This is a genomic window from Desulforhopalus vacuolatus (assembly GCF_016918505.1).
GTDB classification, from domain to species: Bacteria; Desulfobacterota; Desulfobulbia; order Desulfobulbales; family Desulfocapsaceae; genus Desulforhopalus; species Desulforhopalus vacuolatus.
On sequence record NZ_JAFFPZ010000007.1, the window covers coordinates 1 to 163,937 of the forward strand.

A 163,937-nucleotide genomic window follows, 5' to 3' on the forward strand; every position below is an offset into this window, starting at 1 on the left:
CAGTTTGGGCCATTTTTCGTCTGTGGCTTTTTATAGTTTCTTTTATGTGACGGGACATTGCAGCCTCCTTGTAAGGTTTTAATATTGCTTACAAAAAGACGATTACAATCGCATCGATATGTCAAGGGAAATTTTACCTTAACTTCTGAAATGTTTACGAAGACTTTTTTTAAAAACTACGCTATTGCTGGGTTTCAGGGGTGCCCGGGAATCGCTGAAGATGAGAAGATTATAGCCACACCAACCCTCATTAAGACTCTTCCTGAACCATTGCGCAGGGTAATTGGAGACCTCTCCAACAATGAGAAAGTTTTACTCGGTTTAGATTTAAAACCAATTCATTCAAAAGATTTTAAGGAAAAGAATAAATGACTCAGATAGTAGAAAAAATATCCACAGACATTCCTGGGTTTGACGCCATATCTATGGGAGGTTTACCCAGGGGGAGAACCACATTAATTGCGGGGACCTCCGGCAGCCCCTTCTCAAACATCAATGGAATTCTGTCTGGAAATGCCATACATTCTCTACCAAAAGAAATAGATCGCCTGGATAATCTTTTCTAGTCTCCAATTAATACCTTGACAAGATAAGAGAGGAGAAGAGAGGAGAGGAGATATGAAAAGAGGATGAATAGAGATGTCAAAATTAAATATTTTACATTTATTATCTTATTCCAAAAAGTACGTAGTGACACTACTTCATAGATGTACTACGCATTACAAACAGCGACATAGAATTGGTTTTTTACCAAAAGATCTATCAAAGAATACGTTTGAATCCTATGAAAAAATCAAACTTTATGACCTAAAAAATGAATTAAGAAGGAGTGAATCACGATTCAACATATTGGTGAGTCAAATTGCAGAGTGTGTCTGGGAAACTGACGCTGAGGGTTACTATACCTACATTAGTCCACAAATATTTAATATACTGGGTTACCGTCCAGAAAAAATTCTGGGAATGAGAACCTTTGAATTAATGTCAGAGCAAGAAAAAAATCATATAATTCCTGTATTTAAAGAAATTTCTAACAACAGGAATTCCTTCGATCAGATATCATGGACATGCCTGCATAAAGAAGGAAATCCTGTCTTTCTTAAATCCAGTGGATCCCCAAAATATAGCAATAATGGTCTCTTTATTGGTTTTCAGGGTATAACAAACGAAGTACACATTCAAGAACATCTAAAACTGGAAATTGAGAATCATGAGCAGTTTAAGAATCTTTTTGAGCAGTGTGCAGATGGTATCATGGTTCTTGATTCTGAAGGCAATGTTCTTGAAGCAAATGAAGGTGCACTCTTGAATTTGAACCGTTCTCGTGAACAGCTCATGGGCCAGCCCTTTGGCGTTCCTCTAGTAGGAGACGAGGTGACTGAAATTGATATCCTGAATAAGGATGGTAAAGTTAAAAATATCAGTATGCACTATGCCGATTTCACGTGGTATAATAATCCTGCATTTATGGTGACTTTATATGACTTTACGCAACGGAGAAAACGTGAAGAAGAGCTTATGGAAATTGCTCAGCACGACTCCCTGACAGGCTTACCTAACCGCCTGTTACTTTTAGACCGATTATTTCAGGCAACGGCCTTAACTCGGCGTGCAAACACTTTATTGGCTGTGTGTTACATCGATTTGGATGGATTCAAAGAGGTCAATGATTTCTTTGGACATGCAGGAGGTGATATAATTCTCATCGAAGCGACAAAACGAATGCAGGCTGTATTGCGCGCTGGCGATACAGCTGCCAGAATCGGTGGCGATGAATTTGTAGTATTGATTGGGGGATTAAAAAGTAAAGAAAATTGTGATGTCGCAATCAAGCGTGTTGGTGATGCTATTGCGGCTCCTTATGATATTGATGGTCAGGAGCATAACGGCATTTCAGCAAGTATAGGTGTCACAATATATCCTGTTGACAATTCTACCCCTGCCACCCTGATTAACCATTCTGACCAGGCCATGTACTCAGCTAAACAGGCTGGCAAAAAATGTATACGCTTTTATAATAAAAATTTACAATAATACCATTCCTATTAAGTTGTGACTCATTTGGGGGCTCAATCGCGGTTGTATCTGCTCTTAATAATTCCGGGAATTACTACCAGTTTAGCCCACCAATGGTTGTGTAATTCCACTGTTATCGTTACGTTTCCCGTCACAGTGTACAGAACAACATCGCGGGAAACCACCGCCGTGCCGATTTTCCATCAATGGTGATGAATCAATACAAAATGGAAATGGTATCAATGCCATTTTCACTTTGTATTGGCGAATGTAAAGGCAGGGAAACGGGAGACAGGAGACAGGAGACGGGAGACAGGGAAAAGCAAAAGACAGGAAAGCAAAAGACTTTTTGCCAAAGGAAAGCTCTAAACATGCGAATAAAGGCAAAAGGTTTTAAAATTAAACAGGGAATTGTTACCAGTTTATTCCGTGCGTTACAAGTCATTCCACCGTTATCGTTACGTTTACCGTCATCGTGTAGACAAGGCATGCCTTGTCTCTACATCATCGCCGGAATCACTGTTGTACCAATTTTTCACCACTGATGATGAATGCCATCGTTATCACCATTGTGATCAATTTTACATCCTATTTATTCATTCGTAACCGCCAAAAAAGATGTCTACGCAGTCTCGTTCTCTGGTTAATACAAAATGTAAATGGTATAATTCGTGTTTATCCGTGTCTTCCGTGGTTTATCAGGAGCATTAGAACAGACCTTAGAGTTTCACACCAGTTCAGCCATCACAATATTGGCAAAGGAATGTCCGGCCGGACTGAGCTTGAGATGGGTCGGAGTACGTTCGACAAGGCCCTGCTCCATCAGCTTCTGCAGCACCCCGCCATAATACTGACGGGGTTCGAGATGAAAACGGCACTGAAGTTCTGACAAATCCACCCCTTCCATCATGCGCAGTCCCATAATTACAGTCTCACGAAAGGAGGCCTCGCGATCGAGACTTTCCCGCTCCACGACTGCATCCTCCCCCGCTGTAATTTTCTCAATATAGTGCCACGGATTTTCCTCGCGCCGTTCCCTGCATCCCTGCACATAACTCACCGCCGCCGCCCCCGCAGCAAACCATTCCTCATTGTGCCAGTAACGGATATTGTGCCGGCAACGGTATCCCGGAAGAGCATAGTTGGAGGTTTCATAGTGTTCAAAACCGGCTTCTGCCGTCACTCTGTTGACAAGGGAATCCATAGCAATAATATCCTCCTCACCCGGCAGGGTCAGCCGTCCGTTTTCAAGGGCTGTGAACAGCGGAGTTCCCTCCTCCGGGGTAAGCTGATAGAGGGAAATGTGCCGGGGATGAAGTTCAAGGGCACAGTGAAGAGAAAAATCAAAAGCCTGCGTATCCTGGTCAGGAAGGCCATACATCAGATCAAGGCTGAGATTATCAAAGCCCGCGTCCCGGGCCATTCTGACGGCCTCGCGGGCCTCCTCCGCATTGTGGATACGGCCCAGGACGCGCAGCTCGTCATCGTCAAAGGACTGGACGCCGAAGGAAATGCGGTTTACTCCCGCCAGCCGCAGACGCCGCAGGGATTCAAAAGAGACGGTACCGGGGTTGGCCTCCATGGACACCTCTGCCTCTTCGGCAAAGGAGAAGTGCTGCCTGATAAAATCAAGCAGCTCACAGAGAAGATCTGTTGGCAGCGAAGTGGGAGTTCCACCGCCGAAAAAAAGCGTGGAGAGTTGTCTGCGGGGCAGGCGGCTCAGCTCCTCCAGCAGGGCTGTGCAATAGGGACGGTACAGCTCACGTGCCCCGGCCACCGAAGCAAAGGCGCAATAGCCGCACTTCTTTTCACAGAAAGGAATATGGATATAGAGCATGGTCACCCGTCGGAAAATTGATCCATGACAGCGCTGGAGCTGGCCTGCACCTTCTGCATCAGTCCGTTATCGGCAAAACTGTAGCTGCCGTCACCGATGATGATATGGTCAAGCAGCTGCAGCTCCATGCAGGAACAGAGGAAGTGCATCGTTTTTGTCAGTTTGATATCCTGCGCTGAAGGCTGCAGGGAACCGGAGGGATGGTTGTGGGCAAGGATGATGGCCGCCGCGTGACGGTCCAGTGCCAGCTTGATCACCTCGCGGGGGTAGACGGCGTTGCGGTTGAGAGTCCCCTCTCCCATGGTCTCCGCATCGATGATGGCGTGGGCGGTATCAAGGAAGATCACCTTAAAAATCTCCCGCTTGAGACCGCGCATCTCATGAGAGAGATAGTCGATAACGGCGGCGGAACTCTGCAGATACGTCCGACCGCGCACCCGGTCCCTGAGGTAGTGGGAAGCAACAACATGAATGAAACGCAGGGCGAAACTGTTCTTCGGCCCTATCCCCTTCACCTTCTCCAGCACCGGCAGGGGTGCATCAAGCACAGAGGAGAAACTGCCCAGCTCTTTCAGCAATTCACGGGCAGGCTCCTTGCAGTCACTGCGCGGGGTGCCGAAGGTGAGCAGCAGCTCCAGCACCTCGGCATCGCTGAACCCGTCCAGACCGTTCTCAAGGAAACGATCACGCAACCGGCCGCGATGTCCTTTACCCTTGTTTTGCCAATCCGTTTTTTCCATGGTTTCACGTCATAGAGGCCGCCATACTGTTCTTCTGCTTTTTCATCCCTTATTGATAACCCTGGCAAACAGCTCATTGGCCATCTTCGGGTTCGCTTTTCCTTTTGTCTCTTTCATCAGCTGGCCAACAAAGTATCCCATGATCTTTGTCTTGCCGTTCCTGAAATCCTCGGCCTGTTCGGGGTTGGCGGCGACGATCTTCTCGACAACAGCCTGCAGTTCCCCCATATCAGAGTTCTGCTCCAGTCCCTTCTCTTTGACAATGGCGACGGCATCCTTCCCGCTCTCCATCATCTCTACGAAGACGCTCTTGGCAATCTTGCCGCTGATGGTGTTCTTCTCAATCATCGCCAGCAGTTCGGCAAGACCGGCCGGGCTCACCCTGCAGCGTTCTATATCCTCACTGCCAAGTTCGCGGGAGAGTTCGGACATAATCCAGTTTGCCGCCTTTTTCGCCTGCGCCCCCACTTTCACCACTGCCTCAAAATAATCAGCCACGGGACGGTCGGCAGTAAGCCAGTCGGCATCATATTCAGACAGTTCATATTCGCTCATGAAGCGGGCTTTCCTGGCATCCGGCAGCTCCGGCAGACCGGCACGAACCTCCTCAATCCATTCCTCACTGATCTCCACCGGCACAAGATCCGGACAGGGAAAATAGCGGTAATCGTGGGCATCTTCCTTACCGCGCATTGATGCGGTAATCTGCTTGTCCGGGTCCCACAGCAGGGTTTCCTGGACGATTTTCTCGCCGTCGAGCAGCAGGTCACGCTGACGCCGCTGCTCATACTCCAGCGCCGCCTCAACGTGGCGGAAGGAGTTCATATTCTTCAACTCGGTGCGGGTTCCCAGCTCCTGCTGTCCCACCGGCCGCAGGGAGATGTTCGCGTCGCAGCGAAAAGATCCCTCCTGCATGTTGCCATCGCATATATTGAGGTAGCGGACAATGGCGTGCAGCTTCTTGAGATAGGCCACCGCCTCCTGCGGACTGCGCATATCCGGTTCAGAAACAATTTCCAGCAGCGGCGTACCTGTACGGTTAAGATCCACATGGCTGACCGGCTCAACGGAATCGTGCACAAGCTTGCCGGCATCCTCTTCCATGTGGGCACGGGTAATGCCAATACGCCTGCTTTCACCATCCACCTCAATATCGAGAAAACCTTTGCCGACAATCGGCTTGTCGAACTGTGAGGTTTGATACCCTTTGGGCAGGTCGGGGTAGAAGTAGTTCTTCCGGGCAAACTGGTTGAACTGGTTGATTTTCGCCCCGGTGGCAAGCCCGAAACGGATTGCGAACTCTACCACCTTCCTGTTCAGTACCGGCAGCACGCCCGGCATGCCAAGGCAAATTGGACAGGTATGAGTATTGGGGGCAGCGCCGAATTCGTTGGAACAGCCGCAGAAAATTTTCGTTTTGGTTTTCAGCTGGGCGTGAATCTCCAGGCCAATGACAGTTTCAAATTCCATTTCCTTCTCCTCTCTTCAAACTTTTCTGCGGCTTTATTTCTTGATTATACATCTTCAGGCAGTGGTACCCTTTAGGTTTCCTTTAGTCAAACGTGACCACCTCGGCGTTCTTCTCCACCCACTCCCTGATCTTAATCAACTCGTCCCGCCATTCATCACCAAGGCGAAGATCAAGGAACATCTTGAAACACTGATTGACCGTTTTCGCCAACTCTTCAAGAAGGAAAATCCTCTCCAGCACCATCCCTTCCACCTCTTCGGGATTACTGCCGTCAGCCTCAGTCTCTTCCGTCTTCGGCAGGGCAACACTGCGATACTCCATCAAAGAACCGGAGAGAGTGACAGCAAATTCGTAGTCATTAAAACCGAAGGAGAGACGTGCGCTCTCCAGTTTTTTTCCCATGGCCAGGCCGGTACGCGCTTCGCGCAGCTCCGACTGTTGTCCGGAGCAGGTAATCTTCTCCAGCGACTCTCCCTCTCCTGATTCCAGTGACATGTTTTTTTCAAAAGTGACACTGATATCGCCACGCTCCGGCAGAGCAATAGTACCACCGCGCTCGTCACTCTTGAACCAGAGCCAGGTGAGAAACTCCTGTCCAAGCCAACGTTTTTCCGCTATTAAATCGACTAAATCCATTATTTTTCTCTCTTGTCAGCTGCTGTCGGTTCCGACTCACACAAAAAGATCCGGTGAGGCATTCTCAAGTTTGATGATCTGCGCCTCGTCGAGCAGCGCCTCCGCTGTGGTATAGGGAATCTGCTGTTTGACCAGCAGGCCGAAGGTCTCCCGAAAGTGGTCTTCAAGCAGAGCCTGGGCTTTCTTGTTGGTGGAGAAAAAAAGAACCACCCCCTCACTCAGATTCCACGCCAGCTCATAGACAGCTGGAATCGGGATTGCCTTGCGCATCAGCTCCGATTGCACCCGCTCCTTTATTTCCACTCTGGTTGAGCGGGAGAGTTTGGGAAGCTGCTTCTCGAGACGCACCCGCTCCTCCTCTTTGATGATGCATTTCTTGAGGATCGCTGCAGAGACCTTGCGCTCATCGATGCGCAGACTGAGAGTGATATAGTCTCCCGCCACCCAGGAGGCATTCTTAAACTGTGAATCAAACATATTCTGTACCGACACCCAGCCGAGGGAAAACTCCTCGTAGTTGTCGTCAATATCCTCGAAACTATAGGTAATTATCCTGTCCAGCAGATACTCCAGCGAACTGTCGGGAAGCTCGCCCTCCACTGAAAAGCGGACGAAACTTGCTGACCCTTTGAGCAAACCCATACCTCAACTCCTGTGGAAAATATGAAAATACTGCAGCAGGCCGAAGCCCTTAATTTGAAGGTCTTTTTATATCACTCTTTGCCCTGATGGTAAAGAATTTCAGAGGAAGAGAAGAACCGCCAGCCCTCTCATTCCCTCTACAATCAGACTTTTGGGTACCTTGAAAACTTATATTGACGGCGTCTGAGACCCGTTTCCTCACCGTAACCAGGCTGAATCTCTCTGCGGTGCAGCTCCGGCGGGCGGTACATATATCGAAATATTTTTCTTTTCCAGCCGTTACGGAATCTGCTGAAAAAACGAAATTTATGCGACTGTCGAGACCTTGAAAAGGAAAGTATATCATTTCTATTAAGTTATGCCTCCGTTTAAGGAGGCCCAATCCCTGTTGTATCTGCTCTTAATAATTCTGGGAACTGCTACCTGTTTATTCCATGCGTTACAAGTCATTCCACCGTTATTGTTACGTTTATCGTCACCGTGTAGACAAGGCATGCCTTGTCTCTACATCATCGCCGGAATCACTGTTGTGCCAATTTTTCACCAATGATGATGTAAGGTCACCGTTATCACCATTGCGATCAATTTTAGAAACATCCGTTGTGCTGGAGACGCCCAAATTGGTCGTCTCTACAAAGACCTTTTGCTTTTTCCTGTCTCCTGTCTCCTGTCCCCCGGTATTACTCCTGCCTGCGAGTGAGATGGGCCATCAGGCATTTTACCTCGCCATAGCTTATATCGCGTTCCATGGTTCTGGTCATGTTCTGTTTGATCACCGCCCAGGGGAGATCCTTCAGCGGTTCAAGAGCTTCCAGCATGGGGGCAATGTCAGCTACCGGCAGAACCTCGTCAATGTTGATTTCACCCAGCCCGATAAGTTCGGCGAGGTGACTCTCAACAGTACTCTGTTTCAGTCCACGGATGGCGGCGACAGCCTCGGCGTTCTCCCCCCTGCGGAAATATCCCAGGGTAATCTCGCGGGTTGGACGGCCGTCTTTTTCCTCCGCCGGTTTCTCCCTTTGCGGTTCCCTCCGCTCGGCAAACTGCTCCGGACTGAGTTGGGGCAGGGCAATCTCGGTTATCCCCTCGGCAAGACGATACTCTTTTATCATCTGCAGCAGCTCCTCACCATACCGCTCCGCCAGTTTCGGGCCAATACCGTGAATCTTCAACAACCCCTTATTGCTCACCGGCAGATGAACTGCGAGCTGTATCAGCGGTTTCTGTGCCAGCACCCGATAGGCGGGGACATCTTCCTCCGCCGCCTTCTCTGTCCGCCACCGTCGCAACCGTTCAAAAAACTCAGGATTGGCGATATCCTCCTCGCGATAAAGCGGCACCTCACTGCCGGACTTGCCGCCGCCTTTCGGTGCACTCTGCTTTTCAATGGTGGCAGCACCAATGGCACGCAGATAACTGCCGACATTAAACTCCTCCGCACAGCAGGAGACCGCTGCCCGTTTCACCGCAGCCTCCTCTGCCAGCTCCTTATACAATCTGCGCAGTCGGGTGCGAATCTGTTTGTTGTCGGTTTCAAAAATGATATTATCAAGCAGCGGCTGGATCAGCTCCGTCATCTGCTTCTGGAACCACACCGACGCTCTGGTGAACCGCTCAATTACCACCGGGTCTTCCACCGGGGCAATCTGCGGATTAAACTTTCCGCAGAGCTGGTTATGAAAATTCTCCGCAACGGTAAAGATCTTCTCCTGTGCCTGCCGCTGCAGCTCCTCAAGATCACCTGCACCACCGACCTGCACCACCGAGACGTTGCCCCGCAGAGTACCGAGAAAACGGCCGAAGCAATAGCCCAGCCGGGTAAAGTTGAAACACTGCAGCAGGAGTTTCTGCTGATAGGCGAGACGCGCCGCAGCCAGCTGCTCTTCTCCAGGGGGATTGCTGCGTGTCATTTCACTGAAGAGAGACACCTGCCGATCGGTCTGGATGGCACGCCCGCTGATATGACTCCTCAGGGTGAGCCCCTTGAAACTGCGGCAGCGGCTCAGCGCCACATAGGTCTGTCCGTGGGCAAAGGCCGCCTCGGCGTCGACAATCAGCCGATCAAAGGTCAGCCCCTGGCTCTTGTGGATAGTGATTGCCCACGCCTGCTTTAGAGGAATCTGGGTGAAAGAACCAATTTTCTCCTGCTCCAGCTCCATTTCCCCGTTGAGACTGTACTCCATATTTTCCCAGCTGATTGCCTCCACCTCAATCGGCTCTTCATCACCCTCACAGAGAACGCAGACGGAATCCGCCTCCAGGCGGGTAACCGTACCTATACGGCCGTTGTAGAAGCGTTTGTCAGGCCCCGGATCATTGTGGACAAACATCACCTGAGCGCCCACCTTCAGGGAGAGCCGCTCCATGGTCGGCCAGGTAGACTCGGGAAAATCTCCATCCACACTGGCGCTGAAACTGCGTGCCCGTCCGGGCAGCTCCTCCAGCCGCTGGCGATTGATAACATCCGCCTGGTTGTTGTGGGTGCAGAGGGTAATGGTTCCTTCCCTTTCAACCTTACTGGTATCTTCAACGTAACGACTGTTGAGATGTTCAAGGACCGCAGGCCCAACGCGGTTATCACGAATCTGGTTGAGCAGATCAACAAAAGTGCTGTCACTCTGCCGATAGACCTTCGTCAGCTCTACTGTCACCAGCGGCCCGCGTTGCAGCGCCTGCGAGGAAAAGAACCACGGGGTTGCATAGTGCTGACCGAGTAACGCCCAGTCGTTCTCCTTGACCACCGGCGGCAGCTGGTAGAGGTCACCAATCATCAGCAGCTGCACTCCGCCGAAGGGGAGTTCGCTGTTACGGTAACGGCGAAGGACAAAATCGATGGAGTCGAGCAGGTCAACACGCACCATGGAGATCTCGTCAATGACCAGAAGATCAAGGTTGCGCAGCATGGCAACTTTTTCTTTGCGCAGATTATGCCGCTCCTGCGCCTGACCAGGTATCCAGGGACCAAAGGGACGCTGGAAGAAAGAGTGCAGGGTAACACCACCGGCATTAATTGCCGCCACTCCGGTGGGCGCAGCCACGACCATACGTTTAGGGCAACTCTCTTTCAGAGTGTGGAGAAAGGTGGTTTTACCCGTTCCCGCCTTGCCGGTGAGGAAGATATTACAGTCGGTTTCTTCAAGAAATCTTCTTGCCAGTTTGACTTCGCAGTTATCCATTCTTCAGCTCTCCCTTTTTCTCCTGCAGTGGCAACTCCACCCGAAAACGTGTATGGCTCGACGTTTCTGAGGAGTCTACCGTAATAGTGCCGCTGTAGTATTCAACAATCGTCCGTACTATATAGAGGCCAAGACCGAGATGGGCCCCCCCTGTTTTTTTACTGCCTGAATCACGTTTGGAAACCATTGAATTGAAAATCTGCCCCTGCATCTCCCGCAGAATTCCCGGACCCTGATTGCTGATAATAATGATCACAGAGGAGACACCGCGCTGCAGTTCCAGCTCAATCGACGACCCCCTGCGGTGGAAGGAGACGGCGTTCTCCACCAGCTTGTCGAGTACCTGATGGATACGTTGCGGATCACCATTGAAAGGCACCTCACCTTCCGGTCGATAATAGATGAAATCAACTCCGGAAAAGGCCGGTTTCCAGCTGTGTTCCAGCCACATCTCAATGGCTGTATCCAGCTCAAAGAACTCTCTTTGATCCAGACTGAGCATCTCCTGCAGGCTGGTGGCATCGCGAATTTGCGCCAGCAGTGCCTCCAGTCGTTTAATATCAGTCAGCGCCATGGTTATATAACGCGATTTTGTCTCTGGAAGGGTTCTGAGTTCTTCAGCAAGATTCTGTAGAGAGGCGGATATTCCCGCAAGAGGGGTACGCATCTCATGCTCAAGGTTGTCTGCCATCCGTTCGCGAAAGTTGGACTGGCTGCGCAGCTGTTCAAGCATGTCGGCAAGGGTCCGGGAAAGGTCACCAAGCTCATCCCTGGAACGCAGAGGAACAATACTGCGGATCTTTCCACTGCTGGTGAGAGCACCGGCGGCGTCGCGCCCCACCCGGCGAATACGTGAGGAGAGGCGGAAGGCAAAAAAAATCAGCGCCAGTCCCGCTCCGCCGAAGAGCAGTACAGCAAGGGTTATCGATTCTTCAATAACTTTGTTCTGCAGGGCGAGAATTGAGTTGGTCGTCTGTTCCACCACCACCGCTCCAACGGTAGTGTCAGCATTCTTCAACGGCACAATGGCGGCCATCACCTCCAGCCGCTTCTTATCCTTTTCCCCCTCACCTACCGGAATATAGCGGGTGAGGGCCGGCTCGCCGGCAAGGGCCTGGCGAACTCCGTCAAGATCAAGAGTGGAGAGGGCAGCTGGCCCTTCAGGGTTGGCATTGGAGAAAGAGGTGGTAAAAAGTTTGTAGATCGGGGCCAGCAGCTGCCTGCGGAGTGACGGTGCCTCCGGCGGCGGCGTACTCACCAGTTCGCCGCAGGTGGCACGCACCCGTTGATTGGCATCAACGATGGAAACGCGGGAATTGGGACGATCAAGAGTCTTGAGAATAGATTCAATGGTTTCTGACGGACTGATGATCCAGCTGATTTCCGCATCCGTCCTTTTTATCTTTTTGGCAGTATTACTCTTTTTATCTTTATTACTTTTACGCTGTCTATTTGTGCCAAGAACATATTTTACCGTTCTTTTCTTCTCATCGTCCACATCGCCGACGGCGAAGGCAAGCCTGGTTCCCACCATCTCCCGAGGCAGTCGCAACTCAACCACATAACCGCCCTCACACAGTTCCCATACAGCCTGCAGACGCGGCTCACGAATCGCCCTGCGGCGTCCACGCGGAATAAGGTAACCGTTCACCCATCCGGGATGACGGGGACTGATGCGGTAGAGACGCTGGCGGCCCTTCTTGTCTTCAATGCGCAGTTCAACATGGTCGGAGCGATCCAGTTGATTGTCACCATCGCGGCGATAGACAACCTTGTCGTCATCAACAATAAAGACAGCATAGATATAATCTCCCCGCACACCAGTTATATGGCGCAGGCTGAAGGATTTCGGATCCCAGGCCTCCGAGGAGAAAAGGATCTGGCCCTTTCCCATAGAGGGAGAGGCTTCATCGTTCACATCCGGCCAGTCGTCGAGTTGCCCGTTGAGACGCAGGGGGGATGTCAACGGCGGCAAATAGAGAACCTCACTGCTGTCCTCCGGCGGGTGAAACCGCTCCCTGATGAAGAGTTTTGGCTGCGACGCGAGTACCGTGGCCACGGCGCGAGCGGAGAAAAGCAGGGTCTCCTCCTGAGAACGAAGTAAATCCCGCTTGATCTGTTCACTGATTTGTACACCAATAATCGGTATAAAGAACAACAGCAGAGTGACCAGCGCCAGTTTCAGGCGGAGGGTAACACGCAGGCGCATGGGAAGAGACCTCAGTTGGTACGCCAGCGGTAGCCCAGGCCGTATTCGGTGCGGATTGAGTTGAAATCCGGGTCTATTTCACGGAATTTGTCACGGATGCGGCGAATGTGTGCAGTGATGGCATTACTGCTCACCACCAGCCGGGCGGCAGCCATCAGCTGAGCATGAGATTTGACATGGCCGGGATGTTCAATAAGGGCGTGCACCAGCCAGAACTCGGTGAGGGTAAAGTCTATCTGTATTTCCTTCCAGAAGACCCTCTTCTGTTCGTGGTAGAGGGTGAGTTCTTCCACCGTGAAGACTTCTTCCTCCGCCGGCTGTACATTGGCCGCCAGCGACTCGACAATCTTGAACAGCGCCGAGATGCGCACCGGCAGGAAATCGAGCGTTGTGGTATTTTTCGACAGGTAATCCCAGGCACCGAGGCGCAGGCCGCTGACCCGGTCGAGGTCTGAATCTCGAGCAGTTAGAAAGATAATGGGGATGGTCGGTGAAAGCTGGCGAAGCTGCGAACAGAGGGTAAAACCGCCCTCCATCTCATCTTCCAGCATCACATCGAGTATGGCGAGGTCGGGCAGATTCTTCTGGAAGGCTGCCGTTGCCTCGGGACGGGTGGCATAACTGTGTACTTCATATCCCTCACGCTGGAGGGCATGAGTGTAGTTGTCACGGAGAAGATCGTCATCTTCGACAAGGGCAATGATATAACAGGCCATGGCAGCAGTTGTCTCCTCAGGAATTCGAGTATTGTCAAATGTACGACATACGGAAAGGCTCTTTTTTCAGCAACTCTCCTGTCGTGTAGAATACACTGGATCTCCGCGTTTCGCCACTGCGTCGAGTCCGACCAGGGCTGGTCATTTTTCTTCAAAATGTTGTCATACCATTTACATTTTGTATTGACCAGAGAGCGCGACTGCGTGGACATCTTTTTTTGTGATTACGAATGAATAAACAGGATGTAATACCATTCCTATTAAGTTGTGACCGTACTTAATGCCATTTTCACTTTCTATTGGCGAATGTAAAGGCAGGGGGATGGGAGACAGGAGACGGGAGACGGGAGACAGGGAAAAGCAAAAGACGGAACAGCGAAAGACTTTTTGCCAACGAATAAAAGCTCTAAACATGCGAATAAAGGCAAAAAAATTTAAAATTAAACAGAGAATTGCTGTTGTTCTCTCTTTAATTGCATTCTCTGGTTAATACAAAATGTAAATGGTATAAAAAGAGCATAACTTAATAGGAATGGTATCATTCTCACAAGGGAAGTGTGTCACTCCAGTCAATAAGAAAGGGCACTTAGCGAATACTCGCTAAGTGCCCTTAATATGGCGTCCCCAACCGGATTCGAACCGGTGTTGTCGGCGTGAAAGGCCGATGTCCTGGACCTGACTAGACGATAGGGACAAAACAAAATTTCTGGTGGGTCGTGCGCGGCTCGAACGCGCGACGTTCTGATTAAGAGTCAGACACTCTACCAACTGAGTTAACGACCCGAAAACACCCTATATAAAAAGATCATGAAGACTGATCTCAATCGGTGCTGCACTGCAACCATCACTTGTTGTAAAAACAACCTAAAGGTCTTTCCAAATAGTTGCTACAACTTTCTGCATATTCACTACAATTTTAAAGAAGAAAAGGTACTTGGCGATTACTCACCAAGTACCTTTAATATGGCGTCCCCAACCGGATTCGAACCGGTGTTGTCGGCGTGAAAGGCCGATGTCCTGGACCTGACTAGACGATAGGGACAAAACAAAATTTTTGGTGGGTCGTGCGCGGTTCGAACGCGCGACTCTCTGATTAAAAGTCAGATACTCTACCAACTGAGTTAACGACCCGGGAGCGATCTATATACAAAGTTCCCGAAGACGAGTCAACATCTTTTTTCATTTATTTTGTCTGGGATACAAAATATACATTTCCCGCCAAAAGACAAAAGGTATAAATCAGCCCGCCAGCTGCAGCATCTTCTTCGCCACCAGCGTACCCGCAATTTTCTCCTTCGTCTTTTCAGCAGCCTGCAGCGAAGCCTTTACATCGAGGGAGCCCCAGCGCAGCGCTTCACACACCAGCTTCTCATACTCATCACGCAGACGACGAAAAGATATCTCCACTTCCGGATACTCTCTGGACTCACGAAACGGCAGACGCAGGAAACCGGAATCCACACCCACTCGAAACCACGGCACCGCCAGAAGGTGAAACTCGGTCGGCTGCCAGTCATCGCGGCGCTCATCCTCCCCCGGCAGACACCAGCCGCGTTCCTCATGGGGAACCACGGCAAGGGTACTGGTGAGAGTCAAGGGCTCCATATCCAGTTCCATCTCATGCTCCTCAAGAGTAACAGTATAGCTGAGGGTCGGACGGTGGTTTCCCTGCTTCTTTTTGATATTCCAGTCAATGTTCATATTCCTCTCCAGAAAAGGCCGCCGTCCCCTGCCGGCAACGGAACCCTTTATTTATAGACGCCATCCCCTTCGTGTACACCACGCGCCAGCCCCGTCACCCGAAGAAGATCACCAAAGGGCGGCTTTCGCTCCTCATCGCCAATCTGCACCCACAACACCGGGTAGCCCGGTTCCACAGCAGGAAAAAGATGGCAGCGCAGATCAGTAAGATAGAGAAGACAGGCGGGCTGCAGTCCCTCCTGTTCAATCCGCCGAAACACCGGGCGAAAATCGGTGCCGCCCCCGCCGACCGGCTCAAGCCGCAGCGGCAGCTCAGACCGTTCCACTTCCTCATAGCGCCTCACCTGCATATCGCAGTAGAAGAGAGAGAGGGTCGCGGGATATTGTTCCATGATGGCCGACAGCTCTGCGGCAAACTGATCCATCTCTGTCCGTGAAATAGAACCGGAGGTATCCACTGCCACCGCTATCTGGTGCAGTTCACTGTTGATCAGAGAGGGAAAGTAGTACCCCTGATGGATATAGCGGCGGTTGGGCGTCATCCAGCTGTAGTCAAATCGCGCCGAGCGCTCGATAAACCGTGACAAAATCTGCCGCCAGTCGAGGCGCGGGTTGAGACGCCGGGCAACCAGTTGTTCCACACCCCGGGGAAGACGACCAATCTCCCGCGCCGTGTTGGCCGCGTTGATAAAGGCCTGTTCCCAGTCAACCCCTTCGGCTCCGAGATCTGCCCCCTGACTCTGCAGTGGTGCATCGCGCACCTCTCCCGCCGCCGGAGTCTTTTCTTCCCTCTCTCTGCCTTTACCGGGACCGTCTTCATCACCACCCCGCTCGCGAATGCCGTCACTGGTCTCAAAGAGGCGGCTGTACACTGCCTCGGCGCTCATCTCCCGAAATCCCTCAATGAGCAGAAAGTCAGGCGGCAGAGTGAAACCGGCGTCGAGCAGCAGCCAGTTAATGGCATAGTCACAGGCTATATTCCACAGTTGCACATTCCGCCCCCCGCGGCGCCGATGGTGGCCACAGGCTGGGTGCATCACCAGATGGGCCATGAGCCCGAGCAGTTCATTCTCTTTCAGGGTGAGGAGATAATCGGGGTTGTAACCAAGCACCTCTCCGTCGGTCCAGGCATCGGCACATCCCTTATCCTCGAGCAGTTTCAAGCGCAGAGCAAGGGTGGCAAAAAAGGGATGCTGCAGAATCAGCGTAGTCCGAGCCTTCACCAGGCGCTGACGGGCATCACCGCTCATACCAGCACGCTGGAGTTGCTGGCTGCCCATTCAGCAAAGGCGTCCATCCCGGCGAGGGGCCGACAGTGACGCACCGCCTCCCGCACCAGCAGGACAGAAAACTCGGTAGGTAACCGTGAGGCAAAAGTAAGCAGGCGTGCACCGTTCTCTTCACTGGCCGACCGGCCAACCATCTCACAAATTGCATAAAGCACTGCGGGATCTTCAGTGAGAGGTATCCCTTCCGGATTATTGAGGATGTCTGCCACCTCGGGAAGATCCTGCCAGATGGCAATGAAGCCCTCCAGCTCTCCCGCCGCTCCGGCACCTACAGTACCGACGAGAAGCTCTTTTAATATTTCTTCCCCTTCTGTACCTTTCTGATATTTTTTATCTTTTGATGTCTTTATTATTTTAGAGGCAAACTCCCAGCTTCGCGGTGACGGGAAGGCCTTGCTGCTGCGTTCCGGTTCAAAGTCATGCAGAAGAGTCGGGCGGAAACGGAGAAAAGAGATGATCTCCATGGCTATCTTTGCCCTGTCCGCCCACTGCAGCCACTCCTCAAGATCAACGGTGAAATCAATATGGACAAAACGATTCGCCAGCGCGGAGGGCATGCGGTGAGTAACAGCGCGATCGGTCTCGCGGTTTCCGGCAGCGATGATCGACCACCCGTCGGGCAGCTCATACTCGCCGAGCCGTCGATCAAGGACCAGCTGATAACAGGAGGCCTGCACCAGCGGCGGCGCGGCGTTGAGCTCATCGAGAAAAAGGATGCCCTCTCCTTCAGTGGGCAGGAAGGATGGGATGCACCACTCGGCGCGGCCATTCTCTGTAATCTTCGGCAGGCCACGCAGGTCTACCGGATCAAGGAGAATGGCACGAATGTCGATGAGGGACAGTCCCAGCTTCTCTGCCGTCTGTGCCACCACCTGGCTCTTGCCCACCCCTGGAGGTCCCCACAGGAACACCGGTTGGCGGATATCAAAAAGCTGCGTCAGAGCAGCTCCTATGTGTTGCGCTTTCATATAACCCCCTGCAGGAAATTTTAGTTTTTTTTGCAGTAGACAGGCACGCCGGGGCTGATCGCCTCCCGCGCAGCATAGCGCCCGCTCTCTTCGCGGGTAAAACCCATTTTCGACAATAAGTCCTGCAGACGGGGATTGCGAGTAAGGGAAATGAAATTTGTAAAACCGCGCGTTGTCATCTCCGCAATAAAGGCACCCACCGTATAGACACCGATACGTTGATTGCGGAAACGTGTGGAGATGGCCAGCGCACCAAGTTCTACGGTCTGCATGTCAATATCCCTCTGTTCTACACAGCCGACGATGATACCGTCAATAACGGTGACAAAAAAATGATCCCGGTTGGCAGTGACATACCCTTTCGCCCGCGGTTTGAGATATCCCGACCTTTTATACATACCGAGAATCCGCTCGACTATCTTCACCTCCACCGGCCCGTCCACGGCGCGGAACACCTCGGTAAAGTTGTTGGCAATCATCGTGCCAGCCCCTTCAACGGAGAAAAGTTCCTCGCGGAGGGTCGTCTTCCCGGCGGACACAATGTGAATCCGCTCACAGGCACCAGACTCTATCTTCTCACAGATCTGGCTCAGCGCCCCCTGGAAGTTGACATTCTGTACCACATCGTTCACTTCAATGGGCAGGGAGCGATAACGCTCCGTGGTGAGCGTGTTGATCCGTGCACCCTTCTGATCCAGCAGAGGACGCCGCTCAAGAAAGATCAGTTTGAACTTCACTCCATCACTGTTGAGAACCGCCTCATAAAAATCAACGTCGGAGGCAATGCGGACAAACCGCGTCTCCGGCAGACGCCGCTCAAGCTCATCAACCAGTTTCTGATTAGAGGAGCGAAGAGGCAGATTATGAAAAAAGGTGGTGGAGATACCCTGACGTCCGAGAAATTTGAGGTCATTGGCAATGACGGAAAGGTTGTCACGCAGCACACTCTCGCGGCAGGCAATGGCAAGGGGGTGACCGAGCAGGTGTCGGGTATACTCTTTTACGTAGAGATGAGTCATGAAACGTATTCCAGTTTTTCAGGAGGAAAGGAGGGAAAAAAGATGCGGACAGCCTACCAGAGCGCCCTGCAAAGTGCATGGGAATTTCCCCTCTCCCGCCTTCCTGGTCCGGTTCAAACATTTCCCTCCTGCAAACATTACAACCTTGTAATTCTTTTGAAAGGCTGCGGCAAGAAAGAGCTGGTAAGGTGAGAGGCAGAAGAGAATTCGAGCTCCATAGCGCAGACCAGACGCAGAAAAGTATCCTAATCAGAAGGAAACCCGACATGACAACAGAACGTCCACAACAGAACAGGGGGAGTATCTCTATCCAGCAGATCACCGAGACAGTGAAGGCCGCTTCTGGCTGGGTTGCCCCCCTGCGCAGTGAACTCTCCCGCACCATCACAGGCCAGGACAATCTCATTGACAGCCTCCTCATCGGCCTGCTCTCCGGTGGCCACATCCTGCTTGAAGGCCTGCCGGGACTGGCCAAAACTCTTGCTGTGAAAAGCCTCAGTCAGGCCATCAGCACTGATTTCAGACGCATCCAGTTCACCCCGGATATGCTTCCGGCCGACATCATCGGCACCCAGATTTACAACCCGCAGGAGACCACCTTCGAGACCCGCCGTGGCCCGATTTTCGCCTCCCTCGTACTCGCCGACGAAATCAACCGGGCACCGGCAAAGGTCCAGTCTGCCCTGCTGGAGGCAATGCAGGAGAAACAGGTAACCATTGGCGATGAGAGCTACCCGCTGCCGAAACTCTTTCTCGTACTCGCTACCCAGAATCCCATTGAACAGGAGGGGACCTACCCGCTGCCCGAGGCACAGGTAGACCGTTTTATGCTCAAGGTGGTGGTTGGTTATCCAAGCAGAGCGGAAGAACGGGAAATTCTTGACAACTACGAGCACAGCAGCGAAGAGAAAAAAATCGTTCCTGTGGCTTCACCGAAGGAGATCCTTGACGCCAGGCAGGTGGCGGACTCCATTTATATGGATGACAAGATCAAGGATTATATCGTCAGCCTTGTTTATGCCACCCGTGATCCGGAAAGCTGTAACCTCAGTCTCTCCAGCTACATTGAAACCGGTGCCTCACCCCGGGCCACTCTGAGCATGAAATCAGTGGCCAAATGTGCAGCTTTCCTCGCCGGTCGCGGCTACGTCACTCCTGATGACGTCAAGTCTTCGGCGATGAATGTCATGCGCCACCGTATCCGCATCAGTTACGAGGCAGAGGCGGAGGGTATTTCCAGCGAAGATATCATCCGCAAAATCGTCGATACCGTACCGGTTCCCTGAGTCAACCGGGAAGAGAAACCCCATGGAAAACGAATTTACCCGCGAGATGCTCAACAAGGTGCGCCGGATTGAGGTGCACACCAGCCGCCTGGTCACCGACAGCCTTGCAGGGAGCTACCACTCTGTCTTTAAGGGACGGGGAATGAACTTCGAGGAGGTACGGGAGTATGTGCCCGGCGACGACATCCGGACCATTGACTGGAACGTCACCGCCCGCAGCGGCATCCCTCATATCAAAAAATTCACTGAGGAGCGCGAGCTTACCATCATGCTGCTCATCGACATCAGCGGCTCCGGCGAATTCGGCTCCACCAACTGCTCGAAGCGCGAACTGATGGCTGAACTCGGCTCAGTACTGGCCTTCTCTGCTGTACGCAATAACGACAAGGTGGGACTGATCCTCTTTACCGGAGAGACAGAACTCTACATCGTCCCTCAGAAGGGCCGTCGCCATATTCTGCGTATTATCAGGGAAATACTCTATTTCAAACCACAGGGAAGACACACCGACATTACCAGGGCGCTGGAGTTCATGGCCGGAGTGCATAAACGGCGAAGTGTCGTCTTCCTCATCTCCGATTTCTGCCTGCCTGGCAATTTCGAGCAGGAACTGCACGCCATGCGTGCCACTCTGCAGGCCACCGCCCGCCACCATGACCTCATCACCCTCAAGGTAAGTGATCCGAGGGAATATCATCTGCCGAACATCGGCCGGGTAACCCTTGAAGACGCTGAAAGCGGCGAACAGGTGGAACTCAACACCTCCCGCCGCGCGGTGCGGGAAGAGTTTACCCGCCGGGCCGAAGAGCGGCGCGACATCCTTTTACGGACCATTCGCGGAACAGGTATCGACCTGCTCGACCTTGCAACCGACCGCAGCTACCTGCCGGAGCTGATGCATTTCTTCAGCAATCGGCAGAGGAGAAGCGCATGAACCAGCCAGCTCCACTGCCCCACGATATATACGGACCGGTAACTCTTCCCGAGCCTCTTTTTTCCTCGCTGGAGATACTCGGCATCATCCTCTGTGCAGCTGCGGCTCTTGCAGCCCTGTTCTTTCTTTACCGACGCCTCCACCGCCACAAAGCCGTACCCCTGCAGGAAGAGTATCTTCGCCGCTTTGAAGCTCTCCGTCCACTGCGGAAAGAGAGTACCGTTCGCTGGGTTGAAGAGGCAAACAACCTGCTGCGCAGTTATATTGAACGCCGTTTCTCTCTGCGCTCCACCCGCCAGACCACCAATGAGTTTCTGCACAGCCCTGAGCTGAAAAACCTCTCACCTCTGCAGGAAGTTCAAACTGAGTTGCGCCGCTGTCTTGAACAGGCCGACCTCGCCAAATTTGCCCGCTATCAACCGAAAGAGGAAGAGCTGAATGAGATGGAGAAGGCTATCCGTGTCCTCATTAAAGATTCTCAAACGGAAGATAAAGGAGGCCAGTAATGAGTGCAATTTTCACGGATTTCCGTTTTCTTCACGCCAACTTCCTCTGGCTTCTCCTGTTGCTTTTACCCCTCGCGCTTTTTTACGCCAGACGTGGTCCGGCCCCGGCACTGCTCTTTTCTTCCACATCACTTATCCGCTCCCTCGGGACATCGAGAAAGGCAAGTGCGGGGCGTATAACCTTCCTGCTGCGCATGCTCAGCTTCAGCCTGCTTGTTGTTGCCCTTGCCCGTCCGCAGTATGGCAACTCAACCACCGAAGTTGAGGCAAGCGGCATCGACATAATGCTGGCGGTAGATGTCTCCGGTTCCATGGAAGCGATGGATTTCCATCTTGACGGCAAGGCGGTCAACCGTCTCGCCGTAGTGAAAAAGGTGGTGGAGAAATTTATAGATAAACGTCCGAACGACCGCATCGGCCTTATCGCCTTCGGTGCCCGTTCCTACCTCGTCAGCCCGCTGACCCTTGATCACGACTGGCTGCTGAAACGAATGGATGCCTTGAAAATCGGCATGGGTGGTGACGGTACGGCCATTGGTTCCGCCATCGGCACCGGAGTCAACCGGCTGCGTGAACAGAAAGCCAAATCCCGCATTCTCATCCTTCTCACCGACGGCATGAGCAACAGCGGCAGTATCTCGCCGCTCACCGCCGCCGAGGCCGCCGAAACCCTTGGCATAAAAGTCTATACCATTGGTGCGGGCACCCGCGGCGAGGCACCCATCCCGATGAGAGACGCCTACGGACGGGTTAAGCTGGCCTGGATGAAAGTAGATATCGACGAAAACACCCTGAAGCAGGTGGCAAAACTGACCGGCGCTTCCTATTTCCGCGCTACCAATACGGCCTCCCTGGAGAATATCTACGGGGAGATAAACAAGATGGAGACCACCTCCCGCACGATCAAAAAATTTGAAAACTACCGCGAACTCTTCCCATGGGTGTTGTTGTTCTTTTTTCCTGTTTTCGCGGCAGAAATATATCTCAGCCGACGCCGAGTCCCCTGATTATAACTGAATACAGAAACGGACCATGAACATACAATTCGCCCATCCCGTGTGGCTGACAGTCGGTCTGGCAGCCAGTCTGCTTCTCGCCGAGGCCCTCTATCTCGCAGAGAAACGCCGCCGCAGAGCCATGCAGCAGTTTGCATCACCAGAGCTCGCCGCCCATCTCACCCGTAATATTTCCCGGCGCAGGCGACTGTGGAAAGGCCTTCTGCTCGTTCTCACCCTTTTCCTCTGCTTTACAGCCCTCGCCCGACCGCAGTACGGTTACCACTGGGAAGAGGTAAAACGGCGAGGTATCGACCTTTTATTTGCCCTCGACACCTCCCGCTCCATGCAGGCCGAGGACGTCAAACCAAACCGCCTTGCACGGGCGAAAATGGGAATATATGACTTTGTCAACCAGCTTGAGGGAGACCGCGTCGGCCTGCTGCCCTTTGCTGGCAGTTCCTACCTGATGTGCCCGCTTACCCTGGATTACAATGCCTTCAACCAGAGCCTTGAAAGCATTGACACAAAGATCATTCCCCGGGGCGGAACCAGCCTCAGCGAAGTTATAAACTCTGCGACAAATATCCTTGGTCAAAAGTCCAGTCACAAAATACTCATCATTCTTACTGACGGTGAAAACCTCGAAGGAGATGCCATTGCCGCAGCTGAACAGGCGGCGAAGGCGGGAGTAACCATCTATACCGTTGGCGTCGGTACCCGCAGCGGCGAACTGATCCCTCTGGCGAATGGAAAGGGAGTTATCAGAGACGCCTCCGGCAACCCGGTACGTTCACAACTCGACGCAAAAACCCTTATTAAAATAGCTGAGACCACCGGCGGCATCTATGCCCCGCTTGGCAAAGCCGGTGAGGGGCTGGAGAAAATCTATAAAAGTAAACTCTCCCTCGTACCACAAGAAGAGCTCTCCGGTCGCCGTCACAAGGTCTTGAAAGAGCAGTTTCAGTGGCCGCTGGCCGGGGCGATTCTCCTGCTGCTCGTGGAATTTCTCATCAATGACCGCCGTCGTGAAAAGACAGTGACGGCCAGCAGTATTGCCGGACTGGCAAAACGTCACCGGGGCAGTGCCGGGGCGTTGGTGCTGGCCATTCTGCTGGCATTTCCGGTTTCATCGAGAGCCTCTGAAGCTGATATCGCCTATAATAAGGGGGATTACAGCACAGCGACCAGACTCTATGCGAAGCAGCTTGACAAACAGCCTGAAGACGCACAGAGGCAGTTCAACCTCGGGGTTGCATCCTGTAAAAACAAACAGTATGACGAAGCCATCGACGCCTTCAGCAAAACCCTGAAAAGTGATGACCTCTCCCTGCAGCAAAAAGCCTATTTTAACCGGGGGAATGCCTTTTACAGCAAAGGAGAAAAACGTGTGCAGAAACAGCCGGGTGAGGCAATAAAAGAGTGGCAGCAGGCCGTAGATTCGTTTCAGGCGGCGGTAAACCTCAACCCACAGGACACAGCTGCACAAGAGAATCTGCAATACGTACAGAAAGAACTCAAAAAGCTGAAAGAACAGCAAAAACAGGATAAAAAACAGAAAAAGGATCAACAGCAAAAAAAACAGGATAAAAAGAAAAATAATCCGCAGCAGCAACAACAGCAGCAGCAACAACAGAATGCTGCTGGCAGCAACAACCAGGAAAAATCAGGTGAAAAAGAACAGAATAACGTAAAATCAAAGAGTAACAATAAGACAGAAAAAGACCCAAAAGATAATACAGATAAAATGAAGGACAGCCAGTCTGACAAAGCTCAGTCTCAACCACAGAAATCACCGGGTGCCGACAGCGTTCAGCAGAACAAAAAAGAACAACAGACACAGTCGGGCGAAAAAAACAACTCACAGCCTGCAGGTGCCAGAGAGATCTCAGGAACCGGGGAAAATCAGAAAAGCTCTGAATCCGCAGTTGCCCCCCCCGGGAACCAGTCCGCAGCTCTCGCCGCCGAACAGCAGGCACAGGCAGCCTCAGCCGAGGCGAAAAAACGCCGCACAGCTGGTAAGATGACCCATAAAGAGGCACTGCTCATGCTCAACACAATGAAGGGAGATTCCGACTCACTCCGCTTTATTCCGGCACCGCCTGCCGATAAACCTGAAACCCAAAAGGACTGGTAACCACAAAGCCCCCTAAACCGTTTTAGATTGAAGAGAGAACCATGAAAATCCTATGTAGAAAGAACCTTGTACTCTCATTTCTGCTCGTCCTGCTTCTCGTATCGGGTACGGTTTCCACCGTGTTCGCTGCACCGGTGATAACAACCTCGTTGAATACCGACAAGCTGCCTCTTAATCAGGAGGGACAGCTCACGGTAACTGTCACCAATAAGGAGGGCAAACTGAAAATGCCGGAGGCGGAAGGATTGCGCCTCAGCTACACTTCAAAAATTGTGAATCGCTCTTCCAGAATTTCCAATATTTCTGGAAACGACAAGAAGAGCTCCACCATTTTCATCTTTCGGGTTACTGCTGAGAAGGAGGGGAAATATACCATCCCCCCCATTCGCCTCATCACCCCTGACAAAAACTACGCCTCCACACCGATTACATTTGAAGTGGTTGCCCCCACAAAGGCAGCAAAAAATGCGGGTAATATGGGGGGAACCACCATCCAGCTGCCAGGCATGCAGCCTGGTCAGGGAATAATCGGCCAATCTGTCCCGCAGCAGGTAAAACGGGGAGAAGCGATGCAGGAGTCTGATATCGCTTTCTTCACCATAAAAGCGAAACAGAATATCTATGAAGGTGAAAATGTACCGGTGGAGATAAAACTGTGTCTCAACCCGGAGGTTGATTTTCGGGGTATCAGTATGCCTCGGATCACTGCAGAAAACCTCGCCATTCCTGTCCTTGATGAAAAAGAGGCAAAAGAGAACCAGGAAGAGATCAATGGAAAAATCTGGCACACTCTGACCTGGCAGACCACAATTTCAGGTATTAAGCCCGGCAAACATCAGCTTGAGATAACAGGGCAGACAACTGTCCGGGTTCCAGACACCTCCAGGGTATCTTCCGGTCAACAGCAGCGGAGTCAAAGAGATATTTTCAATGCAACCCCGGAAGAAATTCTCGCAGAAATGATGTCCCACAGAGCCTTTGGCAACCCTTTTGCGGACAGTTTTTCCCCCATGGTGCGGAAAAATTTAACTCTGAAAAAGAGTGCAACGTTCACAGTAGAGGCCCTGCCGGAAGAGGGACGCCCCGCTGATTTCACTGGTGCAGTGGGCTCCTTTACCCTCAAAACTTCAGTCAGCCGCGACAGGGTAGAGGCGGGCGATCCACTTACTCTCAGCGTTGAGGTCAGCGGAAAGGGAAACTTCAAATCAGTCACCATGCCAGAGATGGCTGAAAACCAGTCTATAAAAACCTATCCGCCTACTGTGAAGTTTACCCCTGTCGGCTCGAACGCCGGAGAAAAGATCTTTGACCAGGGGATCATAATCAAGAACAGCAGCGTCACCGAACTGCCAGCGGTCAGTTTCAACTACTTTGATCCGCAGAAGAAAACCTATGTGACCACAAGCACCTTACCAATTCCCCTCACCGTGACCGGAGCAGCCTCTCCTTCGCAACCCGTACCTCAAAAGGAAACAGCTGGCCAGGCAACGGCGGCAGTTTCCGCAGACCAGCCCCTGCCACTCAAAGTTGCTCTCGGCAATACCACCACTGATCTGCGGCCGATGCCACGCCGTCCCTGGTTTTTTCTCTCCTGTATTGCTGCTCTCCTCGTGGCACTCGCCGCCTTCATCTTCCGACATATTCACAACTCACAGCGTTCCGCCAGACGCAGCGTGCAGAGACAGCTCACCAGCCGCCTCGCAGGAGACCTCGCCAGTGTTGACAAGGCACAGCAGGCCGGGGACGGTCATCTTTTCCTCAATACCTGCCGAGTGGCAATTCAAAATCGCCTGGCCGGGAGCTGCGGCGTCCATGCTTCGGCGGTAAGTTCCAGAGATCTTCGTGAGATTCTGCCGAAAGATTCGGTGCTGCTGGAGATTTTTCAAATGGCAGAGAATGCCGCGTATGGAGGCGAAGTTCCAACGGACTTTGAGATGGATCAACTTTATCCAATGATCAGGAAAGCATTGGAGGATATAAAATGAATAAAAATATTGTAATAGCCGTTATACTTTTTACATCAATAGTATTTCAGGCCTTTTTATCCTCTGCCGCCACCCTCTTTGAGGAGGCCAACACCAATGTCACTGCGGGAAATTACAGCAGGGCAATTGAGCAATATAATCAGTTGAGAGAAGAGCAGGGCAGCAGCCCCGCCCTGCTCTATAATCTCGCCCGCGCCTTTGAGGAAAATGGACAGCCAGGTCTGGCTATTCTCAACTACTCCCGAGCAGAATCACTTGCACCGGGGGATGCGGAAATCATCAGTGCCCTTAATCGAATCCGTAAGACCACCGGCCTCTTTGAAGAGGATTCGCAGAGCTGGCAGGATCGCTTTACCTCCCTGTTCAATCTCAATCACTGGTCAGAGCTGCTGCTCGGCGCTCTGCTCTGTTACGCGGCACTGCAGTTGCTGCTTCTTCTGCGCAGTGTCAATAAAAAGGTGGTGGTCACGATCTCCACCCTCTGTGGTCTGGTCGCGGCAGTCTCAACAACAGCCCTCGCCCTGCAGTGGCAGACCATGGACGCAATGATTGTCGTTTCTGACTCCGCAAAACTACGCTTTTCTCCTATTACGGGATCGGATGTGGTACGAGAAATTCGCGAGGGTCGAAAGGTTATTCTCCTGAAACAGCATGGAGATTTCTGCTATGTGGAAGACTCCAGCGGCACAAAGGGCTGGGTGGCGAAAAACGCTGTGGTGGCCGTCGACGGACGCTGACTCTGGTCACCCTTTTTCCTTCCTTCCCGTTGTAATTTCGATTAAAATTTTATTCTTAAATGTTTTTTTGTTTTCCACGGTTTTTTTGACTGTAACCATAAAAAAATCATTTCCACACAAAGGGTCTCCCATGCCCCCTGCCCTCATCGACACCCACTGTCACCTCGACGTTCCCCCTTTTGTCTCACAGCTTGATACCGTACTGGCCGATGCTGGCAAAAAGGGAGTCTGCCGTTTTATTCTCCCTGGAGTAGAAGCCGCTGGCTGGGATAACCTGCTGCGGGTCGTCAACCGTTCTCCGGCATTCTTTGCCGCTCCCGGTATTCATCCTCTGTTCTGTAAAAATACGGGCGATGCAGAGATTGCAAAGCTTGACAGCCTGCTCTGTGAACGCAGGCGCCAGGTCCCCGCAAAGATTGTCGCCATCGGCGAAATCGGGCTCGACTTCTGGCCGTCGGAGTGTGACGAAGAGCAGCAGCGCCGAATCTTCGAAGCCCAGCTTGACCTTGCCGAACACCACCGCCTGCCTGTCCTCCTCCACGTCCGTAAAGCACATGACGCGGTGCTCGCCCTGCTCAGACGCAGAAAACTCTCCGCCGGTGGCATTGTTCACGCCTTCTCCGGCAGTCTGCAACAGGCGGAGCAGTACGCCGGGCTCGGTTTCTTCCCCGGCTTCGGCGGCGGCATCACCTGGCCGCGGGCGCGGCGCCTGCGCCGCATCGCAACCAGCTTCCCGCTGGAAAAGATCGTCCTTGAAACCGATGCCCCGAACATGCCGCTCTACGGACACCAGGGGCATGGCAACCACCCCGCCCTGCTTGCAGAAGTCCTCACCTGTCTCGCAGAGCTTCGGGGAATGGAGGAAGAAGACCTTGCCGCAGAAATATGGCAAAATTCCTGCGCCATTCTCCAGTTACCGATGAAAGAGGAAAAAGTATAAATATTTACAAAAAACTTGCACTGTTCACAACTTTACAGTTATTTTTTAGAAGTCAAAATAATTTTGATTTATTGAATACATCCACGGGACTCTCCATGAAAAAAATCATTCTCACCAGCAGTGTGATACTTGCCTGCCTGCTCTTTTCCGGCTGTACCCACAACCCCGATCCACGTCAGGGTGGTCTCTTTGGTTACAGTCCCAATCTCTATCAGCAGCGGATTGACCAAAAGAATGCAGAACTGCAAAGCGTTGAAGAAAATACCGCTGTTGAGGGCGGGAAAACAGTTTCCCTCGAAAGTGATGTGTTTTCCGAGAGGCTCAGGGTGAGTAAACTGCAGCAGAAGGTGAACAAGGCCAGCCGTAATATCAAGGACTTACAACGCCGCCTCGACAGAATGAAGTTCCAGTCCTCAAAGGCCGAAAAAACCCGCGCAGAACTGGAGAAAAAGCTTGCCTCCCTGCAGAACAGTTTTCAGCGGAGCAGTGCCCCAAAAGGGGATATTGCCAGACAGGAGGCGGAAATCAAAAGTCTTGAGTCCCAACTTCTGGAGTTGATGAAAGAGGCGGAACTTCTTGGAACACTCTGATGGGGAAAATTTTACCCTGCGGAGGCCTGCCTGTACTCACTCTGGCCTTTACTTTGCTCTGCTCCGGTACTGCCGCAGCGGATGCCCCGGCATCAACCCTCTCGCAGGGACAGTTGCAGCGCATTGCCAACGGGACCACCCTTTTTCTTGCCAAGGGCCTGCCTGCGCTCACTCTGGCCTTTACTTTGCTCTGCTCCGGTACTGCCGCAGCGGATGCCCCGGCATCAACCCTCTCGCAGGAACAGCTGCAGCGCATTGCCGACGGGACCACTCTTTTTCTTGCCGAGGGCCTGCACGCACCGAGAGAAAGAGACAGCAATACCATTGCCACCCGACTCCTCACTGACTGGATGCACCAGTATGACCCGTGGGCATACGCCTTCACCCAGGAGGAGTACCAGGCCTTCCGCAACGCAATGAGTAACGATTACGCCGGAGTGCAGATGGAGATTCAGCAGCTGAAAGATGGCACCTTTATCTGCCACCCATTCCACGACGGCGGGGCAAAGCAGTCCGGAATCCTTGAGGGTGACGTTCTTCTCGCCATCGAAAACCGTCCTGTGGCACAGCGGGACCTGCATATAGTTGGCATGGAGATTCGCGGCCAGGAAAAAACCAGCGTCACCCTCACCATCCAGACCGGCAGGGAGACTCCGCGCCAGCTGATCATTCAGCGCACCGCCACCCACTCCACTTCGGTCTGGCTGGAATACCTCGGCGACCACCTTGCCTGTCGTATTCACAGCTTCACTAAGAATACGCGGAACGAACTGCAGCGCCTCCTCGAGGATTTTGACCCCGCTCTGCCGCTGATTCTTGATTTGAGAGGGAACCCGGGAGGCACTCTTACAGGGGCCATCCTCTCTGCCTCACTCTTTCTCAACAAGGGGACGGAGATCGTCACGATCAAGAACAGGCGGGGCGAAAAGCAACAGAACATTCGCCGCACCAGCAATGTACAGAATCCCTGCACCTTTCCACTGTTGATTATCCTGCAGGATCGGTACACCGCGAGTGCAGCGGAGGTTTTCACCGCTGCACTCGTGCAGAACCGCAAAGCGGTCTCCCTTGGAGAAACAAGCTTCGGCAAGGGAGAAACACAGAAATTTGTTGAACTGCCAGACGGCTCCGCTCTGCTGATCACCTATGCGCAGCTGCTCCCTCCCGCAAAGCAGTATTACCACGGCAGAGGTCTCACCCCGACCATCCAGATCCGTATTGAAAAAGAGGATGGTGAAGCACTGTGGATAGAAAAACTCAATGAAATTCTTAAGAAACACACCGCCTCCACAGATACAGACGGCTCTGGAAAATAAACTCTGAAAAAAGGAGAAAAAAATGCTGAAAAAAAGTCAACTTTTCCTGCCACTGCTCCTCGCAGCGGCCCTTATTGTCGCATCCCCCATCACGGGATTCGCGGAAAATCGCGTTCCGGTGAAGCTGGCAGGCAAAAAGGTGCTGCCCCTGCAGGTGCTGACCAAGCCCTACTCCACCATCTACGCAGAGCAGGACGAAAAGAGTGCCGTAGTGCGGGACAACCTGCCTGCCTTTCAGCCCTTTTATGTATATACAACTCCAAATCCCGGGGATCGGGAGATGGAGACGGGCTGGTATGAAGTGGGCAGTGACAACCACGGCACGGTGGTCGGCTGGATGAAACAGGATGATGTCTTTGAGTGGAAACAGGCCCTCTGCCTCGCGTACACCCTGCCCCTCGGACGAAAACCTGTGCTGATGTTTGACTCTCTCGGCTACATCAAAGAACTGGCAGGGAAAGAGAAAGATGTGCGCATTGACCAGACTGCATCGCTTTATAAAACCATCGACTCAGGAGCTGTCCCGTCGAATTTTCCTGTAAAAAGCGTTGAACCGAAGAAAGCAGTTGATATCAGCAAAGAGTTTTACCTGCTGCCCATCCTGGATTATCAAGTCATTGATATCGGTCCCATGGAGGGGCGTCTTGTACAGCTTGCAGCCGTTACCAACGCCGGTGCCGGTGCGCGTGAAAAGAGTGATATCCGTACCAACAGCGACTACCTCGCCGGTGCCAGCAGCAGCGTCAGCGAAGTGACAAAAAAAACGCTGCAGAAAATAAATTTTGATGTGGTATGGGTCGTCGATACCACCTCCTCCATGCAACCCTATATTGACCAGGCACTGGCAATTATCAAACAGGTCTCCGAAACACTCGGCAGCGAAGAACTGGCAAAACAGAGTCTCAATTTCGGCATCTGGGGCTACCGGGACTCTGAGCGGGACATCAATGGAATTGGCTATACCACCCATAACTACACCCCGCAGCTGCAGGGTGTCGACGATTTCGTCAAGACCCTGCAGAATGTCAAGGTGACACAGGTTGGTTCAGTGGATTATCCCGAAGACCTCTTCTCCGGAGTAACCGAGGGAATAACTCACACTGCGTGGACACCGGGTGCAGTACGTTTTATGGTCATCCTCGCTGATGCACCGTCACACAAGGCCGGTCATAAATGGAACCTCAGCGGCAATGAGGAAAACAGTCTGCACGGTCTTGCCCGTGACCGTAAAGTGAACATCACTGCCATTCATCTGAAAAATCCCCGTGCCTCCAGATTTAATCCCCTCGCCGAGCAGCAGCTCTCTGTACTCGCCACCAAAGGGAGCTCCGATGAAATGGCCTATATGCCTGTTGACTCCACTGATATGGAGGCTTTTTCTCAGGTAACCAGCGAGCTGGCAAATGGACTCAGTCAGAGTCTTGTCAGCTTCAAGAAGAAAGCAGCCGAAAACATTGAAAAGGTGGCAACAACCACACCTCCCTCCGCCACACCCATTGCAGGGGATAAGATGGCAGTACTGGATACCCTGCCGTCTGGCCCGGCAGATATCTCCTCTGAAAACGGTGAAATGGCAGATCTTGATCCACTGAATGTAAATGTTGACCTTGATGAGATTACGACCCAAAGCAGTGACGGCAATACAATAGTCGCCAGCATGGTGAAGGCTGCCATGGTGGAATGGCTCGGCAGCAGCGAACAGGCGAAAGCCCCGCGCGATGTAGTTGCCTGGGCTGTGGACAAAGATCTGGAAGACCCCGGTATAACCAGCATGGAGGTGCGCCTGCTGATTAACAAACAACAGCTGGATACCCTCTATACCATGCTCAAGTCTGTACTGACAGCTGGCCGTCGGGGTCAAATCAGTGGCGATGACTTCTTCAATACCCTGCAGGCTACGGCGGCCACCACCGCCCGCGACCCTGAGCTGCTGAAAAAAGCGGAATCCATAGCCTCTTCCGGGCTGATACCTGAATTTCTTGAGGGGCTCCCCTACCACAGCCGGCTTATGGATATGAACAGCGAGTTGTGGTCAAGCTGGTCGGTGGACGAGCAGGATGAGTTTCTCAATAACCTTGAGGCACTGATTGAGGCCTACAAAATCATCCACGACTCTCCGGAAGGGTGGATTCAACTTAACCCGGGCGATGATACAGACCAGAATGTCTATCCCCTCGCCCTTGAGATGCTTCCCTGATCCGACTCTGCGGCCGCCATCCTGTCTGACCGGACGGCGGCCGTTTCATACTTTTTTAAAAGAAACTGCAGTCCATGGATATGAACATGAACGAAGTCTCCGACAATTTGTCCTTTTATAGACTGAAAGGGGTATCCCGCAGGAGAGAGAAAGGCGGGATCATTTTTGAACTTGAGATCCCTGAATTGATCATCAGACACGGGGATTTCATTGCCGTTACCGGCCCGAGCGGCTGTGGAAAATCTACCCTGCTCGATATCCTCGGCCTCATCCTTCAGCCGGACTGCAACCAGACGTTTACCTTAAGGAGAAGCGGAGATCCCAACGTGTGGGACGATATCGCCACCCTCGGGGAAGCACGCCTCGCCGATCTGCGCAAAGCAAAGATCGGTTATGTGCTGCAGAATGGCGGACTGCTCCCCTTTCTCACCGTGCGTGAAAATATTGAACTTCCTGCCCGTCTCAACCGCTTGAAAAACACGCGCGGACGGGCTGCGGAACTGGCCGGTAAACTTGGCATCACCGAACAGCTTGACAAGAAGCCCGCTCAGCTCTCCGGTGGTCAGCGCCAGCGGGCAGCTATTGCCCGCGGACTCGTCCATGGCCCCGCCATTGTGCTGGCCGACGAACCAACGGCAGCGGTAGATCAAATAAATGCAGTTGACATTCGCAACCAGTTTAGTGACCTTGCCCGCCAGCAGCAGGTCGCAGTGCTGATGGTCACCCATGATAAGAAACTGGTGCTGCCGGTAATAAACCGGCTGCTCACCTTTACAACAGAAAAAAGAGGGACAAACCACACCGTATCCCGTCTGCAGGAGGTTCCAGCCAATGAGTGGCAATAGCAACACGAAGAAAGAAGGCAGTCCCTGGCTGGTACTCTCGCTCGCGGCAAAGGACTTGCGCCATGAGCTGATTCTCAGCCTCTGCCTTGTGATGGCGGTCACCGCCGTTCTCGGCCCTGTTCTCATCCTCTTCGGTCTGAAATTTGGTTCAGTGCAGCTCCTGCGCAGCCGTCTCATTGAGGATCCTCGAAACCGTGAGATACGGCCGATAAGCAGTGCCCGCTATCAGCCCGAGTGGTTTCTCAAGATGCAGGAAATGCCGGAAATATCCTTCATAACCCCGATGACCCGCCAAATCTCCACCTCAGTCGATGCCTGCGTAGCTGGCAGCGACTCCGCCTGCAGCGGAGAAACCGTCAGTCTTGACCTTCTCCCCACAGGAACGGGCGACCCGCTGCTCCTTGAAAACAAAGGAACTATTCCCGGTCCAGACGGCTGCGTACTCACCCGTTTTGCTGCAGAGAAGGCGGGTGCAAAAACCGGGGACCGTATCAACATTACCATCCGTCGAGTAATTGGTGGCGACTGGCGCAAAGCAGGTCTCAGCCTTCATGTAGATGCTGTTCTTGATGCCCGCGCTGGCGCAATAAAAGCAATGTTTGTGCCACTTTCCGTGCTCGAACAGGTGGAGCGCTACAAGGATGGCGAGGCCGTACCAGAGAGAGGCTGGGAAGGAAAGCAGCGTACCGCCTTTGCTGAGTTTGACGGCCTGCTGGTGTGGCTCCCTGCTCCCCTGACGAAACTTGAACAGATTAAATTGCGCACCAGCACCGGCTTCTCGGCCGTACGGGGTATCAAACCCGCCGGGATGGAAAAGGAGTTTGGTTTCTCCATTGCTGCTCCCGGCAGCATCTATTTTTTTACCACAAGGAAGCAGGCGGCCCGGCAGGATAATATTGACAATATAGCCCGTCGTCTACGCGGTCGCGGCGCGATTCTGCTGCCGATAGCTGCACCTGTGAATGCCCGGTTAAGAGAAGACAGTACCTCGCGCAACGTTACCCTGCGCTCTCTCGGTTTCACCGCCGACACCGCAAAACGTCTTCAGATAACCCCTCTTCCACAGTGGGTTCTGAACCCCGCTGACAGCCCGGCCGCTTCCCTGCAGGCTTTTATCGCCGGAGACAACACTGATCATTCTCTCTCCCGGGTTGTACAGGCAGATATCCGTGAAAAAAACAGTTTGACTGTGCCATTAATTATTTACGGCGAGGGAGACAGCAGCACACTTTATATTCCAGCGGAACTCGGCGGTATTCTGCGGCTGCTCCGTGAGCGGCCCATCCATTACAATGCGGAGAACAACGCCTTCCTCCTCTCCCGCCAGGCGTATGCCGGTTTCCGCCTCTACACCACCACCATTGACGAGGTGGACGGTCTGCGCCGCAACCTCGGAAAGGAGGGAATTTCCGTGGCCACTGAGGCCGACCGTATCCGTGATGTACAGGAGCTGAACCACTATCTCAATCTCATTTTCTACGTTATCGCTGCGGCAGCTGCAGCCGGGGGTGCCGCCACTCTCGCTGCCAGTCTTTACGGCTCGGTAGAACGCAAGCGAAAAGAGATAGGCATCCTGCGCCTGCTCGGTTTCTCCCGCTTTTCTCTGCTGCGTTTCCCGCTCTACCAGGGGATTATTCTCACCTTCGGCGGGTTTGTGGTTGCCTCAAGTTTTTTCTTTGCCCTGTCGCTGCTGATCAACAACCTTTTCGCTGAAAAAATCCGCGAGAATGAATCCCTCTGCACACTGACTCCTGGCCACTTTGCTCTTTTCGCTGCAGTCATGCTTGCCATAGCAGTGGTTGCGGCACTTGGTGCAGCATTGCGTATTCTCCGTCTTGAACCGGTAGAGGCCCTGCGTGATGAATAAAAAAAACGTCAAAAAATATTGTTATTTTTATCTTTTAAAACAAAAAGAGGCAGTCATATTCTGCCGCCCCCTGCTGCTTGCCACAATCCTTTTCACTCTTCTTCTCACCACCCCCCTCAGCGTCGCCAGGGCCGCAGATATTGAGATTCCCCTCCCAAACGGGGAGAGCCTCTCCCTGCAGAAGATCTGTATCGGTGCGGGAGGAGATCTCTTCTCCGGCAGGCGCTTCACTCTTGGAGACCCCGTCGGCGGGTATAAAGAGTCCTCTACCGCCGTAACTCTCGGGGGGGCCTTCCCGACAAAAGACGGGAAAGACTGGTGTTACTACATGGGTACGACAGAGATAACCACCGGTCAGTACCAGTCGATTCTCAACCAGAATAAAAAAAAGGAAAAGGCAAAAGATAAAACACTGAAAATGCCGGTACGGGACATTACCTGGTACGACGCCGGGCATTTTATTGACAAACTCAACCAGTGGATTTACGCCAATCAGCTCGCCGCACTGCCCCGCTATACCAAAGGCGGTTATGGTTATTTCCGTCTGCCTACCGAAGAGGAGTGGGAATTTGCCGCACGGGGAGGATCAGCTGTCAGCATTGATAAATTTGACAGTCCCATACCCTTTCCAGCCACAAAAGTGACAAAATATGAATGGTTTTCCGGCCCGAAGTCGTCTCACAACAAGGTGCGTCCCGTCGGGGTTCTGAAAGGGAATCCTCTTGGCCTGCATGACATGCTTGGCAACGTCAGCGAAATGACCATGAGCCTTTACCGGGTGGAATATTATCAGGGGCGCATCGGCGGCTTTGTCGCCCGCGGTGGCCACTACCTCACCGACCGCAAACACCTGCGTTCTTCGGCACGCAGTGAACAACCCTTCTACCGCTGGAACGAAAAAACTGGCACCATGATTCCCAACCATCAGCAGACCATGGGGTTTCGCGTCGTTCTCTCCACCATCATCTATCCGGAGCGCTCTGTGGCCGAAAAAATGGAAAGTGCCTGGGAGCAGTATCGTAAAACCACTGGATCCACAACGCCAGCCGCTGTCTCTATCGCTCCCACCGACGTACAGGTGGGAGTGCAGTTTGACGACGCCGGAATCCACATCAACCGGCTGAAGAAAAAGTTCACCGGCATGGGCAATAGCGGAGAGGAGATGCTGCGGGAGATTGCCTTTATTGAGGGATCCATCATGAAAACCCGGCAGATCAGGGCAAAGGCAGAGGCTGATTCGGCTGCAGCCTGGGTGCTCATTGCTGACGAACGTGCCCTGATGATTCGCCGCCAGAGTCTGCGTAATCTCAAACTTTACGTCAATTTACTTGAACAGGCGCAAAAAATGGGGAATTACAGTAAAATAGGAATGTATAAAGTCCGAATTCAAGAAGTAGAAAAAAATATAGATTCAGGGCTGAAGGGCTACTCCACCACCATGCGTCAACTGGTCAAACTGGAACAGAAGGCAGTGGAAAAGGCCTTTGCGGAACGTAAAGAGTATCTGGCAAAAGAGAACGCGCAGGAACAGCTCCTGCTGCTGCCCATCATAGCAACACATGCTGAGACCTATCGCAGAGACCAGCGGGCTGCGCCGGAAAAATGGGAAAAAGATCTTACGAAAAAGTAGAAAAAGTCTTATTAGGGCCCCTTGAAAAGGTTTGTATTTCATTCATATTCAAGGTTCTTACAAGAAAAAAAATCTGAGAAAGAGGTTTCCCCATGAAAAAAATTTGTTGTATTCTTTTGAGTTCAACACTGCTGCTCTCAAGTTGTGCAGGGATGAATGATTCTGATACTACACGGGCCCAGGGAGCGGGTGTCGGAGCCGCCGGAGGTGCCGCAGCAGGTGTTCTTCTCGGCCAGATCATAGGCAAAGACAGTAGCGCCACCCTGCTCGGCGCGGCCATCGGAGCTGCAATGGGTGCGGGTGCCGGTTATCTCTACGGGAACCATGTCGCCAACCAGAAAGAGAAATTTGCCTCACAGGAAGACTGGCTGAACGCCTGTATTGCAAGCGCAACCAGAACAAATCAGGAGGCCAGAGCTTATAATAACAAACTGGCAGCGGAAATAACCAGTTTACAAGCCAGAAGCAGGGCACTGAAGAGGAGCTATAAAAAGAAAATAGCCACGAGGGGCGATATGCTCGCCCAGAAACAAAAGGTGGAAAACACACTCAAAACAGCACAAAAAAATCTTGCGAAAGTAAAATATGAGCTAAAAGAACAGCAGACCGTGGTACAGCAGATAAAACCCGGAGAATCTCTACAGCAGAGCAGGATACTGGACAGCCGCATCGCGGATCTGAAAAAAGCCGTCAATAATCTTGAGAAGAAGACTGCAACCCTCGCTTCTCTCTCAGCAACAATGAGCGTTTAACTGAATGCGCGGTGTGAACTGTGTTCAAGCAGCGGCGGTGTATTTCAAGCCCGCCTTTATTTCTAAAAAAATACAGGGATAATCATGAAAAAAAGTTATAAATCCGGCGCAAAAACTCTCCTTTTCGCCACCGTTTTCACTGCTGGAAGCATCCTCTGCGGAGCCAGTGCAGGTCTTGCCGTTGATAACAGTGCAGATGCTTCAATGGCGCGCCAGCTGCAACTCGAAGGGACCAGACTACAGCTTAAAGGCGATCTCGCCGGAGCTCTGGAAAAATATCAGCAGAGCTTGAAATTAAAGGCAAACCCGCGTCTGGAAAAAATCTCCCGGCGTATTGCGGAAAAAACAGGTAAAACCGCAGCAGGCACTGAAGCGACTGAAGCGGTGGTACAGGAGGTTGTTGCCCCTGTCGCGCCAACAGATATAACCTTGGCGGCACCTGTTCCACCCAAACCGGAAGCAACTGAGGCCACCTCTGTTGCAAAGGTTCAGGAAGTTCCGGCAGCCGGGGTTGCTTCGGCAACCGAAACCGCTCAGCCAGCTGCAGTTCCCGCCAGCCCGGAGGAGGCCCGCATCCGCAATATGGTCAGCAGAATGATCACCATGACCTCTACCTTTTCAGGTATCAACGACAGTGAGGTAACTGCAGACAACATCTTACAGATTGATCCAAACTATACAGTCACTCCCTGGATACAGCTGACAACGAAAGAAAGGCAGCAAATCGTCCCGGAATATACATCCTCTGACGAGGGAAAATATGACAACACGTTCTCTGTCAATCTCGGGAAGGTCGGGATAAAAACTCAAAGCGGGGAAACGATCTCTATTGATGCTCCTTTTATTCTCAAAGTCGAGATCACAGCAAAAGACAAACTCTTCTGCAGCCTCATTCTTCCCCCCTCCATACCCTTGACCAGTGAAGGCAAACCATTGCTGGAAATAACCAGCACAGCTTCAACCCTTGAGGGAGTATGGGATGAAGATCTTAACGCTTTCACGACTACCCTGTATAAGATGACTTCTCCAAAATTTTTCTTCGCTCCAAAGAAGAATAACAGTGGATTTAACTACAGTGGCGGGATGGCCAGTGTAAATTTCAAGAGCGTTCTCGACACCGATGGCCCTGACTGGAACTATAAAACGGACGGAAACGCCGAAGACTTTAGTTTTTATGGAAAAGATATTCCTCTCTTCACCATCGGAGCTGGACGTATCTCATATTCAGTCGAAGGCCGCGAGGCACTGACACTGCGCAGTCTGATCAAAGAGTATGTAAACTGCATCTCAAGTTTTCAGGAGAGTATTGCAGCAAATAACAGTGATGGTATTGCCTCGAACGGAGAAACTTTTTTCCACATTATAGACTCCGCCTTGAAAATTTACAGTAAAAGCAATTCTAATTTTCAACTCAATAACATCAATATCTCCAATCCAGAACAATCTGAAAGTACCTTTCATATTGATGGCATAAATCTTACGAGCGAAGACTCACGCACTGCTCAGGGAAATATTGTCAGTAATACGCTTTTCACCTTCAACAGCATCTCAAGCCTGATTACCGAAGGAGAACAGCAGCCGACCGCCATTAATATTGATGAAGTCAGCTTCAAATTTTCCGGTGGCCTTGAAAAGATTCCAGAGAACTTCTTTGTCAGTAATTACAAGAAGATAAAACCAATGATAAAATCCATCATTGATGAGAGTGCAGATGAGGATGAAATTGCTGGTATTGCTATAGAAATTAGTAGAAATGTCCTCTCCCTTCTCAGGGAATGCAAGGAGAATATCGCTGTAAATAATGTAGAGGTAAAAGGCCCCTTCAACGGGAAACTGGCCAACTTTACTCTCGCCCAGGGAATCACCGCAGGCGGCGGGAAAGACAACAGCATCAGCCATAATATCCGCTTCTCCGGACTTGATATCCCGGCCATGGCTGCCTTTCTGCCTACGGATGCCAATATTGATATAAAGGCCCTGCAACTTCCCCCGCTGTTAAGCCTTATACCAGATGCGGCAACCACAACACAGCTCATTAAAGATGATACTTTTGACAGTTATTTCCAATCAAAAATACTGGAAGAAAGCCACTTTATTACAGGAGTACTCGACAACAACTATATAACCTTCGCCAACGCTGCAATCAAACTCAACGGCCGCTTCCAGCAGGATTCCTCCTCACCTGTAATGGCCCAGGGAAAAGCTGTAATGGAGATCGAAAATGCGGATAATATCAACACCCTCCTTCAAAGTCTGCCCAACGGGCAACAACTGCAGGGACCACTGACCATGCTGACCTCCTTCGCTAATCGAACTACAGCGGACGGCAAAACCACCGACACCATAAAGTTAGTCCTCACTCCAGAAGGAAAAATAATGGTCAACGACAAGGATCTCACGGGCATGTTCTTCCCACAGCAGACATCCGCACCTGAAGAGACCGTGACTCCAGTAGAGGAATCAGTTCCTGAATAAACTCCGGTACAGTAAATGTTTTTCACCTGAGAAGGGCTTTGAGGGTTCCTTTCAGGGTATCCTTTCAGTTAAAAACAGGCAGCCCCGTCCATAGTGGACGGGACTGCCTGTTTTTTTGGGGCTATTACGAATGAATAAACAGAATGTAAAATTTCTCATTGTTTATACTGATTTTTTCCATAAAAATAGATATATCGTAAAGTCCACTGGCAATATATTTTTTTTGTTGAACGTACGTAATGATAGTATTTGAGGGTCTCACAGACTTGATCCATCAATTTAATCTGATGATTTGAAGTAAATTTTGGCTTGTTTTCCATCATAACTGTGATAATATAATATTATACCATTCCTACTAAGTTGTGACCGTGCTAAATACCATTTTCACTTTCTATTGACGAATTCAAAGGCAGGGGGATGGGAGACAGGAGACAGGGAAAAGCAAAAGACGGAACAGCGAAAAACTTTTTGCCAACGAATAAAAGCTCTAATCATGCGAATAAAGGCAAAAAACTTTAAGAATTAAGAAGTTACGCTTTTATAAAAAATGCCCTTTTTCGCATGATTAGACTGTTTCTATTAAGTTATGCTCTTTTTACACCCTGTTGATTCATTCGTAATCACAAAAAAAGAGTTAAACTTAATAAGTTCAGATATTGCAGGAATGGTCCGACAAGTGAATGGAGAGTGACCACACCCGCGAATTTTTGTGTGAATTGTGGACTCACCACAACTTATTATAACTATAACGAAGAAGGAAATTTCAGCGATGGAAAAAGTTTATAACTTTAAGTGGGATCATCTTGGAGATCTTTCTGTCGGCAGGCCAAATCTTGGGAAGGAAACCTCTGTCATGGTCTATCGACTTATGCAGTATACATTCAAAGATGTTTTTTCAAAAGAGATAGGCAAACAGAAGACAATAGAATTATTTGTTAAAGCAGGCGCCCTTGCGGGCAAAGAGTTTTGCCGCAACGTCTTGGATATATCATTGCCATTTGATGAATTCATAGCCGAATTGAAAGAGAAACTTGTGGCCTTTAAAATTGGTATTCTCAGAATTGAGGAGGCCGATAAGAAAAAACTACAATTTGTCTTAACAGTGTCAGAAGACCTTGATTGCTCAGGTTTACCAATATTCGGAGAATCCGTTTGTAATTACGATGAAGGTTTCATAGCCGGGATTCTTAAAGAATATACTGGGAAGAAATTCACAGCCAAAGAAATTGACTGTTGGGCAACAGGGGATAGAACATGCCGCTTTGAAGTGAAGGCTATTGAAGGTTAAAATGAATTCTCGTCAGATTTTAGAAGATCTTAATACATGTTTTGAAGAAGCGATGCAACGTGGTCTTGGACAAAAAGGTCTTATTTTTCCAATAGATTTAGATAACGTTGACGATGACGAGCTCAAACATATTTGTGTTCGCCTGGCAGCAATCTTCGATATGCTAAATGAATCGTATCATTACTCCGAGAAATTGGCGAAGGGGGATCTTAAAGCGAAACCTTCTCGAACCAATATTTTTGCAATGCCGCTCAAGGGATTACAGGCAAGTTTGACTCATCTTACCTGGCAAGCAAATCAAGTTGCGGAAGGTGATCTGAGTCAACAAGTACACTTTCTTGGTCGTTTTTCAGATTCGTTTAATCACATGATTAAATCTTTGCGTGAAAAGGAGGTTATTGAACAGCGGTTAAAATTAATAAGTAACGTTATAGGGGAGGGAATTTTTCTTGTTACTTCTGAAGGAAAAATAATTTTTTTAAATCCTGAAGCAAGCCGATTACTTGGATATTTTCCCGATGAAATAGAAAATAAATTTATTCATGAAATTATCCATACTCAGCGCTTGGATGGTAGTTTTTATCAGCCTGGGGATAACCCAATTTTTAACGCTATAACACATGGAGATAAATACAACAATACTGATGGATGTTTTACCTGCAAGTCAGGGTTGTTAATGCCCGTCATGATTGCCTGCCGACCTGTTTTTAAAGAAGATATATTGGATGGCGCAGTCATTGCGTTTCGAGATATCACTGAACAAAAAAATTACCTAAAATCCCTTGAGACTATAAATTCCCTTTTAGAAAAGCAGGCCAGTACAGATACTCTAACAGGTATTTATAACCGTATGAAGTTTGACGAAAAATTAATGATTGAGATAAAAAGGGCACATCGTTATAATTCTCCTTTGTCATTTGTTATGTTCGATATAGATAATTTCAAAAAAGTAAATGATACGTATGGTCATTTAGCTGGAGATAATGTATTGAAACGTCTTGCTGGTCTTGTTGCCGCCAATATTCGTGATACCGATATTTTTGCTCGTTGGGGTGGTGAAGAGTTTGTAATTCAACTGCCAGGGTTATCTCTTGCCCGGGCAATAATATTTGCAGAAAAATTACGCCATAAAATAGAAAAATATAATTTTAAAGAACCTGAAAAAATTACCGTGAGTTTTGGTGTCACAGTCTTTCAAGCCAGAGATAACAATATTACCCTGACAAACAGAGCAGACGCTGCATTATACCGCGCCAAAGAAAACGGACGGAACCAGGTTCGGTCTAGTAACGAATAATTATATTCATTTTAGGTAGAGCATGCCACTGTCTTCAATTATCAAAAAAATATTTAGAGAGCTCATAGATTATCTATAATATTTGAGAAATGGACAGTCGTGAGGGTCGCTGAAGCCCTGGGAGTAACTACTCCCCAACCTTGAGCACCTGAAAAAGCGGTTTTTTGAAAATGGTATCACTGCAGCTATCACTCGCAAAAATCGCGTTAAGCCACAGAGAGAGATTCAATTGGGTGGAGAATTTGAAGATTAATTGTTAACCCTGACGTGTTCTCCTGCTCCTGAAGGTTGCAAAAGATAGAGGGTACGGCTTTTGGCTGAGAAAATAGTAGAATTTAAAATCGTCGCCAGTGTTTCTCCAATGACAGACAGTGTGTAATACTTTAAAAAAAACGAACGTAAGCCTCACCTGAGAAAGCCCTGGAAGATTCCGCCAGATAAAAACGCGAGTTTTACAGCGGCAATGGAAAATGTGTTTGAGGTGTACGCGCGTCCATATAATATAAATCGTCCAGTGATTTGCATGGCCGAATCAATCAGCCAGTTGATTGGCGAAGTTTGGGACACACACAGCTGCAGGCTGTGTCCTGTTCCTGCTCATAGCCCGGGGATGGCTGTTCCCGTTACCATCCTGCATGTGGCGCGGGACCACGAAAAAAAACATAAAAAAAGACCCTGGAAGAAATATTCTTCCAGGGTCTTTTTTCATCTCAGACAGCGGTATGAGCGACAAAGAATCTTATCATATCATCCTCTGTGTACCGGATATACCTTATGCCATTTACATTTTGTGTTAACCAGAGAACGTAAAGAGTAAAAATAGAACAATAGCAATTCTCCGTTTAATTTTAAAATCTTTTTTAAAGTTTTTTGCCTTTATTCGCATGTTTCGAGCTTTTATTCGTTGGCAAAAAGTTTTTCGCTGTTCCATCTTTTGCTTTTCCCTGTCTCCCGTCTCCTTTCTCCCATTCCCCTGCCTTTACATTCGCCAATAGAAAGTGAAAATGGCATTGAGTACGGTCACAACTTAAGAGGAATGGTATAACATGCTGAATTTAAAATAGAAGGACGGGAAAAGAGATCTGTCATAAAAAAGGAAGATTAAAACAGTGCAATCTCAATCCAGCAGATGGCCATCAGCACCAGACTCAGAAAAACGGCGGCCGAACCCATATCCTTGGCCTGACCGGAAAGTCTGTGCCGTTCCGTGCCGATGCGATCAACTGCAGCCTCAATGGCAGAGTTGAGCAATTCAACTATCAACACGAGCAGTCCTGAACCAATGAGCAAAAAATGTTCTACCGCTCCATCACCGAGCCAGAAGGCAAAGGGCAGCATGAGAAGGACCAGTATTAACTCCTGACGGAAAGCCGCCTCATACTTCACCGCCGAGATAAATCCCCGCCAGGAGTAATATGTGGCCCAGAATATACGGCCCATGCCTTTTCGGCCTGGCTTATTATTCTCTTCACCAGCCACTATGCCTCCCCCCCATAAAAGAGTTTCATTGCACTGCGCATCTGTTCAAAGGGGAGTTGTCCCGGTGCCGAACTTCCCAGCCCGTCACCAAAAGTGACATCTGAGCCAAAAAGCCCGCCCACGAGTCTGGTCATTGAGCCGTATTGGCCCATGGATATTGTTATCATGGGAACCTGTACCAGACTACTGCGTGCCCGGTTCGTTGCTGACAGCAGGGTAAGGACATCACCATAATTCTGCGCTGTAACTGCAACTTTGGCAATATCAGCCCCCTGCTCCCCGGCATTGATGAGCAGCGACAGAATATCCTTCTCTTCAGGTGTCTCGATGAAGTTGTGGCTGGAATATATCAGGCGAACCCCCTGCCCGTCGGCCATCTTCCGCAGTTTGGAGAGAAAAGCACGACCACAGGAGAGCTCGGCGTCGATGATATCGGCAAGGCCGGTCTCCGCCACTTCTTTGTAGAGATCAAGTCTCATGGCATCAGTAAGTCCAAGTGCACCCGCAAATCCTCCTTCTTCTTTTCGTCTACAGGTAAAAATCAAGGGGATATTCCCGATAATATCACGGATACTCCTGAGCAGTTCGAGACAGGATTTTACCTGCGAAACTCCAACATAACCATCCACCCGCCACTCAAGAATATCCGGGTTCAGGGCGGTCACCGCCTCTGTTTTGACAAAAATATCTTCCTTTGTTTTTCCCACCAGCGGCAGACATATTAATGGTTTGTCTCCACCTATCTGGCAGTTACGAACGGTTACTTTCTTTATACTCTGTGGTCTCATATTTTGAACCCTGGCAGCAGTCCGCCATGACTGACGGAATTCACGATCTGCAGCATATAAAATTAATGTTTGACAATCAAAGCCCCCGGCTGGAAGAAGATGTCAAGACTCTTCGAGCACAGTTACGCAGGGAATATTACGATATCTCTGGGCGTAATCCATCCCATAGCCAACAACAAATTCGTCTTCTATCTCAACACCGATATAATCTACTTCTATTTCAACAACCCGGCGACTCGGCTTACTGAGAAAGGAGCATGATTTCAACGTGTGAGGCTGTCTGTTGCTCATCATCTGGATGATTTTTTTGAAGGTACGCCCCGTATCGACAATATCTTCAACGATAATGACATCTTTATCTTCAATGGAGGTATCCAGATCCATAACCAGCTTCACATTGGAGTTGGAGACTGTGCCGTTGCCATAACTTGATACCGTTATGAAATCAACAGTCAAAGGTAAGTCTATGGCCCGGACAAGGTCCGCCATAAAAATAAAGGAACCTTTCAACAAGCCCACAATAATCAATTCTCTGTTGCTCTCCTTGAAATCTTCATATATCTGCCTGCCAAGTCTTTCGACTGTTTCCTTCGTTTTTTCTTCGTTCACAAGAACTCTGCCAATTTTGTATTTATTCATTATTTCACCTCATATTCAACAAGATAGCGGATAAGGATCTGCTGGAGTAGTATAATACGTGTAACACCGTGATATGAAAAAGAGAAAGCTGCCAGTATGGTCAGGTCACCATACACAGACCCCGGCACTCTCACTGGCAGCAACGTACTCTTTGAGAAAAATACCAGATCATGGCCTTTCTTCAAGCAGGAAGATCTCAGACTGAAACTGCTGATACCCTGAATTGTTCTACGAGTACAATGTAACGTGAAATTCGTTGGAACTCTTTTGCAGGAGAATATGATCCTTTCGATGTTCAGGTCACGGTGATGGTCAGGCGGAAATGTACCCGCCTGGAGCTTTGATATCGGAGTCTGGTGCTTACCTCCGAGGATAAATTTAGCTCTAACACAGAAGAGGGGCGATTATTCAAGGTATCCTTATGCTCTTGCGGCGTTTCAGGGGTACCCGGGAAATCCTGCTCTTTTCTCATAAGTGAATAAAAGGTATCTAAATGAAATTACGTTATATATTAGTAATAGTAGCAGTTCTTTTTCTGATATGCAATCCCGTATGGGCAAAAATGGCATCAGTAAAAGGTGACAATGTGAACATGCGGAAGGGACCTGGAACAAACAATTCTATTGTCTGGGCCTACGACAGAGGTTTCCCACTGAAAGTTATCACTGAAAAAAAGCAATGGGTGGAGGTTATTGACTTTGAGGGAGACAGTGGATGGATATATCGTTCTCTGCTCTCCAACGCACCTCACGTTATTGTCAAGGTAAATAAAGGGAGCAGGAACAAAGTCAATATCCGCAGCCAGCCGGGTAAGAAGGGGAAAATTATAGGTCAGGCAAGTTATGGAGTCGTTTTCAGCAGGCTTGAAGAAAAAAACGGATGGCTTAAGGTGGAACACGAATCAGGTCTTAAAGGATGGCTTAAAAAAAGTCTGGTCTGGGGGGGAGAATAACACAAGGGACCCTTAAATCATACCATTCCTATTAAGTTGTGACCGTACTCAATGCCATTTTCACTTTCTATTGGCGAATGTAAAGGCAGGGGGATGGGAGACAGGAGAAAGGAGACGGGAGACAGGGAAAAGCAAAAGACGGAACAGCGAAAAACTTTTTGCCAACGAATACTATTAAGTTATGCTCTTTTTACATCCTGTTTATTCATTCGTAATCACAAAAAAAGATGTCCACGCAGTCGCTCTCTCTGGTCAATACAAAATGTAAATGGTATAAAAACCATGCCCGTGTAAAGAAGAAAGGCACTGTAATTTATAAAATTACAGTGCCTTTTATATGCTGGCGGAGAGGGAGGGATTCGAACCCTCGGTGGAGTCTGACCCCCACACTCGCTTAGCAGGCGAGCACCATCGGCCTCTCGGTCACCTCTCCACACATCATTCAAATCTTTGTTTATATATGGCGGAGGAAGTAGGATTTGAACCCACGGTACTTTCGTACAACGGTTTTCAAGACCGCCGCCTTAAGCCACTCGGCCATTCCTCCGTGAGCGCCTTTTGTACCATTCAATCAAGAACTTGTCAATAATCTTATCGACCTTTTTATAATGGTTGCATGCTAAACATTTTTGTAATAAAATAACAAAAATTTGCCAATTTTGACATATTTTAAAAATTTCCATCAAAATTTCCACCTCTTCCAGAGGCATATAATGACAGAAGAACACTCCATCAGTCAAAAACTTGAGGACGTAACAGCTCTCTATGAAATCACCAGAGAACTGGCGTCTTCGCTCGACCTGCGTGAGTGTCTTGAGAAGACAATGCAGGTCCTCCATGAAAAAAAACAAATGGTAAATGGGACAGTTACCATCGTCAATCCAATCAGTGGTAAACTCGAAATAGAGATTGCCCACGGGATTGATCCGGAAAATATGAAACGTGGCACGTACAAGATAGGAGAGGGAATCACCGGTCGGGTCGTCTCCACCGGTGAACCGGTTCTTGTACCACAAATATCCGAAGAACCGTTGTTTCTTAATCGTACGGGCGCTCGGGAAAGCGAACAGCTGAAGAAAAAATCTTTTCTCTGCGTACCCATCAAAGATGGCAGAAATATTATTGGTGCCCTTTCAGTAGACTGTTCTTATCCAGATGGAATAGACGAACAGGCCAATACTGACCTGCAGTATCTCACCGTCCTCAGCTCAATCATCGCCCAGACGGTTATCAGAATACAGACGGTCAACCGTGAAACAGAACAGCTCCACATTGAAAATCGTAAACTGAAACGGGAACTCTCGGAAAAAAATCGCATTAATGACATTATTGGCAATTCCAGTTCAATGCAGGAAGTCTTTGAGATGATCCACCGCGTGGTGGACAGCAATGCCACCGTTCTCCTGCGCGGCGAATCAGGAACGGGCAAGACACTTGTTGCAAAAGCGCTGCACTACAACGGCAAACGACATAATAAACCCTTTGTCTCCGTCAACTGTTCCGCCCTGCCGGAAACTCTGCTGGAAAGCGAAATATTCGGTCATGAGAAAGGTGCGTTCACCGGCGCCATCGAGCAGAAGATTGGTCGTTTTGAGATGGCTGAAGGAGGTACTCTTTTCCTTGATGAGATAGGGGAAATCAGCAATTCAGTACAGATTAAACTTCTCAATGTCGTCCAGGAACGTACCTTTCAGCGCCTCGGCTCGACCAAATCTATCACCTGTGATGTGCGCCTGGTTACCGCTACCAACCGGGATCTTGAGCGTGCCATTGAACAGAAAATCTTCCGTGAAGACCTCTACTACCGACTCAACGTCTTCCCTATCTATATGCCTCCGTTGCGGGAACGACGCACCGATATACTTCTTATTGCTGAGTTTTTTCTTGAAAAATTCGCCCGTGAGAATAATAAAGACATCAGCCGAATATCCACCTCCGCCATTGACATGCTCATTCAGTATCACTGGCCAGGCAATGTGCGCGAGCTGCAAAATTGCATGGAACGGGCGGTGTTAATCTGTGACACAGATACAATCAGTTCCATTCACCTTCCTCCCACTCTGCAGACCTCCCGGAGTTCGAAGAAAAAGACAACTCTTTCTTTTACTGAAGCAGTGGAAAATTTTGAAAAAGAGCTTATTATCGAGGGTCTAAAACGCAACAATGGGAATCAAACCAAAACAGCGAAGGATCTCGAAACAAGTCTGCGCATCATCAACTACAAGATCCATCAGTACAATATTAATCCCAGAAGCTATAAAATATGAAACTTTTGCTTCACATCTGCTGCGGCCCCTGCAGTATCTATCCCGTTAAAGTGCTGCGCGAGCGGGGCTATGATCTCACCGGTCGCTGGTATAATCCCAATATACATCCATGGAAAGAGTATCGCCGGCGCCTTGATACCCTTGAGACCTATGCTGAAAAAATATCCCTGCCACTTCTTGTTGAACGGGATTACGGACTCACTGAATACCTGCGTAAAGTGGTTTTTCACGAGAATGCCAGATGTGCTGTCTGTTATGAAATGCGGCTGGAGGATACGGCCCGCCTCGCCGCTGAACTCGGTTTTCCCACTTTCACCACAACCCTCTTCTACAGTAAATATCAGAACCACACACTGATGCAGGATATCGGCAGTAAGATGGCGGCAAAGTATGGGGTGGAGATGCTCTACGAGGATTTCAGCATTGGCTGGCAGGAGGGAATTGATCGCTCCATTGAAGAAGGAATGTATCGACAGCCCTATTGTGGCTGTATTTACAGTGAACAGGAACGTTATGACAACCGCTGGAAAAAACGGCGAAAAAAAGAATTTAAAAGACAACAAGGACTAAAAAATGCTCTCAATGATAGTGATAGCAACGACAAACAAAGGCAAGTTACGTGAATTTCAGGATTTGCTGAAAAATTTGGATATTGATATCAAGTCGGTGGATGAATTTGGCCCCATCCCTGAGGCAGTTGAGGATGGTGAAACCTTCGATGATAACGCCTACAAAAAGGCACTGCATACCGCAAAAATATTGGGAATTCCAGCTATTGCCGACGACTCTGGTCTCGTTGTTGAAGCCTTGAATGGTGAACCGGGTGTCTACTCCGCCCGCTATGCCGGGGAACATGCCACCGATGCTGAAAATCTTGAAAAGCTTCTCGACAGGCTCAAAGGTGTGAAAAACCGCAAAGCTTCTTTTCAGTGTGTTCTCTCCATTGCCGTACCTACAGGCGCTGCACTCACTTATGAGGCAAAATGTGATGGAATTATCATTGATGAAAAGCGGGGAGACAATGGCTTCGGCTATGATCCAGTCTTTTACTTCGAGGAGTACGGTAAGACTTTTGCCGAGATGACCCTGGAAGAAAAAGCGAAGGTAAGTCACCGCGGCAAAGCTCTTGCCGAGGTGCAATCAGAAGCAAAAGATATCAAGAAGTGGCTTGAACAGCGACTCTTTGAAATGAAGACACCGAAGCCGGACCATAATGAATTTCATGATGATGACTGGTCCAGCCAGAAGTAATACCATTCTATTCAGTTGTGACCTTACTTAATGCCATTTTCACTTTCTATTGGCGAATGTAAAGGCAGGGGGGATGGGAAACAGGAGAAAGGAGACAGGGAAAAGCAAAAGACGGAACAGCGAAAAACTTTTTGCCAACGAATAAAAGCTCTAAATATTCGAATAAAGGCAAAAAAACTTTAAAAAAGATTTTAAAATTAAACAGAGAATTGCTGTTGTTCTATCTTTACTCGCATTCTCTGGTCAATACAAAATGTAAATGTTATAAAATATTTTGACAGCCTCCCCGCTCTGAACAGCGGGGATTCCTGTGCATTCAGTTTCATTGCCGCAGCAGGAGAAAACTTTCCCCTACTCCGCTTTCAACTTTCGCCCGAGCAGAGAGCAGACAGCTTCAAGACACGGTTTGTCTTCATAGAGTATTTTGTAGACTTCCTCAAGAATTGGCATTTCCACTCCTTCACGACGGGCAAGATTATATCCGGAGCGGGTAGTTTTTACCCCTTCGGCGACCATTCCCAGTTCAGCAACCACCGCATCCAGTTTTTTCCCCTCTCCCAGCCTGAGTCCCACCGTACGATTGCGGCTCAGGCTGCCGGTACAGGTGAGGAGGAGATCTCCCATGCCGCTGAGCCCGGCAAAGGTTGCCGGATCCGCGCCCATCTTCACCCCGAGGCGCTGAATCTCCGCCAGTCCACGGGTAATAAGTGCAGCCCTGGCATTGAGACCAAAATTCAATCCATCACACATTCCTGTGGCGATGGCAATCACGTTTTTCAACGCTCCAGAGAGTTCCAGCCCCAGTATGTCGACACTGGTATAGGCACGGAAATATGAGGTGCCGAAGAGCTGTTGCTGTTCCTGTGCCACCTTAATGTCCGCAAAACCGATGGAGACCGCTGTCGGCAGTTCCTGTGCCACCTCCAGCGCAAAGGAGGGCCCCGAAAGTACACCTGTCGGAATCTCTCCGGAAAATCCACTCTCTGCCAGCACCGAAACAATAACCTCACTCATGGTCTGCAGAGTCTCGTTCTCAATACCTTTTATAGCAGAAAGAATCCGTACTCCGGGGCGCAGATATGGGACCACCTGTCTGAAAACCTCACGACAGCTTTGCGACGGAACCACCATGACAACGGTGTGCGCTTTGGAAACCGCCCGAGCCAGGTCACTCTCCACATGCAGAGTCTTCGGAAAGGGAAAACCAGGCAGGTAAAACCGGTTTTCCCTCTCACTGCGAAGAGCCTCCACATGAGCCTTTCTATGCCCCCACAGAGCCACATTTAAACTTTTACCGGCAAGGAGCAGCGCAAGAGCTGTTCCCCACGATCCTGCGCCAATGACAGCGATCTCAGCGCTATTATCAGTCATTATTGATCTCCGTCGTCACCTTCACCCTCTTCTGAAGCAGGTGAATCGTCCGTTTCAGAACCGACATCAGTATTGTCTGACTGCGGCTCCACAGATTCTACAGAAGGAATTTCCTCCTCCTCTTCTTCATTCTCTTTTTGCACTGTATCAAAACTGACCACTTTTTCGTCGTCCCCGAGGTTAATCAGCCGTACACCCTGGGTTGCCCTGCCAATAATTCGTACAGAGTCAAGATTCATGCGGATCATCTTGCCGGAATCAGCGATGAGGATAATTTGATCATCATCGCTCACCTGAGTGGCACCGATTACGTCACCATTACGTTCCGACTCGGCGATCCCTTTAATTCCCTTACCGCCGCGTCCCTGTACGCGATACTCTTCCACCGGTGAACGCTTCCCGAAGCCGTTGGCGGTAACAATAAGAACAGAATTCTGAGAATTGATCACGATGGCACTCACCACCTCATCATCCTCAGCGAGACGAATTCCCCGTACACCGGCGGCCATACGCCCCATGGTGCGGACATCATTCTCATCGAAGTGGATACTCTTTCCTTTTTTGGTTACCAGCAGCACAGTATCGTTCCCGTTAAGGACATGGGCAGCGATGATTTCGTCCCCTTCGTTGATAGTCAGTGCCCGCTTGCCACGGGAGAGCGGCCGTGCAAACTCCTGCAGACTGCTTTTCTTCACCCGTCCTGACCTGGTCACCATGAGAATGGTTTTGGCGTTGCTCTCATCCTCAAAGCTGGTAATCGGCAGCACCGCAGCCAATTTCTCATTCTCTTCAAGATTGAGCAGGTTAACAACAGCCTTGCCCCGCGCCATCCGACCAGCCTGCGGTAACTGATAGACCTTGCGCCAGAAAACTTTGCCGAAGCTGGTGAAGAAGAGAAATATGTCCAGTGTTGAAGCCACATAAAGACTGGAGACAACGTCTTCCTCCAAGGCTTTCACTCCCGTAACGCCTTTGCCACCACGGTTCTGCGCCCGATAGAGTGACAGCGGATTGCGTTTGATATATCCGGTATACGTGATGGTTACCGCCATATCCTCAGGAGTAATGAGATCTTCCGGCAGAAGATCATCAGTGGCTTCAACAATCTCGGTCCGTCGGTCATCACCATACGTTTCTCGAAGCTCGGCAAATTCATCCTTGATGATATTCATCACCAGGACCTCACTGCCGAGAATCTCACGCAGCCGTTCAATCTCCCGTTTAATTGTCGCGTACTCCTGCATGATCTTCTCGCGCTCAAGACCGGTAAGGCGCTGCAGACGCATGTCGAGAATAGTCTGGGCCTGGATCTCACTCAGTTCAAATCGCTGAATCAACCCTTCTTTCGCCTCCTGCGGATTGGCGGAATTACGGATGAGCTGTACGACATCGTCGAGGTTGTTCAGCGCAATAACCAGACCTTCCAGAATATGGGCCCGTTCCTCAGCCTTGCGCAATTCGAAAGCGGTGCGGCGATAGACCACCACCTTGCGGTGGAGAACGAAGTGTTCAAGGATCTGTTTGAGGTTGAGAACCTCCGGTTTGTTGTTGACGATAGCCAGCATGATGATACCAAAACTCTTTTGCATCAGGGTGTTGCTAAAGAGCTGGTTGAGTACAACCTCGGAATATTCATCCTTTTTAAGATCAATGGCGATACGCAGTCCACGGCGATCTGACTCATCGCGCACATCTGAAATGGCCTCAATCTTTTTATCTTTGGCCAGTTCAGAGATCTTTTCTACCAGATTAGCCTTATTTACCTGGTAGGGAATCTCGGTGACGATGATCGCTTCCCGCTTACTGTCTTTGATTTTTTCCACGTGGGTATTCGCCCGCATGATTATCACGCCGCGACCGGTTTCATAAGCCTCACGGATACCGTTGCGGCCGCAGATCTGGCCTCCGGTGGGGAAATCCGGTCCGGTAATGAATCCCATCAAATCATGTACGGTGAGATCAGGGACGTCGATCAGGGCAATAAGGGCATCGAGCACCTCGGTGATGTTGTGCGGTGGAATGTTGGTCGCCATGCCAACGGCAATCCCCGCCGAACCGTTGATCAACAGGTTCGGAATTTTAGTGGGCATAACTGACGGCTCCTGCAGGGAACTGTCGTAGTTGGGAATCCAGTCCACTGTTTCCTTGTCCAGGTCGGCGACAATTTCCCGGTCGATCCGGGTCATCCGAGCCTCGGTATAACGCATGGCGGCAGGGGAATCACCGTCCATGGAACCAAAGTTTCCCTGACCATCTACCAGGGGATAACGCATGGAAAAATCCTGCGCCATACGTACGATGGTAGCATAGGCAGCGGTATCACCATGGGGATGATACTTCCCGATAATATCACCGACGATACGCGCCGATTTTACATAAGAACGGTTGAAGTTAACACCAATCTCGCGCATGGCGAAGATGGAGCGCCGGTGAACCGGCTTCATTCCGTCGCGCACATCGGGCAGAGCCCGACCAACAATGACACTCATTGCGTATTCGAGATAAGATTTCTGTAACTCTTTCTCGACGGAGACTCTGGGAAACTTTTCGGTTTCCATATCGTTATTTTCTGTATCTGTCATGGCCTTTTATCTTTTATAAGACTTTAGAACTCTGCTGTATTTCAGAGTTACGAAGTGAGAAAAACGGTTTTTTCTCTTTCAATTGAAAACATGCAGCAGCTTGTCAGATATCAAGATCAGTTACCTCAAGGGCATGTTCCTGGATAAACGCGCGGCGCGGCTCCACTTTGTCCCCCATCAGGGTAACAAAAATATCATCGGCCTGTTCAGCATCATCCACCTGTACCTGCAGCATGGAGCGGTTTTCCGGGTTCATGGTTGTATCCCAGAGCTGTTCCGGATTCATTTCACCGAGACCTTTGTAACGCTGCAGGTTGCTTCCCTTGAAGCTTTCGTCGCGGATGAGATTAATAAGATCCTGCCAGTTGTTCGCCCTTCGTTCCTCTCCGACTTCTTCCCTGCTGACGGCACAGAGACCAAATTCTGCAGTGAGGTAAGGCTTTATTTCATCAAAGAAATTCAGCGCACTGCGATATTCGGCAATCAGCGGTATCCGCGGACCAATGGTCATCATTATCTGTACCTTACCGCGAATAGCGACGTTAAACTCGTAGCAGTCTTCCCGCCAGCGGCAGTTTTGTACATCACTGAGAATAAGTTTCTCCGGGTCAAGTTTTGCCTTCAGACTTCGTACCCACTCATCATCTTTGAACTGGTCAGCGGAACGAATGTTGTTCTCCAGCAGGAAGTAGAGCATATCCTCCCAGACATTCATGCGGTTCATGAAGGCGGTGATACGCTGATAGATGGAAAGGTGTTCAAGGAGATGGATAAATTTTTCACCGGTTATGTCCTGCATTTCACCGTTTATGTCTGCTTTGAGCTGATAGTTTTTGCTCGCCTCGGTAAAAAGATGATTGTTGAGTTCACTGTCGTTCAGGAAATAGCGCTCCTTCTTCCCTTTCCCCAGTCGATAGAGCGGTGGCTGGGCAATGTAGATATGGCCAGCCTCCAGCAGCGGGGTCATCTGACGGTAGAAAAACGTAAGAAGCAGGGTCCGAATATGTGCCCCGTCAACATCGGCATCGGTCATGATGATGACCTTGTGGTAACGCAGTTTTTCCGGATCAAAATCTTCTTCACCAATTCCGCAGCCAAGAGCGCTTATAAGATGTTTGATCTCTTCACTGGAGAGAATCCGGTCAAAACGGGCCTTCTCCACATTGAGGATCTTACCTTTCAGCGGCAGAATTGCCTGATTGGTCCGGTCACGTCCCTGTTTGGCAGAACCACCGGCAGAATCACCTTCGACGATGAATATTTCACGTTTCGCCGGATCCTTTTCCTGGCATTCGGCAAGTTTTCCAGCCATCAACAGGCTGGTCGAACCCTTCTTGCGGGAGAGGTCCCGTGCACGTTTTGCAGCCTCACGGGCACGGGCGGCATCAACCACCTTGGAGAGAATTTTTTTGGCAATTGCCGGATTCTGCTCGAGGAAAACGGTCAGTTTGTCACCGCATATATTCTCTACTATTGATTTAACCTCACTGTTGCCCAGTTTGGTTTTCGTCTGCCCCTCGAACTGCGGGTTGGGTACATGTACAGATATAACGCAGGTCAATCCCTCACGAATATCATCGCCGCCCATTTTTTCCCGCATGTTTTTGGGAATCATATCGTCGTTGGCGTAACGATTAAGGCAACGGGTAAGCGCAGCACGAAAACCAGCCACATGACTGCCGCCTTCACGGGTATTAATATTGTTGACGAAGGAGAAGAGACGTTCCTTATAGCCGTCATAGTGCTGCATGGAGATCTCAACCTCCACGTTATCCTTTTCGCCGCTGAGATAGATAGGTTCAGGGAAAACAGGAGTACGTTTACGGTTGAGCCACTCAACGTAGGAGACAATGCCTCCCTCGGCGTGGAATTTGTCCTCCTCACCGCTGCGTTCGTCTTTCAGAGAGATCTGCAGGCCTTTGTTAAGGAAACTCAGCTCACGGAGACGGTTTTTAACTGTCTCGTAATTGTAGACTGTGGTCTGCGTGAAGATCTCCGGATCAGCCTTGAAACGAATGATGGTACCGGTATACTGACTGTCTCCGATAACCTCAAGCTCACTGGCTTTTTTGCCATATTGGTAACGCTGGCTGTAGGCTTTGCCGTTACGATGGATTTCGGCAACTGTTTCACAGGAAAGGGCGTTGACCACCGAAATTCCGACACCATGCAAACCGCCGGAGACTTTATAACTGCTGTGGTCAAATTTCCCACCGGCATGCAGGGTGGTCATAACCAGTTCCAGCGCTGTCATGTTCTCTGTGGGGTGTTTGTCTATGGGGATCCCACGACCGTTATCCTCTATGGAAACGGTATTATCTTCGTGGATAGTCACGCTTATTTTGGAGCAATAACCAGCCAGAGCCTCATCTATACTGTTGTCAACAATCTCCCAGATAAGGTGGTGCAAGCCCTCTTCTGAGGTATTACCGATATACATTGAGGGACGTTTACGTACAGCCTCAAGTCCTTCAAGAACCTGAATCTGATCGGCATCATAATGGCCCGCAGGCACATCGTTTTCTTTTGGGTCAGTCACGGTTGTTTCCTTTCGTTGATCCCTTGTTTATGAAGCGTGTACAGCGCTCTCTATCTTTGCGGGGTCAAAAATCAAAGATGCATGGGCATGATAATACTGATGAAACCCTGATCCTCATCAGAATTGAGCAAACAGGGACTGGCATCGGAATTGACATAAACATTAACGGTTTCACCCTCCATAACCTGTAGCGTTTCAATGAAATAACGACAGTTGAAGCCGAGTTTCAGAGGCTGTCCGTTGTATTCTACACTCATTTCATCACGGGCATTTCCGAGTTCGACGTTTTGCGAGGAGAGTACCATGTGGTCACTTTCCAGTTCAAAGGAGATCGTATGAAAAAGATCTTCAGTGAAGAGGTTGATTCTTTTCAGTGATTCAAGGAAGGGCTGGCGACGGATTTTCATGCAGTATGTCTGGTTGACCGCATCTATTATCGCCTTGTAATTTGGAAATTCTCCATCTTTCAGCCGGATTATCATGGTGGCATTATCATCTTTGAGAATGATTCTTTTGTCTTCCAGTGCGATCTCAAAGTTATCGTGGTCATCACAGAATTTTTTCCACTCCTGAACGCCTCTCTTGGGAATCAGAGTGGTCTCTCCTGGCTGCAGCTTCTCAAGAGTCTCGGGAAGATCTTTTTCCATGACGGTGAGACGATGGCCATCAGAGGAAATCATCTTCAATTTTGTTGTGTCGTTGACAACCTCTTTGCGCAGCAGGACGGAGGTCAGGGTGTAGACGCTCTCCTGTTCACCGGCGATTGAATAAATCGTTTTCTCTATGAGTTCCTGGAAGATGTAACTCTCTATGGAAATAAAGTTGTCTTCGTCATATTCGGGAAATTGAGGAAAGTCACTTCCGGGCATGCCGGCGAGGTTGTAGCTGCTTTGTCCGGTGAGGATATGAACCCAGCTGTTCTCTTTTTCTTCTATGGTAATACTGTCTGGCCCTGATTCGCGGACTATTTCGAATATTTTCTTTGCGGGGATGGTAATCGCCCCTTCTTCCAGGATCTTTGCAGGAATGATGATACGGAGGGCTATTTCCATATCTGTTCCAGTGAGAACAAGTCCGTCATTGCTTGTTTCTATGAGAACATTAAGCAGGATGGCCAGAGTGCCTTTTTTGCTGGTGATGTTTTGCAGGCTGTTGAGGCCCTCATAGAAGTGATCTCTTTCGATAATACATTTTAGTGCCATGATTCTCCTCTTATTATATGTTTTTATACTATTTTTATTAGTACTGTTGATACTGTTGATAACTTCTTATATCTTTGTTTTTCTGTTGATATTTATCAACATTTGAACGTTTAAAAGATCCTCTTTTTTGTGCAAAAAAAGTTTTCCACATAGTTATTAACAAAGTTATCACATGTTTTTCCCCATGATGTTGGCAAAGGCTCTTTGAGAACCCTTGAAAAGGTGTACATTTGTTGTGGAAAAAGATGTGGAAAAGTGAATATCCACGCATAACTTCGATATTCCTGATCTGCAGACGGTAATGTTCATTCTGGATGTGGAACGCTTACAGAGCCTTTAAGAAATATCTTACTGATATTACGATGAAAAGTGGATATGATGAGTTTTCTTTTCTGACTGTTGAAAAGCTGTTTTTCAGGAGCCTTTTTTTCGCCTGAAAAACAACACTTGTTATATTACAATTTGTTCAAAAATTCAAGTTTTTAAGGGTTCTCAAAGGGAGAAGGAATAATGAAAAAATCAACAGTTAGACTGCTTTTTGATGTGTTGAAAAAATACTGTTGTGAGGGAGTTTTCACGAACTGTGCGCTGGGCTGGTTTAAGAGAGGAGAAGAGTGGAGTGAAAAAGGTTTTTTTTACTGTAAAAATGAGGGGGATATCTGTAACTGTGCAGTTACAGAACCAGAGGGGAAAGAAAGCTTTTTTGACCTTGCCTCACTCACCAAGGTGCTGGTAACAATCCCCTCTCTTCTCCTTCTTGCGAGGGCAGGAAAAATTAATTTTGAGCAGCCACTTGTTGATTTCTACCCGGAAGCACCCTTTCCCCTGGCAGAGGCTACTCTCTTCCAGCTTATCAACCACAGCTCGGGTTTGCCTGCACATCGACCATATTATGCCTCGTTGATTACTCTGGCGGAGGAAGAGCGTTTTGAGGCGGTAGTGCAGTCCATTCTGGCTGAGAGAGTAGAGGCAGCACCCGGTGAAAAGACAAGGTACAGCGACCTGGGGTATATTCTGCTCGGCAGAATTATAGAAAAAGTGACGGGGAAGGGGCTGGAAGAGTTCTGGCAGCAGGTGCTGCAGATACCATCTGGTCTCGAAAAAAGCCTTTTTTTCGGTGATGAGATGCGACAGAAGAACATCACCCCTGTTTCTACAGGTCGATCACGATGGAACGGTGAGGCGCTTCAGGGACGTGTTCATGATGATAACTGTCGAATTCTTGGCGGTGTTGCGGGTCATGCCGGACTTTTCGGCAATTGTCGTGGAGTGGTGGAGATGGCGCAGTTGTTCAATAACGAATATCACGGGGAAGGAAATCTGCTGCCGAAGAAGTTGTTTCAGGAACTCGTGAACAAAAAATCTGGAGAAAGGCGCTGCGGGTTTGATATCCCTGAGGGCAGGACGTCCTCCAGTGGCCATCTTTTTTCTCCCCTTACCATCGGTCATCTCGGTTTCACGGGAACCTCAATGTGGATAGATTTACAGAGAGGTGTGGGAATTGTACTTTTAACGAATCGGGTCTGCTGCGGGGAAGATCTTGCAGGGATCCGCAGGATGCGACCGGAGATTCATGATATATTGATGAAGTCCCTTGTATGACAGGATGTGGACAACAAAGTGACAGAATCCTTTAAGGGTGGTAAAAAAAAATGCAGACAGAGACCGCTGTACTGGAGAGAAGAGATCTGGAGAGTCTCCATAACGTCTCTGACTGAACGAAAGCAGGCTGTTTCAAGATACCCTGCAGTTAAAGAAACTGTCAGGCTTTTCTTTCGAAGTTCACATCTGCTCAATATCCACACAAAGAGAACAACGGTGGTTAACAATTCGGATACCATGACTTTTCAGCAAAAGGGGAAAGCCAGTACGTCCATGGAGCAGGCGATTGAAGAACTTCACCGTTGCAGTGGTTCCCAGTTTGACGGGGACGTGGTAAAGTATTTCACGAAAGGGAACCTTGAATATGAACGAAATACAAGATTATTCAAGGCACCCGAAAAAGACTGTGGACTTCACCCTGCAGAGATTGAAAATACTATGAAACCTCTTGATGAACCCGGGATGAAATAAAATAAAATGAATATGAAAATTTCGCAGGAAGATGTACAGCACGTGGCGAATCTTGCACGGTTGCGCCTCAGTGACGAGGAACTCGTCACCATGACTGGCCAGCTCGACACCATTCTCTCCTATGTGGAGAAACTTGATGAGCTTGATACTACTGGAGTTTCCCCCACAACGCATGTTTTTCCCTTGAGTAACGTCTTTCGGGAAGATATTGTGCGGCCCTCGCTGGAACAGCAGGAAGCATTGGAAAACGGGCCGAAGACGGATGAGGACAGCTTCCTCGTTCCGAAAATTATTTGATTGGAGAGGAACGAATGCAGCCATACGAATTAGGAGTTGAGGAGTCTCTCAGGGCACTGGAGGGTGGCACACTCTCCAGCGTGGAGTTGACAAAGAGTTGTCTGGAGCGGATTGAGAAGGTGGATGACGATATCGGTGCCTTTATTTCCGTTGACCGTGAGGGTGCACTGATGGCTGCGGAGGCCGCCGACAGAAATCGCTCTGCAGGCAGCGCCGGATCCCTTTGCGGGGTTCCGGTGGCGGTTAAAGATCTGCTCAATGTTAAAGGCCTGAAAAATACCTGTGGCTCGAAGATGCTGGAGAATTTTATCTCTCCCTACGACGCTACTTCAGTGACGAAACTTAAACAGGCAGGAGCGGTAATCATCGGCAAGGTGAGTATGGATGAATTTGCCATGGGGTCTGCTTCAGAAACCTGCGCCTTCGGTGCACCGCGCAATCCAATAAAAAAGGGCTATGTGACGGGTGGTTCTTCAGGCGGATCAGCCGCCGCCGTGGCAGCGCTGGAGTGTGCTGCTTCTCTTGGCTCGGATACTGGCGGCTCCATTCGTCAGCCCGCCTCTCTCTGCGGCGTGGTGGGGATGAAACCGACCTACGGCCGGGTCTCCCGCTATGGGCTGACGGCCTTTGCATCTTCTCTTGATCAGGTTGGTCCCTTTGCCCGGAACGTCGCCGATTGTGCGCGAATGATGCAGGTGATCAGCGGCTGGGATGAGATGGATTCCACCTCGGTGCAGCAGTCGGTGCCAGACTTCCCGGCTGCCCTTACTGAAGGCCTCTCCGGAATGACAGCCGGAGTGCCGAAGGAGTATTTCACCGCAGGGCTTGACCCTGAGGTGGAGAAAGTTGTGTACAATGCCATAGAGGCACTCAAGGCACGTGGAGCGAAGATCGTTGAGGTCTCTCTGCCACATACCGAATACTGTGTTGCCGCCTATTATATTATAGCTTCGTCTGAAGCCAGTTCCAACCTCGCCCGCTATGATGGTGTGGTGTACGGTTTCCGTAAAGAGGGTGAAAATCTGCTGGAAATGTATAAAAATACTCGTTCCGAGGGGTTCGGTGCAGAGGTGAAACGGCGTATCCTCATTGGTACCTATGCGCTCTCCTCTGGATATTACGATGCCTATTATAAGAAGGCTTCACAGGTACGCACCCTGATTCTCAACGATTTCAAGTCTGCCTTTACGAAATGTGACTTTCTTGTCTCTCCGGTCTGTCCGACTCCAGCCTGGAAGCAGGGTGAACACAAAGATGATCCGCTGGCGGCCTATCTCTCCGATATTCTCACCCTCTCCACCAACCTCGCCGGTGTTCCAGGAATGTCGGTTCCAGGGGGAGTGACTTCCAGTGGTCTGCCGGTTGGGGTACAGCTTCAGGGGACTCATTTTGCCGAAGAGACTCTTCTCAGAGCGGGGTGGAATCTTGAGCAGGAACTGCAGCTTCCCGCAGGGAAAATTGATATTTAACCAAACACGACGAGGCTTTTCTTGAAACTAAAAATACCCAGACATATCAGTACCATTGTTCCTTATCCGCCGGGTAAACCGCAGGATGAACTGGAGCGGGAGTATGGTGTCCGTAACTCTATAAAACTGGCTTCCAATGAAAATCCCCGTTCTCCTTCGGAGGCTGTTTTGCGGGCTGTCAGTGAGGCGCTGACGAAACTCAACCGTTATCCGGATGGTTCCTGTTTTTATCTTACGACAAGTCTGGCTGACAAACTCGGCGTTTCCCCCTCTGAGATTGTTGTTGGCAACGGTTCCGATGATATTATCGACTGTCTTGTGAAGGCTTTTGTCAATGAGGGAGAGGAGGTTATCTCCAGCCACCCGTCCTTCCTGATGTATACAAAATGTGTCCAGGTTCGCGGCGGTATCAACCGCGTGGTGCCGATGAAAGAGATGCACCACGATCTCGATGCCATCGCCGCTGCAGTCAACGAGCACACCCGGCTGATTTTTCTCGACAATCCCAACAACCCAACCGGCAGCATTATTCCTCTGGTGGATCTCTCCGTTTTCCTCAGTAATGTGCCGGAGGATGTCATCGTCGTGCTTGATGAGGCCTATGCTGATTTCATGGACGATGAATATCGACCTGATGCCGGTTCTCTTCTGCGTAATACCAAAGGCCGGGCGGCAGTGGTTTTTCTGCGCACTTTTTCCAAGGCCTACGGTATTCCGGGACTGCGTGTCGGGTATGGATTGATGCCCGAAGAGGTTGCTGTCTGTCTGCACAAGGTGCGCCAGCCTTTCAACGTTAACATGCTGGCCCAGGTGGCCGCCGTTGCCGCTCTTGGTGATGAAACATCGTATCAACAGATGCTGGATTCCACTCGGGAAGGTATTGAATATCTCTCCGGTGGTCTGCGTAAATTTGGCTGTGTCCCTTATCCGACTCAGACCAACTTTATCCTTGTAGATGTAAAATGCGATGCTGACAAACTCTATGATGCCATGCTTTATGAGGGCGTTATTATCCGTTCCATGACTTCCTACGGATTCTCCAGCTGTGTTCGTATCTCCGTTGGACTGGAGGAAGAGAACATTCGCTGTCTTAATGCTCTTGAGAAGTGTCTTGGCATGATGGAGCGCTGAGATGTCCCGTCGCAGGATTGTTACCATTGATGGCCCCGCCGGGGTTGGAAAATCAACCGTATCGCGGATGACCGCCGTCGAGCTGGGTTTCACCTATCTTGACACCGGTGCCATGTACCGTACTGTCGGGCTCTATATGAGTGAACAGGGTGTGGCACTTGATGATGAGGCCGGTATTGCCGCCCGCATCAGGGAGGTTGAGATGGAACTGCTCCCCGCTACAGACGAGAACTCCGATACGCGGGTTCTTCTCTGCGGAGAAGATGTCAGTAGAGAGATCCGTACACAGGATATGTCGATGGCTGCATCGCAGGTCAGTTCAATTCCAGAAGTGCGCACTTTCCTTACTGAAATGCAACGCAGATATGGCGAAAAAGAGGATATTGTCGCCGAAGGGCGGGACATGGGTACCGTGGTCTTCCCCATGGCCGCATGGAAATTTTTTCTTGATGCCAGCCCTGAGATGCGCGCCCGCAGGCGTTTTTATCAGCTTGAGGAACAGGGAGAGACTGTCGATTTTGAGCAGCTCCTTGCCCAGACCGTCGAGCGTGATTACAACGATTCCCACCGCAATATTGCCCCACTGGTTCCGGCAAAGGATGCGGTTCTTATCTCAACTGATGCGGTGGATGCTGCAGGGGTTACGGCGCAGATTATACGTCGGGTTCTTGACAATTCCTTCTAAGGGAATTGAGACTTTTTTTTAAACAGGTACTGAAAGAAAACAACGCCCCTGATTTCACTCAGAAATCAGGGGCGTTGCTGTTCTCTTCAGGTTCCCTTCAATTTCAGACTGTATTATTCCGCGATGAAATCCACTCGGCGGTTGTATTTGTAGGCTTTTTCATCGTGGCCAAGAAACAACGGCCGCTCTTCTCCATAGGAGATGGTGCGGATGTGATTTTCGGGGATACCCGTGTTGGTCAGGTATCTTTTCACATTGATAGCCCGGCGTTCGGCGAGGGCAAGGTTGTATTCTGCAGTACCGCGCTCGTCACAATTTCCTTCAAGAATCAGATTTATGGCGGGATTACTCTGCATATATGCAGCATTTTGTTCAATAACAACCATCATTTCCGGGCTGAGGCGGAACTGGTCAAATTCAAAATAGACAGGAAGAAAGCCCTCGGATGAGCGGCCATGCTCTCTCCTGAAGGCTTCCGGCATGTTCATGATGTCAGTGTCATTGAAGCTGTGAGAGTTATCATCAAGCGAACCTTCGAGTGGCAGGTTGTCCTCAGAGAAGCCCGCCTCACCCATGGTACCCGTGTTGTGGCTCTCGGGATATTCAAGATCGGAACCGGTGGCCATTGCAGAGGTATCGGTGGGGGGAACAATGGTTTTAGCACAGCCTCCCAGCAGAAGCAGCAGAGATACACTGAGTGTAACAAGGATAGTGTTGAAAATACTATTTTTCATGGGTTCTCCTGTGTCGGTACGTCTAAGTTTCATTCCACCGGAGAGAGTTCCCCGGTGCCCCTGTTTTCAAGGGCGAAAATGTGAAAATCAAAGTAACATAACAAGTCTCAGTAGCTTTTTCACCCTTTTGCAGCGCCTTACATTGCAAAGTTATATTGAAAAAGTAACGAAAAAATTAATTCTGCCTTCATACAATAATGGATCACATGAAATTTACTGCCACCTGTCCTGCAGGAGTTGAACTCCTTGTTGCCGGAGAACTCAAAGAGTTTGGCGCTGTCAACCCGCAGATCGACGTCGGTGCTGTCCACTGGAGCGGCTCTCTGGAGAGTGTATACCGAGCTTGTCTCTGGTCTCGTTTTGCCTCACGTATTTTCCTTCAGCTGGCCGCGTTCACAGTGCGCAATGAGGATGAATTGTACAACGAGGGGCGCCGCATTGACTGGCTCAAAGTTTTTGATGTCAAGGCTACCTTTGCCATCAACACCACTCTGAGCGGCAAGACCCGCATCAACAATAACCGCTATGCCGGTCTGAAACTCAAGGATGCAATTGCCGACCACTTTCGCGACAAACTTGATGAGCGTCCATCAGTACAGGGACAACGCCCCGGGGTGCAACTTCACCTGCATCTCAAAGAGGCCCGCGACTGCGACGAGGCCACCGTCTATATTGATATGAGTGGCGAGAGTCTGCACCGCCGCGGCTACCGCATGGCAGGCTCCATTGCCCCGCTGAAGGAAACTCTTGCGGCTGCCATCGTTGCTCTCAGCGGCTGGCAGGGGAAAGGACCTCTTCTCGATCCCATGTGCGGCAGCGGAACTATCCTTATTGAAGCGGCAATGATCGCCGGGGATGTGGCGCCGGGAATATCCCGTCCATGGTTTGGTTTTTTCTCCTGGAAGGGACATCAGCCGGAGCTGTGGGACAGTCTCATTGAAGAGGCGGTGAGCCGTGAAGAGGCAGGACTTGACCGTCACTGGCCGCTGCTGCTTGGTTATGATTCTGATCCGAGGGCGGTGGCAGCCGCGCGGAAAAATATCCTTCGTGCCGGTCTTACTGACCATATTCAGATTAAACAGGCAGAGCTGGCCACCCTCGCACCTCCCGAAGCAGAGGGAACACTGGTGAGCAACCTGCCCTTTGGAGAGCGTCTCTCCGAGCAGGAGATTGTAACACGGCTCTACCGTGCCCTCGGCCGTATCTGCAAGGAGCGTTTTTCCGACTGGCGACTGGCGGTCTTTATCTCCAACCCGGATCTCACCGAAAGCTTCACGCTGCGCTGGGAACGGCGCGAGCGGCTCTTCAATGGTCCGATTGCCTGCCGTCTGCTCTGTACCAGTCTGGCCGGTCAGCACGAAACGCCCTTTATCTGGAGTCTGCCAGAGAATCCGCAGATTAATCCCGAGGCAGAGGATTTCGTCAATCGTTTGAAGAAGAACTACACAAAATTACAGAAATGGGTGACAAGGGAGGGGATTACCTGCTACCGTCTCTACGATCGTGACCTGCCCGAATTCAACTTTGCCCTTGATCTCTACGGCAAGTGGTTTCACCTGCAGGAGTTTGCCGCGCCGAAGACGGTGAGTGACGAGGTGGCGGCGAAACGTCTGCGTCTCGCGCAGGAGGGAATTCAGAGACTGTTTGGCGTCCGTTCCGACCGTATCTTTGTCAAGAGACGCGAGCGCCAGCGTGGCGCGAAGCAGTATGAGCGCCGGGGGGAACAGCGCAAACCGAAATTCCAGGAGGTTCGGGAAGGACAGGCTGCACTGCTGGTCAACTTCACGGACTATCTTGACACCGGGCTTTTTCTCGATCACCGGCCGCTGCGACAGCGCATCTTCGATGGGGCAAAGGGGCAGCGTTTTCTCAACCTCTTTGGCTACACCGGAAGCGCCACCGTGCAGGCGGCGCTCGGCGGGGCAGCGGAGACGACCACTGTAGATCTTTCCGCCAACTATCTTGACTGGGCGCGGAAAAACCTTGCCCTCAACGGCTTTGCGGAGCTGCGGCACCATCTTGTCGCGGCAGACTGTGTTGCCTGGCTGCGCGACTGTACCGACCACTTCGACCTCATTTTTCTTGATCCGCCCACCTTCTCCAATACCAAAAAGGAGAATCGGGTGTTTGATATCCAGCGCGATCACCGGGAGCTGCTTCACCTCTCCATGTTGCGGCTGGCGCAGGGCGGAGTGCTGCTCTTTTCCAGCAACTTCCGTCGCTTCGTTCTCGACGAAAAGCTGCTGGAGGAATATGATGTCAAGGACATCAGTGCAGCCACCATTCCGCAGGATTTTCAGCGGAATGCGAAGATTCACCACTGCTGGGAATTTCGTTTGAAAGAGTAACTTTCCCCGGTTCGATGTGTGTCCGCATCTGACGTACCGCGAAGGACGCTGAAGGACCTTGTCCTGCTTCGTGTTTCTCAGCATTTTTCCCGGGTGAAACAGGCACCATTTTTGTGTCTTCTCTGTCTGCTGCTGATTGTCAGCGGATTGTCGGACGTAAAAGTGGAAACCCATTTATCTGTAACATATTATATCTGTGATGAAATTCAGTAAAGTATCTCTGCATACCTTCGGCTATGAGCTTCCCCCCAACGTCCTCACCTCCGAGGCCATTGAGACCCGGCTTGCACCTGTCTATGAACGCCTTCACCTGCCCGCCGGTCGTCTCGAACTGATGAGCGGTATCCGCGAGCGGCGATTGTGGAACTCCGGTACCCGCCCGAGTGAAGCCGCAGGCCTCGCCGGGAAAAACGTTCTGGAGAAGTCCGGCTTCGACCCGCAGCAGGTGGAGGCACTGCTTTTCACCTCGGTGAGTCGCGATCTGATGGAGCCCGCCACCGCATCCTTCGTCCATAACGCTCTCGGTCTCTCTTCGGATGCCATCGTCATGGATATCTCCAACGCCTGCCTCGGTTTTCTCGATGGCATGATGATGCTCGCCGGAATGATTGAGCTGGGGCAGGTTAAAAACGGCCTTATTGTCTCTGGAGAGACAGCAGAGGATCTGGTGGAATCGACCATATCCACACTGCTTTCCGATCCTTCTATTACTCGCAGGAGCATAAAACCTGCCTTCGCTTCACTGACCATTGGTTCCGGCGCGGTAGCCCTGCTGATGACCCGGGCGGAAGATGGAGATGGCTGCCCGCGTCTTATCCACGGTGCCTGGCGGGCGCATACCGGCCACAGCAATCTCTGCAAGGGTGGTCAAGGGGGTGAGGGGACGCTGATGGATACCAACTCTGAAGAGTTGCTGCACTCCGGAGTGGCGACGGCGAAGGCCGCCTGGGAGAAATTTTCCGCTGTTCCCGGCTGGGGAGCTGATGAGGTAGATCGCTTCTTCTGCCATCAGGTGGGGAGTGCCCACGCCCGTTTGCTCTTCAATTCTCTTGGCCTTGATACGGAGAAAAATTTTCAAACGCTGCCGGTTCTCGGCAATATAGGTTCTGTCTCTGCACCCATCACCATGGCGATGGGCATGGAGCAGGGTAAATTTAATAAAGGTGAGAAGGCTGCCATGCTTGGCATCGGCAGCGGAATCAATTGCATGATGTTGGGGGTGGAGTGGTGAAACTGCAGCTGAGTGATGCACAGAGAAGTGAGATTGAGGAGATATACAACGTTTTGCAGCAGGGGTATGACCGGGTGGCTGCAGAAATGGAGTTCAGCTGTGAGGGTTGTCCCGACAACTGCTGCGACTCCTGGTTTCAGCATCACAGCCACGTGGAGTGGCTCTATTTCCGCGAGGGACTGGCGGAGCTGACTGAGGAGAGGCAGGCTGAACTGCGCAGCCGCGCCACCGATTATATCCTCGCCTGTGGCGCCGCGCAGCAGCGGGGAGAACGTCCGCAGGTGGACTGTCCACTGCTGGAAGACGGCCTCTGCAGTCTCTACAAACACCGTCTGCTCGTCTGTCGGACTCACGGCGTTCCGGCGCGGATGAAACGGCCCGATGGTAAACTGCTGCGTTTTCCCGGTTGCTTTCGCTGTCAGGAAGTCATCAGAAAGCGCTATCCGCAGGGAGAAGAGTTTGCCCCCACCGCCAACCGCACGCCGATGCTCATGCGGCTGGCAAAACTGGAAAATGAAGTCCTGTGTAATAAAAGACATTTGATGGAAAAAGTGCAGAAAACCATTGCTGAAATGATTCTCGAAGAACCACCGGAACTTCCCGGATTTTAAGTGGTGTAGAAATTATACAAGGTTCCCACAAGAAGGAGTTGAGGATGATGGAGGAACATCAGGTACTTTTCAAACAGCAGAATTCGCGAATGTGCCTCGTCTGCGGCATGAAAAACAAGATAGGCCTCATGGCCCGTTTCTACGGTCTCGATGACGGTCGCCTCATCTCCACCTTCACCGCGCGGGAGGAGCATCAATCCTATCCAGGACGAATGCACGGCGGCATTGCCGCCACCATCCTTGACGAAACCATTGGCCGGGCGGTGATGTCACCGGAGGCGCAGTTGTGGGGAGTGACATTGGATTTCTCCATGAAACTGCGCAAGCCTGTTCCTCTCGGTGAACCTTTGCGGGTGGTGGGTCAGATCGATACGGAAACGAGGCGCTCCTTCGTGGGAAGCGGCCAGCTGCTGCTGCCGGATAACACTGTGGCGGTAGAGGGCCGGGGAAAGTATCTGAAAATGCCGCTGGAAAAGATTGCCGATTTTGATCACGAGGGTGAGGAGTGGATAGTGCTTGAGGAAGAGAACGACCCGAAGAGCTTTTTTCTGCCTGCTCTCTGACAGGAAGTGGAGAGGATTCCTCTCCTTCCTGCCAGACCTGATCGCAGGAGAACTCAGAGAGAAAGCCGGAAGCCGAGGATGCCGCTGCGGTTGCCAGCCCCGGCCCAGTCCCGGGACGCCGCACGTACCCACCTCGGGAAGCCGTACCAGCACCCGCCACGAACGACACGGAGTGTGTCTGCACCCTCCGTCTCCCAGGCAGAGCCATCTGCTGGCGCTCCGTTGTAATCGTTGTGCCATATATCCTGGCACCACTCATCGATATTACCGCTCATCTGGTAGAGACCAAGAGCGTTGGGGGAAAAACTCTCCACCGGTATGGTCTCTTCCCGGTCTGCTCCAATACGGGAATATGGTTCTACATCTTGTTCCCTGCCATTGAAATTTGCCTCGTCCGGGCCAATGGTATCTTTGCCGGTGCCAAAACGTACCTTTTTGCCGCCTTCCCGTGCTGCGTATTCCCATTGTGCCTCGGAAGGCAGACGGTACTGTCTGCCGCTGGCGGTGTTAAGTTTTTCGAGAAAATTCTGTACAGTATTCCAGCTTATGTCCTCCACCGGGTAGCGGTCGCCCTGCTGGAATTCACTTGGGTTTTCATCCATGATCTTCAGCCACTCTCCCTGAGTTACCTCGTATTTACCCAGATAAAATCCCTCAAGGGTGACGGAATGGATGGGACGTTCCCGGGGTTCCCCCTCGTTGAACGTATCCCCCATCTCAAAACTGCCCCCCGGTACCCAGACAAACTCCATCCCGGTACGTTCATCACAGAATTCTTTGCCATAAGGGCCGATTTCTTCGGCGTTCTTCTTCGGAATCTGTGCTTTTTCGTCTTTTTCGCTCATGGTTCTCCCTGTTATTTTTATTTTCGAGATGTTGGCATACTCATGGTATGGCGATCTCTCTTAGACTCTTACAAATGATACAGGCTGGGGTTTCCACTGTCACTTGACGGAAAAGCATTACGGATACCTTGAATAACCAGTCTTTCGTCCATCTTCTTTGTTACAGTAAAAAAAATATCCTCGGAGGTAAGCGCCAGACTCTGATATCAATCACCAGACAAAGTCTGCTGGATGAATTTGATATTATCGAATGTTATCGTGAAGGCAGGAGATTATTTACTCTGTTGAAGATCTCCTCAATCATCCAGTTCCTCCGCACTTTTCGGTTCGAGCAGCAGTTCCGGCTGTGAGCCTTGCCATCAGTAGAGCGGCCAGCGTTCACAGTGTAGCGGCAGGACGAAGAGCACCGTGGCATAGCCCTGCAGCTGGCTCAGCCCCGCAGTGACGGCAAGCATCATGGCCGGTCCTGTTGGTTGATGATGGAGACAGTGAGGGTGGTTTTGGATTTTCCACGATCCCTGTCTTTAAAACAGGATATATGGCGTTGTAGAAGAAGGTGATTTCTTCCCTTTAACAATAATCCGAATGATGCTCTGGATCGACAATTTCCCGAAACTTTGCCACCACCTGCTGAAAATCCTCCCAGGCATCCTTTTTCATCGCCGGATTACGCAGCAATGCAGCCGGATGATAGGTTGGCATTACCAGCCGTCCCTGCCACTCCATCCACTGTCCGCGAATCTTTGTGATGCGCAGTTTCGGATCAATTAACCCCTTGAGCGCCGTTGCTCCGAGGAGAATAATGATTTTGGGATCAATCAACTCAATCTGCTTATACAGCCACGGCAGACACGCGGTTCGTTCTTCAGGTGTCGGGTTGCGGTTGTTCGGTGGCCGGCATTTCACAATGTTGCCAATAAATATATGCTGCTGCCTGTTGAAACCGCACACCTCAAGGATTCGGTCAAGAAGCTGTCCCGACTTGCCGACAAAAGGATGCCCCTGCTGGTCTTCGTAAAAACCCGGCCCCTCACCAATAAATAAAATCTCCGCGTGAGGATCTCCCTCGCCAAAAACGACATGGTTGCGGGTTTCAGCCAGGACACATTTTCTGCACTGCAGGACCTCTTCCTCCAGTTCTTGCAGCTCTTTCTCGCGCTGCGCCATGTCTGCCGTATTATCTGCCATTCTGTTTACTCCCTTATTCAATGTTCCCTGAAATGATTTTAAAAAAATTGCATCTCCCCTGAAGGGCGGAAATTTCTCCGGCGCCCACACATTCTCTCCGTGAGTTGCTTCGGCGGATTTCTATTGCTGACGGCTTTGGTGCACCGTTCGACCAGGCATGTCCCGCCCGGAATATTCTATGCCGCGTTCAGGTCTGCGTTTTTGGGTATGAATCAGCGATATGGTATATGTCTCGGCGCTGTTCACCGTTTGGTTTAATCTGGAATTTGAATGCTTGAAGACGTTTCATAATTATATTATATTTGGTTCATAAGAAATAACAACGATATTTGGCGTGGCAGGCATTGCGTTTTCAGAATGCATACTCATTTGGTCTTCGTGACGAAATATCGTCGAGACGTACGTGGCAGCTTTGCGGAAGTCTTAACCGACTTTGAAGCAGAGCGTGTGGAGTTCGACGGAAAAACGCGTTGTGATCCCCTTTTTCCTGTGCTGGCAGTTGCGGCGATGCACCGATCAATAAAGGGTATATTGAAACAGTCTGCATCCCTTCATCTTTGAGGCACAGGAAGAAATTTACCCGCCTGTGACTTTGATATCGGAGCCTGACGCTTCACTCCGAGGATAATGTTAACTCTAACGAAGAAAATGGGCGAAAGTGTGGTTCTTCAGGTACCCTGTTCTTCGTCACTACAGAGAAGAACAGCAAACACCGGAAAAAGAAGGAATACCTTGAACGCCTTTGGCGTTTACGCTCTCTATCTTTAACCTGAACGGCGGGGGGACCGCACATTCAATTAAAACGCAGAGTATAATGGAAAATGTGCAGAAAAAGATCTCTCCCCTGCAGTTATGGGTGCTGGCTGTCCGTCCGAAAACCCTGCCTGCTTCCGGCGGCCCTGTTGCTGTGGGTTGCGGATTGGCGCTGGCCTGTGGTGCGGGTGGAACACGTGTTCTTCTCCCGACGCTGGCCTGTTTCTTCTGTTCTGTGCTCCTGCAGATCGGGGTAAATCTTGCCAACGACTATTTCGATTTCAAAAGAGGAATAGACGGGGAACAGCGGCAGGGACCCGTGCGGGTGACCCAGAGCGGGCTTATTCCACCGGAAAAAGTGCGTCTCGGCATGGTCTTTTCACTCATCCTCGCCGGGCTGATCTTTCTCTATCTTGCCGTGCTCGGCGGCTGGCCTGTTGTACTGGTAGGGGCGGCATCGCTGCTTGCGGCGCTGGCGTACAGCGGTGGACCATGGCCGCTGGCTTCTCACGGTCTGGGCGAGGTGTTTGCTTTTCTTTTCTACGGACCGGTGGGCGTGTGTGCCACGGCATATATTCTGCTTGGAAGCCTTCCTCTGCTCGCTCTGCCTGCATCGTTGCCACCGGGATTTCTCATTGCGGCGGTGATGGTAGTCAACAATCTGCGCGATATTGACACCGACCGGGCGGCGGGCAAGATCAGCCTCGCCGTGCGTCTTGGCCGCTGCCGCACGATTCAGCTTTACAAATCGCTGGTGTGGCTCAGTTATGTGGTGCCGCCGGTGCTGGCTGTTACCGGGCTGGCGGGACCCTTTGTGGTCTTGCCGCTTTTCACCGCGCTGCTCGCGCGGCGGGTGTGTGTGGTTATTGAGTGTGAACCTGGTGACAGTCTGAACGACCTGCTCGGAGATACGGCGCGGTTGTCGCTGCTTTACAGCATTATGCTTGCCTTCGGGCTTGGCTATAACTTTTGAGGGGATCCCATGGAAATAAGCTTTCTCGGCATTGAACAGAAACGATTTGTTATCTTCGGACTGGCGAACAAGAAGTCGATGGCCTGCGTGATTGGCCGTACCCTCGTCTCCCGAGGGGCGAAGGTTATCCATGTGGTGCGCTCCAGAGAGAGGGTGGAGGAGGCGAAAAAACTTTTTCCTGCATCGCGGGTCTTTGTCTGTGATGTGGAGGATGAAGCCAATGTCGTGCGGGTGCGGGATGAGATTGCCGAGTGGCTGAAGAGCGAGGGAAAGGATGCAAAGATCGACGGTATCATTCATTCCATTGCCTTCGCCAACTACTCTAAAGGGATAAAGCCTTTTCACGAGACGGAAAAGGCGGACTTTCTGCAGGCGGTGAATATCTCATGCTTTTCACTGATCTCCATCGCCAAATATTTCAAGGATTTGCTGGAAAAAGATGCCTCGGTGGTGACCATTTCCATCTCCACGACGCGAATGGCAGCGGAAAACTATGGTTATATGGCTCCGGTGAAGGCCGCACTGGATTCTTCGCTGGTTTTTCTCGCCAAATCTTTCTCGGAGTTTTCGGAGGTGCGCTTTAACGCGGTGGCACCATCGTTGTTAAAAACCTCAGCTTCGGCAGGGATTCCGGGCTATGTTGATTCTTATCTCTATGCCGAGCAGGTGATTCCGCGCAAACGCGCGCTTGCTACCCAGGAGGCGGCCAACCTCGTGGTATTTCTCATGTCGCGGCGGTCGTCGGGAATCAACTGCCAGACGATGGTGGTAGATGCGGGAATGTCGGTGAACTATTTTGATAAAAATATTGTAAAGAAGGTTGTGTGCCCGGTTTGAGGTATGAAGGGTACCTTGAATAATTGCCCATCATCTTCGTTAGAGTTAAATTTATCCTCGGCGAGAAGCGCCAGACTCCGGGAACTGCTGATTACACCGGTGATGAACGCCAGGCCGGTATACGTACATTTTACATTTGTATTGGCGGATTCAAAAGCAGGAGGGACGAAGAAAGGGAGAAAGGAGACGGGAGACAGGAGGCAGGAAAAAGCAAAAGGTCTTTGTAGAGACGACCAATTTGGGCGTTTCCAGCACAACGGACGTTTTTACAATGAGATCAATTTTACAGCCTGTTTATCCATTCGTAATTGCCAAAAAAAGATGTCCACGCAGTCGTGTTCTCTGGTCAGTAAAAAATGTGATTGGTATAAGTACCTTCACGAAAATAATTTCTAAGGTATTAATATACCTGTGATAAATTTTTTCCTGTGCTTTGAATATGAGCGAATGCAGAATGTTTCAAGATACCCGGAAAAAAATGACAACAGAGAAACAGGCAGACAGAGATGAGCGTCTTGCTGCGGTGCTGGCGGAGTTTATTGCCGAGCGGCAGCCGGAAACGGAGTTTGAGCCGACGGAACCGCCCACTGAGGAGTGTTACAGCAGGGAAGAGCTGTCGGCGCTGATTGACAAACGGGTGAGTGAGGAAAACGCCGCGAAGATGCGCGTCCATATCAGGGGTTGTGCTCATTGCCGCAATCAGTGTATGAATATTGCCGTCCTGAAAATGGGTGCCATGCACAGCGGCGGGGGTATCGCGAAGAGGGTGAACGGCAGCTGCCTCGGCGTGGTGACAGTTCTTGGCATGGCTATGGTGGCGGCCATTGTTTTTTTTAGTCACAAATTTATAAACACTCTTTTTCAATAACCCGCGAGGCAAAAGATGAGCAATATCCCTTTGAATGAACGCATTATTGTAGCCCTGGATGTAGATACTCCCGAGGAGGCCAGGTCGATAGTAAAGCGTTGCGAGGCCCATACCTGCTACTTCAAGATTGGTCTGCAGCTCTTTGTTGGCAGCTGGTTTGAGATGGTCGACTGGCTGGTGGACCGTGGCAACAAGGTGATGCTTGATCTAAAGTTTTTTGATATTCCCGAGACGGTGAAGAAGGCGGTGGGACAGGTGCGTGATCGCGGGGTAAGCCTGACTACCATCCACGGCAACGATGCTATTGTGCGGGCGGCGGTGGAAGCAAAGCAGGAAAGTGATATCAAGCTGCTGGCGATCACTGTACTCACCAGTTTTGGTGAGGAGGACATGCGTGCCATGGGTATGACGCAGTCGGTGGCCGATCTTGTCTTCTTCCGCGCCAGACGCGCCCTCGAACTGGGGTGTGACGGGGTTGTTTCTTCTGGACTGGAAGCGGAGAAGTTGCGCAGAGACCTGGGCAAAAAGCTGCTGATTGTTACTCCAGGGATCCGCCCCGGAGCCAACGTGCAGGATGGCAGCGATGATCAGAAGCGCATAGTCACCGCTGAAATGGCGATAAGGAACGGTGCCAGTCACGTTGTTGTGGGGCGGCCGATCACCCGTTCCAGTGATCCGGCGGGAGTTATCATGAAGATGCAGGAAAAGATCGCGGCGATCTAAAGCCAGGCCTATGAATTATAAATCTATCGCCAACGTCTTCGGCACCCTGCTGATTGTTACCGGCTGTTCGATGACGTTGCCCGTGATTTGCTCGCTGATCTATCGGGAGGACGATCTCCTCTCTTTTCTTTTTTCGATGTTCATCATTCTCGCCCTCGGTCTGCCGCTTAAACGCTTGTTTCGCGGGGCGAGGGTGCTTACCTTCCGTGATTCGATCTTTATCGCCACCTTCGGCTGGATCGTTATTTCCGCAGTTTCCACCTTTCCCTTTCTGTTTCACGGCAGTATCTCCACCTTTACCGATGCCTTCTTTGAGATGATGTCCGGTTACACCACCACCGGTGCCACCATTCTTCCGGATATCGAGATTGTGCCTCATGGCCTGCTTTTCTGGCGCAGCCAGACTCATCTGCTCGGCGGCATGGGGTTTCTCACCCTTACGCTGCTCTTTCTTCCCCACGGAGTGGGGTCGATGCGGATCTTCCGGGCGGAATCAAGTCCCGGTCAGGTGATCACCGGCGACAAGTTTAAAGCACGTAACAAGGATACCATGGCCTGGCTGTGGGGAATATATATCTTCCTCAACGTGGCTGAGACGCTGTTACTGCTGGGGGGAGGAATGAATTTATTTGATTCCCTGTGTCACGCCTTCGGGACGATCTCAACCTCCGGCTATTCGACGAAAAATATATCGGTGGGCTACTACGATTCGGCGTGGATTGACTGGGTAACTACTTTTTTCATGTTCTGCGGCGGCACGACCTTTATCCTCTTCTACTATATCCTCTGCGGAAACTGGAAAGGGGTGCGGGAAAACACAGAGCTGCGCTGGTATTTCGGTTTCACCCTCTTCTTCTGCCTCGGCGTGAGCTTCAGTCTCTACACACAGGGGATCTATGAGAGCTTCACGAACTGTCTGCGCTTTGGCTGTTTCCAGGTAGTCTCCATCCTGACGACTACCGGTTTCACTACCGCCAATTATGAGCTGTGGCCGCAGCTCGCGCAGATGCTGCTCTTTACCGTCTGCTTCATCGGTGCCTGTGCCGGTTCTACCACCAGCGGTATCAAGATTGTTCACTATGTGGTGATTTTACAGTGGATGTACCACACCGTGAAACGGATGTTTCTGCAGCCGATGTCGATGGTGACCCTGCACCTCAACGGGAGGTCGGTGGATGCCGGAATCGTCGATCTTTCCGTGTGCTACTTTATAATCAACATCCTGCTGGTGCTTTTCGGTGGCTGTGTCATTTCACTGCTTGAGCCGCAGGTCAGTTTCTTTGGCTCAATGTCATCAGTGATCTCCAGTCTAATGAATATCGGCCCTGGTTTCGGCGAGGTCGGTCCGAGTGAGAACTATGCCTTTTTCTCAGTGGCGAGCAAGTGGTTTCTGTCGTGGAACATGCTGGTGGGACGTCTGGAGATGTTCTCCGCGCTGGCCGTTTTCTATCCTGCATTCTGGAAGAAGTAAGGCGGGACAGGAGAAAGGGAAAAGCGGTAATACCATTCCTATTAAGTTGTGACCGTGCTAAATACCATTTTCACTTTCTATTGACGAATTCAAAGGCAGGGGGATGGGAGACAGGAGAAAGGAGACAGGGAAAAGCAAAAGACGGAACAGCGAAAAACTTTTTGCCAACGAATAAAAGCTCTAATCATGCGAATAAAGGCAAAAAACTTTAAGAAGTTACGCTTTTATAAAAAATGCCCTTTTTCGCATGATTAGACTGTTTCTATTAAGTTATGCTCTTTTTACATCCTGTTGATTCATTCGTAATCACAAAAAAAGATGTCCACGCAGTCGCGCTCTCTGATCAATACAAAATGGAAATGGTATAACTTTATTTTGTATCAAGGCTCAGTGCTGAATTCAACGTACCCTCTTCCTTGAAATGCAGTGTCGGAGAAAAACGGCCGGTATCGATTTTGGCAGTGAACGTGTATGTGAAGGAGCTTTTACCGCTGGAAAGCAGCTGGTTGAAGAGTTTAATACTGCCGCCGAGGTTGATGCCGGAGACGAGTTTGAGCTCCTCCTGGCCATACTCTTTGACGGTGGGCAGGTCGTTGGCGACGCCGGTGAGAATTTTATTGTTGTTCAGGCTGACGGAGTAGACAATGCCTTCAAGGGGCAGTGGGGTGCGGTTGGGATTGAGAACCTGCAGACCGATCTCAAAGCGGGGAAGAATACCGTTGGAGGGCAGTATGCGGATACTGGTCAGGCCGACGGCGGGCTTTTCCCAGCCGGGATGAAGAGTTGCACAACCACCGAGGAAGAAAAGTGCGAGAAGGAGTGAAAGAAGTTGTTTTTGCATGGTTTTTCTTTTTGTCTTATAAAGAATACAGGGGAGTAAAAATCTAACCGCGGAATAATTTCCTGACATCTTTAAGGAGCATTGACGGGCAGATGACAACCACAGGCTCATTGGCCTCTATCTGGGTGTCGCCCATGGCGATTTCCCATTCGCCCTGGCGGCGGATGGCGCCAATAATCATCTTGTCGCGGAAGATGGGATCCAGTTTGGAAAGCGGTTTACGGGTGACAGGCGCCTTTGGCATGGGGGTGAGTTCTACCACTTCAACATCGAAGCCGTGGAGGTGGGCCACGGAGTGGAATTCGCTGCTGCGAATGAATTTTACAATTTCGTTAGCCGCCAGTACCTTCTTGTTCAGGGCAATGTCAGTGCCCGTGGATGCGGCGAGGATGAGGTAGTCCTCTTTGCCGACGAGGGAGATGGTGTGCAGTTTTTTCTTTTTCCTCTTCTCATCCGTCTCTTCGCCGTCATCTTCAATCGAATAGAGATGTTTGCCGAGCAGGCTGGCCATGATGTTGGTCTCATTGTCGCCGGTGCAGGTTACAAGGGTGTCCGCCGCCTGTACGCCAGCCTCGGCGAGGACATCAAGCCGGGAGCCGTCGCCGTGGAGGAGTTCCACGCCCTTAAGCTGTTCGGAAAGGAGCTTTGCCCGGTCCGCATCTTTTTCCAGCAGGGTAACCTCTACCTGTTTGTTGAGAAGTTCAGCTACCCGTGCACCGACGAGTCCGCCGCCAAGGAGGAGGACCCTCTGCTGTCGTTTCTGGGCGGTGGAGGTGAATTCCAGTACCTGATTACGGAAGGCAGCAGGGAACATGATGGCGATATGATCGCCGGGATGCAGTTTCTGCTGACCGTAGGGGATGATAGTGCGGATGCCCCGGGTGATGGCCGCTACCCGGAAAGGGATATCATGGTATCGCGCGGCAAGTTTCTGCAGGGTCAGCCCGGCGATAGGGGAACGGGCGGCGATCCCGGTGGCGAGGATGAGGATTTTACTTTCGGCCAGTTCGATGATTTCGTTGCTGTCACTGGTCTGAATGATGCGGACAATCTCCTGTGAAACCAGTTCCTCAGGGTGAATAATGAGGTCAAGATTGAGATCTTCTGCCGTGAGCAGCGAGTCCGGCTGACCGAATTCAAGGGAGCGAACCCGGGCAATCTTGCGTGGAATGCCGAGGTGATGGGCGATGTGGGCGGCCATCATGTTCACAGCGTCGTTGTCGGTGACGGCGATCATGTAATCCATCTGTTCGACTCCGGCGTTCTTCCAGCAGCGGATGCTCATGGCATCCCCCAGAATGAGGCGGGCGTCAATCTGACTTTCGGCGAAGGCGATAAGTTGTGGGTTGGACTCAATAATGGTCACCGCCTGTTCGTCATCAATGAGACGTTTGGCCAGATAGAGACCGACACCGCCGAGGCCGAGGATGAGGATGTTTTCGCTTTTATTGCGCTGTTTGCCGAACATATCAGGGTTCCCTGGTGAGAGGTATGCATCGTTTCTGTGGCGGAGTTTCGTTGCGAAAGCATTTTGCCGGATGATAGTGGACGAAGACCCGGCGGACGATGTCCAGTTCACTCATTATTTTTTTCTCCACCCTGGTCGCCACGACATTACCCTCGGCTACCCAGAGGGTCGGGTGAACACCAATGACAACGTTAAGCACAATGTAGACACCAAAACGGTGGCCGGTGATCTCTTCAACATCAATCACCTGCGGGATTTCTTTAATCATGTTGCGGATTCTTTCGGTGAGTTCGGCTCCCGGGCTGCTGTTCATCAGATCGGTGGAAGCGTCGCGGACGATGTCGATGCCGGTGAAGAGAATAATGATCGCGACGACTGCGCCTGCGAGGGGATCAACCCAGGGGTACCCTTCTCTGCTGAAGAAGATGCCGAGGGCGGCGGCGAAAGAGGAGAGGGTATCGTTACGGTGGTCGGTGGCGAGAACCAGCAGCATATTGTTGCCGCTCTCACGACCAAGTCTCCGTGTATAAAGCCAGAGAAAGAGTTTCAGGACGATGGTGCCGACGGCAACATACAGGGCGAGACTCAATTCGGAATGCTCCGGTGCGGTGCCCCGGAACTGGCCGATGACGCTGCTGATCGCCGACCAGAATATGGAGATGCCGGTGGCCATAATGAAGGAGCCGACAGCAACGGCGGCGATGGACTCCATGCGGTCGTGGCCGTAGGGATGTTCCTTGTCGGCGGGACGTGCGGAGATTTGCATGAAGATTTTTACTACAATACCGTAAGCGACGTCGGAGATGGAGTTGATGCCGTCGGCGAGCAGTGCCGGGCTGTGGGCGGTGAGGCCGACGACGGTCTTGATGATCGCCAGAAAGGTGTTGGCGAACAGACCAATGTTGACCCCAAACATCCCTTTGCGGGTGCGTTCCGCTCCGGGCAGGATCTTTGACTCATCAGTCATCAAAACCCCCACTGTTTCCGAAAAAAGCGGAGAAATTCGTGGCTGGTGTGCTCGATGTGGAAACAGTGCCAGAGCAGGTGATGTTATCTCCGAGGTCAGGTTCGAGGTTGAAATCGGAAACAACTAGAGCTGGCGGTTCCCGGAGTACTTTGCTGAGGCTGGACACCACGCAGTCAGCGGCGATGCTGTTGACATTGTAACGGGCTGCGCCGTGGCGGGTGAGATTCAGCGGCCGATTGATCGTCAGGGAGAGGGAGGCTGCGAAGTTGTTACGGTTTGGTATGACAATAACCGTGTTGCCCGGCGTTGTCATGGCGGCTTCGAAGGCCGCAAAACGGGGGGTGTGAAGACCTTCGTCGCTGGTGATGAGAATTGTGGTCATCCCTGTTTTCCTTTTATGACAGGAAATCCCTGCCTTGTCACGATTAATCCCTTGACGCTGTGACGATAGAATATAGAATACTTTTCAGTATCGCTACGATATATTTCTATAAATTTAAAAAAAGGACCCAGAAAATGAGTACAAATTACTTCAACACTCTCCCGTTGCGCAAACAGATCGACCAACTCTCCCGCTGTCGTTTCATGGATGCCGATGAATTTGATGGCGTTGATTTCCTTAAGGGTAAAAAAATCGTCATTGTCGGCTGTGGTGCCCAGGGTTTCAATCAGGGATTGAATCTGCGGGATTCCGGGCTTGACGTAAGTTATGCCCTGCGCCAGTCTGCTATTGATCAGAAACGCCAGTCCTGGAAGAACGCCACTGAAAATGATTTCAAGGTCGGTACGTACGAAGAACTCATTCCCACTGCAGATCTGGTCATCAATCTCACCCCGGACAAGCAGCACAGCAAGGTTGTTACAGCCATTATGCCACTGATGAAAAAAGGTGCCTGCCTCTCTTACTCCCATGGTTTTAATATTGTCGAAGAGGGGATGAAGATTCGTGACGACCTTACCGTGGTCATGGTGGCTCCGAAGGGTCCCGGTACGGAGGTTCGTGAAGAGTACAAACGTGGTTTCGGTATCCCCACCCTGATCGCTGTCCATGATGAGAATGATCCGAAAGGTGAAGGCTGGGATATTGCCAAAGCCTACTGCTGTGGTACCGGTGGTGACCGTGCCGGTGTGCTGGAGTCCTCTTTTGTTGCCGAGGTAAAATCTGATCTGATGGGCGAGCAGACCATCCTCTGCGGTATGCTGCAGACCGGTTCCCTGCTCTGTTTCGACAAAATGGTTGAAAAGGGCATCGACAAAGGCTATGCAGCCAAACTGATCCAGCAGGGTTGGGAGACTATCACTGAGTCATTGAAGTTTGGTGGCATCACCGCCATGATGGACCGTCTTGGAAATCCTGCAAAAATTCGTGCCTTCATCCTCTCCGAAGAGTTGAAAACCATCATGGCTCCGCTTTACGAAAAGCATATGGATGACATCATGAGTGGGGAATTCTCTCGTGGAATGATGGCAGACTGGGCTAACGGCGATGCCAAACTGCTTCAATGGCGTGAAGAAACCGGCAAGACCGTTTTTGAAAATACGGCTGGAAGTGGTTCTCTCTCCGAACAGGAGTATTATGATCATGGTATTCTGATGGTTGCGATGATCAAAGCGGGTGTTGAGCTGGCCTTTGACACCATGGTTTCCGCAGGAATCAAGCCGGAATCGGCATACTACGAATCTCACCATGAGGTTCCATTGATCGCCAATCTCATTGCCCGGAAGAAACTCTATGAGATGAACGTTGTTATTTCCGATACCGCTGAATACGGCAATTACCTCTTCGCGAATGCCTGCATTCCGCTTCTCAAGGATTTCATGTCCACTGTGGATGTGGATGTTATCGGGAAAGGACTTGACGTGGCAGACAACGGTGTGGACAATCTTGACCTCATTCAAGTGAACGAAGCTATTCGCTACATGCTGGTAGAAGAAGTTGGTGCCGAGTTGCGATCTTACATGAGCGCAATGAAACCGATTGTCTGATTTCTCATGCAGATGTAAAGCTGATTGAGGCGGAGCGGGGAAGCCCCTGTTCCGCCTCTGGTGTTTCTCCCCCGTGGCGGAACACTTGAATTTTGCGATTCTTTAGGGTAATTTTCTCCATATACAATACCTGTGCATACTTGAAGTTGCGTGGGTATCCACTCATTTCAGGAGGATATGATGAAATTTACTCGTTTCTGTGTCGCTCTGTTTTGTGCTGCCGGTCTTGTGACCGCCCCGATGACTGTTTCTTTTGCTGCTTCCAGCACTGACAGCGTTACCACTGCCGTCAGCAAAAATGTGAAGACAACGGGAAATGCTCTTCCCGCAGCGAAGAGTATCTCTTTGAACAGTGCGACTGTCGATGAGTTGACCGCTGTTCCCGGCATTGGTCCGAAGACTGCCCAGGCGATTGTCAAGTATCGCAAGGATAACGGCAACTTTAAATCTGTAGATGATCTGGAAAAAGTTAAAGGTATTGGTGAAAAAAAGCTGAAGAAGATGGCCATGTTTTTCAAGCTGTAATTTACGAGGGGCGTTTGTCTCGTTAAAGGGAACCTTGAATAATCAGTCTTTCGCCCATCTTCTTCGTTACAGTCAAAAATTTATCCTCGCAATATCAAACATATAGCTCCGGTAAATTTTCTCCTGTGCCTTGAATATGAACGAAATACAAGATTATTCAAGGAACCCTAAAGATAAAACGGCTGCATTCCCAGGGGATGTGGCCGTTTCTCCTTCTCAGGGCAGGGCTTTCCAGGCAGCACAACGAATTTATGGAAAGAGCTGTCGGGATTCGAACAACAAGAGGCATCTGGTATGATTCGTACGTTTCTTTCTTTTCTCGCAGCAGTCGCTTCGGGAATACAGGTCTGGTTGATTATCACTAAAGGTGAGGGCTTTTGTCTCAACGATGGCTGCGATGTGGTGGAGAGACTGACGACCATCCCTTCGCTTTATTTCTATGGGCTCGGTGCCTTCTTTTTTGCCCTTATCTGTCTCTGTTCAGCAGTGGCACGTTTTGCGGAATCCGAGATTGCTGACAAGTGTGTTGGCTATATGCTCACCGCTGGAATGGCGGCGGAAGGGGTGTTGATTTTCTTCCAATATTCGGTGGCGCATGCCTTTTGCGGTTCCTGTCTGATGGTGTTTGCTTTTATTGTCCTGTTGACACTGTTCAGCGGGATGGATCAGATTATGCGCGGACTGATTGCTTTCTGTGCGGTACTGATTGCTGCCTTTGCCCTGCAGTTTGATGCTGGAGGGACAGGAAAATCATTTACCTTTGGCACTATGGCAACATATACCGAGGAGGGGAACGAGAAAACCATTACCCTGCTTTTCTCAGAGACCTGTCCGCATTGCGAGAAGGTTCTTGACTATCTGCAGGAGGAGAGTTCCTGCAACGTCAGATTCAACCCTATTGAAAAAAGAACCAAACCCTTCATTTTTGCAGGTGCGTTGAAGAAGAGCAGCTATGATCCCACTGCCAATATCGGCTTCATGCGCAGTATTGGCGTCGGCTCAATTCCTCTCCTTATCGCCCCCGGCGGCAGGGAGATGAAGTATGAAATTCTTAACGGTACGAACCAGATTCTTCCCTGGCTGGAAAGGAACTGCCGGTTTTCTGCCGAGAAGAAGAGAACAACGGTTTCTGCTGAAGAGATTCCCGTTGTGGATGAGGAGGAGAGCGGAATGTCCACTGTTCCTGATAACAGCAGTATCAGGCTGCCCGTCGTCGTGCCGCAGAGTGATGATGACAAGTGCGGGACAGGGGTGCCGGGTTGCTGAGAAATATGCAACTCCACTCGGTTTTGTTCGCCAGAAGAGAAGGTTCCGCAGGAAGATGATCACTACATACGGGTATCTTGAATAATCTTGTATTTCGTTCACTATGAACGAAATATCACTGCGGCAATACAACAGAGGATGTCGGCGCTGATTCAGGCGAGAGGCAGAGGAGGAAGATTCGCTTCCTCCACGGAAGAAGAACACTCTCGGATCTTCCCTTTCTTAAAGAAAAATGAAGAGAATTTTTTTAAGCTGAACATGTCGTCGTTGTCCGAGAGGATTTTCTGAAAGGATTTCTGTTTTTTCATTCTACACAAAGCGCATGGTGCAGCACTTTCTGTGCCGAGATAAACTGCTCCCGTTTCACTGTAAACTGCATGTTGGTCTGGCGTGAGGTTTGAGAAACCGAGAGAATGTTGATATCCTCTGAGGCCAGGGCGGCCGCTGCTTTTGCCAGAATGCCTGGTTTGGCAATGTTGGAGCCGATGGCGCAGACGATGGACACCTTCATGGTGTTGACATCTTCAAACATTGCGCGCAATTCGTTGAGCAGGCTTTTTTTGCAGTCTTTGTCATAGATGATGACATCGATGGTGTTGGCGTTGGTGGCTTTGTTTATATAGCTGACTCCGTGGCGTTGCAGCACTTCCATGATCTTCATGTCGAATCCTACCTCGCCGACCATGCGGGTGTCGTGTATCGCAAGACAGGTCACCTTGTCGGAGCCGGTGATAATCTCGGTTTTTGAGCTCGGGCAGATGAAGTCGGTGGTGATCAGTGTTCCGGCGTGGTCAGGGTCAAAGGCATTTTTCATGCGAATGGCGATCCCCGCCGTCTCCAGCGGTTTAGAGGCTTTGGGGTGAATCGCCTCCATGCCTACATCGGCGAGCTGGTCGGCGACATCGTAGTTGGTTCGCCCCACTGGATGTACCTTGTCTTTGCCGATGATCAGCGGATCGCAGGAACAGAGGTGATACTCTTTGTGGATCACCGCTTCCACAGCCTTCAACTGTACCGCAATCTTGGAGAAGGTTACCTCGGAGTAGCCACGGTCAAATTCCCGCATGATCCCCTCTGTCCCTTTGGTGTAGCCGGTGGCGATACAAATTGTGGTGGAGGGATCAAGAGACTTGAAGGTGCAGGCGATACGCTCATCAATGGAGCGCTCCACCCGGTCCTGCCAGCCGCTGAGATCGACAAAGGTGGCATTATATCCCTGGTTCTGCAGAATATTGGCGGAGTTGAAGGCGGAGTGCATTTCACCTATGGAGGCAAGCAGTTCCCGCGCCGCAGGCATGACCTCGTTCTTGGTGAGATATCCAGAGCCGAGCACATTGTCCATGCTGCGCAGGATCTTCACCGTCTCTTCAATTCGCTCGCAGATAAAAGAGTTGGCTATCTCGACATCAAGACCGATCTTCTCAAAATTCAGATTGATTCTGCGCAGTTTTTTCTGCAGACGCTCAATGGCCGGTTCGTAATGCTCTCCGTGGATAAAGGTCTGATAAATCCCCGGCTGTCCTGTCTTCTTGTGTTCAAGCAGTTCGTTGGTAATCCCGCCGTAGGCGGAGACAACATAGATTCGATTGTAGATGTCATCTTTATTACGCAGGATGACATTATGAAGAACTTCATCAAAGCGGGACATGGTGGTGCCACCGATTTTTTCCACCCGCAGAGGGCCTGGTGCTGTCATGATTGTTTCCTTATTTTCAGGTGATACTTTGTAATGACAAAATTTAACATTTTATCGCAAAGACAAAAAACCCGCAACGGCTTTATTCTACGGCAATTTGTAGCAGAATCAATCCAATAATGGTAAAATAAAGTGTTTCACTTTCGTTATTTGGAGCCCGGAAAATATGGATTACTCTAAACTGGGTATCGCACTGATATCCCTGCTGACCATAGTTACACTGGGTAGCCTTGGTTACGTGTACTGGGAGGGAATGCCTCTGTTTGAGGCTTTCTACATGACTCTGATCACCATCTCCACTGTGGGGTTTTCAGAGGTTAAGCCTCTCTCTATGGCCGGTCGCTGGTTGACTATTTTCATTATCATCTCCGGCATCAGTCTCCTCAGTTTCACCCTTGGCCAGATTGCGCGGGTGGTAGTTGGAGGCGAGTTGCGGATGATTCTCGGGAGGCGTAAATTGGAAAAGCAGATTGCAGCACTCAGCAATCACTATATTATCTGCGGTTACGGTCGCACTGGCACCGTGCTGGTGAATGAGCTGCTCAGCGCTGGCACCCCTCTTGTGGTAATTGAGCTTGATGAGAAACGTATCGACATACTCGCTGCGAAGGGAATTCTCTATCTGGAGGGTGATGCGACTGAGGATGAGCTTCTTCTCAATGCTGGAATTATCCGGGCAGCCGGACTTGTCACTACCCTTAACTCCGATGCGGACAGTGTTTTTATTACACTTTCGGCGCGGGTTCTCTGCTCCGATCTCTATATCCTCGCCCGTGCCAACAACAACAACAATGAAAGTAAACTAATCTATGCCGGGGCATCGAGGGTTGTCAGTCCTCATCAGCTTGGCGGGGAGCTGATGGCGGAGATTATCAACAAGCCCACGGTGGTCGACTTTCTCAGCTATGCGATGGGGAATAATGACATGGCACTGCAGCTCGAGGAAGCGGTGGTTGGGGATAATTCAGCGATCCACGGTAAGACTCTGGTAGAAAGTGGACTGCGGCGGGACTATGGAGTTATTATTATTGCAATTAAACGACGCAATGGGGAGATGGTTTTTAATCCTGAAGCGAAGGAAATATTTTATTCCGGTGATCGTATCGTGGTACTCGGTGAAAAGAAAAAACTCATGGCAATGCGTCAGGAAATCTGAATAATTTCCGATGTATTGTATAAATTCATTTGTAATGTAGTATATAGTAGAACGTTATAAGAATACTTTTACTAAAAGAATACTATCTTAAACGGTTGTATTTATAAATAAAACATGCATAATGAAAATTGAAAGCAAAAGGAATCTGCAATCCCTATAATTCGTGTAAACTGTTGTACTACAGCAGCCATGGATATTGTAGCTCGGTAGAGTCTATCGAGTACATACGTGGAGAATCTTTTAAACTTCGGTTTTATCGAAGATCTTTAAGGATTTATAGAAACGTATAATTTACTATTATATTCAAGACTATTAACACATATTAATTTTATTGATTTTTTGGAGACAACAATGTGGAAGAATATTGAGGCGGCCCCCGCCGACGCAATTCTTGGTCTGACCGAGGCCTTTCAGGCGGAAAGCCGTCCCGGCAAGGTAAATCTTGGTGTCGGTGTCTATAAAGACGAGACTGGCATTACACCGATCCCTGGCTGTGTCAAAGCAGCTGAGTTAATTCTGCTGGAAACTGAGAAGACCAAAAGCTACCTGCCTATTCCCGGGGAACCGGTTTACGGTGTCGAGGTGCAGAAGCTGATCTTTGGTGAATCCAGTGAAGTGATCTCCGGCAGGCGTGCGGTGACAGCTCATGCTCCGGGTGGGACCGGTGCCCTGCGGGTGGGGGCTGACCTGCTGAAAAAATTCAACAAAGACGCAAAGTTATGGCTGAGCGATCCAAGCTGGACGAACCACCGCAGTGTTTTTTCTGCCGCCGGTTATGCTGTGGAAGAGTATCCCTATTACGATGCCGATGCCAAAGGGGTCGATTTCGTCGCGATGAAGGAGTGTCTTGCCAGAGTTCCGAGTGGTGACGTGGTGCTGTTGCATGCCTGCTGCCATAATCCCACGGGATTTGACCTGAGTGCCGAGCAGTGGAAAGAACTGGTTGAAGTAGCGAAGAAAGCGGGATGGATTCCCTTTCTCGACTTCGCGTATCAGGGGCTCGGAGAGGGTCTTGAGCAGGACCGCGTTGGAGTTGTCGCTTTCGCTGAGAGTGGTCTTGATATGGTGGTTTCCAGTTCTTTCTCGAAAAATTTTGGTCTTTACAGAGAACGGGTAGGAGCATGTACTGTTGTTACTCCGAGTGAGGCGGAAGCCGTGGTGGCGATGAGTCACTTGAAGACCGTGGTGCGGGTTCTCTATTCTAATCCACCAGCCCACGGCGGGCTGGTAGTAAAAACGGTGCTGACCAGCAAGGCGCTGCGCAGTCAATGGGTTGAGGAACTTGATGGCATGTGCCGCCGGATCAAGGAAATGCGGGCTCAATTAGTGCAGGGGCTCGAAAAACGCGGTGTGGAGCGGGACTTTTCCTATATTCTCAGACAGCGCGGAATGTTCTCTTTTTCTGGTCTTTCAAAAGAGATGGTCGAATGGCTGAGGGCTGAGAAGGCAATTTATATGGTAGGCAGCGGTCGTATCAATCTCGCTGGTCTCACTACCTCCAACATTGACTACGTCTGCGATGCCATTGCAGAGGGTCTCAAACAGGAGAAATAAAGATGAATAACTGGAAGATAGAAACAAACGCTGTTCAGGCAGGATGGGAACCGGCTAACGGTGAGACCAGAGTCATGCCGATATGCCAGAGCACTACCTATCGCTATGATACGGCGCAGGCGGTGGCTGATCTCTTTGACCTCAAGGCTGCCGGGCACATGTACTCGCGTATCAGCAATCCCACTGTTGACGTCTTTGAAAAGAAGATGGCTGCTCTTGAGGGCGGCGTGGCTGCGCTGGCAACCGCATCGGGGCAGACGGCCAGTATGATCTCGGTGGCCAATATATGTACTGCCGGGGATCACTTCCTTGCTGTTTCGGCGCTCTACGGTGGAACCGTTGCCCTCTTCACCAACACCATGAAGAAGATGGGAATTGAGGTAACGCTGGTGGATCCAGAGGCTCCGCTCAGTGAGTTGCGTAAGGCTGTCAGGCCTAATACCCGCTGTATCTTCGGCGAGACCATCGCCAATCCGGGCATGGATGTCCTCGACTTCGAAAAGTTTGCCGCCCTTGCAGAAGAGGTTGGAATGCCTTTCATTGTGGACAACACCTTTGCCACGCCGTATCTCTGCCGCCCGCTGGAACATGGTGCGCATATTGTTACCCATTCCGCCACCAAATATATCGACGGCCATGCTACCAGTGTGGGTGGAGTAATTGTTGACGGTGGTAATTTTAATTGGAAGAACGGTCGTTATCCAGAGATGACCGAGCCCGATGAGAGTTATCATGGGCTTATTTACACAGAGACCTTTGGTGCAGCTGCCTACGCCGTTAAGGCGCGGGTACAGTGGATCCGTGATACCGGAGCGTATCTCAGTCCGATGAACGCGTGGCTCTCCAATCTTGGTCTCGAAACATTGCATGTTCGCATGGACCGCCACTGTGAAAACGCACAGAAAATGGCGGAATTTCTTGAGTCGCATGAGAAAGTGGCATGGGTCAAATACCCCGGTCTGCCCAGTCATAAACACCACGAAAGGGCGAAGAAGTATCTTTCGGGTTGCAGTGGTGTTCTTACCTTTGGGGTGAAGGGTGGGGCTGCAGAAGGGGAGCGGGTGATGGACGCGCTGAAACTGGCCGCCATTGTCGTTCATGTTGCTGACGTACGTACCTCAGTGCTCCATCCGGCCAGTATGACCCATCGCCAGCTCTCCGAAGAGGAGTTGCGTGCGGCGGGGGTTACTCCCGACCTGATTCGTCTCTCTGTCGGTATAGAGAATATCGATGATATTATTGCCGATTTTGATCAGGCCCTTGCGAAGGTCTAAATTCGCGTCAGTTGGCCGCTTCTCTGTGGCTGGCTGTTCAACTTCCGTTTAGCAGATAAAAAAAGGCCCCGTCGGATATTCCGACGGGGCCTTTTTTTAAGTACTGACTTCTGTCAGTTGATCAGAGTTGCACCGATGGTGCAACTCTTTCGAGCAAGAGAGTCTTATACCATTCCTATTAAGTTGTGACCGTACTTAATGCCATTTTCACTTTCTATTGGCGAATGTAAAGGCAGGGGGATGGGAGACAGGAGAAAGCAAAAGACGGAACAGCGAAAAACTTTTTGCCAAAGGAAAACTCTAAACATGCGAATAAAGGCAAAAAACTTTAAAAAATATTTTAAAATTAAACAGAGAATTGCTGTTGTTCTATCTTTACTTGCATTCTCTGGTTAATACAAAATGTAAATGGTATTATACCATTCCTATTAAGTTATACCCCGTTTTGTCTCCTGTTCATCCATTCATGGTTACAAACGACAAAAGGAACTACGGAAAGCACGGAATATTAGAGCGCAAAACACTCAATATCGACTTTCGGATAACTCCCAAAGTTGATTAATAATCCTGGTGCACTGTACGGCTTAACTTCGGATACAAACGTTTTCGTTTAATGTGTTGTCCCTGTTCGTGAAAATTCGTGTCCATTCGTGGTTACAAAATGCAAAAGGAATCACGAATGGACACGGATAAACACGAATTATTACTCATTCGTCATTGCCAAAAAAGATGTCCACGCAGTTGCATTCTCTGGTCAATATAAAGTGTAAATGGTATTACTTGTGATACAATTTATTTTACAGCCTCAAAATAAAACCCCGTCGGATTATCCGACGGGGTTGGAATTGGTACTCTATATTTTTACTTCCGATCAAATCTGTAACAGGGGCGTGATTTCTTCCAACAGAGTCTTGCTCATACCTTCTACATTGCGATATTCTGCAATGGCTTCGGCCAGCTTCTCATCAATTTCGGGGATGCTGGTCAGCGTTTCTATATCTGCAGAGTTGACGTTCACAGGTTCTTTAGCCCTGCGAAGCGCTGTCTTACTCCGCTTCAGCAGGAACAACGGTTTCTTCTACGTCTTCAATAGTGTCACCGTACTGGTCTACAGCTTCTACGTCTTCAACAGTGTCACCGTCCTGGTCTACAGCTTCTACATCTTCAACAGTGTCACCGTACTGGTCTACAGCTTCTACTGCCTGAGTTTCTATAACTTCTACAGGTTGAGCAACAACTTCCATTGCATCGGTAGCTTCGGAATCAGTATCTTTAGCAACGGCAAAGGAAACAGAGGCGAGAAGAAGAACGGACAGGGCGAAAGCGGTTACTTTTTTCATGGTAAATCTCCTGGTTATAAAATTAGCTTTATTCCACAGTGGGGAGCGATTTCCCCGCTGCTGAAGACTACAATACTGCGTAAAAAAACGAAGTCAACATGATCACGTGCATTGTCATAAAGTATTGATAAAGCGGTATAAAAAAGAGAAAACCTGATAGATTATGACGCAAAAATACTTTGTCTGAAATATTTAGAATGAAAAATGATGAAAGATGATTTTAATGGTTTTTGTATAAGATTAATAAAAAAATAAGGTGATGCGATGAAAATTCTCATAGTACTGGGCAGTCCGAGAAGGGAGGGAAACAGTGAGACGGTGGCTGAGGCGGTGAAGAGAGGTGCAGAGGCGGTCGGAGGGGAGGTGGAGTCGGTGTATCTCAACGATTTACAGATACGTCCCTGCCAGGCATGTGGTGGCTGCAGTAAAACGGGGCACTGCATTCTTAAAGACGAAATGGAACTACTCTACGGAAAATGTGATGGTGCAGATCGCATTATTCTTGTCAGCCCTATCTATTTCTATGGGCTTTCAGCCCAGGCAAAAATTTTTGGAGATCGCATGCAGGCACAATGGGCGAGACGCTACCTCTGCCGGGAACGCTTCCGTCGGGGGGAGGGACGCCGCGGCTATCTTGTGTCCACTGCGGCAACGAAGGGCGAGCGTTTGTTTGAATCGGCAATTCTCACCACCCGTTACATCTTTGACGCCATGGAGATGGAATACGCGGGGGAATTTCTTGTTCGGGGTGTTGATGAGAAAAAGGCTGTGCTGCAACAGGAAGGGGTGATGGAACGAGCGGAGCTGTTTGGGCGGGGGGTCGCGGAATAAGAGGAGGCAGAAAGCTGGAAAAAACAAAAGGCGGAAAGACAATTTTTTTACCGCGAAGAACGCGAAGAACGCGAAGAACGCGAAGAAAAGCAACAGAATTTGAGAATAAAGATTAAAGCAGAAAGACGGGAGACAGGAGACAGGGGAAGGCAAAAGACAAAGACTGGATAGTCAGCGAAATACACGAAATTTTCTCTATATAAATTGCCCTTTTTCACATGTTTAGTGTATTTTTTTTGGTAAAATCAGCCTGATGGTTTATATTTTCAGCTTTTGCGAGGTTTTATCCGGTAAAAGTTTCTGTAACCACCTGGCGTCTTCGCTGGAGTTTTTCTTTTTTCCATCAGACTGCAGGTTTGCAGTCTCAACAAGGAGATAAAAATGACAAGATCCCTGTTGCTGTCACTTTTTACAGCACTGTTTATTCTTCCTGTACACCCGGTGTTTGCTGGCAGTGACAGCATCGGCTTCAGTTATGGGAAAAATTTTTACAATGATAACAACATTGAGCAGTATGCACTTGGCTGGAACCATGAACTCCCCTGGTTGACTACCGTCTATGGATATCGGTTGACCAGCAGTGTGGAGATGGAAGGTGCACTGATTGATGAGGATGAATCTGAGGAGGATCCCACCTGGCGTTTCAGCGTCATGCCTCAGGCTCATCTCTGGCTGGACAATATTTTCCGGCTGACTGCAGGGTTTGGGGCTGGTGTGATGGCGGGAGAGACGGAATTTATCGATCATGATCTTGGCGGCCCGTTTTTTTTCAACGCCAAACTCGGCGTTGAGGTCGTTCTGCAGCAATTCAGCATCGGATACTATTATTATCATCAGTCCAATGCTGGAATCTACGAGCACAATGCCAGTTTGAACATGAACTGCATCGCTGCTGCGTTTCACTTCTAACACCATTCCTATTAAGTTGTGACCGTACTAAATGCCATTTTCATTTTCTATTGGCGAATTTAAAGGCAGGGGGATGGGAGACAGGAGAAAGGAGACGGGAGACAGGGAAAAGCAAAAGACGGAACAGCGAAAAACTTTTTGCCAAAGGAAAGCTCTAAACAGGGCTTTGCTGTTGTTGTTATATCTTTACTCTTCGTGTCCTTCGCGGTAAAAATTGCTTTTCCGCTGTTCGCTTTCTCCTTTCTCCTGCCTCCTGCCTCCTTTCTCCCTTTTTGTCTTTGTCTTTTGTCGCCTGTTTATCCATTCTTAATCGCCAAAAAAGATGTTTACGCAGTTGCGTTCTCTGGTCAATACAAAATGTAAATGGTATGATTGATATCTCGACGTCTCGTTCCTCGCTTTGTCGGAGGATAAATTTTTGACTGTACTGAAGAAAAGGGGCGATTATTCGATGTTCCCTGAGGACTGTCAACGTCGATACTCTTTGAGAAACAGGAACTCTAATGACACAGATCAGAAAAGATAAAAATCAGGGTTTACTCCCTGTGAAGCCGCATTTACGAGGCTGGATTCACGCGGGGGCACTGCCCCTGTCGATTCTTGGCGGTGTTATTTTGCTGAGATTGTGCTCGACGTCTGCGGAGGTCGTGGCAGTGGCCGTTTATCTCGCCACTTCTGTCATGCTTTACGGCAACAGTGCTGCCTACCACCTTGGCAACTGGTCGCCGAAGGTGAAGGCTACTCTGCGACGCATTGACCACGCTAATATCAATCTTTTCATTGCTGGAACTTATTCTCCTCTTGCTGCAGCTCTGCTTGGCGGGAACTCGCGGTTGCTGCTTCTCTGGCTTATCTGGAGTGTTGCACTGGCTGGTGTGCTCTTCCGTATTTTCTGGCTTACAGCACCTCGTGTACTCTATGTCAGTCTATACCTGATTATGGGCTGGATATCTATGGGCTGGCTTTACCAGTTCTGGAAGAGTGGAGGCTGGGCGGTAGTTGTACTGATGCTCAGCGGTGGTTTGCTCTATTCGCTGGGGGCTGTTGCCTACGCGTGCAAACGGCCAAACCCTTCTCCAGAATGGTTTGGCTTCCATGAGGTCTTCCATACGGGGACCGTTCTTGCAGCGGGATTTTTTTATGGGGCCATTGTGGTGGCACTTCTGCGCGGGACTGGCGCATAGATTTTTTTAACGGGAATAAAAAAGGGCCTCCGGCATATTGCCGGAGGCCCTTTTTTATGTACAGCTGTAGTTACCTGCTCAGAGAACCAGCGGGAAGAGGCCTATGGCAAAAACAGCTACTGCCAGAGCAACGGTGGAGATTGATGCCAGTGAACTTCCGTCCACGATGAAATCTTCTTCCGCATCGTGGAAATACATGCTGACGATAAGTCGCAGATAATACCACATGGAAATGATGGAGGAGATAATGCCAAGTACACCAAGTGCGATCTGGCCAGCACTGATGGCGGAGGTAATGATGTAGAATTTCCCCATGAAACCAGCTGTGGGAGGAATTCCAGCCATGCTCAGGAGGAAGACGGCAATGGTCGCCGCAGCAAGCGGCTGCCGTTTGGCAAGGCCTTTGAAGTCATCGAAGGTGACCCGTTTCTCTCCTTCTCCTCCAAGCCAGGAGAGTGCAGCGAACATGCCAAGCGTTGCGACTGAATAGGCAGCGAGGTAGTAGGCAATAACGGCACCGCTGAAGTATTCACTGTTAATGGCGACAAGAGCGATAAGCAGATAACCGGAGTGAACGATCCCCGAAGCGGCGATCATCCGCTTGACGTTGTCCTGACCTATGGCGATCAGGTTGCCGCCGAACATGGTAAATACAGCGATCCAGAAAAGCCCGGTGATCCAGGAATCATGCAGGTTTCCGCTGAGGGCAAGAAAGTTTGCTATCATTGCGAAGACAGCAGTCTTCAGGGCAGTGGCCATGAAGCCGGTTATCGGGTTGCTGGAACCGTCATAGACATCCAGCACCCAGGCGTGAAAAGGAAAGGCAGATATCTTAAAGAAAATGGTGATCAACAGGAAAAATGCACCACCGAGCATCAGCGGGGTAGTGGCCGGATTAAAGGCCAGCCATTCCGCAATGCTGTCAAAGCGGGTGGAACCTGCCGCACCATAGATCATCGCCGTGCCCATGCAGAAAAATGCTCCGGAAAATGCTCCGAGGATAAGGTATTTAAAAATTGCCTCAGTAGACCGGGAGCTGGCACGGTTGAAACCGACAAGGACGTAAATGGCCAGTGACATGATCTCCAGAGCGATGAACGCTGTGATCAGTTCACGGGCCATGGAGAGCAGTACCATGCCGACGGCAGAGAAGAGCAGCAGTGAGTAGAACTCGACTGTAGCAAAGTGATTTTCCCGGAAATAGGTGTGACTGCTCAGCGTGGTGAAGAAGCCACAGGCGTAGACAATCAGACAGGCGGCGTTCGTGAAGCCGGAGACCCCGAGCATACCGTTAAAGGTTTCCGGAAAGAGTGGCCGGCTGACGGTGCAAACCACCAGCAGCTGGGCAAAGAATGCCACCGCGAAAAAGCCCATGCTCATCAGCGAGGCCTTCTCCTGTTCCGCTTTTGGACAGACGGCGTAAAGCATGAGCAGGAGAGCTCCGGTACAGGTGATGACAAGCGGTAGAAATGAAACAAGATCATGCATGGTAATTACCCCTGTCTTAATTATTTGTCAGTAACGCTGATTTCATTGGCAACCACCTGTTGTTGTGCAGGGGCATAGAGCTGGGCAATCTGCTGTTGAACCGCTGGTTCAATTTTGCTGATAAAGAACTGCGGAAAGATTCCCATCGCAAAGATGATGATCATCACAGGCAGAAAGCTGAAGACTTCGCCCACTGTCAGGTCGGTAAAACGGGCAGAAGTTTCGCTCTCTTTTTCGTAAAAAACCCGCTGGAACATCCACAACAGATAGCAGACTCCGACAATAAGGGTGAAACCGGTGAGCAGACCAAGGAACATGCTGTATTTTACCGTTCCAAGGATGATCAAAAACTCGCCTATGAAGCCGCTGGTACCGGGCAGGCCTACGCAGGAGAGCATGGCCACGGCAAAGAAGGTAGCAAAGATCGGAGCGCGGTAGGCGAGGCCCCCGAGTGCGTCGATATTACGGGTTTGCAGCCGTTCTTCCATCAACCCGACAAAGAGGAAAAGAACGCCGGTACTGGTGGCGTGAGCTGCTATCTGAAAAAGTGAGCCGGTCAGGGACTGTACGTTCATGGCACAGATGCCGATGGCTATTATCCCCATGTGAGAGGCGGAGCAGAAGGCCAGCATCCGCTTGATATCCTTCTGTCCAATGGCTGCGATGCCGCAGTAAATCATGCCGATAATACCAAGGACAAGGAAGAAGGTTGCCCAGGATATAAATTCCAGGGCAAAGAAAGGCAGGACAAAGCGGATCATCCCGTACACCCCGATTTTAGCCATAATTGCCGAGAGCACGAAACTTGTTGCCGGTGGAGCCTCAGTGTAGGCTTCCGGCAGCCAGGTGTGGAAGGGGAATATCGGGATCTTAATGGCAAATGCAATCATGAACATGAGGAAGGCCCAGCCAGCAAAACCTCCGCTGAGACTGAGGGCGGAAAGCCGTGCCATGTCAAAGGTCCACACACCGAACTGCTGATGATAGCAGTTTGCCACATAGATGATGCCCACCAGCATGAGAAGCGAACCGGCGATCGTGTATAGGGTGATCTTCATGGTGGCCGCGAGACGTCGGGGGCCGCCGTAGATGCCGATGGTGAAGAAAATCGGCACCAGCATAATTTCCCAGAATATGTAGAAAACAACGAGGTCTGTGGCACAGATAGCACCCAGCATCGCCCCCTGGCAGAGAAGCAGGTTGGCGTAGAAGGCGCGGCTCTGCTCTTTCAGTACACAGAAGACGAGAGGAAAGAGTACAGCACTGGTCAACAGGACCAGCAGGCTGATGCCATCCACTCCAAGGCCGAAGTTGATGCCGAGGGAAGGAATCCATGGGGTATTATATACGAACTGCATTCCCCCCTGGCCGTCGAAGTCGATGAAGAGCTGGACGCCTATCATCAGCACAATAAGGGAGACGAAGAAGCCGGTGATTCTGGCTGCCCCCTTCGCCGGGCAAAACAATATCAGCGCGCCCGCCACAATGGGCAGAAAAATCATCACTGTCAGGGCCGATTCAAACATGCGTACACCTTACTTAAAGTGATTGAGAGAGGAAGATGCTCATAAGACTCAGGCCTATGACCATATAAATTGCATACACCCGGACATAGCCCGCCTGAAACACCTTGAAAAGCATGCCAAGAACCCCGTAGAGCCATGTTGTCCCTTTTACCGGGAGGTCAACAATATTTGGCTCAATGAAGTTGGAAATGGTGCGTCCGAATGCGATCCACGGCTGGACGATGAAAGCATTGTAGAATTCATCCACATAGAATTTGTCTTCTCCCCATTTGGCAAAGCCGGTAAGCGGCTTGTCTTCTGGTTTGGAGGCAAACTTTTTCCAGGCGTAGAATATACCAAGGAGTACCACCGCAATGCTCAGTACCATTGCCACGCCTTCCGTTACCCGGCTGGCTTCCGAGTGATGTTCAAGGAGACTCGGAGCGAGCCATGTACTGACCATACTGTCGCCGCTGAAGAATGCAGGCAGGTTGAAAAAGCCCGCAAAGGTTGCACCAACAGCAAGAATAATCAGCGGAACAGTCATCACTGGCGGCGGCTCATGGGCATTGTCGTAAGACTTCTGATCCCTTGGCTTACCATGGAAGACGAGAAAAATGAGGCGAAAGGAGTAGAAGGCAGTCAGTCCGGCGACACAAACCCCGATCAGCCAGATCATCCAGTGACCTTTTGCCAGCGCCATGAAAAGGATTTCGTCCTTGGAGAAGAAGCCGGCAAAGGGGGGAAAACCGGCCAGTGCGAGTGCGCCGATGACCATGACAATCCAGGTCAGGGGCATTTTTTTCTTCAAACCACCCATCTTCCAGATGTCCTGCTCGTGGTGCAGAGCGTAGATAACAGAACCGGCGCCAAGGAAGAGCAGAGCCTTGAAAAAAGAGTGTGTGAAAACGTGGAAGATACCTGCCGAATAGGCGGCGACACCGACACCGGCGAACATGTAACCAAGCTGACTGACGGTTGAGTACGCCAGAATCTTTTTAATATCACGTTGGAAGCAGCCGATGATGGCGGCGAGCAGCGCGGTGAGAATCCCAACCCAGGCAACCACATCACCGGCAAAGGGGTAGCTGGCGTAGAGGAAGCTGAAACGGGCAACCATATAGATACCGGCGGTGACCATGGTTGCAGCGTGGATCAATGCGGAGACCGGTGTCGGACCGGCCATGGCATCCGGCAACCAGACATAGAGAGGAAACTGGGCCGATTTACCGGTGGCACCGATGAAGAGCAGAAGGCAGACGGCGAGGCCTGTGCCTGCGGTCAGTGTGGATGCACCTGCTTTGATATTGAGGTAGTCAAAACCGGCTCCGCCGAGGGCACTGTGAAGTCCCCAGAAGAGTACCGCAACACCAAGCACGAAGCCGAGGTCACCGACACGGTTGACGATGAACGCCTTGTTCCCGGCGAGAACATTATCACGATCTTTTGTATAGAAGGAGATCAGCAGGTAAGAGCAGAGTCCCACTCCTTCCCAGCCGATGAACATGACCACGGGACCGTTGCCCAGCACGAGGATAAGCATCGAGCCGAGAAAGAGGTTGAAGTAGGCGAAATATTTGCCGTAGTTCTCTTCTCCGGCCATGTAGCCGATGGAATAGATATGAATCAGACTGCCGATAAAGGTGACGAAGATCAGAAACAGCGTACTCAGCGGGTCGGCGAAGAGACCCATATCAACGTGCAGATCTCCTGCAGAGAACCAGGTGAACATGTTCTGTGTCAGATAACGCGACTCTGCCGGCATTTCACGCAGTGTAGAGAAGATAATGACGGTGAAGATCAGGCTGCCCAGCGGCCCGAGCATGGCGAGGAAGCTGTAGAGCTTCTCCGGCAGTGGATTTTTGCAGGTGAGCATGTGCATCATGCCAAGCACAAAGGCACCGGCAAGCGGCAGCAGCGGAATGCAGACCAGATAGTTGACTGTATGTTCCATGACTCCCCCTTACCCTTTCAACAGGCTGAAGACATTACTGTCGAGCCTGCCTTTCTGTCTGTGCAGCAGTATGATAACAGCGAGGCCGAGAGCTGCTTCTGCAGCCGCCACTGCTATTACCATCATCGCCAGTATCTGTCCGTCCATGGTTTCATTGAGACGGGCAAATGCAACGAAGGCCAGGTTGGCCGCATTGAGCATCAGCTCAATGGACATTAACACTGTAAAGACGTTACGCCGGGAGATGACCCCGAGAATACCAATACAGAACAAAATGACGCTCAATACGAGATAGTCTTCAATCATTGCTTTCCCTCCTGATTCCAGCGAGTACTACCGCTCCCACGAGAGTGACGAGCAACAGCAGTGAGATGATTTCAAACGGAACCAGCCAGTTGGTAAAAAGTACCTGTCCGAGTTCTTTAATACTGCCGAAGCCGTTGCCGACGATGGAATTTTTCACTCCGGGGATACTTTTCATCACCTTGATCATGAACCAGGCGACGGGTATCAGCAGTACGGCACCGCCGATCAAATACGTGAAACGTTCCCTCTCTTCCGGCAGGTCTTTCTCGCGTAAATTGAGGAACATGATGATGAAGACGATCATTGCCATGACTGCCCCTGCATAAACGATGAGCTGCAGCAGAAAGATCAGCTTCGCGGAGAGCAGGGCGTAGATTCCGGCGAGGGAGATCATGGTCACCGCCAGACAGAGCGCACTCTGCATGGGGTGGCGAAAGAGGACAAGTCCCAGGCTCCCGGCTATCGCAATAAGCGCAAAGATGGAAAACAGCGTGTCGATATACATTATTCGCCCTCCAGCCCTTTCTGATATTCTTCTTCAGGAAACCCGCCCTTCAGTGAGAGCATTTCGGTCATTCCAATTTTCATTTCCTCACGGTTGCTTGAGGTAAAGGCGTAGATACCTGTGTCCATGCGGATAGCATCCTCCGGACAGGCCTCCACGCAGTAACCACAGTAAATGCACTCCGCAAGGTCGATGGTGAAGCTCACCGGCATCTTTTCCGTGACGCCGTCGATGCGCGTCCCGGCCTTGATCATGATGCAGTCTGCCGGACAGTTGGTTTGACACATGAAACAGGCTACGCATTTAGGCGTTCCATCGGGATGGGTAAGCAGACGATGGCGTCCACGCCAGCGTGCCGGAATGTCCGGCTGAACCTCTGGATAGTGACGTACGTAGAGGTTGGAATTATCCCACAGGTTACGCAGAAAGTGCTTGAGGGTGATAGCCATCCCTTTGAAGATCTCAATAAGATAGACTTTCTCTGCGGGGGTGCCGCCCCGGCTCGGTAGTTGTTTGACTTTTGCTGCCATTTTTAACTCCTTTTATCCGAGGGCGACGACAATGGCGCCGGTCACGAAGATATTGAGAAGAGCCAGCGGCAGAAGTTTCTGCCAGCCCAGCATCTGCAGTTGGTCATACCGGAAGCGTGGAATTGTCCACCGGACCCAGACGTAAACAAAGAGCATCAGGGTAACCTTGATGAGGAAAGTGCAGATCTGCATGAGAGCCACCAGCAGATGGGCCGCGGCTGTATCAGGTTGTGCGAAGGCCAGAATTGCCAGCAGGAATACTTCAATGATGGCGATCAATATCCAGAAGCAGCGAATATAAATGGTTGCCTCAGCTTTACGCGGATCATTCTCCCGCAGATACTGGCTGCGATTGTTTCTGCGGATCCACTTCGCAAAATAGAACATGAAGACCGGCAGGATGACCAGCAGAACAAAGGCGACCGGTTTGATATTGCGGATCAGAAAATCTGTGTCGAAGAAGGGGATGTTGTACCCGCCGAAGAAGAGGGTAACAATTACCGCAGAGGAAGCGAACATCGCCACATATTCACCCATGAAAAATACCGCAAACTTCATGGCGGAATATTCAAGATGGAAACCGGCAACCAGCTCTGACTCGCCTTCGGCAAGGTCAAATGGTGTCCGATTACACTCAGCAAAGGCGGCAACGATGAAAATGACGGCTGCCAGCGGCTGAAGAAGAATTCCCCACATCGGAATAAAACCGAGCCAGGTCTGTCCCTGAAAGCGGGCAATGTCTGAGAGGTTGATGGAACCGTAAACAATCAGCAGACTGATGACAGCCAGTCCCATGGGGATCTCGTAGCTGATAACCTGGGAGGCCGAGCGGAGTGCACCGAGCAGGGAGTATTTATTGGTAGAGGACCAGCCGGCAAGGATGATGCCGTAGACCGAGAAACCCGTGATGGCGAGGAACCAGAGAATGCCGGTATCCCAGGGGATTCCCTGCATGACATAGCTCTTGCCGTCGAGGACAAGGGTATCGGCGAAGGGAACGAGGGCAAAGCTGATAATGGCTGCCGCCATAGAGATAATCGGCGCGAGAACGTAGAGAAATTTGTGCTCAACGTGCTCGGAGATGATGTCCTCTTTGAACGCCAGCTTGAGGCCGTCGGCGAGGTTCTGTACCAGTCCACCGGCCCGTATTCCACAAATGCCCGCACGGTTCGGACCTGAACGGTCCTGTATAAAACCGGCAACCCGTCGTTCCATGGTGACACAGACCGCCAGGAAACAGAGCGGTACAAAGGCACTGATGGAGACCCGGACAATTACCATTATAATGTCAAGATTTGTCATTTCCCTGCCTCATTGTCAGTTAATTTTACTCCCTCGGCGGGCAGTTCAAGGAATCCCCCGAACTCGGCCAGTGCGGGGATTTTTTTCTGAACAAGCGCCCATGCGGCGGCGGTGCCTGTAGCGGGGCTTCCCAGACCGGCGGCCATTTCGACGATATCCGGTCGTTCAACATTTTTCATGACTCCGCCGACAAATTTCTGAGCGATGCCGTCGCAGTTAACAACAACACCGTGGTATTCCGACCATGAGCGGAGGGCTATACTGGATCCCACCTTCTTTTCCATGACTGCGCCGAGCTGTCCAGGGTGGGTTGCACCGTTGAGTACCCAGGTATCGCTGAACAGTCTCCCGATCTGCTCTTCACTCAGAGAGCGGGAGAGATCATTGCCGAAATTGATGAAGACATCAGCCTCTTTTGCCATGTTGTCAAAATGGGTACGGCTTTTGGCAATACCGAGGAGGTCAACTCCGGCGCGGTTGGCTGCCTTGTCATCTTTGATGAGGAAGTCGTCACCGTCATCTTTGACGATGTATCCGTCGGAGAAGGCGGAGACCGTTGCCCCCGTCTTTTCAGCAAGTGCCTGTACTGCGGCAAGCTGTTCGAGACTGGCGGAGGGGGAGACAAGGAAGAGTACTTTGGTGGCCCGCTCGATACGACGTTCTGCATCGGCAAAGATATCTGCCAGCGGCCGGACAGCACCGGCGAGGGTGCATTCTTCGAGACGGTTGTCGTTTTCCAGCTTGTAGGTCATGCGGCCTTCGTCGCACATGAACCAGCCGTTGACCTGTTCGTTCTGGCGCGGACGAAGACGATATATGATGTCGTCCTCATACTTCTCTTTGTTGTGATCGACCATGATGTTACAGCCTTTGCTGCAACCGTGGCAGATACTCTCAGCCCGCTTGAGAAACCAGGCACGCTGTTTGAAACGGAAATCAGCGCTGGTCAGGGCACCGACCGGGCAGAGGTCAACCACGTTAAGTCCGTAGCGATTGTTGATGGGGCGGCCGGGGAAAAACTCTACCCGACAGTCATCACCACGGTTGACAAGGCCGAGTTCACCGGTCCTGGTGATTTGGCGGAGAAAACGGACACAACGCCCGCAGGCAACGCAGCGTTCCTGATCGTGGATTACACCACCTCCGAAATCCTGCATCTTGCGTTTTGTAACCTGAGGGACCCACATGCGACTTTCGGTGCCCTCATACTTCATATAATAGTCTTGCAGTTTGCACTCTCCGGCCTGATCGCAGATGGGGCAGTCGGTGGGATGGTTTATGAATTCCAACTCCATCACATCGTGCTGAATCTTCTTGATGTTGTCGGCGTCGAGTAGGACCTTCATCCCCTCTTTTGCCAGCGTTTTACAGGCGGGAACCACCGGCGGGCGTCCATCTTCAATCCCCACAAGGCACATGCGGCAGTTGCCGTCGGCGCCGAGTGCCGGGTGGTAGCAGAAGTGAGGAATCTCAATACCGACCTTTTCGAGGGCATCAATCAGGTTCTTCCCCGATTCGACCTCTACTTCTTCCCCATTGACAAACAATTTTATCATCTCAGTCATGGCTCTTTTCTCACTCCTGTTCCGCTGATGCTTCGGTGACTGCGTCGGTCGGCTCAGGCTTCAGCAGGGCCTCGAACTCGTCTCTGTATTTATCGAGCAGTGCCCTGATCGGCATGGTGCAGGCAGCGGCAAGCACACAGACCGTTTTCCCTTCGATATTGTCGCACAGTTCACGGACAAGGTTAAGATCCCTCATCGTCGCCTCTCCGGCCACGATCTTTTTGAGGATCTTTTCCATCCAGCCGAGTCCTTCGCGACAGGGGGTGCATTGACCACAGCTTTCATGGTGGTAAAACTGCGTAAGATTAACGGCCAGTTCCGGCATGGAGACTGTTTCATCAAGCACTACGATGCCGCCGGAGCCGAACATGGTTTTGTGTTCAGCCATCGACGCATAGTCCAGAGTTGCCGTAGCTGCTTCTTCCGGTGTGAGCACCGGACAGGAGCTGCCGCCGGGGATAACCCCTTTCAGTTTGCGTCCCTTCCAGACTCCGCCAGCCATCTCGTTGATCACATCAAGCAGGGGCAGGCCAAAGGGCAGTTCATACACTCCCGGCTTTTCTACATGCCCGGAGATTCCGAAGAGATGGGTACCCGTGGCGCTTTCGATGCCGTATCTTTTGTAGGCCATGGCACCGTTCTGTATAATCCAGGGCAGTGAGGCGATGGACTGTACATTGTTGATGATGGTCGGGCAGGCGTAGAGTCCTTCCACAGCGGGGAACGGCGGTTTGGAGCGGGGCTGACCTTTCTTGCCTTCAATGGATTCGAGCAGGGCTGTTTCTTCGCCGCATATATAGGCACCGGCACCGCGGTGAATGGTGATATTAATGCGATAATTTTGTTTCCCCACCTTTTCCCCAATGAGTCCAGCTTTGCAGGCCTCGTCGATGGCATTCTGCAGGATCGTTCGCTGGGTGGTATATTCTCCGCGAATATAAATATAGGCGTCATGGGAGTTGATGGCATAACAGGCGATGATGATGCCTTCGATGAGCAGATGCGGATCCTGGGCAAGGATGTAACGGTCTTTGAACGTTCCCGGTTCCGACTCATCGGCGTTGACTGCGAGATAAACGGGTTTGTCCAGCCCTTTGGGGAGAAAGCTCCACTTCATGCCGGTAGGGAAACCTGCACCGCCACGGCCTCGGAGACCGCTGTTTTTCACGATCTCAATAACATCCCCCTGCTTGGAGGAGAACAGTTTATCGAGGGTCTGGTAGGCACCGTGTTTTTTCGCAACCGTCAGCTTATTCGAATTTTTTATCGCAAATTTCGCGCTGAGTATTTTAGCTTCTTGCATCATTATTTTCCTTGGTCAACGGGTGTGGTGCGCCGGACTGCCGGCGGTTCTGCTCCCGGGAGCTGGTTATTTGAAGGTTGCCAGAAGTTTTTTCACCTTGTCCACATCCATATTCTCGTAAAATTCGCCGTTGATCTGCAACACCGGGGCTGAACCACAGTGTCCCAGGCACTCCACTTCTTCGAGGCTGAATTTTTTGTCTTCGGTGGCTTTGCCCGGAGTCAGGTTGAGTTCATCGCGGAAGTAGTTAACAATATCCTGTTTTCCCCGCAGCCAGCAGGAGAGGGTCCGACAGACACAAATATGATATTTGCCGACTGGATGAAGGTTAAACATGCTGTAAAAAGTCGCGACCTCATACACCTTGCTGGCAAAAGTGCCGATGCGGTCAGCGATATAGCCGATGGCTTCCTGACACACCCAGCTTTCCTGTTCCTGTACCAGCCAGAGTGCGGGAAGAACCATGGATTCCCGTGAGGGGTAGCGTTTGACAAGTTGTTCAAACTCAGTGTCACGCTTCTTGTCGAATTTGAATGGCTTTCCAGTTGCAATAAGTTTAGAACGATCACTCATCTGTCCAACTCCCCGCCGATAATATTAAGGCAACTCAAATTTACGATTGCGTCGGCAATCATGCTTCCTTCAACCATGGCCGGAAAAGACCCCAGCGTGTAGAAGCAGGGGGGCCGCACCTTGCATTTATATGGAGTCCCGGAGCCGTCTGAAACAAAGTGAAAACCAAGCTCACCGTTGGCAGCCTCGTACCCGTCGTACCACTCTCCTTTCGGGACGTGAACACCCTCAAAGACCATCTTGAAGTGGTTGGCCAGTCCTTCGATTTTCGTGTAGACCTGTGCTTTCTTCGGCAGATGTACCTGGGGATCGTTGACGTTGACCGGTCCTCCGGGGATCATCTTCATCGCCTGACGGATAATACGAATGGATTGTTTGATCTCTTCATAGCGGATCATGAAGCGGTCGTAAACATCGCCATTGCTGCCAATGGGGATGTCAAAATCGAAGGCGTCATAATTATAATAGGGGGCATCCTTACGCAGGTCGAAGGGAACGCCGCAGGAGCGCAGGTTGGGGCCGGTGAGGCCGAAGCTTATCGCCTGTTCCGGGCTGAATCTGCAGACGTTCTGCATACGGTCCTGAAGGATACGGTTTTTCTCCATCAGTCCCTGAGAGTCGCCGGCGCCTTTCTCGATAGCGGCAAGATGAAACTCCATCTCTTTTTCCCAGCCTTCGTGGAAATCGTGGTACATGCCGCCGATACGGGTGGCTGTAGACATCAGGCGACCGCCGCAGAGTTTACTGATGAAGTCGTAGGCCGCCTCTTTTTCATCGTAGAGATACCAGTAGTTGGTAAGGCCTCCGACATCGACCCCGGCAGCTGCGAGGCAGACGAGGTGGTCAAGGATGCGGTAAAATTCTCCCAGCACCACCCGCATGAACTGTGCCCGCTCGGTGATCTCAATATTGGCAAACTTTTCAATTGCCTTGACGTAGGCAATGTTGTTCATCATTGAGGAGCAGTAGTTAAGACGGTCTGTGAGGGGAATGACCTGGTTGTACGTGTGCTTTTCCGCCAGTTTTTCGAAACCGCGGTGGAGGTAACCGATCTCAACAACATTGGCGAGAATTGTCTCTCCATCCAATGCGACGGCGAAACGGATGGCACCATGGGTGGCGGGGTGGGCGGGGCCGATATTGAGAAACATTACATCGGTACCGAGTTCTGTCATTGCTTCGTGCCCGGTATCTTTCGACGCCAGCCGAGCCTTGAGCGGAGCCTCAAGACTGTCGGATTCCATGAGGACCTGCCTCTTATCCACCGGATAATCCTTGCGCAGCGGATGCCCCTCAAACTGAACATGATTGAGAATTCGGCGCAGGTCGGGGTGCCCGGAGAAGTTAATCCCGTACTGATCCCAGCACTCGCGTTCGCCCCAGTTGGCAGATTCCCAGATGCTGCTGGCGGTGGGCAGGCCGATTTTCGGGTTGGAGACTCCCGTGCGCACTTGTACAACGAGGTTATCTCGCCAGTTTCGCAGGGTGTAGACTACGCGGAAGCGTTCTTTTTGCGGCGGCTTTGGGTAGGTGAGATAGTCAATGCCGGTAACGTCAAGGAGCAGGTCACAGCCAAAGTTCTCTTTGAGAGCGGTCAGTGTTGTTGTCAGGTCATCCGTCTGTACATCAAGAACTGCAGTATCGATCACCTGAGTGCAGGTTGCTGAGGGAAAGGCCTCCTGCAGTTGTGTCAGAGCTGTATCATTCATTGATCAAGAATCCCCCTGAAATCTTTATGACGCGCTTGCGGGTCGATGAGAATGGAGTTGCTCTCAATCTGTTTTTGCAGATCCATCAGAGCGTTGAGGATACCCTCGGGGCGTGGCGGGCAGCCGGAGACATAGACATCCACCGGGATAATCTGGTCAATGCCCTGCACGGTACAATAGTTATCGTAAATACCGCCAGAAGTCGCACAGGCACCTACAGAAACAACCCACTTGGGTTCACAAAGCTGGTGATAAATGCGGTGCAGAATGGGAGCCTGTTTGTAGGTAATAGTTCCACAGACCATGAGCATATCTGCCTGACGGGGGGAGTAGCGTACAACCTCGGCGCCGAAGCGGGAGATGTCAAACTGCGCTGCTGCGGTACTCATGAATTCAATGGCACAGCAGGCGGTTCCGAAAACGTATGGCCAGAGTGAATATTTACGTCCCCAGTTGATGATTTCGTCAAGCTTCGAGGTGAGAACAGATTCACCGAGGCTTGCTTCGATTCCTAACGCCAATTGAGTACCCCCTTCCTGAGTATGTAGATAAGTCCGGTGAGCAGCAGGAGAATAAAAACAACCATCTCCGTAAAGCCAAACCAGCTGAGTTCACGCACGTTGACGGCCCACGGGTACATGAATACCGCCTCAATATCAAAGATTAAAAACAGAATCGTAATGAGATAGAACTTGACGGAAAATTTCTGGTCAACGCCACCCAGGACGTTTTTAATTCCACTCTCGTAAGCTTCATTCTTAATTTTCTCTTTTGAGGAACGGGGACCGAGAATGGTGGTGGCCACCATCCCAATGGGAACCAGCGCGGCGAGCAGAAAAATAGCGATAATGGAGAACAGCAGTTCTGATGACATTGAGGTTTCCTCCGGCAACATTGTTTCAGCGGGGTGAGATAACAGCGAAGCCCCGCCGGGCAAAGGCCAAAATTATATCAGTGAGCAGGAAGTTGGTCAAGGAGAAAGCGAAAATATGAGTAAAATCAAAGAGATTTGGACATTTCAGAGATGTTTGAGGGCTTCTTTTCTGCATTTTTCGTTGGATTATCATCCTTAATGGTATGCAGTGGGTTTGAGAAAAAAGTTCTTTTAAGCGCTTAAAATTACGTAATAAATACCATACCAGGGGTTTCCCCTGGTGATGAAGAAGTAGAGACTAATGTGTAAAAAAAAAGTAAGAATTTTGTCTGGTTTTTATCTGTCCCATCTCCGCTTGACTCGTTCGGTTGCAGGTGCAGTCTGACGAGGCAATCTTTTTTTAAAGTTTTTTGCTGTTCCGTTTTTTGCTGTTCCCTGTCTCCCGTCCCCCTGCCTTTAAATTCGCCAATAGAAAGTGAAAATGGCATTGAGCGAGATCATAACTTAATAGGAATGGTATGAATAGCAGTAAACCCTGCAAAATCGAAAGATGAAAAGACCGTTTCCCTTTTGAGAAACGGTCTCTTTTTATATCTGCGGAGAGAGTTGTTTACCAGCCCAGTGTCAGATAACGATGTATGGAATTGGAGGCTTCACGACCTGCCCCCATGGCAAGGATGACAGTGGCTGCGCCGCTGACGATATCGCCGCCGGCCCACACCCCTTTTTTGCTGGTCTTGCCACTGCCCGGCTCGGCGACCACATTGCCCCTTCTGTTCAGTTCCATATCCGGGGTCTCACCGGTGAGCAGGGGATTCGCCCCGGAGCCGACGGCGACGATGCAGAGGTCGCACTCAATAATAAACTCCGACCCTTTTATCGGCACCGGCCGCCGGCGGCCGGAATCGTCCGGTTCGCCGAGTTCCATCTTCAGGCACTCCATGCCGACGAGGCGACCTTCATCGTTGCCGATATATTTCGTCGGGTTGGCAAGCAGGCAGAGCTCAATGCCCTCCTCTTCAGCATGGTGAATCTCTGCGCCACGGGCGGGCATCTCCTCGCGGCTGCGGCGATAGACGATCTTCACGCTTTCCGCCCCCATGCGCATGGCTGTACGGGCGGAGTCCATGGCGACGTTACCGGCACCGAGGACCACGACCTTTTTCCCTTGCGGTACCGGGGTGTCGTAATTAGGGAAGTCATACCCCTTCATAAGGTTGGTGCGGGTGAGGTATTCGTTGGCAGAAAGAATACCAATGAAGTTTTCTCCCGGCAGCCCCATAAAACGGGGGAGTCCGGCACCCACGCCGACATAGATGGCATCGAAGCCCTCCTCAAACAGCTCATCCAGACTGATGCACTTGCCTACCACCGAATTGCAGTTTATCGTCACTCCCTGGCGTTCAAGGAAGTGAACCTCCTGGCCGACAATGGCTTTGGGCAGACGGAATTCGGGGATGCCGTAAACCAGCACTCCGCCCGGCTTGTGAAATGCCTCAAAGATAGTGACATCGTGGCCTTTTTTAATCAGGTCACCGGCAACGGTGAGTCCGGAGGGACCGGCACCGACCACTGCCACTTTCTTGCCGGTTTTTGGCTCATGAGGTGGAAGCTGCCCACTCCCATTCTCCCGTTCCCAGTCGGCAACAAAGCGCTCAAGGTTGCCAATGGCTACCGGCTCGCCGCGTTTGCCAACGATGCAATTTCCCTCGCACTGGTTCTCCTGCGGGCAGACCCGGCCACAGACAGCGGGCAGAGCGTTGCGCTCCCAGATCTTGCGGGCGGCACCAGTGATGTCTCCCTTTACAAGGAGTGCAATGAAGTCGGGAATCAATACTCCAACCGGACATCCCTGCGTACAGAGGGGGGTCTTGCAGTGGAGACAGCGGGCTGCTTCTTCCTGCGCCATCTGCAGGGTATATCCTTCTGGAACTTCAAGGAAGTTGTGAGCGCGAACCTTTGCTTCCTGTTCCGGCATCGACACGCGGCCGGGTTTATTCTTTGTATCTGCCATAATATTCTCCGTATCTTTCTAACCTGCTGTTATTTCTCGCCCTTGAATTTCGCATAACTCTGTTTTTCCATCTCGGTGTAGGAGTGGAGACGGAGCATCAATTCACCAAAATCAACCTTGTGGGCATCGAATTCGGGGCCGTCTACACAGGCAAATTTTGTCTCGCCGCCTACCGAAACCCGACAGCAGCCGCACATGCCCGTTCCGTCTACCATGATCGGGTTGAGAGACACGAGAGTATGTATTCCCTGTGGGCGGGTCATTTCGGCTACCGCCCGCATCATTGGTACCGGCCCAATGGCAACCACCATTTTGATATCCTCATTCTCAATCTTCTCTTTAAGGATGTCGGTGACAAAACCATGATGGCCATAGGAACCATCGTCGGTGCAGATGTGCAGTGTGTTCGAGGCTTTTGTCATCAGATCTTCAAGAATGATCAGGTCTTTGTTCCGCGCGCCGGTAATAGCGGTAACATCGTTGCCGATTTCCTTCAGCGCCCGGGTAATGGGATGGAGCACCGCGACACCTGTACCACCACCGACACAGACCACTTTGCCCACCTTTTCCAGATGAGTGGGGCGTCCGAGGGGACCGATGACATCCATGAAGCTGTCGCCGACCTTAAGATCGGCGAAGGTGGCGGTAGAGCGACCAATTATCATATAGACGATGGTAATCGTCCCTTTTTCAAGATTGGTGTCGGCCATGGTCAGGGGAATGCGTTCCCCTGTTTCATTGGCTTTGAGGATGACAAACTGCCCTGGCTTTGCCTTTTTTGCGATCAGCGGAGCTTCGATTTCGTTGAGAATGACAGTTCCCTGTCCCAGCTCCTCACGGTGGACTATCTTGAACATGCGGTCTCCTTGATTAAAAAAAATGGGTACCTTGAAAGGTGCCCGGAGGTAACGTCTCCAGCGCTTGAAAATTAAGCACGAAATAAATTGAAACGCAATATCTATTGGATTGAGAGATATTTCTACTTGAGCAAACACTGCTTGTGTAATACCATTCCTATTAAGTTATACCCGTTTTGTCTCCTGTTTATCCATTCATGGTTACAAAAGGAACCACGAATGGACACGAATAAACACGAATTATTACTGAAAAAACCATAAGAGAATGCCCTTGTAGTTGAATGCGGTCTGTTCTCATGCTCCTGGTAAACCACGGAAGACACGGAAAGCACGGAATATGAGAGCGTAAAACGATCAACCCCGACTTTCGGATGACTCCCAAAGTTGATTACTACTCCTGGTGCACTGTACGGCTTAACTTCGGATACAAACGTTTTCGTTTAATGCGTTGTCCCTGTTCGTGAAAATTCGTGTCCATTCGTGGTTACAAACTGCAAAAGGAATCACGAATGGACACGGATAAACACGAATTATTACTCATTCGTCATCGCCAAAAAAGATGCCTGCGCAGTCGCGTTCTCTGGTCAATACAAAGTGTAAATGGTATAATATATACCGCTATTTCCTTTTGTAATGTATTATTTCACGGAATCATAAAGAGAGAAATACGGAGAAAACGTTTTCCCGGTGCATTTTTGACAAAAAAAGCCCGGACTCAAATATTGAGTCCGGGCTTTTATACCAATCACATTTTTTATTGACCAAAGAATACAGCTGCGTGGACATTTTGTTGGGTGATCACGAACGGATAAACAGGATCTAAAATTGATCTCATTGTAGAAACGCCCGTTGTGCTGAAGACGCCAAAATTGGTTATCTCCAGGGAAATCTTTTGCTTTTTCCTGTCTCCTGTCTCCTGTCTCCTGTCTCCTTTCTCCCTTTTGTCAACAGGGTTTAAAAGGTTACGATCGTATAGCCCTCAGCCTGATACTCTGCCATAGAAGGATGGCCGCTCATATCGCCGAGAAGAGCGAGACCTGACTGCTCTACTTCGTCCAGTACGCCCATTTTGGCAGAACAGGCGCGGCAGACGCCGTCGATGATTCCGGCTTTTTTTACCTTGAGATAGAGTTTATGGAAGGGGTTGGCTTCTTCCTCCAGCTGCGGTACCAGTTTTACCGCCATTCCCTCAATAACGATTTTAACCTCATCACCGCGCTCCTTCATATCCATCCCGTTGAGAAGCACATGGACAAAGCACATGAATTCACCGTTAAAAGCATAGAGACAATTCTTCATGACGACTCCTTTGCTGAATTTTATGCGGTTTGCCTATTCGGTCACCGCGAATTTCTTCACCAGCTCCCGCAGGTAAGAGAGCCAGGCATCCATCCCCTCACCAGAGGTGGAGCAGAGCTCCATGGTTCGCAGATGGGGATTAATCTTTTTTGCGTCGTGCAGGGCATCTTCGCATTTGAAATCGAAGTAGGGCAAGAGATCGCATTTGGTGATGACAAAGGTCTGGGAACTGGAAAATGCCTTGGGGTATTTGGCCGGTTTATCCGGACCTTCCGGCACAGAGACCAGAACCACACGTTCGTCTTCACCGATATCAAAGCTGGCAGGGCAGACGAGGTTGCCGACATTTTCAATGAAAAGGAGCTGGATATCCCCGCCTCCTTCTTCTTTGCAGAGCCGCCGATAGCCTTTATGGACCATGGCGGCGTCAAGGTGGCAGGCGCCGCCGGTGGTGAGCTGAATGGTTGGAACTCCTTTGGCCCGGATACGTTCGGCGTCACGTTCGGTCTCAATGTCGCCTTCGATAACGCCGATGTTGATCTCTCCCCTCAGCGCATCGATAGTGTGTTCCAGCAAAGTGGTCTTACCAGAGCCGGGACTGCTGATAAGGTTGATGGCGACAATGCCATCTTCACGAAAATCTTCGCGGTTGGTATCGGCCAGCGCGTTGTTGGTGGCGAAAAGGGAAGTTTCAACGTCCACGGTTTTTGATTTATGGTTGTGGTCATGATCATGGGTATGATCGTGATTCTGGTCGTGAGAATGACTGTGAGAATGGTCGTGGTCGTGAGAGCCGCAGCCGCATACATCGCACATGGTGTACCTCTTGTATATTTGATGGGAAGAGTCCGGGCCAGCCGGTTACTCCATTTCAACCTGTTGTAACACTATATCATTTCCGCCGGAGACAGGGGTGAGAAAATCGTCTCCACAGAGCTCGCAGACGCCGGGTTCCAGTTTGTCCCGTTCCTGAATATGGCCGCAGAGGCATTGATAGCGGGGGGGCGGGGTTACGAGGATCAGTTGTGCACCGTTGGCCCAGGGCTCGCAATCGCGCATGACGTCGAAGGCGAACTCGAAGGAGTCGGTTACCACCCCCGCAAAGGGTCCGATCTCTACTTTGACAGTGAGAATCTTCTTCGCGTTGTTCTGGCGCAGCAGCTCTTCAAGCTGAGCAAAAAGATTTTGGACGAGGGAGAGTTCGTGCATGGTGGCTCCTTTTCAGCAGATTCTCGGCAGGGCCATCCCCTGCAGAGGGGCGACCATTCGCCGACCGCCTGTGACGGTGCGCAGGATGAGGCTGGCAGTGCGTATCTTCTCTTCGCGGTGGACGCGACCGAGGATAACGGCTTCTTCCCCCTCCGGCAGGCTGCGCAAGACGGCCAGTGCTTCGTCGGCCCGCTCTCCCTGTACCACGGCGAGCATCTTTCCTTCATTGGCGAGGTAGAGAGGCTCAAGACCGAGCAGTTCACAGGCCGCCTGCACCTGCGGGCGCACCGGCAGGACCGTTTCTTCCACTTCAAGGGCGAGACCGCCGCCAAGCAGTTCATTGATTACCGTGGCAACGCCGCCTCGGGTGGGATCACGCATGACGTGGACATCCCCGCCGAGTTTTTCCAGCAGTGCAGCAGAGAGGCGGTGGAGGGGACGGGTGTCGCTCTGCAGGTCTCCCTGCAGTTCTACGCCGGCCTGACGGGTCATAATGGTAATGCCGTGATCGCCGAGGGTGCCGGAGAGGAGCACGGCGTCCCCCTCACGGATACGGGCCGGGCTGAGAAAGCAGTTACCGGCCACTGCACCGATACCGGAGGTGTTGATGAAGATCTTGTCCCCCTTGCCGCGTGGTACCACTTTGGTGTCGCCGGTGACGATGTTTACTCCGGCTTCTCTGCAGGCGGTGCTGATGGAATCAATGATGCGGGCGAGTGTCTCCAGTTCCAGTCCCTCTTCCAGAATAAGGCCGAGACTCAGTGCCAGGGGGCGGGCTCCGGCCATGGCGAGGTCGTTGATGGTGCCGTGGACGGCGAGTTTTCCGATGTCTCCTCCGGGAAAGAAGAGGGGGTCGACCACATAGCTGTCAGTGGTAAAGGCGGGGCGGAATCCGGGGGGCAGTTCAGCAAGCAGGGCAGAGTCGCCGCCTTCGGCCAGGGCAGGATTGCCGAGTCGGCTGTAGATCACCTCTTCCAGCAGTCTGCGGCTGGCGAGGCCACCGCTGCCGTGGTCGAGAAGGACAGTATCAGACATTATTTTCTCCATACTTGTAATGTGCCGCGCAGACGCCTTCGCTGGACACCATGCAGGGACCGATGGGCTGCGAGGGGGTACAGGCTCTGCCAAAGAGCGGACACTCCTGCGGGGAGATCCGGCCGCGCAGGACTTCACCGCAACGGCAGCCTTTCGGGGATTTTTCATCTCCAGCGACGGGATCAAAGGGGAAGATGCGTCCGGCATCGAAACGGCGGTATTTTTCGCGGATGGCAAGGCCGCTTTCGGGAAGAATACCGAGACCGCGCCAGAGTGTGTCGCAGGGCTCGAAGACTTCTGCCACCATGGCCTGCGCACGGGGATTGCCGTCTTTGTGGACGGCGCGTGGATAGGCGTTTTCTACTTTTGCCTCTCCCTTCTGCAGCTGGGCGATAATCATCAGCAGTGCCTCAAGCAGATCGGCGGCCTCGAAACCCGCCACTACCGAAGCAAGGTGAAATTTCTCTGCCAGCGGCCGCCAGACATTGACCCCGATGATGGTGCAGACGTGTCCGGGACAGAGAAGGGCGTCGAGACGCAGCTCAGGGTCGGCGAAGAGGGCGTCAAGGGGCTTCAACATTGTCTTTTGACAGGGGGCGACGAGGAAGTTGTCGACTTTTCCGCGTTCAGCAGCGAGAAGGGTTGCGGCGATGGTCGGACTGGTTGTCTCAAAGCCGACTCCGGCAAAGATAATCACTTCGTCGGGGTGGGCGATGGCCAGTTTCAGGGCATCCATGGGAGAGTAGACGATACTTACCAGGGCTCCGGCGGCACTGGCCGCAGCGAGGGAAGAGGTGTTGCCGGGGACCCGGAAGAGGTCGCCGAAGATGGCGAGGCGAACAGTTCTTCTCCGGCCGCCATCTTCAATTTCACCCGCTCGGGCAATCTCGATAAAGTAATCCATGTGGCTGCCGGCGGTAACACAGACCGGACACCCCGGGCCGGAGACCAGCTCCACTTCTTTTGGCAGGATGGACTTCAGTCCACTCTGGAAAATGGCCATGGTATGGGTACCGCAGACCTCCATGATGCGCGCGGGCCGGTTGAGAGTGGTAATTTCGGCGAGCAGGCGCTTTACGAGGGGGCGGACGAGGGCAGTCTCCCGGTATTCTTCAGCATGTTTCACTGTACCCAGCCACCTCCCTGCTCAACCATCTCCCGGAGAAACTCAAGGTTCTTCAGGGCTTCCTCCTCTTCGAGGGCATGGATGGCAAAGCCTGCGTGAATAATAAGGTAGTCCCCCACCTTCGGCCACTGGTCAATAATATCGAGGCGCACCTCACGGCTTATGCCGTCGGCGTCAACAGTGGCGACCTGGTTGCTCAGGATGTCATCCGGATCGCCTTGAATGGCGGTTACTTTCATTGGAAGTGCCAGACACATATCTTTTATCCTCTCCTGTACGTGTTCAGTAAATATTTTGCGATGTATAAAAAGAATTCGATAAATTAGTTACATCTGCTGCAGTTGACAAGGGGAAATGGCCATTAAGTCGTTTGTTTTTCTGTTATTGACTTTCAGCAGACTTCTTTTCGGTGGAAGCCATGATCCCTCCGACAAGTGCCTGGCCCGCCGCCAGCCCGCCGTCATTCATTGGCAGCAGTTCTCCGGCAAAGACGTCCATCTTTTCTTCGCGCAGCAGATGAAACAGTGCTTCAAGCAACAGGCGATTTTGCATGCACCCGCCGGAGAGAACGATCTGCGATACTCGTGTTGTTCGCGCCGCTGCCACCGCGCGGGCGGCGAAGGCGGCGGCCAGCCAGGCGTGAAAATCGCGGGCGAGGCGGGCGCGGGATTCTCTGCTGCGGGTGAGCATCATCTCAAGGATCGGGCCGGAATGGATCTCTCCGTTGCCTGTGTCAGTACTGGCGTAAAAACTCTCCAGTGTTGAAAGCCACTCTCTTCTGTCTGTTATTGCAGAATTCGCCAGTGCCTCCATTTCCATGGCGGCTTCTCCCTCATAACTCATCTGTTGACAGACGCCGAGCAGCGAAGCGACAGCATCAAAGAGACGGCCGGCACTGCTGGTCTGCGGTGCGGGCAGGCCCGCGCCAAGCATCTTCTGCAATATCTGCCATTCCTGGGGTACGCTCTGCTGCCATCCGGCGGGCGGCCTCAAGATGTTGCAGGAGTGCAGCGCCGCCAGCCCCATGCGCCATGGTTCTACCGCAGCCTTGTCACCGCCGGGCATCGGCAGGAGGGAAAGATGGGCGAGGCGCTCACTGTTGTGAAGGGTGACATGGAGCAGCTCGCCGCCCCAGATGGTACCGTCTTCGCCGAGGCCGGTGCCGTCAAGAACGATGGCGATGGCCTCCTCAAGGCCGTGCTCTGCCATTACTGCGGCGGCGTGGGCGTGGTGGTGCTGTACCTTGTAGAGGGGCAGGCCGAGTCCCTCGGCGTAGCGAGTGGAGGGCAGGTCCGGGTGAAGGTCGCAGACTGCCACCTGTGGCTCAATGTGGTAGAGCTTCTGGAGGTGGGTGATGGACTCGACATAAAAATCAAAATTGGCTGGATTTTCCAGTTTACCGATGTGTTGTCCGGGAATGAGACGGTGGCCCTCGGCGAGGCAGAAATTGTTCTTCATTGACGCCCCGCAGGCGAGCAGGGGCGGTAATTCGTGTACAAGATGCAGGCTGTTGGGGGTGTAGCCACGGCTGCGCCGCAGGAGGCGTGGGGCGTTGGCAGCGATCCGGACAACGGAGTCATCTACCCGGGTGAGAATCTCGCGGTTGTGATGAAGAAAGAGGTCAGCAATATCACTGAGCTCCCTTTTTGCCTCTGCGCGGTCCCGGCAGATCGGGTTGCCGTGATGGTTGCCGGAGGTCATTACCAGAAAGGGCGGACAGGCGGAGTGGGCGAGGAGGAGGCTGTGCAGCGGGGTGGAAGGGCGCATGACACCTGTTTCTCTGATATGCGGCGCAATGTTTGCCGCGAGCCGGCCTTTTTTCCCTGTAAAAAGAACGATGGGAGCCTGCGGTGAGTGGAACAGTTCCAGCTCCACACCCTTTATCTCGCAGATTTCATCAAGGCGTTCCGTCTGACACATGATGGCCAGCGGTTTGGCAGGGCGCTGTTTCCGGAGACGCAGGCGGGCGACCGCCTCTTTGCTGCAGGCGTCGACTGCAAGGTGGTACCCGCCGAGGCCGCGAATGGCGATTATTTTTCCGGCGGCCAGCGCTTCCGCCGCTGCGGCCAGCGGTTCTCCTTGTGCACCATCGAGTTCGAGCTGTGGTCCGCAGAGGGGGCAGGCGTTGGGCTGGGCGTGGAAGCGACGGCTGGAGGGATCGTCATATTCACGCTGGCAGGCCTCGCATAAGGGAAAGACGTTCATTGAGGTCTTGGAACGGTCGTAGGGAACCTCGTTGACGATGGTGTAGCGTGGACCGCAGTCGGTGCAGTTGGTAAAGGGATAGTTAAAACGGCGGTTGCGGGGATCAACTATTTCAGCTGCACATTTTTCGCAGAGACAGATATCGGCGGGAATTTCAGCATTTGCGTTTTCCGGGGTGTTGCTGTGGAGTATGGTGAAGTTCTCCGCTGAGAAGAGAGACCGTTCTTCAATGCTGAAGGTGTCGATACGGGCGAGCGGCGGGATATCACTCCACAGACGGCGGAGGAATTCCGGCAACTTTTCTCCACATCCTGTAATTACTACCCCGGAGCCATCGTTACGTACCGAACCTGAGATGTTCAGTTCCTTCGCAAGCCGATAGACAAAGGGGCGAAAACCTACTCCCTGAACAATACCGGTAATCTGTACGAGAGCAGAGTGATGAGTGTTCATTTTTTGTTCTGAATTGAGTATCATTTCACTCTTTTACTCAATTTCTTCAGCCCTGTATGTGAAATCATGTCCACTCATCTGAAAAAACTTCTCGCTTCGCGTCTTTCCGCAGATGAACTCGACCAGCTCGTCGGCAGTTTCGATGTGGTGGGCGATATCGCCGTCGTCATCATTCCCACACCGCTGCTTCATCGCAGCGGGCTGATCGCCGAAGCGATTCTTTCCACCAGCCATCATCTCCGCACGGTCTTGCGCCGCGCCGGTGTGTACAGTGGAGAATTTCGCACTCTGCCGCTGGAATGTATCGGCGGAGAAGCCCGCAGGGAGACGGAAGTACGGGAGTTTGGTCTGCGTTATCGGCTCAACCTTGAAACCTGTTACTTCTCAGTGCGCAGCGGCGTAGAGCGCCAGCGCATAGCCGGAATGGTGAAGACTGAAGAAAGGGTTCTGGTACTCTTCTCCGGTATTGCACCTTTTCCGTTGATGATCGCCCGCGATGGCGGAGCGCAGGTTATTGGCGTGGAGAAAAATCCGGCCGCGCACCGTTATGCCGTAGAAAACGTGCGACGTAACCGACTGGAATCCCTTATTACCCTTTATTGCATGGATGCGGCGGATTTTCTCAGTCATGCGGAAACAACCTTTCACCGTATTGTCATGCCGCTGCCCAGGGGAGGCGATCTCTTTCTTCCAGCCGCGTTGCGGGCACTGCGTCCCGGGGGAACGCTTCATTTCTACAGGATGGCGAAAATGGAGGAGTGCAGTGCTGTCTCTGCCATTCTGCGACAGCAGGCCACCGCAGCGGGGCACTGTGTCAGCAGAATTACCTGCACGAAGGCGGGCCACTGCGGCAACAGGTCCTTTCGCTGGTGTTTTGATACAGAGATGTAATAGCGAAATAAAAAAAAGGGCCAGCGGAAATTTCCCGACGGCCCTCTCATGCAATTCTTAAAATAATTCGATGATCTACATAAAGAAACATTGAATGTCCGGTCTTTCGCTCATCTCCTTCTGTCCTCGAATATGAACGAAATACAAACTTCTTCAAAGTACTTTTTATCGGAAGGTGCCCCGCACAAAGACGGGGCACCTTCCTTTTCGAACAAATTAGATCATGTCTTTAACTGCTTCTCTTTCAGATTGCAGTTCTTTTTCGGTTGCGGTCATCATTTCCTTTTGGAAATCACTGATTTTGAGACCGGTAACTTCTGTCCATTTGCCGCCTTCGCAGGTCATCGGACGGGCGTAAATCAGATCGGCATCAATATTGTAGCTGTTGCCGCCGCTGTACGCGCCCATGCTTACCCATTCGCCGTTGGTACCGAGAGCCCAGCTGCGCATATGGTCAATGGCTGCAGAGGCTGCAGAAGCTGCAGAAGATGCGCCGCGGGCTTCAATAACTGCCGCGCCACGTTGTTGAACGGTGGGAATGAAGGTGTTTACATACCAGTCATTGTCCACTTTTTCTGCAGCAGCGACTCCGTCTATGGTTGCGTTGGCGATATCAGGGAACTGAGTGGCGCTGTGGTTGCCCCACACTGCCATTTTTTTAACCTGGGAAGAATGGGTACCGGTTTTCTCAGCGAGCTGGGAAAGGGATCTGTTGTGGTCGAGGCGCATCATGGCGGTGAAGTTTTCCCTGGGAAGATCAGGAGCATTCTTCATGGCGATGAGACTGTTGGTGTTGGCCGGATTCCCAACCACCAGAACTTTTACGTCGCGACTGGCGTTGTCGTTGAGTGCTTTACCCTGAGTGGTGAAGATGGCTCCATTTTTTTGCAGCAGGTCTGAACGTTCCATTCCTTTTTTGCGGGGCATGGAGCCGACCAGCATTGCATAATCTACGTCTTTGAAGGCAACGTTGGGATCATCGGTGGGAACAATTCCCTGTACCAGCGGGAAAGCACAGTCGTTAAGTTCCATGACAACACCCTTGAGGGCACCCATTGCGGGCGGGATCTCAAGGAGATGGAGGATAACTGGCTGGTCTGCGCCAAGCATATCGCCAGCAGCGATACGGAAGATAAGAGCGTAGCTGATGTTACCTGCGGCTCCGGTGATTGCAACACGTACGGGACTTTTCATGACAGCCTCCTGAATAAAATGTGATGAACGGTTGAGACTCCTGGAAACAACACTTGCTACTACTTCACTGCGTTTGCAGTGTTTTCTGAAAGCCTCCGAACAGTCTGAGAAAGATTGAACGGAGTGGTTAATCAAGAAACCCTGTTTTCCTGTGCAATAAAACTGATACAAAACATACCATAAGCAGATGGGTGTGGCCACTATCTTAAGGGAATCAATGATGATTTTTCCCTCTTTTCCGACAGGAGCAGGAAAAACTACTTCCGGGATCGGAATTGGGATGGATCTGCTCCTGCCGGTGTGACCTGTCTGAAGCGTAAATTCAATATGTTAATGGTTTCACCCTGCTAAATTGGTCTGCTGCAGAGCCAGCTGGGGAAATGTAAGTCTAATGAAGTGGACGTTTAGAAGTATGTGGAAATATTGTGGAAAAGGGGCGAAAAACTCTGCGGGCATATTCCCGGTCGATGTCAGTGGCGATGCTGTGAACGTTTTTTCCGATGGTCAAAAAACTCCCGCATGTCGGAAACTAAAACGCCCCAGAACTCCTCAAGATCAGAGGTAAGGTTGTCGTCTTCGTGGAGGTATTGATCAATCTGTTCAATAGCTTCGTGCTGTTCCCGCAGTCTGGTCTTTTCCAGTTCTGCCTTGAGTTTAACGAGATACTGTTCCAGTCGGGCAATCTTCGTCTCAAGTTCTTCCTGTGTCTTGTCTGTCATGATATGATATGAGTCCCGGAGTGCCGCTGCTTTTACCAGCCAAGTGCATTGCTTCCTATAATAAGAATTGCTGGCGCAAGAAAAAAGACAACACCAATATAGGCAATGGCGTAAACTTTATTTCTTGATGTTGCCTTTGCAAGTGTAGTGGCGAGACGAAGGGGGATATTACGCAGGAAGGGGATGCTGTAAATCACCACTACTCCGAGGATATTATACGTAAGATGCACAAAGGCGATCTGCAGAGCCAGTCCTGCGGTGGGACCGGTAATGGCAGTGGCTGCAAGCAGAGCGGTGATGCAGGTGCCGATATTGGCTCCAAGGGTAAAAGGGTAAACCTGACGCAGAGTGAAGATGCCGTTGCCGGCGAGGGGGACGATGAGACTGGTCGTCGTAGAAGAGGACTGCACGAGGATGGTGAGCAGGGTGCCGGAGGTAATCCCGGAGATGGGACCGCGTCCCACTGCCCAGTGAAAAACTTTTTTTACCCTGCCGACCATCAATACCTTAAGCAGGCGTCCTATGACGGTGATGACCGCGATAATGGTTGTGACTCCAAGCAGGATCATGATGATACCGCTGAGGGGATGGGGCAGCAGGCCACTGGCGATTTCCTGAATTGTCTTGAGGACAGGCTGAATCAGCGGCTTGATGAAATTGAAACTCTTCATTGACATGGAGTTGCCGCCATAAACCAGTGAGCTCAAATACGCTCCAATTTTGTCAAGAAGGCCGAACTCAATCTCCAGAGGAAGAAAAATGATAACACTGAGCAGGTTAAAAAAATCGTGAATGGTTGCAGCGGCGTAGGCTCGGCGGAATTCTATTCCTTTGCGGATGTGGCCGAGACTGACGATTGTATTGGTTATGGTTGTGCCGATGTTGGCTCCCATTACCATGGGGATGGCGATAACTACCGGCAGACCGCCGGCAACAAGACCAACAATAATTGAGGTTACTGTGGAAGAAGATTGAATCAGCGCCGTGGCAACGGTGCCGATAACCAGTCCGGTAAAGGGATTTCGGGCGAAGTTAAAGAGATCCTTGGCGTTTTCTCCCGCCGCCATGTTGAAACCGTTGCCGATCATCGATACTGCCACGAGCAGCAAATAAAGGAGAAAAGCGATGAGCAGCCATTCTCTTGTACGGTTTAACAGGGCCAGAACATGAACCAGACCATCGCTCCGCTTTTCACTCTCCACCTGTTGCGCTCCCGATGATATGATGATGCCTCCACTCTCCATAATACCTCTGTCTGTATGGTAATTTGTGTTGGGAAGGTTCCGGTAAATATGCGGTTAGTAAATCATGGGCCAGGGAAATGCAACCGTTTTATCGGAAGAATCGGTTTGAATGCTGTCCGTTATTTCCAATTACGACCGACGTAATGCAGTACGCCGACCGCTTTTTTTGCGGTGCAGGATTTCCTCAATAGTATTTATAGAGAACCTGAGTCCCCTTGTCGTCATCGCCAGCATCTGCAATCTGCTGATAGAGTTTTTGTGCCAGTGACAGTCCCTGTGGATTGAAGCCAAGTTCCTCAGAAGAATCAAGGGCAATCTTCATATCCTTAAGGAAGTGTTTGACGAAAAATCCCGGTTCAAAATTACCCTCCAGCATGCGCGGGGCGAGATTGGAGAGTGACCAGCTTCCGGCTGCGCCGCTCTCAATGCTGGTGAGTACGGTGCGGGGATCAAGACCCGCTTCCTCAGCGTAGCGAATTGCTTCAACCACACCCATCATGATCGAGGCGATGGCAATTTGATTGCTCGCTTTGCAGTGCTGTCCCGCACCGGCCTTTCCCTGATAGACAATATTTTTTCCCATGCTCTCAAAAAGGGGGAGGGCGGTTTTAAAACTCGTTGTGTCGCCGCCGATCATGATGGAGAGCGTACCATTTTTGGCCCCTACATCACCGCCGGAGACCGGAGCATCAAGAGTTGCAATGCCCTTCTCCTTCGCAGCAGTGTAAATACGCCGGGCCAGGGACGGGCTGGAGGTGGTCATGTCGATGAGGATGGTGTTTGGGGCGGCGCTTTCGAGAAGACCGCCTTCACCGAAGTAGACCTCTTCGACATCCTGCGGGTAGCCAACGATGGTTATAATGGCGTCACAGCCTGAAGCCAGCCCGGCGACAGTGTCGCACCAGGTTGCTCCGGCGGCAATCAATTCACCAGCCGTTGCCTTCGTGCGGGTAGAGATGCGCAGGTCATATCCCGCCTTTTTAATATTTGCGGCCATGCTGCGTCCCATGACACCGAGTCCGATAAAGCCGATTGTTTTCATGTTGTCTCCTTCAGAGAGATTTTTTTTCAAGATACCCTTTACATATTCTGAAGCTGTGCCAGTCCCGCCTCCAGATCCTGCTGCAGGTCATCAACATTTTCGAGGCCGATACTGAGACGGATAATCGTTTTCCCTGTGTAGCGCGAGTTTGTCTGGCGGTTGACCTTTGCCGCCGTCAGCAGGCTTTTGTAACCGCCCCAGCTGTAGCCGAGGTGGAAGAGCTGCAGGTGGTCGATAAAGGTGGCGAGATCTTCCTCCTTATACTCACTTTTCAGCGTGAAGGCGAAGAGACCTGTGGAACCGGTGAAGTCCCGTTTCCACAGTCGGTGTTCGGGGTGACTCTCCAGCGCCGGATGAAGGACGTTTTCCACCAGTGGATGGGTCTCAAGCCAGCGGGCGATTTGCAGCGCAGATTCCGCGTGACGGCTGAGACGCACCTCAAGGGTGTGCAGGCCGCGCAGGGCCAGGGCGCAATCTTCAGCGGGAGCGTAGATTTCCATTGTTTTGTAGAAATCATCGAGAGTTTCGGCATGTTCTGCATTTGCTGAAACGGAGCCTGCCAGCACATCGGAGTAGCCGCAGATGTACTTGGTCAGCGAGTGGATGGTAATATCGACCCCGAGTGTGAAAGGATTGAGATAAAAAGGAGTGGCCCATGTGTTGTCGATGAGGGTGACAATATCGTGTTTTCTGGCCACTGCACAGACCGCCGGGATATCCTGCAGTTCCATGGTTATGGAGCCGGGGGATTCCAGCAGAATGGCAGCAGTGTTCGGGCGAATATATTTCTCAATGTCCCCCGCGACATTTGCTGGAGCGGCAGTGGTCTCAACCCCGAACTTTTTGAGGACGGTAGAACAGAAATGCTGGCCGGTCATGTAGGCGTTATCGCAGACAAGCAGATGATCACCGGCCTTGAGGAAGGTCATCAGCGCAGTGCGGATGGCATCAATTCCCGAAGGACATATACGGGTCAGAGCGGCCCCCTCCAGCCGGCGCATGGCCTCTTCAAACTGACGCTGGGTAGGCAGACGGTCAGTGCCGTAGGTGATGCCGCTGAACTGGTGACGGTCAACGTCGCACATCTCTGTGTAGTTTTTGAAAAGGACCGTCGAGCCGCGGTAGAGAGGAGGGTTGACGGTGTTGGCGGAAGTATTGTCCAGCTCGGTCCAGAGAGTGCTGTTAATTCTTGTTTCTTCGTGCATATTAGCTGTTTTGTTTTATTCTCTGAGAAGTGAATGGGAAAGACAGGCCTGATATTACATACGTTGTCAGCATACAACGAACCCTTTAATTTTACCATGTTGGAGGTGCGGAAATGGCACAGGAGAGAAAAAGATTTCGAGTTGGATGGATGGTGGACGGGATCAGTGCAGAGACGCTCGGCGAACAGCTGCTCACCGTAGAAAATGGTGTTATTACGAAGATTGAACCGTGGAGTGACAGTCTGGGAGTGGCGGCAGAGGAGCTGATTGATCTTTCCCCCTGTACCGTTTTGCCACCCCTCACCGACGCCTGTTCCCATCTCTGCATGTCTGCTACCACTGATCTCGCGGTGCGGGAAAAGCAGCTTGCCTCCAGTTACGAGGAGTTGTTGCCGATACTGAAACAGCATGCCGGAGACTACCTCAGCCATGGAGTATTTGCAGCGCGTGATGGTGGCGATCACGGGGGATATGCCCTGCGTTTTGCAAAGGAGCAGAAGCACCCGGGGTTCACCCTGCGTACCAGCGGGCGGGCATGGCACCGTAAAGGGTGCTATGGCCGGCTCATCGGACGGACGCCGGAAAGTTATGGCCTCAATCTCCCCGATGCCTTCAGCGAGGGACAGCGCAGGGGGGAGGATGCGGGGGCGGAGTTTGTCAAAATAGTTCAGTCCGGAGTCAACAGCCTCACGGAATACGGCGTGCAGACCCCACCGCAGTTTCCGCTGGAGGAGCTGAAAGAACTGGTGCGGCGTGCTGCGGAGTGTGGCAAAAAGGTAACGGCTCATGCCAACGGAGAGGAGGCGGTGCGTATTGCCATTGAGGCAGGGTGCCACTCTATTGAACACGGCTTTTTCATGGGGGAGGAAAATCTGAGGCGGTTGCGTGACAGTAAAGCCGTGTGGGTTCCCACCGTCTTTACCATGCGCGCGTATCGACAAAATATTGATATCCTTGGCGGGCGCGGGAATCAAACCGTTCTCGACCGCCTCCTTGAACATCAGCTTGCACAGCTTTCCCTGGCGCGTGAACTCGGCGTAAAGACGGCCGTCGGCACTGATGCCGGCAGTCTCGGCGTACTTCATGGTGAAGGGGTCATGGAGGAAATGAAGTTGTTTCGCCGCGCGGGTTATTCTCTTGGAGAGACCATTCGCTGTTCTTCCGTTATCGGCGGAGATCTGCTCAGCATGGAAAATTTTGGAAGATTGCGACCTGGTGCTCCGGCCACCTTTCTTGCCTCAAGGGGAACCCCTTCGCAGCTGCCTCGCAAAATTATTTATCTTGAAGCTATTTATGTTGAGGGAGAGTGTTTATCATGATATAAGGATGCCCTTGATAATCTTGTATTTCACTCATATTCGAGGCACAGGAAAAATTTTACCGCAGGTATCTGATTGATATCTCGATGTCTTGTTCCTCGCTTTGTCGGAGGATAAATTTTTTGCTGTAACGAAGAAGGTGGACAAAAGACTGGTTATGCAGGGTACCCATAAGTAATGCATTACATTTGACCAGTATACGATCGCTAAACTGTTTTTGCACCTCTTTGATATGTGCAAAAAAAATAGAAGTTATTTAACTGCTTGTATTCTTGTATCCTTGTATTATATCTGTTCAAAAAAGGTCGGATTTGTAAGAAGAAGTGTTTATTATAGTAAATATTACATGAAAAATCGCAGAGATGGAAGCTGGCTGATTTTCAGGAGATGATAAGAGAAATGGATATTCCTTGCGAAGTTCAAATAATTAAAGATGGTGACAAGCCGGTTTTTGCTGTAATCCCGTATGAGAAGTGGCTTGAGATTACCGGGGAAGAGGCTGACGCGATTTACATTCCCTATGAAATTATGAGTCTTCGTCTAAAGACTGGAATCTCGCTTATCGCCGCCTGGCGGAAGCATTTAAAGATTACTCAGCGCGAACTTGCCGGGCAGATGGGAATGACCCAGTCTGCCATTGCCCAGATTGAAAAGGAAGGGACAAAAAGTCGCAAACAGACCCTTGAAAAGGTCGCCAGGGCTCTTGGCCTTGATGTGCGTCAGCTTTCCCGTACAGAATAGGAGTCTGTCCGACAGACTCCTGGCTGGAGCTTCAAAAAGGAAAAAACCCCGGTTCGCGGAATGCGAACCGGGGTTTTTTTATCGCAGGGTTGGCAGAACTCTCTGCACAGAGGCCAGTCAGTATGAAAGCCGTCTCATACCATTTCTATTAAGTTATGCTCGTTTTACATCCTGTTTATCCATTCGTAATCGCCAAAGAAGATGTAAAATTGATCTCATTGTAGAAACGTCCGTTGCGCTGGAGACGCCCAAATTGGTCGTCTCTACAGAGCCTTTTGCTTTTTCCTGTCTCCTGTCTCCCTTTTCCCGTCCCCCTGCCTTTAAATCTACCAATACAAAGTGGAAATGGTATTATTCGATATTCCCTTCATTCTTCTCGGGCATGTCGTGTCCTTCACCGTTTTTTTCCTGATCTCTGTCATCCCCTTTTGTTGCCACATACCGCTTCAGATACATGTCGGAGAGGGTGAGAAAGGCAGTGATGATCAGTGGGCCATAGATGATGCCCATGATGCCGTAGACGCTCAGTCCGCCGATAATGCTGAGGAATACTAACAGTGTATGCATCTTCACTTCGGTTCCCACCATTTTGGGTTTAATCAGGTATTCCATGGTGAAGGAAAGTATGGCGTAATAGAACAGCACAAAAAGTCCGAGAGACAGATTCTGGGATATGGCAAGAAAGAGGGCGGTGGGTATCAGCACAAGGCCGATACCAAAGATGGGCAAAAAGGCGAGAACTGTCATCACCGATCCCCACAACAGGGGCGAGTTGAGGTTGAGGATGTAGAAGAGCATTCCCCCGAGTACCCCCTGAATCAAACCGCAGACACCATTGCCTTTGAGGATGGCATTGGCAATTTCCTGGAAACGGACAATTAACAAACGGTTGTCTTCCTCGGGCAGGGGTGAAATCTTTACTGTATAAGCAATAAGCCGGGGTTGATCGATGAGGAGAAAGAAGATCACGAGGATCATGATAAAAAAGGAGAAGAGAAACTGGAGTACATTGGTGGCCCAGCTCTGTGCCTGCGAGTAGAGGAAGAAACCACTGCGCTTGACGAGATAGGTGAAGCCGTCGATAATCTGGCTGGTTTCAATGGTAAATCCCATATCTTTAAGCTGAGTCTGCACACGGTGTACGCTGGAGCTCTCCTGCAGGTACTGTTGCAGCTTCAATGCCACCTGGCTGTCGCGACCCCACTTGTAAAGGCTGAGCGTCTCATCCGTCAGGCTGGTGACGAAAAAGGTCAGAGGAATGAAAACGATTGCGATAATCAGCAGGCAGGTGAGAAAGGAAGCGAATCCTTCTGAAAGTCTGCGATTGAAAAAAAGGTAAACAGGCCGGAAGAGATTGGTGAGGAGGAAGGCGAGCACCAGAATCGCCCAGAAGGGCCAGAGCAATTGACCGAAGAGAAAAATGGCGATACCGAAGACGAACAAAAAATAGGTATTAACCTGCGGAGGTGGTTGAGAAGGAAAAAATTTCTGCATAGTGTATCTATTGAGGTCGATGCTCCCTGAAAAGGCAAAATTTTCAATGGAGCTTGAGGGTTAACAGGAATTTGAGTTGCATTTCATAAAAACTGCAGTAAGTATTTTTATACTTTGGGCGGACAGTTAAAACATCACTCCCTGTCGACAATCATATATTACTTTCAATATATTACGCAAACAGGAAAAAATAGTTGGAGGAAACAATGTGGGATAAAATTGAAGTCGCAGTAGAGAAATGCGCGAAAAACGAAATGAAACAGAAGCCCGATCCGGCACATCTTGGTTTTGGCAAGTATTTCACCGATCACATGTTTCGTATGACATGGAGCCGGGAGGAGGGCTGGCACGATGCGAAGATCTGCCCGTATCAGAACTTTTCCATGGATCCTGCCGCCCTCGTTTTCCATTACGCCCAGGCAATTTTTGAAGGAATGAAGGCCTTTAAAAATGAAGACGGACAGCTTTACTTCTTCCGCCCGGAGAAAAATTTCGAACGGATGAACGATTCGGCACAGCGGATGTGCATGCCGCGTTTTCCGGTGGACCAGGTGATCAGGGCATTGAAGGCACTGGTCTATCTGGAGAGGGACTGGGTCCCCACCGAATACGGTTCGGCTCTCTATATGCGCCCGACGATGATTGCCGCACAACCGGCACTCGGCGTGCAACCGGCAGATCTCTACTATTTTTACGTTATCCTCACCCCCGTTGGAGCCTACTACAAAGAAGGCTTTAACCCGACCAAAATCTATGTCAGTGATGAATACACCCGTGCGGCGAAGGGTGGTGTGGGTAATGTAAAGGCGGCAGGAAACTATGCGGCCTCTATCTACATGTCGGAGATTGCCAAAAAAGAGGGCTATTCACAGGTTCTGTGGCTTGACGCCAAAGAGCACAGGTATGTGGAAGAGGTCGGAACCTCCAATATCTTCTTTAAGTTCAAAAATGAACTGGTAACTCCCGAGCTCAGTGGTTCAATCCTTCCCGGGATCACCCGTGACTCCACTCTCAAGCTGGCCGACAGCTTTGGCGTGAAGGCCGTGGAACGGCCAGTGAGCATCGACGAAGTCATTGCGGGTGCGGAAAGTGGCGACCTCGAAGAGGCCTTCGCCACCGGTACAGCTGCGGTAATCTCCCCCATTGGTGAACTTTTCTTCAAGGGAAAGAGTTACATCGTTAACGAGAACAAGGTCGGTGCACTCTCCGAACGACTCTACACCGAGCTGCAGGAAATTCAGCACGGTGAACGCGAAGATCCCTTCAAGTGGGTGATGAAGGTGAATTGAGCAGTTTTTTGTTCTGTCTGCACAAGTAAGGCTCTGTTTTTTCGCGATTATGTGAAAGGACAGAGCCTTTTTCCCTTTCAGAGGTTACAAAAAGGGGCATTCTTCTTCTCCTTCCCTTGATTTTTGTTGTGGGTTCCCTATATTTTCCACCGCAAAAGGAAGAATCTCCGGATCTCGGAGGTGGCTTTGAACTCGCTCCCAGGAAATCCTGCGGAGCCCAAAAGTGAATTAAATAACAGGCAGGAGGTTGTAATGAAAATTCGTCCTTTGAACGATCGTCTTTTGGTGAAACGACTCGCAGAAGAAGAGAAAACTGCAGGTGGAATCATTATTCCGGACAGCGCCAAAGAAAAACCCGCTGAGGGTGAAGTTGTTGCTGTAGGTCCCGGGAAAACTGGTGACAATGGCGAGCGCGTTGCCATGCAGGTCGCTGTTGGAGACAAGATCCTTTTTTCCAAATATGGTGGAACCGACGTTAAAATCGATGGTGACGATTATCTCATTATGCGTGAAGATGATATCCTCGGTATTATTGAGTAATTATTGGCTTTTGAGAGAAAAACAACGATCTACAGATAAAGGAGTCTAAAAATGGCTGGAAAAGATATTAAATACGGTGTGAAAGCCCGTGAATCTATCCTTGCCGGGGTAAACACCCTTGCAAATGCAGTTAAAGTTACCCTCGGTCCCAAGGGACGTAACGTCCTCATCGAAAAATCCTATGGCGCACCGACCATCACCAAAGATGGTGTAACCGTTGCCAAAGAAATTGAAATAAAAGACAAGTTTGAAAACATGGGTGCTCAGATGGTCAAGGAAGTTGCTTCCAAGACCTCTGATGTTGCCGGTGACGGTACTACCACTGCCACTGTTCTCGCTCAGGCCATCTACACTGAAGGCGTACGTCTGGTTGCCGCTGGCGGCAATCCGATGGAAATCAAACGCGGTATTGATGCAGGTGTTGCCTGTGTTATCGCCGAACTGAAGAAAATTGCCACTCCCACCAAAGAGCAAAAAGAAATTGCTCAGATTGGTACCATCTCTGCCAACAGCGACGAGACCATCGGTAATATTATTGCCGAGGCCATGGATAAAGTTGGTAAAGAGGGTGTTATCACCGTTGAAGAAGCCAAGTCCATGGAGACCAGCCTCGACGTTGTTGAAGGTATGCAGTTCGACCGCGGCTACCTCTCTCCCTACTTCGTGACTGACCCCGATCGCATGGAAGTCAGCATGGAAGATCCCTACATCCTGCTCGTTGAGAAGAAGGTCAGCAACATGAAAGACCTGCTTCCGGTGCTTGAGTCCGTTGCCAAAATGGGGAAAGGTCTTTTCATCATCGCAGAAGATGTAGACGGTGAAGCTCTGGCAACTCTGGTTGTCAACAAGCTGCGGGGCACCCTTAACGTGGCTGCTGTCAAAGCTCCAGGCTTCGGCGATCGCCGCAAGGCAATGCTGGAAGACATCGCAGTTCTTACCGGTGGTCAGGTTGTTACTGAAGACCTCGGTATCAAACTGGAAAACGTTACTGTTAAAGACCTCGGTACCTGCAAGCGTATTGTTGTTGATAAAGACAACACCACCATCGTTGATGGTTCCGGCGACAAAACCAAACTGCAGAGCCGTGTCAACCAGATTCGTAACCAGATTGAAGACACCACCTCTGACTATGACCGTGAAAAACTGCAGGAACGTCTTGCCAAACTCTATGGTGGAGTTGCAGTAATCAATGTTGGTGCTGCTACCGAGATTGAGATGAAAGAGAAAAAAGCCCGTGTTGAAGATGCTCTGAACGCAACCCGTGCCGCTGTTGAAGAAGGTGTTGTCCCCGGTGGCGGCGTTGCCTATATCCGTTGTCTCGGTGTTCTCGACGCGTTGAAACTTGTCGGTGAACAGGAGACTGGTAAAGAGATCCTCCTCCGTGCCCTTGAAGAGCCGGTTCGTCAGATCGCCAACAACGCAGGTCGCGAAGGCTCTGTTATTGTTGATGCTGTGAAAAAACTTGAAGGAGCCAATGGCTTTAATGCCGCGACTGAGGTTTTCGAAGACCTCATCAAAGCTGGTGTCATTGATCCTGCAAAAGTTACCCGTACTGCACTGCAGAATGCTGCATCTGTTTCTGGCATGTTGCTGACTACTGAGTGCGTGATTGCTGACAGCGCTGAAGAAGATGCTCCTGCTGGCGGCGGAATGCCTGGTGGTATGGGCGGCATGGGTGGTATGGGCGGCATGGGCGGCATGATGTAATGTGCTGTCCGGCTTAACCGCTTTTATGTAAAGGCCCTCCGACGTTTTATCGGGGGGCCTTTACTTTATGCGCGAAAATTCAGGGGGGGCGGGATATGCCCGGTCAGCCCGTGAAGTGAACGGTGCAATAATACCATTTACACTTTGTATTGACCAGAGAACGCGACTACGCAGGCATCTTTTTTGGCAATGACGAATGAGTAATAATTCGTGTTTATCCGTGTCCATTCGTGATTCCTTTTGCATTTTGTAACCACGAATGGACACGAATTTTCACGAACAGGGACAACGCATTAAACGAAAACGTTTGTATCCGAAGTTAAGCCGTACAGTGCACCGCATGAGAACAGACCCTGCTCCTTATGGGTTGATAAGCAGAAACAATACATTGCCATAGTTCTCATGCAGTTTGCTACCACGGAAAACATCAATTACCTCAAAGCAAATAACAGACCGAATTCAACCACAAGGGTATTCTCTTATGGTTTTTTCAGTAATAATTCGTGTTTATTCGTGTCCATTCGTGGTTCCTTTTGTCGTTTGTAACCATGAATGGATAAACAGGAGACAAAACGGGGTATAACTTAACAGGAATGGTATAAAGCCGTCAGCAACAGGAACCCGCCGAAGTGACTCACGCAGAAAATGCGTGGGCGCCGCAGGAAACTCTGCTCTCAGGACGGTGAGGCTGCCAAATGTAGAAAACGTCAGGCTGACAATCTGCTTTGTTCTGAGAAAAATCCTTGACACTGTATCACCGATACGGTAAAAAAATCACCTCATCATCTCTTCTGGCGATGTAGCTCAGACGGTTAGAGCATGCGGCTCATATCCGCAGTGTCCGGGGTTCGATTCCCTGCATCGCCACCAGCAAATAATCCAGTATCGTCCTGTACTGGTATCTTTCTATATTGTATAAAAAGGCCTGAGAAATCAGGCCTTTTCCTTTTTGAGTTGTCCGGTAGAATTCATCATGATATGATAAAATCCGAAATTTTTGGAGGCCTTTTCAAAGACAAAAAGCCCCCAGAGACAATGGAAGGTTCCGTGCCCCGCTGTTTTTTGTCCAGCCAGGTGAATTGCGTCATACGGAATGGTTGGAGATCACTTTTGACGAAATCGAATGGTGAATTCCCGCTGGAAAAATGAAAGGTTGGCCCCAGAACAAACCTGAGGCCAATGAGCAGCAACGTGCTGTACTTTTCGCTCTGCGCTGCATCGGCTCTGTTAAGGTTCCCATGAGTGTCCACGGCTTCAGGAGCATGGCCCGGCACCCTGTAATGAGCAGGGCTGGAACCGGGACGCCAGAGAACTGCGGCCTGCCCATGTTGCACCTAACAGCTCAGGGCACTGCAACTCTGCCGAATTTCTGTCGGAACGCCGGAAAATGATGCAGGCCCGGGTGGACTGTCTTGATTTGCTTGAAGCAAATGGTGGGGCTGGGAAGTCGATCCGAAAGGAAGATAAGCTCGAAGGATATTACTTTGCTTTATCTGCCTCGGTTTCAGGGACACTATAAAAAATGAAGCAGCACAGAACCGAACTTTCTGCCATATTGATGCCTGATTGTTCCATTCAGCTTGAGTGGACTTTGCCTCCTGACAATGGATTCAAACATTCAAGCCCGGTGATGCAGGATGAAATCTTTGCTCATTTCACTCAGGAACAGGACGATTGGCTCTTTTTTCTGGGATTTTGTTCGGAAAATATTCCCCTGTCGCCATCGCTCACCTTCTGGCGCACATTCTCCATTCTTTTTATCAGAAAACTCAAACTCACCCCGGATCTTGAGGAACTGCGCGCCAGGGTAGTTATCCCCTTTGCTGAAGAAGAACGCGAACGACTGCTCAAGTCCGCGCCTCTGATGAGAGGTGGAGAATACCTCACTCGGGAAACGCTCGCGATCTTATGGAAAGGACTGCACGATACTTTTTGCAGAAAGATTGATGCAAATATGGGATCTGTTGCTGATTTTCTCAGAAAGTACAGTCCGGATGTTCATCTTGTCGGCCGCATTTACTTCCACCTCGTCGAAAACAAAGACCATGAATTCCCGTTTGCTTTTCTTGCCACCTATTCCACTCGCTTGAACGAAGCGGGGGGATCCAGGCATCTGCCCTTGAAATATGCCCTTGAGGAGTACAAAAGCGACAACGAAAAACTCCTCAGGCTGTTGGTCACCGTTGATGAAGCAGCCCGGAAAAGTGAATTGGTGGCAAACATGCGCGACAACGGCGAGTTGTTTTCCCCTTTAGCCTGGTCATCCAGAGAAGCGTATGTCTTTTTGCAGGAAATCCCGATTTATGAAGAGGCGGGTATTCTCTGCCGTATTCCCAACTGGTGGAAGAAAAAGACAGCCGCCGTCACTCTGCAGGTGAGCATTGGCGAAAAGCCTCCATCCATGGTTGGCATGAATGCTCTGCTCGACTTCTCTCCCCGCCTGATGATCGGAGACACGGAAATCTCGGAAGAAGAGGCCCGCCAGCTGCTGCGCGAATCAGAGGGTCTGGCTTTTTTGAAAAACAAATGGGTGGCCGTCGATCCGGAAAAACTGCGGCAGACCCTGGAGGCCTTTGAAAAAGCCTCGGAATTGCATTCCGGTGAGGGAATTACACTTCTCGATGCCCTGCGACTCTCTGCGAATTCCCGGAATTTGCAGGGCGACGTGGTTGCCGATATAGCCGATGTTTCCCACGGAGAGTGGCTGCGGACGGTGTTTGGGCAATTGCAGCGCCCCGAGGCCATGGCCAGGGTCAAAACCAGCCGGGCCTTTACGGCCAGGCTGCGGCACTATCAGCAGGATGGTCTCAACTGGCTTTCTTCACTGCACAGAATGAGACTCGGCGCCTGTCTTGCGGATGACATGGGCCTTGGCAAGACGGTGCAGATTCTGGCCTTTCTTGACGTTCTTAAAACCGAAGCCGGCAAAACCAGAAAGACGGCAGCTTCGCTTCTGGTCATCCCTGCCTCTCTGCTTGCCAACTGGTCTGCGGAAATTGAGAAATTTGCTCCCAAACTCTTATTTTTTGTCGCTCATCCGGATTATCACCGACCAACAAAAGTCCCGGTACTTCCGAAAGAAAAAATTGACGGTCTGGACCTGGTCATCACCACCTATGCTCTGGTCCAAAGGTATGAATGGCTGCATGACTATACATGGAACCATGTCATCCTTGATGAGGCTCAGGCCATCAAAAATCCCGCCACCAGGCAGGCTAAAGCGGTAAAGAGCCTTGCCTCCGCCAACAGGATCATCATGACCGGTACCCCGGTGGAAAACCGGTTGGCTGACCTCTGGAGCCTGTTCGACTTTATCAACCCCGGACTCCTTGGTACTGCAAAAGAGTTCGGAGAATTCACCAAACGGCTCGCCGACCGTCCCGATGGCTACGCCGGGTTGCGCCGGGTCGTCAGTCCCTTTATTCTTCGGCGTTTGAAGACCGACACGTCAATCATCTCAGACCTGCCGGACAAGGTGGAGTTGAAAACCTGGGCTGGCATGAGTAAAAAACAGACTGTTCTCTATGGCGAGGTGGTTGCCACCATTCGGGAGGCCCTGGAACACACGGAAGGCATTCAGCGAAAAGGGCTTATCCTGTCAGCGATAATGAAGTTCAAACAGCTCTGCAACCATCCGTCGCAGTATCTGGGGCTGGACAGTTTCAAGGAACAGGAAAGCGGCAAGTTCCAGCGACTTCGGGAAATCTGTGAAACTATCCATGAAAAGCGGGAACGGGTACTCATCTTTACCCAGTTCAAGGAGATGACCGGGCCGCTTTCTCGGTTTCTGGCCACCATTTTCAACCGCGAAGGTTTAGTCCTGCATGGCAGCGTGCCGGTCGGCAAACGAAAAGAGCTGGTCGAAAAATTTCAAGGTCTTGATTATGTGCCTTTTTTTGTATTATCTCTCAAGGCGGGCGGTGTTGGCTTGAATCTTACCGCAGCCAGCCATGTCATCCACTTCGACCGCTGGTGGAACCCGGCGGTGGAGAATCAGGCCACCGACCGGGCTTTCCGTATCGGCCAGAAGAAAAATGTCATGGTCCATAAATTTCTCACCCAGGGTACCATTGAGGAAAAAATTGACCGGATGCTGGTCGAGAAGGCAAAACTCTCGGATGAGGTGCTTGCCGCTTCGGGTGAAAGGTGGCTTACTGAGATGAGTAACGAGGACTTGCTTGAGCTGTTTACATTGAACATATAAGGAACGACGGTATGAGTTCTTGGGAATATCCAAAATATGTCACGGTTGCAGAAAAAAAGGCGAGGGCGGAGAAAAAACTGAAACAGCTCAGAAAGAAAATGCCGGACATAGCGCCGGTTATTATTGAAGGCAGCACATTGGCACGCACCTGGTGGGGCAAGTCGTGGAACAGGAATCTTGAGCGTTATGCCGATTACAGCAACCGCATCGGCCGGGGGAAGAGCTATGTACGCCATGGAGCTGTCCTGGACCTCAAAATTGAAGGTGGCCGGGTGACTGCTCTGGTTCAGGGAACAAGGGCCAGACCCTATGAGGTGGTTATACACATTGAGCCGGTGAAAAAGGCTGACTGGGACAAAATCAGAAAACAGTGTCAGAACGAGTTGCGTTCGTTGACTGATCTTGTTGCTGGCAAATTTCCTAAGGAGCTGGGCGAGATCTTTCTGGCTGAGGGCAAGGGACTGTTCCCAACGCCAGAGGAGATCAGCTTTGACTGCTCCTGCCCGGACTGGGCCTCAATGTGCAAGCATGTGGCGGCCGTCCTCTATGGTGTCGGAGTACGGCTCGATGAAGACCCGCTGATGTTTTTCACCCTTCGCCAGGTTGATACCGAAGAGCTGGTGGCGCGGGCCGTCCAGGAAAAAACGGGGGATCTGCTGGCAAGGGCGAATCAAAAAAGCTCCAGGGTGTTGGGCGATGCCGACCTCTCTGGACTCTTTGGCATTGACATGGATATACAACCCGATTTTGCTTCCACATCTGAAGCTGCCAGACCGAAAAAGTCACGCCGCGAAAAAAAGGCTGCACCTGCTTCTGTGATGAGGAAAACGTCTGTGGTAAAAGCAGCCCGCTCCGCCACGGCCTTGATAGAGGAAATCGTCAGTCAGCACCCGAACCCCGTTACCGTGCCCATGCTGGAAAAAGCAACCGGTTTTCCGCGCACCAAAATTTACGCCATTACCAGCAGGCTCAGGCAACAGGGTCGTATCAGCTCTGTGGCCCATGGCGTCTATGGAAGGCCGTGATTCTTTTCGGCGGGTCCTCTTTTCTCCCTTTCCTGGCCGACCAGCTGTGTTTGAATTTGAATGTGCAGCTTAAACTCAGTGAATTTTTGTCTTGACGAGGGGGACCACTTTATCTTGTCTGTTCTCCTGCGTGACGTGACGTGACGGGGTGGAGTGACTGCCACTGACACCTTTTTAGGAGGCGGTAAAGCGGCCAGTTTTTTTCGTTCCTTCAACTGGTATCGCTGTTGCCGGAGACGGTTCGTTTCTCGCCGTTTTTCAAGTTTGTCCTCACTCTGATACTTGCGCCAGTTTCGGATGTAGATGGCCCCGTCCTGCCTGTCAATCATTTCCATTTCGGCAAAGATGGTTAAACCTGACTGGACCGTGGGCAAGGGGATGTCAGTTATCATGCTCAAAGTGTTGCCGGAATAGGGCAGCCTGTCCGAAACCATCAGATATCTGCTTCGGCTGCATTTTTTTTTTAGATAATTTTCTTTTTCAAAGTATCCTGTCAATATCCGGATGCCCGTTTATTTTCCCAGACATAAAACGAGGAGTTGATCGATGCAGGATTTTTCGATGAGTTTTCGAGAGATGGGAGCCAGTCTGTGGCGAAACCGCTATCTTTTGAAGAAGTCCGTGCAGCGTGAGGTTATCGGTCGCTATCGCGGCTCTGCCCTTGGGGTGTTGTGGTCGCTTTTTCAGCCTATCTTCATGCTGGCGGTCTATACATTCGTTTTTAGCGTGGTTTTTAAAGCACGATGGCCTGGGGGGAGTGATTCCAAGACTGAATTTGCCCTTATTCTCTTCTCCGGTTTAATGGTCTTCAACCTCTTCGCGGAATGTGTCAACCGGGCGCCAAACCTCATTCTTGATAACGTGAACTACGTTAAGAGGGTAATTTTTCCTCTGGAGATTCTCCCATGGGTTGTTCTCGGTGGTGCTGTCTTTAACGCGGGAGTCAGCTTTCTTGTCTGGCTGGTGGCGGATATTCTCCTTCAAGGGATACCTCCCTGGACCATTATTCTCTATCCCGTCACACTTGCACCACTTTGTATCCTTACCGTCGGTTTCTCTTTCTTTCTTTCTTCTCTTGGTGTTTTTATCCGTGATATTGCACAGATGATCACTATCATAACCACGGCTCTTCTCTTTCTCACCCCTATCTTTTTTGCGGTGGAAAATCTTCCGCCTGCCTACCAGCTATTGCTTAATTTCAACCCACTTTCCGGTATTGTTGAACAGTGCCGCAGAGTTCTGCTGTGGGGTAAACTGCCGGATGTAACCACGCTGTTTTTACAATATGCAGTTTCCATTCTCATCTGCTGGCTCGGTTTCGCCTGGTTTCAAAAAACACGCAAGGGGTTCGCCGATGTCATCTGATGCCGCTATCTCTGTTGAAAATCTTTCAAAATGCTATCAAATTTATAATAAACCTGGAGATCGTCTTAAGCAGATGATTATGCGTGGCCGTCGGAGCTATTATAAAGAGTTCTGGGCACTGCGTGATGTTTCTTTTACCATTGGCAGAGGCGAAACCGTTGGTATTGTCGGACAAAACGGCTGTGGGAAATCAACCCTTCTGCAAATGGTGTGTGGTACCCTTAATCCAACTGCGGGAAAATGCCAGACCAGAGGGCGGATTGCGGCCCTGCTCGAACTGGGTTCCGGTTTTAATCCAGAGTTCACGGGACGGGAAAATGTCTATATGAATGCCTCCGTTCTTGGTTTGACCAGCGCAGAGATTGACTCCCGTTTTGCCGCCATTACAGATTTCGCCAACATTGGTGATTTTATTGAACAGCCGGTAAAAACCTACTCCTCGGGGATGATGGTTCGACTTGCCTTTGCTGTGGCGATCAATGTCGATCCGGAGATTCTTATTGTTGATGAGGCCCTTGCTGTGGGGGATGAACTTTTCCAGCGCAAGTGTTTCTCAAGACTGGAGGAGATTCGACGCAACGGGGCGACAATCCTTTTTGTTTCCCATTCCGTAGGGGTTGTTGTGGAGCTTTGCGATCGTGCAATTCTGCTGGATCGGGGAGAAAAACTCACTGAAGGTACCCCCAAATACGTCACCGGGCGTTATCAGAAATTGATCTACGCTGCAGCGGAACGACGGGAAGAGATCCGGCAGACGATTGTCAGGGAAACTGAAGAGTGTCATGTCGACGGAGAGTCTGAAGAGGAGAGGGAAGAAGTGGAAGAGAAGGCACGCGAGGAGATGGAGGAACTCTTCGAGCCCGATCTCAAACCTTCCAGCACTATTTCATACGACAGTAAGGGGTGTTGGATTAAGAATCCCGGCATTTATACCCTCGGTGATATACAGGTGAATAACCTCGTTTCCGGACGAACCTATAAATACTGTTACGAAGTCAGTTTTAATCGTCCTGCCAGCCATGTATGTTTTGGCATGATGATTAAAACGATCTCCGGGGTGGAACTGGGTGGCAGTATTACTGATCCACTCTCTAATTCAACCTTTTCAAACATTAAAGAAGACACAACCTGTAAAATTGTTTTCTCTTTTACCTGTAATCTTTCGCCAGGGGTATATTTTCTTAATGCCGGAGTGACAGGGGAGATTGATGGAGATACAGGTTTTCTGCACCGGCTTCTTGATGTGGCAATGTTCCGTGTTTTACCTCTTGATCATGAGAGCCGTATTACTGGCACCGTTGATTTTTCCTGCAGTGGACAAGCCGATGTTGTATCCAAATCCTGAAGATGATCTCGTGTCGTGGATTTTTCCTCTAACTTTTTGATATGTTAAAAATATGAATCATATAAACATGGATGATACGTCCCTTGTCGTGATCCTGGGCATGCACCGCAGTGGTACCAGTGTTCTTGCGCGCTGCATGGAAATCTTCGGGTTCTCGCTCGGCAACAGACTGATGCCTGCACAGGCAGATAATCCCAAAGGATTCTTTGAAGATGAGGAAATTGTAGATCTCAACAACGAGATGCTTGTCTCCATGGGTTCCAGCTGGGATAAGATTAGTATCATTCATGAAGATGAAGTGCGATCACTGCATGATACAGAGTTTTTTTCACGCGCTGTACACCTGATAGAAAAACGTCTGCAGTCTTTTCCCCGTTTTGCTGTTAAAGATCCCCGCTTTGTTCTTTTACTGCCATTTTGGAAAAAGGTTTTGGCGAGTTGCAATGTCCCTGTAAAATATGTTCTCCCCGTGCGTAATCCAACGAGCGTCGCTGCGTCGCTGAAAAAACGTAACGGCATGGAACTCGGGCAGGGGATTCAACTCTGGCTGGCCTATGTCCTTGCCAGTTTTCGGTACTCCGACGGAGAGACCCGGGTGGTGGTTGATTATGATGCACTTCTTGAGGATTCGTCAAGGGAGATCTCCCGAATTTCTTCTGCTTTGCATCTCCCTCTGGATGAGGAAAAACTGCATCTTTTTCAGGAGGAATTTCTTGACCATAGTCTTCGACATACAGCAGTTGATCTGCAATCTCTTCGTGAAAATCTGGAATGCCCCGAAATGGCGGGAGATCTCTATCAACTGTTGTTGAAGGTGGCTGCAGATGAACTGATTCTTGAATCTCCAGAGGTAAAAGATAGAATTGCTGCATTGATAAAAGAGTTTATGTGGCAGGAAATTTATCACCGACTTGCAGAGAATCAGACAACTCGAGATGCTCTGCAACTGATGCAAGAAAAAAATAAAAATTTAGAATTATTGCTTGAAATTGCTGTAACCGAAAAAGAAGCTCTGGAGAAAGAAAATATTGCCTTGATGGAACAACTTGACACGGCACATGAACAGATGGAAATTTTGCGTAAACAGGTTGAAATGGTTTCCCTGGAGAGAGATAGAATTACAGGTGCATTAGAACGGGCGACCCAGAGATATAAGACAATTGAAGGAAGCACAATTTGGACGATGACGTCACCTGTTCGTAAAATTATGGACAGGCTGAAAAAAAGTAGATTGATATAATGCCAGGTTGGCAAAATCAGAGTCTGTAAGTATTTTTGTGTAACTCCTTTTTTCATATTACGCTGTTGCACTTATTGTACTCATCCAGCGATGCTTTTATCAGCCGGATGAAAATATACCACACAAGGTGGTGTCTCGTTTTGGAAGTATCTCAACGATCGAAATGCACAGCACTCGAGGGCAGTGGTTCGTCCATCTTTACTTCATGCAGGGCCTTGAAGAGAATTTGGGAGTTGTTTTTGTCCTCTTCATTCAGACAGTGGCAGAAGCGGTTGAGCTGTAGACCATAAAGCTTTTCAAGTTTGTCGATGATCTGCGGGCTTCGGGTTGTAAAACGTGAGGCGTGGACAAGGGACTGGTAAACGTCGTTCTCCGCAGTTATTTGTGGTTTCGCACGAAAGGTGCTGAGCTGGTCGAGATGCATCAGGCAGGGATGCAGCCGCATGATGTTGCTGCGGAACCAGAATATACTGGATGCTGTGGTGTCGGTACAGATGGCATCAAACCAACCATCAGCCTTTGTGGAGACCTCACTGAAGGCATGATTCCCGGCGACGGCAAAAGAGTGGATTTCTCCCAGATCTTCAAGATGACGTACGAGGGGGAGAAGTGGACTCTCTTCACCTGGGTGATCGGCAAAGATGAGCAGCAGTCGCAATCGGTCAACCTGGGGCGGGACGTATGACACTGTGAAGGGCTGCGGCCAGTGGCTGGAGTTCAAGGAGACTCGTGGAGGGAACGCAAGGGTGTAATCGTCTTTATTGAGAGTGAGGCTCGGATTGTAGGCGGGGTCATGATACCAGACATCTGTCCACTGTTTCTTCAGCAGAGATATTTCGTTCCACAAACGGCGTTTCTTTTCAGGTGTGTCTGCGTCGTGACCACGGGTTGCGAATTCGTAGTGATAGAGTCTTGCCGAGGGGGTGTAGACATTTCGCAGACCGTGTTGTTTGAGCTTCAGGCAGAAGTCCACATCATTGTAGCCGACAGCAAAGTCCTCCTCGTTGAGACCGCCGACGATGTTGTAGTTTTCTTTACGGACAGCGAGACAGGCTCCGGTGACTGCGCTGCAGGTGTGGTGCAGACGGGGCAGGTCAAACCCGATAATATTCTCTTCTGGGACTCCTGCACAGACGTGGGTTGCACATACACCCATGCCAAGAACTACGCCAGCGTGCTGGCGTGTATGGTTGGAATAAAGCAGGCAGGCCCCGACGGCACCAACTCCGGGCTGCATGGCAAGAGTTGCCATCTCAGTGAGCCAGTTCGGAGTAATAACTTCTGTGTCATTGTTGAGCAGCAGCAGTACCTCTCCTTTTGCCTCGGCGGCAGCACGGTTATTGAGGCGCGAGTAGTTGAAAGGGGCATTGTCATGCAACAGACGGATATTTTCCCGTTGTGCCAGCTCTTCAAAAAGGGAGAGGGCGTCGGGGGCGTCTGAGCCGTTATCCACGAGGATAATCTCCCAGGCGGGATAGTCAGTTTTTTCGATGATACTGTTGATGCAGGTCCGCACCAGTTCCGCAGCGTTTCGGGTGGGGATGATGATGGAGACCAGGGGTGATTCAGGGAGCTGAGAGAAGTGAGCAGGATGCATGCCCCCCTCTGCGGGAGGGAGATCAACCTTACAGGGAATAGCATGCCTTTGCAGAAATTCGTTGCTGGCCTTTTTCAAAGCGCGGATGGCGTAGGGTTTTGCCTCGTCTCCTCCGGCGGTGCTGCCGGGGATGATGCGCCAGTGATAAAGGGTTTGCGGAATGTGGACGACAGCACTTTCAGGAATAAGCTCTACCACGCGGAGGGCGATATCGTAGTCCTGGGAACCTTCGAAACCAGGACGGAAACCGCCGATCCTGTGCAGCAGGTCTGTTCGATAGACGCCAAAGTGAGAGATCATATTGTGTCCAAGGAGCAGCAGCCAGGGGTCGTAATCGCTTTTGAGATAGGGGCCGATACGGTGGCCCTCGGGGGAGATTTTGTCCTCATCAGAATAGAGAATACCCGCATCGGGATGCTTCTGCAGGGTTGCCACAACGTGGAAAAGGGCATCTTCGGCGATGATGTCGTCGTGATCAAGCAGGGCGACGTACTCACCGGTGACCAGTTCCAGCGCGGAGTTGGAGCTGTGGGAGATGTGACCATTTTCTTTGCGGAAAACCACTTTGATGCGGGGATCTTCGTCGGCATAGTGCTGGAGCAGGGCACGTACTTTCGGGTTGGGGGAGGCGTCGTCGGCTATACAGAATTCCCAGTTGGTGTAGATTTGGCGGCGGACGGATTCTATCGCCTCAGTGAGCAGGTTTACAGGCGGATTGTAGACCGGCATGACTATCGAGATGAGGGGGGTATGTGTGAATTCGGCAATATGGCGGTGCATCGCCTCCCGGTCGGCATTGCTCAGAGAAAAATAGATGTCACACCAGTCTTCATAGAGGCTTGTGGGGCGGTTATTTTTCCATGAGGCACAGCTGTTGCGCCCCTCATGGCGGCCGATGAGGAAAAAGTGATGGAAGGGCTCAAGGCCGGTTTCCATAATATCCGGGTAGCGCATTCGATAGCGGGAGGTGTTGAAATTCGGACCGGGGTTACGGAACATTTTTTCTCCCCAGAGGACAAAGTGCAGGTAGGGGTCGAAATCGTTTTTGGTAATGTCCTCATACGTATTGCGATACCAGGCGGCATCAAACCACTGGTTGGGGCAGACGTCCTCCTGAATATGCATCACATAGTGACCAAGAGGGGGAACGCCCAGCTTTTTCCATGCGTCAGCTTCGGGGTAGTGCTGGCAATACCACTCGGAGTCAAAGAGTGCATTGGGCTCAGTTTTCTCACTGAGCGCGGTAATAAGGTAATGCTGAAAGGGATGAATACGGTCCTGCGGATTAAGGAATTGACTGCGGTACCATTCCACGTCAAACCACGGGTTGGGCTGAAGCTGTGCCATTGCTGGCTGTTGAAGGAAATGAAGGAAGGGGTTGGAACGATCGTGATCCGCAAGATGGTAGTGTTCACGATACCATGTGCCGTTAAAGCAGGGGTTGGGACTGATGTCCTCCTTCCATCCATGGGAAATATAGTGGAGCAGTGGCGATGTGTCTAAAGCCTCAGCGAGAACGCTGTGGCGATACCAGCGGGTGAGAAAGTAGGGGTTGGGTTTATTATTCAGAGCTTCACCTTCACGCAAATAATGAAGAAGGGGGTTACCCTCTTTGGCCGCTTCCGGGTATTCAGCAAGATACCAGGACGTGAAGAAAAAAGGATTCGGGTTGAGTCCGCAGAGGATCCCGCGACGAATGTAGTGGCGGAGAAGGCTTTTCGGAGATGCGGTGCTGTCGCCGAGCTGACGGCGGTAAAAGTCGGCATCAAAAAGGGGTGTCTTTTTGAGCAGCAGCTCAAGCTCCTTTTGCAGGGCATTGAGGTTTACCTTGCGAGAGGGAAACAGATTGATAATTGGTTGGAGGAATCGTCGAGTGAGGTACGGTACAGAAAATTTTCCAGGGTGGGGCCAGGAGACGGCTCCGCAGAACAGCTGCGGGGAGCGGTGGTGAGGCAGTCGTATTTTCATTGGTTTTTCACGGTTATAAATTACTTGGGAGTGTAAGTGATTATATCTTTGATGGCTATACGGTAACGTTTTAGGGAACATCGAATAGCCAGTTTTTCGCCCATCGTCTTCGGTGCAGTCAAAAATTATCAAAGTTATTCAAGGTTTCCTTTAGTCTTTTTCCTTGACATCTACCGGAGGCCATTTTTATTTTCACCTTTAAACATAATTGGAATTAAGAGAGGAAATAGCAATAACAGGATATTAACAAAAGCTATACTGCAACATATAATAACAGAATAATACTTATCTGCCTTTTTCATTTTAAGTCTATAGATAAGACTGCGATTGCTCTTCCCGACAATATTTCCAGCAGATGTATTCTCCATACTCCATGCTGTTATAGATGAACCTGTAATCCCATCAACACCTTTAAGAAAGATTTTTGCATTATCACTTTGTTGGATATCTCGAATGTTGATATTTTTGAAGCATTTTGTAAAATATTCATTATCTTTAATACTGGTTACATCTACTAAAAAAGATTCATTTTTGTTTCTTGTTTTTATCCCCATTACAAAGCTGCCTTTATTTATTCTATTGGCATACGTTGCCATTAATAAAGATAAGCATATGGGTTTGTCGGCAGGAGATGAAACATCATTTGCAGATATTATAAATTGTTCAATATAAAAATCTTTGGTAATTTCACCTACTGGTTTTATCTCCATATCAGAAATGTAATTATCTATAGGAAAATAACTTGAAGTATATAGCTGCTTATCTATAAAATAATAACTTGAAATTATTATTACTCCTGTTAATAAAAAAATTGAATATTTTACTTTCATTTCATACTCCAATAAAAAGGCAGGGTCTGTAAAACACACGTTTCTAATTCCATAACAACTAACCCTGCACTAAAGAGTATTAATAGAGATAAAGGAATATTCATTTTTTTTATAGCTATTGCAATTGACAATAATAATAATGGTATAACAGGGTAAAAGTATCTTCCTTGAATTGCTCTCATCCTCCCGTCAAGTAAATATATATTATATACTTCGTATAGTAAAATTGTAGTAAAAAATAGAAATGTAATTAAACCTAAATGAAAAAGTAAATCATCTGAAGATTTACTGTAAAAAATAAGAGGAAAAGCCGTTATGCCTGAAAAAATTAAAAATGCAGTACTTATAATAAATAATATATTATAACATTCCTTGTTAGCTAAAAATAAACTGATACTTGCTAAAACAGAAAAAATAATAACCAAAAGAAGTGTTATATTTACAGCATTTGGCTTCGTATTGTTTTTTAATGCACCAAAAGAATTTTTTAAAATTACAATAACCAATAATGTACTAATTGTAAAAAAAACTATTGAAAAGAAGAATAGAGGGTTGCCAGAAACTTGGAGAAGTGCATGGCCATTTGCATTAACATGATGCCCTCCTATTAACCCATAAAAATGTATAATAAAATGTTCTATAGCTGGTTGTAAAGAGAGAAAATCAAAAAAATTATCTTTTAGAGGATTGTCTGAAAGTCTAAATGAATTTGGCGTGGCATCAGTAAAAAAAGGATTATGGAAATAGTAAAAATTCCTACTCATCCATAAAATTGGAACTGATAATGTTAACACAACTACACCCAATATATGTGTAATATTTTTTTTATCTTTATAAAATAAATAAATACAGATAAACACTAATAAAGGTACTAATGCAACCCATTCTGTCATTTTTATACCCGAAGCTAGTGTTAACCAAAGACCCATTAAATATAAATATTTTGGTTTGTCTTTTTTTATAAATTTCACTAAATAATATATACTGATGGCACTAAATAAAAATAGAGTCATATCATGATTCGTACCAGATGACAAATGAGTAAACATAGGTGTAAAACTTATTGCGGAAGATAATAGTACAGATTTATATCCTGCAAGATTAATTAATTGGAATATGAAAAACAAAACAACTATAACTAAACTCCCAGACAAAGATGAAATAATCCTGGGTATTCTAAATAATATCTCATTGTTATCTGTAAAAACCATTGCTATCTTTAGAGGAATAGCAGCTAACATATAGTATACAGGTGGATGCTGTGCTATCCAGTTACCTACTGGTGCAGCATTTGCTGTTCCCTTAAAATGAGACATTATATTTGAATCTATTTTTGCTGTATGAAGTAGAGGGACTCCTCTTCCTTGAGCGATATCGTATACATACGCCAGATGACCCATTTCATCTGGAATAGCCCATAGTGGTGTAACAAAAAAAGACAAATAAAGGGCCTTTAAAAAAAATACAAAACTTACTGCAGCAATTATGATAAGATAAATTTTATCATTTCTTTTATTTTCTGTAGTCTTTATCATTTTAAAGTAAAACCCTCTCGATATCGTGTCGAATTTTTGTTGTAATGTGGGTTGCTATTTTTATTTTATTTAGTTCTTACTCTTTTCCAGAGAATACAGCGTATAAGTAATATAATACATCCCCAACCACCGAAACTATTCGTCCAAGGAGAACTGCTATAAGCAAATCTGCGTCTACTACGAGGCCTTTTAGCAGGAAGAGTAAAATAAATTCTCTCATCCCGACACCGGCAGGTGCTCCTGGAGTAATCAGGCCACAGAGCCAGGCAATAACATAGGCACCTCCCATAACCACCCAAGTATGAAATTGGTACGTTTCACCCTGATTTATTATCTCTAGAAGAGACACGAAAATTCCTGCAGTTACAGATAAAAAAAGGAGTTGTATCCAGAAGGCTGCTGATGCCGCTGTACCCACGAATTGACGGAGAAGAATAGAAATAAAACAACAAGAAGCAAGGAGCAAAGTGGCCGTCGCTAATGTTGGCAGATCTGGAATCCATAGTGGTAAAAGCAAGGATCCGAAAAGTGTTCCAGCTACAGCGCTTAAGGCAAGTTCCCAAAAGATAGACTTTGCTAACGTATTGCCTGGAATACCGGCAGACATTCCCAGGGCTTGTCGTCCAGCAAGGTGAAAAATGTTGCCCGGGACATATTTTGCCAGCTGGGATACTCCATAAACCTGGATTGACCATTTACGTGTAACAGGAGAATCAAATTGTACTAATATTTGGCGCCAGGCTAAGGCAAGCAGCAGGTTTGCCACAGCATAAATAATTGCAAGTCCACCGATGGTACCCCAGGATACCAGGGAAATACTGGCAAAATTCTGTCCCTCAAAATATTCCTTTAACCGTATGGACACAAAGACAATGCCCGCTAATGACAGAGCACTCCCTGTCCAATGAAGGGCTTTCCGTAAAGAGGGCTTCATTAGGAACTCAATGGACGACAAAGAAGCATCGTCCAGGGTAAAGGACTCCCCACTTCCATTACTTCAAAATAACTGGAGACCAACTTAATAAATTCCTTCTTTGACCAATGCTGAATATGCCCAGGAGTATTTCCCCACCTGTTTATGTATTTTCCACGAGCAAAATTTAGTGCACACCAAAGTGGTTCTCGAGGAACACTTATTATCAAGTGCTTTCCCACAATACGCTGGAGTGCTTTCAGTCCTGAGGGAGGGTCTTCCAAATGCTCAAGCACTTCGCAACAAACAATAAGATCAGCATGGTCTTGCGTGGTATTTAAATCATAAATATTACGTGATTCGAAGAGCAAGGGGGACATTCCCCTGCTTACGGCATTCTCTTTCGCTATTTCAATAACCTGCTTTGAAAAATCGGAACCTCTTATCTGTAGACCTTTTTTATGCCATTGTAAAACCCAGTAACCTTCACCACAGCCTATTTCGTGTATCGATTGAGGTGCTGCTTTTGCGACAAAATTAGATAAAGAAAGCTCGAATCGAGTCATCATCCATTTGACAAATATATTTTTTGAGCCGTATTTGTCATAAGCATTGCCCACTACGATACCATTCTCTTGTGTACCTCCAGATATTTTAATGCTCATGTTACATCCTTGAATAAATAAAGATTTGGTTAGTATCTTCAAAAAAAGTGCATAAAAATCAGCTTTAATCCTGCGTTTTAACATGTTTATCAAACAGTGTTTTGCCACCAGAAGTAGAATTCTCTCTCTCATTGGCATCAGGAGCGTGCGAAATAAAAGTCTTCTGATAATCACCAATGTATTTATGAACGTTTTTAGTTTTCATCTTTTTTTAAGCGATTTATCTAATAAATTTCCTAACATATTACACCATTAAGGTTAGTCTTGACGTCGTGTTCTGAAGCGTATGTCTTCAAGTAATTTTCGATTTGCTGCCTGTAGATCTGCTATAAAGGCAATGAGAAATGTTTGAAAGCCTATACTCAGCAAAAGACCTGCAAGAATCAATGATTGGATATGCCCGTTTCCATTACCATTAAAATAGAACCAGAGGAATCTCAGCCCAATAAGAAAACCAGCACTGACAAATACTGCGCCTATAGTTCCAAAGAAGCGAAAAGGTCGATATATGACGAAAATTCGAATAATCGTGATGACACTGCTCTTGATATAAGACGGAATACTTTTCAATAAACGTGACGGCCGTAAATCTGCATTTACTCTTATTGGTACAGAAGTAATTGCCATGTTCTTCTGCCCCGCCTGTATAATGGTTTCTAAAGTATATGTGTAATCGCTGAATACCATCAAACGCTGGGCTGCAGAACGACTGATAGCACGAAATCCGGAAGGAGCATCAGGGATATCTGTTTTACTTGCCACCCGCACGACCCAGCTCCCAAGCTTTTGCAGGATTTTTTTTGCAGGTGAAAAATGTCCAATAGTTTCTATTGGCCTTGTTCCCACAACAATCTCGGCATCATGTTCTAGAATCGGCCTTATTAAAGCAGGAATGTCATTTGCATTGTATTGGTTGTCGGCATCAGTGTTAACTATCACATCGGCTCCCAAACTTAAACAAGTTTCCAGGCCTGTCATAAATCCTCTGGCCAGTCCCTGGTTTCGTGTATGTTGTATGACATGATCAACGCCGTTTTCGCGGGCCACACGGACTGTCTCATCTGAGCTCCCATCATCGATTATGAGCCACTCAACCGTATCGAATCCTGGTACTTCTCTGGGCAGATCTCTAAGTGTAATGGCAAGGGTATTTGCTTCGTTAAAACATGGAATCTGAATAAATAACTTCATTTTACGAACCTTTTTTTTAGAAGAATAGGATGATCCTTTCGTATGCCATTGAAAATAATCAGGGTAAGCGTTTAGAACATAGTAGGGGCATTATACCATCCGAGGCCATCTGAAAATTTCCCCAATATTATTTTATTGGGGATTACTGGATGAGTACAATCAGTGCAACACCGTGATATCAAAAAGAGGGAGCTGCCGGTATGGTTACGTTACCATAACCTGACCGGGCATTAAGAATTAGTGATCCTGCCGGGCTGGAGAAGTTTCCTCAGATTCTTGCACATGGAGAGGAATTTCCCGCAGATAACTTTGTCGATTGTTGAGATAAAAGCTCAACATTTTGTCAAAATGGGCCCCGATGCTGCCGCTGACGAGGAGTCTGCTGATCTTCTGCCACTGGCTGAGGATCAGCTGGGAGCGGTCGAGGATGGCGCACTCTTCCGGGCTCATCTCGCGGCGGAGCTCATGCAGAGCCCGGACTCCCCGGGGGAGATAGAAACGGAAATACATTATATCCAGGGCATTGACAATGAGGTGGCGCAGGTCACGCGGGCTGGCGCGGCACAGTTCCACCTCGCACGACTCGGGATTGTCGAGGAGGGCGGGCAGGCGAGTGTCCGGCAGCAGCAGTTCAAGGTTGGCATAAAGACTGAATATCTGGTTGAATTTGCTGCGGAAAACGCTCAACGAGGTATTGGTGTTGCTTCTCCTGTCGGCCAGTCCCTCTATCACTGCGGCGACGCAGTCTGAGGCGAATTTGGAGATGATGGCTGCCCAGCGCTGGAGGATGGCGTCGATACCTGGTACACCGAGGGACCCCAGGAGTGCGGCAACGCCGCCGTTAATCGCTACGGCTACAGGGATGGAGAGTATGGAGCGGAAGATGTTGCCAGCGGCGGCGATGGTGGGCAGGCCGCGGATGATATTGTGGCTGGAGATGTAGATTCCGTTGGCCACGCCCATGACCGCGTAGAGCAGCAAGGGATTCGTGGTGGTGTTGACGCCCATGCCGTGGTCGAGGAATACGGTTTTTACCAGCCAGTCAAGCAGAGGAACAGAGAAACCGGTGAAGAGGAGGGAGTCGGAGATGCGGCTCCAGCTGATGAAGGAGTTCCACGGCAACAGCGGGGAGCGGCGCAGTCCGCCACCGCCCAGCACCGACTGGATGATATTGCGCAGGCCGGTGATGGTGAACCAGAGGGGCGCGCCGAACCAGGCGAGCAGCCACCAGTCTTTGGTGAGCATAAAGGTAAGCATGGCCGGGATGAAGCCAATGGTTATTTTCAACACATTCTTCAGGTGGCTGTTAAGGTAGCGGTACCACGGTGCAGGGTGGTCATGCTCGGCACCGATTCCCCCCAGCGTGGTGATGTTGCCGTTGCCGGCAAAGTTGAGGCGAATCTCAGTGAGGCTCCAGTCCGTCCAGCTTTTATCCTTCTGTCCTTTCTGTCTGGCGATTGTATGTTGATTGCGGATGAGGGTGGCGCGGGCCGGGGTGAGGCTGCGCTTTCCTTCTCGGCATTCACGGCGCACCTCGCGCTGTACCCTGTGGGGCAGGGTGTCGATCACCACCAGGCCCATCCCGCGAAAGTAGTCGGCGGCGCGTCCGGTAGAGCTGGAGCCGATACGTGAACCAAGGAGATGCCCGCTGTAGAAGTTGCGAAATTTTTGCAGGTTGTGGAGGATGGCGAGGAGATCAAGACTGCGCTGCTTCATCGCGAGCAGCTCCTCCTGGCCGGTTTTGGTGGCAACAACCTCCTGTTCTTTCTTGTGGAGACTGACGGTGTAGTCGTCGATAATATCTCGCACTACCTGTTTAAGAGCGATAGCGTTGTCACGGGAGAGGGCGCGCTGCAGGTTGCCCGCGAGGGTGAAGAAGTGACGCAGGCAACGCTCGCTGGCTTCGTCGTTCAGCTCTCTGGAGCAGGCCCCTGGGCGGTTCGCAGAAAACTGACCGTAGTTTTTCAGGTTCCAGGCTTCGATGTGGGTGATGCCGCCACCGCTGAGGTAGAGGAGCTCGAGCATATCCTGCGGGCTGAGGTTGGCGAGGTTGAGGGTGAATCCCGAGGTGGGCTGCAGGTGGCGCAGACGGGCCAGCAGACCAGGCAGGGTGGTCCGGAGCAGGGCGGGACGGCTGGCGTCGGAATTGTGGGGATCACCGGGATCAGGGAGTTGCGGATTGCATTTTGGCAGCAGACAACTGTCGATTATTTTCTGCAGGGAGATATCGCAGTCGGGCGGCAGGGTAGCGCGGATGAAGCTGGCAAGGTGGATCAGACTTGGCTGGCCGGGGCCGACAAATTTAAGGAACTCAGTGCGATCACAGGGGGGGATTTCACAGCCAGCCTGTTTGCCGAGCTCGTGGCGGTGGGTGTCGTTGAAGGTGTCGAGGACAGCAAAAACATATTTTTCTTTCCAGCGAACGACTTCGCTGCCGTCTTCCAGCAGTTGCCGTACGGCCTTGTTCTGCAGGAAGCGGAGGACGACGTTTTTATCCTCAAAGCCACGGGGTTCCCACGTAATACGGGCGTATCGGTCACGAAAGGGCACGGCGAATTCTATTGCTACCTGGATCTCCATATCGAGAATTCTACCCGCAGTGAGCAACTCTTCAATCACCGCCGGAGCAAGGGTATTGTAATAGACGACAGTGAGCTGGCGGATTCCTTTCAGGGAAGCATCAAGGAGAAGTTGTGAAGGGTTTTTTCGTCCCTTGGAGCTGGCGTCGTGGACGTGGTGATCGAAGGCGTACTGGTTCCACTCCTCCGGCATCTCAAGGAGGTGGCGACGGATAAGTTCTTTGCGGATGAGGCGGGGTTTGCCGGTGGTTGCGAGACGAAAATCGTGAGCGAGGCGCAGGAGGGTGGTGGTGTCGGTTCCGCCTGACCGCATGCGGGCCACAATCTCTTTCATGATCTGGATGAGCACACGGGCGGTGTTGTGGCGGTTGAGACCGCCGGTAAGCAGTACTTCGTCGCGCAGGGAACGCAGAGCGGCGATGCGTTCCTCAGCGCCTCCGGAGGAGAAGGATTCTGAGAGCCGGGCGGTGGCTCCGGCCATGCGCAGACCACGGCTGGCGGCAAGTTCCTTGATGCCGCGCGGGTGCAGGCTGCGGCTGAGAAGGGGGTCAAGGGAGGCGGTGTCCCCTTTGAGAACATCACTGACCAGTTCGAGGAGCTGTTCATCTTCGCGGTCAAAAAAGAGTTTCGAAAAAATTGTCATGGCTTATTTTATATGAGGAGCGAAGGGTTTGTCAAAGGATATCGGCTGTGTTATCCTGCCTCAGATAATCCTAATGTTTCCGGTGACTCAGGGGGTTCCGGTGTCTTAAATCGAAGCACTGATAAAGCAGGAGTTTAACAATTATGCTGAACATTCAAGATGGCAGATATGTCAGTCCTGATCTGCGGCGCAGCGGGATCGCGATGCTGATTCCTTCCCTTGTTTTTTATGTTAATTTCCTGTGGCTGGTGTTGCGTTCGGGTTTTATTGCCTGGCGCGGCCGTTATGACGACAAGATGTGGGAGGAGAGCAGTCGTTCGGTGATTAGAATGCTGGAAGCAATCGGTGTGAAGATAGAGGTGGAAGGCTTTGAAAATATTGAAAAGGTAAAGGGACCGGTGATCTTCATCGGCAATCACATGAGCATGATGGAGACGCTGGTGCTGCCGTCGCTGATCCGTCCCTTTAAGCCGGTGACCTTTGTCATCAAGGAGTCGCTGCTGCACTACCCGGTGTTTAAATATATAATGGCGTCGCGCAATCCGATTGCGGTAAGCCGCACCAGTCCGCGCCAGGATCTCAAGACAGTCCTCACTGAAGGCTGTGCGCGGCTGGAGAATGGAATTTCAGTGATCGTCTTTCCACAGACAACGCGGGCGTTGCAGTTCAAGCCGGAGCAGATGAGTTCCATCGGGGTGAAGCTGGCGCAGAAGGCAAAGGCTGCGGTAATCCCGGTGGCACTGAAGACTGATGCATGGCAAAACGGGACGTTGCTGAAAGATTTCGGGCGGATAACCCGGCGAAAGAAGACCCGCTTCGCATTTGGTCAGCCGATAACTGTGGAAGGAAAGGGAACCACAGAGCAGGAGTTAATCAATACATTTATCGCCAGCAAATTGAAAGAGTGGGAGGACTGAGACGAGGGCTCAGTCCTCAGTCCTCAGTCCTCGTCTTCGTCATCATCGAGGAAAATTTCTTTCTCGTCACTGTCGTCGTCGGAGGTCTTCTGCTCCTCGTTCTCAGTGGCAGAAGCGTTTTCTTCTTCTTCCGCTGCTTCCTCTTCCTGCTGTTGCTGGCGAACGGCTTTGGGGATCTTGGATTCCGGGAGAATCATCTCGGTGATTTTGATGATTTCGTCTTTCAGATCAGGATCCTGCTGACAGACGGGGCAACTTTCAGAGTGCAGTACCATAAAGGTGATCATGCGGGCGGGAGCCATGGTTTCATCTTTGACGCTGAGGTACCACTTTTTGGTGAGATTCAGAAGACGTTTGCACTGCATTGTCAAATTTTTCCTGTGTAAAATGAGAGAAGGTGCTGAGTCGGCGCCTACTATAATAATAAAAAAAAAAAGTTGTTTTTAACTGAATGTGCGGAAATTTCCGCCGGTCAGGGTGAGGATGTAGAGCGTAAACGCCAAAGATCTTCAACGTATTCCTTATTTTTCTGGTGTTTGCTGTTCTTCTCTGCACTGACGAATACTACTGATTGGTCCAGCGCCGCAACTGTCAGCGAAAGAAGAAGGGGGAGCACAAAGTGTTTTCCCATAAAGGTACTTTGAATAAACACTCTTTTGTCCATATTCTTCGTTACAGTAAAAAAATTATCCCTGGAGGTAAGCGCCAGACTTTGATATCAAGGTTCTGGGCGAGCAAATTCCCTCCTGTGCCCTGGATATGAACGAATACAGGCTGTTTCAAGGTACCCATAATCTTTTCTTGATATCGCCTGCCTCAAAATCGGTACAGACTTTCGCAAAGATGCTGCATAAATCCTCGATAATTTTATCCGTGAATACACCGCGACAATATTTCGTCGCGAAGACCAAATGAACATGCATTCTAAAAACACACTGCCTGCCACGTCGAATATCGTTGTTATTTTTTATCAACCAAATATAATATAATTGTGAAACCTCTTCAAGCATTCAAATTCCAGAGTAAACCAAACGGTGAGCGGCCTTGAGATATGCGCCGTATTCGTGTTGATATGTCTGGAAGAAGGCGTTACCCTTGCAAAAAACCAATCATACTGCAGGTAAAAAATTCATCAATCATTTTACGATGTACACTCAGGCTCCCTGAGTGGAAAAAAGTACGTAACAAAGTTGTATCGGCAGGTTATACCCGGTCAACCTGTGAAGTGACTGACGCAGGAAACGTGTGGACGCCGCAGGAATCCCTGGCCTTCAGGTCGGGGAGGATGTCAAGGCCAGAAGTTATTTTTTTGATTGTTCTTTCGGAGGCGGACAGGGCACTGGTGGCTCTCCCGGACTTCAAATCCGGTGTGGCGGACTGATACTCCGTCAGGTGGGTTCGATTCCCATGCGCCTCCGCCAGTTTTTTTTGCGTCCCTCCTTTTCCATGGTTTGTTTGTGCCTGCAATGTCTTAACAGCGTACCTGGATGCTCTTTCCGTAAAATACGTGTTCAGGCAGTGCCCCCCAGAAAATTCACCATGAGAGCTGAACGCAGCTGCATTCTCGATACATCCCCAGGGAAAAATGTATGGTTTCCATGTCGTTTTATCAACCGGAAACGGGTAATTCGGACTTCAAATCTGGTGCCGCTTCCGGGTTGAGCTGTAAAACCATCAACAATTTTTCCCATGAAAATCACTCTCATCATCCCTTGTTATAACGAGGCCAAACGTCTCGACAGGAAAGCCTGTCTGTCCTACACGGCACAACCTGATGCTGCGGAACTCCTGCTGGTCAACGACGGCAGCAGCGATAAGACGGCCGCGCTGCTCGCCGAACTGTCGAAAAATGAAGGCATCTCTTTTCTTGATCTGCCACAGAACAGGGGGAAGGCGGAGGCGGTGCGGCAGGGGGTATTGCATGCTCTGCATGGAGATTGTGAGGCCGTTGGTTTCTGGGATGCCGATTTTGCTACACCTCTCAAGGAAGTGCGGCGTTTTCAGCTCTTTCTTGCTGCGGAGGAGTGGCAGCTGGTCACCGGCGCACGGATAAAGCGGCTCGGGGCGAAGATTGAGCGGCACTGGTATCGAAATTACGTCGGGCGGATTATTGCCACCCTTATTTCCTGTATGTTACGTTTGCCTGCCTATGACACCCAGTGCGGTGCCAAGCTGTTCAGGCGAGATCTGGCGAAGAGGCTTTTTGCCGAGCCGTTTGTCTCCACCTGGCTGTTTGATGTTGAACTGCTGGCCCGCGCGGTCCACTTTTATGGGCATGAGGCGGTGAAGAAAATGGTGTACGAACTGCCACTTGAGTGCTGGGAGGATGTGAGCGGCTCCAGTGTGAGCTTCCTCTTTATCTTTAAAATTCCCGGTGAGCTGTGGAAAATTCACAGGCGCTGGCTGCGTTGATTCAGGACCCTTTTCCGTTCGTCGTCCGACGAGATTTTCATCATTTGGTTGCCATGCACCTCAGCATGGCCCTATACACTCCTCTCTTCTTGTTCCGTAAATTCTTCCGTAAAAAGAGCTTTGTGTATTATTCAGAGAACGTCCTCTCTACGCACTCTACGGGGGCATGAATGATGAGATTCATGGTGACATCAATGATCTGGTCAATATAAGGGGCAACGTGGTTGTTGTCCGATGGACCGATGAGCATTCTTGTCAGGCCGGTAAAAGAGGCAGTGATCTGCAGGGCTGCCCATAGCAGATCACGGTTGGCGGGAATGGTTCCCTGAGCCTGGGCCTCATGGAGGGCCCTCGATATGTAGGATTCCCACATATTCTGATAGTTAATCAGTACCGGGCGAAGAATACTGTCCGGGTCGTGCATGCCGATGAGCTGAAACATGATGCAGGTAAAATGGTGGCGTTTTTCATTTTTCTGCATTTCATGGAAAACAGTTTTCATTGTCTTCCGCAGTCGTTCCCAGACCTCGGGGGTACCGAGAGCCGATTCCAGGCGAATCCGATCTGCCTCAATAAACTGCGTGCTGAGGGTTTGCAGCAGGTCCTCTTTATTTTTAAAATGCCAGTAAAGAGCACCGCGGGTTACCTTCGCTTCATGGGCAATATTATTGAGCGTGGCTTTCGCGATTCCCTTGCTGTAGAAAAGATTAAGGGCAGCGTCGAGCAATGCCTGTCGTGTTTGTCTGCATTCCTGTTTTGTTCTTCGCATTGTTTTCACATTATTTTTTTACGAACGGAACATCTTGAATTGGAAGAACTATACCATATCAAAAAACATACATACATGTTTGTATGTTTTTTGATGCAAAATTTTTCCCGGTTGATATAGTGTGAGATCTTTTATTGAGAGGTATTTTTGCAAACAGGAAAAAGGATGGTATTGTATAGAATTCCCATGAATCCACCCTCCGGCAGGTCGGGAGTGATTCAATATATTATTCGCTGAATTTGACAGTACCGAGGGTCTGAATTCTCTCGGGTTGCGTCATTTTTTGTTTACAGAAAGGAGAGATACGATGGAAGAGGCAGCAAAAGTAAATTCAAGGGTGGTCCTTATTACCCTGATGACTGCAGCGGTTTGCGTTGCGGGACTTTTTTCAGCGAGATTTGCATTCGCTGCAGATCTTCCGCCAGCTCTGCCGGTGGGAGTGATTACGGCGAAGGCGCAGACGATTGAGATTACAGAAAATCTGCCGGCACGGCTGGAATCTTCTAAAGATGCGGTTGTCCGGGCCCGGGTTACCGGAATTGTTGAGGAGCGCCTCTTTAAAGAAGGTGCATTTGTGAAAAAGGGGGATGTCCTCTTCAAGATAGATAACCGTTCCTATAAAGCAACCCTTGACTCCGCCAAAGGTTCACTTGCACGTGCCATCGCCCAGAAAAATGTTAATCAGGCGGATGTCGTGCGTTATCGCAGACTGGTGAAGGTAAAGGCCGTTTCCTCTCAGCTGTTTGACCAGTCCGAAGCAACCCTCGCGGTAAGCAACGCCGATATTGAGATTGCCCGCGCTGCCGTTGAACAGGCGAAGATCAACTATGATTATTGCACGGTTACTGCTCCCATCTCCGGTTTCATCGGTAAACAGGATGTCACTGTCGGAGCACTGGTTTCCGGCACCAGCGCTACGCAAATGGCGCAAATTCTCCAGGTGAACCCTCTGTATGTCAATGTACGTCAGTCCGCTATTAAGATTCTGAGGCTCAAAGAACAGTTGAGTAAAAATTCACAGGGAGACGATGAACACCCCGGGGTGCAGTTGAAGATTTTCCTCGAAGACGGCACTCCCTATAAGTATCCCGGAGAGCTGCTCTTCACCGATGTGGCGGTGGACGCCTCTACCGGAGAGGGTTCTCTCCGCGCAAGTGTGCCCAACCCCGACGGCTTCCTTATGCCCGGACTCTATGTACGGGTGGAAATTCCGCAGATGACTCTTCAAGATATCTTTTTGATTCCGCAGCAGGCCGTTACTCGTACTGAAAAGGGGAATATGCTCACCGTTGCCACAGTCGATGACGAGGCGAAAGAGATGAACGGTCACAAGCTCTACAGTTACGAAACGCGAAATGTTGGGATTACCAGCTCTCTCAAGGAAAACTGGGTGGTGACCGACGGATTGAAAGAGGGTGAAACCGTTATAGTGGATGGTATGCTCAAGGTTAACATGATGCACATTCCCCATGTTATACCAGTCCCCTGGGGGGTGCAGCCCGGACAGAGTGCTCAACCGCAGGGTGAGGAAGCCGCAGATCCTCAGAAGCAGACTCAAAAGTAAGCAGACGAGGAGAACAGCATGTCTCATTTTTTTATTGAACGACCAATCTTTGCATGGGTTATAGCAATTTTTATTATCCTCGGCGGGGTGGTTGCGACGCAGTTTCTGCCGGTTGAACAATACCCGTCAGTGGCGTCTCCTCAGATTGCCATCAATGTTACCTATCCCGGTGCCAGTGCGGAGACACTGCAGAAGAATGTTCTCTCTATTATTGAGAGGGCTGTCAACGGTGTTGACGATCTTGACTATATCGAAACCACGGCCAATGCCAACGGTTCCGGCGATGTTACACTGACATTTAACAGCGGCACAGATGAGGATCTGGCGCAGGTGGATGTGCAGAATAAACTGAGTGTGACCGAGGCCCGACTGCCCCAGGCGGTACGGGATCAGGGGATTCAGGTGGTAAAGAGTCGCAACAATTTCCTGATGTTTGTCACTGCCTTTGCTACGAGCCCGGACGTCAGCCAGGTGGATGTCGCTGACTATGTCATGCGGAATATTCAGCCCGCCCTGCAGCGGATTGACGGGGTCGGGAATGCAATGGTCTTCGGTTCTGAGCCTGCCATGAGGATCTGGCTCAACCCCGCGAAGATGCGCAGTTACGGTCTTTCCAGCAGTGAGATCGCCGCTGCGGTTGAAGCCCAGAATGAGCAAATCCCGGCTGGCTCCATTGGGGCCGCGCCTGGTGTGCAGGGGCAGTTGATCACTGCAACGATTTTTGCTGGCGGCCAGTTGAAAACCGTGGCGGAGTTTGAGAACATCATCGTACGCAGTAACACCGAGGGCTCCACCGTTCGGTTGAAGGATGTGGCGAAGGTTGAGATCAGTTACGAGAGTTATGCCACCTCGGGTCGTCTTGACGGCAAACCAATGGTGGGAACCGGTATTCAGCTCTCCACAGACGGGAATGCCGTAGAGGTTGCCGCCAATGTGAAAAAAACGATGGAAGAGCTGGAACAATATTTTCCCGAGGGAATTGGCTGGAAGATTCCCTATGAGACGGCCACCTTCGTGGAACTCTCCATTGAGAAAGTGGTGGAGACCCTTGTTGAGGCGATGGTGCTGGTTTTTCTGGTCATGCTGCTGTTCCTGCAGAATATCCGTTATACCATTATTCCGACGATTGTTGTCCCCATCTCTTTGCTCGGGGCGCTGGGTATGATGGTGATTTTTGGCCTTTCCGTCAACGTTCTCACGATGTTCGCCATTGTACTGGTTATCGGGATCGTGGTGGATGATGCCATTGTTGTGGTGGAAAACGTGGAGCGGCTGATGAGCTCCGAGGGGCTCTCTCCGAGAGAGGCCGCCCACAAGAGTATGGATCAGATCTCGGGTGCGGTTATTGGTATCACCCTCGTTCTTATTTCGGTCTTTCTGCCGCTGGCATTCTTCCCCGGTGCTTCCGGGAATATTTATCGCCAGTTTTCGCTGGTGATGATGTCGGCCATTGCTTTTTCCGCTTTTCTGGCGCTCTCTTTGACCCCTTCGCTCTGTGCCACAATCCTTAAACCGGTGAAAGAGGAACATGAAGCCGGTGGCTTTTATGGGCTGTTCAACCGTTTCTTCAACTGGCTTACTGTCAAATATGAGGCTGCGCTGCGGCGGGCGGTACGGTTCAGTTATGGGATGATGTTTATTTTCCTCTGTATTACCGCTTTTGCAGCATGGCTCTATCCCTTCCTGCCAGGCTCTTTTCTTCCCCAGGAAGATCAGGGATACATTATACTCAACGTGCAGCTGCCGGTGGGAGCAACCCGCAGCCGGACTGAGGAGGTCATGAAGCAGATCGAAGGAATAATTCTGCAGCAGGAGGAGGTGCAGACCATTGTTGATGTCATGGGCTTCAGCTTCTCCGGTCAGGGTGAGAATATGGGGCTGGCCTTTGTTCCGCTGACAGACTGGAGCAAACGGACCCGTCCGGAGCAGAGTGCCTCGGCTTTTGCTGCCAGGATGATGGTAAAATTCGGAGGCATTCGTGATGCCTTTGTCTTTGCCCTTTCCCCACCCCCTATTTCTGAACTGGGGAATTCCTCCGGTTTTGAAATGCGTCTTGAAGATCGCAGCTCTGCGGGACATGAGACGTTGCTGGCTGCCCGGAATCTGCTCCTCGGAGCAACCCAGGGCAACCCTGTGGTCACCTCTGTTCGTCCCGAAGGGCTGGAAGACGGGCCGATACTTCATCTCAATATCGATCGTGATGCGGCCTATGCTCAGGGCGTCCCGATGAGTAATATCATCTCCACTCTCTCGCAGATGCTTGGTTCCGCCTATCTTGGAGACTTCCCGAACAGGGATCGGATGCAGAGGGTGAAGCTGATGGCGCAGGCGGATTTCCGGATGCAGTCGCAGGATATACTTAAATTAACCGTTCATACCAATACGGGGGGGGATGTTCCACTCTCAGAACTGATCTCTACGGAGTGGAAGAACGGCCAGATGCAGGCCCGTCGTTACCAGGGGTACCCTGCAATGGCTTTGAGCGGGCAGGCCACTCCGGGACACAGTACCGGAGAGGCGATGGCAGAGATGCAAAAACTGAAAGAGAACCTGCCGCAAATGGTTGCTGCTCCGCAAATGAAGCCGCAGCTCGCTGCCATGGGGATCACTGATATTCCGGCTTTTCAAAAGGCCCTGAAAGGGATTGCCATTGACTGGACCGGACTGTCACTGGAGGAGATTCGCGCGGGAAACATGTCGTTGTATCTCTATGGATTTGCTCTGCTTTCCGTTTTTCTCTGTCTCGCAGCACTGTACGAGAGCTGGTCTATCCCACTTTCGGTATTGCTGGTGGTTCCCTTTGGTTTTCTCGGGGTTGTTGCTGCTGTCCTGATGCGGGGCATGACCAACGATATCTACTTTCAGGTGGGGCTGATTACCGTTATTGGTCTGTCGGCGAAAAATGCCATTTTGATTGTTGAGTTTGCCAAAGATCTGCAGGCGGAGGGCAAGCGCCTTGTCTCTTCCGTTCTGATGGCAGCCCATCTGCGTTACCGGCCGATTATCATGACCTCCTTTGCTTTCATTGCCGGGGTTGTACCGCTGGTTCGAGCTACCGGTGCCAGTTCGGCCAGTCAGCGGGAAATTGGAACGGCGGTTATGGGAGGGATGATATCCGCGACTATTTTCTCTGTGCTTTTCGTGCCGATCTTCTATATTGTTATACGGAAGCTTTTTGGTTATCGCGAACCTCCACACGGTTTCCAGAAATTGCTTGCTGCAGAGAGTTCGCCGGCACCGGAAGGGGAAGATGGCATTGTTCCACCCCTCGTTGTCAAGGAGAGAATGGATACTGTTGTCAGGAATCAGCAGGGAGATAATGCATGACTGGGAAAAAAAGAACGGGCAGAAAGATTCTTCTTGCTGTCGCAGTGACTCTCGGCGTCAGTGGCTGTTCACTGGCACCCTCTTTTCTGAGGCCGGATGTGCCGCTGGAAGAGACCTGGATTGGAACGGCGCTTGAGGCACAGCAGGAGGCAGGGAGTCATGCCGTACGCGACCTCGGCTGGCGGGATTATTTCAGGGATCCGCAGTTGCAGCAGTTTATCGCGCTGGCGCTGGAGAACAACCATGATCTGAAGACCGCCGCTCTGAACGCCGAACTGGCCCGGGCGCAGTATCGTATTACCCGCAGTGACCGTCTGCCGGCAGTAGATGGAAGGGCGACGGCAACACGGACACGTACTGCAGAGGATCTTTCCTATTACGGTACCGCATCCACGGATAATGCTTTTACTGTAGGTCTCGACATTACCTCCTACGAACTGGACTTTTTCAGTCGGGTGAAGAACGCGAGCGACGCGAAACTCAACGCCTATCTGGGAACTCTTGAGGCCCGTGACGCAGCGCAGCTGTCGATTATTTCCGCCGTATCTAAAGCCTATTACGAGATGCGGATTGCTCACAAACTGATGGTGCTGGCGGAAGACGTCAGCAAGACCCGGGAGGATGCCTGGAAGCTGACGAAACTGCAGGTGGATGCAGGAACGGCCAGCGAGACGACTCTGCAGGGGATGCGTTCTGCCATTGAGCTGGCCCGCGCTGATTATCAGGCACAGAAACGGGCATCGATACAGGCCCGCAATACACTGAGCACTCTTATTGGACAACCGGTGACCCGGCTCACACTGGAGAAGGCGCTTTCCCTCATGGATCAGTTTCCAGAACAGCCTCTGGTCGCTGGCCTTCCCTCCGAGGTGCTGCTTGCCCGTCCAGATATTCGTGAGGCAGAGTATGCCCTGAAGGCGGCCAATGCCAATATTGGTGCTGCGAGGGCAGCCTGTTTCCCTTCCATCAGCCTTGTGGGATCGGTCGGGTACGCGAGTACTGATCTCGACAATCTTTTTGACAGTGACAACGGTACCTGGACTTTCGGGCCGCGACTGAATCTGCCAATCTTTAATTATGGGAAGCTGAGAGCCAATGTCGAAGTGATGACGGTGAGCGAGAAGATTGCGGTGGAATCTTACGGCAAAGCGATTCAGAATGCCTTTGCCGATATTGATAACGCCCTTGCGGGCCGTGAAACCCTGGAGAAACAGGTCAAGGCAACAATTAGAAGTGATGAGGCCGTGGCCAGACGTCTGTATCTTGTTGATATGCAGATGCGGGAAGGGATTGTTGACGGACTTACTCTGCTTGACGCAGAAAGGGAGAGTTTTAACAGCCGGCAGAATGTTCTTCGCACAGGGCAGATGATTCTCAACAACAATGTGGATCTCTATGTCGCCCTTGGCGGTGGTTTGAAGGAGTTTACCACACAGACGCAGCCCGCTGTTCAGGCAGAAAAGCCGATGAAAAAACCTGTATTATAAGGTACCCATTCGTTTGTTGTCTTAACCCCGTCTTCCTGTGAAGACGGGGTTTTCTTTTGTGTGCTCAGGCGGATTTAAAGGGAAAAGGGAGAAAGGAGACGGGAGACGGGAGACGGGAGGCAGGAAAAAGCAAAAGATTTCCGGAGAGAGGATCAATTTGGGCGTCTCCAGCACGCTTCTACCATGAGATTATTTTTACAGCCTGTTTATCCATCTGTAATCACCAAAAAAGATGTCCACGCAGTTGCGTTCTCTGGTCAATATAAAATGTAAATGGTATTATTCGTTGGCAAAAAGTTTTTCGCTGTTCCGTCTTTTGCTTTTCCCTTTCTCCTGTCTCCTGTCTCCTGTCTCCCTTTCTCCCTTTTTTTGCTCTTCACAGGTTTTTAAGAAGTTGCATTATTCGATGTTCTCTTGATTCTGTCCCTCTCTCTTCCACGAAAAGAAGATTCCCAGCAGACAACTGAGGGACGAAACAATGTAAACGATGTGCAGACTCTTGAGAAAGAGGCCGTACTGGTCGGGCTGTATCTGCTGTTGGCCGATCACGAGGGTGAGGACAACGGTCATCGTGGTCATACTCAGCATCTGGCCGAAGATACGCATGATGGCAACTGTCTGTGAGGCGAGTCCGTAATCGCTTTTATCCACTGAGCCCATAATAGCGCTCATATTTGGTGAACCGAACAGGGAGAAGCCGATACCGAGAAAAAGAAGGTTTGCCAGTATCCAGTACAGCTCTGTCTGTGCTGTGAGACGGGTAAAGAAAAGTACGCCGAGGAAGGTGATAACCATGCCAAGGGTGGCGGGCCGGCGCGGGCCGATGCGGTCCGAGAGACGGCCTGCGAGCGGAGAAGTGAGAGCCATCATGAGTGGCTGAACCATGAGCAGCATTCCTGCTTTCTCCGCGCTCATGCCGTGGAGATACTGCAGATAGAGGCTCATCATCAGGGTGATGGCAAAGGTTGCAGAATAGTTGAGCAGTGCGGCAATGCTGGAAAAAGTAAAGGTGCGGTTGGTGGTAAAGAGACGCAGTTCAAAAATAGGTGAGGGGTGATGGAGCTGGTGACGGATGAAAAGAAGCAAGAGCAGTGCGCCGAGGAGGCAGAGTCCCGTTCCTGTGGGGGTAAGGATACGGCTGGCACCAATGATGAGTGAGAGAATAAAGGTGATGTAAAGAAGGGATCCGACGGAATCAAAACGAATTCCTTTCGGGCCGTATGACTCTCCTTTGAGGCGGATGACGAGGAGCAGCAGAGCCGGGAGGAGCATGGCGAGAAAGATTGCCCGCCAGCCGAAATGATCATTGATGGCACCGCCAGCGAGGGGCCCGGTGGCGAGACCCACATAAACCGCAGCGACATAAATGCCGAGTGCTTTGCCGCGGTGGGCCGGGGGAAACACTGAGGTGAGAATAATCACGCCGGTAACACTGGTCAGAGCGTTTCCCGCCCCTTGAAGAATCTGAGAAAAGAGGAGAATCGGAAAGGAGGGGGCAAAGAGGCCGACGAGGCAGCCGGCGGTGTAACAGAGCACGCCGAAGAAGAAAAAGCGTCTGCGGCCATATATGTCGGCCAGTCGGCCTCCCGGAACGATGGTGACCGCCATGGCCAGCAGATAGGACGTGGCGAGCCAGCCAATGTGGGAGGCGTCAATGTGCAGCTCCTTCTGCATGGTCGGCAGTGCCATATTGAGGGCAGTGATAGCGAAAGGAGCGAAAAAAGCGGTGATGGTGGTAACAAGAAGGGTGGTGTTTTCGAGTCGTTTGTCGCGTACGGGACTGTCCATGCAGGTTCTCCTCTCCGTTGACAACTGCAGCTTGATGCAAACCGTTTCGTAACGGCTCAGGGGACAGGCTTGAGCCGTTGTGCAGTTTTCTGAAAATGTTGTCGGGAACCTTGAAATATTTTCAAATAATCCCATCCCTTAACGTACCCTGAAGAGGAATTTTATGAATGATAAATATTGTGGTTGGCTCATGTTGTGTTTCAGGGTCTTATTTAACCAGCACTTCAACCAGCGAGTGAAGCAAGGTTTTCCCGCGCTTGCCAACATTATGAACAAACTCGAAGAAACCAAGGTATAAAGGGAGCTTCTCTT

135 protein-coding genes, 8 tRNA genes and 3 pseudogenes are annotated in these 163,937 nt (G+C 50.4%); 69 read left to right on the top strand and 77 right to left on the bottom strand.

Features of this window, described 5'->3' with window-relative positions; genetic code table 11:
* Window positions 1–84 precede the first annotated feature (84 nt).
* The 3 genes and pseudogenes from JWG39_RS17370 to JWG39_RS06115 all read left to right on the top strand — a co-directional run bounded on the left by JWG39_RS17370 (window position 85) and on the right by JWG39_RS06115 (window position 2,034).
* Entirely contained in the window at window positions 85–372 is a 288-nt protein-coding gene (locus JWG39_RS17370; RefSeq protein WP_205218502.1) for a circadian clock KaiB family protein, read from the top strand.
* Window positions 369–479: pseudogene (locus tag JWG39_RS17030) on the top strand (ATPase domain-containing protein); the annotation flags it as partial. The gene JWG39_RS17370 and the pseudogene JWG39_RS17030, both read left to right, overlap by 4 nt.
* A 160-nt stretch (window positions 480–639) precedes the next feature.
* Window positions 640–2,034 carry a sensor domain-containing protein gene (locus JWG39_RS06115; protein ID WP_205218504.1) on the top strand — a complete coding sequence of 465 codons (1,395 nt, stop codon included), beginning with the start codon at window positions 640–642 and terminating at the stop codon, window positions 2,032–2,034.
* 709 nt (window positions 2,035–2,743) lie between these two features.
* Here the strand turns inward: JWG39_RS06115 and hemW are convergent.
* From hemW to JWG39_RS06195, 16 genes are all read right to left on the bottom strand, one after another.
* Complete coding sequence (gene hemW / locus JWG39_RS06120) at window positions 2,744–3,853, bottom strand: radical SAM family heme chaperone HemW (protein ID WP_205218505.1); 1,110 nt, start codon at window positions 3,851–3,853, stop codon at window positions 2,744–2,746.
* Between the two features lie 2 nt (window positions 3,854–3,855).
* Entirely contained in the window at window positions 3,856–4,593 is a 738-nt protein-coding gene (gene radC / locus JWG39_RS06125) for a RadC family protein (protein WP_205218506.1), read from the bottom strand.
* A 42-nt stretch (window positions 4,594–4,635) separates the two neighbouring features.
* Window positions 4,636–6,063, bottom strand: coding sequence for an Asp-tRNA(Asn)/Glu-tRNA(Gln) amidotransferase subunit GatB (gene gatB / locus JWG39_RS06130; protein WP_205218507.1), 1,428 nt, complete (start codon window positions 6,061–6,063; stop codon window positions 4,636–4,638).
* Window positions 6,064–6,145: 82 nt separating this feature from the next.
* Complete coding sequence (locus tag JWG39_RS06135) at window positions 6,146–6,700, bottom strand: hypothetical protein (RefSeq protein ID WP_205218508.1); 555 nt, start codon at window positions 6,698–6,700, stop codon at window positions 6,146–6,148.
* 36 nt (window positions 6,701–6,736) lie between these two features.
* Window positions 6,737–7,342 (bottom strand): recombination-associated protein RdgC, encoded by a 606-nt coding sequence (rdgC, locus tag JWG39_RS06140; protein ID WP_205218509.1) that lies wholly within the window; start codon window positions 7,340–7,342, stop codon window positions 6,737–6,739.
* 680 nt (window positions 7,343–8,022) lie between these two features.
* Entirely contained in the window at window positions 8,023–10,518 is a 2,496-nt protein-coding gene (locus tag JWG39_RS06145) for an HRDC domain-containing protein (protein WP_205218510.1), read from the bottom strand.
* Window positions 10,511–12,727, bottom strand: coding sequence for an ATP-binding protein (locus tag JWG39_RS06150; protein WP_205218511.1), 2,217 nt, complete (start codon window positions 12,725–12,727; stop codon window positions 10,511–10,513). The genes JWG39_RS06145 and JWG39_RS06150 overlap by 8 nt, the downstream gene beginning before the upstream one ends.
* Before the next feature lie 11 nt (window positions 12,728–12,738).
* Entirely contained in the window at window positions 12,739–13,443 is a 705-nt protein-coding gene (locus tag JWG39_RS06155; RefSeq protein ID WP_205218512.1) for a response regulator, read from the bottom strand.
* Window positions 13,444–14,059: 616 nt separating this feature from the next.
* Window positions 14,060–14,137: transfer RNA gene (locus JWG39_RS06160), tRNA-Glu, on the bottom strand.
* Between the two features lie 13 nt (window positions 14,138–14,150).
* Window positions 14,151–14,226: transfer RNA gene (locus JWG39_RS06165), tRNA-Lys, on the bottom strand.
* A 181-nt stretch (window positions 14,227–14,407) separates the two neighbouring features.
* Window positions 14,408–14,485, bottom strand: a tRNA-Glu gene (locus JWG39_RS06170).
* 13 nt (window positions 14,486–14,498) lie between these two features.
* Window positions 14,499–14,574 (bottom strand) — tRNA-Lys (locus tag JWG39_RS06175).
* Window positions 14,575–14,682: 108 nt separating this feature from the next.
* Complete coding sequence (locus JWG39_RS06180) at window positions 14,683–15,144, bottom strand: hypothetical protein (RefSeq protein ID WP_205218513.1); 462 nt, start codon at window positions 15,142–15,144, stop codon at window positions 14,683–14,685.
* A 47-nt stretch (window positions 15,145–15,191) separates the two neighbouring features.
* On the bottom strand, window positions 15,192–16,424 hold the full coding sequence (locus tag JWG39_RS06185) for a vWA domain-containing protein (protein WP_205218514.1): 1,233 nt from the start codon (window positions 16,422–16,424) through the stop codon (window positions 15,192–15,194).
* Window positions 16,391–17,401 (bottom strand): AAA family ATPase, encoded by a 1,011-nt coding sequence (locus JWG39_RS06190; RefSeq protein ID WP_205218515.1) that lies wholly within the window; start codon window positions 17,399–17,401, stop codon window positions 16,391–16,393. The genes JWG39_RS06185 and JWG39_RS06190 overlap by 34 nt, the downstream gene beginning before the upstream one ends.
* Window positions 17,402–17,421: 20 nt before the next feature.
* Window positions 17,422–18,420 (bottom strand): GNAT family N-acetyltransferase, encoded by a 999-nt coding sequence (locus tag JWG39_RS06195; RefSeq protein ID WP_205218516.1) that lies wholly within the window; start codon window positions 18,418–18,420, stop codon window positions 17,422–17,424.
* Between the two features lie 266 nt (window positions 18,421–18,686).
* Between JWG39_RS06195 and JWG39_RS06200 the strand changes: the two genes are divergently transcribed.
* The 18 genes from JWG39_RS06200 to JWG39_RS06285 all read left to right on the top strand — a co-directional run bounded on the left by JWG39_RS06200 (window position 18,687) and on the right by JWG39_RS06285 (window position 42,197).
* Window positions 18,687–19,706, top strand: coding sequence for an AAA family ATPase (locus JWG39_RS06200; RefSeq protein ID WP_205218517.1), 1,020 nt, complete (start codon window positions 18,687–18,689; stop codon window positions 19,704–19,706).
* 22 nt (window positions 19,707–19,728) lie between these two features.
* Window positions 19,729–20,640 (top strand): DUF58 domain-containing protein, encoded by a 912-nt coding sequence (locus JWG39_RS06205; RefSeq protein WP_205218518.1) that lies wholly within the window; start codon window positions 19,729–19,731, stop codon window positions 20,638–20,640.
* Window positions 20,637–21,146, top strand: a complete 510-nt coding sequence (locus JWG39_RS06210) for a hypothetical protein (protein WP_205218519.1) — start codon at window positions 20,637–20,639, stop codon at window positions 21,144–21,146. Before JWG39_RS06205 ends, JWG39_RS06210 begins: the two co-directional genes overlap by 4 nt.
* Window positions 21,146–22,153 (top strand): vWA domain-containing protein, encoded by a 1,008-nt coding sequence (locus JWG39_RS06215; RefSeq protein WP_205218520.1) that lies wholly within the window; start codon window positions 21,146–21,148, stop codon window positions 22,151–22,153. The genes JWG39_RS06210 and JWG39_RS06215 overlap by 1 nt, the downstream gene beginning before the upstream one ends.
* A 25-nt stretch (window positions 22,154–22,178) precedes the next feature.
* Window positions 22,179–24,278, top strand: a complete 2,100-nt coding sequence (locus JWG39_RS06220; protein ID WP_205218521.1) for a VWA domain-containing protein — start codon at window positions 22,179–22,181, stop codon at window positions 24,276–24,278.
* Between the two features lie 41 nt (window positions 24,279–24,319).
* Window positions 24,320–26,263 (top strand): BatD family protein, encoded by a 1,944-nt coding sequence (locus tag JWG39_RS06225; RefSeq protein WP_205218522.1) that lies wholly within the window; start codon window positions 24,320–24,322, stop codon window positions 26,261–26,263.
* Window positions 26,260–27,000, top strand: coding sequence for a tetratricopeptide repeat protein (locus tag JWG39_RS06230; RefSeq protein ID WP_205218523.1), 741 nt, complete (start codon window positions 26,260–26,262; stop codon window positions 26,998–27,000). The genes JWG39_RS06225 and JWG39_RS06230 overlap by 4 nt, the downstream gene beginning before the upstream one ends.
* A 130-nt stretch (window positions 27,001–27,130) precedes the next feature.
* Window positions 27,131–27,940 carry a TatD family hydrolase gene (locus JWG39_RS06235; protein ID WP_205218524.1) on the top strand — a complete coding sequence of 270 codons (810 nt, stop codon included), beginning with the start codon at window positions 27,131–27,133 and terminating at the stop codon, window positions 27,938–27,940.
* A gap of 95 nt (window positions 27,941–28,035) precedes the next feature.
* Window positions 28,036–28,530, top strand: coding sequence for a hypothetical protein (locus JWG39_RS06240; protein WP_205218525.1), 495 nt, complete (start codon window positions 28,036–28,038; stop codon window positions 28,528–28,530).
* A complete protein-coding gene (locus tag JWG39_RS06245) occupies window positions 28,530–29,846 on the top strand; it encodes a S41 family peptidase (protein ID WP_205218526.1) in 1,317 nt (438 codons plus the stop codon). The genes JWG39_RS06240 and JWG39_RS06245 overlap by 1 nt, the downstream gene beginning before the upstream one ends.
* Before the next feature lie 22 nt (window positions 29,847–29,868).
* The gene (locus JWG39_RS06250) at window positions 29,869–32,043 is read left to right on the top strand and encodes a vWA domain-containing protein (RefSeq protein ID WP_205218527.1); all 2,175 of its coding nucleotides are present in this window, start codon (window positions 29,869–29,871) and stop codon (window positions 32,041–32,043) included.
* A gap of 86 nt (window positions 32,044–32,129) precedes the next feature.
* Window positions 32,130–32,888 (top strand): ABC transporter ATP-binding protein, encoded by a 759-nt coding sequence (locus tag JWG39_RS06255; RefSeq protein ID WP_205218528.1) that lies wholly within the window; start codon window positions 32,130–32,132, stop codon window positions 32,886–32,888.
* Window positions 32,875–34,755: an ABC transporter permease gene (locus tag JWG39_RS06260; RefSeq protein ID WP_205218529.1), complete on the top strand. Its 1,881-nt coding sequence runs from the start codon at window positions 32,875–32,877 to the stop codon at window positions 34,753–34,755. The genes JWG39_RS06255 and JWG39_RS06260 overlap by 14 nt, the downstream gene beginning before the upstream one ends.
* Complete coding sequence (locus JWG39_RS06265) at window positions 34,748–36,385, top strand: formylglycine-generating enzyme family protein (protein WP_205218530.1); 1,638 nt, start codon at window positions 34,748–34,750, stop codon at window positions 36,383–36,385. Before JWG39_RS06260 ends, JWG39_RS06265 begins: the two co-directional genes overlap by 8 nt.
* A gap of 92 nt (window positions 36,386–36,477) precedes the next feature.
* Window positions 36,478–37,137 carry a YMGG-like glycine zipper-containing protein gene (locus JWG39_RS06270; RefSeq protein WP_205218531.1) on the top strand — a complete coding sequence of 220 codons (660 nt, stop codon included), beginning with the start codon at window positions 36,478–36,480 and terminating at the stop codon, window positions 37,135–37,137.
* 84 nt (window positions 37,138–37,221) lie between these two features.
* Entirely contained in the window at window positions 37,222–39,612 is a 2,391-nt protein-coding gene (locus JWG39_RS06275) for a hypothetical protein (RefSeq protein WP_205218532.1), read from the top strand.
* A gap of 769 nt (window positions 39,613–40,381) precedes the next feature.
* Complete coding sequence (locus JWG39_RS06280) at window positions 40,382–40,900, top strand: V4R domain-containing protein (RefSeq protein WP_205218533.1); 519 nt, start codon at window positions 40,382–40,384, stop codon at window positions 40,898–40,900.
* Window position 40,901: 1 nt separating this feature from the next.
* Window positions 40,902–42,197, top strand: a complete 1,296-nt coding sequence (locus JWG39_RS06285) for a sensor domain-containing diguanylate cyclase (protein WP_205218534.1) — start codon at window positions 40,902–40,904, stop codon at window positions 42,195–42,197.
* Window positions 42,198–43,298: 1,101 nt separating this feature from the next.
* Here the strand turns inward: JWG39_RS06285 and JWG39_RS06290 are convergent.
* From JWG39_RS06290 to hpt, 3 genes are all read right to left on the bottom strand, one after another.
* Window positions 43,299–43,637 (bottom strand): diacylglycerol kinase, encoded by a 339-nt coding sequence (locus JWG39_RS06290; RefSeq protein WP_205218631.1) that lies wholly within the window; start codon window positions 43,635–43,637, stop codon window positions 43,299–43,301.
* Window positions 43,638–43,675: 38 nt separating this feature from the next.
* Window positions 43,676–44,464 (bottom strand): type I 3-dehydroquinate dehydratase, encoded by a 789-nt coding sequence (aroD, locus tag JWG39_RS06295; RefSeq protein WP_205218535.1) that lies wholly within the window; start codon window positions 44,462–44,464, stop codon window positions 43,676–43,678.
* 102 nt (window positions 44,465–44,566) lie between these two features.
* Window positions 44,567–45,103 carry a hypoxanthine phosphoribosyltransferase gene (hpt, locus tag JWG39_RS06300; RefSeq protein WP_205218536.1) on the bottom strand — a complete coding sequence of 179 codons (537 nt, stop codon included), beginning with the start codon at window positions 45,101–45,103 and terminating at the stop codon, window positions 44,567–44,569.
* Window positions 45,104–45,665: 562 nt separating this feature from the next.
* Between hpt and JWG39_RS06305 the strand changes: the two genes are divergently transcribed.
* Complete coding sequence (locus JWG39_RS06305) at window positions 45,666–46,055, top strand: SH3 domain-containing protein (RefSeq protein ID WP_240192021.1); 390 nt, start codon at window positions 45,666–45,668, stop codon at window positions 46,053–46,055.
* A gap of 341 nt (window positions 46,056–46,396) precedes the next feature.
* Here JWG39_RS06305 and JWG39_RS06310 read toward each other — a convergent pair.
* Window positions 46,397–46,488, bottom strand: a tRNA-Ser gene (locus JWG39_RS06310).
* A 28-nt stretch (window positions 46,489–46,516) separates the two neighbouring features.
* Window positions 46,517–46,602, bottom strand: a tRNA-Ser gene (locus JWG39_RS06315).
* 166 nt (window positions 46,603–46,768) lie between these two features.
* Here JWG39_RS06315 and JWG39_RS06320 point away from each other — a divergent pair.
* Genes JWG39_RS06320 through JWG39_RS06330 form a run of 3 tightly spaced genes read left to right on the top strand, consistent with a single transcriptional unit; the run spans window position 46,769 to window position 49,573 of the window.
* The gene (locus JWG39_RS06320) at window positions 46,769–48,322 is read left to right on the top strand and encodes a sigma 54-interacting transcriptional regulator (RefSeq protein ID WP_205218538.1); all 1,554 of its coding nucleotides are present in this window, start codon (window positions 46,769–46,771) and stop codon (window positions 48,320–48,322) included.
* Complete coding sequence (locus JWG39_RS06325; RefSeq protein WP_205218539.1) at window positions 48,319–48,945, top strand: epoxyqueuosine reductase QueH; 627 nt, start codon at window positions 48,319–48,321, stop codon at window positions 48,943–48,945. Before JWG39_RS06320 ends, JWG39_RS06325 begins: the two co-directional genes overlap by 4 nt.
* Entirely contained in the window at window positions 48,896–49,573 is a 678-nt protein-coding gene (locus JWG39_RS06330) for an XTP/dITP diphosphatase (protein WP_205218540.1), read from the top strand. Before JWG39_RS06325 ends, JWG39_RS06330 begins: the two co-directional genes overlap by 50 nt.
* A gap of 351 nt (window positions 49,574–49,924) precedes the next feature.
* Here the strand turns inward: JWG39_RS06330 and JWG39_RS06335 are convergent, their stop codons facing one another.
* From JWG39_RS06335 to dnaN, 4 genes are all read right to left on the bottom strand, one after another.
* Entirely contained in the window at window positions 49,925–50,944 is a 1,020-nt protein-coding gene (locus tag JWG39_RS06335) for an NAD(P)H-dependent glycerol-3-phosphate dehydrogenase (protein ID WP_205218541.1), read from the bottom strand.
* Complete coding sequence (gene gyrA, locus JWG39_RS06340) at window positions 50,944–53,526, bottom strand: DNA gyrase subunit A (RefSeq protein ID WP_240192022.1); 2,583 nt, start codon at window positions 53,524–53,526, stop codon at window positions 50,944–50,946. Before gyrA ends, JWG39_RS06335 begins: the two co-directional genes overlap by 1 nt.
* Before the next feature lie 103 nt (window positions 53,527–53,629).
* Window positions 53,630–56,065 carry a DNA topoisomerase (ATP-hydrolyzing) subunit B gene (gyrB, locus tag JWG39_RS06345; RefSeq protein WP_338032188.1) on the bottom strand — a complete coding sequence of 812 codons (2,436 nt, stop codon included), beginning with the start codon at window positions 56,063–56,065 and terminating at the stop codon, window positions 53,630–53,632.
* Between the two features lie 71 nt (window positions 56,066–56,136).
* Window positions 56,137–57,267, bottom strand: a complete 1,131-nt coding sequence (gene dnaN, locus JWG39_RS06350) for a DNA polymerase III subunit beta (RefSeq protein ID WP_205218542.1) — start codon at window positions 57,265–57,267, stop codon at window positions 56,137–56,139.
* Window positions 57,268–57,777: 510 nt separating this feature from the next.
* Here dnaN and JWG39_RS06355 point away from each other — a divergent pair.
* The 6 genes from JWG39_RS06355 (at window position 57,778) to cmk (ending at window position 62,922) form a co-directional block, all read left to right on the top strand.
* On the top strand, window positions 57,778–58,869 hold the full coding sequence (locus JWG39_RS06355) for a serine hydrolase domain-containing protein (RefSeq protein WP_205218543.1): 1,092 nt from the start codon (window positions 57,778–57,780) through the stop codon (window positions 58,867–58,869).
* A 216-nt stretch (window positions 58,870–59,085) separates the two neighbouring features.
* Window positions 59,086–59,340 (top strand): hypothetical protein, encoded by a 255-nt coding sequence (locus JWG39_RS06360; RefSeq protein WP_205218544.1) that lies wholly within the window; start codon window positions 59,086–59,088, stop codon window positions 59,338–59,340.
* A gap of 12 nt (window positions 59,341–59,352) precedes the next feature.
* Window positions 59,353–59,637, top strand: a complete 285-nt coding sequence (gene gatC, locus JWG39_RS06365; protein WP_205218545.1) for an Asp-tRNA(Asn)/Glu-tRNA(Gln) amidotransferase subunit GatC — start codon at window positions 59,353–59,355, stop codon at window positions 59,635–59,637.
* A gap of 14 nt (window positions 59,638–59,651) precedes the next feature.
* Entirely contained in the window at window positions 59,652–61,106 is a 1,455-nt protein-coding gene (gatA, locus tag JWG39_RS06370) for an Asp-tRNA(Asn)/Glu-tRNA(Gln) amidotransferase subunit GatA (RefSeq protein WP_205218546.1), read from the top strand.
* A gap of 21 nt (window positions 61,107–61,127) precedes the next feature.
* A complete protein-coding gene (gene hisC, locus JWG39_RS06375; RefSeq protein ID WP_205218547.1) occupies window positions 61,128–62,237 on the top strand; it encodes a histidinol-phosphate transaminase in 1,110 nt (369 codons plus the stop codon).
* A gap of 1 nt (window position 62,238) precedes the next feature.
* Window positions 62,239–62,922 (top strand): (d)CMP kinase, encoded by a 684-nt coding sequence (cmk, locus tag JWG39_RS06380; protein ID WP_205218548.1) that lies wholly within the window; start codon window positions 62,239–62,241, stop codon window positions 62,920–62,922.
* 113 nt (window positions 62,923–63,035) lie between these two features.
* On the opposite strand, the gene pal is transcribed toward cmk, so the two are convergent.
* Window positions 63,036–63,656 (bottom strand): peptidoglycan-associated lipoprotein Pal, encoded by a 621-nt coding sequence (gene pal, locus JWG39_RS06385; protein WP_205218549.1) that lies wholly within the window; start codon window positions 63,654–63,656, stop codon window positions 63,036–63,038.
* A gap of 206 nt (window positions 63,657–63,862) precedes the next feature.
* On the opposite strand from pal, the gene rlmKL reads away from it, so the two are divergent.
* From rlmKL to JWG39_RS06405, 4 genes are all read left to right on the top strand, one after another.
* The gene (gene rlmKL / locus JWG39_RS06390) at window positions 63,863–66,004 is read left to right on the top strand and encodes a bifunctional 23S rRNA (guanine(2069)-N(7))-methyltransferase RlmK/23S rRNA (guanine(2445)-N(2))-methyltransferase RlmL (protein WP_240192023.1); all 2,142 of its coding nucleotides are present in this window, start codon (window positions 63,863–63,865) and stop codon (window positions 66,002–66,004) included.
* A 199-nt stretch (window positions 66,005–66,203) separates the two neighbouring features.
* Window positions 66,204–67,235: a 3-oxoacyl-ACP synthase III gene (locus JWG39_RS06395; protein WP_205218551.1), complete on the top strand. Its 1,032-nt coding sequence runs from the start codon at window positions 66,204–66,206 to the stop codon at window positions 67,233–67,235.
* A complete protein-coding gene (locus JWG39_RS06400) occupies window positions 67,208–67,846 on the top strand; it encodes a YkgJ family cysteine cluster protein (protein ID WP_240192024.1) in 639 nt (212 codons plus the stop codon). The genes JWG39_RS06395 and JWG39_RS06400 overlap by 28 nt, the downstream gene beginning before the upstream one ends.
* Window positions 67,847–67,890: 44 nt before the next feature.
* Entirely contained in the window at window positions 67,891–68,409 is a 519-nt protein-coding gene (locus JWG39_RS06405; protein ID WP_205218552.1) for a PaaI family thioesterase, read from the top strand.
* Window positions 68,410–68,462: 53 nt separating this feature from the next.
* Here JWG39_RS06405 and JWG39_RS06410 read toward each other — a convergent pair whose 3' ends face one another.
* Entirely contained in the window at window positions 68,463–69,254 is a 792-nt protein-coding gene (locus tag JWG39_RS06410) for a formylglycine-generating enzyme family protein (RefSeq protein ID WP_205218553.1), read from the bottom strand.
* A gap of 128 nt (window positions 69,255–69,382) precedes the next feature.
* Here JWG39_RS06410 and JWG39_RS06415 point away from each other — a divergent pair, with 128 nt between their 5' ends.
* Window positions 69,383–69,604, top strand: a complete 222-nt coding sequence (locus JWG39_RS06415; protein WP_205218554.1) for a hypothetical protein — start codon at window positions 69,383–69,385, stop codon at window positions 69,602–69,604.
* A 220-nt stretch (window positions 69,605–69,824) separates the two neighbouring features.
* Here the strand turns inward: JWG39_RS06415 and JWG39_RS06420 are convergent, their stop codons facing one another.
* Complete coding sequence (locus JWG39_RS06420; protein WP_205218555.1) at window positions 69,825–70,442, bottom strand: uracil-DNA glycosylase; 618 nt, start codon at window positions 70,440–70,442, stop codon at window positions 69,825–69,827.
* A gap of 187 nt (window positions 70,443–70,629) precedes the next feature.
* Entirely contained in the window at window positions 70,630–70,731 is a 102-nt protein-coding gene (locus JWG39_RS17375; RefSeq protein ID WP_439099709.1) for a helix-turn-helix domain-containing protein, read from the bottom strand.
* Window positions 70,732–71,256: 525 nt separating this feature from the next.
* On the opposite strand from JWG39_RS17375, the gene JWG39_RS06425 reads away from it, so the two are divergent.
* From JWG39_RS06425 to JWG39_RS06445, 5 genes are all read left to right on the top strand, one after another.
* A complete protein-coding gene (locus tag JWG39_RS06425) occupies window positions 71,257–72,168 on the top strand; it encodes a 1,4-dihydroxy-2-naphthoate polyprenyltransferase (protein ID WP_205218556.1) in 912 nt (303 codons plus the stop codon).
* 15 nt (window positions 72,169–72,183) lie between these two features.
* The gene (locus JWG39_RS06430; protein ID WP_205218635.1) at window positions 72,184–73,005 is read left to right on the top strand and encodes an enoyl-ACP reductase FabI; all 822 of its coding nucleotides are present in this window, start codon (window positions 72,184–72,186) and stop codon (window positions 73,003–73,005) included.
* 478 nt (window positions 73,006–73,483) lie between these two features.
* On the top strand, window positions 73,484–73,873 hold the full coding sequence (locus JWG39_RS06435) for a zf-HC2 domain-containing protein (protein WP_205218557.1): 390 nt from the start codon (window positions 73,484–73,486) through the stop codon (window positions 73,871–73,873).
* Between the two features lie 15 nt (window positions 73,874–73,888).
* A complete protein-coding gene (gene pyrF, locus JWG39_RS06440; RefSeq protein WP_205218558.1) occupies window positions 73,889–74,596 on the top strand; it encodes an orotidine-5'-phosphate decarboxylase in 708 nt (235 codons plus the stop codon).
* A 10-nt stretch (window positions 74,597–74,606) separates the two neighbouring features.
* Window positions 74,607–76,067, top strand: a complete 1,461-nt coding sequence (locus tag JWG39_RS06445; protein WP_205218559.1) for a TrkH family potassium uptake protein — start codon at window positions 74,607–74,609, stop codon at window positions 76,065–76,067.
* A gap of 370 nt (window positions 76,068–76,437) precedes the next feature.
* Here JWG39_RS06445 and JWG39_RS06450 read toward each other — a convergent pair whose 3' ends face one another.
* From JWG39_RS06450 to JWG39_RS06465, 4 genes are read right to left on the bottom strand one after another with little or no spacing between them, the layout of a single operon-like run.
* Window positions 76,438–76,908, bottom strand: a complete 471-nt coding sequence (locus JWG39_RS06450) for an LEA/WHy family protein (RefSeq protein WP_205218560.1) — start codon at window positions 76,906–76,908, stop codon at window positions 76,438–76,440.
* A gap of 43 nt (window positions 76,909–76,951) precedes the next feature.
* The gene (trkA, locus tag JWG39_RS06455) at window positions 76,952–78,376 is read right to left on the bottom strand and encodes a Trk system potassium transporter TrkA (RefSeq protein WP_205218561.1); all 1,425 of its coding nucleotides are present in this window, start codon (window positions 78,374–78,376) and stop codon (window positions 76,952–76,954) included.
* A gap of 1 nt (window position 78,377) precedes the next feature.
* Entirely contained in the window at window positions 78,378–79,343 is a 966-nt protein-coding gene (locus JWG39_RS06460) for a cation diffusion facilitator family transporter (protein WP_205218562.1), read from the bottom strand.
* The gene (locus JWG39_RS06465) at window positions 79,336–79,725 is read right to left on the bottom strand and encodes a 5'/3'-nucleotidase SurE (RefSeq protein WP_205218563.1); all 390 of its coding nucleotides are present in this window, start codon (window positions 79,723–79,725) and stop codon (window positions 79,336–79,338) included. The genes JWG39_RS06460 and JWG39_RS06465 overlap by 8 nt, the downstream gene beginning before the upstream one ends.
* A gap of 134 nt (window positions 79,726–79,859) precedes the next feature.
* Here JWG39_RS06465 and ilvC point away from each other — a divergent pair, with 134 nt between their 5' ends.
* The 3 genes from ilvC to JWG39_RS06480 all read left to right on the top strand — a co-directional run bounded on the left by ilvC (window position 79,860) and on the right by JWG39_RS06480 (window position 83,120).
* Window positions 79,860–81,329: a ketol-acid reductoisomerase gene (gene ilvC, locus JWG39_RS06470; RefSeq protein ID WP_205218564.1), complete on the top strand. Its 1,470-nt coding sequence runs from the start codon at window positions 79,860–79,862 to the stop codon at window positions 81,327–81,329.
* Window positions 81,330–81,506: 177 nt separating this feature from the next.
* The gene (locus tag JWG39_RS06475) at window positions 81,507–81,854 is read left to right on the top strand and encodes a ComEA family DNA-binding protein (RefSeq protein WP_240192026.1); all 348 of its coding nucleotides are present in this window, start codon (window positions 81,507–81,509) and stop codon (window positions 81,852–81,854) included.
* 294 nt (window positions 81,855–82,148) lie between these two features.
* Window positions 82,149–83,120, top strand: coding sequence for a hypothetical protein (locus JWG39_RS06480; protein ID WP_205218565.1), 972 nt, complete (start codon window positions 82,149–82,151; stop codon window positions 83,118–83,120).
* Between the two features lie 304 nt (window positions 83,121–83,424).
* On the opposite strand, the gene JWG39_RS06485 is transcribed toward JWG39_RS06480, so the two are convergent.
* The gene (locus JWG39_RS06485) at window positions 83,425–84,816 is read right to left on the bottom strand and encodes an aspartate kinase (RefSeq protein ID WP_205218566.1); all 1,392 of its coding nucleotides are present in this window, start codon (window positions 84,814–84,816) and stop codon (window positions 83,425–83,427) included.
* Window positions 84,817–84,982: 166 nt separating this feature from the next.
* On the opposite strand from JWG39_RS06485, the gene JWG39_RS06490 reads away from it, so the two are divergent.
* From JWG39_RS06490 to JWG39_RS06500, 3 genes are all read left to right on the top strand, one after another.
* Window positions 84,983–85,972 carry a potassium channel family protein gene (locus JWG39_RS06490; RefSeq protein WP_205218567.1) on the top strand — a complete coding sequence of 330 codons (990 nt, stop codon included), beginning with the start codon at window positions 84,983–84,985 and terminating at the stop codon, window positions 85,970–85,972.
* A 351-nt stretch (window positions 85,973–86,323) separates the two neighbouring features.
* Window positions 86,324–87,526: an amino acid aminotransferase gene (locus JWG39_RS06495; protein WP_205218568.1), complete on the top strand. Its 1,203-nt coding sequence runs from the start codon at window positions 86,324–86,326 to the stop codon at window positions 87,524–87,526.
* A 2-nt stretch (window positions 87,527–87,528) separates the two neighbouring features.
* Window positions 87,529–88,800, top strand: coding sequence for an O-acetylhomoserine aminocarboxypropyltransferase/cysteine synthase family protein (locus JWG39_RS06500; protein WP_205218569.1), 1,272 nt, complete (start codon window positions 87,529–87,531; stop codon window positions 88,798–88,800).
* Window positions 88,801–89,671: 871 nt separating this feature from the next.
* On the opposite strand, the gene JWG39_RS06505 is transcribed toward JWG39_RS06500, so the two are convergent.
* Entirely contained in the window at window positions 89,672–89,818 is a 147-nt protein-coding gene (locus tag JWG39_RS06505) for a helix-hairpin-helix domain-containing protein (RefSeq protein ID WP_205218570.1), read from the bottom strand.
* Between the two features lie 28 nt (window positions 89,819–89,846).
* Window positions 89,847–90,140, bottom strand: a complete 294-nt coding sequence (locus JWG39_RS06510; protein ID WP_205218571.1) for a hypothetical protein — start codon at window positions 90,138–90,140, stop codon at window positions 89,847–89,849.
* A 264-nt stretch (window positions 90,141–90,404) separates the two neighbouring features.
* Between JWG39_RS06510 and JWG39_RS06515 the strand changes: the two genes are divergently transcribed.
* The 3 genes from JWG39_RS06515 (at window position 90,405) to trhA (ending at window position 93,064) form a co-directional block, all read left to right on the top strand.
* Window positions 90,405–90,971, top strand: a complete 567-nt coding sequence (locus JWG39_RS06515; RefSeq protein ID WP_205218572.1) for a flavodoxin family protein — start codon at window positions 90,405–90,407, stop codon at window positions 90,969–90,971.
* Window positions 90,972–91,352: 381 nt separating this feature from the next.
* Window positions 91,353–91,880: an acyloxyacyl hydrolase gene (locus JWG39_RS06520; RefSeq protein WP_205218573.1), complete on the top strand. Its 528-nt coding sequence runs from the start codon at window positions 91,353–91,355 to the stop codon at window positions 91,878–91,880.
* 503 nt (window positions 91,881–92,383) lie between these two features.
* Window positions 92,384–93,064: a PAQR family membrane homeostasis protein TrhA gene (gene trhA, locus JWG39_RS06525; RefSeq protein ID WP_205218574.1), complete on the top strand. Its 681-nt coding sequence runs from the start codon at window positions 92,384–92,386 to the stop codon at window positions 93,062–93,064.
* 78 nt (window positions 93,065–93,142) lie between these two features.
* Here trhA and JWG39_RS06530 read toward each other — a convergent pair whose 3' ends face one another.
* The 22 genes from JWG39_RS06530 to hypF form a co-directional block, all read right to left on the bottom strand.
* Window positions 93,143–94,552 (bottom strand): NADH-quinone oxidoreductase subunit N, encoded by a 1,410-nt coding sequence (locus JWG39_RS06530; protein WP_205218575.1) that lies wholly within the window; start codon window positions 94,550–94,552, stop codon window positions 93,143–93,145.
* 20 nt (window positions 94,553–94,572) lie between these two features.
* Complete coding sequence (locus tag JWG39_RS06535; protein ID WP_205218576.1) at window positions 94,573–96,078, bottom strand: complex I subunit 4 family protein; 1,506 nt, start codon at window positions 96,076–96,078, stop codon at window positions 94,573–94,575.
* Window positions 96,079–96,091: 13 nt separating this feature from the next.
* Complete coding sequence (gene nuoL, locus JWG39_RS06540) at window positions 96,092–98,011, bottom strand: NADH-quinone oxidoreductase subunit L (protein WP_205218577.1); 1,920 nt, start codon at window positions 98,009–98,011, stop codon at window positions 96,092–96,094.
* Between the two features lie 9 nt (window positions 98,012–98,020).
* Window positions 98,021–98,317: an NADH-quinone oxidoreductase subunit NuoK gene (gene nuoK / locus JWG39_RS06545; protein ID WP_205218578.1), complete on the bottom strand. Its 297-nt coding sequence runs from the start codon at window positions 98,315–98,317 to the stop codon at window positions 98,021–98,023.
* Window positions 98,310–98,822 (bottom strand): NADH-quinone oxidoreductase subunit J family protein, encoded by a 513-nt coding sequence (locus JWG39_RS06550; protein ID WP_205218579.1) that lies wholly within the window; start codon window positions 98,820–98,822, stop codon window positions 98,310–98,312. Before JWG39_RS06550 ends, nuoK begins: the two co-directional genes overlap by 8 nt.
* Window positions 98,822–99,352, bottom strand: a complete 531-nt coding sequence (locus tag JWG39_RS06555) for a NuoI/complex I 23 kDa subunit family protein (RefSeq protein ID WP_205218580.1) — start codon at window positions 99,350–99,352, stop codon at window positions 98,822–98,824. The genes JWG39_RS06550 and JWG39_RS06555 overlap by 1 nt, the downstream gene beginning before the upstream one ends.
* A gap of 12 nt (window positions 99,353–99,364) precedes the next feature.
* On the bottom strand, window positions 99,365–100,654 hold the full coding sequence (locus tag JWG39_RS06560) for a complex I subunit 1/NuoH family protein (protein WP_205218581.1): 1,290 nt from the start codon (window positions 100,652–100,654) through the stop codon (window positions 99,365–99,367).
* A complete protein-coding gene (locus JWG39_RS06565; RefSeq protein ID WP_205218582.1) occupies window positions 100,651–102,219 on the bottom strand; it encodes an NADH-quinone oxidoreductase subunit G in 1,569 nt (522 codons plus the stop codon). Before JWG39_RS06565 ends, JWG39_RS06560 begins: the two co-directional genes overlap by 4 nt.
* A gap of 10 nt (window positions 102,220–102,229) precedes the next feature.
* Entirely contained in the window at window positions 102,230–103,525 is a 1,296-nt protein-coding gene (gene nuoF, locus JWG39_RS06570; protein WP_240192027.1) for an NADH-quinone oxidoreductase subunit NuoF, read from the bottom strand.
* A gap of 63 nt (window positions 103,526–103,588) precedes the next feature.
* Window positions 103,589–104,095: an NADH-quinone oxidoreductase subunit NuoE gene (gene nuoE / locus JWG39_RS06575; protein WP_205218583.1), complete on the bottom strand. Its 507-nt coding sequence runs from the start codon at window positions 104,093–104,095 to the stop codon at window positions 103,589–103,591.
* Window positions 104,092–105,804, bottom strand: coding sequence for an NADH-quinone oxidoreductase subunit D (locus JWG39_RS06580; RefSeq protein ID WP_205218584.1), 1,713 nt, complete (start codon window positions 105,802–105,804; stop codon window positions 104,092–104,094). Before JWG39_RS06580 ends, nuoE begins: the two co-directional genes overlap by 4 nt.
* Window positions 105,801–106,325 (bottom strand): NADH-quinone oxidoreductase subunit B, encoded by a 525-nt coding sequence (locus JWG39_RS06585; RefSeq protein ID WP_205218585.1) that lies wholly within the window; start codon window positions 106,323–106,325, stop codon window positions 105,801–105,803. Before JWG39_RS06585 ends, JWG39_RS06580 begins: the two co-directional genes overlap by 4 nt.
* Window positions 106,316–106,678, bottom strand: coding sequence for an NADH-quinone oxidoreductase subunit A (locus JWG39_RS06590; protein ID WP_205218586.1), 363 nt, complete (start codon window positions 106,676–106,678; stop codon window positions 106,316–106,318). The genes JWG39_RS06585 and JWG39_RS06590 overlap by 10 nt, the downstream gene beginning before the upstream one ends.
* Window positions 106,679–107,288: 610 nt before the next feature.
* Window positions 107,289–108,692, bottom strand: a complete 1,404-nt coding sequence (gene gltA, locus JWG39_RS06595; protein WP_205218587.1) for an NADPH-dependent glutamate synthase — start codon at window positions 108,690–108,692, stop codon at window positions 107,289–107,291.
* 29 nt (window positions 108,693–108,721) lie between these two features.
* A complete protein-coding gene (locus tag JWG39_RS06600) occupies window positions 108,722–109,549 on the bottom strand; it encodes a sulfide/dihydroorotate dehydrogenase-like FAD/NAD-binding protein (protein WP_205218588.1) in 828 nt (275 codons plus the stop codon).
* A 954-nt stretch (window positions 109,550–110,503) separates the two neighbouring features.
* A complete protein-coding gene (locus JWG39_RS06605) occupies window positions 110,504–110,848 on the bottom strand; it encodes a DsrE family protein (protein WP_205218589.1) in 345 nt (114 codons plus the stop codon).
* A 33-nt stretch (window positions 110,849–110,881) separates the two neighbouring features.
* Window positions 110,882–111,664: a hydrogenase nickel incorporation protein HypB gene (hypB, locus tag JWG39_RS06610; RefSeq protein WP_205218590.1), complete on the bottom strand. Its 783-nt coding sequence runs from the start codon at window positions 111,662–111,664 to the stop codon at window positions 110,882–110,884.
* Window positions 111,665–111,709: 45 nt separating this feature from the next.
* A complete protein-coding gene (locus JWG39_RS06615; protein WP_205218591.1) occupies window positions 111,710–112,057 on the bottom strand; it encodes a hydrogenase maturation nickel metallochaperone HypA/HybF in 348 nt (115 codons plus the stop codon).
* A gap of 12 nt (window positions 112,058–112,069) precedes the next feature.
* Window positions 112,070–113,092, bottom strand: coding sequence for a hydrogenase expression/formation protein HypE (gene hypE, locus JWG39_RS06620; protein ID WP_240192028.1), 1,023 nt, complete (start codon window positions 113,090–113,092; stop codon window positions 112,070–112,072).
* The gene (hypD, locus tag JWG39_RS06625; protein WP_205218593.1) at window positions 113,085–114,218 is read right to left on the bottom strand and encodes a hydrogenase formation protein HypD; all 1,134 of its coding nucleotides are present in this window, start codon (window positions 114,216–114,218) and stop codon (window positions 113,085–113,087) included. The genes hypE and hypD overlap by 8 nt, the downstream gene beginning before the upstream one ends.
* The gene (locus JWG39_RS06630) at window positions 114,215–114,475 is read right to left on the bottom strand and encodes a HypC/HybG/HupF family hydrogenase formation chaperone (RefSeq protein ID WP_205218594.1); all 261 of its coding nucleotides are present in this window, start codon (window positions 114,473–114,475) and stop codon (window positions 114,215–114,217) included. The genes hypD and JWG39_RS06630 overlap by 4 nt, the downstream gene beginning before the upstream one ends.
* A gap of 124 nt (window positions 114,476–114,599) precedes the next feature.
* Window positions 114,600–116,876 (bottom strand): carbamoyltransferase HypF, encoded by a 2,277-nt coding sequence (gene hypF, locus JWG39_RS06635; protein WP_205218595.1) that lies wholly within the window; start codon window positions 116,874–116,876, stop codon window positions 114,600–114,602.
* A gap of 66 nt (window positions 116,877–116,942) precedes the next feature.
* On the opposite strand from hypF, the gene JWG39_RS06640 reads away from it, so the two are divergent.
* Window positions 116,943–117,767, top strand: coding sequence for a class I SAM-dependent methyltransferase (locus tag JWG39_RS06640; protein ID WP_205218596.1), 825 nt, complete (start codon window positions 116,943–116,945; stop codon window positions 117,765–117,767).
* A gap of 216 nt (window positions 117,768–117,983) precedes the next feature.
* Here the strand turns inward: JWG39_RS06640 and JWG39_RS06645 are convergent, their stop codons facing one another.
* The 5 genes from JWG39_RS06645 to metC all read right to left on the bottom strand — a co-directional run bounded on the left by JWG39_RS06645 (window position 117,984) and on the right by metC (window position 123,171).
* Window positions 117,984–118,961: a malate dehydrogenase gene (locus JWG39_RS06645; RefSeq protein ID WP_205218597.1), complete on the bottom strand. Its 978-nt coding sequence runs from the start codon at window positions 118,959–118,961 to the stop codon at window positions 117,984–117,986.
* 470 nt (window positions 118,962–119,431) lie between these two features.
* A complete protein-coding gene (locus tag JWG39_RS06650; RefSeq protein WP_205218598.1) occupies window positions 119,432–119,680 on the bottom strand; it encodes a hypothetical protein in 249 nt (82 codons plus the stop codon).
* Window positions 119,681–119,712: 32 nt separating this feature from the next.
* Window positions 119,713–120,924, bottom strand: coding sequence for a Na/Pi symporter (locus JWG39_RS06655; protein ID WP_205218599.1), 1,212 nt, complete (start codon window positions 120,922–120,924; stop codon window positions 119,713–119,715).
* Window positions 120,925–121,108: 184 nt separating this feature from the next.
* Window positions 121,109–121,966: an NAD(P)-dependent oxidoreductase gene (locus JWG39_RS06660; RefSeq protein ID WP_205218600.1), complete on the bottom strand. Its 858-nt coding sequence runs from the start codon at window positions 121,964–121,966 to the stop codon at window positions 121,109–121,111.
* 38 nt (window positions 121,967–122,004) lie between these two features.
* Window positions 122,005–123,171, bottom strand: a complete 1,167-nt coding sequence (gene metC, locus JWG39_RS06665) for a cystathionine beta-lyase (RefSeq protein WP_205218601.1) — start codon at window positions 123,169–123,171, stop codon at window positions 122,005–122,007.
* A gap of 113 nt (window positions 123,172–123,284) precedes the next feature.
* On the opposite strand from metC, the gene JWG39_RS06670 reads away from it, so the two are divergent.
* A complete protein-coding gene (locus JWG39_RS06670) occupies window positions 123,285–124,490 on the top strand; it encodes an amidohydrolase family protein (RefSeq protein ID WP_205218602.1) in 1,206 nt (401 codons plus the stop codon).
* Between the two features lie 399 nt (window positions 124,491–124,889).
* Complete coding sequence (locus tag JWG39_RS06675; protein ID WP_205218603.1) at window positions 124,890–125,231, top strand: helix-turn-helix domain-containing protein; 342 nt, start codon at window positions 124,890–124,892, stop codon at window positions 125,229–125,231.
* Window positions 125,232–125,582: 351 nt separating this feature from the next.
* On the opposite strand, the gene JWG39_RS06680 is transcribed toward JWG39_RS06675, so the two are convergent.
* Complete coding sequence (locus tag JWG39_RS06680) at window positions 125,583–126,725, bottom strand: AI-2E family transporter (protein ID WP_205218604.1); 1,143 nt, start codon at window positions 126,723–126,725, stop codon at window positions 125,583–125,585.
* A gap of 206 nt (window positions 126,726–126,931) precedes the next feature.
* On the opposite strand from JWG39_RS06680, the gene JWG39_RS06685 reads away from it, so the two are divergent.
* From JWG39_RS06685 to JWG39_RS06715, 7 genes are all read left to right on the top strand, one after another.
* On the top strand, window positions 126,932–128,014 hold the full coding sequence (locus tag JWG39_RS06685; RefSeq protein ID WP_205218605.1) for a branched-chain amino acid aminotransferase: 1,083 nt from the start codon (window positions 126,932–126,934) through the stop codon (window positions 128,012–128,014).
* A 252-nt stretch (window positions 128,015–128,266) separates the two neighbouring features.
* Entirely contained in the window at window positions 128,267–128,554 is a 288-nt protein-coding gene (gene groES, locus JWG39_RS06690; protein ID WP_205218606.1) for a co-chaperone GroES, read from the top strand.
* 51 nt (window positions 128,555–128,605) lie between these two features.
* Window positions 128,606–130,261: a chaperonin GroEL gene (gene groL, locus JWG39_RS06695; RefSeq protein ID WP_205218607.1), complete on the top strand. Its 1,656-nt coding sequence runs from the start codon at window positions 128,606–128,608 to the stop codon at window positions 130,259–130,261.
* 793 nt (window positions 130,262–131,054) lie between these two features.
* Window positions 131,055–131,131: transfer RNA gene (locus JWG39_RS06700), tRNA-Met, on the top strand.
* 275 nt (window positions 131,132–131,406) lie between these two features.
* Complete coding sequence (locus tag JWG39_RS06705; RefSeq protein ID WP_205218608.1) at window positions 131,407–131,652, top strand: hypothetical protein; 246 nt, start codon at window positions 131,407–131,409, stop codon at window positions 131,650–131,652.
* A gap of 131 nt (window positions 131,653–131,783) precedes the next feature.
* Window positions 131,784–134,465 carry a DEAD/DEAH box helicase gene (locus JWG39_RS06710; RefSeq protein ID WP_205218609.1) on the top strand — a complete coding sequence of 894 codons (2,682 nt, stop codon included), beginning with the start codon at window positions 131,784–131,786 and terminating at the stop codon, window positions 134,463–134,465.
* 11 nt (window positions 134,466–134,476) lie between these two features.
* Complete coding sequence (locus JWG39_RS06715; protein WP_205218610.1) at window positions 134,477–135,490, top strand: SWIM zinc finger family protein; 1,014 nt, start codon at window positions 134,477–134,479, stop codon at window positions 135,488–135,490.
* On the opposite strand, the gene JWG39_RS06720 is transcribed toward JWG39_RS06715, so the two are convergent.
* On the bottom strand, window positions 135,475–135,924 hold the full coding sequence (locus JWG39_RS06720) for a phage replisome organizer N-terminal domain-containing protein (RefSeq protein ID WP_205218611.1): 450 nt from the start codon (window positions 135,922–135,924) through the stop codon (window positions 135,475–135,477). The genes JWG39_RS06715 and JWG39_RS06720 overlap by 16 nt on opposite strands.
* Before the next feature lie 112 nt (window positions 135,925–136,036).
* On the opposite strand from JWG39_RS06720, the gene JWG39_RS06725 reads away from it, so the two are divergent.
* The 3 genes from JWG39_RS06725 to JWG39_RS06735 are packed head-to-tail and all read left to right on the top strand — an operon-like array spanning window position 136,037 to window position 139,440.
* Complete coding sequence (locus JWG39_RS06725) at window positions 136,037–136,855, top strand: ABC transporter permease (RefSeq protein WP_205218612.1); 819 nt, start codon at window positions 136,037–136,039, stop codon at window positions 136,853–136,855.
* Window positions 136,845–138,200, top strand: a complete 1,356-nt coding sequence (locus tag JWG39_RS06730; RefSeq protein ID WP_205218613.1) for an ABC transporter ATP-binding protein — start codon at window positions 136,845–136,847, stop codon at window positions 138,198–138,200. The genes JWG39_RS06725 and JWG39_RS06730 overlap by 11 nt, the downstream gene beginning before the upstream one ends.
* A gap of 52 nt (window positions 138,201–138,252) precedes the next feature.
* The gene (locus JWG39_RS06735; RefSeq protein ID WP_205218614.1) at window positions 138,253–139,440 is read left to right on the top strand and encodes a sulfotransferase family protein; all 1,188 of its coding nucleotides are present in this window, start codon (window positions 138,253–138,255) and stop codon (window positions 139,438–139,440) included.
* A 151-nt stretch (window positions 139,441–139,591) separates the two neighbouring features.
* Here JWG39_RS06735 and JWG39_RS06740 read toward each other — a convergent pair whose 3' ends face one another.
* The 7 genes from JWG39_RS06740 to JWG39_RS06770 form a co-directional block, all read right to left on the bottom strand.
* Entirely contained in the window at window positions 139,592–143,005 is a 3,414-nt protein-coding gene (locus tag JWG39_RS06740) for a glycosyltransferase family 2 protein (RefSeq protein ID WP_205218615.1), read from the bottom strand.
* A 170-nt stretch (window positions 143,006–143,175) separates the two neighbouring features.
* Window positions 143,176–143,835, bottom strand: a complete 660-nt coding sequence (locus JWG39_RS06745) for a hypothetical protein (RefSeq protein ID WP_205218616.1) — start codon at window positions 143,833–143,835, stop codon at window positions 143,176–143,178.
* The gene (locus JWG39_RS06750) at window positions 143,832–145,370 is read right to left on the bottom strand and encodes a glycosyltransferase family 39 protein (RefSeq protein WP_205218617.1); all 1,539 of its coding nucleotides are present in this window, start codon (window positions 145,368–145,370) and stop codon (window positions 143,832–143,834) included. Before JWG39_RS06750 ends, JWG39_RS06745 begins: the two co-directional genes overlap by 4 nt.
* A 76-nt stretch (window positions 145,371–145,446) precedes the next feature.
* Window positions 145,447–146,304, bottom strand: a complete 858-nt coding sequence (locus JWG39_RS06755; RefSeq protein ID WP_205218618.1) for a hypothetical protein — start codon at window positions 146,302–146,304, stop codon at window positions 145,447–145,449.
* Window positions 146,304–146,942, bottom strand: a complete 639-nt coding sequence (locus JWG39_RS06760; RefSeq protein ID WP_369130583.1) for a class I SAM-dependent methyltransferase — start codon at window positions 146,940–146,942, stop codon at window positions 146,304–146,306. Before JWG39_RS06760 ends, JWG39_RS06755 begins: the two co-directional genes overlap by 1 nt.
* A gap of 264 nt (window positions 146,943–147,206) precedes the next feature.
* Entirely contained in the window at window positions 147,207–148,139 is a 933-nt protein-coding gene (locus tag JWG39_RS06765; protein WP_205218620.1) for a glycosyltransferase family 2 protein, read from the bottom strand.
* A 237-nt stretch (window positions 148,140–148,376) separates the two neighbouring features.
* The gene (locus tag JWG39_RS06770; RefSeq protein WP_205218621.1) at window positions 148,377–151,361 is read right to left on the bottom strand and encodes a hypothetical protein; all 2,985 of its coding nucleotides are present in this window, start codon (window positions 151,359–151,361) and stop codon (window positions 148,377–148,379) included.
* Window positions 151,362–151,504: 143 nt separating this feature from the next.
* On the opposite strand from JWG39_RS06770, the gene JWG39_RS06775 reads away from it, so the two are divergent.
* Window positions 151,505–152,278 carry a lysophospholipid acyltransferase family protein gene (locus tag JWG39_RS06775; protein ID WP_205218622.1) on the top strand — a complete coding sequence of 258 codons (774 nt, stop codon included), beginning with the start codon at window positions 151,505–151,507 and terminating at the stop codon, window positions 152,276–152,278.
* 23 nt (window positions 152,279–152,301) lie between these two features.
* Here JWG39_RS06775 and JWG39_RS06780 read toward each other — a convergent pair whose 3' ends face one another.
* Both JWG39_RS06780 and JWG39_RS16920 read right to left on the bottom strand, forming a co-directional pair.
* Window positions 152,302–152,643 (bottom strand): hypothetical protein, encoded by a 342-nt coding sequence (locus tag JWG39_RS06780; RefSeq protein ID WP_205218623.1) that lies wholly within the window; start codon window positions 152,641–152,643, stop codon window positions 152,302–152,304.
* 447 nt (window positions 152,644–153,090) lie between these two features.
* Window positions 153,091–153,249, bottom strand: a pseudogene (locus JWG39_RS16920) (transposase); the annotation flags it as partial.
* Between the two features lie 352 nt (window positions 153,250–153,601).
* On the opposite strand from JWG39_RS16920, the gene JWG39_RS06790 reads away from it, so the two are divergent.
* Together JWG39_RS06790 and JWG39_RS06795 are read left to right on the top strand one after the other, a co-directional pair.
* A tRNA-Sec gene (locus JWG39_RS06790) sits at window positions 153,602–153,699 on the top strand.
* Window positions 153,700–153,967: 268 nt separating this feature from the next.
* Window positions 153,968–154,690: a glycosyltransferase gene (locus JWG39_RS06795; protein ID WP_205218625.1), complete on the top strand. Its 723-nt coding sequence runs from the start codon at window positions 153,968–153,970 to the stop codon at window positions 154,688–154,690.
* Window positions 154,691–154,817: 127 nt separating this feature from the next.
* Here the strand turns inward: JWG39_RS06795 and JWG39_RS06800 are convergent, their stop codons facing one another.
* Window positions 154,818–155,459 carry a TetR/AcrR family transcriptional regulator gene (locus JWG39_RS06800; protein ID WP_205218626.1) on the bottom strand — a complete coding sequence of 214 codons (642 nt, stop codon included), beginning with the start codon at window positions 155,457–155,459 and terminating at the stop codon, window positions 154,818–154,820.
* Between the two features lie 307 nt (window positions 155,460–155,766).
* Between JWG39_RS06800 and JWG39_RS06805 the strand changes: the two genes are divergently transcribed.
* From JWG39_RS06805 to JWG39_RS06815, 3 genes are read left to right on the top strand one after another with little or no spacing between them, the layout of a single operon-like run.
* The gene (locus JWG39_RS06805; RefSeq protein WP_205218627.1) at window positions 155,767–157,023 is read left to right on the top strand and encodes an efflux RND transporter periplasmic adaptor subunit; all 1,257 of its coding nucleotides are present in this window, start codon (window positions 155,767–155,769) and stop codon (window positions 157,021–157,023) included.
* A gap of 18 nt (window positions 157,024–157,041) precedes the next feature.
* Entirely contained in the window at window positions 157,042–160,350 is a 3,309-nt protein-coding gene (locus JWG39_RS06810) for an efflux RND transporter permease subunit (protein ID WP_205218628.1), read from the top strand.
* On the top strand, window positions 160,347–161,837 hold the full coding sequence (locus JWG39_RS06815; protein WP_205218629.1) for an efflux transporter outer membrane subunit: 1,491 nt from the start codon (window positions 160,347–160,349) through the stop codon (window positions 161,835–161,837). The genes JWG39_RS06810 and JWG39_RS06815 overlap by 4 nt, the downstream gene beginning before the upstream one ends.
* Window positions 161,838–162,236: 399 nt before the next feature.
* On the opposite strand, the gene JWG39_RS06820 is transcribed toward JWG39_RS06815, so the two are convergent.
* Window positions 162,237–163,625, bottom strand: coding sequence for an MFS transporter (locus JWG39_RS06820; protein ID WP_205218630.1), 1,389 nt, complete (start codon window positions 163,623–163,625; stop codon window positions 162,237–162,239).
* Between the two features lie 208 nt (window positions 163,626–163,833).
* Window positions 163,834–163,937: pseudogene (locus JWG39_RS17035) on the bottom strand (IS1595 family transposase); the annotation flags it as partial.

Excerpts from the sequence above, each read along its gene's own strand:
- JWG39_RS06115 (WP_205218504.1), top strand. The coding sequence starts at position 640 with ATGTCAAAATTAAATATTTTACATTTATTATCTTATTCCAAAAAGTAC.
- hemW (WP_205218505.1), bottom strand. The coding sequence starts at position 3,853 with ATGCTCTATATCCATATTCCTTTCTGTGAAAAGAAGTGCGGCTATTGC.
- radC (WP_205218506.1), bottom strand. The coding sequence starts at position 4,593 with ATGGAAAAAACGGATTGGCAAAACAAGGGTAAAGGACATCGCGGCCGG.
- gatB (WP_205218507.1), bottom strand. The coding sequence starts at position 6,063 with ATGGAATTTGAAACTGTCATTGGCCTGGAGATTCACGCCCAGCTGAAA.
- JWG39_RS06135 (WP_205218508.1), bottom strand. The coding sequence starts at position 6,700 with ATGGATTTAGTCGATTTAATAGCGGAAAAACGTTGGCTTGGACAGGAG.
- rdgC (WP_205218509.1), bottom strand. The coding sequence starts at position 7,342 with ATGGGTTTGCTCAAAGGGTCAGCAAGTTTCGTCCGCTTTTCAGTGGAG.
- JWG39_RS06145 (WP_205218510.1), bottom strand. The coding sequence starts at position 10,518 with ATGGATAACTGCGAAGTCAAACTGGCAAGAAGATTTCTTGAAGAAACC.
- JWG39_RS06150 (WP_205218511.1), bottom strand. The coding sequence starts at position 12,727 with ATGCGCCTGCGTGTTACCCTCCGCCTGAAACTGGCGCTGGTCACTCTG.
- JWG39_RS06155 (WP_205218512.1), bottom strand. The coding sequence starts at position 13,443 with ATGGCCTGTTATATCATTGCCCTTGTCGAAGATGACGATCTTCTCCGT.
- JWG39_RS06180 (WP_205218513.1), bottom strand. The coding sequence starts at position 15,144 with ATGAACATTGACTGGAATATCAAAAAGAAGCAGGGAAACCACCGTCCG.
- JWG39_RS06185 (WP_205218514.1), bottom strand. The coding sequence starts at position 16,424 with ATGGGCAGCCAGCAACTCCAGCGTGCTGGTATGAGCGGTGATGCCCGT.
- JWG39_RS06190 (WP_205218515.1), bottom strand. The coding sequence starts at position 17,401 with ATGAAAGCGCAACACATAGGAGCTGCTCTGACGCAGCTTTTTGATATC.
- JWG39_RS06195 (WP_205218516.1), bottom strand. The coding sequence starts at position 18,420 with ATGACTCATCTCTACGTAAAAGAGTATACCCGACACCTGCTCGGTCAC.
- JWG39_RS06200 (WP_205218517.1), top strand. The coding sequence starts at position 18,687 with ATGACAACAGAACGTCCACAACAGAACAGGGGGAGTATCTCTATCCAG.
- JWG39_RS06205 (WP_205218518.1), top strand. The coding sequence starts at position 19,729 with ATGGAAAACGAATTTACCCGCGAGATGCTCAACAAGGTGCGCCGGATT.
- JWG39_RS06210 (WP_205218519.1), top strand. The coding sequence starts at position 20,637 with ATGAACCAGCCAGCTCCACTGCCCCACGATATATACGGACCGGTAACT.
- JWG39_RS06215 (WP_205218520.1), top strand. The coding sequence starts at position 21,146 with ATGAGTGCAATTTTCACGGATTTCCGTTTTCTTCACGCCAACTTCCTC.
- JWG39_RS06220 (WP_205218521.1), top strand. The coding sequence starts at position 22,179 with ATGAACATACAATTCGCCCATCCCGTGTGGCTGACAGTCGGTCTGGCA.
- JWG39_RS06225 (WP_205218522.1), top strand. The coding sequence starts at position 24,320 with ATGAAAATCCTATGTAGAAAGAACCTTGTACTCTCATTTCTGCTCGTC.
- JWG39_RS06230 (WP_205218523.1), top strand. The coding sequence starts at position 26,260 with ATGAATAAAAATATTGTAATAGCCGTTATACTTTTTACATCAATAGTA.
- JWG39_RS06235 (WP_205218524.1), top strand. The coding sequence starts at position 27,131 with ATGCCCCCTGCCCTCATCGACACCCACTGTCACCTCGACGTTCCCCCT.
- JWG39_RS06240 (WP_205218525.1), top strand. The coding sequence starts at position 28,036 with ATGAAAAAAATCATTCTCACCAGCAGTGTGATACTTGCCTGCCTGCTC.
- JWG39_RS06245 (WP_205218526.1), top strand. The coding sequence starts at position 28,530 with ATGGGGAAAATTTTACCCTGCGGAGGCCTGCCTGTACTCACTCTGGCC.
- JWG39_RS06250 (WP_205218527.1), top strand. The coding sequence starts at position 29,869 with ATGCTGAAAAAAAGTCAACTTTTCCTGCCACTGCTCCTCGCAGCGGCC.
- JWG39_RS06255 (WP_205218528.1), top strand. The coding sequence starts at position 32,130 with ATGAACGAAGTCTCCGACAATTTGTCCTTTTATAGACTGAAAGGGGTA.
- JWG39_RS06260 (WP_205218529.1), top strand. The coding sequence starts at position 32,875 with ATGAGTGGCAATAGCAACACGAAGAAAGAAGGCAGTCCCTGGCTGGTA.
- JWG39_RS06265 (WP_205218530.1), top strand. The coding sequence starts at position 34,748 with ATGAATAAAAAAAACGTCAAAAAATATTGTTATTTTTATCTTTTAAAA.
- JWG39_RS06270 (WP_205218531.1), top strand. The coding sequence starts at position 36,478 with ATGAAAAAAATTTGTTGTATTCTTTTGAGTTCAACACTGCTGCTCTCA.
- JWG39_RS06275 (WP_205218532.1), top strand. The coding sequence starts at position 37,222 with ATGAAAAAAAGTTATAAATCCGGCGCAAAAACTCTCCTTTTCGCCACC.
- JWG39_RS06280 (WP_205218533.1), top strand. The coding sequence starts at position 40,382 with ATGGAAAAAGTTTATAACTTTAAGTGGGATCATCTTGGAGATCTTTCT.
- JWG39_RS06285 (WP_205218534.1), top strand. The coding sequence starts at position 40,902 with ATGAATTCTCGTCAGATTTTAGAAGATCTTAATACATGTTTTGAAGAA.
- JWG39_RS06290 (WP_205218631.1), bottom strand. The coding sequence starts at position 43,637 with ATGGGCCGTATATTCTGGGCCACATATTACTCCTGGCGGGGATTTATC.
- aroD (WP_205218535.1), bottom strand. The coding sequence starts at position 44,464 with ATGAGACCACAGAGTATAAAGAAAGTAACCGTTCGTAACTGCCAGATA.
- hpt (WP_205218536.1), bottom strand. The coding sequence starts at position 45,103 with ATGAATAAATACAAAATTGGCAGAGTTCTTGTGAACGAAGAAAAAACG.
- JWG39_RS06305 (WP_240192021.1), top strand. The coding sequence starts at position 45,666 with ATGGCATCAGTAAAAGGTGACAATGTGAACATGCGGAAGGGACCTGGA.
- JWG39_RS06320 (WP_205218538.1), top strand. The coding sequence starts at position 46,769 with ATGACAGAAGAACACTCCATCAGTCAAAAACTTGAGGACGTAACAGCT.
- JWG39_RS06325 (WP_205218539.1), top strand. The coding sequence starts at position 48,319 with ATGAAACTTTTGCTTCACATCTGCTGCGGCCCCTGCAGTATCTATCCC.
- JWG39_RS06330 (WP_205218540.1), top strand. The coding sequence starts at position 48,896 with ATGCTCTCAATGATAGTGATAGCAACGACAAACAAAGGCAAGTTACGT.
- JWG39_RS06335 (WP_205218541.1), bottom strand. The coding sequence starts at position 50,944 with ATGACTGATAATAGCGCTGAGATCGCTGTCATTGGCGCAGGATCGTGG.
- gyrA (WP_240192022.1), bottom strand. The coding sequence starts at position 53,526 with ATGACAGATACAGAAAATAACGATATGGAAACCGAAAAGTTTCCCAGA.
- dnaN (WP_205218542.1), bottom strand. The coding sequence starts at position 57,267 with ATGGCACTAAAATGTATTATCGAAAGAGATCACTTCTATGAGGGCCTC.
- JWG39_RS06355 (WP_205218543.1), top strand. The coding sequence starts at position 57,778 with ATGAAAAAATCAACAGTTAGACTGCTTTTTGATGTGTTGAAAAAATAC.
- gatC (WP_205218545.1), top strand. The coding sequence starts at position 59,353 with ATGAAAATTTCGCAGGAAGATGTACAGCACGTGGCGAATCTTGCACGG.
- gatA (WP_205218546.1), top strand. The coding sequence starts at position 59,652 with ATGCAGCCATACGAATTAGGAGTTGAGGAGTCTCTCAGGGCACTGGAG.
- cmk (WP_205218548.1), top strand. The coding sequence starts at position 62,239 with ATGTCCCGTCGCAGGATTGTTACCATTGATGGCCCCGCCGGGGTTGGA.
- pal (WP_205218549.1), bottom strand. The coding sequence starts at position 63,656 with ATGAAAAATAGTATTTTCAACACTATCCTTGTTACACTCAGTGTATCT.
- rlmKL (WP_240192023.1), top strand. The coding sequence starts at position 63,863 with ATGAAATTTACTGCCACCTGTCCTGCAGGAGTTGAACTCCTTGTTGCC.
- JWG39_RS06395 (WP_205218551.1), top strand. The coding sequence starts at position 66,204 with ATGAAATTCAGTAAAGTATCTCTGCATACCTTCGGCTATGAGCTTCCC.
- JWG39_RS06405 (WP_205218552.1), top strand. The coding sequence starts at position 67,891 with ATGATGGAGGAACATCAGGTACTTTTCAAACAGCAGAATTCGCGAATG.
- JWG39_RS06410 (WP_205218553.1), bottom strand. The coding sequence starts at position 69,254 with ATGAGCGAAAAAGACGAAAAAGCACAGATTCCGAAGAAGAACGCCGAA.
- JWG39_RS06420 (WP_205218555.1), bottom strand. The coding sequence starts at position 70,442 with ATGGCAGATAATACGGCAGACATGGCGCAGCGCGAGAAAGAGCTGCAA.
- JWG39_RS17375 (WP_439099709.1), bottom strand. The coding sequence starts at position 70,731 with ATGAAACGTCTTCAAGCATTCAAATTCCAGATTAAACCAAACGGTGAA.
- JWG39_RS06425 (WP_205218556.1), top strand. The coding sequence starts at position 71,257 with ATGGAAAATGTGCAGAAAAAGATCTCTCCCCTGCAGTTATGGGTGCTG.
- JWG39_RS06435 (WP_205218557.1), top strand. The coding sequence starts at position 73,484 with ATGACAACAGAGAAACAGGCAGACAGAGATGAGCGTCTTGCTGCGGTG.
- pyrF (WP_205218558.1), top strand. The coding sequence starts at position 73,889 with ATGAGCAATATCCCTTTGAATGAACGCATTATTGTAGCCCTGGATGTA.
- JWG39_RS06445 (WP_205218559.1), top strand. The coding sequence starts at position 74,607 with ATGAATTATAAATCTATCGCCAACGTCTTCGGCACCCTGCTGATTGTT.
- JWG39_RS06450 (WP_205218560.1), bottom strand. The coding sequence starts at position 76,908 with ATGCAAAAACAACTTCTTTCACTCCTTCTCGCACTTTTCTTCCTCGGT.
- trkA (WP_205218561.1), bottom strand. The coding sequence starts at position 78,376 with ATGTTCGGCAAACAGCGCAATAAAAGCGAAAACATCCTCATCCTCGGC.
- JWG39_RS06460 (WP_205218562.1), bottom strand. The coding sequence starts at position 79,343 with ATGACTGATGAGTCAAAGATCCTGCCCGGAGCGGAACGCACCCGCAAA.
- JWG39_RS06465 (WP_205218563.1), bottom strand. The coding sequence starts at position 79,725 with ATGACCACAATTCTCATCACCAGCGACGAAGGTCTTCACACCCCCCGT.
- ilvC (WP_205218564.1), top strand. The coding sequence starts at position 79,860 with ATGAGTACAAATTACTTCAACACTCTCCCGTTGCGCAAACAGATCGAC.
- JWG39_RS06475 (WP_240192026.1), top strand. The coding sequence starts at position 81,507 with ATGATGAAATTTACTCGTTTCTGTGTCGCTCTGTTTTGTGCTGCCGGT.
- JWG39_RS06480 (WP_205218565.1), top strand. The coding sequence starts at position 82,149 with ATGATTCGTACGTTTCTTTCTTTTCTCGCAGCAGTCGCTTCGGGAATA.
- JWG39_RS06485 (WP_205218566.1), bottom strand. The coding sequence starts at position 84,816 with ATGACAGCACCAGGCCCTCTGCGGGTGGAAAAAATCGGTGGCACCACC.
- JWG39_RS06490 (WP_205218567.1), top strand. The coding sequence starts at position 84,983 with ATGGATTACTCTAAACTGGGTATCGCACTGATATCCCTGCTGACCATA.
- JWG39_RS06495 (WP_205218568.1), top strand. The coding sequence starts at position 86,324 with ATGTGGAAGAATATTGAGGCGGCCCCCGCCGACGCAATTCTTGGTCTG.
- JWG39_RS06500 (WP_205218569.1), top strand. The coding sequence starts at position 87,529 with ATGAATAACTGGAAGATAGAAACAAACGCTGTTCAGGCAGGATGGGAA.
- JWG39_RS06510 (WP_205218571.1), bottom strand. The coding sequence starts at position 90,140 with ATGAAAAAAGTAACCGCTTTCGCCCTGTCCGTTCTTCTTCTCGCCTCT.
- JWG39_RS06515 (WP_205218572.1), top strand. The coding sequence starts at position 90,405 with ATGAAAATTCTCATAGTACTGGGCAGTCCGAGAAGGGAGGGAAACAGT.
- JWG39_RS06520 (WP_205218573.1), top strand. The coding sequence starts at position 91,353 with ATGACAAGATCCCTGTTGCTGTCACTTTTTACAGCACTGTTTATTCTT.
- trhA (WP_205218574.1), top strand. The coding sequence starts at position 92,384 with ATGACACAGATCAGAAAAGATAAAAATCAGGGTTTACTCCCTGTGAAG.
- JWG39_RS06530 (WP_205218575.1), bottom strand. The coding sequence starts at position 94,552 with ATGCATGATCTTGTTTCATTTCTACCGCTTGTCATCACCTGTACCGGA.
- JWG39_RS06535 (WP_205218576.1), bottom strand. The coding sequence starts at position 96,078 with ATGTTTGAATCGGCCCTGACAGTGATGATTTTTCTGCCCATTGTGGCG.
- nuoL (WP_205218577.1), bottom strand. The coding sequence starts at position 98,011 with ATGGAACATACAGTCAACTATCTGGTCTGCATTCCGCTGCTGCCGCTT.
- nuoK (WP_205218578.1), bottom strand. The coding sequence starts at position 98,317 with ATGATTGAAGACTATCTCGTATTGAGCGTCATTTTGTTCTGTATTGGT.
- JWG39_RS06550 (WP_205218579.1), bottom strand. The coding sequence starts at position 98,822 with ATGTATATCGACACGCTGTTTTCCATCTTTGCGCTTATTGCGATAGCC.
- JWG39_RS06555 (WP_205218580.1), bottom strand. The coding sequence starts at position 99,352 with ATGGCAGCAAAAGTCAAACAACTACCGAGCCGGGGCGGCACCCCCGCA.
- JWG39_RS06560 (WP_205218581.1), bottom strand. The coding sequence starts at position 100,654 with ATGACAAATCTTGACATTATAATGGTAATTGTCCGGGTCTCCATCAGT.
- JWG39_RS06565 (WP_205218582.1), bottom strand. The coding sequence starts at position 102,219 with ATGACTGAGATGATAAAATTGTTTGTCAATGGGGAAGAAGTAGAGGTC.
- nuoF (WP_240192027.1), bottom strand. The coding sequence starts at position 103,525 with ATGATGCAAGAAGCTAAAATACTCAGCGCGAAATTTGCGATAAAAAAT.
- nuoE (WP_205218583.1), bottom strand. The coding sequence starts at position 104,095 with ATGAGTGATCGTTCTAAACTTATTGCAACTGGAAAGCCATTCAAATTC.
- JWG39_RS06580 (WP_205218584.1), bottom strand. The coding sequence starts at position 105,804 with ATGAATGATACAGCTCTGACACAACTGCAGGAGGCCTTTCCCTCAGCA.
- JWG39_RS06590 (WP_205218586.1), bottom strand. The coding sequence starts at position 106,678 with ATGTCATCAGAACTGCTGTTCTCCATTATCGCTATTTTTCTGCTCGCC.
- gltA (WP_205218587.1), bottom strand. The coding sequence starts at position 108,692 with ATGGCAGATACAAAGAATAAACCCGGCCGCGTGTCGATGCCGGAACAG.
- JWG39_RS06600 (WP_205218588.1), bottom strand. The coding sequence starts at position 109,549 with ATGTTCAAGATAGTCCACCGTGAGGAGCTGGGACAGGGAACTGTCATT.
- JWG39_RS06605 (WP_205218589.1), bottom strand. The coding sequence starts at position 110,848 with ATGAAGAATTGTCTCTATGCTTTTAACGGTGAATTCATGTGCTTTGTC.
- hypB (WP_205218590.1), bottom strand. The coding sequence starts at position 111,664 with ATGTGCGATGTATGCGGCTGCGGCTCTCACGACCACGACCATTCTCAC.
- JWG39_RS06615 (WP_205218591.1), bottom strand. The coding sequence starts at position 112,057 with ATGCACGAACTCTCCCTCGTCCAAAATCTTTTTGCTCAGCTTGAAGAG.
- hypE (WP_240192028.1), bottom strand. The coding sequence starts at position 113,092 with ATGTCTGATACTGTCCTTCTCGACCACGGCAGCGGTGGCCTCGCCAGC.
- JWG39_RS06630 (WP_205218594.1), bottom strand. The coding sequence starts at position 114,475 with ATGTGTCTGGCACTTCCAATGAAAGTAACCGCCATTCAAGGCGATCCG.
- hypF (WP_205218595.1), bottom strand. The coding sequence starts at position 116,876 with ATGAACACTCATCACTCTGCTCTCGTACAGATTACCGGTATTGTTCAG.
- JWG39_RS06640 (WP_205218596.1), top strand. The coding sequence starts at position 116,943 with ATGTCCACTCATCTGAAAAAACTTCTCGCTTCGCGTCTTTCCGCAGAT.
- JWG39_RS06645 (WP_205218597.1), bottom strand. The coding sequence starts at position 118,961 with ATGAAAAGTCCCGTACGTGTTGCAATCACCGGAGCCGCAGGTAACATC.
- JWG39_RS06650 (WP_205218598.1), bottom strand. The coding sequence starts at position 119,680 with ATGACAGACAAGACACAGGAAGAACTTGAGACGAAGATTGCCCGACTG.
- JWG39_RS06655 (WP_205218599.1), bottom strand. The coding sequence starts at position 120,924 with ATGGAGAGTGGAGGCATCATCATATCATCGGGAGCGCAACAGGTGGAG.
- JWG39_RS06660 (WP_205218600.1), bottom strand. The coding sequence starts at position 121,966 with ATGAAAACAATCGGCTTTATCGGACTCGGTGTCATGGGACGCAGCATG.
- metC (WP_205218601.1), bottom strand. The coding sequence starts at position 123,171 with ATGCACGAAGAAACAAGAATTAACAGCACTCTCTGGACCGAGCTGGAC.
- JWG39_RS06670 (WP_205218602.1), top strand. The coding sequence starts at position 123,285 with ATGGCACAGGAGAGAAAAAGATTTCGAGTTGGATGGATGGTGGACGGG.
- JWG39_RS06675 (WP_205218603.1), top strand. The coding sequence starts at position 124,890 with ATGGATATTCCTTGCGAAGTTCAAATAATTAAAGATGGTGACAAGCCG.
- JWG39_RS06680 (WP_205218604.1), bottom strand. The coding sequence starts at position 126,725 with ATGCAGAAATTTTTTCCTTCTCAACCACCTCCGCAGGTTAATACCTAT.
- JWG39_RS06685 (WP_205218605.1), top strand. The coding sequence starts at position 126,932 with ATGTGGGATAAAATTGAAGTCGCAGTAGAGAAATGCGCGAAAAACGAA.
- groES (WP_205218606.1), top strand. The coding sequence starts at position 128,267 with ATGAAAATTCGTCCTTTGAACGATCGTCTTTTGGTGAAACGACTCGCA.
- groL (WP_205218607.1), top strand. The coding sequence starts at position 128,606 with ATGGCTGGAAAAGATATTAAATACGGTGTGAAAGCCCGTGAATCTATC.
- JWG39_RS06705 (WP_205218608.1), top strand. The coding sequence starts at position 131,407 with ATGAAAGGTTGGCCCCAGAACAAACCTGAGGCCAATGAGCAGCAACGT.
- JWG39_RS06710 (WP_205218609.1), top strand. The coding sequence starts at position 131,784 with ATGAAGCAGCACAGAACCGAACTTTCTGCCATATTGATGCCTGATTGT.
- JWG39_RS06715 (WP_205218610.1), top strand. The coding sequence starts at position 134,477 with ATGAGTTCTTGGGAATATCCAAAATATGTCACGGTTGCAGAAAAAAAG.
- JWG39_RS06720 (WP_205218611.1), bottom strand. The coding sequence starts at position 135,924 with ATGGTTTCGGACAGGCTGCCCTATTCCGGCAACACTTTGAGCATGATA.
- JWG39_RS06725 (WP_205218612.1), top strand. The coding sequence starts at position 136,037 with ATGCAGGATTTTTCGATGAGTTTTCGAGAGATGGGAGCCAGTCTGTGG.
- JWG39_RS06730 (WP_205218613.1), top strand. The coding sequence starts at position 136,845 with ATGTCATCTGATGCCGCTATCTCTGTTGAAAATCTTTCAAAATGCTAT.
- JWG39_RS06735 (WP_205218614.1), top strand. The coding sequence starts at position 138,253 with ATGAATCATATAAACATGGATGATACGTCCCTTGTCGTGATCCTGGGC.
- JWG39_RS06740 (WP_205218615.1), bottom strand. The coding sequence starts at position 143,005 with ATGAAAATACGACTGCCTCACCACCGCTCCCCGCAGCTGTTCTGCGGA.
- JWG39_RS06745 (WP_205218616.1), bottom strand. The coding sequence starts at position 143,835 with ATGAAAGTAAAATATTCAATTTTTTTATTAACAGGAGTAATAATAATT.
- JWG39_RS06750 (WP_205218617.1), bottom strand. The coding sequence starts at position 145,370 with ATGATAAAGACTACAGAAAATAAAAGAAATGATAAAATTTATCTTATC.
- JWG39_RS06755 (WP_205218618.1), bottom strand. The coding sequence starts at position 146,304 with ATGAAGCCCTCTTTACGGAAAGCCCTTCATTGGACAGGGAGTGCTCTG.
- JWG39_RS06765 (WP_205218620.1), bottom strand. The coding sequence starts at position 148,139 with ATGAAGTTATTTATTCAGATTCCATGTTTTAACGAAGCAAATACCCTT.
- JWG39_RS06770 (WP_205218621.1), bottom strand. The coding sequence starts at position 151,361 with ATGACAATTTTTTCGAAACTCTTTTTTGACCGCGAAGATGAACAGCTC.
- JWG39_RS06775 (WP_205218622.1), top strand. The coding sequence starts at position 151,505 with ATGCTGAACATTCAAGATGGCAGATATGTCAGTCCTGATCTGCGGCGC.
- JWG39_RS06780 (WP_205218623.1), bottom strand. The coding sequence starts at position 152,643 with ATGCAGTGCAAACGTCTTCTGAATCTCACCAAAAAGTGGTACCTCAGC.
- JWG39_RS06795 (WP_205218625.1), top strand. The coding sequence starts at position 153,968 with ATGAAAATCACTCTCATCATCCCTTGTTATAACGAGGCCAAACGTCTC.
- JWG39_RS06800 (WP_205218626.1), bottom strand. The coding sequence starts at position 155,459 with ATGCGAAGAACAAAACAGGAATGCAGACAAACACGACAGGCATTGCTC.
- JWG39_RS06805 (WP_205218627.1), top strand. The coding sequence starts at position 155,767 with ATGGAAGAGGCAGCAAAAGTAAATTCAAGGGTGGTCCTTATTACCCTG.
- JWG39_RS06810 (WP_205218628.1), top strand. The coding sequence starts at position 157,042 with ATGTCTCATTTTTTTATTGAACGACCAATCTTTGCATGGGTTATAGCA.
- JWG39_RS06815 (WP_205218629.1), top strand. The coding sequence starts at position 160,347 with ATGACTGGGAAAAAAAGAACGGGCAGAAAGATTCTTCTTGCTGTCGCA.
- JWG39_RS06820 (WP_205218630.1), bottom strand. The coding sequence starts at position 163,625 with ATGGACAGTCCCGTACGCGACAAACGACTCGAAAACACCACCCTTCTT.